Annotated in this window: 199 protein-coding genes and 3 tRNA genes (2 of these 202 only partly in view); 106 read left to right on the top strand and 96 right to left on the bottom strand. The window is 56.9% G+C overall.

Features of this window, described 5'->3' with window-relative positions:
- Window positions 1–398 carry the final stretch of a DUF1513 domain-containing protein gene (locus tag RHM56_RS03665; protein WP_322238696.1) on the top strand. Its footprint begins 700 nt before the window's first position, so 398 of the gene's 1,098 nt are visible here — the last part of the coding sequence; the start codon falls outside the window, past its left edge; the stop codon is at window positions 396–398.
- Between the two features lie 101 nt (window positions 399–499).
- Here RHM56_RS03665 and RHM56_RS03660 read toward each other — a convergent pair whose 3' ends face one another.
- The 5 genes from RHM56_RS03660 to colR all read right to left on the bottom strand — a co-directional run bounded on the left by RHM56_RS03660 (window position 500) and on the right by colR (window position 4,282).
- On the bottom strand, window positions 500–727 hold the full coding sequence (locus tag RHM56_RS03660) for a hypothetical protein (protein ID WP_322238693.1): 228 nt from the start codon (window positions 725–727) through the stop codon (window positions 500–502).
- The gene (locus tag RHM56_RS03655) at window positions 727–1,443 is read right to left on the bottom strand and encodes a lipopolysaccharide kinase InaA family protein (protein ID WP_322238691.1); all 717 of its coding nucleotides are present in this window, start codon (window positions 1,441–1,443) and stop codon (window positions 727–729) included. Before RHM56_RS03655 ends, RHM56_RS03660 begins: the two co-directional genes overlap by 1 nt.
- Before the next feature lie 3 nt (window positions 1,444–1,446).
- The gene (locus RHM56_RS03650; protein ID WP_322238689.1) at window positions 1,447–2,127 is read right to left on the bottom strand and encodes a class I SAM-dependent methyltransferase; all 681 of its coding nucleotides are present in this window, start codon (window positions 2,125–2,127) and stop codon (window positions 1,447–1,449) included.
- 201 nt (window positions 2,128–2,328) lie between these two features.
- On the bottom strand, window positions 2,329–3,609 hold the full coding sequence (locus tag RHM56_RS03645) for a HAMP domain-containing sensor histidine kinase (protein ID WP_322238688.1): 1,281 nt from the start codon (window positions 3,607–3,609) through the stop codon (window positions 2,329–2,331).
- Window positions 3,599–4,282, bottom strand: coding sequence for a two-component system response regulator ColR (gene colR, locus RHM56_RS03640; protein ID WP_019409768.1), 684 nt, complete (start codon window positions 4,280–4,282; stop codon window positions 3,599–3,601). The genes RHM56_RS03645 and colR overlap by 11 nt, the downstream gene beginning before the upstream one ends.
- 204 nt (window positions 4,283–4,486) lie before the next feature.
- Here colR and RHM56_RS03635 point away from each other — a divergent pair, with 204 nt between their 5' ends.
- Window positions 4,487–6,430, top strand: a complete 1,944-nt coding sequence (locus tag RHM56_RS03635) for an LTA synthase family protein (protein WP_322238686.1) — start codon at window positions 4,487–4,489, stop codon at window positions 6,428–6,430.
- A 137-nt stretch (window positions 6,431–6,567) separates the two neighbouring features.
- Here RHM56_RS03635 and groL read toward each other — a convergent pair whose 3' ends face one another.
- The 4 genes from groL to RHM56_RS03615 all read right to left on the bottom strand — a co-directional run bounded on the left by groL (window position 6,568) and on the right by RHM56_RS03615 (window position 10,070).
- On the bottom strand, window positions 6,568–8,211 hold the full coding sequence (groL, locus tag RHM56_RS03630; RefSeq protein WP_322238684.1) for a chaperonin GroEL: 1,644 nt from the start codon (window positions 8,209–8,211) through the stop codon (window positions 6,568–6,570).
- Between the two features lie 49 nt (window positions 8,212–8,260).
- Window positions 8,261–8,554 (bottom strand): co-chaperone GroES, encoded by a 294-nt coding sequence (locus tag RHM56_RS03625; protein WP_016779794.1) that lies wholly within the window; start codon window positions 8,552–8,554, stop codon window positions 8,261–8,263.
- Window positions 8,555–8,799: 245 nt separating this feature from the next.
- Window positions 8,800–9,273 carry an FxsA family protein gene (locus RHM56_RS03620; RefSeq protein WP_322238681.1) on the bottom strand — a complete coding sequence of 158 codons (474 nt, stop codon included), beginning with the start codon at window positions 9,271–9,273 and terminating at the stop codon, window positions 8,800–8,802.
- Between the two features lie 65 nt (window positions 9,274–9,338).
- Window positions 9,339–10,070, bottom strand: coding sequence for a HugZ family protein (locus RHM56_RS03615; RefSeq protein WP_322238679.1), 732 nt, complete (start codon window positions 10,068–10,070; stop codon window positions 9,339–9,341).
- 52 nt (window positions 10,071–10,122) lie between these two features.
- Here RHM56_RS03615 and RHM56_RS03610 point away from each other — a divergent pair, with 52 nt between their 5' ends.
- Window positions 10,123–10,881: an SDR family oxidoreductase gene (locus RHM56_RS03610; protein WP_322238677.1), complete on the top strand. Its 759-nt coding sequence runs from the start codon at window positions 10,123–10,125 to the stop codon at window positions 10,879–10,881.
- A gap of 71 nt (window positions 10,882–10,952) precedes the next feature.
- Here RHM56_RS03610 and RHM56_RS03605 read toward each other — a convergent pair whose 3' ends face one another.
- Window positions 10,953–11,966, bottom strand: a complete 1,014-nt coding sequence (locus tag RHM56_RS03605) for a DUF481 domain-containing protein (protein ID WP_322238675.1) — start codon at window positions 11,964–11,966, stop codon at window positions 10,953–10,955.
- A 159-nt stretch (window positions 11,967–12,125) separates the two neighbouring features.
- Here RHM56_RS03605 and RHM56_RS03600 point away from each other — a divergent pair, with 159 nt between their 5' ends.
- The 4 genes from RHM56_RS03600 to RHM56_RS03585 all read left to right on the top strand — a co-directional run bounded on the left by RHM56_RS03600 (window position 12,126) and on the right by RHM56_RS03585 (window position 16,857).
- On the top strand, window positions 12,126–12,479 hold the full coding sequence (locus RHM56_RS03600; protein WP_322238673.1) for an MGMT family protein: 354 nt from the start codon (window positions 12,126–12,128) through the stop codon (window positions 12,477–12,479).
- Window positions 12,480–12,521: 42 nt separating this feature from the next.
- The gene (locus tag RHM56_RS03595; protein WP_322238671.1) at window positions 12,522–14,069 is read left to right on the top strand and encodes an AmpG family muropeptide MFS transporter; all 1,548 of its coding nucleotides are present in this window, start codon (window positions 12,522–12,524) and stop codon (window positions 14,067–14,069) included.
- Between the two features lie 100 nt (window positions 14,070–14,169).
- Window positions 14,170–15,885, top strand: coding sequence for a proline--tRNA ligase (locus tag RHM56_RS03590; protein ID WP_322238668.1), 1,716 nt, complete (start codon window positions 14,170–14,172; stop codon window positions 15,883–15,885).
- An 18-nt stretch (window positions 15,886–15,903) separates the two neighbouring features.
- Window positions 15,904–16,857: a hypothetical protein gene (locus tag RHM56_RS03585; protein WP_322238666.1), complete on the top strand. Its 954-nt coding sequence runs from the start codon at window positions 15,904–15,906 to the stop codon at window positions 16,855–16,857.
- A 132-nt stretch (window positions 16,858–16,989) separates the two neighbouring features.
- On the opposite strand, the gene dinB is transcribed toward RHM56_RS03585, so the two are convergent.
- On the bottom strand, window positions 16,990–18,057 hold the full coding sequence (gene dinB, locus RHM56_RS03580; RefSeq protein ID WP_322238664.1) for a DNA polymerase IV: 1,068 nt from the start codon (window positions 18,055–18,057) through the stop codon (window positions 16,990–16,992).
- Window positions 18,058–18,343: 286 nt separating this feature from the next.
- Here dinB and RHM56_RS03575 point away from each other — a divergent pair.
- From RHM56_RS03575 to RHM56_RS03555, 5 genes are all read left to right on the top strand, one after another.
- Window positions 18,344–18,420: transfer RNA gene (locus RHM56_RS03575), tRNA-Met, on the top strand.
- A 210-nt stretch (window positions 18,421–18,630) separates the two neighbouring features.
- Window positions 18,631–18,707 (top strand) — tRNA-Met (locus tag RHM56_RS03570).
- 162 nt (window positions 18,708–18,869) lie between these two features.
- Window positions 18,870–18,946 (top strand) — tRNA-Met (locus tag RHM56_RS03565).
- Window positions 18,947–19,203: 257 nt separating this feature from the next.
- Window positions 19,204–21,846 (top strand): bifunctional lysylphosphatidylglycerol flippase/synthetase MprF, encoded by a 2,643-nt coding sequence (mprF, locus tag RHM56_RS03560; protein WP_322238662.1) that lies wholly within the window; start codon window positions 19,204–19,206, stop codon window positions 21,844–21,846.
- Window positions 21,846–23,144: a virulence factor family protein gene (locus tag RHM56_RS03555; protein ID WP_322238660.1), complete on the top strand. Its 1,299-nt coding sequence runs from the start codon at window positions 21,846–21,848 to the stop codon at window positions 23,142–23,144. Before mprF ends, RHM56_RS03555 begins: the two co-directional genes overlap by 1 nt.
- 84 nt (window positions 23,145–23,228) lie before the next feature.
- On the opposite strand, the gene RHM56_RS03550 is transcribed toward RHM56_RS03555, so the two are convergent.
- Entirely contained in the window at window positions 23,229–25,130 is a 1,902-nt protein-coding gene (locus RHM56_RS03550; RefSeq protein ID WP_322238658.1) for a potassium transporter Kup, read from the bottom strand.
- Window positions 25,131–25,493: 363 nt separating this feature from the next.
- On the opposite strand from RHM56_RS03550, the gene rimO reads away from it, so the two are divergent.
- From rimO to tsaA, 5 genes are all read left to right on the top strand, one after another.
- Window positions 25,494–26,831 carry a 30S ribosomal protein S12 methylthiotransferase RimO gene (gene rimO / locus RHM56_RS03545; RefSeq protein ID WP_322238656.1) on the top strand — a complete coding sequence of 446 codons (1,338 nt, stop codon included), beginning with the start codon at window positions 25,494–25,496 and terminating at the stop codon, window positions 26,829–26,831.
- A 103-nt stretch (window positions 26,832–26,934) separates the two neighbouring features.
- Complete coding sequence (locus RHM56_RS03540; protein ID WP_322238654.1) at window positions 26,935–27,399, top strand: GNAT family N-acetyltransferase; 465 nt, start codon at window positions 26,935–26,937, stop codon at window positions 27,397–27,399.
- Window positions 27,400–27,470: 71 nt separating this feature from the next.
- The gene (locus tag RHM56_RS03535; RefSeq protein WP_322238652.1) at window positions 27,471–28,181 is read left to right on the top strand and encodes an rRNA pseudouridine synthase; all 711 of its coding nucleotides are present in this window, start codon (window positions 27,471–27,473) and stop codon (window positions 28,179–28,181) included.
- 76 nt (window positions 28,182–28,257) lie between these two features.
- Window positions 28,258–28,719: a DUF1456 family protein gene (locus tag RHM56_RS03530; protein ID WP_322238650.1), complete on the top strand. Its 462-nt coding sequence runs from the start codon at window positions 28,258–28,260 to the stop codon at window positions 28,717–28,719.
- Window positions 28,720–28,764: 45 nt separating this feature from the next.
- A complete protein-coding gene (gene tsaA / locus RHM56_RS03525; RefSeq protein ID WP_322238648.1) occupies window positions 28,765–29,460 on the top strand; it encodes a tRNA (N6-threonylcarbamoyladenosine(37)-N6)-methyltransferase TrmO in 696 nt (231 codons plus the stop codon).
- 116 nt (window positions 29,461–29,576) lie between these two features.
- Here the strand turns inward: tsaA and fpr are convergent, their stop codons facing one another.
- Window positions 29,577–30,356, bottom strand: coding sequence for a ferredoxin-NADP reductase (gene fpr / locus RHM56_RS03520; RefSeq protein ID WP_002554680.1), 780 nt, complete (start codon window positions 30,354–30,356; stop codon window positions 29,577–29,579).
- 117 nt (window positions 30,357–30,473) lie between these two features.
- Here fpr and RHM56_RS03515 point away from each other — a divergent pair, with 117 nt between their 5' ends.
- Window positions 30,474–31,400 carry a LysR family transcriptional regulator gene (locus tag RHM56_RS03515; protein ID WP_026013949.1) on the top strand — a complete coding sequence of 309 codons (927 nt, stop codon included), beginning with the start codon at window positions 30,474–30,476 and terminating at the stop codon, window positions 31,398–31,400.
- Here RHM56_RS03515 and RHM56_RS03510 read toward each other — a convergent pair.
- The 3 genes from RHM56_RS03510 to RHM56_RS03500 all read right to left on the bottom strand — a co-directional run bounded on the left by RHM56_RS03510 (window position 31,397) and on the right by RHM56_RS03500 (window position 33,670).
- Window positions 31,397–31,759, bottom strand: a complete 363-nt coding sequence (locus tag RHM56_RS03510) for a diacylglycerol kinase (RefSeq protein WP_003443016.1) — start codon at window positions 31,757–31,759, stop codon at window positions 31,397–31,399. The genes RHM56_RS03515 and RHM56_RS03510 overlap by 4 nt on opposite strands.
- Before the next feature lie 75 nt (window positions 31,760–31,834).
- A complete protein-coding gene (gene erdR / locus RHM56_RS03505; RefSeq protein ID WP_322238578.1) occupies window positions 31,835–32,485 on the bottom strand; it encodes a response regulator transcription factor ErdR in 651 nt (216 codons plus the stop codon).
- A gap of 438 nt (window positions 32,486–32,923) precedes the next feature.
- Entirely contained in the window at window positions 32,924–33,670 is a 747-nt protein-coding gene (locus tag RHM56_RS03500; protein WP_322241693.1) for a tRNA-uridine aminocarboxypropyltransferase, read from the bottom strand.
- A 230-nt stretch (window positions 33,671–33,900) separates the two neighbouring features.
- Between RHM56_RS03500 and RHM56_RS03495 the strand changes: the two genes are divergently transcribed.
- Window positions 33,901–34,311 (top strand): PA3611 family quorum-sensing-regulated virulence factor, encoded by a 411-nt coding sequence (locus tag RHM56_RS03495; RefSeq protein ID WP_322238576.1) that lies wholly within the window; start codon window positions 33,901–33,903, stop codon window positions 34,309–34,311.
- A 200-nt stretch (window positions 34,312–34,511) separates the two neighbouring features.
- Window positions 34,512–35,633, top strand: a complete 1,122-nt coding sequence (locus RHM56_RS03490; RefSeq protein ID WP_322238574.1) for an LOG family protein — start codon at window positions 34,512–34,514, stop codon at window positions 35,631–35,633.
- Between the two features lie 159 nt (window positions 35,634–35,792).
- On the opposite strand, the gene recX is transcribed toward RHM56_RS03490, so the two are convergent.
- The 5 genes from recX to RHM56_RS03465 form a co-directional block, all read right to left on the bottom strand.
- Complete coding sequence (gene recX, locus RHM56_RS03485) at window positions 35,793–36,260, bottom strand: recombination regulator RecX (RefSeq protein WP_322238572.1); 468 nt, start codon at window positions 36,258–36,260, stop codon at window positions 35,793–35,795.
- A gap of 8 nt (window positions 36,261–36,268) precedes the next feature.
- Window positions 36,269–37,381, bottom strand: coding sequence for a recombinase RecA (gene recA, locus RHM56_RS03480; RefSeq protein ID WP_322238570.1), 1,113 nt, complete (start codon window positions 37,379–37,381; stop codon window positions 36,269–36,271).
- Window positions 37,382–37,486: 105 nt separating this feature from the next.
- The gene (locus tag RHM56_RS03475; protein WP_322238568.1) at window positions 37,487–37,966 is read right to left on the bottom strand and encodes a CinA family protein; all 480 of its coding nucleotides are present in this window, start codon (window positions 37,964–37,966) and stop codon (window positions 37,487–37,489) included.
- A 108-nt stretch (window positions 37,967–38,074) separates the two neighbouring features.
- Window positions 38,075–38,419, bottom strand: a complete 345-nt coding sequence (locus RHM56_RS03470) for a phage holin family protein (protein WP_322238566.1) — start codon at window positions 38,417–38,419, stop codon at window positions 38,075–38,077.
- Between the two features lie 275 nt (window positions 38,420–38,694).
- A complete protein-coding gene (locus RHM56_RS03465) occupies window positions 38,695–39,429 on the bottom strand; it encodes an XRE family transcriptional regulator (protein WP_322238564.1) in 735 nt (244 codons plus the stop codon).
- A gap of 192 nt (window positions 39,430–39,621) precedes the next feature.
- Here RHM56_RS03465 and mutS point away from each other — a divergent pair, with 192 nt between their 5' ends.
- Both mutS and fdxA read left to right on the top strand, forming a co-directional pair.
- Complete coding sequence (gene mutS / locus RHM56_RS03460) at window positions 39,622–42,201, top strand: DNA mismatch repair protein MutS (RefSeq protein ID WP_322238562.1); 2,580 nt, start codon at window positions 39,622–39,624, stop codon at window positions 42,199–42,201.
- 129 nt (window positions 42,202–42,330) lie between these two features.
- A complete protein-coding gene (fdxA, locus tag RHM56_RS03455) occupies window positions 42,331–42,654 on the top strand; it encodes a ferredoxin FdxA (RefSeq protein WP_322238559.1) in 324 nt (107 codons plus the stop codon).
- 273 nt (window positions 42,655–42,927) lie between these two features.
- On the opposite strand, the gene RHM56_RS03450 is transcribed toward fdxA, so the two are convergent.
- Window positions 42,928–43,560 (bottom strand): TetR family transcriptional regulator, encoded by a 633-nt coding sequence (locus RHM56_RS03450; protein WP_322238558.1) that lies wholly within the window; start codon window positions 43,558–43,560, stop codon window positions 42,928–42,930.
- A gap of 265 nt (window positions 43,561–43,825) precedes the next feature.
- On the opposite strand from RHM56_RS03450, the gene RHM56_RS03445 reads away from it, so the two are divergent.
- Genes RHM56_RS03445 through RHM56_RS03435 form a run of 3 tightly spaced genes read left to right on the top strand, consistent with a single transcriptional unit; the run spans window position 43,826 to window position 49,587 of the window.
- Window positions 43,826–44,980 (top strand): efflux RND transporter periplasmic adaptor subunit, encoded by a 1,155-nt coding sequence (locus tag RHM56_RS03445; RefSeq protein WP_322238556.1) that lies wholly within the window; start codon window positions 43,826–43,828, stop codon window positions 44,978–44,980.
- A 3-nt stretch (window positions 44,981–44,983) separates the two neighbouring features.
- Entirely contained in the window at window positions 44,984–48,139 is a 3,156-nt protein-coding gene (locus tag RHM56_RS03440; RefSeq protein ID WP_322238554.1) for an efflux RND transporter permease subunit, read from the top strand.
- Window positions 48,136–49,587 carry an AdeC/AdeK/OprM family multidrug efflux complex outer membrane factor gene (locus tag RHM56_RS03435; RefSeq protein WP_322238553.1) on the top strand — a complete coding sequence of 484 codons (1,452 nt, stop codon included), beginning with the start codon at window positions 48,136–48,138 and terminating at the stop codon, window positions 49,585–49,587. The genes RHM56_RS03440 and RHM56_RS03435 overlap by 4 nt, the downstream gene beginning before the upstream one ends.
- Window positions 49,588–49,658: 71 nt before the next feature.
- Here the strand turns inward: RHM56_RS03435 and RHM56_RS03430 are convergent, their stop codons facing one another.
- The 9 genes from RHM56_RS03430 to pcaR all read right to left on the bottom strand — a co-directional run bounded on the left by RHM56_RS03430 (window position 49,659) and on the right by pcaR (window position 58,446).
- A complete protein-coding gene (locus RHM56_RS03430; RefSeq protein WP_322238551.1) occupies window positions 49,659–50,297 on the bottom strand; it encodes a hypothetical protein in 639 nt (212 codons plus the stop codon).
- 173 nt (window positions 50,298–50,470) lie between these two features.
- On the bottom strand, window positions 50,471–50,863 hold the full coding sequence (pcaC, locus tag RHM56_RS03425) for a 4-carboxymuconolactone decarboxylase (RefSeq protein WP_322238550.1): 393 nt from the start codon (window positions 50,861–50,863) through the stop codon (window positions 50,471–50,473).
- Window positions 50,864–50,873: 10 nt separating this feature from the next.
- Window positions 50,874–51,674 (bottom strand): 3-oxoadipate enol-lactonase, encoded by an 801-nt coding sequence (gene pcaD / locus RHM56_RS03420; RefSeq protein WP_322238549.1) that lies wholly within the window; start codon window positions 51,672–51,674, stop codon window positions 50,874–50,876.
- Window positions 51,675–51,687: 13 nt separating this feature from the next.
- Window positions 51,688–53,040, bottom strand: a complete 1,353-nt coding sequence (locus RHM56_RS03415) for a 3-carboxy-cis,cis-muconate cycloisomerase (protein WP_322238547.1) — start codon at window positions 53,038–53,040, stop codon at window positions 51,688–51,690.
- A gap of 48 nt (window positions 53,041–53,088) precedes the next feature.
- A complete protein-coding gene (locus tag RHM56_RS03410; RefSeq protein ID WP_322238545.1) occupies window positions 53,089–54,381 on the bottom strand; it encodes an MFS family transporter in 1,293 nt (430 codons plus the stop codon).
- 123 nt (window positions 54,382–54,504) lie between these two features.
- The gene (pcaF, locus tag RHM56_RS03405; protein ID WP_322238543.1) at window positions 54,505–55,710 is read right to left on the bottom strand and encodes a 3-oxoadipyl-CoA thiolase; all 1,206 of its coding nucleotides are present in this window, start codon (window positions 55,708–55,710) and stop codon (window positions 54,505–54,507) included.
- Window positions 55,707–56,489 carry a CoA-transferase subunit beta gene (locus RHM56_RS03400; protein WP_322241692.1) on the bottom strand — a complete coding sequence of 261 codons (783 nt, stop codon included), beginning with the start codon at window positions 56,487–56,489 and terminating at the stop codon, window positions 55,707–55,709. Before RHM56_RS03400 ends, pcaF begins: the two co-directional genes overlap by 4 nt.
- Window positions 56,486–57,343, bottom strand: a complete 858-nt coding sequence (locus tag RHM56_RS03395; RefSeq protein WP_322238542.1) for a CoA transferase subunit A — start codon at window positions 57,341–57,343, stop codon at window positions 56,486–56,488. Before RHM56_RS03395 ends, RHM56_RS03400 begins: the two co-directional genes overlap by 4 nt.
- A gap of 260 nt (window positions 57,344–57,603) precedes the next feature.
- A complete protein-coding gene (gene pcaR / locus RHM56_RS03390) occupies window positions 57,604–58,446 on the bottom strand; it encodes a pca regulon transcriptional regulator PcaR (protein WP_322238540.1) in 843 nt (280 codons plus the stop codon).
- Between the two features lie 823 nt (window positions 58,447–59,269).
- Between pcaR and RHM56_RS03385 the strand changes: the two genes are divergently transcribed.
- A complete protein-coding gene (locus RHM56_RS03385) occupies window positions 59,270–59,470 on the top strand; it encodes a hypothetical protein (protein WP_322238538.1) in 201 nt (66 codons plus the stop codon).
- Between the two features lie 344 nt (window positions 59,471–59,814).
- Window positions 59,815–61,287: an inorganic phosphate transporter gene (locus tag RHM56_RS03380; protein ID WP_322238536.1), complete on the top strand. Its 1,473-nt coding sequence runs from the start codon at window positions 59,815–59,817 to the stop codon at window positions 61,285–61,287.
- 256 nt (window positions 61,288–61,543) lie between these two features.
- On the opposite strand, the gene ccoM is transcribed toward RHM56_RS03380, so the two are convergent.
- The 3 genes from ccoM to RHM56_RS03365 all read right to left on the bottom strand — a co-directional run bounded on the left by ccoM (window position 61,544) and on the right by RHM56_RS03365 (window position 62,349).
- Complete coding sequence (ccoM, locus tag RHM56_RS03375) at window positions 61,544–61,657, bottom strand: cytochrome c oxidase subunit CcoM (RefSeq protein WP_322238534.1); 114 nt, start codon at window positions 61,655–61,657, stop codon at window positions 61,544–61,546.
- Between the two features lie 144 nt (window positions 61,658–61,801).
- Entirely contained in the window at window positions 61,802–61,963 is a 162-nt protein-coding gene (locus RHM56_RS03370; RefSeq protein ID WP_019411059.1) for a hypothetical protein, read from the bottom strand.
- A gap of 74 nt (window positions 61,964–62,037) precedes the next feature.
- On the bottom strand, window positions 62,038–62,349 hold the full coding sequence (locus RHM56_RS03365; RefSeq protein WP_322238532.1) for an aspartate-semialdehyde dehydrogenase: 312 nt from the start codon (window positions 62,347–62,349) through the stop codon (window positions 62,038–62,040).
- Between the two features lie 169 nt (window positions 62,350–62,518).
- On the opposite strand from RHM56_RS03365, the gene rapA reads away from it, so the two are divergent.
- Window positions 62,519–65,365: an RNA polymerase-associated protein RapA gene (gene rapA, locus RHM56_RS03360; RefSeq protein ID WP_322238530.1), complete on the top strand. Its 2,847-nt coding sequence runs from the start codon at window positions 62,519–62,521 to the stop codon at window positions 65,363–65,365.
- A 234-nt stretch (window positions 65,366–65,599) separates the two neighbouring features.
- Window positions 65,600–67,804: a putative bifunctional diguanylate cyclase/phosphodiesterase gene (locus RHM56_RS03355; RefSeq protein ID WP_322238529.1), complete on the top strand. Its 2,205-nt coding sequence runs from the start codon at window positions 65,600–65,602 to the stop codon at window positions 67,802–67,804.
- A 164-nt stretch (window positions 67,805–67,968) separates the two neighbouring features.
- On the opposite strand, the gene RHM56_RS03350 is transcribed toward RHM56_RS03355, so the two are convergent.
- Entirely contained in the window at window positions 67,969–68,274 is a 306-nt protein-coding gene (locus tag RHM56_RS03350) for a DUF2288 domain-containing protein (RefSeq protein ID WP_322238527.1), read from the bottom strand.
- A gap of 360 nt (window positions 68,275–68,634) precedes the next feature.
- On the opposite strand from RHM56_RS03350, the gene RHM56_RS03345 reads away from it, so the two are divergent.
- From RHM56_RS03345 to RHM56_RS03325, 5 genes are all read left to right on the top strand, one after another.
- A complete protein-coding gene (locus RHM56_RS03345) occupies window positions 68,635–69,762 on the top strand; it encodes a branched-chain amino acid ABC transporter substrate-binding protein (RefSeq protein WP_322241690.1) in 1,128 nt (375 codons plus the stop codon).
- 248 nt (window positions 69,763–70,010) lie between these two features.
- Window positions 70,011–70,934, top strand: coding sequence for a high-affinity branched-chain amino acid ABC transporter permease LivH (gene livH / locus RHM56_RS03340; protein WP_322238525.1), 924 nt, complete (start codon window positions 70,011–70,013; stop codon window positions 70,932–70,934).
- Window positions 70,931–72,187, top strand: a complete 1,257-nt coding sequence (locus RHM56_RS03335; protein ID WP_322238523.1) for a high-affinity branched-chain amino acid ABC transporter permease LivM — start codon at window positions 70,931–70,933, stop codon at window positions 72,185–72,187. Before livH ends, RHM56_RS03335 begins: the two co-directional genes overlap by 4 nt.
- A complete protein-coding gene (gene livG, locus RHM56_RS03330) occupies window positions 72,184–72,951 on the top strand; it encodes a high-affinity branched-chain amino acid ABC transporter ATP-binding protein LivG (RefSeq protein ID WP_322238521.1) in 768 nt (255 codons plus the stop codon). Before RHM56_RS03335 ends, livG begins: the two co-directional genes overlap by 4 nt.
- Window positions 72,952–73,653, top strand: coding sequence for an ABC transporter ATP-binding protein (locus RHM56_RS03325; RefSeq protein WP_322238519.1), 702 nt, complete (start codon window positions 72,952–72,954; stop codon window positions 73,651–73,653).
- Between the two features lie 56 nt (window positions 73,654–73,709).
- Here RHM56_RS03325 and RHM56_RS03320 read toward each other — a convergent pair whose 3' ends face one another.
- Window positions 73,710–74,606, bottom strand: coding sequence for a LysR family transcriptional regulator (locus tag RHM56_RS03320; RefSeq protein ID WP_322238517.1), 897 nt, complete (start codon window positions 74,604–74,606; stop codon window positions 73,710–73,712).
- A 104-nt stretch (window positions 74,607–74,710) separates the two neighbouring features.
- On the opposite strand from RHM56_RS03320, the gene RHM56_RS03315 reads away from it, so the two are divergent.
- The 5 genes from RHM56_RS03315 (at window position 74,711) to RHM56_RS03295 (ending at window position 80,089) form a co-directional block, all read left to right on the top strand.
- A complete protein-coding gene (locus RHM56_RS03315; protein ID WP_322238515.1) occupies window positions 74,711–75,310 on the top strand; it encodes a short chain dehydrogenase in 600 nt (199 codons plus the stop codon).
- Between the two features lie 271 nt (window positions 75,311–75,581).
- Entirely contained in the window at window positions 75,582–76,253 is a 672-nt protein-coding gene (locus tag RHM56_RS03310) for a hypothetical protein (RefSeq protein WP_322241689.1), read from the top strand.
- Between the two features lie 118 nt (window positions 76,254–76,371).
- Window positions 76,372–77,982, top strand: coding sequence for an NAD(P)/FAD-dependent oxidoreductase (locus RHM56_RS03305; protein ID WP_322238513.1), 1,611 nt, complete (start codon window positions 76,372–76,374; stop codon window positions 77,980–77,982).
- Between the two features lie 277 nt (window positions 77,983–78,259).
- Window positions 78,260–79,441, top strand: coding sequence for a Na+/H+ antiporter NhaA (gene nhaA / locus RHM56_RS03300; RefSeq protein WP_322238511.1), 1,182 nt, complete (start codon window positions 78,260–78,262; stop codon window positions 79,439–79,441).
- A 48-nt stretch (window positions 79,442–79,489) separates the two neighbouring features.
- Window positions 79,490–80,089, top strand: a complete 600-nt coding sequence (locus tag RHM56_RS03295; RefSeq protein ID WP_322238509.1) for a phosphatase PAP2 family protein — start codon at window positions 79,490–79,492, stop codon at window positions 80,087–80,089.
- A 99-nt stretch (window positions 80,090–80,188) separates the two neighbouring features.
- Here the strand turns inward: RHM56_RS03295 and RHM56_RS03290 are convergent, their stop codons facing one another.
- The 7 genes from RHM56_RS03290 to dinG all read right to left on the bottom strand — a co-directional run bounded on the left by RHM56_RS03290 (window position 80,189) and on the right by dinG (window position 90,067).
- The gene (locus tag RHM56_RS03290; RefSeq protein ID WP_322238507.1) at window positions 80,189–80,653 is read right to left on the bottom strand and encodes a glycine zipper 2TM domain-containing protein; all 465 of its coding nucleotides are present in this window, start codon (window positions 80,651–80,653) and stop codon (window positions 80,189–80,191) included.
- Between the two features lie 195 nt (window positions 80,654–80,848).
- A complete protein-coding gene (gene pdxH / locus RHM56_RS03285; RefSeq protein WP_322238505.1) occupies window positions 80,849–81,496 on the bottom strand; it encodes a pyridoxamine 5'-phosphate oxidase in 648 nt (215 codons plus the stop codon).
- Window positions 81,497–81,519: 23 nt separating this feature from the next.
- A complete protein-coding gene (locus tag RHM56_RS03280) occupies window positions 81,520–82,674 on the bottom strand; it encodes an OmpA family protein (protein ID WP_322238502.1) in 1,155 nt (384 codons plus the stop codon).
- A 109-nt stretch (window positions 82,675–82,783) separates the two neighbouring features.
- Entirely contained in the window at window positions 82,784–83,929 is a 1,146-nt protein-coding gene (locus RHM56_RS03275; RefSeq protein WP_322238500.1) for a serine hydrolase domain-containing protein, read from the bottom strand.
- Window positions 83,930–84,215: 286 nt separating this feature from the next.
- Window positions 84,216–85,361 (bottom strand): serine hydrolase domain-containing protein, encoded by a 1,146-nt coding sequence (locus tag RHM56_RS03270; protein WP_322238498.1) that lies wholly within the window; start codon window positions 85,359–85,361, stop codon window positions 84,216–84,218.
- A 113-nt stretch (window positions 85,362–85,474) separates the two neighbouring features.
- The gene (locus RHM56_RS03265) at window positions 85,475–87,826 is read right to left on the bottom strand and encodes a beta-galactosidase (RefSeq protein WP_322238496.1); all 2,352 of its coding nucleotides are present in this window, start codon (window positions 87,824–87,826) and stop codon (window positions 85,475–85,477) included.
- A 96-nt stretch (window positions 87,827–87,922) separates the two neighbouring features.
- A complete protein-coding gene (gene dinG, locus RHM56_RS03260; protein ID WP_322238494.1) occupies window positions 87,923–90,067 on the bottom strand; it encodes an ATP-dependent DNA helicase DinG in 2,145 nt (714 codons plus the stop codon).
- A 98-nt stretch (window positions 90,068–90,165) separates the two neighbouring features.
- Between dinG and RHM56_RS03255 the strand changes: the two genes are divergently transcribed.
- Window positions 90,166–90,630: a CopD family protein gene (locus RHM56_RS03255; RefSeq protein WP_322238492.1), complete on the top strand. Its 465-nt coding sequence runs from the start codon at window positions 90,166–90,168 to the stop codon at window positions 90,628–90,630.
- 141 nt (window positions 90,631–90,771) lie between these two features.
- Here the strand turns inward: RHM56_RS03255 and RHM56_RS03250 are convergent, their stop codons facing one another.
- From RHM56_RS03250 to RHM56_RS03240, 3 genes are all read right to left on the bottom strand, one after another.
- Entirely contained in the window at window positions 90,772–91,530 is a 759-nt protein-coding gene (locus tag RHM56_RS03250; RefSeq protein WP_322238490.1) for a collagen-like protein, read from the bottom strand.
- A complete protein-coding gene (locus RHM56_RS03245) occupies window positions 91,523–91,801 on the bottom strand; it encodes a DUF1145 domain-containing protein (RefSeq protein ID WP_322238488.1) in 279 nt (92 codons plus the stop codon). Before RHM56_RS03245 ends, RHM56_RS03250 begins: the two co-directional genes overlap by 8 nt.
- A 204-nt stretch (window positions 91,802–92,005) precedes the next feature.
- Window positions 92,006–92,698, bottom strand: coding sequence for an OmpA family protein (locus RHM56_RS03240; protein WP_322238486.1), 693 nt, complete (start codon window positions 92,696–92,698; stop codon window positions 92,006–92,008).
- 144 nt (window positions 92,699–92,842) lie between these two features.
- Between RHM56_RS03240 and RHM56_RS03235 the strand changes: the two genes are divergently transcribed.
- The 11 genes from RHM56_RS03235 to RHM56_RS03185 all read left to right on the top strand — a co-directional run bounded on the left by RHM56_RS03235 (window position 92,843) and on the right by RHM56_RS03185 (window position 102,581).
- Window positions 92,843–93,340, top strand: coding sequence for a DUF6231 family protein (locus RHM56_RS03235; RefSeq protein ID WP_322238484.1), 498 nt, complete (start codon window positions 92,843–92,845; stop codon window positions 93,338–93,340).
- Window positions 93,341–93,344: 4 nt separating this feature from the next.
- Window positions 93,345–93,821, top strand: coding sequence for a YchJ family protein (locus RHM56_RS03230; RefSeq protein ID WP_322238482.1), 477 nt, complete (start codon window positions 93,345–93,347; stop codon window positions 93,819–93,821).
- Between the two features lie 20 nt (window positions 93,822–93,841).
- Window positions 93,842–94,327: an LEA type 2 family protein gene (locus RHM56_RS03225; protein WP_322238480.1), complete on the top strand. Its 486-nt coding sequence runs from the start codon at window positions 93,842–93,844 to the stop codon at window positions 94,325–94,327.
- Between the two features lie 7 nt (window positions 94,328–94,334).
- Window positions 94,335–94,541 (top strand): SEC-C metal-binding domain-containing protein, encoded by a 207-nt coding sequence (locus RHM56_RS03220; RefSeq protein WP_322238478.1) that lies wholly within the window; start codon window positions 94,335–94,337, stop codon window positions 94,539–94,541.
- 166 nt (window positions 94,542–94,707) lie between these two features.
- On the top strand, window positions 94,708–95,346 hold the full coding sequence (locus RHM56_RS03215) for a glutathione binding-like protein (protein ID WP_322238476.1): 639 nt from the start codon (window positions 94,708–94,710) through the stop codon (window positions 95,344–95,346).
- Between the two features lie 197 nt (window positions 95,347–95,543).
- Complete coding sequence (locus RHM56_RS03210) at window positions 95,544–98,006, top strand: penicillin acylase family protein (protein WP_322238474.1); 2,463 nt, start codon at window positions 95,544–95,546, stop codon at window positions 98,004–98,006.
- A gap of 396 nt (window positions 98,007–98,402) precedes the next feature.
- Entirely contained in the window at window positions 98,403–99,185 is a 783-nt protein-coding gene (locus RHM56_RS03205; RefSeq protein ID WP_322238472.1) for a transporter substrate-binding domain-containing protein, read from the top strand.
- 57 nt (window positions 99,186–99,242) lie between these two features.
- Entirely contained in the window at window positions 99,243–99,971 is a 729-nt protein-coding gene (locus RHM56_RS03200; protein ID WP_322238470.1) for an ABC transporter permease, read from the top strand.
- Window positions 99,968–100,678 carry an ABC transporter permease gene (locus RHM56_RS03195; RefSeq protein WP_322238468.1) on the top strand — a complete coding sequence of 237 codons (711 nt, stop codon included), beginning with the start codon at window positions 99,968–99,970 and terminating at the stop codon, window positions 100,676–100,678. Before RHM56_RS03200 ends, RHM56_RS03195 begins: the two co-directional genes overlap by 4 nt.
- Window positions 100,679–100,687: 9 nt before the next feature.
- Window positions 100,688–101,809: a succinylglutamate desuccinylase/aspartoacylase family protein gene (locus RHM56_RS03190; RefSeq protein ID WP_322238466.1), complete on the top strand. Its 1,122-nt coding sequence runs from the start codon at window positions 100,688–100,690 to the stop codon at window positions 101,807–101,809.
- Window positions 101,810–101,816: 7 nt separating this feature from the next.
- A complete protein-coding gene (locus tag RHM56_RS03185; RefSeq protein ID WP_322238464.1) occupies window positions 101,817–102,581 on the top strand; it encodes an ABC transporter ATP-binding protein in 765 nt (254 codons plus the stop codon).
- A 110-nt stretch (window positions 102,582–102,691) separates the two neighbouring features.
- Here the strand turns inward: RHM56_RS03185 and RHM56_RS03180 are convergent, their stop codons facing one another.
- The gene (locus RHM56_RS03180; RefSeq protein ID WP_322238462.1) at window positions 102,692–102,901 is read right to left on the bottom strand and encodes a hypothetical protein; all 210 of its coding nucleotides are present in this window, start codon (window positions 102,899–102,901) and stop codon (window positions 102,692–102,694) included.
- Between the two features lie 95 nt (window positions 102,902–102,996).
- On the bottom strand, window positions 102,997–103,563 hold the full coding sequence (gene dcd / locus RHM56_RS03175) for a dCTP deaminase (protein WP_019411020.1): 567 nt from the start codon (window positions 103,561–103,563) through the stop codon (window positions 102,997–102,999).
- Window positions 103,564–103,917: 354 nt separating this feature from the next.
- Here dcd and RHM56_RS03170 point away from each other — a divergent pair, with 354 nt between their 5' ends.
- Entirely contained in the window at window positions 103,918–104,127 is a 210-nt protein-coding gene (locus RHM56_RS03170) for a cold-shock protein (RefSeq protein WP_002554837.1), read from the top strand.
- A gap of 153 nt (window positions 104,128–104,280) precedes the next feature.
- Here RHM56_RS03170 and apbC read toward each other — a convergent pair whose 3' ends face one another.
- Window positions 104,281–105,375, bottom strand: a complete 1,095-nt coding sequence (gene apbC / locus RHM56_RS03165; protein ID WP_322238460.1) for an iron-sulfur cluster carrier protein ApbC — start codon at window positions 105,373–105,375, stop codon at window positions 104,281–104,283.
- Window positions 105,376–105,557: 182 nt separating this feature from the next.
- Between apbC and metG the strand changes: the two genes are divergently transcribed.
- From metG to RHM56_RS03145, 4 genes are all read left to right on the top strand, one after another.
- A complete protein-coding gene (metG, locus tag RHM56_RS03160) occupies window positions 105,558–107,609 on the top strand; it encodes a methionine--tRNA ligase (protein ID WP_322238458.1) in 2,052 nt (683 codons plus the stop codon).
- 64 nt (window positions 107,610–107,673) lie between these two features.
- Entirely contained in the window at window positions 107,674–108,768 is a 1,095-nt protein-coding gene (gene rsxB / locus RHM56_RS03155) for an electron transport complex subunit RsxB (protein WP_322241688.1), read from the top strand.
- Window positions 108,769–108,835: 67 nt separating this feature from the next.
- Window positions 108,836–109,474 carry an endonuclease III gene (gene nth / locus RHM56_RS03150; RefSeq protein ID WP_322238456.1) on the top strand — a complete coding sequence of 213 codons (639 nt, stop codon included), beginning with the start codon at window positions 108,836–108,838 and terminating at the stop codon, window positions 109,472–109,474.
- A 106-nt stretch (window positions 109,475–109,580) separates the two neighbouring features.
- Window positions 109,581–109,772: a PA3496 family putative envelope integrity protein gene (locus tag RHM56_RS03145; protein ID WP_322238454.1), complete on the top strand. Its 192-nt coding sequence runs from the start codon at window positions 109,581–109,583 to the stop codon at window positions 109,770–109,772.
- Between the two features lie 81 nt (window positions 109,773–109,853).
- On the opposite strand, the gene RHM56_RS03140 is transcribed toward RHM56_RS03145, so the two are convergent.
- Entirely contained in the window at window positions 109,854–110,480 is a 627-nt protein-coding gene (locus tag RHM56_RS03140) for a response regulator transcription factor (RefSeq protein ID WP_322238452.1), read from the bottom strand.
- Window positions 110,481–111,512: 1,032 nt separating this feature from the next.
- Here RHM56_RS03140 and RHM56_RS03135 point away from each other — a divergent pair.
- Window positions 111,513–112,298, top strand: coding sequence for a hypothetical protein (locus RHM56_RS03135; RefSeq protein ID WP_322238450.1), 786 nt, complete (start codon window positions 111,513–111,515; stop codon window positions 112,296–112,298).
- 74 nt (window positions 112,299–112,372) lie between these two features.
- Here the strand turns inward: RHM56_RS03135 and RHM56_RS03130 are convergent, their stop codons facing one another.
- Together RHM56_RS03130 and RHM56_RS03125 are read right to left on the bottom strand one after the other, a co-directional pair.
- Window positions 112,373–113,590 carry an argininosuccinate synthase gene (locus RHM56_RS03130; protein WP_017738284.1) on the bottom strand — a complete coding sequence of 406 codons (1,218 nt, stop codon included), beginning with the start codon at window positions 113,588–113,590 and terminating at the stop codon, window positions 112,373–112,375.
- 128 nt (window positions 113,591–113,718) lie between these two features.
- Entirely contained in the window at window positions 113,719–114,624 is a 906-nt protein-coding gene (locus RHM56_RS03125; RefSeq protein ID WP_322238448.1) for a flagellar protein MotY, read from the bottom strand.
- 155 nt (window positions 114,625–114,779) lie between these two features.
- On the opposite strand from RHM56_RS03125, the gene pyrC reads away from it, so the two are divergent.
- Both pyrC and rnt read left to right on the top strand, forming a co-directional pair.
- Window positions 114,780–115,826: a dihydroorotase gene (gene pyrC / locus RHM56_RS03120; RefSeq protein WP_322238446.1), complete on the top strand. Its 1,047-nt coding sequence runs from the start codon at window positions 114,780–114,782 to the stop codon at window positions 115,824–115,826.
- The gene (gene rnt, locus RHM56_RS03115; protein ID WP_322238444.1) at window positions 115,823–116,497 is read left to right on the top strand and encodes a ribonuclease T; all 675 of its coding nucleotides are present in this window, start codon (window positions 115,823–115,825) and stop codon (window positions 116,495–116,497) included. The genes pyrC and rnt overlap by 4 nt, the downstream gene beginning before the upstream one ends.
- 73 nt (window positions 116,498–116,570) lie before the next feature.
- Here the strand turns inward: rnt and RHM56_RS03110 are convergent, their stop codons facing one another.
- On the bottom strand, window positions 116,571–117,173 hold the full coding sequence (locus RHM56_RS03110) for a peroxiredoxin (protein WP_019411008.1): 603 nt from the start codon (window positions 117,171–117,173) through the stop codon (window positions 116,571–116,573).
- Between the two features lie 281 nt (window positions 117,174–117,454).
- Between RHM56_RS03110 and RHM56_RS03105 the strand changes: the two genes are divergently transcribed.
- Window positions 117,455–117,673: a bacterioferritin-associated ferredoxin gene (locus RHM56_RS03105; RefSeq protein ID WP_026014263.1), complete on the top strand. Its 219-nt coding sequence runs from the start codon at window positions 117,455–117,457 to the stop codon at window positions 117,671–117,673.
- 198 nt (window positions 117,674–117,871) lie between these two features.
- Window positions 117,872–118,342 (top strand): bacterioferritin, encoded by a 471-nt coding sequence (bfr, locus tag RHM56_RS03100; RefSeq protein WP_322238441.1) that lies wholly within the window; start codon window positions 117,872–117,874, stop codon window positions 118,340–118,342.
- A gap of 95 nt (window positions 118,343–118,437) precedes the next feature.
- Here the strand turns inward: bfr and grxD are convergent, their stop codons facing one another.
- Complete coding sequence (gene grxD, locus RHM56_RS03095; protein WP_322238439.1) at window positions 118,438–118,779, bottom strand: Grx4 family monothiol glutaredoxin; 342 nt, start codon at window positions 118,777–118,779, stop codon at window positions 118,438–118,440.
- Window positions 118,780–119,210: 431 nt separating this feature from the next.
- Between grxD and argF the strand changes: the two genes are divergently transcribed.
- On the top strand, window positions 119,211–120,131 hold the full coding sequence (argF, locus tag RHM56_RS03090; RefSeq protein WP_322241687.1) for an ornithine carbamoyltransferase: 921 nt from the start codon (window positions 119,211–119,213) through the stop codon (window positions 120,129–120,131).
- Window positions 120,128–121,237 carry an ABC transporter ATP-binding protein gene (locus RHM56_RS03085; protein ID WP_322238437.1) on the top strand — a complete coding sequence of 370 codons (1,110 nt, stop codon included), beginning with the start codon at window positions 120,128–120,130 and terminating at the stop codon, window positions 121,235–121,237. The genes argF and RHM56_RS03085 overlap by 4 nt, the downstream gene beginning before the upstream one ends.
- A 76-nt stretch (window positions 121,238–121,313) precedes the next feature.
- Here RHM56_RS03085 and ybaK read toward each other — a convergent pair whose 3' ends face one another.
- Window positions 121,314–121,781 carry a Cys-tRNA(Pro) deacylase gene (gene ybaK, locus RHM56_RS03080; protein WP_322238435.1) on the bottom strand — a complete coding sequence of 156 codons (468 nt, stop codon included), beginning with the start codon at window positions 121,779–121,781 and terminating at the stop codon, window positions 121,314–121,316.
- A gap of 379 nt (window positions 121,782–122,160) precedes the next feature.
- Here ybaK and RHM56_RS03075 point away from each other — a divergent pair, with 379 nt between their 5' ends.
- From RHM56_RS03075 to RHM56_RS03010, 14 genes are all read left to right on the top strand, one after another.
- A complete protein-coding gene (locus RHM56_RS03075) occupies window positions 122,161–123,012 on the top strand; it encodes an MIP/aquaporin family protein (protein WP_322238434.1) in 852 nt (283 codons plus the stop codon).
- An 88-nt stretch (window positions 123,013–123,100) separates the two neighbouring features.
- Window positions 123,101–124,606, top strand: a complete 1,506-nt coding sequence (gene glpK, locus RHM56_RS03070) for a glycerol kinase GlpK (RefSeq protein ID WP_322238432.1) — start codon at window positions 123,101–123,103, stop codon at window positions 124,604–124,606.
- Window positions 124,607–124,755: 149 nt separating this feature from the next.
- Window positions 124,756–125,511 (top strand): DeoR family transcriptional regulator, encoded by a 756-nt coding sequence (locus RHM56_RS03065; protein WP_322238430.1) that lies wholly within the window; start codon window positions 124,756–124,758, stop codon window positions 125,509–125,511.
- A 267-nt stretch (window positions 125,512–125,778) separates the two neighbouring features.
- Window positions 125,779–127,317 carry a glycerol-3-phosphate dehydrogenase gene (glpD, locus tag RHM56_RS03060; RefSeq protein WP_322238428.1) on the top strand — a complete coding sequence of 513 codons (1,539 nt, stop codon included), beginning with the start codon at window positions 125,779–125,781 and terminating at the stop codon, window positions 127,315–127,317.
- 350 nt (window positions 127,318–127,667) lie between these two features.
- The gene (locus tag RHM56_RS03055) at window positions 127,668–128,582 is read left to right on the top strand and encodes a glutamate/aspartate ABC transporter substrate-binding protein (RefSeq protein WP_322238426.1); all 915 of its coding nucleotides are present in this window, start codon (window positions 127,668–127,670) and stop codon (window positions 128,580–128,582) included.
- 201 nt (window positions 128,583–128,783) lie between these two features.
- On the top strand, window positions 128,784–129,530 hold the full coding sequence (locus RHM56_RS03050) for an amino acid ABC transporter permease (protein WP_322238424.1): 747 nt from the start codon (window positions 128,784–128,786) through the stop codon (window positions 129,528–129,530).
- The gene (locus RHM56_RS03045) at window positions 129,530–130,204 is read left to right on the top strand and encodes an ABC transporter permease subunit (protein WP_322238422.1); all 675 of its coding nucleotides are present in this window, start codon (window positions 129,530–129,532) and stop codon (window positions 130,202–130,204) included. The genes RHM56_RS03050 and RHM56_RS03045 overlap by 1 nt, the downstream gene beginning before the upstream one ends.
- Window positions 130,201–130,935: an amino acid ABC transporter ATP-binding protein gene (locus tag RHM56_RS03040; protein WP_322238420.1), complete on the top strand. Its 735-nt coding sequence runs from the start codon at window positions 130,201–130,203 to the stop codon at window positions 130,933–130,935. Before RHM56_RS03045 ends, RHM56_RS03040 begins: the two co-directional genes overlap by 4 nt.
- 137 nt (window positions 130,936–131,072) lie before the next feature.
- Window positions 131,073–132,977 carry a sensor histidine kinase gene (locus tag RHM56_RS03035; RefSeq protein WP_322238418.1) on the top strand — a complete coding sequence of 635 codons (1,905 nt, stop codon included), beginning with the start codon at window positions 131,073–131,075 and terminating at the stop codon, window positions 132,975–132,977.
- The gene (locus RHM56_RS03030; RefSeq protein ID WP_322238416.1) at window positions 132,974–134,299 is read left to right on the top strand and encodes a sigma-54 dependent transcriptional regulator; all 1,326 of its coding nucleotides are present in this window, start codon (window positions 132,974–132,976) and stop codon (window positions 134,297–134,299) included. The genes RHM56_RS03035 and RHM56_RS03030 overlap by 4 nt, the downstream gene beginning before the upstream one ends.
- 8 nt (window positions 134,300–134,307) lie before the next feature.
- The gene (locus tag RHM56_RS03025; protein ID WP_192812389.1) at window positions 134,308–134,634 is read left to right on the top strand and encodes a GlpM family protein; all 327 of its coding nucleotides are present in this window, start codon (window positions 134,308–134,310) and stop codon (window positions 134,632–134,634) included.
- Window positions 134,635–134,735: 101 nt separating this feature from the next.
- Window positions 134,736–135,656 carry an arginase gene (locus RHM56_RS03020; protein WP_322238414.1) on the top strand — a complete coding sequence of 307 codons (921 nt, stop codon included), beginning with the start codon at window positions 134,736–134,738 and terminating at the stop codon, window positions 135,654–135,656.
- Entirely contained in the window at window positions 135,653–136,027 is a 375-nt protein-coding gene (locus tag RHM56_RS03015) for an EamA family transporter (RefSeq protein ID WP_322238412.1), read from the top strand. Before RHM56_RS03020 ends, RHM56_RS03015 begins: the two co-directional genes overlap by 4 nt.
- 11 nt (window positions 136,028–136,038) lie before the next feature.
- Window positions 136,039–136,458, top strand: a complete 420-nt coding sequence (locus RHM56_RS03010; RefSeq protein WP_322238410.1) for an EamA family transporter — start codon at window positions 136,039–136,041, stop codon at window positions 136,456–136,458.
- 133 nt (window positions 136,459–136,591) lie between these two features.
- On the opposite strand, the gene RHM56_RS03005 is transcribed toward RHM56_RS03010, so the two are convergent.
- Entirely contained in the window at window positions 136,592–137,350 is a 759-nt protein-coding gene (locus tag RHM56_RS03005; RefSeq protein ID WP_322238408.1) for a MipA/OmpV family protein, read from the bottom strand.
- 226 nt (window positions 137,351–137,576) lie between these two features.
- Between RHM56_RS03005 and RHM56_RS03000 the strand changes: the two genes are divergently transcribed.
- Genes RHM56_RS03000 through RHM56_RS02975 form a run of 6 tightly spaced genes read left to right on the top strand, consistent with a single transcriptional unit; the run spans window position 137,577 to window position 144,827 of the window.
- Window positions 137,577–138,272: an MtnX-like HAD-IB family phosphatase gene (locus tag RHM56_RS03000; RefSeq protein WP_322238406.1), complete on the top strand. Its 696-nt coding sequence runs from the start codon at window positions 137,577–137,579 to the stop codon at window positions 138,270–138,272.
- Window positions 138,265–139,659 (top strand): aspartate aminotransferase family protein, encoded by a 1,395-nt coding sequence (locus tag RHM56_RS02995; protein WP_322238404.1) that lies wholly within the window; start codon window positions 138,265–138,267, stop codon window positions 139,657–139,659. Before RHM56_RS03000 ends, RHM56_RS02995 begins: the two co-directional genes overlap by 8 nt.
- Window positions 139,656–140,537, top strand: coding sequence for an alpha/beta hydrolase (locus RHM56_RS02990; protein WP_322238402.1), 882 nt, complete (start codon window positions 139,656–139,658; stop codon window positions 140,535–140,537). The genes RHM56_RS02995 and RHM56_RS02990 overlap by 4 nt, the downstream gene beginning before the upstream one ends.
- Window positions 140,538–140,551: 14 nt before the next feature.
- Window positions 140,552–141,676 (top strand): GNAT family N-acetyltransferase, encoded by a 1,125-nt coding sequence (locus RHM56_RS02985; protein WP_322238400.1) that lies wholly within the window; start codon window positions 140,552–140,554, stop codon window positions 141,674–141,676.
- Window positions 141,676–143,439, top strand: coding sequence for a sensor histidine kinase (locus RHM56_RS02980; RefSeq protein WP_322238398.1), 1,764 nt, complete (start codon window positions 141,676–141,678; stop codon window positions 143,437–143,439). Before RHM56_RS02985 ends, RHM56_RS02980 begins: the two co-directional genes overlap by 1 nt.
- Window positions 143,436–144,827 carry a sigma-54 dependent transcriptional regulator gene (locus RHM56_RS02975; RefSeq protein ID WP_322238396.1) on the top strand — a complete coding sequence of 464 codons (1,392 nt, stop codon included), beginning with the start codon at window positions 143,436–143,438 and terminating at the stop codon, window positions 144,825–144,827. Before RHM56_RS02980 ends, RHM56_RS02975 begins: the two co-directional genes overlap by 4 nt.
- A gap of 26 nt (window positions 144,828–144,853) precedes the next feature.
- Here RHM56_RS02975 and RHM56_RS02970 read toward each other — a convergent pair whose 3' ends face one another.
- Together RHM56_RS02970 and RHM56_RS02965 are read right to left on the bottom strand one after the other, a co-directional pair.
- On the bottom strand, window positions 144,854–148,900 hold the full coding sequence (locus RHM56_RS02970) for a neuraminidase-like domain-containing protein (RefSeq protein WP_322238394.1): 4,047 nt from the start codon (window positions 148,898–148,900) through the stop codon (window positions 144,854–144,856).
- Window positions 148,901–148,916: 16 nt separating this feature from the next.
- On the bottom strand, window positions 148,917–152,090 hold the full coding sequence (locus RHM56_RS02965; protein WP_322238393.1) for a Tc toxin subunit A: 3,174 nt from the start codon (window positions 152,088–152,090) through the stop codon (window positions 148,917–148,919).
- A gap of 311 nt (window positions 152,091–152,401) precedes the next feature.
- Here RHM56_RS02965 and metR point away from each other — a divergent pair, with 311 nt between their 5' ends.
- The gene (gene metR / locus RHM56_RS02960) at window positions 152,402–153,319 is read left to right on the top strand and encodes a transcriptional regulator MetR (RefSeq protein ID WP_322238392.1); all 918 of its coding nucleotides are present in this window, start codon (window positions 152,402–152,404) and stop codon (window positions 153,317–153,319) included.
- 99 nt (window positions 153,320–153,418) lie between these two features.
- On the opposite strand, the gene RHM56_RS02955 is transcribed toward metR, so the two are convergent.
- The 4 genes from RHM56_RS02955 to RHM56_RS02940 all read right to left on the bottom strand — a co-directional run bounded on the left by RHM56_RS02955 (window position 153,419) and on the right by RHM56_RS02940 (window position 156,869).
- Entirely contained in the window at window positions 153,419–153,928 is a 510-nt protein-coding gene (locus RHM56_RS02955; RefSeq protein ID WP_322238390.1) for a GNAT family protein, read from the bottom strand.
- Window positions 153,929–153,980: 52 nt separating this feature from the next.
- Window positions 153,981–154,385 carry an NUDIX domain-containing protein gene (locus tag RHM56_RS02950; RefSeq protein WP_322238388.1) on the bottom strand — a complete coding sequence of 135 codons (405 nt, stop codon included), beginning with the start codon at window positions 154,383–154,385 and terminating at the stop codon, window positions 153,981–153,983.
- Window positions 154,386–154,597: 212 nt separating this feature from the next.
- Window positions 154,598–155,923: an APC family permease gene (locus tag RHM56_RS02945; RefSeq protein ID WP_322238385.1), complete on the bottom strand. Its 1,326-nt coding sequence runs from the start codon at window positions 155,921–155,923 to the stop codon at window positions 154,598–154,600.
- A 127-nt stretch (window positions 155,924–156,050) separates the two neighbouring features.
- Complete coding sequence (locus RHM56_RS02940) at window positions 156,051–156,869, bottom strand: carbon-nitrogen hydrolase family protein (RefSeq protein ID WP_322238383.1); 819 nt, start codon at window positions 156,867–156,869, stop codon at window positions 156,051–156,053.
- A gap of 102 nt (window positions 156,870–156,971) precedes the next feature.
- On the opposite strand from RHM56_RS02940, the gene RHM56_RS02935 reads away from it, so the two are divergent.
- From RHM56_RS02935 to RHM56_RS02920, 4 genes are all read left to right on the top strand, one after another.
- On the top strand, window positions 156,972–157,736 hold the full coding sequence (locus RHM56_RS02935) for a helix-turn-helix transcriptional regulator (RefSeq protein WP_322238381.1): 765 nt from the start codon (window positions 156,972–156,974) through the stop codon (window positions 157,734–157,736).
- A 182-nt stretch (window positions 157,737–157,918) separates the two neighbouring features.
- On the top strand, window positions 157,919–159,538 hold the full coding sequence (locus tag RHM56_RS02930) for an FMN-binding glutamate synthase family protein (protein ID WP_322238378.1): 1,620 nt from the start codon (window positions 157,919–157,921) through the stop codon (window positions 159,536–159,538).
- A 21-nt stretch (window positions 159,539–159,559) separates the two neighbouring features.
- Window positions 159,560–159,844, top strand: a complete 285-nt coding sequence (locus tag RHM56_RS02925) for a putative quinol monooxygenase (RefSeq protein ID WP_322238376.1) — start codon at window positions 159,560–159,562, stop codon at window positions 159,842–159,844.
- 164 nt (window positions 159,845–160,008) lie between these two features.
- Window positions 160,009–161,124: an OpgC domain-containing protein gene (locus tag RHM56_RS02920; RefSeq protein WP_322238373.1), complete on the top strand. Its 1,116-nt coding sequence runs from the start codon at window positions 160,009–160,011 to the stop codon at window positions 161,122–161,124.
- A gap of 37 nt (window positions 161,125–161,161) precedes the next feature.
- Here RHM56_RS02920 and RHM56_RS02915 read toward each other — a convergent pair whose 3' ends face one another.
- Window positions 161,162–162,580, bottom strand: coding sequence for an amino acid permease (locus tag RHM56_RS02915; RefSeq protein ID WP_322238371.1), 1,419 nt, complete (start codon window positions 162,578–162,580; stop codon window positions 161,162–161,164).
- Between the two features lie 413 nt (window positions 162,581–162,993).
- Between RHM56_RS02915 and RHM56_RS02910 the strand changes: the two genes are divergently transcribed.
- The 3 genes from RHM56_RS02910 to RHM56_RS02900 all read left to right on the top strand — a co-directional run bounded on the left by RHM56_RS02910 (window position 162,994) and on the right by RHM56_RS02900 (window position 167,621).
- A complete protein-coding gene (locus tag RHM56_RS02910) occupies window positions 162,994–166,056 on the top strand; it encodes a transglycosylase domain-containing protein (RefSeq protein WP_416194882.1) in 3,063 nt (1,020 codons plus the stop codon).
- A gap of 201 nt (window positions 166,057–166,257) precedes the next feature.
- Window positions 166,258–166,839: a PadR family transcriptional regulator gene (locus tag RHM56_RS02905; protein WP_322238369.1), complete on the top strand. Its 582-nt coding sequence runs from the start codon at window positions 166,258–166,260 to the stop codon at window positions 166,837–166,839.
- A complete protein-coding gene (locus RHM56_RS02900) occupies window positions 166,836–167,621 on the top strand; it encodes a siderophore-interacting protein (RefSeq protein ID WP_322238367.1) in 786 nt (261 codons plus the stop codon). The genes RHM56_RS02905 and RHM56_RS02900 overlap by 4 nt, the downstream gene beginning before the upstream one ends.
- A 79-nt stretch (window positions 167,622–167,700) precedes the next feature.
- On the opposite strand, the gene RHM56_RS02895 is transcribed toward RHM56_RS02900, so the two are convergent.
- Window positions 167,701–168,342: a Pr6Pr family membrane protein gene (locus RHM56_RS02895; RefSeq protein WP_322238365.1), complete on the bottom strand. Its 642-nt coding sequence runs from the start codon at window positions 168,340–168,342 to the stop codon at window positions 167,701–167,703.
- A gap of 7 nt (window positions 168,343–168,349) precedes the next feature.
- A complete protein-coding gene (locus RHM56_RS02890; protein ID WP_055101051.1) occupies window positions 168,350–168,580 on the bottom strand; it encodes a VF530 family DNA-binding protein in 231 nt (76 codons plus the stop codon).
- A 220-nt stretch (window positions 168,581–168,800) separates the two neighbouring features.
- On the opposite strand from RHM56_RS02890, the gene RHM56_RS02885 reads away from it, so the two are divergent.
- The 3 genes from RHM56_RS02885 to RHM56_RS02875 all read left to right on the top strand — a co-directional run bounded on the left by RHM56_RS02885 (window position 168,801) and on the right by RHM56_RS02875 (window position 175,082).
- On the top strand, window positions 168,801–170,840 hold the full coding sequence (locus RHM56_RS02885; RefSeq protein WP_322238363.1) for a TonB-dependent receptor: 2,040 nt from the start codon (window positions 168,801–168,803) through the stop codon (window positions 170,838–170,840).
- A gap of 367 nt (window positions 170,841–171,207) precedes the next feature.
- Entirely contained in the window at window positions 171,208–172,590 is a 1,383-nt protein-coding gene (locus RHM56_RS02880; protein WP_322238361.1) for a carbohydrate porin, read from the top strand.
- Between the two features lie 74 nt (window positions 172,591–172,664).
- Entirely contained in the window at window positions 172,665–175,082 is a 2,418-nt protein-coding gene (locus RHM56_RS02875) for a glucose/quinate/shikimate family membrane-bound PQQ-dependent dehydrogenase (RefSeq protein ID WP_322238360.1), read from the top strand.
- 71 nt (window positions 175,083–175,153) lie between these two features.
- On the opposite strand, the gene RHM56_RS02870 is transcribed toward RHM56_RS02875, so the two are convergent.
- From RHM56_RS02870 to RHM56_RS02850, 5 genes are all read right to left on the bottom strand, one after another.
- Entirely contained in the window at window positions 175,154–176,071 is a 918-nt protein-coding gene (locus RHM56_RS02870; RefSeq protein WP_322238358.1) for a DUF6708 domain-containing protein, read from the bottom strand.
- Entirely contained in the window at window positions 176,068–179,376 is a 3,309-nt protein-coding gene (locus tag RHM56_RS02865; protein WP_322238356.1) for a toxin VasX, read from the bottom strand. Before RHM56_RS02865 ends, RHM56_RS02870 begins: the two co-directional genes overlap by 4 nt.
- Window positions 179,373–180,209, bottom strand: coding sequence for a DUF4123 domain-containing protein (locus RHM56_RS02860; protein WP_322238354.1), 837 nt, complete (start codon window positions 180,207–180,209; stop codon window positions 179,373–179,375). Before RHM56_RS02860 ends, RHM56_RS02865 begins: the two co-directional genes overlap by 4 nt.
- Window positions 180,206–182,236 (bottom strand): type VI secretion system tip protein VgrG, encoded by a 2,031-nt coding sequence (locus tag RHM56_RS02855; protein ID WP_322238352.1) that lies wholly within the window; start codon window positions 182,234–182,236, stop codon window positions 180,206–180,208. The genes RHM56_RS02860 and RHM56_RS02855 overlap by 4 nt, the downstream gene beginning before the upstream one ends.
- Before the next feature lie 210 nt (window positions 182,237–182,446).
- Window positions 182,447–184,789: a GGDEF domain-containing protein gene (locus RHM56_RS02850; RefSeq protein WP_322238350.1), complete on the bottom strand. Its 2,343-nt coding sequence runs from the start codon at window positions 184,787–184,789 to the stop codon at window positions 182,447–182,449.
- Window positions 184,790–185,150: 361 nt separating this feature from the next.
- Between RHM56_RS02850 and lon the strand changes: the two genes are divergently transcribed.
- The 5 genes from lon (at window position 185,151) to cmoB (ending at window position 190,621) form a co-directional block, all read left to right on the top strand.
- Window positions 185,151–187,580, top strand: coding sequence for an endopeptidase La (lon, locus tag RHM56_RS02845; protein ID WP_322238348.1), 2,430 nt, complete (start codon window positions 185,151–185,153; stop codon window positions 187,578–187,580).
- 361 nt (window positions 187,581–187,941) lie between these two features.
- Complete coding sequence (locus tag RHM56_RS02840; protein WP_322238346.1) at window positions 187,942–188,298, top strand: hypothetical protein; 357 nt, start codon at window positions 187,942–187,944, stop codon at window positions 188,296–188,298.
- Between the two features lie 125 nt (window positions 188,299–188,423).
- Window positions 188,424–188,819 carry a protease inhibitor I42 family protein gene (locus RHM56_RS02835; protein WP_322238344.1) on the top strand — a complete coding sequence of 132 codons (396 nt, stop codon included), beginning with the start codon at window positions 188,424–188,426 and terminating at the stop codon, window positions 188,817–188,819.
- A 105-nt stretch (window positions 188,820–188,924) separates the two neighbouring features.
- On the top strand, window positions 188,925–189,668 hold the full coding sequence (gene cmoA, locus RHM56_RS02830; RefSeq protein WP_322241684.1) for a carboxy-S-adenosyl-L-methionine synthase CmoA: 744 nt from the start codon (window positions 188,925–188,927) through the stop codon (window positions 189,666–189,668).
- On the top strand, window positions 189,665–190,621 hold the full coding sequence (cmoB, locus tag RHM56_RS02825) for a tRNA 5-methoxyuridine(34)/uridine 5-oxyacetic acid(34) synthase CmoB (protein WP_322238342.1): 957 nt from the start codon (window positions 189,665–189,667) through the stop codon (window positions 190,619–190,621). Before cmoA ends, cmoB begins: the two co-directional genes overlap by 4 nt.
- Window positions 190,622–190,779: 158 nt before the next feature.
- On the opposite strand, the gene tadA is transcribed toward cmoB, so the two are convergent.
- From tadA to treP, 7 genes are all read right to left on the bottom strand, one after another.
- Window positions 190,780–191,286, bottom strand: a complete 507-nt coding sequence (gene tadA, locus RHM56_RS02820; RefSeq protein WP_322238340.1) for a tRNA adenosine(34) deaminase TadA — start codon at window positions 191,284–191,286, stop codon at window positions 190,780–190,782.
- Entirely contained in the window at window positions 191,286–192,662 is a 1,377-nt protein-coding gene (locus RHM56_RS02815; protein ID WP_322238338.1) for a multicopper oxidase family protein, read from the bottom strand. Before RHM56_RS02815 ends, tadA begins: the two co-directional genes overlap by 1 nt.
- A 227-nt stretch (window positions 192,663–192,889) precedes the next feature.
- Window positions 192,890–193,162 carry a PTS transporter subunit EIIB gene (locus tag RHM56_RS02810; RefSeq protein WP_322238335.1) on the bottom strand — a complete coding sequence of 91 codons (273 nt, stop codon included), beginning with the start codon at window positions 193,160–193,162 and terminating at the stop codon, window positions 192,890–192,892.
- Between the two features lie 2 nt (window positions 193,163–193,164).
- Entirely contained in the window at window positions 193,165–195,723 is a 2,559-nt protein-coding gene (ptsP, locus tag RHM56_RS02805; protein WP_322238332.1) for a phosphoenolpyruvate--protein phosphotransferase, read from the bottom strand.
- A 62-nt stretch (window positions 195,724–195,785) separates the two neighbouring features.
- Window positions 195,786–197,009 carry a carbohydrate porin gene (locus RHM56_RS02800; protein ID WP_322238330.1) on the bottom strand — a complete coding sequence of 408 codons (1,224 nt, stop codon included), beginning with the start codon at window positions 197,007–197,009 and terminating at the stop codon, window positions 195,786–195,788.
- A 107-nt stretch (window positions 197,010–197,116) separates the two neighbouring features.
- Window positions 197,117–198,766: an alpha,alpha-phosphotrehalase gene (gene treC / locus RHM56_RS02795; RefSeq protein ID WP_322238327.1), complete on the bottom strand. Its 1,650-nt coding sequence runs from the start codon at window positions 198,764–198,766 to the stop codon at window positions 197,117–197,119.
- Window positions 198,767–198,846: 80 nt separating this feature from the next.
- Window positions 198,847–200,289: a PTS system trehalose-specific EIIBC component gene (treP, locus tag RHM56_RS02790; RefSeq protein ID WP_322238324.1), complete on the bottom strand. Its 1,443-nt coding sequence runs from the start codon at window positions 200,287–200,289 to the stop codon at window positions 198,847–198,849.
- A gap of 289 nt (window positions 200,290–200,578) precedes the next feature.
- Here treP and treR point away from each other — a divergent pair, with 289 nt between their 5' ends.
- Window positions 200,579–201,283, top strand: a complete 705-nt coding sequence (treR, locus tag RHM56_RS02785; protein ID WP_322238322.1) for a trehalose operon repressor — start codon at window positions 200,579–200,581, stop codon at window positions 201,281–201,283.
- Window positions 201,284–201,375: 92 nt separating this feature from the next.
- Here treR and RHM56_RS02780 read toward each other — a convergent pair whose 3' ends face one another.
- From RHM56_RS02780 to RHM56_RS02760, 5 genes are all read right to left on the bottom strand, one after another.
- Complete coding sequence (locus RHM56_RS02780) at window positions 201,376–202,800, bottom strand: gamma-aminobutyraldehyde dehydrogenase (RefSeq protein ID WP_322238320.1); 1,425 nt, start codon at window positions 202,798–202,800, stop codon at window positions 201,376–201,378.
- A 110-nt stretch (window positions 202,801–202,910) separates the two neighbouring features.
- The gene (locus RHM56_RS02775) at window positions 202,911–204,242 is read right to left on the bottom strand and encodes an APC family permease (protein WP_322238318.1); all 1,332 of its coding nucleotides are present in this window, start codon (window positions 204,240–204,242) and stop codon (window positions 202,911–202,913) included.
- A gap of 10 nt (window positions 204,243–204,252) precedes the next feature.
- Window positions 204,253–205,410, bottom strand: a complete 1,158-nt coding sequence (locus RHM56_RS02770) for an iron-containing alcohol dehydrogenase (protein WP_322238316.1) — start codon at window positions 205,408–205,410, stop codon at window positions 204,253–204,255.
- Between the two features lie 404 nt (window positions 205,411–205,814).
- Complete coding sequence (locus tag RHM56_RS02765) at window positions 205,815–207,272, bottom strand: gamma-aminobutyraldehyde dehydrogenase (RefSeq protein ID WP_322238313.1); 1,458 nt, start codon at window positions 207,270–207,272, stop codon at window positions 205,815–205,817.
- A 99-nt stretch (window positions 207,273–207,371) separates the two neighbouring features.
- A complete protein-coding gene (locus RHM56_RS02760; protein WP_322238311.1) occupies window positions 207,372–208,286 on the bottom strand; it encodes a LysR family transcriptional regulator in 915 nt (304 codons plus the stop codon).
- Between the two features lie 181 nt (window positions 208,287–208,467).
- Here RHM56_RS02760 and RHM56_RS02755 point away from each other — a divergent pair, with 181 nt between their 5' ends.
- A complete protein-coding gene (locus RHM56_RS02755; protein ID WP_322238309.1) occupies window positions 208,468–209,964 on the top strand; it encodes an MFS transporter in 1,497 nt (498 codons plus the stop codon).
- An 83-nt stretch (window positions 209,965–210,047) separates the two neighbouring features.
- Here RHM56_RS02755 and RHM56_RS02750 read toward each other — a convergent pair whose 3' ends face one another.
- Window positions 210,048–210,605 (bottom strand): hypothetical protein, encoded by a 558-nt coding sequence (locus RHM56_RS02750; protein ID WP_322238307.1) that lies wholly within the window; start codon window positions 210,603–210,605, stop codon window positions 210,048–210,050.
- Window positions 210,606–210,721: 116 nt separating this feature from the next.
- Here RHM56_RS02750 and RHM56_RS02745 point away from each other — a divergent pair, with 116 nt between their 5' ends.
- Together RHM56_RS02745 and RHM56_RS02740 are read left to right on the top strand one after the other, a co-directional pair.
- A complete protein-coding gene (locus tag RHM56_RS02745) occupies window positions 210,722–211,033 on the top strand; it encodes a hypothetical protein (RefSeq protein WP_322238304.1) in 312 nt (103 codons plus the stop codon).
- A 39-nt stretch (window positions 211,034–211,072) separates the two neighbouring features.
- Window positions 211,073–211,378, top strand: a complete 306-nt coding sequence (locus RHM56_RS02740) for a hypothetical protein (protein WP_322238302.1) — start codon at window positions 211,073–211,075, stop codon at window positions 211,376–211,378.
- A 512-nt stretch (window positions 211,379–211,890) separates the two neighbouring features.
- Here RHM56_RS02740 and RHM56_RS02735 read toward each other — a convergent pair.
- From RHM56_RS02735 to RHM56_RS02715, 5 genes are all read right to left on the bottom strand, one after another.
- Window positions 211,891–212,262, bottom strand: coding sequence for a hypothetical protein (locus RHM56_RS02735; protein ID WP_322238300.1), 372 nt, complete (start codon window positions 212,260–212,262; stop codon window positions 211,891–211,893).
- A 488-nt stretch (window positions 212,263–212,750) separates the two neighbouring features.
- Entirely contained in the window at window positions 212,751–214,328 is a 1,578-nt protein-coding gene (gene guaA, locus RHM56_RS02730; protein ID WP_322238298.1) for a glutamine-hydrolyzing GMP synthase, read from the bottom strand.
- 102 nt (window positions 214,329–214,430) lie between these two features.
- Window positions 214,431–215,900: an IMP dehydrogenase gene (guaB, locus tag RHM56_RS02725; protein WP_322238296.1), complete on the bottom strand. Its 1,470-nt coding sequence runs from the start codon at window positions 215,898–215,900 to the stop codon at window positions 214,431–214,433.
- Window positions 215,901–216,031: 131 nt separating this feature from the next.
- The gene (locus tag RHM56_RS02720) at window positions 216,032–216,580 is read right to left on the bottom strand and encodes a sugar ABC transporter ATPase (RefSeq protein WP_322238293.1); all 549 of its coding nucleotides are present in this window, start codon (window positions 216,578–216,580) and stop codon (window positions 216,032–216,034) included.
- A 107-nt stretch (window positions 216,581–216,687) separates the two neighbouring features.
- Window positions 216,688–217,434, bottom strand: coding sequence for a sulfite exporter TauE/SafE family protein (locus tag RHM56_RS02715; protein ID WP_322238291.1), 747 nt, complete (start codon window positions 217,432–217,434; stop codon window positions 216,688–216,690).
- A 79-nt stretch (window positions 217,435–217,513) separates the two neighbouring features.
- Here RHM56_RS02715 and xseA point away from each other — a divergent pair, with 79 nt between their 5' ends.
- On the top strand, window positions 217,514–218,893 hold the full coding sequence (gene xseA, locus RHM56_RS02710) for an exodeoxyribonuclease VII large subunit (RefSeq protein WP_322238290.1): 1,380 nt from the start codon (window positions 217,514–217,516) through the stop codon (window positions 218,891–218,893).
- 4 nt (window positions 218,894–218,897) lie between these two features.
- Complete coding sequence (locus tag RHM56_RS02705; protein WP_322238288.1) at window positions 218,898–219,722, top strand: peptidoglycan DD-metalloendopeptidase family protein; 825 nt, start codon at window positions 218,898–218,900, stop codon at window positions 219,720–219,722.
- Between the two features lie 65 nt (window positions 219,723–219,787).
- Here the strand turns inward: RHM56_RS02705 and RHM56_RS02700 are convergent, their stop codons facing one another.
- The 6 genes from RHM56_RS02700 to RHM56_RS02675 form a co-directional block, all read right to left on the bottom strand.
- Window positions 219,788–220,309: a hypothetical protein gene (locus RHM56_RS02700; RefSeq protein ID WP_322238286.1), complete on the bottom strand. Its 522-nt coding sequence runs from the start codon at window positions 220,307–220,309 to the stop codon at window positions 219,788–219,790.
- A complete protein-coding gene (locus tag RHM56_RS02695) occupies window positions 220,309–221,112 on the bottom strand; it encodes a winged helix-turn-helix domain-containing protein (protein ID WP_322238284.1) in 804 nt (267 codons plus the stop codon). The genes RHM56_RS02700 and RHM56_RS02695 overlap by 1 nt, the downstream gene beginning before the upstream one ends.
- Window positions 221,113–221,432: 320 nt before the next feature.
- On the bottom strand, window positions 221,433–222,737 hold the full coding sequence (locus RHM56_RS02690) for a hypothetical protein (protein ID WP_322238282.1): 1,305 nt from the start codon (window positions 222,735–222,737) through the stop codon (window positions 221,433–221,435).
- A 3-nt stretch (window positions 222,738–222,740) separates the two neighbouring features.
- The gene (locus tag RHM56_RS02685; protein ID WP_416194902.1) at window positions 222,741–225,248 is read right to left on the bottom strand and encodes a TcfC E-set like domain-containing protein; all 2,508 of its coding nucleotides are present in this window, start codon (window positions 225,246–225,248) and stop codon (window positions 222,741–222,743) included.
- 145 nt (window positions 225,249–225,393) lie between these two features.
- Complete coding sequence (locus RHM56_RS02680) at window positions 225,394–225,921, bottom strand: CS1 type fimbrial major subunit (protein ID WP_322238278.1); 528 nt, start codon at window positions 225,919–225,921, stop codon at window positions 225,394–225,396.
- Between the two features lie 61 nt (window positions 225,922–225,982).
- Entirely contained in the window at window positions 225,983–226,738 is a 756-nt protein-coding gene (locus tag RHM56_RS02675; RefSeq protein WP_322238276.1) for a hypothetical protein, read from the bottom strand.
- Between the two features lie 580 nt (window positions 226,739–227,318).
- Here RHM56_RS02675 and leuA point away from each other — a divergent pair.
- Window positions 227,319–228,998, top strand: coding sequence for a 2-isopropylmalate synthase (leuA, locus tag RHM56_RS02670; RefSeq protein ID WP_322238274.1), 1,680 nt, complete (start codon window positions 227,319–227,321; stop codon window positions 228,996–228,998).
- 154 nt (window positions 228,999–229,152) lie between these two features.
- Here leuA and RHM56_RS02665 read toward each other — a convergent pair whose 3' ends face one another.
- Together RHM56_RS02665 and RHM56_RS02660 are read right to left on the bottom strand one after the other, a co-directional pair.
- Window positions 229,153–229,944, bottom strand: a complete 792-nt coding sequence (locus RHM56_RS02665) for an amidohydrolase (RefSeq protein ID WP_322238272.1) — start codon at window positions 229,942–229,944, stop codon at window positions 229,153–229,155.
- On the bottom strand, window positions 229,932–230,686 hold the 3' portion of the coding sequence (locus RHM56_RS02660; RefSeq protein WP_322238270.1) for a pyridoxal phosphate-dependent aminotransferase. It continues 394 nt past the right edge of the window; only the last 755 of its 1,149 coding nucleotides appear in the window; its start codon lies beyond the right edge, outside the window; the stop codon is at window positions 229,932–229,934. Before RHM56_RS02660 ends, RHM56_RS02665 begins: the two co-directional genes overlap by 13 nt.

The raw sequence follows: 230,686 nt of genomic DNA, 5'->3' as shown, positions 1-230,686 counted from the left end.
TTGCTTGTCAGCAATTTATGGGCGACGCCCATGAGTTGTCCGAGTTACTGGCGATCAAGCGTCCAGGCCAGCCATTTGAACCGTTTCCGGTGGCCGAACAGCAACTGCGTGCCATGGGCCATTACACGGCCAGTGTGGCGGTACACAGCGAGCTGCGGCTGGTTGCCTTGACGGCGCCACGGGGTAACCGGTTTTTTGTGTGGGATCTGGACAGCGGTGCGGTGCGCCTGGACGCACCCTTGCCGGACTGCGCGGGCGTGGGCGCAGTGAAAGACGGGTTTGTGGTGACGTCCGGCCAAGGCCGTTGCCGGTTCTACGATTGCCGTCAGCGTGAGTTGACGGCCAAACCCCTGGATTTACCCTCGGGGCTTTGGGACAACCACTTGCATGTGATGTAAAGCCTGCCTGTTACCTGCTGCAACAACGAGCTAGCCTCGCGATCTTTTAAAAAACAAAAGTTCGCGAGGCTAGCTCGCTTCTTTGTCGAACAGCCAAGTAGTCAACCCTGAGGCTTCATGCCTTGCGCCATTCCGAACATGAACAGCAGCAGTTCGTGGTCGGGTTTTGCGTCTGCGACAACTTTAGCCACACGTGGAATCGGGCAATGCGCACCCGTGTTCGCTGCACTCAGCACTTGTGTCACTGGCGGTTGCCAGGCAGCCATTGCCACGGAGGCAACGACCAGAGACCCCAGCAAAAACAAACTTCGTGCTACTTCTCGCTTCATCACCGTAACCCTTTGATGGCGCTGCCAAACACCTTTTCATAAAAGTAGTTCAGTTTGGTCCAGTCGTCGGTGTTCCACGACGAGTGGCGGCGTAGCTGTTTCAGGTCATGCGAGGCGGCCTTGTGGGCCGTCAGCCGTTGCCGGCTTTTTTCAAAGTCCAGCAGGGCCACATCGACCTGCGCACTGTCACCCTCGCCTGTTACTCGAACGAACACATGCTTGGCGTACAGACAACCATGCTGCCAACGCCCCAGGTGCATGCGTGCCAATGTGGTGGCAATGGTTTCAAGCACGCGGTCGTGAATCGCCTCACCCTGCACTTCACGCTCACCGGCAGCGTACCAAGTGTCTATTTCAATAAAACGTTCCAGCGCGGCGGTCACTAACAGTGCACGCCATTGTTTATCCGCCCCTTGCTGAGCCCCGCAATACACCAGTTCAGGTACGCCCACCGACAAACGGTTCATCGCGAGCAGTGCATCCCGCTCGCGCAATACCGTTGGGCGACCCAGCGGGTAGCGCCAACTGCGATAGGTGTGTTCGACCTGACGTTTGGCATACAGCGAGCGGCCTTTGGCATCGTAGATGCGTTGTACGCCACTCTCACCACCGCGACGCTGATTTGGCTCCTCAACCCACTCGCCTTGTTGCTGCCAGTAGAAATCGAAACGGTCTTCAGTTGCAGCGTGGTGTGGCGACACAGAATCAACGGCCATGCATTACCTCTTACGTAATATGTAAACCCGCCACATCGAATAGAGCGGGAGAAAATCCAGATGCTCCTGAACTGTAAAACCAGCCTTTTTAAACTCGGCTTCAACGGTAGCCGCCGGTAACACAAAGCGATTTTGGTAACCATCAAACCCGGCATCCGCAGCCCGCTGGCTCTCAAGTCGCTTGCGTTTCCAGGCTTTAACGTTGCCATCCACCCACAATGAAACAATCACGCTGTCTCGACTGACCCGATGAAACTCCTTTAATAGAGCCATTCGGTGGCTTGCATCGCCAATGTGATGCAGCAGGCGCATGCAAAAAATGCTGTCTACGGCGTTGTCCGCAAGGTCTATATCAAATGCAGATGTTTGCAAACACCGTACCCGTTTAACCACATCAGCCGGCTGCGCGATCGACGCCACTTCAAGCATGGACGCCGAATTGTCTGCACCGATGATTTCCCGGTTTGGATTTTCAGCCAACAGCGGCCAAAAACGCCCCGCCCCGCAGGGTAGATCTAAAACCAGGCCAGGTTCGCCGACCCGTGCCAAGGCTTTACGCGCCAATTGCACATCTCGTTTATGCGAAAGGCGTCGCGCAAGCCCGTCCTGGTGTTTAAGCAAGTATTCGGTCGCGTGCTGCTGGTCATACTTTTCAGAAAATTTAAGTTTGATGGTGGTGCTCATGATGCGTCTCCTGAAGCAATTAAGCGCCACCTTAAACAGGAGGACGTCCGCATCAGGTCATCATCAGGTGAAAATTTTGTACCATTGAGTCCATAAACATTGCAGGGTTTTACAGGCACAAGATACTGGCTTAGGGCCATCCAGCCTACTAAACAATTGCAGGTAGAGCGACCCACAGGACGTGGGTCACGAAAGGATTATTCAGAGTTCGGCGGGGTTCAACTCGACATGGAAGCGGCAACCGTTGGGCTCCATGGTGGTCAGCGTCACACGCCAGCCCTGGCTGTCACAGATCCGCTGCACCAGTGACAACCCAAGGCCGAGCCCCTCGCCGCGTTTTTCACTGCCGCGAACAAAGGGCTGAAACATGGCCTGGCGCTTTTCTTCGGGGATCCCGACGCCGCTGTCTTCGACCACAAACCCGGTTGGCTCCAGGCTCAGGCGAATAAAGCCGGTGTCGGTGTAGTGCAGGGCATTGCGCAGCAGGTTGCCCATGACCGCATGCAGAAAAGTCGCGTTGTAACGGGTGTCGAGCGGGTTACCCGGATCGTAAATCAGTGTCAGGCCTTTCGCTTCAATAGGGCCGCGCCACAAGCTGATCAATCCCTCAGCCACAGTGGTGAGGGTGACAGTGGGCGACATGTTGGCATCTTCATGCTGCGCGCGAGCCAGCATGAGAAAGGTCTGCACCAGTTCACGCATTTCTTCACAGGCCCGGGAAATACGTTCCACTTGTGAGCGGCTGCGCTGATCCAGCGATGGGCTTTCCAGCAGCAACTCGCAAGAGCTGGCCAATACCATCAAGGGGGTACGCAACTCGTGACTCACATCACTGGTGAACAACCGCTCGCGGGTCAACGTGTCACGCAGGCGGCCTAGCGTGGCGTCGAAGGCAACCGCCAATTCACCGACCTCGTCAGCTGCATAGTCCGGCGCCAAGGGCGGCGCCAATCCCAACAACTGATCGCGATGCCGCACCTGACGTGCCAGTCGCACCACGGGTGCCATCACTCGGCGCGCAAGCACCCAGCCCAGGAACACGGCCAGCGCCAGCGCCAGCACGAAGCCAACCAGCACCACGGCAAACAACACGCGTTCGCGCTCTTCAAAATCGCTTTGGTCTTGCAGCAATACGTAGCGGCGCCCATCGACCACTTCGACCATCGCGTGGTACGACAACTGGTCGCGGAACACTTCATGGAAACCCGGTTCCAGATGGCGCAGGTCCTTGGGCAAGGCAAAGTCGCCACGGCCGCCGCTGTAGTAAAACAGTTGATCCGGCTCGGGACGATGGTTCCAGTCGCTGACGTTATCCATCAGCAGCAGGCGTTGCAGATCGCCCCCCAGGCCCGCTGAAATGAGTTTTTCTTCGACCAGGTGCACGGTGGCAACAATGCCCATCGCAAACGTTCCCGCCACCAGCGCACTCATCAGTGCAAAGGCGATGATGATCCGCTGGGCAAGGCTTTGCTTAAACTCCATCACGACTCTCGGCGAGGCGATAGCCCACACCATGCACGGTTTGCAATAAAGGTTTGTCGAACGGTTTGTCGATCACCTGACGCAACTGGTGAACGTGGCTGCGCAGGCTGTCGCTGTCCGGACAGTCGTCGCCCCACAGGGCTTCTTCCAGCACTTCACGGCGTAACACATGCGGGCTTTTTTGCATCAGCACGGCCAGCAACTTGAGCCCGACCGGGTTGAGTTTGAGCAGGCGCCCTTCGCGGGTCACTTCGAGGGTGTCGAGGTCGTAGCGCAAGTCGCCGACCTGCAACTCACGACGACCACCGCCTTGAGCGCGGCGCAGCACCGCTTCAATGCGCGCCGCCAGCTCCGACAGGGCAAACGGTTTGAGCAGGTAATCATCGGCACCGGACTTGAAGCCTTGCAGACGATCATCCAGTTGGTCGCGGGCGGTCAGCATGATGACCGGGGTATCGCGACGCGCGTCTTCACGCAGGCGTTTGCACAAGGTGTAGCCGTCGATACCGGGCAGCATGATGTCGAGCACGATCAAGTCGTAATGTTCGGTGGCCGCCAGGTGCAACCCTGACAAGCCGTCCTGCGCGCAGTCAACGGTATAGCCTTTAAGCCCCAGGTAGTCCGCCAGATTGGCGAGGATATCGCGATTGTCTTCAACCAATAAAATTCGCATGGGCACTTTTCTCCGTACGCAATAACGGCCGTCTTGGCCCGCGCAGCTTAAGGCCAAGAACCGCTGAGAGCTAGCTCCGCAGGGCCTTTACACAATTTAGTTAACAGCCAAACAAAATTAACAATTCTTTCACTAACGGTTCACAAACTGCATACAGTGACGTGCGCACACTCGCGCCCCCTCCGGGTTTAAGGAAAGACACTCATGCGTTTGCTACACACCGCGCCAATGCGCTACCTGCTTCTGTTGACTGGCTGTTGGCTGGCGACCTTTCTGATCACTCGAGGCGTGCTGCTAATCACCCACCTAGGAGAAGCTGGCAACCATTGGCTGCCCGTGTTTGGCATCGGCTTGCTCTACGACCTCGGTTTTTTGACCTACGCGGCCGTGCCCTTGGGTCTGTATCTGTTGCTGTGCCCGCCTGCTCTGTGGCGTCGCCGTGGACATCGCTGGTTCCTGCAAGGCCTGCTGACCGTCAGCGTGTTCGCCATGCTATTCACCGCCGTGGCCGAATGGTTGTTCTGGGATGAGTTCGGCGTTCGCTTCAACTTTATAGCAGTGGACTACCTGGTTTACTCCGACGAAGTACTGAACAACGTCATGGAGTCCTACCCGATCGGTTTGCTGCTGAGTGCTATCGCTGTGGTGGCGATTGCTTTGAGTGTTGCCTTGCGCAAACCGTTCAATGCAGCCATCAACTCCCCGCTCCCAAACATTACCGGGCGCCTTGCTACGGTGGCTGGCCTGTTGCTGGTCGCGGGGCTGAGCCTGCAATTACTCAATCAGGATAGCCCACGAGGCCAAGGCGGCAACGCCTATCAACATGAACTGGCAAGCAATGGCCCGTATCAGTTTTTCGCCGCGTTCCGCAATAACGAACTGGACTACCAGCAGTTTTATACCAGCCTGCCCACTCCGGTGGTGGCCAACCAATTGCGCGCTGAGCTGACTGAACCCAACGCAACCTTTGTCGGCAAAGACCCGCTGGATATTCGTCGCAATATCGACAACCCCGGCACCCCGCGCCAGCCCAACATTGTGCTGGTGACCATCGAGAGCCTCAGCGCCAAGTACTTGGGCAGCAACGGTGACGGCCGTAACCTGACGCCCAACCTGGATCAGTTGCGTAAAGAGAGCCTGTACTTCAATAACTTCTACGCCACCGGTACCCGTACCGACCGCGGGCTGGAAGCGATCACCCTGGCCATTCCGCCAACGCCGGGGCGCTCTATCGTCAAGCGCATCGGCCGTGAAAGCGGCTTCGCCAGCTTGGGCCAACAGCTAAATGCTGTGGGGTATGACAGCGTGTTTGTGTACGGCGGGCGCGGCTACTTTGACAACATGAACGCCTTCTTCAGTGGCAACGGCTACCGCGTGGTCGACCAAAGCAGCGTCAATGAAGCCGACATCCATTTCAAAAACGCGTGGGGCATGGCTGACGAAGACCTGTACCGTGAAACACTGAAACTGGCCGATGCTGACTACGCCCAGCAAAAGCCGTTTTTGCTGCAACTGATGACCACCTCAAACCATCGTCCTTATACCTACCCGGCAGACCGAATCGACATAAAGTCAGGCAACGGCCGTGACGGTGCGGTGAAGTACACCGACTACGCCATCGGCCAGTTCCTCAACGATGCGCGTAAAAAGCCGTGGTTCGATAACACGATCTTTATCTTCGTCGCTGACCACACGGCCGGCAGTGCGGGCAAAGAAGACTTGCCGATAACCAACTACCAGATCCCGCTGTTTATCTACGCACCCAAGTTGATTGAAGCACGTGAGAATGGGCAACTGGCCAGCCAGATTGACCTTGCACCGACCTTGCTGGGCTTGCTGAATCTGGATTATCAATCGACCTTCTTTGGCCGCAACCTGCTGCAAGAAAACGCGCTGCCAGCCCGAGTGGTGGTCGGTAACTATCAGCATTTGGGCCTGTTTGACGGTAAAGATCTGGCGATTTTGAGCCCGCGCCAAGGCTTGCGTCGCCATGATGAAGCGCTGACAGCCAGTATTGAGTCCCGTGTACCGGCGACCGATCCGCTGATTGTGCGGGCGATTACCTACTATCAGGCCGCCAGCTATGGCTACAAACAGCAGCTCTTGAGTTGGAAGCCAACAGGGGTTGTGCCCGTGGCGTCGCACTAAAAGGCTCGCGATCTTTTAAGGATCAAAAGATCGCGAGGCAAGCTCGCTCCTACAGTGACTTGCACACAATTCACAGCTACAAAAAAGCCCCGCCTGATTACTCAGGCGGGGCTTTTGCGTATCGGGGTAAGGCTGGCTTACATCATGCCGCCCATACCACCCATGCCGCCCATGTCTGGCATACCGCCGCCAGCTGGTTTGTCTTCCTGGATCTCAGCGATCATCGCTTCAGTGGTGATCATCAGGCTGGCAATCGACGAAGCCGCTTGCAGAGCCGAACGAGTCACTTTAGCTGGGTCAAGGATACCCATTTCGATCATGTCGCCGTATTCGCCAGTGGCTGCGTTGTAACCGTAGTTACCCGAACCCTGCTTCACTTTGTCGACAACTACGCTTGGCTCGTCACCGGAGTTGGCAACGATCTGGCGCAGAGGTGCTTCAACAGCACGACGCAGCAGAGCGATACCGACGTTCTGATCAGCGTTGTCGCCTTTCAGTTCAGCGATGGCTTGCAGAGCGCGAACCAGTGCCACGCCACCGCCAGGTACCACGCCTTCTTCAACGGCTGCACGGGTTGCGTGCAGAGCGTCTTCAACGCGGGCTTTCTTCTCTTTCATTTCAACTTCGGAACCAGCGCCGACCTTGATCACTGCAACGCCGCCAGACAGCTTGGCCAGACGCTCTTGCAGTTTTTCACGGTCGTAGTCCGAAGTGGTATCAGCGACTTGGGCACGGATCTGAGTAACACGTGCCTGAATGTCAGCTTCAACGCCAGCACCGTCAATAACGGTGGTGTTTTCTTTGGTGACGGTGACGCGTTTGGCATTACCCAGGTGTTCCAGGGTAGCGCTTTCCAAGCTCAGACCGATCTCTTCGGAGATAACGGTACCGCCAGTCAGAACAGCGATGTCCTGCAGCATTGCCTTGCGACGGTCACCAAAGCCTGGGGCTTTGACAGCCACGACTTTAACGATACCGCGCATGTTGTTCACAACCAGAGTCGCCAAGGCTTCGCCTTCAACGTCTTCGCTCACGATCAACAGTGGACGGCCAGCCTTGGCAACCGCTTCCAGAACTGGCAGCAGTTCACGGATGTTGGAGATTTTTTTGTCGACCAGCAGGATCAGCGGACCGTCCAGCTCTGCGGTCATGGTCTCTGGCTTATTGACGAAGTACGGGGACAGGTAACCACGGTCAAACTGCATGCCTTCAACAACAGACAGTTCGTTTTCCAGGCCCGAGCCTTCTTCAACGGTGATCACGCCTTCTTTACCGACTTTTTCCATGGCTTCGGCAATGATGTCGCCGATGGAGCTGTCGGAGTTGGCAGAAATAGTGCCGACCTGAGCAATTGCTTTGCTGTCAGCGCATGGCTTGGCCAGCGATTTCAGTTCTTTGACAATCGCGATGGTCGCTTTGTCGATGCCGCGCTTCAGGTCCATCGGGTTCATGCCGGCAGCGACGGCTTTCAGGCCTTCGTTGACGATCGACTGAGCCAGAACGGTTGCAGTCGTAGTACCGTCACCAGCGTCATCGTTGGCACGGGAGGCAACGTCTTTAACCAGCTGCGCGCCCATGTTTTCAAAGCGGTCTTTCAGCTCGATTTCTTTGGCTACCGAAACGCCGTCTTTGGTGATGGTCGGAGCGCCGAAGCTCTTCTCGATGATCACGTTGCGGCCTTTAGGGCCCAGGGTCGCTTTTACTGCGTCAGCCAGGACGTTTACACCAGCGAGCATCTTTTTACGGGCGGAATCGCCGAATTTAACTTCTTTAGCAGCCATGATCGTTCTTCCTTAAATACTTTGTAGTAGCGGGAAAAGGAGCGGGAAATCAGCCTTCGATAACAGCGAGAATCTCGTTCTCAGCCATTACCAACAGGTCTTCGCCGTCGACTTTCACAGTGTTGCTGCCGGAGTAAGGGCCGAACACAACCTTGTCACCCACTTTCACGGCCAGCGCACGCACTTCACCGTTATCCAGAACGCGACCAGTACCCACAGCGATGACTTCACCGCTGTTGGCTTTCTCGGCAGCCGAACCCGGCAGAACGATACCGCCAGCGGTTTTCTTTTCTTCTTCGCTGCGACGGATTACGACGCGGTCATGCAGAGGACGAAGCTTCATTGTCGATCTCTCCTAATTGTGGTGTTCATCGGCCGGTGTCAATACCGGCTGGGTTTGCAAGTCCGGAAATGCCGGGGGTGATTCGCTAAAGGAGCCTGCTGTTGCCAGCAAAACCCTGCGGTGTCAGTTACATAAGGGCGCATCCAGTGATTACAAGGGCGCCCCAATGAAATTTTTTACCTTTTGTACGGCTCAAAAACAAACACGGCACCGTAGGTGCCGTGCCAAAGCCTTTGAAGGAAGGCTTACTTGTCGCGGTGTTCGAACTCGCCTTCAATCACATCGGGCTCACGACCCAACGGTTGCTGCGTGCCCGGTCGACGTGCTGCTTCAAACTCATCGGCAAACGCACGCTGACGTATGGCCTGTTCTTCTGCGCGCTTGCGCAGGCGATTGACCAGAAAACGGCGAACCGGCGGGAACAGCAACAACAGACCCGCGATGTCGCTGATAAAACCGGGGAGCACCAGCAAGCCACCCCCCAATGCCATCATCAGGCCATGCAGCATTTGCTGAGCGGGCAGCTCGCCGCGATTAAGGCTCTCGCGTGCACTCAAGGCGGTAGCCAACCCTGCAACGCGAACCACCAGGACACCCAGCATGGAGCCTGCAATGATCAGCAACAACGCAGGGAAAAACCCGATAGCGGTGCTGACCTTGAAAAAGACGTACAGCTCTAGCACTGGAAACAACAGAAAGAGCAATAGAAAAGCGCGCATCAAATGATTCCTCTCCGGAAGAATATCTTCCAACCCAGCTTAGATGACGGCGCGCCTTTCTGAATTCAAGACTGCGTGGTTTCTTTTTTCGGCCATTCACAGGCACGAGCCAGAAGTACCAAGGCCTCGCGCACTTGTGTCGAAGTGTTACAAGCCTCCGGAAAACCCAACCAATAGAGACTCTGGCCAATGCGCAAATGCATGCCTTCGCTGTCGAGCCCGACCATTTTTGCCGGTTCGGTACGGGGCAGCCCGCTCAATTCAATGTAATGAGCGATGGCGTTAGCGTGGTCCTCATTCATGTGATCGACCATGCGCACTTCGACCGCCCCGGCAAAAGGGTTAGCCAAGGTGACTTGATCCAGCCAGTGGATAGCGCCAAAGCCCCCGATATAGCGATGCCGAACCGGGTTTAGCACCCAGAAGTCGAAATCATGCGCCGTGTGATAGCTCTGCGATTCAGGGAAATAGCGGTAGTAACGTTCAGCCGCCGCTTCAATGGCAGCAGGGTCTGTCAGTTGCTCGGCTTCGGCCAGATAGGTCAGGCGCCCGACGGCCTGCACATCGTCTGCACCACGCTCGCCGACCATCAGGGAACACTTGGGATCTTTGCGCAGATTGTGGGTGTGCTGAGCGATCCGGCTGATCAGTATCAGTGGCCGCCCCAGCTCATCCAGGCAATAGGGCACGACGGAGCCGAAGGGAAACCCCGGCATCGCTTTGGAGAGCGTGGACAGCGCCCCTCGGTATTCCTTGAGCAATAATTCTCGGGCATGCTTGGCAGCTTCAACGCTCAACTTATGACTCCTCAATAAAAAACCCGCCGAAACGGTCGAGATCAGGGCACTCATGCAACTAAAAGACAAAGTAATCATTATCACTGGCGGCTGCCAAGGGCTAGGTCGCGCAATGGCCGAGTATCTCGCAGCCAAGGGCGCAAAACTGGCACTGGTCGACCTTAACCCGCAAAAGCTCGAGCTGGCTGTAGCCGCCTGTGAGGCCCACGGTGTCGAAGCTCGCGCTTACGTGTGCAACGTGGCGGACGAAGAGCAGGTTACACAAACCGTGGGGCAAATTGCTGAAGACTTTGGCGCGATCAATGGTCTGGTCAACAATGCCGGAATCCTGCGTGACGGCCTGCTTTTAAAGGTCAAGGACGGTGTGATGACCAAGATGAGTCTGGCGCAATGGCAGGCCGTCATCGACGTCAACCTGACCGGGGTGTTCCTGTGCACCCGCGAGGTGGCAGCGAAAATGATCGAACTGAACAACCAGGGCGCAATTATCAATATTTCGTCGATCTCGCGGGCGGGCAACGTTGGCCAAACCAACTACTCAGCCGCCAAGGCAGGCGTGGCAGCGGCAACCGTGACCTGGGCCAAAGAGCTGGCGCGCTACGGCATTCGTGTGGCGGGAATTGCTCCCGGCTTTATCGAAACCGAGATGACGCTGGGCATGAGGCCCGAAGCGCTAGAGAAAATGACCTCAGGCATCCCGCTCAAACGAATGGGAAAAGTTGAGGAGATCGCCCATTCGGCAGCGTACATTTTCGAAAACGATTATTACAGCGGGCGGATTCTGGAGTTGGACGGCGGGTTGCGGATTTAAAAACCCGCGCGTGGAAACTGCCGAAGGCTGCGATCTTTTGACGTTGGCAAGGATCGCAGCCGCGACAATGGCTACCACATCACGCCAAACCCTGCGGTGTAACGGGTTTTATTGAGTGCGTTGTCCGAACCACTTCCGCTGCCAATCAGGTCTTTTTCGGCCTTGAGGTTGAGCGATGCCCATTCGGTCACTTTATAACGCAAGCCGATTTCAGCATCGAGGCTGTAATCTGACGCCCCTTCCAGCGGCTTACCCAGCTCGCCATTGGTAAAGATGGATACTGTTTTGCCTACCAGATACCGGTTGTAATCCCACTTCATGGCCAACGAGTAGAAGTTGTTTTTCTGGCCGTCCGAGTATTCGTAATCGGTACGGTTCAGCAGTGACCCCAGCGAGAAGGCTCCCAGCTCGTCATCCCAAAACTGATAGCCCGGACCTGTACCCACAGTGCGCTGACGAGAAATGTCTTCGACCCTGTCTCGGGTGTAACTCAAACGCCCCTGCCAATACCACTTGTCATCAATAAAGTGGTCGAGCGCATACTCGGCGTTCCAGTTGTCAGTGGTGACGACATCATTCTGAAACTCGCGGTTATATGAACCCTCTGCATGATGACGCCAGGCACCATGACGAGCGGTGGTCTTGAAGTCGATGTCGTAGTCATCGGTATCTTTGTCCGCACGCTTGTAGTCCAGCGCAACATCAACATTACCTTTCCAGGAAAAGTCTTCGATAAGCGGCTTGGGCTTCATGATTTGCTGGATACTGGCCAACTCAACGGTTTTAGGGGCATCACCATTGGCCAGCGTGACGTGCCCATCGTCGGCGGGTTTGAGCGACTTGGCCTTTTCACCGACGTAAGCATCCTGTTTGACCAACAATTCCTGATCACTTTCCAGGGTTTTGACTTGCTTCCAGTCAATAGGAATGGCGCCCGCATAATCGGTCTGAATGAGCAACTTGCCACCATCAAACACTTTGATTTTTCCGCTCAGCCGATCGCCGTTCTTCAGCCAGACCGTGTCGGCAAGTAAAGGCGTGGACACATTCAGGATGGCAAGGCATAACAGGGTTCTGGACAACATAAGCAGATGCGAAACTCAGATTTTCGAAAGAATGTTGGCATTATCCAGATGGACACACCCCAGATAAAGAAAGACCGGCTGATAATCATGTAGTTCATTTATCGGAAGAGTTGCCAGAAACGTCTAACCTCTCAACGCCATGAATTCATAACACTGCCCATGAATACACCGCCCCATGCTGAGCCAACACCTGCCGAGATTCGCCGCACGGCTCTTTATTCAACCTTGATACTGGTGCCCTCAGGCAAGGTTGTGACCTACGGCCAACTCGCTGATTTGGCGGGTTTGGGGCGCGCAGCACGTTGGGTCGGACGCACATTGAGCCAGCTTCCCGAAGACACCCGATTGCCGTGGCATCGGGTGTTGGCAGCTGGCGGCCGGATCAGTTTGCCCGCAGGCAGTGTATCCGGCGACGAACAGCGAGCGCGTCTGCGCAGTGAAGGGTTAAGCATTGTTAATAATCGCGTGGATATGCGTCGCCATGGCTGGCGCCCGATAGAGCACTGCGGTTAGAGTGCGCCCTTTGTTTCCGCAATCAGAGGCAGACTCGAGTCCATGCCCCGTAAAACCTGGCGCGAAGCGCTAGCTGCCTATTCCAGCCCCTCAACCCTTGTGCTGTTGTTGCTCGGTTTCGCCGCCGGTTTGCCGTACATGCTGGTGTTTTCAACGCTGTCTGTGTGGTTGCGCGAAGCCGGTGTGGCCCGTGAAACCATCGGTTATGCAAGCCTGATCGGACTCGCCTACGCCTTTAAATGGGTGTGGTCGCCGCTGCTCGATCAGTGGCGCTTGCCATTGCTCGGAAAACTGGGTCGACGCCGCTCTTGGCTGGTGTTGTCACAGACGCTGGTAATCCTCGGCCTGATCGGCATGGGTTTTTGTGACCCGCAAAAACACCTTTCATGGTTGATTGCCATCGCCGTTGTCGTGTCTTTCGCATCCGCAACCCAAGACATTGCGATTGACGCCTATCGACTGGAAATTGCCAGCGACAACCGCCAGGCCGCACTCGCCGCCAGTTACATGTCCGGCTATCGGGTGGCTGCGTTGCTGGCCACAGCGGGCGCACTATTTTTTGCCGAAGGGTTCGGCTCGACAGGCTTCAACTACAAACACTCCGCCTGGACCGGCACCTATGTGCTCTTCGGGCTGCTGATGGTTCCGGCGCTGCTCACCACCTTTTTCATGCGCGAACCGCCAGTAACCTTGAAGACTCAGTTATCTGCAGGGCGCTATAGCTTTGTCCATCAACTGGCCTCGGTTTTCGTACTGATCGTGCTGCTGGTTTCCGTCCCGGCCATGTTCACTCAGCTGTACAACACCAACTTTGCAGGCGTGCTATTTGAAGGCGTAAGCCCCATGAAACTGGTGATGGAGGATCGGGCTTTCCTGCGTGCCATCCTCTACACCGTGCTGACTGTACTGTGCTTGTCATCAATGGGACGACGCGGATTGGCGCCGGTTCTGACACCGGTAAACGACTTTATCGTGCGCTATCGCTGGCAAGCGTTACTGCTGCTCGGCTTGATTGCGACCTATCGCATGTCGGACACGGTCATGGGCGTGATGGCCAACGTGTTCTATATCGACCAAGGTTTCACCAAAGATCAAATAGCAGGCGTGAGCAAGATTTTCGGCCTGATCATGACCCTTCTCGGGGCCGGTATGGGCGGTTTGCTGATTGTGCGTTTCGGCATTTTGCCGATTCTGCTGATTGGCGGAGCCGCGTCCGCCGCCACAAACCTTCTATTTATGCTGCTGGCCGACATGGGCCCGAACCTGCAGATGCTGATTGTCACGATTTCGCTCGACAACTTCAGCTCTGGCCTCGCCACCTCAGCCTTCGTGGCCTACCTGTCGAGCCTCACCAACCTCAAGTTTTCCGCCACCCAATACGCCCTGCTCAGTTCGATCATGCTGTTGCTTCCGCGTTTGATGGGCGGCTATTCAGGGGTCATGGTCGAGAAGTTTGGCTATCACAACTTCTTTATCATCACCGCACTGATGGGCATTCCGACACTGCTGCTGATCAGCCTGCACTGGTATCAGGAAACCCGCAGGGCGCGCCTGAAACCCGTCGAAGACGTCGAAAAACACCCCGAATAAGCGGAGGGAGCAGCGCTCCCTCCCCTGGCCTGTACGCAAACACATCTCGCCCGTACAATGCCCAATCACTTTTAGTCACCAGCAACGGCAACGACTACTCATGCGCACCAGTCAATATTTGCTCGCCACACAGAAAGAAACGCCTTCGGACGCGGTCGTTATCAGCCATCAGCTGATGCTGCGCGCCGGCATGATTCGCAAACTGGCTTCTGGCCTTTACACCTGGCTGCCCATGGGCTTGCGGATCATGCGCAAGGCCGAAGCCATTGTTCGCGAAGAAATGGACGCTGCAGGCGCTCTGGAAGTGCTGATGCCGAGCATTCAGCCGGCTGAATTGTGGCAAGAGTCTGGTCGCTGGCAAGAATACGGCCCAGAGTTACTGCGCCTTAAAGATCGCCACGGTCGCGAGTTCTGCGTGGGCCCAACCCACGAAGAAGTCATCACCGATCTGTGCCGCAACGAGCTGAACAGCTACAAGCAGTTGCCGATCAATCTGTATCAAATCCAGACCAAGTTCCGTGACGAGATCCGCCCACGCTTCGGTTTGATGCGCGGTCGCGAATTCATCATGAAAGATGCCTATTCGTTCCACGCAGACCAGGCATCGCTGCAGATCACTTATGACCGCATGCACCAAGCCTACTGCAACGTGTTCACTCGCCTGGGCGTCAACTTCCGCCCGGTTGAAGCCGACAACGGCTCCATCGGTGGCGCTGGCTCCCACGAGTTTCACGTACTGGCCGAGTCCGGTGAAGACGACATCGTGTTCAGCAATGGCTCCGACTACGCCGCCAACATCGAGAAGGCCGAAGCGGTTCCAGCCGAAACCTCGCGCGGTGCGGCCACCGAAGAGCTTCGCCTGGTCGACACCCCAGACGCCAAAACCATTGCCCAATTGGTAGAAGGCTACAACCTGCCAATCGAAAAGACCGTCAAGACCCTGATCGTTCACGCTGCCGAAGAAGGCAAACTGATCGCGCTGGTGATCCGTGGCGATCACGAACTCAACGAAATCAAGGCTGGCAACCATCCTCTGGTAGCAAGCCCGTTGACCATGGCCTCAGACGCTGAACTGCGTGACGCGATCGGCGCCGGTGCTGGCTCCCTGGGCCCGCTGAACCTGCCACTGCCGTGCATCATTGACCGGTCGGTCGAGCTAATGAGCGACTTTGGTGTGGGTGCCAACATCGACGACAAACACTACTTCGGCGTGAACTGGGAGCGCGATCTGCCAGTACCTACCGTTGCCGACCTGCGCAACGTGGTCGCGGGCGATCCAAGCCCGGACGGCAAAGGCACGCTGGAAATCAAGCGCGGCATCGAAGTCGGCCACATCTTCCAGCTGGGCACCAAGTACAGCGAAGCGATGAAGTGCCAGGTACTGGGCGAAAACGGCAAGCCTGTGACCCTGACCATGGGTTGCTACGGCATCGGCGTTTCTCGCGTGGTGGCTGCGGCCATCGAGCAGAACAACGACGAACGCGGCATCATCTGGAGCGACGCGCTGGCACCTTTCCAGGTTGCCCTGGTACCCCTGCGCTACGAAACTGAAGCCGTGCGCGAAGCCACCGACGCACTGTATGCACAACTGACCGCTGCCGGTTTTGAAGTGCTGCTGGACGACCGTGACAAGAAAACCAGCCCAGGCATCAAGTTCGCAGACATGGAACTGATCGGCATCCCGCACCGGATCGTTGTCAGTGACCGTGGTCTGGCCGAAGGCAATCTGGAATACAAGAGCCGCACCGAAGCAGAGCCGCAAGCCCTGCCCGTTGCTGACGTCCTGGCCTTCCTTCAGGCGCGCATCCGTCGCTGAACCCAGATTAGAGACGCCATGTTCAATCGAAGTACCTTAACCCTCGGGGGCGCCGCCATGTGCGGCGCCCTGCTGTTGAGCGGCTGTGCCAATCACATGTCGCAACGCAGCGAACACGAGGAGCGCATTGAGCGCAAACTGCTCGCACATGAACTGCAGATTGATGTCGGTTCACCGTCTGTGCTGGAACTGCCGCAACGCCGTGTGCGCATCAATGAACAAAAGACGTTTGAAGTCACTGAGTTCGATGTCACCCGTCATTACGACCGTTACACGCCCTACCAGCCGTGGCGTGAAATCTACGAAGTCCCGCTGGGCGCGGTCGCGATTGTGGCCGGTGTCGGCGCCAATGTACTGAACGTGTTCATGTTTGGGCAATTACCGGACAGCGTCACCAAAGACTGGATCAGTTACGGATTTGCGGGCATTAACCCGGCCATGAACGTGCAATCCCATGGCCGCGCCGAGCAGAATCTGGCTGGCATTGACGAGGTTCAACGCGACAAGCGGCTGGAGTATTCAAGCCTGCCGTGGGCTGAACGCCCGGTCATCGTCAGTGCAGGCAAGCAAAGCCACGAGCTGACCACTGACCGCAATGGTGTGTTGCGCCTCAACTTGCTCGACAGCCCGTTTGCCGAGCAAGACCTGAATCACGTTAACAAACTGACCATTACCGTCGAAGATGCCCAGGACGAAACTCACTCAAACTCGACCTTGTCGATCAGCAGCAACCTGCGTGGCAAATTGCTCGAAGCGCACAACCTGATCTACGATGACCTTGAGGGTGACGATGTCAACCAATGGGTTCACCGGGTCAAACGCTTGTCAGAACTGGGGCTGGAAGAAGAAGCCAGCGAACTGGAACAAAGCCTGATCGAACTCACACGCAACGATCCTGAGTTGCAGCGTGAATTCCTTCAGTCTCTGACCAAGAACGCAGGCCGACTGGTAGCGGACCCTGGGGTTAGCTAAACCAGCACCGCTTTTGGCTGTAGACCTGCGGGTGCTGGCTTGCCAGCGATTGAGTCGACAAGGTGTATCAGACACGCCGCGTCGCCTGCATCGCTGGCAAGCCAGACTCCCACACCAGGGGCGTCGCGGCAGCTACGGGAGTCTCGCGAACAACTCCAGCTGTTCATGAGCACTGCTCACATCATGTAAACGCACGCCCAGCCCCAATAATCGAACGGGCTTGGCGCCGCGTGCAAATGCCTGGCTTAACAACCCCTGATAACTTTCAAGGTCCCGCCCCGCTCCGGATTGCTCCAGCGTGGTTTGGGTAAAGTCGTGAAATTTAACTTTGACGAATGGTTTTCCGGGGCGATAGCTGCTGTCGATTCGGCTGATGCGCCTGTTCAACGTCTCCAGAAGCTCGGGAAGCTTTTCCAGGCAGGTGGCCAGATCCGGCAAGTCTGTGTCGTAGGTATTTTCGACGCTGACTGACTGGCGTCGACTGTCACTTTGCACCAGCCGATCATCAATCCCACGTGCCAACCCCCACAATCGCTCACCAAAACTGCCGAATTCACGCACCAGCGCCAGCTTCTTCCATTCGCGCAGGTCTTGGCAGGTTTCAATCCCCAGTCGCCCCAGCTTGTCCGCCGTGACTTTGCCCACCCCATGCAGCTTGTTGACCGGCAGCGCAGAGACAAAGTCTTCAACCTGATCTGGGGTGATCACAAACAGTCCGTTGGGCTTTTTCCAGTCACTGGCGATCTTGGCCAGAAATTTGTTCGGCGCCACACCCGCCGATACCGTGATGTGCAACTGATTCGAGACCCGGCGCCGAATGTCTTGAGCAATGCGCGTGGCACTGCCACCAAAATGCGGGCTATCGGACACATCCAGATAGGCCTCATCCAATGACAGCGGCTCAATCAACTCGGTGTAATCGCGCAAGATGCTATGGATTTCTTTTGAGGCTTCTTTATAAGCATCCATCCGGCCATTAACGATGATCAGGTCCGGACACAGCTTGAGGGCATGTCGAGACGCCATCGCCGAACGCACGCCATACGCCCTTGCTTCGTAGTTACAGGTTGAAATCACCCCGCGCCGGTCGGCAGAGCCCCCGACGGCCATGGGCTTGTTCGCCAGGCTCGGGTCATCACGCATCTCAATAGCGGCATAGAAACAGTCACAGTCGACGTGGATGATTTTGCGCTGCGTCATGTAAGGCAATGTTCTTCAAAGGGGTAGGCAATGCAGGTCGCCAGTATGTCACCGAGAACTGTATATAGCACCAGTAGTGTTGATGACTCCGACAAGCGCGGCCGAAGTGGTATGGATTTATTTTCCTAATCAATTGTGCCCCCCTAATAGCGCTGTATCCCATGCGCTATACGGCTTGCAGCCATTTTTATAACCAGCAGTTTTATCTAAGCGATTGAACCAGAAGACTTTTTTCTAAATTAAGGTTTGACAGCATCGCGTATCACTGTAGAATCCGCCCCACAGACGCGGGATGGAGCAGTCTGGTAGCTCGTCGGGCTCATAACCCGAAGGTCGTCGGTTCAAATCCGGCTCCCGCAACCAAACATCGAAAAAGGCTACTCGAAAGAGTGGCCTTTTTTGTGCGCGCTGGTTTTTAGCACCAAAACCCGTAGGAGCGAACTTGCCTCGCGATCTTTTGATCTTTAAAAAGATCGCGAGGCAAGCTCGCTCCTACAGACAGGTACTTATTTAGCCCATTTGTGCATTAAAGGTTGACTCACTCGCTCATCACTGTAGAGTGCGCACCTCAGACGCGGGATGGAGCAGTCTGGTAGCTCGTCGGGCTCATAACCCGAAGGTCGTCGGTTCAAATCCGGCTCCCGCAACCAAACATCGAAAAAGGCTACTCGAAAGAGTGGCCTTTTTTGTGCGCGTGTATTTTTACCCTCCTCCACCTATCGGAGCAGCTAGATTAAAACCGGGTATTTCAATCAGTTACGCGATTTAAGGTTGACACTCCAGCGTTCATCTGTAGAATGCGCCCACACAGACGCGGGATGGAGCAGTCTGGTAGCTCGTCGGGCTCATAACCCGAAGGTCGTCGGTTCAAATCCGGCTCCCGCAACCAAACATCGAAAAAGGCTACTCGAAAGAGTGGCCTTTTTTGTGCGCGATAGAAAAGTGCTTTCCCAGCCTGCTTAAGGCTTCTGTCATATATCTGAACACTGGCTCGTCTATGCTCAGCGACAGCAATTACCTTTTTTTCACAGTCCAAACCTGAACATAAGGCAAACAGTTGAAAGTATTTTGAAATATTTTGACCAAAAGGATTGGTAACTTGAGTCTATGCCTCCATCCTATCGCGCACGATTCACGAGGTGATTGATGCCCGATAATTCGCCAGAAGTTAAAGAAACCGTTACAGCAGCCCACCCGATTGCCGCAACACGCCTGCATTGGCTGGATCTGCTGAGCAAGTATCGCCAGCCCATTGGGCTCGCTCTCACCTTACTGCTGTTTGCCATAGCCCTGATTGCCTGCCGCCATCTGCTCAGCGAACTCGACCTGTACGCCCTGCACGACTCAATCCTGGACGTGCCCAGACCCGCCCTGCTCGGCGCCGTTGCTGCCACGGCGGTAGGTTTTTTGATTCTGCTCGGCTACGAGTGGTCGGCCAGTCGCTATGCCGGGGTCAAGTTACCCCCGAAAACCTTGGCACTGGGCGGTTTTACTGCGTTTGCCATTGGTAACGCCATTGGCCTGTCGCTGTTGTCCGGCGGCTCTGTACGTTATCGCTTATATGCACGCCACGGCGTCGGCGCGTCTGAAGTCGCGCACATGACGCTGTTTGCCAGCCTGTCGCTGGGTTGCGCCCTGCCGCCTCTCGCGGCGCTGGCAACCCTGAGCAACCTGCCTGCTGCTGCGGCGGCCCTGCATATCCCGGCCTACCTCCTCGGCACGATTGCGGTGGCGGTACTGGCACTGTTTGGCTTATTGGCGCTGGGGATTTACCGTCGACGCCTGCCCGAACAAACCATCCCGGACAACCTGCTGGTCAAGGCCGGACGCCGGACGCTGCGCCTGCCAAGCCCGCGCCTGACCTTTCTGCAATTGGTCATTACCGCCCTGGACGTCGCCGCTGCGGCCACTGTGCTGTATTTGCTGCTGCCAGAAGCGCCGCCTTTCGGTCCCTTCCTGCTGGTTTACCTGCTGGCTCTGGCCGCAGGCGTACTCAGCCATGTGCCCGGCGGTGTCGGAGTTTTTGAAGCGATTCTGCTGGCGGCCTTTGCCGATAAACTCGGCGCAGCACCTTTGGCTGCGGCCCTGCTGCTGTATCGCATGATCTATGTGATTCTGCCGCTCCTGCTCGCTTGCCTGATGCTGCTGATCAACGAAGCCCAGCGCTTGATACAAACCCGGCAAAGTTTGCGCGTAGCCTCAGGCCTGGCCGCACCGGTTCTGGCAGTGCTGGTATTTATGTCGGGCGTGGTCTTGCTGTTTTCAGGCGCTACGCCAGAAATCGACAGTCGCCTTGAACACATCGGCTTTCTTATCCCGCCCGGCCTGATTGACGCTTCGCACTTCGGTGCCAGTTTGATCGGCGTTCTGTGTCTGTTGCTGGCTCAAGGCCTGCGTCGGCGCCTGTCAGCCGCCTGGATGCTGACCACTGTGCTGCTGTTGGTCGGCGCCGTACTGTCCCTGCTCAAAGGTTTCGACTGGGAAGAGGCGACCATTCTGGTGCTCACCGCGAGTTTGCTGGGCCTGTTCCGTCGCTCGTTCTACCGCCCCAGCCGTCTGACCGAGCTACCGTTCTCGCCGCTGTATCTGGTGGCCAGCGCCTGCGTGCTGGGCGCCTCGATGTGGCTGCTGCTGTTCGCCTATCAAGACGTGCCTTACAGCCATCAACTGTGGTGGCAGTTCACCCTCGACTCGGATGCCCCGCGCGGCTTGCGCTCCCTGATGGGCGCTGCCGTGCTGCTGGTGATCGTTTCTCTGACCTGGCTGCTGCGCACCGCCCGCCCGACCGTGCACCTGCCTGACGCCGCCGAACTGGAAAGAGCCGAGAAGATTCTGCTGGCTTCGGACCAGCCCGATGGCGGACTTGCGCTGACCGGCGACAAAGCCTTGCTGTTCCATCCGGATGACAGCGCTTTTCTGATGTATGCGCGTCGTGGCCGTAGCCTGGTGGCGCTGTACGACCCCATCGGGCCGCCCCAGCAACGTGCCGAGTTGATCTGGCAGTTCCGCGACCTGTGCGACACGCTGCACGCCCGCCCCGTGTTCTATCAGGTGCGTGCCCAGAGCCTGCCGTTTTATATGGACATCGGCCTGACCGCCATCAAGCTCGGCGAAGAGGCCCGGGTCGATCTGCACCGCTTTGATCTCGAAGCCAAGGGCAAAGAGATGAAAGACCTGCGCTACACCTGGAACCGTGGTACCCGTGACGGCCTGTCGCTGGAGATCCACGAGCCTGGCGAAGCACCGATGGATGAGCTAAAAGTTATTTCCGATGCTTGGCTGACCGGCAAGAACGTCCGGGAAAAAGGCTTCTCTCTGGGGCGATTCAGCGAGGACTACATCAAGCATTTCCGGGTCGCGATCATTCGGTTTGAAGGTAGGCCGGTGGCGTTTGCCAACCTGCTGGAAACTCACAGCCATGAACTGTCGAGCCTCGACTTGATGCGCGCCCACCCGGAGGCTCCAAAACTGACCATGGAGTTCATGATGGTCGGCCTGATCCAGCATTATAAAAAGCATGGATACGCACGTTTCAGCCTTGGAATGGTCCCATTATCAGGACTGCAACCACGCCGTGGCGCACCGCTGACCCAGCGTTTGGGGTCGATGTTGTTCCAGCGCGGTGAGCACCTGTACAACTTCCAGGGTTTGCGTCGCTTTAAAGATAAATTCCAGCCCGACTGGGAACCCCGCTATATGGCCGTGCCCGCCGGACTTGACCCGCTGGTTGCGCTGGCTGATACCGCTGCCCTGATTGCAGGCGGCTTGACTGGATTGGTGAAACGTTAATGAAACATCGTCCCTGGCGTTTTTTACTGCTGACCCTTGTTGTACTGGCTGCACTTGCAGCTGGCGGCTACTGGTTCTGGAATCGCCCTGTACCGCAACCGACCATTGAACACTTGAGCCAGGCCGATGGCTCAACACTGACCAAAGTCACGCCCGGCCAGTCCGCTCGCGCCCATGTGGTGATTGCATCCCCAATCGAGGATGCGCTCAACGACCAGCAACTGTTGACCCTGAGCCGCAGCGGCGCAGCGCAATTGGTGCAAGTGATCCTGCCAAAGGATGATTGCACCTTGCAGCAGCAAGCCCTGCAAACAGGCCTGCAACAACTGAACGGCCCCGCCACGCTTGTGAGCGGCATTGGCCCGGGCGCAACACTGGCCTGGCGCTGGCTGGCGGAGCAAACCAATGACAAGGCGCAAGCTGTGTCGGTCGGTTTTGCGATGACGCCAAAAGACTGCGGACCGCCGGTACCCAAGTCGGCCGCTCACGGGCACTGGCTCGTGGCCTGGAACGAAGAACCCGAAGACTCTGACGCCGCCTTTGTTCGCGATCAGACTAACGCTCAAACCAGCATCAGTGATTACGATATTCCGCAGCCGCAAGTGCTGAGCAACGAGCTGCGCAAGCTGTTAGTCAGCGATGAGAACGGCGGTCTGAATTTCCCCCTGATGGAAATACCGGCCAGCAAACCCAATGACACGCTGGTGCTGTTCCTCTCGGGTGACGGCGGCTGGCGCGCCGACCTGGACCACGTTATCGGCGACGAAATGGCCAAAGCGGGCTACCCCGTCATCGGTATCGATACCTTGCGCTATTACTGGCAGCACAAAGCCCCGGAGCAAACCGCTGCCGACCTGACAGAACTGATGCAGCACTACCGTCAAAAGTGGGGCACCAAGCGTTTTGTACTCGTGGGTTACTCGTTTGGCGCGGATGTATTGCCCGCCATCTACAATCGCCTGCCGGAAGCGGAGCAAAATCGGGTCGAGAGCATTATCCTGCTGGCCTTTGCACGCACTGGCAGCTTTGAAATCCATGTCGATGGCTGGTTGGGCAAAGCCGGGGCCGAGGCCGACACCGGTGTTGAAATGGCCAAACTGCCAGCAGCTAAAGTGTTGTGCGTCTATGGTGCAGAAGAAATTGACGAGAGCGGCTGTACCGCCAAGACTGCGGTCGGTGAAACCATGAAGCTGCCAGGCGGGCATCACTTTGATGAAAACTACCCGGCACTGGCCAAGCGCCTGGTGGACTCCATCAAAAAACACGAAGCCACGGCCCCAGTAACCCAGTCCGAGTAAATACCTGAGAGGCACGCCCTTCAGTGCCACAAAAAAAAAACCCGACTCTAACGAGCCGGGTTTTTTTATGTCGCTCGTCCCGACTTACATCTCGACCTGAGTACCCAGTTCGATGACTCGGTTAACCGGCAGATTGAAGAACCGCAGGTTACCGTTGGCGTTCTTCAACATGAAGGCAAACAACCCTTCGCGCCAACGCGCCATCCCTACCAACTTGGACGCGATAACTGTTTCACGACTCAGGAAGTACGTGGTCCGCATCGGGCTGAAGTCCAGCTCATCGAGGTGGCACAGTTTCAGCGCTTGCGGCACATCCGGCTCGTCCATAAAACCGAAGTGCAAGATCACCCGGAAGAACCCTTCACCATAAGCATCAACCTCGAAACGCCGCTGGGCTGGCACCCGTGGCGAGTCTTCGTTGACCACAGTGAGCAAAACCACTTGCTCGTGCAGCACCTGGTTATGCAATAAATTGTGCAACAACGCGTGCGGCACAGCGTCTGGCCTTGCCGTCAGGAAAATAGCTGTCCCCTGGACACGATGCGGAGGCTGCACCCGAATGCTGCTGATAAACAGCGGCAGCGGCAACGCGCTTTCATCCAGACGGTCGACCAGCAACTGCTTACCGCGCCGCCAGGTGGTCATCAGAACAAACAACACAATCCCCGCCAAAACCGGGAAGGCACCGCCCTGGACAATTTTCGGCACGTTGGCAGCGAAGAACACGCCATCCACCAGCAGAAAACCGATCAACACCGGCACCGCCAACACAGGCGGCCATTTCCATAGCAGCAACATGACCGCCGACACCAGAATACTGGTGATCAACATGGTCCCGGTCACGGCCACACCGTAAGCCGAAGCCAGCGCGCCTGAAGACTCAAAGCCCAGCACCAGCAAAATAACGCCGACCATCAATGACCAGTTCACGGCACCGATGTAGATCTGGCCCTGCTCAGCACTGGAGGTGTGCTGAATATGCATGCGCGGGATGTAACCCAACTGAATCGCCTGACGGGTCAAGGAGAAGGCCCCCGAGATCACTGCCTGAGAAGCGATGACGGTGGCCAGCGTGGCCAGCACCACCAAAGGGATCAACGCCCAGCTTGGTGCCAGCAGGTAGAACGGGTTGCGCGCTGCCTCCGGGTTTTCCAGCAACAAGGCACCTTGACCGAAGTAGTTGAGCACCAGCGCTGGCAACACCAGGATGAACCAGGCGCGAGCAATCGGCTTGCGCCCAAAGTGCCCCATGTCAGCGTACAGCGCTTCGGCACCGGTCAGCGCCAGCACCACAGCGCCCAAAATGGCCACGCCCATGCCTGGATGAGAAACGAAAAAACGCACGCCCCAGATCGGGTTCAACGCGTTAAGCACTTCGGGGTGTTGCGAAATGCCATGAACACCGAGCACGCCCAGCACCACAAACCACAGCACCATAATCGGGCCAAACAGCTTGCCCAGCGTGGCCGTGCCGCGTCGCTGGATCAAAAACAGCGCGATCAATACGATCAGTGCGAGTGGCACGACCCAGCGATCCAGGCCACTGAACGCCAACTCCAGCCCCTCAACCGCGGACAATACCGAAATGGCCGGTGTGATCATGCTGTCACCATAAAACAGCGAGGCGCCGATCAACCCCAGAATCACCAGCACCGAACGCAGCCTGGGATAGGGCGAAGCCGCCCGACGCGCCAGCGCTGTCAGGGCCATGATCCCGCCCTCGCCTTCGTTGTCGGCACGCAGAATGAACAACACGTACTTGATCGAAACGACCCAGATCAATGACCACAGGATTAACGCCAAAATACCGAAGACGCCATCATGGTTGACCTGAACGCCATACCCCCCGGTAAACACCTCTTTGAGGGTATACAGCGGGCTGGTGCCAATATCGCCATACACCACACCGACAGCAGCAACCAGCATCCCGATGGGTTTGGCCTTTGAGTGACCGTCTTCTGTTGCCTGACTACTGAGCTGCCCCATTAACCACTCCTACGACCTTGGACCGTGCTTCTTAATGGCGAGCGCCGCACTTGATGTGCAGCATGCTCTGATTTTCTGACTGTTAACCACGACTTTTACCTACGAAGTCAGGTCCATTTAAAACCTGATTTCGCAACGGCGCGCAGCATAGCGCAGCACTCGTCGTAAATCCCCGTATAACGCTGGTCAAGTGCGTTGACCATAGCTAAAATTGCGCACTTTTTTTGATTAGAGGCGCAGAGGGTCTGTGGCCGCTTTATTGAGAGCCGCATCGTGGCGCCAATAAAAGGCAACAGACCCTGAGCGCCCGTTCGTCGTGCAGCCTTTACGGGCATGTAACGTCACTACATACCGAGGTTCGCCATGTCCACCGTTACCACGCCAGCCAACCCGAAGGTCGGGTTTGTTTCCTTGGGTTGCCCGAAAGCGCTGGTCGACTCCGAGCGCATCCTTACGCAACTGCGTATGGAAGGCTATGACGTCGTCTCCACCTACCAGGACGCCGACGTCGTGGTGGTCAACACGTGCGGCTTCATCGACAGCGCCAAGGCTGAATCGCTGGAAGTGATTGGTGAAGCCATCAAGGAAAACGGCAAGGTCATCGTGACCGGCTGCATGGGTGTCGAAGAAGGCAACATCCGCGACGTGCACCCAAGTGTATTGGCCGTGACCGGTCCGCAGCAGTACGAACAAGTCGTGAACGCTGTGCACCAGGTCGTACCCCCGCGCCAGGATCACAACCCACTGATCGACCTGGTGCCACCTCAAGGCATCAAGCTGACCCCGCGCCACTATGCCTACCTGAAGATCTCCGAAGGCTGTAACCATAGCTGCAGCTTCTGCATCATTCCTTCGATGCGCGGCAAACTGGTTAGCCGTCCGGTGGGCGATGTGCTCGACGAAGCCCAGCGTCTGGTTAAAGCAGGCGTTAAAGAGCTGCTGGTTATTTCCCAGGACACCAGCGCCTACGGCGTTGATGTGAAATACCGCACCGGTTTCTGGAACGGCGCGCCGGTTAAAACCCGCATGACCGAACTCTGCGAAGCGCTGAGCAGCCTGGGCGTTTGGGTCCGCCTGCACTACGTTTACCCGTACCCGCACGTTGACGAACTGATCCCGTTGATGGCCGCTGGCAAGATCCTGCCGTACCTGGATATCCCCTTCCAGCACGCCAGCCCGAAAGTGCTCAAGGCCATGAAGCGCCCGGCATTTGAAGACAAGACCCTGGCCCGGATCAAAAACTGGCGCGTCATCTGCCCGGACCTGATCATCCGCTCGACCTTTATCGTCGGCTTCCCGGGTGAAACCGAAGAAGACTTCCAGTACCTGCTGGACTGGCTGACCGAAGCACAACTGGACCGCGTGGGTTGCTTCCAGTACTCGCCAGTCGAAGGCGCACCCGCCAACCTGCTGGACGCAGCTATCGTACCGGACGACATCAAGCAAGATCGTTGGGAGCGCTTCATGGCTCACCAGCAGGCCATCAGCGCCGCACGCCTGCAGTTGAAGATCGGCAAGGAAATTGAAGTCCTGATCGACGAAGTTGACGAGCAAGGCGCAGTGGGCCGTTGCTTCTTCGACGCCCCTGAAATCGACGGCAACGTGTTTATCGCCACCGAGAAAGACATAAAGCCGGGCGACAAGATCATGTGCCGCGTGACGGACGCCGATGAGTATGACCTGTGGGCTGAAGCGCTCTAAACAGCGATCAGTTCTCAAAAAGCCCTGCCGCACTCGCGTCAGGGCTTTTTTTACGGCTATTGTTAGGAGGCTCTTCAATCATCAGTGTCAGGAGACACGCACGATGCAACACAAATGGGCCGTTACTACACCACATTCCACAGATTTCGATGCACTAGCCAAGGTATGGGAAGCCTCGGTTCGCGCCACCCATGATTTTCTGCCTGACAGCTATATTGTGTTACTGCGCCAATTGGTCAGAGACCAATACTTGGACGCCGTGATGCTGATCTGTTGCAAAGATCCGATCAGCAAACGCATTGCTGGCTTTGCCGGCGTGGCAGCAGGCAAGGTGGAAATGCTCTTCATCCACCCTGATTACCGCGGGCAAGGGGTTGGCAAATTCCTGCTCATGTTCGCCATCAGCGAACTGAACGCTGAATTGCTGGACGTTAACGAGCAAAATCCGCAAGCCACTGGTTTTTACCTCAAACAAGGTTTTGAGGTCATTGGGCGCAGTGAAAAGGACGGTATGGGCCACCCTTACCCGCTGCTCCACCTGCGGTATAAACGCCCGGCACGCGCATAAGGCAAATGTTGCCGGGCTTAACCGGCGCCAGGCGGGTACAATACCCGCCCAATTCCATTACGGCCCCTGTCATGTCTGAACCGATACGTCTCTCCAAACGCCTCATCGAACTCGTCGGCTGCTCGCGCCGTGAGGCCGAACTGTTCATTGAAGGTGGCTGGGTCACGGTAGATGGCGAAGTCATCGACGAACCGCAATTCAAGGTCGACAACCAAAAGGTCGAGCTGGACCCGCAAGCCAAGGCCACTGCGCCAGAGCCTGTGACCATTTTGCTCAACGCCCCTGCTGGCCTGGACACCGACAGCGCTCTGCAACTGATTACCCCGGACACCCTGAGTGAAGAGCACCGCTACGGCAAGCGCCCGCTCAAAGGGCACTTTCTGCGCCTGACCGTTGGCAACGAGTTACAAGCCAACGCCAGCGGCTTGCTGGTGTTCACTCAGGACTGGAAAATCGTTCGCAAGCTGACCGCCGATGCCAACAAGATTGAGCAGGAGTACGTGGTTGAAGTCTCTGGCGAGATGGCTCCCCACGGTTTGAACCGACTCAATCACGGCATGACCTACAAGGGTCGAGAACTGCCTGCCGTCAAAGCCAGCTGGCAGAGTGAAAACCGCCTACGCTTTGCGATGAAGAATCCGCAGCCGGGTGTGATCGCACTGTTCTGCCAAGCCGTAGGCCTTACCGTCATCTCAATCCGCCGAATTCGTATTGGCGGCGTGTCGATGGGCAAGCTGCCCGTAGGCCAATGGCGCTACATGACCGCCAAAGAAAAGTTCTAAAGACGGCCCCACCCCGCACATTTCGACACCGCAGCCTTGCCTGCGGTGCTCACTGCTGAATATCAGGATTGCTCACATGATTCATAACGACGTACTGCGCAGCGTGCGCTACATGCTGGACATCAGCGACAACAAAGTTGTCGAAATCATCAAGCTCGGTGGCTTGGACGTGACCAAAGAAGACGTCCTGACCTACCTGAAAAAAGACGAAGAAGAAGGCTTTGTGCGCTGCCCGGACAATGTCATGGCGCACTTTCTTGATGGCCTGGTGGTGTTCAAGCGCGGCAAGGACGAAAGCCGTCCACCGCAGCCTGTTGAATTGCCCGTGACCAACAACATCATCCTGAAAAAGCTGCGCGTAGCCTTCGAACTCAAAGAAGACGACATGCACGCGATCCTCAAGGCTGCCGAGTTCCCGGTCTCCAAGCCTGAGCTGAGCGCCTTGTTCCGCAAGTTCGGCCACACCAACTACCGCACGTGTGGCGACCAGTTGCTGCGCAACTTCCTCAAGGGTCTAACCCTGCGGGTTCGCGGCTGACACACACCTGTCGCCTTTGTAGCCGCTGCCGCAGGGTTTCTCTCGATGACTTACACCGTTTCCCCTATCGGTTTTGTGCGCTCCTGTTTCAAGGAGAAGTTCGCCATTCCGCGCCAACCCCAGTTGGCCCCGGCCGCCCGTGGCGTGCTGGAACTGGTTGCGCCGTTCGATCAGGGCGATGCAGTGCAGGGCCTGGAACAGGTCAGTCATGTCTGGTTGCTGTTTGTGTTTCACCAGGCGCTGGAAGACAAGCCTCGGCTCAAGGTGCGCCCGCCACGACTGGGCGGTAATAAATCCATGGGGGTGTTTGCCACTCGCGCCACGCATCGCCCCAATGGCATCGGCCAATCGGTGGTCAAGCTGGACAAGGTAGAAGCCAACCGACTGCATATCTCGGGAATAGACCTGCTCGACGGTACGCCGATTCTCGACATCAAACCCTATGTGCCCTACGCCGATATTATCGACAGCGCCAGCAATAGCATGGCTAGCGCGGCGCCAGTGCTGATCCCTGTGTACTGGGCTGAGGCAGCCCTGCATCAAGCACACGCCCAGGCTCTGCGTCTTCAGGAGCCTCTGGTGGCGCTGATTGAGCAATGTTTGGCCCAAGACCCACGTCCCGCCTACCAAACCCCTACCGCTAAACGTGAATACGGCGCACAGTTTTGGGACCTGGACGTTCGCTGGCATTACCCTGAGCCCGGCGTTATCCGCGTGCTTGAGGTTATTCCAAAGCAGTAATCACAAACCAAATGTGGGAGCTGACTTACCAGCGATTGCGTCAACACGGTTTAACAGAAACACCGTGTCACCTCATCGCCGGCAAGCCAGCTCCCACATTTTTTATGCTGCGTCGTTTACTTCTCGACGAAGGCGCGCTCGATCAGGTAGTCACCCGGCTCACGCATACGTGGCGAAACAGTCAGACCGAAGCTGTTCAGCACTTCGCTGGTTTCGTCGAGCATGCTTGGGCTGCCGCACAACATAGCGCGGTCGTCCTGCGGGTTGATCGGTGGCAGACCGATGTCGCTGAACAGTTTGCCGCTGCGCATCAGATCGGTCAGACGACCCTCGTTTTCGAAAGGCTCGCGGGTCACAGTTGGGTAGTAGATCAACTTGTCACGCAGCGCTTCACCGAAGAACTCGTTCTGCGGCAGGTGCTCGGTGATGAACTCGCGATATGCAACTTCGTTGACGTAACGCACGCCGTGGCACAGGATCACTTTTTCGAAACGCTCGTAGGTTTCTGGGTCCTGGATGACGCTCATGAAAGGCGCCAGGCCAGTGCCCGTGCTCAGTAGGTACAAATGCTTGCCCGGCTTCAAATCGTCCAGCACCAGCGTACCCGTAGGTTTTTTGCTGATGATGATCTCGTCGCCTTCTTTCAAATGCTGCAACTGGGAGGTCAGCGGGCCATCCGGCACCTTGATGCTGAAGAACTCCAGATGCTCTTCCCAGTTTGGGCTGGCAATTGAGTAGGCGCGCATAAGCGGACGGCCATTTGGCTGTTGCAGGCCGATCATCACGAACTGACCGTTTTCAAAGCGCAGACCCGGATCGCGGGTGCACTTGAAGCTGAACAGGGTGTCGTTCCAGTGATGAACACTGAGGACACGTTCGTGGTTCATGTTGCTCATGTACGGGGCTCCTAAATTCGCCAGCGCTAACGATGAGCGCGATTGCACAGCATTCTAATGGCGACGACAATATCTGTTAACTGAATTATTAAGATAAGGGTTATCGGTTATATCGATATGCGATTTACTCTCAGACAACTCCAGGTATTCGTTACCGTCGCCCAACAAGAGAGCGTGTCCCGTGCGGCAGGCTTGTTGGCCCTTTCACAATCGGCAGCCAGTACTTCAATCACCGAGCTGGAGCGCCAGACCAGTTGCCAACTGTTCGACCGTGCGGGCAAGCGTTTAAGCCTCAACGCCCTTGGTCGTCAGCTATTACCGCAAGCGGTAGCCCTGCTGGATCAGGCCAAGGAAATTGAAGACCTGCTCAACGGCAAGTCGGGCTTTGGCTCGCTGACCGTTGGCGCGACCCTGACCATTGGCAATTACCTGGCGACCCTGCTGATCGGGAGCTTCATGCAGGCTCACCCGGAAAGTCAGGTCAAATTGATTGTTCAGAACACCGCTCATATCGTGCAACAAGTTGCCCATTATGAAATTGATCTGGGTCTAATCGAAGGCGACTGCAGCCACCCGGACATCGAAGTTCAGAGCTGGGTCGAAGATGAACTGGTGGTCTTTTGCGCCCCTCAACATCCCTTGGCCGCTCGCGGCCACGCCACTCTGGAAGAGCTGACCCGCGAAGCCTGGATTTTACGTGAACAAGGCTCGGGCACCCGCCTCACTTTCGACCAAGCCATGCGCCATCACCAAAGTGCGCTGAACATCCGCCTGGAGCTGGAACATACCGAAGCGATCAAGCGGGCTGTGGAGTCCGGACTGGGCATCGGTTGTATTTCGCGCCTGGCATTGCGCGATGCTTTTCGTCGCGGCAGCCTGGTGGCTGTAGAAACCCCGGACCTGGACCTGGCTCGACAGTTTTTCTTTATCTGGCACAAGAAGAAATATCAGACCTCGGCCATGCGCGAGTTTTTAGAACTGTGCCGCGCATTTACCGCTGGGGTTCAGCGCAGCGATGAAATCGTTCTACCCGCCATCGCTTAAAGGAGAATCACGGCCCACACCACGGCAATCATGGTCAGCACGACAAATTGAGCGGCGCTGCCCATGTCCTTGGCGTTTTTCGACAAAGGGTGCAAGTCGAGGGATATACGATCAATCGCCGCCTCAATGGCCGAGTTCAGCAGCTCTACAATCAATGCCAACAGGCAGACTGCAATCAGCAATGCACGTTCTACCCGGCTGACATTCAGAAAGAACGACAGCGGGATCAGCACCACGTTAAGCAGTACCAATTGTCGAAATGCCGCCTCGCCGGTAAAGGCTGCGCGCAAACCGTCCAGCGAATAACCGCCAGCATTCAAAATCCGTTTAAATCCGGTTTTACCCTTGAAAGGCGACATAAATAGGCAACTGCACAAAAAATGAGTGGGGGAACCTAATTCACGCAACGTCAAAAATGCGTGAAGGCTCGCGTTTTAATGGCTTGAAATTGATTCGAGCTGTTGCAACAGTAGCGCGGCTTGAGTCCGGGTACGAACCCCCAGCTTGCGGAAAATCGCAGTGACGTGGGCCTTGATCGTTGCTTCCGAAACACTCAGTTCATAGGCAATTTGCTTGTTCAGCAGGCCTTCACAGACCATGGTCAACACCCTGAACTGCTGCGGTGTCAGGCTGGCCAGTCCTTCGCTGGCGGCTTTGGCTTCTGCCGAAACCTGAACTTCTTCGAACGCCTGAGGTGGCCAGGAAACATCGCCATCCAATACGGCACGCACCGCTTTTTGAATTTCTTCCAGTGAGCTGGACTTAGGAATAAAGCCACTGGCGCCGAATTCTCGCGAGCGCACCATGACTGAAGCTTCTTCTTGCGCCGACACCATAACCACCGGAATCTGCGGGTATTGACCACGCAGCAACACCAGCCCGGAAAAACCGTAAGCACCCGGCATGTTCAAGTCGAGCAGAACCAGATCCCAATCGGCCTTTATTTCCAGCTGTTTTTCCAGCTCGGCAATACTGGCGACTTCAACCAAGCGAACATCAGAGCCCAAGCCCAAGGTGACGGCCTGATGCAAGGCACTGCGAAACAACGGATGGTCATCAGCAATCAGGATTTCGTATGTGGCCATTTTTTAAATGATCCTGTTTTTCAGGCAAGACTGGATCAATACCAGCTCTCGCTAAGGCAACTCGAGCAACAGTGCCAGGCTTTTTACGAAATGTTTTCGAGCGAAGGTTAGGCAAGGCGAAAACAGTCGAGGACGCGGAATCTACGGGTTGTAAATGAGCATTCCGAGCCTGTTTTCAACGCCGCATAACCGAGCGCAGATATATTTCGTACAGAGCCTAAGACCGTGCATCAGCTAGATGTCAGAAGATATAAGCGTTTGAGCAGCATCTGCCGCCGAATCGGCGCCAAGCATGCCCAGCGAAAACAGTAGGGTCAAGTGTAAAACTTGACACCAAGGTCCAGTAACAGCCATTACTGCGCCAGCATCAAAATTGAATTCGACCCATCGCTTCTATCGTTTATTACGCGCTGAAAATTGTAGCGCTAGTTCTTTAGTCTATTGAGCCCGGTTCTGAGGAATGTCTTTTACAAAAACACCCAGTTCCTGATGCGCGACGCTGGACTCATTCACCGGCAGCTGGTTTTTGGCGTCCAGATAATGCTGACTGAACACGTCGAAATACGCATCCAGCGCACTGGATGCCTCGGTATCGCCCGCCAGGTCGAGGCACAAGCTGGCCACTTCAGCGGTACACAGGTGCTCACTGCGCGTAGAGCGGCGCAAGCGGTAGCGCGAAAGCTTTTCTGGCAGAAGACTCAAAATCGGTAATGCATCCAGATAAGGGCTTTTGCGAAATATTTTGCGCGCTTCGGTCCAGGTGGCATCAAGGAGGATAAACAGCGGTCGCTTGCTGCTGTCGACCGTCACGGTATGCGTGACTCGCTCAGCCGCAACGTATTCGCCGGGAAACACCAGATAGGGCTGCCACTGTGGATCAGCCAACAGCGCGAGCAACGTTTCATCGATTTCAGTGCGCGACCAGATAAAGGCAAAGTTGTCACTGACCACGTCGGCGATCAGCCAGCCCGTATTGCTCGGTTTGAACACTTCCTTTTTAGTCATGAGCAGGCACACGCCTGAACGCGAGCTGACGTTGGGCCGCCAATTGCACAGGCAGTGACTTTCGATCACGCGGCAAGTATGGCAACGCGGCGCACGTGAGCCACGCGCCAGGTAGGGTTTAGTGCTTTCCTCTTCACGCTCGTCTCGTAAACGGGCGACAGCATTAGGGGAATGAGTCATCAGGGTCATGGATTTTTACTTAAGGGCACCGACCGCCCATTCGCCACGGGCTGGCGCAAGAACGGATTCACTGGAGAAAGGCGCGAAGTCTACCAGAGGCCAGACGCAGGCAGGCTAAACCATGACCGCGGGCATTTCCTGTCACACAATGCTGACCTATAATCCCGCGCCACTGAACGCACAGATCGATGGTGGGTCAAAGCCTGCGTCACGTACATCAGGAGAGTTTCATGTTGCGCACTATTATTCCAACCGTAGCCCTAATGCTGGCACTGCCTTTGGGCGCGCAAGCAGCCTCTCTTGCAGAATTCAATCTGAACAAGTCTCTGCAAGAGACCGCAGAAGCAAGCAACGTTGGCAAGCCACGGGCCATCAGCCCCGACTTGCTGGACAAAGGCTTCACGGTTGAGGGCACCGCATTAATCAACAGCCTGGAAGCCAGCCCGAACATGGCCGCAAAAATGCGCTCGGCTCCCGAATTGGCCGTCCCACAATTGGGACGCAGTGTTTGCAGCGATCCTAACTTTCGCAAACTGCTGGCCCGTGGCGCCACAATGCGCTTTGACATCAGGGAATACGGCACTAACAAATCGGTTCTGACCCAGGACATCCGCGCCGAGAACTGCCAGCGCAAAGGCTGATTTGCAACGGTGCCTGCACGTCGCAACGTGATACGGCGTGCACTCCTCCCTCTGCAATTCTTCATCTACATCAGGTAATTAGCGGTTGCCAGCTCTAACATCCCAGGACCATTATCAAATCATCGTGTTTGACACTCTGTGTCTCGGCGCCTGATTGATATGCGGCGCCCCTCAAGGATGTTGTGTAGAAGGAGAAGTACATGCCCGATCAACCCAATGACACCCTGCCACTTTATTTCGAGAGCCAAGGCCTCGACATAGCGAAAGACGTAGACGCGCAGTTGCAACGTGTCGCGCCCGACAGCCCGAACCGCCCGCTTTATCGCGAGATGCTGCTCACTGTATTGCGCATGGCCCACGATGACTTTGATCGCTGGAACGCCAAAATTACGTTGCAAGCTATCCGCGAACTCGAAAAAACCTTCCGGGTTCTGCTGCCATTCAAAGGCCGTCGCAAAGTCACCGTTTTCGGCTCGGCACGCACACCGGTAGAACATCCTCTGTATGCATTAGCCCGAGAGATGGGGGCCTCATTGGCACGCGCCGACATGATGGTCATCACAGGTGGCGGCGCAGGCATCATGGCGGCAGCCCATGAAGGTGCCGGCCTGGAGCACAGCCTGGGATTTAATATCACGCTGCCTTTTGAGCAGCATGCAAACCCTACGATCAGTGGATCAGCCAATCTGCTGGCGTTTCATTTCTTCTTTACTCGCAAGTTGTTTTTCATCAAGGAAGCCGATGCCCTGGTGATGTGCCCAGGCGGATTTGGCACGCTGGATGAAGCTCTGGAAGTGCTGACGCTGATTCAAACCGGCAAAACGCCGTTGGTTCCCGTGGTGTTATTGGACATGCCGGGCGGAACATTTTGGCAGGGCGCGCTGGATTTCATTCACAACGAACTGGAAGCCAACCAGTACATCTTGCCCAACGATTTGAAACTCATGCGTTTTGCCCACAGCGCAGAAGAGGCACTGGTTGAGATCAATCAGTTCTACAACAATTTCCATTCAAGCCGCTGGCTGAATAAGACCTTTGTTATTCGCATGAAATACCCGCTTAACGTGCATGCGTTGGCACACATACAAACATCATTTGCTGATATTTGTCTGAGCAATGGTTTCTGCCAATCAATTGATGACGACCAGGATCATGATGTCTCCCTTAATCTATACCGCCTGAGCTTTGCATTCAGCGGGCGTAATCAAGGGCGCTTGCGAGAGCTGGTCGATTTCATCAATCTGCCGCAGCACTGGGAGATAACCGACAGCGAGGGCACATCAGCCCGACGGGAGTCGTCAGTAGACCAGGTTGGACATTAAGGTTGGGGCGAGGGTCTTGCGTGCACGCAAAACCCGTAACCGCTGTCGAGGTCCGAAAGCTGTGTGTCCGATTGCGCAGCGATCGTAATACCTGCGCGCCGGGTTTGGCTGAGTGATCGCAGCCTTCGCAGCGACTACAGGTTTTGTGCAGATAGGGGCTTAGTCGTCAAACTCTCGGCCGCTTAACAACCGGCCGATCATTTCAAGCGAATAACCTCGGTAGCTCAGGAAACGCCCTTGGCGAGCACGCTCCTTCGCATCCTCAGGTAGCGCACCTGCAAACTTGCGACGCCATGTATCTTCCAACTGCTCTTGCCAGTTGAAACCACACTCGCGTATCGCCTCTTCAATATCGCCACGTGACAAACCGCGCTGACTGAGTTCTTCGCGAATGCGCAAAGGGCCATAGCCTGAACCTGCACGGTAATTGATATAGCTTTCGAGGTAACGCGACTCCGACAACAGCCCTTCTTCCGTTAAACGGTCGAGGGCAATGTCGATCATGTCTGGGCAAGCTCCGCGCTGACGCAGTTTGCGCGTCAGCTCGACTCGACCATGCTCGCGTCGCGCGAGCAGGTCCATTGCAGTTCGTCGTACCGCGACGAGGTTATCCAAAACGGCAATCATGGGCTCTATCAGTTATCGTTTTCAGCAGAGTTTTCCAGTTCCATTTCTGCTGCTTCAGCTTCATCAGCAGCCGCTTTGGCAGCTTTGCTCAACTTCGGCATGGTCTTCAGCTCTGCCAGCTCACTGTCAGTCTTTGGGCCCAACAGTTTGGCGCGCAGTTGCTTCTCGAGGGCGTCCTTGATGTCCGGGTTTTCGTCGAGGAACTTGGCGGAGTTCGCCTTGCCCTGACCGATTTTGCTGCCGTTGTAGCTGTACCAGGCACCGGCTTTCTCGACGAAGCCGTGCAATACGCCCAGGTCGATCATTTCACCGTTGAGGTAGATACCTTTGCCGTAAAGAATCTGGAACTCAGCCTGACGGAATGGCGGTGCCACTTTGTTCTTGACCACTTTGACGCGAGTTTCGCTGCCGACGACTACATCGCCTTCTTTCACAGCACCGGTGCGGCGAATGTCCAGACGTACCGACGAGTAGAATTTCAGTGCGTTACCACCCGTGGTGGTTTCCGGGCTACCGAACATCACGCCGATTTTCATGCGGATCTGGTTGATGAAGATCACCAGACAGTTGGCGTTTTTGATGTTGCCGGTGATTTTACGCAGCGCTTGCGACATCAGACGGGCTTGCAGGCCCACGTGCATGTCACCCATGTCGCCTTCAATTTCAGCCTTGGGAGTCAGGGCTGCCACGGAGTCGATGATGATTACGTCAACAGCGTTGGAGCGCACCAGCATGTCGGTGATTTCCAGTGCCTGCTCACCCGTATCTGGCTGCGAAACCAGCAGGTCATCAACGTTTACACCCAGCTTGGCCGCATATTCTGGATCAAGGGCATGCTCGGCATCGACGAAGGCACAGGTTGCGCCCGCTTTTTGCGCCTGTGCAATTACAGACAGCGTCAGGGTGGTTTTACCCGAAGATTCTGGACCGTAGATTTCAACAATACGGCCTTTTGGCAGACCGCCAATGCCCAGTGCGATGTCCAGACCCAGCGAACCGGTCGAGATAGCCGGCACTGCCTGGCGCTCTTGATCGCCCATCAGCATGACGGCGCCCTTGCCGAATTGACGTTCGATCTGACCCAGGGCCGCAGCCAAGGCTTTCTTCTTGTTGTCGTCCATTAAAGTCCTCTCAAAATCAATAAGGCCATGACGGCCGATAACTGTATAAGTAGCCAGTATTATTCCACAGGGATAAACGATCGCCTACCCCTGATTTTCTATTTCTCATACCGTTCGGCGTATTAGGCCTTTCAGCGCCGCGATCACTGTTTGTCGTCGGACTTCATCACGGTCGCCAGCAAAGTGCCTGCAATCGGCTGTCACTTCGTCACCAACGCCCCAGGCCAGCCAGACGGTGCCCACCGGCTTTTCTGCCGAACCGCCTCCCGGGCCGGCAACGCCACTGACAGCGACGGCAAAGCGTGCGCCACTTTGTGCCTGCGCACCACGCACCATGGCCTCAACCACTTCACGGCTTACCGCCCCAACCTCGGCGAACAAAGGCTGCGGGACATTCAATTGTCTGGTTTTTTGCTGATTGGAGTACGTCACAAACCCCGCTTCAAACCAGGCGGAGCTTCCCGCAATCCGGGTAATGGCTTCAGCGATTCCACCACCGGTGCAGGACTCGGCAGTCGTAACTTGAGCGTTAAGAGTCTGTAACTGGCGCCCAAGTTCAGCCGCCAATTGAGATAGTGGGTCCATGAGGCCCTCCTGTTGGTGCGTCCAAGCGCCATAACCTACACGAGCAGGTGGACGTTGCAAGGCGACAGAGCGCTCACGACAGAATCTCACGCAATAAATTCGTTATTCCTACAGCTCGCTCCGGGAGTCTGTCGCAGAATTTTCCACCCCCAGCCGTTTGGCGGCCCAGCGCTGATAAAGGCTGATGGCGGCATCTGCACCCGCCAGCGCGGTCAGGCAACCAAACGCACCGGCAGCCAAAACCGACATCCCGGCTGCATACAGCAACATAAAGGTGGAAACACCGCACACCATGCAGGCGCCAGAACGCAGCGCCAGTCGCCGGACCAGCAGCCAGCCGCTGGCTCCATCCTTGTCCGCTCGCCACATCTCGCCAAAAATGCCGCCCACCAAGGCGAGAAGGATGACCAGCAACACCGGCATATCCAGCAATATTTGCGGCTCATTAATCATGTCTTCACTCCTGAATCCTTACTGATAGAGACCAATGGCTGGCCTGGACTGAACAGCGGACGCTGTCTGTAGCGCCACATCCCTGCTTGAGTCAGATTGGGTAACCGCGATGCAACAAAGACTATGCATGTATGGATATACAGTCAATGCACCAATGCATATATTTATTTGCCCCCTGCCCACAAGTGAGCCGAAGCGACACAAGCAGTGCGAATCGTCTTTTTTAAGGCAAAAAAAAACCACTACTCAGGTGGGTAAATTCTTAAACATGAAGACTAACGCGCGTACATGCCCCACCAAAATACGTGCCCCAGAATCACCAACTGCTCATCCTCAAGATCGGCGAAGGCATAGTCTTCATCTGGAAACTCATCACGATTGAAGCTACGCAAACGAATACCGCTGGCAAGACGGTAAAGCTGCTTCACACGCAACTGACCGTTGTGATTGAGCGCATAAAGGTCACCATCGATGACCTCTTCAATCATCCGTTTACCCGCATTGACGCCAACGGTTGCACCGTCCCGCAACACCGGCAGCATGCTGTCGCCGCGTACCGTTACACATTTGGCCTGATCGAACTCCACACCATTGTGACGCAGGCTGCGCTTGCCGAAGCGCAGCTTGGCACGCTCACTTTCTTCAATGGCAAAGCGCCCCGAACCCGCCGCCAGCTCAACCTGACGCAAGAACGCAATGGACACCTCATCATCGGCCACAGGCGTGTCGTCGTCCCACAAGCAAATGTCACGCAGCTCCGGGTGATGAGGTTCAGCATCAGAAATTCCAGGCACAGGCGGGTCATCCCGGCCACGCAAACGATCGGTACTGATATGGAAATACTCGGCAATTTTGGAGATATGCCTGTCGGAAGGATCGACAATTTTCCCGCTCAATATCCGCGAGAGCGTGGACTGCGGCACACCCGTACTCCGATGCAACGCCATCGCGCTGATCTGGTGACGAATTAGCAGTTCTTTAAGGACCGTTGAAACAGTTCGTTTGGACATGCCGAGAATAGTGCTGGGCGTGTTTATAGATGGCAAATGCTATTTCTTCTATTTATAGCAACGCGTCAGCGCACCCGCTGCGTACCTGTAGATGCAGGCGGCTGACATGTTAACCTTGCGCCCATTGCGAAAAAGCCGTGCCCGACGCCCGCTTTTCACCCACCTTTTAATCGAATCCGCCTAAGCCCCCTCATGAGCAAGAATACTTCCGACCTGTCCTCCCACACCCCGATGATGCAGCAGTACTGGCGCCTCAAAAACCAGCACCCTGATCAGTTGATGTTCTATCGCATGGGCGATTTCTACGAGATCTTTTATGAGGATGCAAAGAAAGCCGCCAAATTGCTGGACATCACCCTCACGGCGCGTGGGCAGTCTGCCGGACAAGCCATTCCAATGTGCGGGATTCCTTATCACGCGGCCGAAGGCTACTTGGCCAAGCTGGTAAAACTCGGCGAATCGGTGGTGATTTGCGAACAGGTGGGCGATCCGGCAACCAGTAAAGGCCCGGTTGATCGCCAGGTGGTGCGCATCATCACCCCCGGTACCGTCAGCGATGAGGCGCTACTCGATGAGCGCCGCGACAACCTGATTGCAGCCGTACTGGGCGACGAGCGACTGTTCGGTCTCGCCGTGCTGGACATCACCAGCGGCAACTTTTCGGTGCTGGAGATTAAAGGCTGGGAAAACCTGCTGGCCGAGCTGGAGCGTATCAACCCAGTTGAGCTGATGATCCCGGACGACTGGCCTCAAGGCTTGCCTGCCGAAAAGCGCCGTGGTGTTCGTCGTCGTGCGCCGTGGGACTTTGAGCGTGATACCGCACTCAAGAGCCTGTGCCAGCAGTTCTCGACCCAAGACCTCAAGGGCTTCGGTTGCGAGAACCTGACCCTGGCCATTGGCGCGGCCGGATGTTTGCTCAGCTACGCCAAGGAAACCCAGCGCACCGCCCTGCCCCACTTGCGCAGCCTGCGCCATGAACGTCTCGACGACACCGTGGTGCTTGACGGCGCCAGCCGCCGCAACCTGGAACTGGACACCAACCTGGCCGGCGGACGCGACAACACCTTGCAGTCAGTGGTCGATCGTTGCCAAACCTCAATGGGCAGCCGTCTGCTGACTCGCTGGCTGAACCGCCCATTGCGCGACTTGAGTGTGCTGCTGGCGCGCCAGTCGTCGATCACCTGCCTGCTGGATGGCTATCGTTTCGAAAAACTGCAGCCGCAGCTTAAAGAAATCGGCGACCTGGAGCGTATCCTGGCGCGTATCGGTTTGCGTAATGCGCGGCCTCGCGATTTGGCGCGCTTGCGCGATGCCTTGGGCGCTCTGCCTGAGTTGCAAGACGCAATGATCGGCCTCGAAGCCCCGCACCTGCAACAACTGGCGACCATCACCAGCACCTACCCTGAACTGGCGGCGCTGCTGGAAAAAGCGATTAACGACAACCCGCCTGCGGTGATCCGTGACGGCGGCGTGCTGAAGACCGGTTATGACGCTGAGCTGGATGAACTGCAATCGCTGAGCGAAAACGCCGGACAGTTCCTGATTGATCTTGAAGCCCGCGAAAAGGCCCGTACCGGCCTGGCCAACCTCAAGGTGGGTTACAACCGTGTCCACGGTTACTTCATTGAGCTGCCGAGCAAACAAGCTGAACAAGCGCCGGCTGATTACATCCGCCGTCAAACCCTCAAAGGGGCTGAACGCTTTATCACGCCAGAGCTTAAGGCCTTCGAGGATAAGGCCCTGTCGGCCAAAAGCCGCGCCTTGGCCCGCGAGAAGATGCTGTATGAAGCACTGCTTGAAACCCTGATCGCAGAGTTGCCGCCCCTGCAGGACACCGCTGCCGCACTGGCCGAGCTGGATGTGCTGAGCAACCTGGCCGAGCGGGCACTGAACCTTGACCTGAACTGCCCGCGCTTTGTCGATGAGCCGTGCATGCGTATCAGCCAAGGTCGCCATCCCGTGGTTGAGCAGGTGTTAACGACACCGTTTGTCGCCAACGATCTCGGACTGGACGACAACACCCGCATGCTGGTGATTACTGGTCCTAACATGGGCGGTAAATCTACTTACATGCGTCAGACCGCTTTGATTGTGTTGCTCGCACACATCGGCAGCTTTGTTCCCGCAGCCAGTTGCGAGCTGTCGCTGGTGGATCGGATCTTCACGCGGATCGGTTCCAGCGACGATCTGGCTGGCGGGCGTTCTACCTTTATGGTGGAAATGAGCGAAACGGCCAATATCCTGCACAACGCCACCGAGCGCAGCTTGGTGCTGATGGATGAAGTGGGACGCGGCACCAGCACCTTCGACGGTTTGTCACTGGCGTGGGCTGCGGCCGAACGTCTCGCCCAATTGCGCGCCTACACGTTGTTTGCCACGCACTATTTTGAGCTGACGGTGTTGCCAGAAAGCGAGCCACTGGTCGCCAACGTGCACTTGAGTGCAACTGAACACAATGAACGCATTGTGTTCCTGCACCACGTATTGCCAGGCCCGGCCAGTCAGAGCTATGGTTTGGCAGTGGCACAGTTGGCGGGGGTTCCAGCCAATGTCATCACCCGTGCACGTGAGCATTTGAGCCGACTTGAAACCACCAGCCTGCCTCATGAAGTGCCACATCAGGCGCCAGGCAAGAAAGCGGCACCGCACCAAAGCGACCTGTTTGCCAGCCTGCCGCATCCGGTACTGGATGACCTTTCCAAGCTTGATCTGGACAACATGACGCCGCGTAAAGCACTTGATTTGCTCTACACATTAAAGACACGCCTTTAAAAGCTGCTAGAATCGCGCGCGGTTCGGGATGCTACTGGCCTTTTAGCCTGGTCAGTAGATATCACTCCCGAGCCCTGCGAACCCGAACTGGAAGGGCTTCGCTGCCGCCGCCTGAGGAGAAAATTAGAAATGACCTTCGTCGTCACCGACAACTGCATCAAGTGCAAGTACACCGACTGCGTAGAAGTCTGTCCGGTGGACTGCTTTTACGAAGGCCCGAACTTCCTGGTGATTCACCCGGATGAGTGCATTGACTGCGCGCTTTGTGAGCCTGAATGCCCGGCAGTGGCCATCTTCTCGGAAGATGAAGTGCCTGCAGGCATGGAAAACTTTATTCAGTTGAATGTTGAGCTGGCTGAAATCTGGCCAAACATCACTGAACGCAAAGACCCTATGCCGGACGCGGCCGAGTGGGATGGCAAGCCAGGGAAGATCGAGCACCTGGAACGCTGATTCATGCAGTAGCAAAAAGCCCCGTCTCTTGTGAGCCGGGGCTTTTTGCGTTTAGGGCTAACGAAAAATCTGACGCAAACTCAACCCGCTTCGTCATCGCCTGATCCTAGGTCCTGGTCAGGACGTCACAATTAACCTACAAAAAACTGAGCTTGCTAACTTTAAACTCGCAAGACAGGCGTATATAAAGGTTATTCACGACCGACGACGCATCCAGCGAGAAACTTCATTCGCCTTATCGTTCAATCGGACTAGACTCTCCCAAATTCCGCTTCAGTTGCGCAAACTCGGGCTCAGACGCAGCATTTCAATGCCGATGTCGACCCAAGACTCAGCTTCCTTATGAAGCTCGAAACTATCGGGGACCAGCAGCCATTGCCCGAGAATACCGTCGATATAGGCGTGCAAGGTAATGGCGGCGCGGCGGGTATCCAGATTTGAAGGGAGTTGTTCGCGATGGACTGCATTATTCAGCGTGAGCTCAATTCGGCTATTACAGTCGACACTCGCCACCTGACGTTGAAGGCGCAAATCGCACATTTCGTCAGTAAATTCGCACTTATGAAACAGAATTTCATTGATACGCCGAGTCTTCGGGTCGATAGCAACCTGGCGAAACAAATGAATCAACAGCTTGCGCATGCAGCCCAACGGGTCAAGCTCTGCCTCGCTTTCACTGGCTTTGGCCAGTTCATCCAGCGGCTCATGCAAGCTGTCCAACATGGCCTGAACCAAGTCGGCCTTGTTGCTGAAATGCCAGTAAATTGCACCTCGGGTGACACCTGCCAGCGCGGCAATATCAGCCAGAGTGGTACGGGCAACCCCCCGTTCATAAAAGGCCTGCTCGGCTGCTTCGAGGATTTTGCTCCGGGTTTCCTGAGCTTCTTCTTTGGTACGACGCGCCATGGCAATAAAAACCTCAATCAGGAGGGTTTGGACAAATGCAACCGAGCATCCAAACCGACATCGGGTGGCGTTTTTTTTGCCTTATCCCGAGCTACTTCATACGTTAAAAAGGGCTCTGTGACGGCCATCGTGACAGACTCCCGCTATTTACAAACAGACATGAATGTAAGTATATTCCTTAGCAAGCTACTTATCCACCCGGAACAGCTTTCTTTACCCTTCCACTATTCTTGTGCGCTTTCGCGTGCCTGACCCGAGGATTTTCATGCAATTTAAGCCAGCTGTTACCGCTCTGGTTGCTGCCATCACCCTAGCTTCGCTGCTCAGCGGATGTAAGAAGGAAGAGGCGGCACCTGCCCCGCAAACCCCTCAGGTCGGCGTCGTGACGCTGAAAACACAACCCTACACCCTAACGTCTGACCTTCCAGGTCGAACGACGTCCTACCGCTCGGCCGAAGTTCGCCCTCAAGTGAACGGGATTATTCTGAAGCGCTACTTCAAAGAAGGCAGCGACGTCAAAGAAGGCCAGCAGCTGTATCAAATCGATCCAGCACTCTACGAAAGCAGTGTGTTGAGCGCCAAGGCCACTCTGCAATCGGCCAAATCTCTGGCTGATCGCTACAAGCAACTGGTCGCAGAGCAAGCCGTAAGCCGTCAGGAATACGACAACGCCGAAGCTGCCCGTCTTGAAGCCGAAGCCGCACTGAACACCGCTCAGGTCAACTTGCGCTACACCAAGGTCCTGGCACCGCTGACGGGCCGCATTGGTCGTTCGCTGTACACCGAAGGTGCATTGGTGACCAGTGGTCAAACGAACGCACTGGCGGTGATCACTCAGTTAGACCCTATCTATGTTGACGTGACTCAGTCTTCGGTCGAAATGCTCGAACTGCGTCGTGACCTGGCCAGCGGTCGCTTGAAGAAAGCGGGCGATAACGCCGCCAAGGTCAAGCTGACCCTGCCGGATGGCAGCGAGTACCCACAAGAAGGCCGCCTGGAATTCTCAGAAGTCTCGGTTGACGAAACCACCGGTTCCGTCACGCTGCGCGCGGTATTCCCAAACCCTGATGACACGCTGCTGCCAGGCATGTTTGTTCACGCGCAACTGGAAGCCGGTGTCGACACCGATGCAATCCTGGCCCCGCAAATCGGCGTGACGCACAACCTCAAAGGCCAACCCACCGCCATGATCGTTGGGCCAGACAACAAGGTTGAACTGCGCGTGCTGCAAGCTTCCCGCACCGTGGGCAGCGACTGGCTGGTAGAAAAAGGCCTGAATGCAGGTGACCGCGTGATTGTTGACGGTCTGCAGTTCATCAAGCCCGGCATGGAAGTCAAAGTGACTGAGTCCAGCAAAACCGCAGGCGCAACCCCGGCAGCCCCGGCAACAGATAAAGCTACGGGCAGCAAAGGGGAGTAAACCATGTCGAAATTTTTTATCGACCGTCCGATTTTCGCCTGGGTAATTGCCCTGGTGATCATGCTGGTCGGGGCACTATCGATCCTCAAACTGCCGATCAACCAATACCCGAGCATCGCGCCTCCGGCTATTTCGATCTCCGTGACCTACCCGGGCGCTTCGGCGCAAACCGTGCAGGACACCGTGGTTCAGGTGATCGAGCAACAGCTCAATGGTATTGACCACCTGCGTTATGTGTCATCGGAAAGTAACTCCGACGGCAGCATGACCATTACCGCTACGTTCGACCAGGGCACCGACCCTGACACCGCTCAGGTTCAGGTACAGAACAAGCTCAACCTGGCCACCCCGCTGCTGCCCCAAGAGGTTCAGCAGCAAGGTATCCGTGTGACCAAGGCAGTGAAAAACTTCCTGATGGTGATCGGCGTGGTGTCGGTAGACGGCAGCATGAACAAGGACGACTTGTCGAACTACATCGTCTCGAACATGCAAGACCCGATCTCCCGTACCGAAGGTGTGGGTGACTTCCAGGTGTTCGGCGCCCAGTACGCAATGCGTATCTGGCTCGACCCTGCCAAGTTGAACAAGTACAACCTGACCCCGGTAGACGTTAAGTCGGCCATTTCTGCACAGAACGTCCAAGTGTCCTCCGGGCAATTGGGCGGCCTGCCAGCCGTTAAAGGTCAGGAGCTGAACGCAACCATCATCGGCAAAACCCGTTTGCAAACCGCCGAGCAGTTCAAAAAGATCCTGCTCAAGGTCAACACTGACGGTTCGCAAGTGCGCCTGCACGATGTCGCAGAAGTCGCCCTGGGCGGTGAAAACTACAGCATCAGCGCACAGTTCAACGGCAAGCCGTCTTCGGGCCTTGCAATCAAGCTGGCGCCGGGCTCCAACGCCCTGGACACGGCCAAGGCGCTGCGCAAGACCATCAGCGACCTGGAGCCGTTCTTCCCGCCAGGCATGGAAGTTGTTTACCCGTATGACACCACCCCTGTGGTTTCAGCATCGATCAAAGGCGTAGTTGAAACCTTGGTTGAAGCCGTTGTACTGGTGTTCCTGGTGATGTTCCTGTTCCTGCAAAACTTCCGCGCAACCATCATCACCACGATGACCGTGCCGGTCGTACTGTTGGGTACATTCGGGATTCTGGCCGCTGCGGGCTTCAGCATTAACACCCTGACCATGTTCGGTATGGTGCTGGCCATCGGCTTGCTGGTGGACGACGCCATCGTTGTGGTGGAAAACGTTGAACGGGTAATGGCCGAAGAAGGATTGCCGCCCAAGGAAGCCACCAAGAAATCCATGGAGCAGATCCAGGGTGCGCTGGTCGGTATTGCCTTGGTACTGTCGGCGGTTCTGCTGCCAATGGCCTTCTTCAGCGGCTCCACCGGCGTGATCTACAAACAGTTCTCGATCACCATTGTTTCGGCGATGGCCCTGTCGGTTCTGGTTGCCCTGATCTTCACCCCGGCCTTGTGCGCCACCATGCTCAAGCCGATCAAAAAGGGTGATCACGGCGAAAACAAACGCGGATTCTTTGGCTGGTTCAACCGTACCTTTGACAGTGGCGTGAAGCGCTACGAGAAAGGTGTCGGCAGCATTCTGCGTCACAAAGCCCCCTACTTTCTGGCCTACGTGCTGATCGTCGTCGGCATGGTGTTCCTGTTCACCCGTATTCCTACCTCCTTCCTGCCGGAAGAAGACCAAGGCGTACTGTTTGCACAGGTACAAACGCCTGCCGGTACAACCGCTGAACGCACGCAACTGGTCATCGACCGCATGCGTGAATACCTGCTCAAAGATGAGTCGGCGGCCGTATCGTCGGTGTTCACCGTTAACGGCTTTAACTTCGCCGGCCGCGGTCAAAGCTCGGGTTTGGCGTTCATCATGCTCAAGCCGTGGGGCGAGCGTGATGCCGACAACAGCGTCTTTGCGTTGGCAGCACGGGCACAGGCGCACTTCTCGACGTTCCGCGATGCAATGGTGTTCGCTTTCGCGCCACCTGCCGTTATGGAGTTGGGTAACGCAACAGGCTTCGACGTTTATCTGCAAGACCGTTCCGGTATCGGCCACGAAAAATTGATGGAAGCGCGCAACCAGTTCCTGGGGATGGCCGCTCAAAGCAAGATTCTGGCGGGTGTACGTCCTAACGGCTTGAACGATGAGCCGCAGTACCAGCTGGAAATTGACGACGAGGCCGTACGTACCTTGGGCGTTGACCTGTCAGACGTTAACAACACCCTGTCTATCGGCCTGGGTGCCAGCTACGTCAACGACTTCATCGACCACGGTCGGGTTAAAAAGGTTTACCTGCAAGGCGCAGCTGACTCGCGGATGAACCCCGAAGACCTGAAAAAATGGTACGTGCGTAACGCTGACGGAACCATGGTGCCGTTCTCCGCCTTCGCCAAAGGCAAGTGGATCTACGGTCCACCCAAGCTGGCGCGTTACAACGGCGTAGAAGCGATGGAAATCCTCGGCGCCCCGGCACCGGGCTACAGCAGTGGTGAAGCCATGGCCGAAGTTGAAGCCATCGCCAAGAAGCTGCCAGCCGGCGTAGGCATGTCCTGGACCGGTCTGTCCTATGAGGAACGTCTGTCGGGTTCGCAAGCACCTGCGCTGTACGCCATCTCGTTGCTGATGGTGTTCTTGTGCCTCGCCGCCTTGTACGAAAGCTGGTCGATTCCGATTGCGGTGATGCTGGTGGTCCCCCTGGGGATTATTGGTGCATTGCTGGCTACCAGCTTGCGCGGCCTGTCCAACGACGTGTACTTCCAGGTGGGCTTGCTCACGACCATCGGTCTGGCATCGAAAAACGCCATTCTGATTGTCGAGTTTGCCAAAGAGCTGCATGAGCAAGGACGAACGCTGACCGAGGCCGCGATTGAAGCGTGCCGCATGCGTCTGCGTCCGATCATCATGACCTCGCTGGCGTTCGTACTGGGTGTGATCCCGCTGGCCATCTCCTCGGGTGCAGGCTCGGGCAGCCAGCACGCTATCGGTACAGGCGTAATCGGCGGCATGATCACCGCGACCGTATTGGCTGTATTCTGGGTCCCGCTGTTCTTTGTAGCTGTCTCGTCGTTCGGCAGTAAAAAAGATAAAGAACAGAAGGTCGACCTGACTAAAACTCCAAACCAAGAGGCTGGCCAATGAGCAAGTCGCTTCTCGCAGTCGCCGTTGCAGCGTTTACGCTGAGCGGCTGCTCGCTGATCCCGGACTACCAGCGCCCTGAAGCGCCGGTCGCCGCGCAATACCCGCAAGGCCCGGCCTACTCGGCACACGAAGCGCCGAATCAGGCGGCAGCAGAACAAGGCTGGCGTCAGTTTTTCCATGACCCTGCCCTGCAACAGCTGATCCAGACGGCCTTGGTCAACAACCGCGACCTTCGAGTCGCGGCCCTGAACATCGACGCCTACGCGGCTCAGTACCGCATCCAGCGTGCCGATCTGTTCCCGGCAGTCAGCGCCACTGCCAGCGGCAGCCGCCAACGCACTCCGGCGCGTGTATCGCAAACCGGCGAGTCATCCATTTCCAGCTCATACACCGCGACGCTTGGCGTGAGCGCGTATGAACTGGACTTGTTCGGCCGTGTGCGCAGCCTGAGCGATCAAGCGTTGCAAAACTACTTTGCAACTGAAGAAGCGCGCCGCACCACTCAGATCAGTCTGGTGGCCAGCGTCGCGAATGCTTACCTGACCTGGCAAGCAGACAAAGAGCTGCTCAAGCTCACTCAAGACACCCTGAAAACATACGACGAGAGCTACAAGCTGACCTTGCGCAGCAATGAAGTCGGTGTGGCCTCGGCGCTTGACCTGAGTCAGTCGCGCACTTCGGTGGAAAACGCCAAGGTTCAATTGGCCAAGTACACTCGCCAAGTGGCCCAGGACCAAAACAGCTTGGCCCTGCTGCTCGGCACCACCATTCCTGACAATCTGCCAGCCAGCCAACCGCTGTCGGCCGACCTGTTGAACAAAGTGCCTGCGGGCTTGCCGTCTGACTTGCTGCAACGTCGTCCGGACATCCTTCAGGCCGAGCATCAGTTGCTGGCAGCCAACGCCAACATTGGTGCTGCGCGCGCAGCGTTCTTCCCAAGCATCAGCCTGACCGCCAATGCCGGGACCTTGAGCCCAGACCTCTCAGGTCTGTTCAAGGGCGGTTCGGGCACCTGGCTGTTCTCGCCGCAGATCAACCTGCCGATCTTCAACGCAGGGTCTTTGCGCGCAAGTCTGGACTACTCGAAAATCCAGAAAGAGATCACCGTTTCTCAATACGAGAAGGCGATCCAGACGGCATTCCAGGAAGTCTCTGACGGGCTGGCCGCACGTGAAACCTACAACGAGCAGTTGCAGGCACAAACCGATTTCGTCAACGCTAACCAGGACTACTACCGTCTGGCCGAGCGGCGCTATCGGATTGGCATCGACAGCAACCTGACCTTCCTCGACGCTCAGCGCTCGCTGTTCAGTGCACAGCAATCGCTGATCACCGACCGCCTGTCGCAGTTGACCAGCGAAGTTACGCTGTACAAGGCGCTGGGGGGGGGCTGGCACGAACAGACCGGTGAAAATCGGCCTATTTCGGACAAGCCGCCAAAGGCTTGATGAAAACCCGCTAAAACAAAAAACCCGCATTAGCGGGTTTTTTGTTGCGGGTCTGGCACACCAGACCCGATTTAATTGGACTGCACAGGCGGCAACCAATCAACAGGGACAAGCCCTAGTGTGTCCCATATACCCGGGAATTCACTTTTCTGAAGTACCTGCAAGTCACCCGCCTGAGCAACCTGTTGGATATAGCCCACCATCAACCTGGTCCCACTAATCAGTGCGTTCAAAAGTTCGGGCGCTTGTGAAGCCAGTTCTTTTGCCTCCTCCTCAGCGTGGGAGCGGAACTTGAGTACGGCTTTGTTCGGTGCTAACCAATACCCCGCGCTCGCCCTCACCACCAGGTCCTGATCGATCATCCGGGCCAGATAAGCGGGAGCAAAAAAATTGCTGTACAAAGCCCGCTCGCCGGTCTCATAGGCCATCCGGCTGGCTCCAGCCATGTCTGATGTACAGTAAGACCCGCGAAACCTGAGTGTTGGATCCGCGTTCAAATGCCCCTTTTTATTAAATTCAATACCCTGAGCCTGCGCAATGCTCACCGGACGCGAAATGCGGTAATGATTCAATCGAGAGTCAAAAACGATAAAGCCACCTAACTGAGTGGCAGACTCCAAATCTATCGAACCTGACAGCGCAATTGCGGCTTCGTCAGCACTACGAAAGTACTCAGGCAACAAGTTCAAAACAGCGTCATTCAAAATCATGGCTCATCCTTGAAGTCACTCTCACCTGATCAACCCCACCGTGTGGGGCTCAGGTGTCGAGAGATAATCCAAGAATAAGAAGGATGAGGTGCGTTACATACCTATGACAATTGCTGGCCGGTATCTGCTAAGGGCCTAAATGCCGACCCTTGAAAGCCGTTCTGCCATGGCTTTCAAGCCCGCGACTCTACCCCCAGCTCATCCCAGACCGACTCTGCCAAATGGAAGGTCGCATTGGCCGCGGGAATGCCGCAGTAAATCGCACTCTGCATAATCACTTCTTTGATCTCGGCACGGGTGACGCCATTGTTGGCCGCTGCGCGCAGGTGCAGCTTGAGCTCTTCGCTGCGGTTCATGCCGATCAACATCGCAATGGTAATCAGACTGCGGGTATGACGCGCCAAGCCAGGGCGCGTCCAGATATCACCCCAGGCATGACGGGTGATCATTTCCTGAAATTCGCTGTTGAACTCGGTCAGGGCATTGAGACTGCGATCAACGTGTGCATCACCCAATACCGCGCGGCGCACGCCCATGCCTTCTTCGTAACGCTGTTTCTCGTCCACAAAACGCTCCTTAAACCGACTTTTTGGCTAACAGAAATTCCAGCACTCGCTGACTGAACGCATCACCGGCCTGCACGTTGGACAGGTGCGCAGCGTAAAACTCAACGTACTCTGCGCCCGCCACGTGCTCTTGAATGAAATGGCTGCCCGCAGGCGGTGTCACCGCGTCTTGCGTGCCAGCAATGACCAGTGTCGGCACGTGAATGGCGCCAAGCTGATCACGGAAATCAGCATCGCGCACCGCCGCGCAGTTGGCTGCATAGCCTTGAGGCGACGTCGCCGCCAGCATGTCGGTGATGCGTTTGGCCTGCTCTGGGTTGGCCTCGGCGAAATCCGGGGTAAACCAGCGGGCTATCGAAGCATCGCGCAAGCCCGCCATGGCCGCCGCGCCATCACGCAGTACCATTTCAATGCGCGGGTTCCAGATCGAAGGCTCTCCGATTTTGGCTGCGGTGTTGCACACCACCAGCTTATGCAGGCGTGAACCGGCATTAATACCCAGCCACTGGCCAATCAGGCCACCCATCGACAGGCCGCAAAAATGCGCGCGCTCGATGTTCAGTGCATCCAACAGCGACAGCACGTCACCGCCTAACTGCTCAATGCTGTACTGCCCTTCGGTGACCAGAGACTGGCCATGGCCACGGGTGTCGTAACGCAGCACCTGAAAATGTTCAGTGAATGCAGGAATCTGCGACGCCCACATACCCAGGTCAGTGCCCAGCGAGTTGGACAACACCAGCACAGGCGCGCCTTGCGGGCCGTCGAGTTGGTAATTGAGTTCACCTTCAGCGAGTTGTACACGTCCCACGAACGTCTCCTTTTTATAATGCCAACGCTAAATGTTCAGCCCGTGCACGCTCGACCCATGTCGTCGCCTGCCCCAGGTAATGAGCAGGATCAAGCAAGCGATCCAGCTCGTCCGCCGACAGTTGGGCGGTTATCTTGGGCTCATCGCCCAACACTGTACGTAAGTGCCGGTGTTCGGCCACGGCCCGTTTGCAACAGTGCTCCAGCAGATGGTGCGCGGTTTCCCGGCCGACACGTTGGGCCAGCACAATACTCACGGCTTCAGCCAGCACCAGGCCATGGGTCAAGTCGAGGTTTTGCGCCATGCGCTGCTCATCCACTTCCAACCCTTGAGCGATGTTCAGTGCCTGAACCAGAGCCCCAGAGACCAGGCAGCAGATCTCAGGCAGGGTTTCCCACTCGGCGTGCCACAAGCCCAGACTGCGCTCGTGCTCTTGAGGCATGGCACTGAACAATGTGCTCAATAACCCCGGAACCCGCGTCGCCGCACTGATTAACACAGCGCACCCCACAGGGTTGCGCTTGTGCGGCATGGTCGAAGATCCGCCCTTGCCCGGTGCCGAAGGTTCGAAAACCTCCGCCGCCTCGGTCTGCATCAACAAGCTGATGTCGCGGCCCATTTTGCCGAGACTGCCCGCAATCAACCCGAGAACCGAGCCGAACTCCACTAAACGATCACGCTGGGTGTGCCAGGGTTGATCAGGCAGGCTCAAACGCAATTCATCCGCCAAGGCGTGCGCGACAGGCAACGCTTGATCACCCAATGCGGCCAAGGTGCCCGAGGCACCTCCAAATTGCAGACTCAACAACCGCGGCGTTAACTCGCGAAGTCGCTGCCGGCTCCGGCTGACAGCACCCAGCCACCCGGCAATTTTCATCCCCAAGGTGACTGGCGTGGCTTGCTGCAACCAGGTACGACCTGCCAAAGGGGTGGCGGCATAACGCTGTGCCTGCTGTGCCAGTACCTCGCCCAATTGCTGCAAATCACGCTCGATCAGCTCCAGCGCAGCGCGCAGTTGCAGCACCAGCCCGCTGTCCATCACGTCTTGGCTGGTGGCGCCCAAGTGCACATAGCGTTCCGCTTCGGGGGTCACGCTGGCGATCTGTTTGCCGAGCGCTTTAACCAGCGGGATGGCTGAGTTGCCAGCGCTGACAATCGCCAGCCCCAGGGCTTCAAAGTCGTAGTGTTCGGCGCGACAGGCCGCTTCAATCGGTGCAACTGCTGACGACGGGATCAGCCCCACCCGAGCTTGAGCCCGGGCCAGAGCCGCTTCAAAGTCGAGCATGGCCTGAACGCGGCCATGATCACAAAACACTTCGCCCATGGCCTTGCCCGTGAAGTAGGCATCAAACAGCTGGTTACTCATAAAGCATCCTTTGCTGGCGCGCGCCACAGACGGGCGCGCGCGAATACATCACAGATCGTGATGCAGGTATTTGGGTTGTTTGGGTAATCGGAAGCTGAACAGGAAAGCAATGGCCATCATGGCCGTCACGTACCAGTAGAAGGTGTTTTCCATGCCCATCGACTTGAGGCCCAAGGCCACATATTCCGCCGAGCCGCCGAAAATCGCGTTGGCCACCGCGTAGGCCAGGCCAACACCCAGCGCCCGTACCTGCGGCGGGAACATTTCAGCCTTCACCAAACCGCTGATCGAGGTGTAGAAGCTGACAATCGCCAGCGCCAACGTGATCAGGACAAACGCCAGAAACGGGCTGGTAATGGTTTTCAGGCTCAGCAGAATCGGCACCGTGCACAAGGTGCCCAAGCCACCGAACCAGAGCATGGAGTTACGACGCCCGATCTTGTCGGCGAGCATGCCAAACACCGGCTGCATGCACATATAAAGGAAAAGCGCGCCGGTCATGATGTAACTGGCGGTCTTGGCATGCATACCCGCAGTGTTCACCAGGTACTTCTGCATGTAGGTGGTAAACGTGTAGAAAATCAGCGAACCGCCAGCGGTATACCCCAGCACGGTAATGAACGCCGCCTTGTGGTCACGGAACAACGCCGCGATGCTGCCCGCGTCTTTGTCTTTACGGGTTTCAGCGCTGGTGGTTTCTTTCAGGGTGCGACGCAGCAACAGCGAAATAACCGCAGCAATGGCCCCAATCACAAACGGTATGCGCCAGCCCCAGGCACGCAGCTCGTCTTCTGACAAAAACTGCTGAAGAATCACCACCACCAAAACGGCCAGCAGTTGCCCGCCGATCAGGGTCACGTATTGGAAAGACGCGAAGAAACCACGCTGGCCCTTGAGGGCAACCTCGCTCATGTAAGTGGCTGTGGTGCCATATTCACCGCCCACTGAAAGCCCCTGAAACAACCGCGCCAGCAAGAGCAACGCCGGAGCCCAGGCGCCAATCGAGGCGTAGGTCGGGAGAAAGGCGATCACCAATGACCCGGCGCACATCATCATCACCGAGATCATCATTGAGTTCTTGCGGCCATGCTTGTCGGCCACCCGGCCAAACAGCCAGCCACCGATAGGACGCATCAGAAAGCCCGCCGCAAACACCCCGGCCGTGTTCAGCAACTGCACCGTGGGGTCATCGGAAGGGAAGAAAGCAGGCGCAAAGTAGATCGCGCAAAAGGCGTAAACGTAGAAATCGAACCATTCGACCAGGTTGCCGGAGGACGCACCGACAATCGCAAAAATCCTTTTTCTACGCTCCTCTCCTGTGTAGTGAGTGTCTGTTGTCATGATTTTTTTAGACTCATCTGGGTTAGTTACTTTTAGACATAGCTTGTAACAAGTAACACTGCAACCACTAAGAGCCGGACGATTGAATCATCAATCGCCCGATGTTGCGGCCATCGTCAGCGATCAGACCCGTTCAATCGCTAACGCCAGCCCCTGACCGACACCCACGCACATGGTTGCCAAGCCTTTTTTGCCGCCGGTTTTTTCCAACTGATGCAACGCAGTCATCACCAAGCGTGCCCCGCTCATGCCCAGCGGATGCCCCAGTGCTATCGCGCCGCCATTGGGGTTGACCTGTGGCGCGTCGTCCGCCAGCCCCAGTTCGCGCAATACCGCCAAACCTTGGCTGGCAAATGCCTCATTGAGTTCGATCACGTCAAAGTCGCTGACCGCCAGCCCCAGACGTTCGACCAGCTTGCGCACTGCTGGCACCGGGCCAATGCCCATCACGCGTGGGGCAACACCGGCGCTGGCCATGCCCAACACCCGAGCACGGGCAGTCAAACCGTGGCGTTTGACCGCCTCGGCAGAGGCCAGAATCAGCGCCGCTGCACCGTCATTCACCCCCGACGCATTGCCAGCGGTGACCGTTTTGTCCGGGCCATTGACCGGCTTGAGCTTGCTCAGGGTGTCGAGACTGGTGTCCGCACGCGGATGTTCATCATGCTCAACCACGGTTTCGCCTTTTTTATGGGCGATACGCACCGCAACGATCTCTTCAGCAAAGTAGCCCGCCGCCTGAGCGGCCGCTGTGCGCTGCTGGCTACGCAGGGCAAAGGCGTCTTGGTCGGCGCGAGAAATCTTGTAGTCATCGGCCACGTTGTCGGCGGTTTGCGGCATCGCATCGACGCCGTATTGGGCCTTCATCAACGGGTTAATAAAACGCCAGCCAATGGTGGTGTCTTCCAGCTTCATGTTGCGTGAGAACGCCGCGTCGGCTTTGCCCATCACGAACGGGGCACGCGACATCGACTCAACACCACCGGCAATCGCCAGTTCCATTTCGCCACTGGCGATCGCACGGAACGCCGTACCAATGGCGTCCATGCCCGAAGCACAAAGACGATTGAGGGTCACCCCGGGAATGGTATCCGGCAGCCCGGCCAGCAATGCGGCCATGCGCGCGACGTTACGGTTGTCTTCGCCCGCCTGGTTGGCGCAGCCGAAAAACACTTCGTCGACTTCGTCCCACTTCACATCAGGGTTACGCGCCATCAGCGCCTTGATCGGAATGGCGGCCAGGTCATCGGCACGCACCGCCGCCAAACCACCGCCAAAGCGGCCAATCGGAGTGCGAATGGCGTCACAGATAAACACTTCACGCATCACGCTTCTCCTGGTGCCTGACCATGGGCCAGCGCGGTGCGGGCCTCCAGATCACGCAAGGCAGTCAGTTCGACGTCGGTCGGCTCAGCGGTCTGTTCGACGTTATCGGCAAAACGAATGGCCCAGCCAGTCGCTGCAACGACTTGCTCGCGGGTAACGCCAGGGTGCAAGGCGGTGACCACAAATTCGTTGGTTTGCGCTTCAGGTTCCATGGTGCACAGGTCAGTGATGATGCCCACTGGCCCAGCGCCCGGCAGCCCCAGACGCTTGCGCGAGTCGCCGCCTTCGCCATGGCCAACCGAGGTAATAAAGTCGAGTTTGTCGACGAACGAACGCGCCGATTGCTTGAGGATAATCAGCACGCTTTTAGCTGACCCGGCGATCTCTGGCGCGCCACCTGCACCCGGCAGGCGGACTTTTGGATGATGGTAATCACCGACCACAGTGGTGTTGATATTGCCGAAACGGTCCACCTGAGCAGCACCCAGGAAGCCAACATCGACCCGACCACCTTGCAACCAGTAGCGAAAGATTTCGCTGGTGGAGACCACGGTGTCCGCGGTTTCAGCCAGTTCGCCATCACCAATCGACAGCGGCAACACATTGGGCTTGGCACCAATCGGGCCCGATTCGTAGATCAACACCACATCCGGGGACGAGGTCAGGCGCGCCAGGTTGGCGGCTTTGGACGGCAGGCCGATGCCGACAAAACACACCGAACCGTTTTTCAAACGACGGGCGGCAGCAACGGTCATCATTTCGTTGGTGGAGTAAGCCATTATTTTGCCTCCGAAGCGCGGGCCAGCTTGGCCTGGAACTCGCTGAAATTTGCAGTGCCGTGGATGTATTCATTGATCCAGGCAGTAAAGGTCTCGCGGTCGCGGGCAATCGGATCCCACGCCTGATAGAAACGGTTATCACGCTCGGTGTAACCATGAGCGTAGGACGGATGCGCACCGCCCGGTACGTGGCACACGGCGCTCAAAGCCCAGGTCGGCAGCACGCAGGCATTCATCGGTGCTTGCAGGTCATCCACGATTTCTTCAACGGTCACGATGCAGCGCTTGGCCGCCAAGGCGGCTTCTTTTTGCACGCCCAGAATGCCCCACAGCAGCACGTTGCCTTTACGATCAGCCTTTTGCGCATGAATCACAGTCACATCCGGGCGTACCGCAGGCACAGCCGCCAGCACTTCGCCAGTAAAAGGACAGGTAACGGTTTTGATCAACGGGTTAACCTTCGGCAGGTCAGAACCAGCGTAGGCACGCAGTACCGCGAATGGCAGGCCCGAGGCGCCCGCCACGTAGGCATTGGCCAGGTCAGCGTGACTGTGTTCTTCGATTTCCAGCGGCTGCGGCCACTGCTTTTCGACGGCATCGCGCAAGCGGTGCAGCGAACCCACGCCAGGGTTGCCGCCCCAGGAGAAAATCAACTTTCGTGCACAACCGGCGCCGATCAACTGGTCGTAGATCAAGTCAGGTGTCATGCGAACCAGGGTCAGGTCTTTCTTGCCCTGACGAATGATTTCATGACCTGCTGCGGTCGGAATCAAGTGAGTGAAACCTTCGAGAGCGACGGTGTCGCCATCGTTCACAAACTGTTTCACGGCGTCGTGCAGCGAAATGATTTCTGCCATGAGGGGTAGCTCCCGTTTCTTGTTGGCCACTGAAGAGAAAACGGTGCATCAGAGCGGCACCGAACTGTCAGCAGGTTAAGCCGCTACCCCCAGCGCAAACAATCCGATAATCGACTATGTGTTCGGTAATCGAACGAATAGTTAGCAGGCTATGCAGAAACCCTGTAGCCGCTGCCGAAGGCTGCGATAAGGGCCGCAGGACCTTCGTTGCTAATCTCAAAGCGAGGCCGCTGCGTAGCCTGTGGCAGCGGCTACAAGGCTCAAGTAAACAGTTGCGCACTCAGTTCACGGCTGGAGTTGAGCATGATCGGCAAAAAGCGCTGCTCCAGCTCAGTCCGCGTGACTCGACCGGCGTGGGTGCTGACGTTCAAGGCCGCCAAGACCTGACCCGAAGCGTCATACACCGGCACCGCAATAGAACGCAGGCCTTGTTCCAACTCTTGATCGACCACGCACCAGCCTTGCTCGCGCACTTGCTGCAAGCATTCAAGCAATGCTTCGGGGGTGTGCAGCGTGCGACTGGTTTTGGCCTGGAACTCGGCATGGGCCAAGTACTCGTTCAAGGTCACGTCGTCCAGCGCGGCCAACAAAATGCGCCCCATCGACGTGCAGTACGCCGGCAAGCGCCCACCCACAGACAGGTCAACCGAAATCAGACGCTGAGTGGTCGCCGAACGGGCGATGTACAGAATGTCGTCACCTTCCAGGGTCGCCATGTTGCACGCTTCGTGCAATTGCTCGCTCATGCGGTCCAGATAGGGCTGAGCCGAAACCGCCAGCGGCGTCGATGACAAGTAGGCATGGCCCAGCGTCAGTACTTTGGGCAATAACGAATACGTGCGGCCATCGGTGGTGGCATAACCGAGCTTAATCAACGTGTACAAACAGCGACGCACGGCTGCCCGAGGAATTTCAGTGCGATGGCTGATCTGCGCAATGGTCAAATGCCGCTTGCGCTCCTGGAACGCTTGCACCACCGCCAGGCCGCGGGCCAGCGACGCCATGAAATCAGGATCACCGGTAAACGCCTGAATGCGTTTGGCAGGCGACGCAACAATCGGTGGCGCGATGCCAGTCACCGTATTGCGCAATTGATCACTCATACCCAGTCCCCCTGCCTTCTCTATTTATTGTTATTACGCACCCGCCCCGGCAGCCATACACGCCGGGCTCTGTACGAAATGTATCTATGCAGCTGCAACACCGGCCGATTATCGAACCGATGGCCGATAATCGCAATCTCGGTGCACATCACATCGGCATCAACGCGATGTAACAATACCGCCCTGCTCCCACATAGCGGGTAATGTTCAATTGGCGTATTTTTGCAACTGCGTTCAACACTGGCATCCGAAGTGTTATTAAACACTCTCTGTAAGCCTGCTCGACACCATACAGACAGTCATTGATAGGAGCGATCTGCGTTATATGCGTCATGAATTAAGCCGACTCAGTTCAGCGCATAACTTGGCAATTCAATTACCTCCACCATTGTATTAATACATCTGACGCGAGCCCCATTCTGTTAGCTAACCTGAACAGACTTAACAAAACGTGCACTTGGAAGTTGACGCGCCCAAAGCGCTTCGGCGATAGTAGGCGCCTTACTCAAGCCCTTGTGGCCCGCAAGTAATTTAATGCACACAGGCAGCACTCTGCTATTTTGGATCCAGTCTGTCGATTGAGTTCAATAGCCAGCGCAGATTAACTTCCAAGTGCAGCCTGCTTTGCCCCCCATTGGGGTGAACACTTAACTGCCGCGACACTCATGTGTTAATTAATGACGTGATGGCGCTCACAGAGTGGTTTATTCAACCTTGACGTTGCTTATTGGCATCCCCATAAAGCAAATTCGAACGTCAAATAAATCAACCTCTCGTGCAGAGTGGTTCACCAGGTTTAATTTCTACTCAATTAGGTAGCACTGTGACGAAAGACGAACTGCGCGCAGAACTTGAGCGTCAGGAACAACGTTACAAGGATGTTTACGGCGGTGAGGTAACCACCTACGCCGCTCAGCCGGAGCCCGAGCGTAAACCTTGGCGCAAGCGTGCCAGCCTGCTTGATCAGGCTTTTTCTCAAGAAATTCAAAAGATTGAAAAAGAACTCAAGGCCGAAGAGCCGTGAGCCTCTGAATCAAGAACACTGAAAAGACTGTCGGCTACGCAGGCATACCCCGCGTCATTGGCATGAGCGGCTATTGCTGTTCGCTTCGCCAAAGGTCCCGGCAACCTCGGCAGACCACCTGATTACAGAAATTTCATACGCTTAAATCAGGCTACGACTACACCCCCTTGGAACGCCTATAGCCTTTGTTATCAGTGGGTTAGAGAGGAATCAAGGCATCCAGAAATGGACATGTCTTACCGCTTTTTTCATTTATAGATGTTACCAACGAGCAGCTAGTGCATCGATTACCAGGGTTTTCTGGCATAATCCGGCCCCCTTTATGACCGTGTCAGAAAACCTTCATGATCGATCTATTAAGCGGATTGGATGCCTGGGTTCTTATCAGCCTCTTCTTCGCCCTAGCCTTTGTTCTCGCCTTCGAGTTCATCAACGGCTTTCATGACACCGCGAACGCGGTAGCGACTGTCATCTACACCAAAGCCATGCCGCCTCACCTGGCGGTGTTCTTTTCTGGTGTGTTCAACTTTCTCGGCGTTCTGCTGGGCGGGGTCGGGGTGGCATACGCCATCGTCCACCTGCTGCCGGTAGAGCTTCTGGTCAATGTGAACACCGGACATGGCCTGGCCATGGTGTTCTCGTTGCTCGCAGCTGCCATCACCTGGAACCTGGGCACCTGGTACTTCGGGATTCCAGCCTCCAGCTCGCACACCCTGATCGGCTCGATCCTCGGTGTCGGCCTGGCCAATGCCTTGATCAACGGGATTCCGGTGAGCGAAGGCGTTAACTGGCAAAAGGCTATTGATATCGGCGCTTCGCTGGTGTTCTCACCGATCGCCGGTTTCGTGATCGCAGGCCTTATGCTGGTCGCCCTGAAGTGGTGGCGTCCTGATTCCAAAATGCACAAGACGCCCGAACAGCGCCGCAAGCTGGACGACAAAAAGCATCCGCCGTTCTGGAACCGTCTGGTATTGGTGATTTCCGCCATGACCGTGAGCTTCGTTCACGGCTCCAATGACGGCCAGAAAGGCATTGGCCTGATCATGCTGGTGCTGATCGGCATCGTGCCGAGCGCCTTCGTTCTGGACCTCAACAGCACCACCTACCAGATCGAACGGACTCGCGATGCAACCCTGCATTTGAGCCAGTTCTACCAGCGCAACAACGCCAGCCTGAGCGAATTCCTGGCACTGGGCAAAAGCGTGAAAGACGACCTGCCCGGCAAGTTCAGCTGCAACCCGCAACAAACCGAGCCAACCATTGATGCGCTGCTCAGCTCGCTCAAAGGTGTTGCGAATTACCAATCGCTGTCGGCTGAAAAGCGTATCGAGATTCGTCGCTACCTGCTTTGCCTGGACGACACCGCGAAGAAAGTCAGCAAATTGCCAGTACTCGACGCCCGTGAAAAAGCGGACCTTGAAAAACTGCGCAAAGACCTGACCGCCACCACTGAATATGCACCGTTCTGGGTGATTCTGGCGGTCGCTCTGGCCCTGGGCCTGGGCACCATGGTTGGCTGGAAGCGCGTGGTTAAAACCATTGGCGAGAAGATCGGCAAACAGGGCATGACCTATGCCCAAGGCATGGCGGCTCAAATCACCACCACCATTGCCATTGGCCTGGCGAACGTCTTTGCGCTGCCGGTCTCGACGACCCACATCCTGTCCTCGGGCGTGGCGGGTACCATGGTCGCCAACAAAAGCGGCCTGCAAGGCAACACCATCAAGACCATCCTGATGGCTTGGGTGCTGACGTTGCCTGCGACCATCGCCCTGTCTGCGGGTCTGTTCTGGCTGGCCTCTATCGCCCTCGCCTGATAACAGCTGAATAAAAAAGGTACGGCCCTCACGGGTCGTACCTTTTTTTATGCACCAAATCTGTAGTCGCTGCCGCAGACTGCAATAAGGGCTGAAGGCTCTTCAAGCGCCCCGCCCCCATCGCAGCCTGCGGCAGCGACTACAGAAAGCAAACATCGTCAATCATTCTGCGACCACAAAAAACACGCGCAAAAAAAATAGGCGACCGAAGTCGCCCAAAATGCCTTGCGTGCTCGTGTTCCAGTAAGACCCGGCGCTACTTGTTGCGCTTTTGGGAGTCTTTCCAGATAAAAATGCCCAGGCCTGCGAAAAACAACACCATGAGACCGACTGTCACTACCCCGGCGATAACCACATTATCGAGAAACATGACGGCCTCCTGCGCGTGTCTGTTTGTGTGTTGAAGCTAGATTAACCAGACGCGCAGGCGCATAACTTGACCGGGATCAATAGTGATCACGGCCAGGCCGGGCTTGAAGGGGAAAGTTGATTCAAGTCAGGTAAACGCTACAACTCAGCGCTTTTTAGGCTTCTTTTTCGGCTTTTTCTTGGCACTTGCCAACGGCATGGCTTGCTCAAAAGCCTGTCGCACTTCGTTCAGGCGCTTTTCATTGAGGTCATGCACGCGCTTGGCGCGCTCTGCACCCAGATCAACCAGCTTGCTGTCTTGGCTCATATAAACATCAGGTCACTGTCAGGGGATGGGCCAATAATGCGTCGGGTCAGCTCAACAGGCCAGAAAAAATCGAGTCATACCTTTATATCAACCCACAAACCCTGGCGCGGCGCGTCATCAATCAACCCATCACTCGCGGGTTCAACCGCTTGCGCATCATCTGGCTCTACATCCTGCGCCTCCCGCTGGCGCTGCTTTTGCTGACGCTGCTGCTCTTCGCGCAATAACAGCGTGGCCTGGTCGGCGTCATGCTGCTTCAAATTGACGGTGCTGTCGCCCGAACTGGGCTGCATGGGCACCACCGCCGGAATTTCCGGACGCGGGCGCACCGGGTCTTGCTGCGAGGTCACGGGCACAACACTCAGCGGTAGAATCGGCGGCAGCATCGTCATGCACTCCTGTTCAGCGTGTCTACAACAAGCCCCTGAGTTGAACCACTCATCGAAAAGCGCAACCGGCAGCTTCTGCGCTGATTAGCTTTTTGTGAGAGTCCTTTGGACTGAGGCCCCTGCTGCGTTAATATACTCGGCTTTTTCAAAGCGGGAGTCAGGCAGCATGGCGCAGCAGTATCAACCGGGGCAACGCTGGATTAGTGACAGCGAAGCTGAGCTAGGCTTAGGCACCGTTCTGGCACAGGACGGTCGCTTGCTGACTGTGCTCTATCCGGCCACTGGCGAAACCCGCCAATATTCGCTGCGCAACGCACCACTGACGCGCGTACGCTTTTCGCCAGGCGACACCATCATCCACTTCGAAGGCTGGAAGATGACCGTTCGCGAAGTCGATGACGCTGACGGCCTGATGGTTTACCACGGTTTTAACGAGCAAAACGAACTCGTTACTCTGCCAGAAACCCAGCTGTCGAACTTCATCCAGTTCCGTCTGGCCAGTGACCGCCTGTTCGCTGGGCAAATCGACCCGCTGTCGTGGTTCTCGCTGCGTTATCACACCCTTGAACATACTAGCCGTCAGCTGCAATCGCCGCTGTGGGGCTTGGGTGGCGTGCGTGCACAACCGATCGCCCACCAATTGCACATTGCCCGTGAAGTGGCCGACCGCATCGCCCCGCGCGTTTTGCTGGCGGACGAAGTGGGCCTGGGTAAAACCATTGAAGCGGGCCTGGTGATTCACCGCCAATTGCTCAGTGGCCGCGCCAGCCGCGTGCTGATCGTGGTGCCAGAAAACCTGCAACACCAATGGCTGGTCGAAATGCGTCGTCGCTTCAACCTTGAAGTCGCGCTGTTTGACGAAGAGCGCTTTATCGAAAGCGACGCCAGCAACCCGTTTGAAGACTGCCAGTTGGCACTGGTTGCCCTGGAATGGCTGGTCGACGACCCGAAAGCGCAAGAAGCCCTGTTCGGCGCTGACTGGGATCTGTTGGTGGTCGACGAAGCGCACCACCTGGTGTGGCACGAAGACCAGGTCAGCCCTGAATACGGTCTGGTTGAACAACTGGCCGGCGTGATTCCCGGTGTACTGCTGCTCACAGCTACCCCGGAGCAATTGGGTCAGGACAGCCACTTCGCGCGTTTGCGCCTGCTCGATCCAAACCGTTTCCACGATCTGGCCGCCTTCCGTGCCGAGAGCGAGAACTACCGCCCGGTGGCTCAGGCCGTACAGGAACTGCTGGATAAAGGCCGCCTGTCCCCTGAAGCGCATAACACCATTCACAACTTCCTTGGCGCTGAGGGCGATACGTTGCTCGCCGCCGTCAACGAAGGCGACACCGAAGCCAGCGCTCGCCTGGTCCGTGAATTGCTCGACCGTCACGGCACCGGCCGCGTACTGTTTCGCAACACGCGCGCCGCGATTCAGGGCTTCCCGGAGCGCAAGCTGCACGCCTACCCGCTGCCGTGCCCGGACGAATACCTCGAACTGCCACTGGGCGAACACGCTGAGCTGTACCCGGAAGTCAGCTTCCAGGCACTGCCGGACGCCAGCGACGAAGAGCGCTGGTGGCGCTTTGACCCACGTGTGGAGTGGCTCACAGACACCCTGAAAATGCTCAAGCGCACCAAGGTCCTGGTGATCTGCGCCCACGCCGAAACGGCCATGGATCTGGAAGACGCCCTGCGAGTGCGTTCCGGTATTCCTGCAACGGTCTTCCACGAAGGCATGAACATTCTTGAGCGCGACCGTGCAGCCGCCTACTTCGCGGATGAAGAGTTCGGCGCACAAGTACTGATCTGCTCGGAAATCGGCAGTGAGGGTCGCAACTTCCAGTTCGCTCACCACTTGGTGCTGTTCGATCTGCCGTCCCACCCGGACCTGCTGGAACAGCGCATCGGTCGCCTGGACCGTATCGGCCAGAAGCACATCATTGAACTGCATGTGCCGTACCTGGAAACCAGCCCGCAAGAGCGCCTGTTCCACTGGTATCACGAAGCGCTGAACGCGTTCCTCAATACCTGCCCGACCGGCAACGCCCTGCAACACCAGTTCGGCCCGCGCCTGCTGCCGTTGCTCGAAGGCACCGACGATGACGAGTGGCAAGCACTGATCAATGAAGCCCGCGCTGAGCGTGAGCGTCTTGAACAAGAACTGCACACGGGTCGCGACCGCCTGCTGGAGCTCAACTCCGGCGGCGCTGGCGAAGGTGAAGCCCTGGTCGAAGCGATTCTGGAGCAAGACGATCAGTTCACCCTGCCGATCTACATGGAAACCCTGTTCAACGCCTTTGGCATCGACAGTGAAGACCACTCGGAAAACGCACTGATCCTCAAGCCGAGCGAGAAAATGCTCGACGCCAGCTTCCCGCTGGGCGACGACGAAGGTGTGACCATCACCTACGACCGCAATCAGGCGCTGTCACGCGAAGACATGCAGTTCATCACCTGGGAACACCCCATGGTGCAGGGCGGCATGGATCTGGTGCTCTCGGGGTCGATGGGCAACACCGCCGTGGCACTGATTAAAAACAAGGCGCTGAAGCCTGGGACCGTGCTGCTCGAACTGATTTACGTCAGCGAAGTGGTCGCTCCGCGCTCCTTGCAACTGGGCCGCTACCTGCCACCTGCTGCGCTGCGCTGCTTGCTCGATGCCAACGGCAACGATCTGTCCTCGCGCGTAGCGTTCGACACCCTGAATGAACAATTGGAAAGCGTGCCTCGCGCCAGCGCCAACAAGTTCGTGCAGGCCCAGCGCGACAACCTGACGCCGAAAATCAATGCCGGTGAAGCCAAGATCGCTCCGCGTCACGCTGAACGTGTGGCCGAAGCTCAACGCCGTCTGGCTGCCGATACCGAAGAAGAGCTGGCACGCCTGACGGCACTGCAAGCGGTTAACCCGACAGTGCGTGACAGTGAACTGGTTGCCCTGCGCAAACAGCGTGAGCAAGGCCTGGCCATGCTGGAAAAAGCCGCTCTGCGTCTTGAAGCCATTCGCGTACTGGTCGCCGGTTAACGATCTGTGAGGGCCGGTTTGCCTGCGATGCGGGCAAACCCAGGCCCACTGTGGGAGCTTGTCTCCCACAGACATTTCGCGCCAACTAATAAAAATTTATATAAGCCATGTCGTTTTAAGAACAAAATGATTGGCATCATATAGCCACCCCCTCCCTGCTCAATCCCAGCCTCTACACTGAAAGCAACCAGCTCTTTGGCGCTGGCAAACAAGGACTCGGTGCCGAGGCGTGCAATGGATTGGTTGGACTGGCAGTTTCTCAACGCACACGCTGAACACACACAACAACTGATCAGCAGCAGCCATAACCTGTACCTGGTATTTATTGCCTGGCTGGTGGCCTGCGCCGCAAGCCTGGCTGCGTTACACATGGTTGAACGCGCCGCTAATGCGGAAAAAACAGCCGCTAAAACGGTCTGGCGCTGGCTAGGTGCAAGCTGTCTGGCTATCGGGATCTGGGCCATGCACTTCATCAGCATGCTGGCGTTTGAGTCCTCGCTCGAAATCCATTACGACCTGGGCATTACCATTGGCTCACTGGCCATCATCTGGATCGGCGCCCTTCTGGCCATGCAGGTGCTCAATCGCCTGACGCTCTCGCGGGCTCATTTACTGCTGGCAGCGCTGATTTTTGGCATAGGCATTGGGGGCATGCACTACACCGGCATGTCAGCCATGCATTCCAACAGCCTTCGGCATTACCACGCCACCCCGGTTGCGCTCTCACTCTTACTGGCCGTGGGCGCCAGCTATTGGGCCTTGCAAATGGCCGTATCGCTGCGCTCAACCCAGGGCCTGTTTCATCATTTTTTTAAGTACGCCATCAGCATCACGGCAGGCTCGGCCATCCTCAGCGTGCACTTTATCGGCATGTGGGCGCTGCACACCTTCTCGCTCACCGGCGACGCCAGCCAGGCGCATATTGAAACCAATCATTGGCAACTGGCACTGATGGTTGCCGTAATGAGCTTGCTGCTGATTGGCAGCAGCATCAGCGCAGCCTTGGTCGACAAGAAACTGCAGCAAAAGGAACACGACCTGATACGGGTCAATGCACTGCTCAGCCAACTGGATGCAGCCCGCATGTCGTTGCAACAAGTGGCGCACTACGACCCGTTGACCAACCTGATCAACCGGCGCGGGTTCAACCAGATTTTTGCCGAAAAACTCACTGAATGCGCAACAAGTGGCAGCAAGCTGGCCGTGATGTTTCTCGATATTGATCATTTCAAACGCATCAATGACAGCCTGGGCCACGACGCCGGGGACGAGTTGCTCAAGACCATCGCCAACCAGATAAAAAGCGCCGCTCGCAGCTATGAGGACGTGGTCGCACGCTTTGGAGGCGATGAGTTTTGCATTTTGATCAACATCCATGAACGCGATGAAGCCCAAAGCATGGCCAAACGCATCATGCAGACGCTCAAAGAGCCCATCGAACTGGCTGGACGGCGCATGGTGATGACCACCAGCATTGGTATCAGCGTGTTCCCGGACGATGGCACCACCAGCACTGAACTGCTCAAACATGCCGACCTGGCGCTTTACCAATCCAAAGGCAATGGCCGTAACAGCCTGAACTTCTTCAGCTCAAACCTGACAACCCGCGCCTCTCTGGAACTGCAAATAGAAGAAGAATTGCGTCATGCGCTGAATGAAGACAGCGGATTGTTGCTGCACTACCAACCTATTTTTGACCTTAAACATGGACGCGTCGCCAAGTTAGAAGCCTTGGTCCGCTGGGATCACCCCACGCATGGCCTGCTCGCCCCCGATCGTTTTATCAACATCGCTGAAGCCAACGGACTTATTGCCGAACTGGACAGCTGGGTACTGCGCAAGGCCTGCCAGGATTTAGCGGCGCTTACCCGACTGGGCTGGCAGCAGCTCGGGATCTCAGTCAATTGCTCGGCACTGAATCTCGTGCGAGTAGAACTGGCTGACGAAATTGAAAGTGCGCTGTTCGCGTCCGGGATCGCCCCGCATCGCCTGGAACTGGAGGTCACTGAGAACGCGCTGATGGGTAACATCAGCAGCACCTCGGCGTTATTGCGCCAAATTCGAGCACTGGGCGTGTCTTTGTCGATTGACGATTTCGGCACCGGATACTCATCCCTGGCCTATTTAAAACGCTTGCCGCTCAATACCTTGAAGATTGATCGCTCATTTATCCAAGACATTCCAACCTCCAGTCAGGACATGGAGATCGTACAAGCCATCATCGTGATGGCCCACACGCTGCACCTGCAAGTGGTGAGCGAAGGGGTCGAGACCACCCAACAATTTGAGCTTTTAAGCCATTACGGATGCGACTTTATCCAAGGGTACTTGCTGAGTCGCCCCGTACCTTTTGAGGCGCTGCATACGCTGCTGGAACACCTGAATAAAAACCCCCGCCCGGCCTCTGGCTACGCCACCTTCCAGCTTTCCAGTCAATAAGGCCGCAGTCACTGCCAAGATCAATTGGCAGGTAAAAAAAAGCCACAGCCTCGGCTGTGGCGTTTCTTCACGGCAGGTGGCCACTATTCTGACACTAGTTACTGGCCTACACACTTTTCGAGCGAAATCTCAGCGTTAAAAACGCTCCAATTTGGTGCCAAGGATTATTTCAGCGCCCTTTCCTGGACCATTACCCAAGGCGATACCACCACAGCCCACAGCTCTGGGTCACGTTCAAGAACGTCTAGCGCTTGCTCTCCAGTCATCTTTCCAAACACCCCAGAGGCTATCCAGGCACTCACTTTCTCTGCCTCATCCTGAGTCACAGCCACTGCGGCATCGATCAAGTCCAGCCCAGGCCCAACCCACAACAAATCGCCTTTCGCGAAGAACGGCTGCAACGCTTTCCACTCAATTGTTGAGGTCTCGCCAAGCAGCTTGGCATAGAGGGTGCTAGGTTCTTGATTCATGGGATTCACCAGGTAAAAAAATCGGCGCAATGATAACGCCGTCTACCCGGTAGAAAAACCCGAATAAAGGTGAAGGAACGAGGGAAAGAGCAAAAAGGCCAAGGACGGAAAAGCTGAACCGGCAACATTCTGATAAAGATCAGCCACATAATCCGCCGCCATTCTGTCTTTTTCTTTCGTTTAAGCGACATTCCCTGTTTTTTCCCCTGGCAGCCCGCTATTCAAGCGCTAAACCGGCGCTCTACACTGTACCGGTACAGTTGCAAGGGGGATTGATCGGGAATTTCGCTCAGAAAAAACCCGGTCCGGCTGCCTTGGCTTCCAGGACTATAAAAAATACAACAGAAGAGTGGAGCACCAATAAAGATGGCTAAGAAGCAGATTACTAAACTGTTTGCCGCTATGGTTTTGGCCGGGGTTGCCAGCCATTCGTTTGCCGCAGACACCATCAAGATCGGTATTGCAGGCCCGAAAACCGGGCCAGTGACTCAGTATGGCGACATGCAGTTCATGGGCGCCAAACAAGCTATCGCAGACATCAACGCCAAAGGCGGTGTCGATGGAAAACAGCTTGAAGCCAAAGAGTACGACGACGCCTGCGACCCAAAACAAGCCGTAGCGGTCGCCAACAAAGTGGTCAATGATGGCGTCAAGTTTGTTGTCGGTCACCTGTGCTCCAGCTCCACTCAGCCTGCTTCGGATATCTACGAAGACGAAGGCGTCATCATGATCACCCCGGCGGCCACCAGCCCGGAGATCACTGCCCGTGGTTACAAGATGATCTTCCGCACCATTGGCCTGGACAGCGCCCAAGGCCCGGCAGCGGGTAATTACATCGCCAAATTCGTTAAGCCTAAAGTCGTCGCGGTACTGCACGACAAACAGCAATACGGCGAAGGCATTGCCACCGCGGTTAAACAGACCCTTGAAAAAGACGGCGTTAAAGTCGCCGTCTTTGAAGGTATCAATGCTGGCGAGAAAGACTTCTCTTCCATTATTGGCAAGCTCAAACAAAACAACGTCGACTTTGTTTACTACGGCGGCTACCACCCAGAGCTGGGCCTGATCCTGCGTCAAGCCAAAGAAAAAGGCGTGAACGCCAAGTTCATGGGCCCTGAAGGCGTGGGCAACGACTCCATCTCGCAAATTGCCCAAGGCGCTTCCGAAGGCTTGCTGGTAACCCTGCCTAAATCCTTCGACACCGACCCGGCCAACAAAGCCATTGCTGACGCAATCAAAGCTGATGGCAAAGACCCAAGCGGCCCGTTCGTGTTCCCGGCTTACTCGGCTGTTGAGTTGATTGCTCAAGGCATCACGGCAGCCAAAAGCGAAGACACTGCCAAAGTCGCCGCCGCTATCCATGCCGGTACGTTCAAAACTCCGACGGGTGATCTGAGCTACGACGCCAAAGGCGACCTGAAAGACTTCAAATTCGTGGTCTACGAATGGCACTTCGGCAAACCTAAAACAGAAGTAAGCCCTCAATAAGGGTCGGTTCTTGATCTGACAACAAAGCCCACTGCGCAAGCGGTGGGCTTTGTTTTACGGGCCTTTGGCCCACAGAAAATGGGCCGCGCTTTCGTGATCCGAGAGTCTCCCCACCTGAAAATCTTTAAAACCGTCACCAGCGGTTCGCTGGCTAAAGACTTGTGCTCAAGCGGGTGTAAATCCGCAGCGCCCAAGCCGGAAAATGACTCCACCAGTGAAATGCGTCTCAGGTTTTTAGGAGCTTAGTAATGCCTGATATCTATCACTTCTTCCAAATGCTGGTTAACGGCCTCAACGTTGGCAGCACATATGCCCTGATCGCCATCGGCTATACGATGGTTTACGGCATTATTGGAATGATCAACTTCGCCCACGGCGAGGTGTACATGATTGGTTCCTACATTGCGTTTATCGCCATCGCCGGCCTGACCATGATGGGTCTGGACAGCGTGCCGCTTTTGATGACCGCAGCGTTTATCGCCAGCATCGTCGTGACCAGCGCCTACGGCTACAGCATTGAACGGGTTGCCTACCGTCCACTGCGTGGCAGCAATCGCCTGATCCCGCTGATTTCGGCGATTGGTATGTCGCTCTTCCTGCAAAACCTTGTCTTGATGTCCCAAGACTCAAAAGACAAATCGATCCCTAACCTGATCCCCGGTAGCTTCTCGTTCGGTCCAGGAGGCGCTCAGGAAGTCATCGTTTCCTACATGCAAATTGTGGTCTTCGTCGTCACAGTGCTGGCCATGTGGGGCCTCACCCTGTTCATCTCTCGCTCTCGTATGGGCCGCGCCTGCCGCGCCTGTGCTGAAGACATGAAGATGGCCAACCTGCTGGGCATTAACACCAACAACGTGATTGCGCTGACATTCGTGATCGGCGCCGCCCTGGCGGCCGTTGCGGCCGTGTTGATCAGCATGCAATACGGCGTGATCAACCCTAACGCCGGATTTATGGTCGGCCTCAAAGCGTTCACTGCAGCCGTCCTGGGCGGTATCGGCAGCATCCCGGGCGCGATGCTCGGCGGCTTGGTGCTCGGTGTCGCAGAAGCCTTTGGCGGTGACATTTTTGGTGACCAGTACAAAGACGTTGTGGCGTTTGGCTTGCTGGTGTTGGTGCTGTTGTTCCGCCCATCCGGCATCCTGGGCCGTCCGGAGGTTGAAAAAGTATGACTCGGCATCTTAAATCAGCGCTGTTCAGCGCTCTCTTGGTCTGGGCGGTTGCCTACCCGGTCCTCGGCTTAAAACTGTCGATCGTCGGCATCGGCCTCGAAGTTCATAACTCCAGCCCGCTCACACTGGCGATCATTGCGATCTGCTCAGTGCTGATGTTCCTGCGCGTATTGTTCAGTGATCAATTGAGCGCGGCCTGGAAAGCCTCCCCCAACATGCCCAAGGTGCCTGCAAAGGCGAGCAACTTCCTGACCCTGCCCAGCACTCAGCGCTGGATCATTCTGGGCCTGGTGGTCATTGCTCTGGTATGGCCATTCTATGGCTCACGCGGGGCGGTCGACATCGCCACTTTGATCCTGATCTACGTGATGCTGGGCCTTGGCCTGAACATTGTGGTGGGTCTGGCCGGGTTGCTGGACTTGGGTTACGTCGGGTTCTACGCGGTGGGTGCTTACACCTACGCCATGCTCTCGCACTACCTGGGCTTCAGCTTCTGGGTTTGCTTGCCGATTGCCGGTCTCATGGCCGCCACATTTGGCTTCTTGCTGGGGTTCCCGGTGCTGCGTTTGCGCGGCGACTACCTGGCGATCGTGACCTTGGGCTTTGGTGAAATCATCCGCTTGTTCCTGCGTAACCTCACGGACATCACCGGCGGCCCCAACGGCATCAGCAACATTCCCAAGCCGACACTCTTCGGCCTCAGCTTCGACAGAACCGCCGCAGAAGGCATGCAAACCTTCCACGAATACTTCGGCCTCGAATACAACTCGATCAACAAGGTGATTTTCTTGTACCTGATCGCGCTGGTACTGGTGCTGATCGTGCTGTTCGTGATCAACCGCCTGCTGCGCATGCCGATTGGCCGCGCCTGGGAAGCCTTGCGTGAAGACGAAATCGCCTGCCGCGCACTGGGCTTGAATCCGACCATCATCAAACTGTCGGCCTTCACCCTGGGTGCTACGTTCGCCGGTTTTGCGGGCAGCTTCTTCGCCGCACGCCAAGGCTTGGTGACGCCTGAGTCCTTCACGTTTATTGAGTCGGCAATCATTCTGGCCATCGTGGTACTGGGCGGAATGGGCTCGCAACTGGGCGTGATCCTCGCCGCTATCGTCATGATCCTGCTGCCAGAAATGATGCGTGAATTCAGTGAGTACCGGATGCTGCTGTTCGGCGCCATGATGGTGCTGATGATGATCTGGCGTCCGCAAGGTCTGCTGCCAATGCAACGTCCTCACCTGGAGCTGCGAAAATGAGCCGCGAGATATTGAAAGTCAGCGGCCTGAGCATGCGCTTTGGCGGCTTGTTGGCGGTGAACGGCGTGGGCCTCACCGTCAAGGAAAAACAAGTTGTGTCGATGATCGGCCCTAACGGCGCCGGTAAAACCACCGTGTTCAACTGCCTGACCGGCTTCTACAAGCCAACCGCAGGCACCATCCTGCTGGATGGCGAGGCCATTCAAGGGTTGGCCGGGCATGAAATCGCCCGCAAAGGCGTGGTCCGTACCTTCCAGAACGTGCGTTTGTTCAAGGACATGACGGCCGTTGAGAACCTGCTGATTGCTCAGCATCGCCACCTCAACACCAACTTCCTGGCGGGTTTGTTCAAGACCAAGGCGTTCCGCAAAAGCGAACGTGATGCCATGGAATACGCTGCGTACTGGCTGGACAAGGTCAACCTGACCGAGTTCGCCAACCGCCCGGCGGGCACACTGGCCTACGGGCAGCAACGCCGCCTGGAAATCGCCCGTTGCATGATGACGCGCCCGCGCATCCTCATGCTCGACGAACCGGCAGCCGGTCTGAACCCCAAGGAAACCGAAGACCTCAAGGCGCTGATCAGCGTTTTGCGCAACGAGCACAACGCCACCGTGTTGTTGATTGAGCACGACATGAAACTGGTCATGAGCATTTCCGACCATATCGTGGTGATCAATCAGGGCACACCTTTGGCCGACGGGACCCCGGAGCAAATCCGCGACAACCCTGAAGTGATCAAAGCCTATTTGGGGGAAGCGTAAATGCTGCAATTTGAAAACGTCTCGACCTTCTACGGCAAGATCCAGGCACTGCACAGCGTCAACGTCGAAGTGCACCAAGGTGAAATCGTGACCTTGATCGGCGCGAACGGTGCTGGCAAATCGACCTTGATGATGACTTTGTGCGGCTCACCTCAAGCCCAAAGCGGCAGTATTCGCTTCATGGGCGAAGAACTGGTGGGTTTGACCTCGGCGCAGATCATGCGCAAGAGCATCGCCGTGGTGCCTGAGGGCCGTCGGATATTTGCCCGTCTGACCGTGGAAGAGAACCTCTCCATGGGTGGATTCTTCACCGAGAAGCACGACTATCAAGCGCAATTGGACAAGGTGCTGCACCTTTTCCCGCGCCTGAAAGAACGCTTCAGTCAACGTGGCGGCACCATGTCCGGGGGTGAGCAACAAATGCTCGCCATTGGCCGGGCGCTGATGAGCAAACCCAAGTTGTTGTTGCTCGACGAGCCGTCATTGGGCTTGGCACCGATCATCATTCAGCAGATCTTCAGCATCATCGAACAACTGCGCGATGAAGGGGTGACGGTGTTTTTGGTGGAACAAAACGCCAACCAAGCGCTGAAAATTGCTGACCGCGCCTACGTGCTGGAAAACGGCCGGGTCGTGATGCAAGGCACGGGTGAGCAATTGCTCAACGATCCAAAAGTGCGTGACGCGTACCTGGGCGGTTGATTCAGCCAAGCTCTACAGAACGGCCCTTCGGGGCCGTTTTTGTTACTGGATTGCTATCAAGCCGATCCATCGCGCTGAAACCACTGCACCAGATAATCCGCGAGTATTTGTGTGCGCTTGGGCAATCCGCCTTGGTAGGGGTGCACCAGGTACATCGGGTTGCTGCGCGTCTGGTAGTTGAGGAGCAATCCGCGTAAACGCCCGTCCGCCAATTCAGCCCGGAGCATGTAGGACGGCAAGCGCGCGATACCCGCGCCAATCAACGCAGCTTTTTTCAGCAGGCTGTAGTGATTGCTGGCAAACGGTCCCGACACCCGCACCCGGTACAGTTCATGCTGCTGGTGGTATTGCCATTCTTCGCGACCGCTGTAGTGACTGTTTAGCAGGCAGCTGTGCTCGACCAGTTGCGCAGGTGCTGTCGGCTCGCCGTGTTGCTCAAGGTAAGCAGGGCTGGCGCAGGTGACTTCATGCCAGTTGAGCACTGACTTCGCCACCAACCGCTCATTGCTGCCGACCTGTGATCGAATCGCCAGGTCAAAACCCTCACGCGACAAGTCTCGGTAACTGTTGTTCAGCTCCAGCTCAATCTGTACCAACGGATAGTCGCGCGAGAACTCCAGCAGTAATGCGTCAAAAAAAGTTTCTCCCAGCGACACAGGCACGGTCAGCCGCACCGGTCCCGCCACGTCGTCCTTGAGACGGGCCAATGCTTGCCGCGCCCTCTCCACTTGCACGACCAGCGCCTGCGCTTGCGGCAGTAACGCAGCGCCCGCAGCCGTCAGACTCAGGCGCCTGGTCGTGCGATGCAGCAACACCACTGAAAACTGCACCTCTAACTGGCTGATGCGCTTGGACAATTGCCCTTTGCTGCACCCCAACTGCTGGGCTGCCAAGGTAAAGCTTCCCGCATCGATCAACACCGCAAACGCCGCCAGGTCATCCATCTCGCTCATGGATTGTTTCCATATGAAAACCAAAGGTTGCCTATTAGTGCGCTTATCGCCTCCAAAAACCAACACTAGACTGAGCCCACACCTCCTCACTCAAGGAATACCCCATGAAAATCCTGTTGATCGGCGCTAACGGCACTATCGGTTCAGCCATTGATCGCGAGCTGTCGACGCGCCATGAGATCGTGCGTATTGGCCGCAAAAGCGGCGATTTCCAGGTTGATATCAGCGACAGCGCTTCGATTCGCTCGTTGTTCGAACAGACCGGGCGCTTTGACGCACTGGTCTGCGCCGCTGGCAACGTCAACTTCGTGCCACTGGCCGAGATGAGCGAAAGCGATTTTGCCTTGGGCTTGCAGGACAAACTGATGGGCCAGGTCAACTTACTGCTGATCGGGCGCGAATACGCCAACGACAATGCATCGTTCACCTTCACCAGCGGTGTGATCAACCGCGAGCCGATTCGTACCGGCAGCTCGGCAGCACTGGTCAATGCCGCGCTCGACGGCTTTGTCCGCGCGGCGGCCATCGAGTTGCCACGCGGCCTGCGGGTGAACTCGGTCAGCCCTACCGTACTGGAAGAAGCCATGGATAAGTACGCGCCGTATTTCCGAGGTTTCAAACCCGTCTCGGGTGCCGATGTGGCGTTGGCCTACGCCAAAAGCGTAGAAGGCCTGCACACTGGGCAAACGTATCAGGTGGGATAAACCCATATCGTTCTGTAGGTACTCCCACAGATCAATAGCGCATGAACTCGTAGCAGCTGCCGAGCCTGCGAGGCTGCGTCCGGCTGCGCAGCAGTCGTAAAATCAAGCACTGCGGTGTGTCAGTTAAACCCTGCATTTAGGGTTTACGATCGCTTCGCAATCGGACGTAGCCTCGCAAGCTCGGCAACTGCTACGAAATAGGTTTGCTACACACTCTTGTGATGCATGGCAAGCCTAAGTAACGTGGCGGGATTCGTCAGGAGTTCCAATGATGCGCGCTGCCCGTTCCTTAGTTCTAGTCGCTCTATTGCCCGTATTCGCGGGCTGCCAAATGTTCAACAGCCAACCCGCTGACACCAACGCCGGTCTGACCCGCTTGCAAGGCGAGCTGGTTTCAACCAATGGCCAACTGATTTTCCAACCGTGCGTCGGACAACAGCGCTATGAGGTGCGTGACAGCGCCACTACCACGCTCGTACAAGACGCAACAGATATGCCTGACAAGCCAGGTAAGCTGTTCGCCGATATTCGTGGCCGTTTTGTCTCCGCCAAAGCCTCCGGCGCTAACGGCGAAGTTCAAGTGCAACAGCTGTACCGCCTGGAGCGCAGCAGTTCTGCCTGCCAAGACCCCAACTTCAAACAACAGACCGTAAACGCCAGCGGCAACGGGCCTGCGTGGGAAGTTCAAGCGGGCGGCAAAGGCATGGTGCTCAAACGTGAAGGCCAGCCAGACCTGGCACTGCCTTATGTAGAAGAGCAAGTCGGTGATGGCCGCTTCTCGCTGTCTACCGAAGCCAACGATCAGCGGATTGAGTTGTGGGTCGCCCCGCAGCGCTGCACCGACAGCGTTAATGGCAGCGTGCAGCACCTGGCTGCCGAACTGCGAGTCAATGGTCAGGTTCAGCGCGGTTGCGGCTATTTCGGCGGCGCACGTAACGACTAAGCGACGGCTGTAACCACAGATTGCCGTTTTAGCCTGACCCTCGGGGTCGAAGCTGCTTATAATCCCCGGTTCGCATAAGGCTGCCGGGGTTTACCTGGCCCCGATACTGGACTCAGTCATGTTACGAATCACCGAACTCAAGTTGCCAATCGACCATCCCGAAGAAGACCTGCGCCCTGCCATCGTGCAGCGCCTGGGCATCGCCAGCGATGACCTGCTCGATTTCACCTTGTTCAAGCGCAGCTACGATGCGCGTAAAAAATCCTCCGAATTGTGCTTCATCTACACCATCGACCTGGCGGTACGCGATGAAGCCGCGCTGCTGAACAGATTCGCCGATGACCGTAACGTCAATCCGGCACCGGACGTCAGCTACAAAGTCGTCGGCCAGGCCCCACAAGATTTGAACCAACGCCCGATTGTGGTGGGCTTTGGACCTTGCGGGATTTTCGCCGGGCTGCTGCTGGCGCAAATGGGCTTCAAGCCGATCATCCTTGAGCGCGGCACCGAAGTGCGCCAGCGCACCAAAGACACGTGGGGTCTGTGGCGTAAAAACGTGCTGAACCCTGAATCCAACGTGCAGTTTGGTGAAGGCGGCGCGGGCACATTCTCTGACGGCAAGCTCTACAGCCAGATCAAAGACCCGAAACACCATGGCCGTAAAGTGCTGCACGAGTTTGTCAAAGCGGGCGCCCCCGAAGAAATCCTCTACGTCAGCAAACCGCACATCGGTACGTTCCGCCTGACCGGCGTGGTCGAAAACATGCGCCAGCAGATCATCGCACTGGGCGGCGAAGTGCGTTTTCAACAGCGCGTGACTGATGTGCTGATTGAAGACGGGCAACTGACAGGCGTGGTGCTGGCCGACGGCGAACAACTGAACTCGCGCCACGTGATCCTGGCGCTGGGCCACAGTGCCCGCGACACGTTCCGCATGCTCCACAGCCGTGGCGTGTACATGGAAGCCAAGCCGTTCTCGGTCGGCTTCCGGATTGAACACCCACAATCGCTGATCGACAGCGCGCGCCTGGGCAAATACGCCGGCCACCCTAAACTGGGCGCTGCCGATTACAAACTCGTGCACCACGCCAAAAACGGTCGTTCGGTGTACAGCTTCTGCATGTGCCCAGGCGGCACCGTCGTGGCCGCTACCAGCGAGCCGGGCCGCGTGGTCACCAACGGCATGAGCCAATACTCGCGTAACGAACGCAATGCCAACTCCGGCATCGTGGTCGGCATCACACCAGAGGACTATCCGGGCGGTCCGCTGGCGGGCATCGAGTTGCAAGAGCGCCTGGAAGCCCACGCGTACATGCTGGGTGGCAGCAACTACGAAGCGCCTGCGCAGTTGGTGGGCGACTTTATCGCTGGCAAACCGTCGACAGAACTGGGCAGCGTTGAGCCGTCCTATAAGCCGGGGGTTTCCCTGGGTGATTTGGCACTGGCCTTGCCGGCCTACGCCATTGAAGCCATCCGCGAAGCATTGCCTGCGTTCGAGAAGCAGATTCGCGGTTTCTCGATGCACGACGCCGTACTGACCGGCATCGAAACCCGCACTTCGTCGCCATTGCGCATGACCCGTGATGCGTCCATGCAGAGCCTTAACGTCAAAGGCTTGTTCCCGGCGGGTGAAGGCGCAGGTTATGCCGGTGGCATCATGTCGGCCGGTGTAGACGGCATCCGCATCGCTGAAGCCGTGGCGCGCGACATTCTCGGTATCGAGGCGTAACACACGAGCGTCTTTATAGGAGCGGGCTTGCTCGCGATGGTCATTAACGATGAAGCGTATTGACTGAGTCAATGCGGTGCTCTGAAGACCATCGCGAGCAAGCCCGCTCCCACACTTACTCACCATTTACTGCTTAATGTGATGAACAGCTGCTAGTCTCTTGAGCGGCGTGGAATCAAACCATTGCTTATAACGAGAAAGAATAGAGTTTTTGTTTTAACAACTATCCGCACAGGTTAGGGTGTTGCACCTTTCAACGATTCGATGGAGAGCCACCTTGCCTCTGCGTAGCACTTTCACTCGTTTTTTTCAGATGGAAGCTGCCAGCGGTCTGCTGCTGATTGCAGCGGCGGCTCTGGCGTTGATCATCAACAACTCACCGCTTTCGCACTACTACACAGCCTTTCTGGATGTGCCTGTGGCCGTGCAGATTGGCGCCCTTCAAATTGCCAAACCTTCGCTCCTGTGGATCAACGATGGCCTGATGGCCTTGTTCTTTCTACTGATTGGCCTTGAGGTCAAACGCGAAGTGCTCGAAGGCCACTTGTCCAAGCCCTCGCAGGTTGTACTGCCAGGCGCGGCAGCGGTTGGCGGGATGGTGGTTCCGGCACTTATCTACTGGTTTATCAACAAGGACTTCCCGGACGCACTCGACGGCTGGGCGATCCCCATGGCCACCGACATCGCTTTCGCCCTCGGCGTATTGGCTTTGCTTGGCAAGCGGGTTCCGGTCTCGCTCAAACTGTTTCTGATGACACTGGCAATCATCGACGACCTGGGCGCCATCATTGTGATTGCGCTGTTCTACTCCAGCGAATTGTCCGGGGTGTCCTTGCTGCTGGCAGCGGCATGTGTGGTCGCACTCATCCTGATGAACCGCATGGGCGTGATCAAGGTCGCGCCTTATATGATCATCGGCCTGATTCTCTGGGTCTGCGTGCTCAAAAGCGGTGTCCACGCCACACTGGCGGGTGTGACGCTGGCGTTCTGCATCCCCCTGCGGACCAAAAACTCCGAGCCTTCGCCGTTGCTGACCATTGAGCACGCTCTGCACCCGTGGGTGGCTTACGCCATTCTGCCGCTGTTTGCCTTTGCCAATGCGGGCGTATCGCTCACGGGCGTCAATTTACACAGCTTCGTGCACCACGTGCCGCTGGGGATTGCCGCAGGCTTGCTGATCGGTAAAACCGTGGGTGTGTTTGGTCTGACCTGGTTCGCCATCAAAACCGGTCTCGCGGCATTACCGACCGGCGCAAACTGGGGCCAGTTGTTTGGCGTGGCGATTCTGTGCGGAATCGGTTTCACCATGAGCCTGTTCGTGGGCTCGCTGGCCTTTGTGCCGGGCAGCAGCGACTACGTGGGCATGGATCGTATGGGGATTCTGACGGGCTCAATTCTGGCTGCTTTTATTGGCTATACCGTCACCGCCTTCTTCAGCCGCAAACAGGCTGTAGCCTAACCTGCGCTTTAACTCCCTATTACGATGTAGCCGCTAAAAGAGTGAAACGTGGACGCCAAGTATCAAATCGTGCAATACGCGAGCATATCCGTCATGTTCCCGGCGGCATTGGTTGTTGCCGTCTGGTTGTGGGCTGGCGCTTCGAAAAAGATCGCTCTGTTATGGCTCGGCGTGCTGTTCTCTGCCTATTTCATCGTGGCCGCGAGCAAAGTGCTGTTCAAGGGCTGGGGGATTGGCCTCGATCACCTGGGTATCGATGTGTTCAGCGGCCATGCGATGAATTCCTGCCTGGTGTTCACCGTCATGCTAAGCCTGCTGTGCCAACAGCTGGACACCCGCTTGCGCTGGCCAGTATTCGGCCTCGGACTGCTGGCCACCTGGTGGTTCAGCATCGCGTATGTCGCGAACACCATCCATCCACTGCCTGAAGCCATCGCGGGCGCACTGATAGGCACGGGTGCCGCGTGCGTGTTCCTGCTGACGCTGAAGAAGGACGACATCGGCAAAATCCCCCGCCCGATACTGGCGATGGGGTTAGTGGTGGTTTTGGTGAGCAGTTACGTTCCCAAACTCACCGCAGAAAGACTGCTGGATCAGATCGCGACAACGCTCTCGGGAGCTGAACAAGCCTTCAAGCGGTCGTCGTAAGGCTGTTCAACCCATCGCTACCGCGCCTGTCTGAGTGCATAAAAAAACCCCGACCAGCTCACACTGATCGGGGTTTTGTTTTAACGCACAAGCGTTGAATCAGCCACTGACGCGGCTGGTGCCATCAACGGTCATGATGCGTACACGCTGGCCAACGCGGAAGATTTCGTTCTCTTGAACCTGCTGCACATAGGCACGCGTGCTGCCGTCATCTTCACGCACAGTGATTTCTACGCCTTGGGTCTTGGTCAAGCCCGACTCAGCGGCCGAACCCAGCAGGCCACCCGCTACGGCGCCGATCACAGCGGTCACGATGCTGCCACGGCCGCCACCGATGGCGCTGCCACCCACGCCACCAACCACAGCGCCTGCTGCGGCGCCGATTGGGGTCTTGGTGCCTTCAATTTGCACCGGACGCAAGGCTTCGATGGTGCCCATGCGAACAGTTTGTACGCGTCGAGCTTCATCACGCGAGTAGGTGTCGCCGCTCAAGTTCGAAGCGCAGCCGCCCAGCAAAACTGTCATGGTGGAAAAAGCTGCAACTAACAGTACGGTCTTACGCATAGGATCAACTCCAAAAGATCAGGGATTCATTAAACTCTGCAACCGAGTGCCTGTCACCGCACAGCGCAGATAAAAGTAGCCTTTATTCAGCGCGGGTACAGACACGGTGTGCCCGACAGGCGCTTGAGAACTGTGCACAAGGGTAGCGCGTGAAAAGCCGTTTTGCCTCACCCGCTACCGTTGTTTATTGCAACTTTATGGTGCCAGTCGCTCACGGATCCAGTCAGCGCCTTCACGTCGATAGTTGAGGCGGTCATGCAAGCGGCTTGGGCGCCCCTGCCAAAACTCGATGCGTTGCGGCAACAACCGATAACCCCCCCAGTGCTCAGGGCAATGTGGCTGGCTGTCACTGAAACGCGCTTCAGTGGCCGCAAGCAACGCTGCCAGCTGTTCGCGATCGGCAATCACCTGGCTTTGCGGTGAAGCCCAGGCCCCGATCCGGCTGCCCAACGGGCGAACCTGATAGTAGGCGTCGGACTCTTGCGCCGTCACCTTGACCACCTCACCTTCAATGCGCACCTGACGCTCCAGGGTTGGCCAGAAGAAAGTCATGGCGGCAAAGGGACGCGCTGCCAACTGCTGGCCTTTAGCGCTGGTGTAATTGGTAAAGAAGGTAAAACCCTGTTCATCCAGCCCTTTGAGCAAGAGCACCCGGCAATGCGGGCGCCCTTCGGCATCCACCGTGGCCAAGGTCATGGCATTGGCCTCAACCGGGGGCTGTTCGGTCTTGACCGCGTCATTGAACCACTGATGAAACAGCGCGAAAGGCTCGGCCGGGGCTTGAGCCTCGGCCAACCCGTCACGGGTGTAATCGCGGCGCATGTTAGCCAGCGCTTGAGTCATGGGGCAGTCCTTCCCGGAACCCATCAGTTCTTGGTTTGATCGTTGGCAGCAACCTTTTTGTCAGTAGCGGCTTTAGCCACTGCCGACTTTTTGGCTGGAGCAGGCTTCACGGCCTTTTTAGCCGGTGCGGCTTTTTTGGCAACTGCAGCCTTTTTGGTCACTGGCGCAGCGTTCTTCTTGGCAATAGCCGATGGCGCCACAGCCGGTTGTACCGCGACCAGTTCTTCTGGCGTCAGCACCGGCTGGCTGTACTTGCTGACCAGCGCCAGCATGGTCGCTTGCGGGGTCATCATGATTTCCACGCGGCGGTTCAATGCACGGCCTTCGTTACTGTCGTTAGCCGCACGCGGCATCACCGAACCCATACCGCGAAGTGTCAGACGGTTACCTTGCAAACCGCTCATGCGGAAGATCGCAGCAACCGACTTGGCGCGGTCCAGGCTCAAGCGCGTGTTGGTCGCCATGGCACCAGAGGAGTCAGCATGACCCAGTACCAGCACGGCTGTTTTAGGGTCACCTTCGACCACTTTAGCAACGCGAGAGAACGGGCCAAGCATGGAAGGCATCAACAAATCCGGGCGGGTGGATTTGAATGAGCTATCAGCCAGGGCCACGATCACCAGCAAATTCTCACGGCGTTCCAGTTGCAAGTTACTGTCTTTGATCGCAACGCGCAGACGCGGCTCGTATTCGTCCAGCCAAGCCTGAGTGATTTTCGGATCCGGCATCGGGATCACGCCAACAGGGGCCGCCTTGCTGTCTTTGTCATCAGCGCCAAATGGCCACCACCAGTTTTTTGAAGTGCTCGCACCAGCAGCAGGTGCAGGTGCAGTAGCTACCTTGGCAACAACCGGTTGTTTTTCAGCCGGAGCGTCCTTCTTGGATGAGTCAGAACCAAAAGGCCACCAGCTCGAACCACTGTCTTTGGTTTGGGCAGCGGCAGCAGCAACTGGAGCAGCAGGCGTCGGAGTCGGGGCAGCTTTGGCGACAGGAGGGGTTACTTTAGTGTCCGTTGGCTTGGCCGAAGCACTGGCGTTCTTGTCTGCCGACGTCGGCGCTGCATCAGACGACCCAAACTGCCACCATTTGTGGCCACTGTCGGCGTCATTCTGTGGAGTTTGTGCGCAACCGGTAATAGCCAGGCAAAGAGCCAGAGCGAGGGTCTTATTAGATGACATTGAATATCCACACAATGAATTAAGAATAAAGAGGCACTAAGCCCATATAAAAAAACGTATTGAACACATAAAAGCCAGAGTGTTCCGACCTACGGCCTGCCATTGCCCGTTATAAACACTGCGCCAATACTTTCACCAACTTTTGCGCACGCGGGTCCATCAATACATAAGGCCCCAGTGTATTGGTCACAAATCCGAACGCCACCTCTCGCTCCGGGTCGGCAAAACCAATTGAACCCCCTGCCCCGGGATGGCCAAAAGCCTTTGCCCCGAGGCCAAAGGTAGCATTCGGGACATCCGGCTGATCCAGCATGCAGCCCAGACCCAGACGGGTCTGCGTGCGCAAGGTTTTATCCTCGCCCACACTATGTTCTCGGGTCAGTTGCTCCAGCATCTCGGCCTCCAGCAAACGGCCATCCAGCAAACCGCTATAGAAACCGGCAAGGCTGCGGGCATTACCATGACCATTGGCCGCCGGCTGCTCCATTCGGCGCCACTCCGGCTTATTGGTGCTGGTCATAATAGACGGAGGATTGGTAAATGCCCGCGTGCTCATAGACGTAGGTTCACTCATCAGCGCTTTCAAGAGCCGTTGAGCTGCTGCATCACCCGAATTGCCCTTGCTGCGGGCGACATGCGCCACTCGATAAAACTCTTCATCTGCCAACCCAACATGAAAGTCCAACCCCAGCGGCTTGGCCGTGCGCGCCATGATGGATTGACCCGGACTGCGCCCATCGGCGCGACGAATCAACTCACCCACCAGCCAGCCATAGGTAATCGCGGCATATCCATGACCTTCACCTGGGGTCCACCACGGTGCTTCTGCAGCCAGCGCATCGACCATGGTTTGCCATTCATAGAGAGCGGTAGGCGGCATCAATTCACGCAATGCCGGCAAACCTGCCCGATGACTCAACAACTGGCGCAGGGTGATGGCTTCTTTTCCAGCGGCGGCGAACTCGGGCCAATAGCGCGCGACAGGCACATCCAGCGCAAGTTTGCCCTCTTCCACCAACTGCAACGCCGTCACCGCCGTAAAGGTCTTGGTGCAGGAAAACAGGTTGACAATCGTGTCCGTGCCCCAAACTTGCTCGCCGTCTTTGTCAGCCGTACCGGCCCACACGTCGATCACCGTTTCGCCACCTATCTGGATGCACAGTGCCGCACCGCGTTCTTGCGGATCATTGAATAGATCAGCGAACGCTTCACGTACGGCTTCGAACCTAAGGTCATGAAAACCCTGAATCTGCACCCCTACCTCCTGGATCAAGCATGGCTTTACAAGGCGTGCATTGTTCCAGTCCCGGCAATTTTTTGAAACAGACCAACGCGTTCAAAACGCACAATTTTTGTGCATTTACGAGCCGCGGAGGAAGGTATCAGCGTCGAGATGATTTTTTTGTGAAAAAGTCTTTTAGAAGGGGCATAGGCCAGCAGGGTTCAAGGGGCGCTTTAAATCAAAACCCGGTGCTTAACACACGGCACAGGCTGCGATCTTTTAAGGACTAAAAGATCGCAGCCTGCACCCACAGCGATGATTAAAGTGCCGCGTAGGTCAATGTCGCGAGTTTTCGCGCCCGCGGGTCCATCAACACGTGGCTGCCCATTGTGGTAGTCACAAAACCAAAGCTCACATTCCGCTCGGGGTCCGCGAAACTGACCGGACCGCCCAGCCCGACGTGCCCAAAGGTATTAGGCCCCATACAGTTGGAGGCGGCCTGATCGGCCGATTGCTCCATCATGCAGCCCAGTCCGTAGCGCATCGGGCGCAACAACGTGCGGTCCATGCTGTTGCTGTGCTCTCGCGTGAATTCGCTCACCAGTTCAGGCCCGATCAATCGTCCGCCCAGCAGCGCGCTGTAGAAACCCGCCAGGCCATGGGCCGTGCCATGGCCGTTGACTCCCGGCTGCTGGTAGGCCCACCAGCGCGGATCTGCCGTTTGCCTGGGGCCAACGGACGGGTTGGTAAACGCCAGCGTTGCTACGTGCTCGGGCTTGTTGACGATCACATGCCGCAAACCGACGGCAAAAGCGTCGCCCTCTCGCCCCTCGGCCCGATCGAAATGCGCAATCCGGTGGAAGTCCTGCTCGTCCACCCCCAAGTACACCTCCAACCCATTGGGCTGCGTGACTCGCTCTCGGATAAAGGTGCGTGGGTCGCGGCCATCCGTTCGACGAATCAGCTCGCCAATAATCCAGCCATAGGTGGTAGCGCCGTATCCCAGATCGGTCCCTGGCTGCCACCACAACGGTTCGGCCGCCATGATTTCAACCATTTCATCCCAGTTGTACATGCTGGGGGTGCGGCTGGGCAGGCGCAGCGCCGGAATCCCCGAGGTGTGGGACATCACTTGGCGCAAGGTCACCTGGCCTTTGCCACCCTGTTCAAACTCGGGCCAATACCGGGCAATTGGCACATCCAGCTCCAGCTTGCCCTCTTCCACCAGCATCAGGGCGGCCACGGCGGTAAACGGTTTTATCGCGCAGTACGTATTGACCAGCGTGTCTCGATTCCAGGGCTTTTGCCCTTCTAAATCAGCCACGCCCGCCCAAAGGTCGACCACGGTTTCGCCGTCGACTTGCACGCACAATCCGGCTCCACGTTCTTGCGGATCATCAAAGATCGCCTCAAACGCGTGTTGAACGGCTTCGAACCCACTTGCACACTTCCCATTCGCTTCCATGTCGAAGGCTCCATTCAGTCGGAATGAAGACCTTAGTTTCAACAGGGATAAATGAAAGCCCGATAAACACTCAGAGCGACGAAATGTATTGCCGCTGATCAGGTGGCACGAAATCAGTGACCTTTACCAGAATGTCCGCCTGCATGCCCCGAGCCAGAGCCCCCATCGCCGCCATCTTGCGGCGTATGCCGAGGTGCTTTCAGCGCTTGGTCGGCCTCAACTTGGGCTTTGGACGCCGCTTGGCTGAGCTGCTCAAGCGCCTGCAGATTGGTTTTGCGCACGCTGTCGACAAAGCCGGTAAACGGCAGGTCGGTGATGCCGATCATGCCGAAGTGGCCGTTTTCACCGTCGAGCAAACGACCGGTCACGGGTTGGTCCAGATACTGGAACCAATGAACCCCGACAATCGACGGCTCGGCCACGGCCTGTTTAACAAACGTGGCATAGGCCGGGCCGCGCGCGTCTTCGTTGACCACTTCGGTCACGCCGCCCCAGAACGGGCCTCGATCGCGGGAGCCAAAGTTGAATTCGGTGATCATCACCGGCTTATCCAGCTCGCGCAGCTTGGCGAAGTCATAGCCGTCTTGGGGTTGCAGGGTGTAGAAGTTAAAACTCAACACGTCGCAGTACTGCGCGCAAGCGGCCACGGCTTCCGGGGTGCTGACAGCAAAGCGCCCGCCCAACAGCAAGTGGTTCGGCGCATGCCATTTCAGCGAATCGGACAGGGTTTTGAAGTAGGTGTCCGCAAAGACTTTTTGGAAATATCTGTAGTCCGCTTCGATTTCCGGGTGCTCCGCGTTAGGCAACGGCCCCTCGAAACCTGGATCTTCCATTAATTCCCATGCCGGAATATCGACGCCCCACGCTTTGGACAAGCCTTGCTGGTTGCGGTACTTGTCGCGCAGCAGTTTGAGAAACGCCCGTTTGGCCGGTGCATCCGTGGTCATGCGCAACGTGCCTAAAGCCAGCGCATAACGCGCCTTGGGATCATCTCCCGCGCCTGCCCACGCCAGTTCGTTATCGGCGAAATAACCGATCAACCATGGGTCATCTCGATGGTCGCGAGCTGCAATCGCCACCGCGCGCTCGGCGGCCATGGCAAAGCGTGGGTCAAACGGGTCAGGCATGCCGCCCCACCAGTCGGAGCCCGTGCTTATGCTGTTGTAGTCCCCCACGATCGACAGCGGCAAGGTGTAAGGCACGCGATCATTGAGGCCCAGCTGCGGGTCGCTCCAGTTGCCAACGGTATTGAAACCCCAGGCTTGCAAGCGATCCAGGGCATGGGTCTGCCAGCGTTTGGCATCAAATGTCTGTGGACCACACGGCGTGACCGGGTCAGCTACGGGCTCGACCTTTTCGGCGACGCACGGTTCTGCGTTTATCCGCTGCACGTTGGCCGTATAAAAGTTGTACCAGCGCCCGCCGTTAAAGGCCCGTCCCTGCGATGAGCCATTGTTGTTGCGATGGTTCGATGCACCATAAAAAGCGGCCAAAGGCGTGCCGTCTTTAGGCAGATCAGCAAACATCCACTCACGCCCGGCCACGTAGGTCTGGCTGTCGTTGGCCGTCACGGCGTTCAGGCCCAGCGAATAAAACGGATGCCCTTCGGGGGTCACCAGGTTCCAGCGACCATTGCGTTTTTCGGTGCGAAAAAAACCTGTGGCCTCAAAGGCCGGTCCCTTGAGCAGACCTCCGTAGGGGTCAAGCCCTGTGCGCGCGGCCAGCCAGGCCTTGAGTTGCTGCTGTTCTTTGGCCGCAGCCGCTTTGAGCTGTTCGTCATTGGCAACCCGTTCAGGCCATTTAGCCCGGGTCGACTGGCCGAAGCCGTCAACAATCGAGCTGTAGACGGTCGTGATCACGCCGTCACCGTCCTGCACCCCAAAACGCTCCAGCAGAATGCTTTGCGCGGCTTTGGGCTGCGGGATGGACAAGGTCACCGACACCACTTGACTGCGATCAATCTGCCCCTCGCTGCTGGCCAGTAAAATGCGCTGCCCGTCGACCATCATGGGCATCGGCGGGCCCGCACGCATGCCCTGGCTGCGCGGCGAATTGGCTTGCAGTGGCAACAACAAGGTTTGCGCGGGCCCTGCAGGCAGGTCGATACGACTGGTGAGGGTATTGCCGTTGCTGCTTTCAACCGTCACGTCGAGGGTGAGCGCCCAGTTCATCGCGTTTTGAATACGCAGGGTCATCATCCCGGACTGCGACCAGTCCCACACCCCGGTTTGCGGCGTTAAACGCAAGCTTGGCGCCGTTGCCGGGTTGAAGGTCACGCGGCGCAAAACCTCTCCCTGCGCCGTCTGCTCCGCATTGTATTGCGGCAAGCTCGCATCGACGGTCGCCACGCGCACCACATCGGCCGGGCGAACGAAGTTGAACAGGGTTTGCTGGCCGGCAGGTGCCGCCAGCAACGGGGTCGTGACCAGCAACGCAAAAACGGCAGACAACGAACGGCGAATCATATGGATATAACGCTCCCTGACGGCCAGAAAACGGGCCTGTGAGGTGATGAATGTCTCAACAAGGACAGCAAGGTCGGCGATAACGCCGACTTGCGCTTAAGAAATTTCGCGACGGAACGGCGGCAAGGCATTCAAGATAGCTTTGCCATAGCGCTGCGTGACCAGCCTGCGATCGAGCAAGGTGATGGTGCCGCGGTCTTGTTCAGTGCGCAGCAAGCGCCCGCAAGCCTGCACCAGCTTGAGCGAAGCGTCAGGCACCGAGATTTCCATAAAGGGATTGCCGCCACGGGCTTCGATCCATTCGGCCAACGCGGCTTCAACCGGATCATCGGGCACCGAAAACGGGATTTTGGCAATCACCACGTGTTCGCAGTAAGCGCCGGGCAAGTCCACGCCTTCGGCAAAACTGGCCAGACCAAACAGCACGCTCGAATCCCCCCCATCGACCCGCGCCTTGTGCTTGTTGAGGGTTTCCTGCTTGGACAGGTTGCCCTGGATAAACACTTGCTTGCGCCAGTCACGCTCCAGGCCGTCGAACACGTCTTGCATTTGTTTGCGCGATGAAAACAGCACCAGCGTGCCCCGCGAGCCTTCGACCAGCCCCGGCAGCTCACGAATGATCGCGGCCGTGTGTGCCGTTGCATCACGCGGGTCAGCCTTGAGGTCTGGAACCCGCAGCACACCCGCGTCGGCGTGGTGAAACGGGCTCGGCACGACAGCTGTGACAGCGGTTTTGGGTAAACCGGCCCGCATGCGAAAACGGTCAAAGGTGCCCAATGCCGTCAGCGTGGCCGATGTCACCAGCGCGCCATACGCCACGTTCCACAGGTTACGGCGGAGCATTTCAGCCGCCAGAATCGGGCTGGCGTTCACTTCGATATCAAACAGCGAGCCACTTTCAGCCAAGGTCAGCCAGCGCGCCATGGGCGGGTTGTCTTCCGGGTCTTCGGTGGTGAATGCCGTCCACAGCTCCCAGTTGCCTTGGGCGCGGGACAGCAAGCTGCCGAACAGCGGGTACCACTCTTCGGCCTGCTGGCTGGTAATGCCGATGTTGACCTCACCCTCCATGCCGTCCTTGAGCAGCTCGGTCAAGCGGGTGAACACGTCAGTCAGGCGCGAAAAGCCTTTCTTCAACTCGATGCCCATTTCACGCAGGTGATCAGGAATCAGGCCGCCGACAAAGCGATGCCGCGGACGCTCACGCCCTTCCGGTTCTTCACCGACTTTGAAATCAGCAATTTGCTCGCAGGCACTGAACATGAACTGTTGCTGAGCCTTGATCTCTTTTGTCAGTTCAGGCACTTGCTCCAGCAAGCGCCCCAAATCGCCCGGCAGCGGGTGCTGAGCGAGCAATTTGGTGAGGTTCTTGCCCGTTTGCTCCAGCCAGTCAGCGGTCGAACGCAACCGTGTGTAATGGGCAAAGTGGCCGATGGCCTTGTCGGGCAGGTGGTGGCCTTCGTCGAACACGTACAAGGTGTCACGCGGGTCCGGCAGGACGGCGCCGCCACCAAGTGCCAGGTCGGCCAATACCATGTCGTGGTTGGTGACGATGACGTCGACCTTGCCCATCCCTTCACGGGCCTTGTAAAAGGCGCATTGCCCGAAATTGGGGCAATGGCGGCTGGTGCACTGGCTGTGGTCGGTGGTCAGGCGCGCCCAGTCCTGGTCTTCCAGGGCCTGGGGCCAGCTGTCGCGGTCACCGTCCCACTTATTGCCCGCCAGTTTTTCGATCATGCTGGTGAACAGCTTTTGGCTGGCTTCATCGACTTCAATCTTGAAGCCTTCCTCTTCAAACAGCTGCGCCGTCGCGGTTTGCGCATGGCCCTCTTGCAGCAGCATGTCGAGTTTGGAGAGGCACATGTAACGCCCACGGCCCTTGGCCAATGCAAAGCTGAAGTTCAGCCCGCTGTTGCGCATCAAGTCCGGGAGGTCTTTGTAGACAATTTGCTCTTGCAGCGCGACAGTCGCCGTGGCGATAACCAGACGCTTGCCAGCGGCCTTGGCAGTCGGAATGGCCGCCAGGCTGTAGGCCACGGTTTTACCGGTGCCGGTGCCCGCCTCAACGGCAACCACCGCCGGGTCGCCACTGCGGTGGTTTTCTTCGTCGGTGTCGATATCGCCCAGCACTTTGGCCACTTCAGCGATCATCAAACGCTGGCCATAGCGCGGCTTGAGGCTCTTGGCTTCGAGAAAACGCGAATATGCGCCCTGGATCTGGGATTTGAGTTCGGTACTAATCATGGTTCTTCGGGCGCAAGAAACGCTGGATAAATTTTCAGTGGTTCGAATGGCCGCTATCATACCCCGCTAATTGATTCTGCGCCGAACGGAGTACCTCGATGACCGCCTTTGCCGTTGCTTACAGCCTGCATTTACTGGCCGCCCTGATCTGGGTGGGCGGGATGTTTTTCGCCTGGATGATCCTGCGCCCCGCAGCAATGAAGGCCCTTGAAGGCCCTGCGCGGTTAACGTTGTGGGTCGAAGTGTTTCAACGTTTTTTTGTCTGGGTGTGGGTGGCCGTGGTGATTTTGCCGATAAGCGGCGTAGGCCTGCTGCAAATGCGTTTTAGCGGCTTCGAAACGGCCCCGCGCTATGTGCAGATCATGATGGGGCTGTACATCGTGATGGTGGCGCTGTTCATCCGGATTCAGTCGCTGCAACTGCCTGAGTTGCGCAAGGCCGTTGAGGCGCAGGAATGGGCCGCCGGTGCTGTGGTGATGGGGCGGATTCGACGCCTGGTCGGGTGCAATCTGGTGATAGGTCTGGTGGTCGTGGCGATTGCTGGCGCGCGGCCGATGTTTTAAGCAATCGCCAATTTAATAAACACCTGAAAACTGTGGGAGCCTGGCTTGCCAGCGATTGCATCTGCACGGTCTGACAGTAAAACCGCTTGGTCTGCATCGCTGGCAAGCCAGCTCCCACGCTTCGATGGATTAGGTACCAGGTTACAAACGCTGAATGGTCACTGCACCTGTGCTGCCTGCTTCGCCCGGTTGCCCGGTTTGACCTGGACGGCCCGACTTGCCAGCGTCTGTGCGATAAACAATACAGCCTTTGGATTTGCCCCCGGCACCCGGGCGTCCAGCCTGGCCAGGCTTACCGCCGGGGCCGCCGTCAACCAGCACCTTGATCTGCTCGTCCGGGAAATCACGAGGCAATTCGACACGCACCCGAGCACCCGCTGCGCCCTGATGACCATTGCCGCCGTCATCACCATTGGCTCCCGAACCCGCTGAACCCCAGGTGCAACCCGGTTCATCACCGTTACCGCCATCCAGTCCGGCAAAACCCGGCGCACCGGTGCCACCACGGGCATCGATATAGAGCTGCCGTGCGTTCAATGATTCGATCCTGAGGTTCAGGTCACGCGCTGGCCGGGCCGGTTTCTCGAACGTCCCCGGTGCGCCGCGTGCGCTGATCTGGCTACCGTCACTGAGTTCGGCATGTGCCACGTGCAATTCGATCCCGCGCTCGGCGGGCACCAGAACGATGCGCGAATCACTCCCCAAATGCAGCTGGTCTATGTTGATCTGGGTGACACCCGCCGGAATCAACAGCGTGCCGTTGTCTGCTACGTCGAGCTTTTCCAGCGTCAATACAGCCACATTAGCGGGCAGGCGAATCATCGAGTTGGCTTCGACCTGCACCACCTCGGCATGTGCGAATGGGCTGCATAAGGCAGCCAGTAAACATAACTTACGCATGGCTGTTGCCTTGTCCGGGAGACTTAGGGAAGGTTTGTACGTGCAGAATTCCAATTAAAAGGATGTACAGGCGGTCGCGCCAAGGATGGGGGCGCCCTTTCAGGCTGCTGTTGAACAACAACAGCTCAAGCAAATGGGTCAAAAACAACAGACTCCCTGCCAGATTAATCAGTAAATCGAATGGGTTGCTCATCGGCTTAACTACATTGATCACAACAACAACCCAAAACGACAACGTCAGAACTTTCCCCAGCCCCCAAAGCACCTTCATACAACCGCCCTTTCTATGTTTTTCTTTGAGCGCACATTAACGGCTAGCAGGAGCACCACGCCAGTGGCCGCTTAAAAAAAGATTCGCCGCGAGCCGGGTCCCTTTGACCAGCCCGACAGCGAACCGTGGTACCCATGGCACCGCTCTAACGTGGGTCTTTCGCCAATCCGCAACAGGTAGAGCGAGCCACGCAGTGCACCTGACTTAACGAATGATGTGTATCTCTGTCCGGCGGTTTAGCGCACGCCCCTCAGGTGTTTGGTTGGTGGCAACCGGATTCGACTCACCCGCACCTGCAACGGAGACAAACTGATTGCGCGGCACTCCGCTGTCGACCAAGTAATCGACCACCGATTGCGCCCGTTCTTTCGACAGTTTGAGGTTATAGGCGTCTTTACCCACGCTGTCGGTGTAACCGGTGACTTTAAGTTGAGCATTGGCTGCGTCTTTTTTCAGACGTGCGGCAATCACGTTGAGCTTGTCTTTGTCAGCGGCGGTCAGTTTTGCCGAGTTGAATTCAAAGTGCACATCACGCACCACAATGGTTTCTTCTTTGACCACGACCACCTGTTCCACCACGACCACTGCCACGATAGGGCAGCCTACCGCGTCAACTTTCACGCCTTTGGGGGTGTCTGGGCACTTGTCGCGACTGTCAGGCACGCCATCGCCGTCTGCATCGCCATCGCCATGAACCCAGCAGTACGCAGCGGCCATACCCGCGCCGAAGAGCGCGCCGCCACCTGCCCAGGCAGAGCTGTTGATCGCGCCCAATGCAGCCCCTCCTACACCACCCACCGCCGCACACGTGGGCCAATCGGTTTTTTGTAACCCGGCGCAGCCTGTTAACACGCTGGTTAGAACAATCAAAGGTACAGCTGTCCTGATGATGCTCATAAAGGGTTTCTCCTGAGGGGGTCGGCAATGGGCCGATGCGATGAAAGTAAAGACTGCTGTTTAGCTATTAGCCAGCATGCACATCCCCTCTAGGGTCTGTTCCCGTTTCAGGCTAGTCTTGGACGCTCTGATTGAGGACTAACAATGACGTCTGGCATTTCAACACGCACACCTCAGCAAGCCCTGGCGGCGCTGCTTGATCTTCACAAACCACAGCGTTTGCTGGTGGTCGGCGCCAGCCAGTTCCCCGCATTGGGTGCGTTTCAAAGCGCTCATCCGCAGGTGATTGTGGATCACGCAGCGCCAGGCGCGTTGCCGCCAGAGTTGGCCGCACAGCGTTTCGACCTCGCGCTGGTGGTCGATTGTCTGGAGCATTTACCCAAGCGCATGGGCCAGCAACTGCTCGGCGGGATTCGCAACCTGAACGCCAGCCGCATGGCGGTGTTGGCCGATCTGGCTGCCTGCGACTGGAAAGACACCGACTTCTTCGCACTTGCGCTACAAAGTAATGAACGCTTTCAGCGCGATGAGCAGGTACTGACCCTGTTCACGTATGACGTGCGCGAATACAAACAAGTGCCTGACTGGCTGAATGCCAGGTTTTGGGCAAACCCGGAAAACTTTGGCAAGTATTGGTGGTAAGCCGATGAGTACATCCATTTGCCCCTGTGGCAGCGGTAATTTACTGGACGCCTGCTGCGGGCATTATCACGCTGGGCACCCGGCACCGAGCGCCGAAACATTGATGCGCTCGCGCTACAGCGCCTACGTGCTGGGCCTGATTGACTATCTGGTCGATACCACACTGCCTGTGCAACAGGCCGGACTCGACCGCCAGTCCATTGCCCACTGGAGCGCACAAAGCACCTGGTTGGGGCTGGCAGTAGAAAGCAGCGAAGTGTTCGGCGGCCAACCAGAACATGCTTTTGTGACCTTTACTGCACGTTGGCATGACACAGAAGGTGAACACAGCCACCGCGAGCGCTCCTCCTTTGTGCAAAGCGCAGGGCGTTGGTACTTCATTGATCCCACAGTGCCGCTCAAGGTCGGGCGCAACGATGCCTGCCCCTGTAACAGTGGGCTGAAGTTCAAGAAATGCTGTGCGAGCTATCTGGGCAGTTAGAACGGAAAAAGGGGCAAGCAATGAATTCTCGGGCTCGAATAACAAAAACAATCGCCCTTGTGATGATTCTGGCGTTGTCCGGATGCACGTCATGGTTTGAATCCGCAGAGAAAAACCCGGACCTGCATCTGATCAAGGTCGAACTGGTCAAGGCCAAACTCCTGGAGCAACACTTCAAGCTGCGCTTTCGGGTGGATAACCCGAATGACTCGACCCTCACAGTGCGCGGCCTCAGTTACTCGCTTTACCTGGGCACGTTAAAACTGACTGAAGGTGAGTACGACCAGTGGTTCAGCGTAGGGCCAAACAGCTTTAAGGTGTTCGTTGTGCCCGTGCGCACCAACTTGTGGCCGCAGGTACGCCCGTTGATCAAATTGCTGGAGTCCCCTGACCAGCCTGTCCCTTATCTGCTGGATGGCACGCTCGATACAGGCCTGTTCTTCGGTTCCGACGTGCACGTCGTGCGTAAAGGCGAGATACTGCCCGGCGATTTTATTCCAGAGTGATTAAGTAATGACCCAGCAACCCCACGTTCATGGCCCTGACTGTAACCACGATCATGACCATCACGCGCATGACCACGATCACGGCCACGTGCACGGCCCAAACTGCGGCCACGCCCCTCAAGAGCCGGTGCGCAATGAACTGAAAGACATTGGCCGCAACGACCCTTGCCCGTGCGGCAGCAGCAAAAAATTCAAGAAGTGCCACGGCGCCTGATTCTTCAGACAGCCCTGCACACGCCGCACCTGCCTCAGCACGTGCGGCGTTTTTATTTTTGGCGTCTGGCTGAGCAAGCCCTTTCAACGGTGGAGGCATTGGGAGTAAAACTGGCAGCCCGTGGTTAGCGCGATGACTGCGTGATTCTTCCCCTCTGGAGCCCTTCATGATTGATCTTTATTACTGGACCACTCCCAACGGCCACAAAATCTCGTTGTTCCTTGAAGAGGCGGGCCTGCCTTACACCGTGCATCCGGTGAATATCGGCAAAAACGAACAATTCGAACCCTCCTTCCTGAAGATCGCCCCGAACAACCGGATTCCGGCGATTGTCGACCACGCGCCAGCCGATGGTGGTGAACCTCTGTCGCTGTTTGAGTCCGGCGCGATCTTGTTGTACCTCGCAGAAAAAATCGGTCAGTTTCTGCCTAAAGACCTGCGCGGGCGCCAAGTCGCCCTGCAATGGCTGTTCTGGCAAATGGGCGGCCTGGGGCCAATGGCCGGGCAAAACCATCATTTCAAGCGTTTGCCCGAGAAAATCCCTTACGCGATCAAGCGCTACACCGACGAAACAGCGCGCCTCTATGGTGTGTTGAATAAGCAACTGGAAGGCCGTCAGTTTGTCGCGGGCGATGAATACAGCATTGCTGACATAGCGATTTACCCATGGATCGTGTCACACGAACTCCAGGGCCAGAATCTGGATGACTTTGCGGCGCTGAAGGGCTGGTTCGAGCGAATCAAGGCGCGCCCGGCGACGACGCGTGCGTACGCGCTGGTTGATAAGGTCAATCCGCCGCAGTAAGCGCCTCAGCCAAATATGTAGTCGCTGCCGCAGGCTGCGATGAAGGTTGCGGGGGCGTTGAGAAAACGGGTTGCTCCGCAACCCTTCGCAGCCTTCGGCAGCGACAACAAAGCTTGTTGTTGATAGCGCTTGCGCAGTGTCATCGGCCTCACTAACGTAGCGCCTTTCGATGACATTACCCCCGCAGGAGCTTTGCCATGGCCTCGCCAGCCCTTACTCATTGTTTACCCCGGTTCGGCGTTGCCGCGGCAATGGTCAGCCTGTTGGGCCTGTCCGGTTGTCAGCTAAACACTCTCTCCAGCGAAAGCCTGGTCCCGACCTCGGGTGTGCAGCCCTTGAAGGGGTTGGCGCAGAACGTCTCGGTTCGCCGCAACAGCCAGGGCATCCCGCTGATCGAAAGCAGCAGCTTTCACGATGCGCTGTTCACACTGGGCTATGTGCACGCCAGTGACCGCATCAGTCAAATGGTGCGCCTGCGCTTGCTCGCCCAAGGCCGTTTGGCCGAACTGGACGGCAGTGACGCGCTGGACAGCGACCGCCTGATGCGCAGCATCAACCTTAAAAAGAACGCAGACGAGCTGTATAAAAGCTCATCGCCACGCCTTAAAAAGTTCTTTGAAGTGTATGCCCGAGGCGTCAACGCTTATCTGTTCCGCTATCGCGACAAACTCCCGGCCGACCTCGCACAGGCGGGTTACCGGGCTGAGTACTGGAAACCTGAGGATTCAGCGCTGATGTTCAGCCTGTTGAACTTCTCGACCTCGGTCAATCTTCAAGAAGAACTCAACTCGCTGGTGCTCGCGCAAAAAGTCGGCGCCAGCAAACTCCCGTGGCTGACGCCGACGTATCCCAATGAGCAATTGCCCACGAGTGAAGCCGACAAACTCAACGGCCTGAACCTGGCCAGCCAGTTGCCTGGCTTGAGTGGCGTGACTCAAGCACTGGAGCGCATAAGCCAACTCAACCTGCCTGGCGTCACGGCGTCAAGCGACTGGGCAATAGGCCCACAACGCAGTCGCAGCGGCAAAAGCCTGCTGGCCAACGACATTCACCAGCCGATCGGCATTCCATCAGCCTGGAATTACGTGCAAATCCGCGCGCCGAAATACCAGGCCGCTGGCGCGTCTATCGCTGGCTTGCCGACCCTGTTTGCCGGGTTCAACGGCAAGGTCGCGTGGGGCATGAGCATGGCCATGGGTGATAACCAGGATGTGTTTCTGGAGAAGCTCAAGCGTCAGGGCAACACGCTGTACTACCTGGCCGATGGCAAATGGCTGCCCGCCACCGTGCGCAACGAAACCTTCTTCGTCAAAGGTCAGCGCCCGATTCGCGAAGCCATTTACGAAACACGCCACGGCCCGCTGCTGAACAGTGCTGTCGGCACACCCAATGCGCTGGACAGCAGCCTGGGGCTGGCCCTGCAAACCCCGGACTTCAAGGGCGACAAAACCCTTGATGCGTTTTTCAACTTGTCCCGTGCGCAGAACAGCGAAAGCGCGTCTGACGCCAGCCGCGAAATTCGTGCGATTGCTCTGAACCTTCTGTACGCCGACGCCAGCCATATCGGCTGGCAAGTCACCGGGCTGTACCCCAACCGCCGTGAAGGCCTGGGCCTGTTCCCGTCACCGGGATGGGACAGCCGCTACGACTGGGACGGTTACGCCGACGCCATGCTGCACCCGTACGACCAAGACCCGGCGCAAGGCTGGCTGGGCACGGCCAACCAGCGTACCGCGGCGTATGGCTACGGCATGCAGTTGTCCAATTCATGGTTGTCGCCAGAGCGCAGCGAGCGTCTCGCCCAACTGGCGGGCAGCGGCAAGCAAGACGCACGCAGCATGATCGCGATGCAGTACGACCAGACCACACTGTTTGCGGCCAAGCTGAAAACCATGCTGGCTGCACCTGGCATGGCGCAACCGCTGAAACTGGCAATCGCCGCATTGCCTGCGGCGGATCAGGTCAAAGCCCGCGAAGCCTTGACCCGCCTGATGGCCTTTGACGGCAAACTCAGCCCGACCTCGGCCGACGCAGCGCTGTATGAGCTGTTTTTGCAGGAAAGCACCAAGCAGATCTTCCTTGACGAACTGGGCCCTGAGTCAGGCGCCAGCTGGAAAGCCTTTATCGCCAACAGCAACCTGTCGTATTCGGCCGTCAGCGATCACTTGCTGGGCCGTGAAGACAGCCCGTTCTGGGACGACATTCGCACCCCGCAAAAAGAAGATAAACCGACCATCCTGGCCCGTAGCCTGGCCGCCGCCGTGAGCGCGGGCGACAGCCAATTGGGCCTCGATCACCGGGCGTGGCAATGGGGCAAGCTGCATTACTACCTGTGGCGCAATGCCAATGGCCAAACCGTTCGCGGACCGATAGCGGCAGGCGGCGATCACACCACGCTCAACATCGCGGCCTACAACACTGGCAGCAACAGCTTTGAAACGACGTTGATTCCAGCCATGCGCATGATCATCGACTTTGGGCAAAACGAACCGATGATGGGCCAAAACAGCAGCGGGCAATCCAGCAACCCGGCGAGCCCGCATTACGCTGACGGTATCGACCCATGGCTCAAGGGCCAATACATCAGCTTCCCGATGCAGCCGCAGAACTTCGATAGCGTGTACGGCAAGACACGCCTCACGCTGGTGCCGGGCAAGTAAGCAACGGGCTGCGATCTTTCAATATTAAAAAGATCGCAGCCTTCCAAACTTGATAGCAGTTGCCGAGCTCCGCGAGGCTACGTCCGGCTGCAAAGCAGTCGTGAACAGGTAACCGAGGTCCTTCGGAATCGAGCTCTCAGGCTTTACGATCACTGCGTAATCGGACGTAGCCTCGCGGAGCTCGGCAACTGCTACGGTTTCAAGTTCGCACTGTTTTGGATCGCACCTTTTTCAACGCTCTTTTGTAGCGCACATCCTCCGCTTTTTACGCGTTTCTCTGCTCTAAATTCCTCCTCAACCCTTTGTGGTTCGGTTATTGCTTCGTCTCTGTCGTCGTAGCACTCCAGTCACCGTACTCACGCGCCACAAGCGCTCATTGGTTTTAGGGATTGAATAATGAAAAAAGCATTTCTGGCCCTTTCTGCACTGACTTTATGCATGGCTGCGGGTTCTGTTTTAGCCAAAGAGTACAAAGAACTGCGTTTTGGCGTAGACCCGTCCTACGCCCCGTTTGAGTCCAAAGCGGCTGACGGCAGCCTGGTGGGTTTTGATATCGACTTGGGCAATGCCATCTGCGCCGAACTGAAAGTGAAGTGCAAATGGGTCGAATCCGACTTTGACGGCATGATTCCCGGCCTTAAAGCCAACAAATTCGACGGCGTCATCTCGTCCATGACCGTCACGCCAGCCCGCGAAAAAGTCATCGACTTCTCTAATGAGCTGTTCTCCGGCCCAACGTCGCTGGTGTACAAAAAAGGCTCGGGCTTGAGCGCCGACACCGCCTCGCTCAAAGGCAAAACCGTTGGCTATGAACAAGGCACCATCCAGGAAGCCTACGCCAAGGCGGTGCTGGATAAAGCCGGTGTGACCACTAAGGCTTACGCCAACCAGGACCAAGTGTATGCCGACCTGACTTCAGGCCGTCTCGACGCTTCGGTCCAGGACATGCTGCAAGCCGAACTGGGCTTTTTGAAATCGCCACAGGGCGCTGATTACGAAGTCAGCAACGCCATTGACGACCCTCTGCTTCCGTCCAAAACCGCCGTCGGTATCAAAAAGGGTAACAGCGAGCTGCAAGCCCTACTCAACAAAGGTATCAAAGCGTTACACGATGATGGCACCTACGCCAAAATCCAGAAAAAGAACTTCGGCGACTTAAATCTGTACAGCGGCAAATAACGCCCCGGCACCCACGCCTGCGTGGGTGCCTTTTTGAATGCCATGGGCTCGATTGTCATGCTTGAAAATCTCGTACAGAACCTTGGGCTTTCTTCCTTCAGCTTGCAGGGGTTCGGCCCCTTGCTGCTGCAAGGCACCTGGATGACCCTCAAATTATCCGTGCTGTCGCTGGCCGTGAGCGTGTTGCTCGGGCTGCTGGGCGCCAGCGCCAAACTCTCCAGCCTGAAGCTGCTGCGCCTCCCGGCCCAGCTCTACACCACACTGATTCGGGGCGTACCTGATCTGGTGCTGATGCTGCTGATTTTTTATAGCCTGCAAACCTGGTTGACCAGCTTCACCGATGCCATGGAGTGGGATTACATCGAGATAAACCCGTTCAGCGCCGGGGTGATCACACTGGGGTTTATCTACGGCGCCTACTTCACCGAGACGTTCCGCGGCGCGATCCTCTCGGTCCCTCGTGGTCAGGTCGAAGCGGCGACCGCTTATGGACTGAAACGCTGGCAACGATTCCGCTTTGTGGTGTTCCCGCAAATGATGCGCTTCGCCCTTCCGGGCATCGGCAATAACTGGATGGTCATGCTCAAAGCTACGGCGCTGGTGTCGATCATTGGCCTGGCCGACTTGGTCAAGGCCGCTCAAGATGCGGGCAAAAGCACGTATCAGCTGTTTTACTTTCTAGTGATTGCGGCGCTTATCTATTTGGCGATCACCAGCGCATCGAACTTCGTCTTGCGGCGGCTGGAACGCCGTTATGCCGCAGGTTCACGGGAGGCCGTACGATGATTGAACTGTTGCAGGAATATTGGCGACCGTTTCTGTACAGCGATGGCCAGCATATAACCGGCCTGGCCATGACGCTGTGGCTGTTGAGCGCTTCGCTGGTTATCGGCTTTTTAGTGTCCATTCCGCTGTCTATCGCCAGGGTTTCATCCCGACGCTGGGTCCGCTGGCCGGTGCAGTTCTACACCTACCTGTTTCGTGGCACACCGCTCTATATACAGCTGCTGATTTGCTACACCGGGATCTACAGCATCGCCGCCGTCCGCGCCCAACCCGAACTGAATGCGTTTTTTCGGGATGCGATGAATTGCACGGTTCTGGCCTTCGCCCTCAACACCTGTGCCTACACCACGGAAATTTTTGCCGGCGCCATTCGCAGCATGGCCCACGGCGAAATTGAAGCCGCCAAAGCGTATGGTCTGAGTGGCTGGAAGCTCTATGCCTACGTGATCATGCCTTCGGCCTTACGTCGCTCATTGCCGTTTTACAGCAATGAGGTGATTCTGATGCTGCATTCGACCACCGTAGCCTTTACCGCCACCATTCCTGATGTGCTGAAAGTCGCCCGGGATGCAAACTCAGCGACGTTCTTGACCTTCCAGTCGTTTGGCATCGCGGCCATCATCTATTTGTGCGTCACCTTTATTTTGGTCGGTTTATTTCGACTGGCGGAGCGCCGCTGGTTGGCCTTTCTCGGCCCTGCCCACTAGGACCTTCACATGCAGCGACATCAAACCCATCCCTTGCTGGCACCTGTTCCCGGCACCGAACGGCATATTCACAGCTTTCATTACGGCCCTGCCAAGCCACAGGGCAAGGTTTACATTCAAGCTTCGCTGCACGCCGATGAACTGCCCGGCATGCTGGTGGCCTGGCACCTGAAAAAGCGCTTGGCCGAGCTGGAAAGCGCAGGCCGCCTGCACAGCGAAATCGTGCTGGTGCCCGTGGCCAACCCGATTGGCCTGGAGCAAGTGGTGATGGACATCCCGCTGGGCCGTTACGAGCTGGAAAGCGGGCAAAATTTCAACCGCCACTTTCTGGACCTGAGCACACAGATCGGCGATGAGGTTGAAGGGCTGCTCAACAACGACCCGGCGCATAACCTGCACATCATCCGCCAGCACCTGCGCAAGGCGCTGGCCGCGCAAGTGCCGACAACACAGTTGCAATCCCAGCGCTTGACCCTGCAAACACTGGCGTGCGATGCCGATGTGGTGCTGGACTTGCACTGCGACTTTGAAGCAGTGGCCCACCTGTACACCACGCCCCAGGCCTGGTCACAGGTTGAACCGCTGGCGCGCTACCTCGGCGCTCAGGCCAGCCTGCTGGCAACCGACTCCGGCGGCCAGTCGTTCGATGAGTGCTTCACCCTGCTGTGGTGGACATTGCAACAACGCTTTGAACATTGCTTTGCTATCCCGCAGGGCAGCTTCTCGGTCACCGTGGAGTTACGCGGCCAAGGCGATGTCAGCCATGCGCTCGCCGAGCAGGACTGCCAGGCGCTGATCGATTACCTGATCAGTTTTGGTGCGATTGAAGGCGAAGCCAAACCTTTGCCTGAGCTGCCTTACCCGGCCACGCCGTTGGCGGGCGTCGAGCCAGTCAAATCGCCAGTTGGCGGGGTGCTGGTGTTTCACGCCAAGCCCGGCGATTACCTTGAGGCGGGGCAATTGGTGGCCGACGTCATTGACCCCATCAACGACCGCCTCACCCCGGTTTACTGCTCCCATGCAGGCCTGGTCTATGCCCGATCGCTGCGACGAATGGCGACGGCCGGCATGGTGATTGCGCATGTGGCAGGCCGCGAAGCCTACCGCAGCGGCTACCTTCTTTCTGCTTGAGGTCTGCATGTACAAACTCAGTGTCGACGGTCTGCACAAAAGCTATGGCGACAATGAAGTGCTCAAGGGTGTGTCACTCAAGGCGAAGACCGGGGACGTGATTTGCCTGATTGGCGCCAGCGGCTCGGGCAAAAGCACCTTTTTGCGCTGCATCAATTTTCTGGAAACACCGAATGATGGCGCAATGAGCCTTGATGGCCAATTGATTCGCATGGTCAGCGATAAAAACGGCATGCGGGTGGCTGACGATGCTGAGTTACAGCGCCTGCGCACGCGGCTGGCGATGGTGTTTCAACACTTCAATCTGTGGAGCCACATGACGGTGCTGGAGAACATCACCTTGGCTCCCCGCCGGGTGTTGGGGATCAGCAAACAAGACGCTGAGGAGCGTGCCAGGCGCTATCTGGACAAAGTCGGCTTACCTGCGCGGGTAGCCGATCAGTACCCGGCGTTTTTGTCGGGCGGCCAACAGCAGCGCGTCGCTATTGCCAGGGCGCTGGCGATGGAGCCCGAAGTGATGCTCTTCGATGAGCCGACCTCGGCACTGGACCCGGAGCTTGTGGGCGAAGTGTTGAAGGTGATCCAGGGTTTGGCTGAAGAAGGTCGCACGATGATCATGGTCACCCATGAGATGAACTTCGCACGCAAGGTCGCGAGTCAGGTGGTGTTTCTGCACCAAGGCCTTATAGAAGAGCAAGGCGCGCCGAGCGATGTGCTGGACAACCCTAAAAGCGAGCGCTTGCGCCAGTTTTTGAGCGGCAACTTGAAGTAGACATCTATTCCGCAAACGTAACCTCAACCCCGTAGGAGCGAGCTTGTCTCACGATCATTTGAGCGTTTAAACGATCGCGAACCAGCTCGTTCCTACAAAATCGGCGCCTATCAAGCCACAGGGGCAGGCGGCGCTTCGTCCGGCAGTGTCGGCACGCCAGGTTCGGTGGGTTCAGTGGGTTGCGGGGTGTCCGGGTCAGGCTGGCCGGGGATGCCGCCTGCGTGCAACGTGGGAAACGCGAGTAGCGACCAGGCCAGCAATCCAACCTGATTAGGCTCAAGGTTTGCCAGTTGGGCGCGGATACTCGGATCGATCTTCATAAAGGGCACTCCTGAGCGATGATCCGGCTCGCTGGGTGCGTAACCGGAAATACACTCAGTAGAGTGCTTTTTCGCTCAAGAATTCCCGCTGTTCGTCAGGTACGTGGCAAGGTCACGCCGCGCTGACCCTGGTATTTGCCACCACGGTCCTTGTAAGACACTTCACACTCTTCATCTGACTCGAAGAACAGCATCTGCGCCACGCCCTCGTTGGCGTAAATCTTGGCTGGCAGCGTGGTGGTGTTGGAGAACTCCAGCGTCACGTGACCTTCCCACTCAGGCTCAAGCGGCGTCACGTTAACGATGATGCCGCAGCGTGCGTAGGTGCTTTTACCCAAGCAGATGGTCAGCACATTGCGTGGAATACGGAAGTATTCAACGGTACGCGCCAGCGCGAAAGAGTTTGGCGGAATGATGCAGACGTCGCTGGTGACATCGACAAAGCTGCCCTCATCGAAATTCTTCGGATCAACGGTGGCCGAGTTGATATTGGTGAACACCTTGAATTCATTGGCACAGCGAACGTCATAGCCGTAACTCGACACGCCGTAGGAAATCAGACGATCAGCGCCTTCGCCGCGTACCTGACGCTCGACGAAAGGTTCGATCATGCCGTGCTCTTGCGCCATGCGGCGAATCCACTTGTCTGATTTGATGCTCATGGCGGGGGTGTCCTGAATAGCGAGGTGGAAAAATTCTGTTCGGCATCTTACCGGGGCCGGGGGTTCGGTTCAAAGGCTGGGGAAAAAATCTTGAAAATAGCTGTAGTCACCGTGAATACAGGGTGTGAGGACAACCATCAGTCACGTTTTTAGAGAAACCTTCGCAAAGACCCTTTGCACGTCCCGGAAAAAGGGTTAAGGTGGCGCCACTGTGCTGCTTGTGTCACTGAGAATCTCTACACGATATGTTGAATTTCGATCCAACCATCTCCAAGAATTTTTCCTGCTCTTTGCACTCAGTCTCGGCCAGGGCTCTTCCTGCGTCGCAGTTATCTTTGTTCAAGGAGTTACACCATGTCTAATCGCCAAACTGGTACCGTTAAGTGGTTCAACGATGAAAAAGGCTTCGGCTTCATCACTCCACAATCCGGTGACGACCTGTTTGTTCACTTCAAAGCAATCCAATCCGACGGCTTCAAAAGCCTGAAAGAAGGCCAACAGGTTTCTTTCATCGCTACTCGCGGTCAGAAAGGCATGCAAGCTGAGGAAGTTCAAGTTATCTAACTTGTACTGATCCAGTAAAAAACCCCGCCCTCAAAAGCGGGGTTTTTTTATGCCTGTCGTTTAAAGACCTGTAGGAGCGAGCTTGCCTCGCGATCTTTTGATCTTTTAAAAGATCGCGAGGCAAGCTCGCTCCTACAGGGGGTTTACGGTGTATCAGTCGTCGCTGGTGGTAATGGTCGGCATGGCCTGGGTGGCAGCTTCGCTCAGAACAATCCGCGCGCCCACATGCCGAGCCAACTCTTGATACATCAAGGCAACCGGGCTTTCAGGGTCGGCAATAGCCGTAGGCTTACCGTTATCGGCTTGCTCGCGGATTTCCATCGACAGCGGCAAGGATGCCAGGACTTCCACCCCGTACTCAGCCGCCAACTTCACACCACCGCCCTCGCCAAACAGATGCTCGGCATGACCGCAATTTGAGCAAATGTGTACGGCCATGTTCTCGACTACGCCCAACACCGGAATGTTGACCTTACGGAACATTTCGACACCTTTACGCGCATCCAGCAAAGCCAGGTCCTGCGGGGTCGTCACGATAACCGAGCCAGCCACCGGCACCTTCTGCGCCAGGGTGAGCTGAATATCACCCGTGCCCGGCGGCATATCAATGACCAGATAATCCAGATCATTCCAGGCTGTTTGGGTCACCAGTTGCAAAAGCGCACCCGACACCATGGGTCCACGCCAGACCATCGGTGTGTTGTCATCCGTCAGGAATGCCATCGACATCACTTCAACGCCATGCGCCTCAATCGGCACAAACCACTTCTGATCACGAATCTTCGGCCGGGTACCTTCAGCGATACCAAACATCACGCCCTGGCTCGGCCCATAGATGTCCGCGTCCAAAATACCCACCCGCGCACCTTCACGCGCCAACGCCAGCGCCAGATTGGCTGCCGTGGTGGATTTTCCGACCCCGCCTTTACCTGAGGCAACCGCCACAATGTTTTTCACATTGGCCAGGCCCGGGATTTGCGCCTGCGCCTTGTGCGCAGCAATCACACAATTGATCTCAACCTTGGCCGAGGACACGCCATCCAGATTGCTGATAGCCATTTGCAACATTTGCGCCCAGCCGTTCTTGAACAGACCGGCGGCATAACCCAGTTCAAGCTGAACGCTGACATGCTCGCCCAGGACTTCAATGTGACGTACGCACCCGGCACTGACCGGATCCTGATTCAAATAAGGGTCGGTGTATTGGCGAAGGACGGCCTCCACCGCTGCGCGATTAACTGCGCTCATGGGCAACTCCCGAAAAAGGCTGAGTGAAACAGGCCGCTATCGTACCTGTAATAAATCACTCGGCGCAGGCTTTTGAAGCAATCAAAAACACCAGAAAGCATCAGATAGGCGGCCACGGGGTGAAATATATTGCCCGGCGCTTTATAGTGGCCGACCACCGTCCCATCAAGTAGCCGAGCCCCATGTCCGAGCCACGCAAGATCCTCGTCACCAGCGCCCTGCCCTATGCCAATGGTTCCATCCACCTTGGCCATATGCTTGAGTACATCCAGACCGATATGTGGGTGCGCTTCCAGAAGCAACGCGGCAATCAATGCACTTACGTCTGCGCAGACGACGCCCACGGCTCGGCCATCATGTTGCGTGCCGAGAAAGAAGGCATCACACCTGAGCAACTGATCGCCAACGTACAGGCTGAACACAGCGCCGACTTTTCCGATTTCCTTGTCGACTTCGATAATTTCCACTCGACCCACGCCGAAGAAAACCGTGAGCTGTCGAATGCGATTTACATCAAGTTGCGCGACGCCGGCCATATCGCCACCCGCTCGATCACTCAGTACTACGACCCGGAAAAGAAAATGTTCCTGGCCGACCGCTTCATCAAGGGCACCTGCCCTAAATGCGGCACTGAAGATCAGTACGGCGATAACTGCGAAAAGTGCGGCGCAACCTACGCCCCAACGGACCTGAAAGATCCGAAGTCGGCGATTTCCGGCGCCACGCCGGTACTCAAGGATTCGCAACACTTCTTCTTCAAGCTCCCAGACTTCGAAGCCATGCTCAAAAGCTGGACACGGAGCGGCGCGCTGCAAGATGCCGTAGCAAACAAAATCGCCGAATGGCTGGATGCTGGCCTGCAACAGTGGGACATCTCCCGCGATGCGCCGTATTTCGGTTTCGAAATTCCGGGCGAGCCAGGCAAGTATTTCTACGTGTGGCTCGATGCGCCTATCGGCTACATGGCCAGCTTCAAGAACCTCTGCGCACGTCGTCCGGAACTGGACTTCGACGCGTACTGGAACAAAGACTCTACCGCCGAGCTGTATCACTTCATCGGCAAGGACATCGTCAACTTCCATGCCCTGTTCTGGCCCGCAATGCTCGAAGGTTCTGGCTATCGCAAGCCTACCGCGATCAACGTACACGGCTACCTGACCGTCAATGGTCAGAAAATGTCCAAGTCCCGTGGCACGTTCATCAAGGCGCGCACCTACCTTGATCACCTGTCGCCGGAATACCTGCGTTACTACTACGCCTCCAAACTGGGCCGTGGCGTCGATGACCTCGACTTGAACCTCGAAGACTTCGTGCAAAAGGTCAACTCGGACCTGGTCGGCAAAGTGGTCAACATTGCCAGCCGCTGTGCAGGCTTCATCCACAAAGGCAACGCTGGCGTGCTGGTCGAAGGCAACGCAGCGCCTGAGCTGACCGAGGCTTTCCTCGCCGCAGCCCCCAGCATTGCCGAGGCTTATGAAGCCCGTGACTTCGCGCGCGCCATGCGTGAAATCATGGCACTGGCCGACCGCGCCAACGCCTGGATCGCCGAAAAAGCGCCTTGGGCCATGGCCAAGCAGGAAGGCAAGCAAGACGAAGTCCAGGCTGTTTGCGCCCTGGGCATCAACCTGTTCCGCCAACTGATCATTTTCCTCAAGCCGGTATTGCCGTTGCTCGCAGCCGATGCCGAAGCGTTCCTGAATGTTGAACCTTTGTCCTGGAACGACCACAGCACCCTGCTCGCCAACCATCAGTTGAATGCTTTCAAACCGCTGATGACGCGTATCGACCCGGTAAAAGTACAAGCCATGACCGACGCCTCCAAAGAAGACCTGGTCGCCAGCCAAACCGATACTGGTACTGCTGCGCCAAAAGGTAACGGCGAACTGACCAAAGAACCTTTGGCTGCCGAAATCGAGTTCGATGCCTTTGCTGCCGTCGACCTGCGTGTTGCCCTGATCCTTAAAGCCGAAGCTGTTGAAGGCGCTGACAAGCTGCTGCGTTTGACACTGGATATCGGTGATGAACAACGCAACGTGTTCTCGGGCATCAAAAGCGCCTATCCGAACCCGGCCGAGCTTGAAGGTCGTTTGACCATGATGATTGCCAACCTGAAACCACGCAAAATGCGCTTCGGGATCTCCGAAGGCATGGTGATGGCGGCGGGCCCCGGCGGTGAAGAAATTTACCTGCTGAGCCCGGACAGCGGCGCCAAGCCGGGTCAACGCATCAAGTAACACGTCCTCTTCATCCGCTGACGGCCTACAGGCCGTTGGCGGATGTTCGTTGTAGCCTCCCCTCCTGCCTTGTCGGATAATCAGCGCCGTTCGTTTAACCGCCTCGCACTCATTACTCGCTGCGCAGGATGACTGTCGCCCGGGTGCGGCCCGCTGTCGCTGGACTGATCACACCATGAGCCTGATTCAACGTATTGACGCTTTATTGCCGCAGACCCAATGCGGAAAATGCGGTCATCCCGGCTGTAAACCCTATGCACAAGGCATAAGCCAGGGAGAGGCCATTAACAAATGCCCTCCCGGAGGCGCCGAAACAATCGCCGCACTGGCCAATCTGCTGAACATTCCGGTTGTGGCGCTGGACACCGAGCGCGGCCGCGCACCGGCACAAGTGGCTTACATTCGCGAAGCCGAGTGCATTGGCTGCACCAAATGCATTCAAGCCTGCCCTGTTGACGCAATTCTCGGCGCTGCCAAGCTCATGCACACGGTGATTATCGATGAATGCACCGGTTGCGACCTGTGCGTCGCCCCCTGCCCTGTGGACTGCATAGAAATGCACCCGCTCCCCGTCAATGTGGTGCCGATTGTCGGCGGGCTTGCGCAGGCAGCAGAACAGTTCAATGCACGCGCTCACAAGCGTGACCATGCGCGAAGCCGCTACGAGCGACGTGACGAGCGCCTTAGTCGTGAAGAGCATCTGCGACAGGCAGAGCGCTTGGCGCGGGCTCAGCGAGTGCCTGACAACGTCTTACCGCTTGCAAGTCCGCTGGCGCAACCGTCGAGCCTAGGCGATGCGGCGCTAAAAAAAGCCAAAGTCACTCTCGCAATGGCTCGCGCACAACTGCACAAATCCCTCAAAGCCTTTGGCCATCCGCCAACGGCACAGCAACAAGCGCAATTGGTAGCCCTTCAAAGGCAATTTGAGTCAGCTGAACAAGCCTTGGTACAACTGGAGGCTGTTCCAGAGATTCCAGTGCCTGAGCCAAGCACCAACAATGCAGAACTCAAGCGCGCAAAAATCCAGTTGGCCATGCGCCGCGCAGAACTTAAAAAGGCGCAGACACAAACACACACCAGCACCGAACTCGCGCTCTTGAATGACGCTGTAACCCAGGCAGAATTGACGCTCAACGCCCTAGCCCTCCTCAAAAGCTGATAGCTGTCTGCCACGAGATACGCTTTTCTTCGTGTAACGGATCGCTCTTTAGGAAATGTTTTTACCCATGAACACCGCAAAGCGCCTTGAGATATTTCGTCGGTTTCACGAAGAAAACCCAGAGCCAAAGACTGAACTGGCCTATTCATCACCTTTCGAATTACTGATAGCGGTGATTTTGTCTGCTCAAGCCACTGACGTGAGCGTGAACAAGGCCATGGCCAAGCTGTTTCCGGTCGCCAATACGCCAGAAGCCATCTACGCTTTGGGAGTCGACGGACTCTCGGACTACATCAAAACCATCGGTCTGTATAACAGCAAGGCCAAGAATGTGATTGAGACATGCCGCCTATTGATCGAACGGCACGGCAGCGAAGTTCCGCAAACACGCGAAGCTCTCGAGGCGCTACCGGGCGTGGGGCGCAAAACAGCAAACGTGGTACTCAATACTGCCTTTAGACAGCTGACCATGGCCGTAGACACCCATATTTTCAGGGTCAGCAACCGAACAGGGATCGCGCCAGGCAAAAATGTAGTGGAGGTCGAAAAGCAATTAATGAAGTTCGTACCTAAGCCTTACCTGCTGGATGCCCATCACTGGCTCATCTTGCATGGCCGCTACGTGTGTCAGGCGCGCAAGCCCCGCTGCGGTAGCTGCCGCATCGAAGACCTGTGTGATTTCAAGCAAAAAACCTCCGACGATTGAGCAATAGAGGTTTTAGGGGAGGATCGATTGAGAAAAACTTTTTTACCCGTACAGCGTTTATCGCTATAAGGGGCGCCATGGAATGTCTTAGCCTGGAGTGAACAGAATGAGCACTGGCAAAGAACAATTGGTAGTTGATACCGACGATGAAGAGGGTGTTCAAGTGACCGAGCAGGAGGACACGAAAGTCGAGGTCGCTAAAACCAATTTGGCAAAAAGGCGTGAAGTAGATGATTACCTGGAAAAAAGAAGGCTCCAAAGGGAACTGGATGGCGGCCTAAAGGACTATAAAATTTAGCGCAGCCCTAAAAGCCTCCTCAACCGGAGGCTTTTTTGTTTTTTTGGGCCCCAAGAGAAAACTTCTCCTCGGCCTTGCAGCTCACACCAAACCGTTACGCTGTGCCAACTCGATGAGATCAACCAGCGAGCGCGCATTAAGCTTGAGCAGAAGCCGCGTTTTATAGGTACTGACTGTTTTATTGCTCAGAAACATGCCATCCGCTATTTCTTTATTGCTCTTACCTCGTGCCAGTTGCTGCAACACCATCATTTCTCGCCCCGAAAGACGATTGACCATATCGGCCTCACTGGCATTCCCCAAGCTTGCACGCACAGAGTGCAACGCTTGATTAGGAAAATAACTGTAGCCTGAAAGTACAGCCTTAATGGCGCTCAATAGCTCGGTCAAATCCTGCTGTTTACACACATATCCGGCAGCACCTGCTTGCATACAGCGCATTGAAAAATGGCCAGGCGCTTGCGAAGTCAGCACCAGCACCTTGATGGGAACCGCCGGTGTTGACAGCCGCGCAATGACTTCAAGCCCATCAAGCTTGGGAATTCCAATATCCAAAATTACAATATCCGGCGCATGTTCACGCGCCAGTTGCAAAGCATCCACTCCATTATCCGTCTCAGCTATAACTTCGTAGCCATGTCGTTCCATGAGCATACGCACAGCAAGACGAATTACAGGATGATCATCCACGATCAGCACTTTATTCATGGGTAATTCCAATTTATCGCTGTTCGAATTTTAGAGTCAGCACAATAGCCTAGTCACAACACCCTGGGCATAGCGTCCCCCCCAAGCACCAACAACCAAAGACATTTCCTACAAACAATAAAGATCAACCCTACAAAAAAATCACTCACAAAGATAAACTTTTCGCCATACCTCTCTCTGAAATCGAACAATGAGAAAACACACACAGGGAAATTTTTATACTTCGCACAACAATTCTATTGATTACCGGAAATATCTTTATACGCCCGACAGAAAACGCATCGACTTACATCTTAAAAGCCCTCCTAGCTCGAGCACTATCATCAGCTTCTAACATAAACCCTAAACAACAGCTCACCAGTACAACCCTCATGCGTTCCACTACCTATTAAAAATAACCACATACAAAAACCAAAAGCATCTACCCAAACATTAAAAAATCTTGCACACCCCCTCACAATGAAACTTATATAGAAAAACCATACCACCCAGATACCAAGCCCGCTTATAAGACCCGTTGGAATCTACTCTTTTTTTAGAAAAAAATATTACCATCTCGTAGTTAAAGAAAAAGGCTACAAGGCATTCAGAAACCCCCTAGGAACCAATAACGGAGCGCCCGTGCCCACCCGCCTTTCCTGCGCCATTTTTTATAAAAAGTTATCTCTTGATACAATCTCAACAGCCAAAACATCGACAACGACACTTACCAGCACAAAACCTACACAGCACTACATAAAAACACTAACAACTCTTAATTTAGATCCAACCCACACAAGGACTTCTCCTACAAAAAAAACAAACACAACTGAAGTCAATTGAAACATCTATAGAAATAATGAATACAACACATTTTAGGTTTGCGATTTCAAAAATACCGGACTAAATTTACTAAAAGATAATCTTACAAAAAGCACAATTACACTAAAAACCAGAAAGAACAGATAACCGCCAATACAAATAGCCGCCTCCATTCTCTACGACCCACTAGAGCGGCATACTTACAACATGACATTTCACATAGGCCCCACCATGATTAAAAATAAAATCCACGTTAATAACCCCCTTACCGTCATCGCTATTTTCTCAATGCTAACTGAAGCATCTGCAGCGGTTTCCCTGCCTTATATCGACACGGAAAATCAGAAAATCTATGTCTGGTTCTTGATTGTATTCCCTTCTGTTTTAATAACGCTTTTTTTCCTAACCCTGAATTTTAATAATGAAACACTTTACAGACCTTCAGACTATTCCAAAGAGAAAAGCCGCGAAGCATCCCCGACACGTGCACACTCAACTCATGCCAAATCGGCATCATCCACAAAAAAACCAGACATTCCGACTGAGCAACCTTCGATACAGACACCAAAATCAAGCATGAAATTTATTTCGTCCCCCCCCCAGAACTTCATCTTTCTGCCACAAGGACATCGAGACTACGACTCGAATTTTAAAATGCCGACCGCAGTGCCACCAACTGCGCCCCTTGAACAACCTCACCTGTTGCTGAATGAAAGTGAACTAAGCAGCCTGCACTTGATCGATTTAAGCCATCCGGCTTTGCAACTGAAACACGACCACTCATTGAGTGATATTTTGCAGGCCTATTACGAAATAGCGCATCCGCAAAAAGACAAACTCCACAAGAGTGATGTACTGCTGCTACTGACAAATAGCCCGTCAGATACCAGCACACTGTTTGGACAACAACAGCGTTATCTCGACCCTGCCCTGACGCCACATCTAAGCGAGGCAACAGTCATTACCTACAACACCGAAACTCGCCAACTGAATACCTTGAGCTCGCACTGCGTTTAATGGACATTTATTCAAATAACTTCACGCATAAAAAAACCCGACCAAAGGTCGGGTTTTTTTATGCGTGATACGAATCAGAACAACTTGCGGCCTTTGTTCGCAGCAATGCGCATGCGCAAGGCATTTAACTTGATGAAGCCTGCAGCGTCAGCCTGATTGTAAGCACCGCCATCTTCTTCGAAGGTTGCAATGTTTGCATCAAACAGCGATTCGTCAGACTTGCGACCGGTAACAATCACATTGCCTTTGTACAATTTCAGACGTACCACACCATTAACGTGGGCCTGAGAAGCATCAATCATTTGTTGCAACATCAAACGCTCAGGGCTCCACCAGTAACCGGTGTAGATCAGGCTGGCGTACTTAGGCATCAACTCGTCTTTGAGGTGTGCCACTTCACGGTCCAGAGTAATCGATTCGATTGCACGATGAGCACGCAGCATGATGGTGCCGCCCGGGGTTTCGTAGCAACCACGGGACTTCATGCCGACATAACGGTTCTCAACGATGTCGAGACGGCCGATACCGTGTTCGCCACCGATACGGTTCAGCGTTGCCAGAACAGTGGCCGGGGTCATTTCAACACCGTCCAGCGCAACGATGTCGCCGTTGCGGTAGGTCAGCTCCAGGTACTGCGGCTTGTCAGGAGCGTTTTCCGGAGAAACGGTCCATTTCCACATGTCTTCTTCGTGCTCGGTCCAGGTGTCTTCCAGCACGCCGCCTTCATAGGAGATGTGCAGCAGATTGGCATCCATCGAATACGGGGATTTTTTCTTGCCGTGACGCTCGATCGGGATTGCATGCTTTTCAGCGTAATCCATCAGTTTTTCACGGGAGAGCAGGTCCCATTCACGCCACGGTGCGATCACTTTCACGCCTGGCTTGAGGGCGTAGGCACCCAGTTCAAAACGAACCTGATCATTGCCCTTGCCTGTTGCGCCGTGAGAAATGGCATCAGCGCCGGTTTCGTTGGCGATTTCGATCAGACGCTTGGCAATCAGCGGACGAGCAATGGAGGTACCCAGCAGGTACTCGCCTTCATAAACGGTGTTGGCACGGAACATCGGGAACACGAAGTCACGAACAAATTCTTCGCGCAGGTCGTCAATGTAGATTTCCTTGACGCCCATGGCTTGCGCCTTGGCGCGTGCAGGCTCAACCTCTTCGCCCTGACCCAGGTCAGCGGTAAAGGTTACGACTTCACAGTTATAAGTATCCTGCAGCCACTTGAGGATCACCGAAGTGTCCAGGCCGCCCGAATAAGCCAGAACGACCTTGTTTACGTCCGCCATGCCATCACTCCACGGGTTGTTCGAAAAGCCGAACAGTCTACCGCTCGCGTGGGTGAATTTACAGAGGGGCGACAGCTTAAGACGACAAAGCGACAGTAAGTTTCAACAACACGACCCGGACTTGGACATCAGGACAGAGTCGCAGGGTTGACTACTCCCACGCTCGGGGCAGTCTTTTCAGGCTCCGGCACACGCTCCAGACGCACGCTGACCCGGCGGTTCTTCGCACGATTGGCCGCATTGTTATTAGGCGCCAATGGGTACTGCTCACCGTGAAAACGCATCGTTATCTGCGACTCCTGGATGCCGTTTTCCTTGAAGTAGTTCATCACCGCCAACGCCCTGCGCCGTGACAGCTCACGATTGGTCAGACGATTACCCACGTTATCTGAATATCCTTCAAGCAGGATGTGGTTAACCGTCGGGTCGGCCTTCATGTACTCCAGCATGACGTGCAGGTTGACCTTGGCGTTGACGTCAAGCTCAATCCCGCCCCCAGGAAAACCGACCTGGCTTTGGCGCACTTGCTCAAAATTCTTTGGCAACAACTTGGCAGTACACGCTTCGTAATCGCCATACGCCTGACGAAACTTGACAGGCAACAGTCGGACCTCCGACAAGCCACTGGTAGGCGAATAGTGCCTGACCAGCGGGCTACGCCCCTCCAGCAAACCTCGAAACAAACGCCCGGCCTGCGCCTGGGAGCTGTTAAAAAGCACATTGCCGCGCCCGATCCATACCGCCCCCAAATCAATATCACCCCGCCCCGGCTGCCATGGCGCCGCCGCTGCCAGCAATGTCGCAGAGCCCTCGCCCAACACGGAGTTGTACGCATTGAGACGGAAAACAGCCTGTTCTCCGGCGCGGCGCACAAAAACTCCTGAACCGAAATCGGTAATGGGCTGAATGAGCCGACACTCGAATTTGTCGCCCTCTACTTTCCACTCAACATTCTCCAGACGGGTCTGGAAAGTCAGGGCCAGGCAAGGAAAGCTGGCAAACAGGCTGAGCAGAATGAAATAACGTTGACGCACAGGGGGCTCCACAGGCGTGCACTGCAAAAAACCAGTCCACAGTTTTACGGCATACCCTGGTTATATCGGATAGTGCGTACAAAACTTGATAGCGAGTGCCTGACAGAGTCTTTTCCGGTAGCATTCGCATCAGTTCGACCCGCCTGGAATCCCCAATGTCTGACCGCCTGACCCTGCTGCGTCCCGACGACTGGCACATTCATCTTCGCGATGGTGCTGTGTTGCCTCACACTGTGGCGGATGTTGCGCGCACCTTTGGCCGCGCCATCATCATGCCCAACCTGGTACCTCCGGTGCGTAATGCTGCCGAAGCCGATGCCTATCGACAGCGCATTCTGGCTGCTCGCCCGGCTGGTAGCCGCTTCGAGCCCCTGATGGTGCTCTACCTCACAGACCGAACACGGCCTGAAGACATTCGCACGGCCAAAGCCAGCGGCTTCGTCCACGCTGCCAAGCTGTATCCGGCTGGCGCAACGACCAACTCCGACTCTGGCGTAACCAGCATCGATGCGATCTTCCCGGTCCTCGAAACCATGGCTGAAGTCGGCATGCCCTTGCTGATCCACGGCGAAGTGACTCGCGCCAATGTCGATGTGTTCGATCGCGAAAAGATCTTCATCGACGAGCACATGCGTCGCGTTGTAGAACGCTTCCCTGCATTGAAAGTGGTGTTCGAGCACATCACGACCGCTGACGCTGTGCAGTTCGTCAACGAATCCTCGGCCAATGTAGGCGCCACCATCACCGCGCACCACCTGCTTTACAACCGGAACCACATGCTAGTCGGCGGTATCCGCCCACACTTCTATTGCCTGCCGATTCTCAAGCGCAACACCCATCAGGAAGCTCTGCTGGATGCGGCCACCGGCGGCAGCGAGAAGTTCTTCCTGGGTACCGATTCGGCGCCTCATGCCCAGCATGCCAAAGAAGCGGCCTGTGGCTGCGCTGGTTGCTATACCGCTTATGCGGCCATCGAGATGTACGCCGAAGCCTTTGAACAGCGCAATGCGCTGGACAAACTAGAAGCCTTCGCCAGCCTCAACGGCCCGCGCTTCTATGGCCTGGCACCGAGTACCGAACAGATTACTCTGGTTCGCGAAGAGTGGACCGCCCCAACCAGCCTGCCTTTCGGCGAGTTGAACGTAATTCCGCTGCGCGCCGGTGAAAAACTGCGCTGGCGCCTGCTGGAGGAACACCTGTGAGTGACGACCATTTTGATGACGAACATGAAGGCGGTCATGGTGGCGGCTCGCGCCACCCGATGGCCGAGCGCTTTCGCGGTTATCTGCCGGTCGTAATCGACGTTGAGACAGGTGGCTTCAACTGTGCCACTGATGCCCTGCTGGAAATCGCGGCAACCACCATTGGCATGGATGAAAGAGGTTTTGTGTTCCCTGAACACACCTATTTCCATCGTGTTGAGCCATTTGAAGGCGCCAACATCGAAGCCGCGGCGCTGGAGTTCACCGGCATCAAACTGGATCACCCGCTGCGCATGGCCGTCAGCGAAGAGACAGCGTTGACCGACATATTCCGTGGCGTGCGCAAGGCGTTGAAAGCCAATGGCTGCAAACGCGCCATTCTGGTAGGCCATAACAGCAGCTTCGATTTGGGCTTCCTCAATGCGGCCGTTGCTCGCCTGGACATGAAACGCAACCCGTTTCACCCGTTCTCTAGCTTCGACACCGCAACCCTGGCAGGCCTGGCGTATGGTCAAACCGTCCTGGCCAAAGCCTGCCAGGCCGCTGATATCGATTTTGACGGGCGTGAAGCGCACTCAGCGCGTTATGACACCGAAAAGACTGCTGAGCTGTTCTGCGGCATCGTCAACAGCTGGAAGCAAATGGGTGGTTGGAAAGACTTCAACGATTGATCGAATCGTTCAGGCTTACACCGCGCATAAAAAAACCGGACACTGAGTCCGGTTTTTTTTGCCGCCAGAAAGCTTACAGCTTGCCAGCATTCTCAGTCAGGTAAGCCGCAACGCCTTCAGTCGAAGCGGTCATGCCTTTGTCGCCTTTCTTCCAGTTGGCAGGGCACACTTCGCCGTGCTCTTCGTGGAATTGCAGCGCGTCAACCAGACGCAGCAGCTCGTCCATGTTACGACCCAGTGGCAGGTCGTTAACGATCTGGGAGCGAACAACACCTTTGTCATCGATCAAGAAAGCACCGCGCAATGCTACGCCGCCTTCAGTTTCAACGTCGTAAGCCTTGCAGATGGCGTGATTGATGTCAGCAGCCATGGTGTATTTCACCTGGCCGATGCCGCCATTGTTTACTGGGGTGTTGCGCCATGCGTTGTGAGTGAAATGGGAGTCGATGGAGACTGCAACCACTTCAACGTTACGCGCCTGGAACTCAGGAATGCGGTGATCCAGAGCGATCAGCTCAGACGGGCAAACGAAAGTGAAGTCCAGTGGGTAGAAGAACACCAGGCCGTATTTGCCTTTGATAGCGGTAGACAGCGAAAAGCTGTCAACGATTTCGCCATTGCCGAGTACGGCGGCGACGGTGAAGTCAGGGGCTTGTTTGCCTACGAGTACGCTCATTGGATATCTCCTGGGTGCAATGTGAAGAACGGGGCCAGGCCAGGCTTGCCATCGTGAAACAGCAGGCTTGCGTCCAGCTCCGCATAAAAATGACCGGCCATCATACACCGCTCGTCGGAACCGGCCTTAGCCCTTTTTCATCCTCTGAACATTGAGTTCCCGATACCGTTCGTCAGCGCAACCTGAACAAAGCACAACAGAGCTCCAACGTACTTTGACAATCATTCTCGTTAACATTAAGATCCGTTTCATTGAATCCCAACCAGCGATGGTTCTTATTTATGTACGTTTGCCTTTGCACTGGCGTTACTGACGGAAAAATCCGCGATGCAATCTACGAAGGTTGCTGCAGTTACCGCGAAGTGCGTGAAGCGACTGGCGTTGCCAGCCAATGCGGTAAATGCGCTTGCCTGGCCAAGCAAGTGGTTCGCGAAACCCTGTCATCCCTCCAAGCCAGCCAAGCGGCAATGGGTTTTCCAGCAGAATTTTCTGCTGCGTAATTACCGAATTTTAAAGAACCGGACTTAATGTCCGGTTTTTTTATGCCAAAAATTCAAGCACTTAGAGCCAAGACGCGGAACACAAACATTCTTATTCCGATTAATTTTCATTTATTATTCAAACACTTAGGTTTGACAGTCTTTAATACGCAGCTCAAACTCAGCCTTATATACGGTTAATTAAGGCAGGCCCTCGCGATGAAAGGCGACATTTCAGTCATCCAGCACCTCAACAAAATCCTCGGTAACGAGCTGGTTGCGATCAATCAATACTTTCTGCATGCGCGCATGTATCAGGATTGGGGCCTGGAAAAGTTAGGCAAGCACGAATACAACGAATCCATCGACGAGATGAAGCACGCTGACAAACTGATCAAGCGCATCCTGTTCCTGGAAGGCCTGCCGAACGTACAAGACCTTGGCAAGCTGCACATTGGCGAGCACACCAAGGAAATGCTGGAGTGCGACCTGCGCATTGAGCGCACGGGTCACGCCGATCTCAAAGCAGCTATTGCTCACTGCGAAGTTGTCGGCGACTTTGGCAGCCGTGAACTTCTGGAAGATATTCTGGAAGCAGAAGAAGAGCATATCGACTGGCTGGAAACTCAATTGGGCCTGATTGACAAAGTAGGCATTGAGAATTACCTGCAATCGCAAATGGGTGAATAACTAACCCCCACAAAAAAGCCCCGCCCTGTTTATACAGAGGCGGGGCTTTTTTATGGGCTGCTACTTGATCACTCAAGTAGCAGCAGCGTCAGCCATTAAGCATCAACTTTGGCCGCGGCAGCTTTTGCAGTTGCTTCTTTGATCAAGGCCTGCAAAGAACCGTCTGCAGCCATCTCAGTCATGATGTCGCTACCGCCAACCAGCTCACCGCCTACCCACAACTGCGGGAAGGTCGGCCAGTTTGCGTATTTCGGCAGGTTGGCGCGGATTTCAGGGTTCTGCAGGATGTCCACGTAAGCGAACTTCTCACCACAGCCCATGACGGCCTGGGCCGCTTTAGCCGAAAAGCCACACTGCGGGGCATTCGGAGCGCCTTTCATGTAAAGCAGAACGGTATTGTTGGCAATCTGATCTTTGATAGTTTCGATGATATCCATGGAGCACCTCGGCTGAACTTTCCGACTCAGTTGTCGGCACGGTGGCGCATTGTAACGGAAAGCCGAGCATGACGCTCGGTCTCCCAGACAGACAATCGTCGCAACTTCATCTCACAATTCTGTTTTGCATACGCGAGCATTAACGCCGCACACGCACTGAGAATTGCCAAGCAACCTGAGGGCAGTGTACAACTGGGCAGCTGAGGTGAGGCAAACCACTGAAAAGGGGGTTCTGCCGCGTGCTCATGCAGCGCAAGACTCGCTCAAACCTCTAAACACGTGACCCTTATTGGCAAGGCGCGACATTTCCTTATAAGATCGCGCCTTCCCCTATTTCGTCGCCCCGTGCGGCTTTCGCCGCAGGTCTCGCCCGTTTTTCCGAAAAACCCGGCTTTGAGTATCTGCGGTCGTTGCAAAAAAGGTAGTTAATGATGAGCGCAAGGCACTTTCTCTCCCTGATGGATTGCACGCCCGAAGAGCTACTCAGTGTGATCCGTCGCGGCATCGAGCTAAAAGACCTGCGTGATCGCGGCGTTCTCTTCGAACCCCTGAAAAACCGCGTTCTGGGCATGATTTTCGAAAAGTCATCGACTCGCACCCGACTGTCATTTGAAGCCGGCATGATCCAGCTTGGCGGCCAGGCTATTTTCCTGTCCCCGCGCGACACTCAACTGGGCCGCGGCGAACCCATTGGCGACTGCGCAATTGTCATGTCACGCATGCTCGATGCGGTCATGATCCGTACCTTTGCCCACAACACCCTGACCGAGTTCGCGGCCAATTCCCGCGTACCCGTCATTAACGGTCTGTCAGACGACCTACACCCCTGCCAACTACTGGCAGACATGCAAACCTTCCTTGAGCACCGCGGATCGATCAAAGGCAAAACAGTGGCCTGGATCGGCGACGGTAACAATATGTGCAACAGTTATATAGAAGCGGCCATTCAGTTCGACTTCCAGCTACGCATTGCCTGCCCTGAAGGCTATGAACCCAATCCTGAATTCGTGGCCCTGGCCGGTGATCGCGTGACCATCGTTCGCGACCCGCGTGACGCCGTGATCGGCGCACACTTGGTCAGCACAGACGTCTGGACCTCAATGGGCCAGGAAGAAGAAACCGCCAAACGCCTTGAGCTGTTTGCGCCGTACCAGGTCAACCGCGCCTTGCTCGACCTTGCCGCCGAAGATGTGCTGTTCATGCACTGTCTGCCCGCTCACCGCGGAGAAGAAATCAGCCTCGACCTGCTGGACGACTCGCGTTCCGTGGCCTGGGATCAAGCTGAAAACCGTCTGCACGCACAAAAAGCGCTGCTCGAGTTTCTTGTCCAGCCTGCGTACCAGCCCGCATGAGTCAGCCGCTATTGCTCAACCTTCGCGATCTGGCCTGTGGATACCAAGGCCAGAGCGTGGTGCAAAACCTCAACCTGCACCTTAATGCAGGCGACATTGGTTGCCTGCTCGGCTCTTCAGGCTGCGGCAAAACCACAACCTTACGTGCGATTGCCGGTTTTGAACCCGTGCACCAAGGCGAAATCCAGCTCGCGGGCGAAGTCATCTCCAGTGCCGGCTTCACCTTGGCCCCAGAGAAACGTCGCATCGGCATGGTGTTTCAGGACTACGCTCTGTTTCCACACCTCAGCGTGGCCGACAACATTGCGTTCGGCATCCATAAACACCCGAACAAAGAGCGCGTCACTGAAGAACTGCTTGAACTGGTCAACCTCAAAAACTTGGGCAAGCGCTTTCCCCATGAGCTTTCAGGGGGACAGCAACAGCGTGTCGCCCTCGCCCGCGCCCTCGCTCCCGAGCCGCAGCTGTTGCTTCTGGACGAGCCGTTCTCCAACCTGGATGGCGAATTGCGCCGCAAGCTCAGCCATGAAGTACGGGACATTCTGAAAGCGCGTGGCACCAGTGCGATTTTGGTGACCCACGACCAGGAAGAAGCCTTCGCAGTGAGTGACCATGTCGGCGTGTTTAAAGAAGGTCGCCTTGAACAATGGGATACGCCCTTCAACCTCTATCACGAACCGCTGACGCCCTATGTGGCGAGTTTCATCGGCCAAGGCTATTTCATTCGTGGGCAATTGCTCAGTCCTGAGTCGGTGCAAACCGAGCTGGGCGTATTACGCGGCAATCGGGCTTACACCTGGCCAACCGGTGGCGCGGTGGATGTGCTGCTGCGCCCTGACGACATCGTCTACGCACCCGACAGCACGTTAAAAGCCAAAATCATTGGCAAAACATTCTTGGGCGCATCGACGCTGTACCGGTTGCAACTACCGACAGGCAGCCAGCTGGAGTCTATCTTCCCAAGCCATGCAGACCATCTGCCGGGCACTGACGTGGGAATCCGCGTTGCAGCTGAGCACCTGGTCATGTTTCAAACCAGCGGTAGCACCGCAGCACAAATCCCGCATACCGAATCAGGCGTAAGACGTTTCAGCACTGCTAACTAAAAGCAGATGGCGTGTTTACTCGCGGTCTTATGATCTTCAAAAGATCGCGAGCAAACTCACTCCCACACCGCCATGCTTATCGACCAATACTCGCAAAAATCGCCTGCGTATGCTCAGCCAGCACGGCCGGTGCCAGTTCAACTTCCAGTCCACGCCTACCGGCGCTCACATAAATCGTTCCGAACTCTTTTGCGCTTTTATCAATAAACGTGCGCAAACGCTTCTTTTGTCCCAACGGGCTGATCCCGCCCAACAAATATCCCGTCGCCCGCTGAGCGGCCGCAGGGTCGGCCATTTCGGCTTTTTTGACCCCTGCCGCCTGTGCCAACGCTTTTAAATCAAGACTTCCGACGACCGGTACGACAGCGACCAATAATTCACCCTTTTCGCTGCTGGCCAAGAGCGTCTTGAACACCTGCACAGGTTCGAGACTGAGCTTTTCTGCTGCTTCCAACCCATAAGACGCGGCTTTTGGGTCGTGCTCGTAGCTATGGACGTGATGTTCGGCGCGAACTTTTTTCAGCAGATCCAGTGCAGGTGTCATGGCAGCCCCTGTTGCGTATTGGCTAAAGAAAACGATGCCGAATGTTAAGCCATTACCCCATAAAAAGGCGCTAGAACGGGCATCTCGGCGTGTTTTCTGGCTGAAACGTTACATCCATCCCTACCAATTTGTAGTTTTTTCTTACAGAAAATCGTTACCAAAAACGCATATGAAAGTCAGAATGTGAATGGTCGTTCACTTTCGACCTTTGACAGCAGTGTTTCTTGTCTATATTTTTTCGATTGCGAATATGTCTGTTCGTTACACGCATTACGTTACTAACCTATGAAAAGCCGAGATCAAGACGTCCTGCTTTTTGTGTTGCTGCATTGCCACCCCCGACTGACGACGTCAAAAAACAACAAAAACGAGGTTTGAAATGACGACTGCAACGCAGCACCCTACGCTTTTAGGCCAATGCACGGCCGAGTTTCTTGGCACAGCACTTTTGATTTTCTTCGGGACAGGCTGCGTTGCGGCTCTCAAGGTCGCAGGTGCCAGCTTTGGTCTGTGGGAAATCAGCATCATCTGGGGCATTGGCGTCAGCATGGCGATTTACCTGACTGCCGGCGTTTCCGGCGCTCACCTGAACCCCGCTGTCAGCATTGCACTGTCCCTGTTCACCGATTTTGATAAACGCAAACTGCCGTTCTACATTCTCGCCCAAGTGGCGGGTGCCTTCTGCGCTGCCGCGTTGGTTTATACGCTTTACAGCAACTTGTTCTTCGATTACGAACAAACGCACCATATGGCTCGCGGCAGCCAGGCCAGCCTCGAATTGGCCTCAGTGTTCTCGACGTATCCACATCCATCCCTCTCAACACTGCAAGCCTTCCTCGTTGAAGTGGTGATTACCGCCATCCTCATGGGCGTGATCATGGCCCTGACCGACGACAAGAACGGTTTGCCGCGCGGCCCATTGGCGCCGCTGCTGATTGGCCTGCTGATTGCCGTGATTGGCAGCTCAATGGGCCCGCTGACGGGTTTTGCGATGAACCCTGCGCGCGACTTCGGACCTAAACTGATGACGTTCCTTGCTGGATGGGGTGAAGTTTCATTCACCGGCGGGCGCGATATTCCTTATTTCCTGATTCCAATTTTTGCTCCGATCGTGGGTGCAACCCTCGGCGCAGCCATTTATCGCGGGCTGATTGCCCGCCACCTGCCAGAGGCCGAGGCCGTTACGGCGAACGCCCCAACAGCTGGCGAAGTGAAAACCCAGGCTTCCTGATATCGACTTATGAAACGGGGCGCACGAGACGATTGCCCGTTATCTTCTCGCGCCCTGAAACCATTACTTCATTCTGCAAGGCAATCACATGACCGACATTCAGAATAAGAACTACATCATTGCACTGGACCAAGGCACCACCAGTTCGCGAGCAATCATTTTCGATCGTGACGCCAACGTGGTCTGCACGGCCCAACGCGAGTTCCAACAGCACTACCCGCAGGCAGGCTGGGTTGAACACGACCCGATGGAAATCTTCGCGACCCAAAGCGCGGTCATGGTTGAGGCCCTGGCTCAAGCCGGTCTGCATCACGACCAGGTCGCAGCTATCGGTATCACCAACCAGCGTGAAACCACTGTCGTCTGGGACAAAGTCAGCGGCCGCCCGATCTACAACGCCATCGTCTGGCAGTGCCGCCGCAGCACCGAGATTTGCGAGCAGCTCAAGCGCGATGGCCATGAGCAATACATCAGTGACACTACGGGCCTGGTCACTGACCCGTACTTTTCCGGCACCAAACTGAAGTGGATCCTCGACAACGTCGAAGGCAGCCGCGAACGCGCGCGCAATGGCGAGTTGCTGTTCGGCACCATCGACAGCTGGCTGATCTGGAAATTTACCGGCGGCAAGACCCACGTCACCGACTACACCAACGCCTCGCGCACCATGCTCTTCAACATCCACACGCTGGAGTGGGATGCCAAGATGCTTGAGGTGCTGGATATCCCGCGTGAAATGCTGCCAGAAGTGAAGTCGTCTTCCGAAATCTATGGCCGCACCAAAAGCGGTATCGCCATCGGCGGTATTGCCGGTGACCAGCAAGCAGCACTGTTCGGCCAAATGTGCGTAGAGCCAGGCCAGGCCAAGAACACCTACGGCACTGGCTGCTTCCTGCTGATGAACACCGGCACCAAGGCAGTCAAATCGAGCCACGGCATGTTGACCACCATCGCCTGCGGCCCGCGCGGCGAAGTGGCTTACGCTCTGGAAGGCGCTGTCTTCAACGGCGGCTCCACCGTTCAATGGTTGCGTGACGAGTTGAAAATCATCAACGACGCGCACGACACCGAGTACTTTGCCAACAAGGTCAAAGACAGCAACGGTGTGTACCTGGTGCCTGCCTTCACCGGCCTCGGCGCACCTTACTGGGACCCGTATGCCCGTGGCGCACTGTTCGGCCTGACCCGTGGCGTACGTGTCGATCACATCATTCGTGCAGCCCTTGAGTCGATTGCCTACCAAACCCGCGACGTTCTGGACGCCATGCAGCAAGACTCCGGCGAACGTCTGAGAGCTCTGCGCGTTGACGGCGGCGCCGTAGCCAACAACTTCCTGATGCAGTTCCAGGCCGACATCCTCGGCACCATGGTTGAGCGCCCGCAAATGCGCGAAACCACCGCGCTGGGCGCCGCCTACCTGGCCGGTCTGGCCTGCGGGTTCTGGAGCAGCCTGGAAGAGTTGCGCGGCAAGTCTGTCATTGAGCGCGAGTTCGAACCTCAGCTCGAAGAAGCCAGCAAAGAGAAGCTCTACGCGGGCTGGAAAAAAGCCGTTAGCCGCACCCGTGACTGGGAACCGCACGAAGAAAGCAACTAAGCCTTGAGGCCAGAACTTCAGGTTTAGGCAGGCAACGGGCGCTCTTGGCGCCCGTTGTCACATCTGCGCTCAAGTCACCTGCGTATAGCAGACCGAGCATTCCTGCGGCATCATGGGCGAATTTTGCTTCGCCGCCCAAAGGAAACTCCATGAATCTGCCTCCACGCCAACAGCAGATCCTCGAACTCGTTCGCGAGCGCGGCTATGTCAGCATCGAGGAAATGGCTCAGTTGTTTGTCGTTACACCGCAGACCATCCGTCGCGATATCAACCAGTTAGCTGAAGCCGATCTGTTGCGTCGCTATCACGGTGGCGCCGCCTACGACTCCAGCGTCGAAAACACTGCTTACGCCATGCGCGCCGACCAGATGCGCGATGAAAAACGCCGTATTGGCGAAGCCATCGCCGCCCAAATCCCAGATCACGCTTCGATTTTCATCAATATCGGTACAACGACCGAATCGATCGCCCGCGCGCTGCTGAACCACCACCACCTGAAAATCATCACCAACAACCTGCATGTCGCCTCAATTCTGAGTGCCAAAGACGACTTTGAAGTGCTTATCGCGGGCGGTAACGTGCGCCGCGATGGTGGCATCGTGGGTCAGGCCAGCGTCGACTTTATCAACCAGTTCAAGTTCGATTTCGCCCTGGTTGGCATTAGCGGTATTGATTCTGACGGCAGCTTGCTGGACTTCGACTATCAGGAAGTACGCGTTTCTCAAGCCATTATCGCCAACGCCCGACAGGTGATTCTGGCAGCGGACTCCAGCAAATTCGGACGTAACGCAATGGTTCGTTTGGGCCCAATCACCCTGATTGATTGCCTGGTCACCGATCAGCCACCAGTGCCCGAACTGGTTCAATTGCTTACGCAAAACAAAATCCGCCTGGAAGTGGTGTAACCACTCCAACACCCCTGCGTAGGAGCGAGCTTGCCTCGCGATCTTTTGTTTTAAAGATCAAAAGATCGCGAGGCAAGCTCGCTCCTACCCGGTGCTTCTCGCCCCCCCCCGCCAGCCCGAAATGTTCGAAAATCTTCCTTTAGACACACTTCGATGAGTTTTTTCAATCGAAGGATGCTGGCTGTGCGCGCGTTTATCCGCTACCATTTTCGAAAATGAACATTAATGTTCGAATTCAAATATGCGTAAAGAACGCGAGGCCTGCACATGCCCCTGACCACCTTGCCTGCCACCCCTCTCGCTGAGGTATACGACGTTGCCGTGATTGGCGGCGGGATTAACGGGGTCGGGATCGCGGCAGACGCGGCCGGTCGCGGCCTTTCTGTGTTCCTTTGCGAAAAAGACGACCTGGCCAGCCATACCTCGTCAGCCAGCAGCAAACTGATCCACGGCGGCCTGCGCTACCTTGAACATTACGAGTTCCGCTTGGTGCGCGAAGCACTGGCCGAACGTGAAGTGCTGCTGGCCAAAGCCCCGCATATCGTTAAACCGATGCGCTTTGTATTGCCGCATCGCCCGCACCTGCGCCCGGCATGGATGATCCGTGCAGGCTTGTTCCTGTACGACAACCTGGGCAAACGCGAAAAGCTCGCGGGCTCAGTCAGCCTCAAGTTCGGCGCCAACAGCCCGTTAAAGCCTGAGATCACAAAAGGCTTTGAATACTCCGACTGCTGGGTCGATGACGCCCGCCTTGTAGTACTCAATGCTATGGCTGCGCGGGAAAACGGCGCTCACGTCCACACACAAACCCGCTGCACAGGTGCTCGCCGCAATGCAGGTCTGTGGGAACTGAACTTTGAACGCGCCGACGGCAGCCTGTTCTCGATTCGCGCCAAAGCCCTGGTCAACGCTGCTGGACCTTGGGTTGCCAAGTTCATCAAAAATGACCTGAAGCTGGATTCGCCCTACGGCATTCGCCTGATTCAGGGCAGCCACTTGATCGTGCCGAAACTGTACGACGCACCGAACGCCTACATCCTGCAGAACGAAGACCAGCGGATCGTGTTCACCATTCCGTACATGGACCAGTTCACCATCATCGGTACCACCGACCGCGAATACACCGGCGATCCGGCCAAGGTCAGCATTACCGAAGAAGAAACCGACTACTTGCTCAACGTGGTCAATGCCCACTTCAAACAGCAGGTCGCCCGTTCTGACATTCTGCGCACCTACTCGGGCGTACGTCCGCTGTGCAACGACGAGTCGGACAACCCGTCAGCCGTGACCCGTGATTACACCCTTGCCTTGTCAGGCACATCGGGTGAAGCGCCACTGTTGTCCGTGTTCGGCGGCAAGCTGACCACGTACCGCAAACTGGCCGAATCGGCCATGGCGCAACTGACCCCGTACTTCACCCAGATCAAACCGAGCTGGACTGCCAAGGCCACCTTGCCGGGCGGCGAAGACATGACCACGCCTCAAGCCCTGAGCGCTGCACTGGTCAGCAAACACAGCTGGCTCGATGCTGCCATCGCCAAACGCTGGGCAATTACCTATGGCAACCGCTCATGGCGCCTGCTGGATGGTGCACAAGGTCTGAGCGACATGGGCGAGCACATTGGCAGCGGCCTCTACAGCCGTGAAGTGGATTACCTGTGCAGCCAGGAGTGGGCACTGGACGCACAAGACATCCTGTGGCGCCGGACCAAACTGGGCCTGTTCACCACCGCAGAAGAACAGGAACACTTGGCTCATTACATGGCAGGTCTAAACCTTAAGCACCGCAAGGTGGAAGCGGCTTAAACGACCCAACATACGTGTAGGAGCGAGCTTGCCTCGCGATCTTTTGATCTTCCAACAGATCGCGAGGCAAGCTCGCTCCTACAGATGCATGATTTTTTCATTCGGTTTTCCGAACGCCCAAGTCCGCCTCAGTTCGGCTTTCCGGGCGAGCCTCTCTTCTCCTTCCTCGTTAAAAACATTTAATTCCTTATAAATCAACAAGTTGATCTAAATCATCGGCTCTGGCACGACTCATGCTCTACACTCAGGGCCGAATGCTAAAACAACGCATAAGCCTGTTGAGCTATTCGAAGTACACCAAGGGCTCGTGAACGGGCTCAAATAAAAAAAACAATGTCGAGGAAACATCGATGCGCATCGTTCCGCAACTTTTGAGCGCAGCAATAGCAGCAGCTCTGATTAGCACTCCAGTTTTTGCAGCCGAATTGACCGGCACGCTGAAGAAAATCAAAGAATCCGGCACCATCACCCTTGGGCATCGTGACTCCTCCATTCCGTTTTCCTACATCGCGGACGCTTCCGGCAAACCGGTTGGCTACTCCCACGATGTACAACTGGCAATTGTTGAAGCACTGAAAAAAGACCTCAACCTGCCTGACCTCAAGGTCAAGTACAACCTGGTCACCTCCCAGACCCGTATCCCGCTGGTACAAAACGGTACCGTTGACGTTGAATGTGGTTCCACCACCAACAACGCCGAACGCGCTCAGCAAGTGGATTTCTCGGTCGGCATCTTCGAAATTGGTACCCGTCTGCTGTCCAAAGCAGGCTCGGAATACAAAGATTTCGCCGACCTTAAAGGCAAAAACGTCGTGACCACGGCGGGCACCACCTCCGAGCGCATCCTCAAGGCGATGAACGCTGACAAGCAAATGGGCATGAACGTGATCTCCGCGAAAGACCACGGCGAAGCTTTCCAGATGCTGGAATCAGGCCGCGCTGTAGCCTTCATGATGGACGACGCCCTGCTCGCTGGTGAAATGGCCAAGGCTAAGAAGCCTACTGACTGGGCTGTTACCGGTACTCCACAGTCGTACGAAATCTACGGCTGCATGGTGCGTAAAGGCGACGCGGACTTCAAAAAGGCCGTGGACGACGCCATCGTTGCAACCTACAAGTCTGGCGACATCACCAAGATCTACGACAAATGGTTCCAGTCCCCGATTCCACCAAAAGGCCTGAACCTGGGCTTCCCGATGAGCAAAGAACTTAAAGAGCTGATCGCCAACCCAACCGACAAGCCAGCACCTGACGTCAAAATCTGATTTCTGATGTGCCTGGCACCCGAGCGTGAATGACCACGCTCGGGTGCTTTGATCACCTGCTGTACTCGCTTCTTATTGCATTAGTGAACACTCGAACCGCTGGTTATCGAGCGGGAGGGTGTGCCCGACCGCACTGTCGGGTGAGAACGGATTCCCTGAAGCAAGTGCTTGTTTATAGACCCATCTGAGGGGAGACCCTGCATGAATTACAACTGGGACTGGAGCGTGTTCTTCAAGTCCACCGGCATAGGCAGCGAGACGTATCTCGACTGGTTTATTACCGGACTGGGCTGGACCATCGCGATCGCTGTTGTTGCCTGGATTGTCGCGCTGATACTGGGTTCGCTGCTGGGCGTGATGCGCACCCTGCCGAACCGCTTTCTCTCGGGTATCGCAACGGTCTACGTGGAAGTTTTCCGTAACGTGCCGCTGCTGGTACAGCTGTTTATGTGGTACTTCCTGGTACCCGATCTGCTGCCACAAGACCTGCAGGACTGGTACAAGCAAGACCTCAACCCGACCACCTCGGCTTACCTGAGCGTTGTCGTGTGCCTGGGCCTGTTTACCGCTGCACGGGTGTGCGAACAAGTACGCACCGGTATCGAAGCGTTGCCACGAGGCCAAGAAGCCGCGGCCCGTGCCATGGGTTTCAAGCTGCCGCAAATTTACTGGAACGTGCTGCTGCCCCAGGCTTATCGCATCATCATTCCACCGCTCACCTCCGAATTCCTCAACGTGTTCAAGAACTCCTCCGTGGCGTCCTTGATCGGTTTGATGGAGCTGCTGGCACAGACTAAACAGACGGCCGAATTCTCCGCCAACCTGTTTGAAGCCTTCACCTTGGCCACCTTGATCTACTTCACCTTGAACATGAGCCTCATGCTGCTGATGCGCCTGATCGAGAAGAAAGTCGCAGTGCCTGGCCTGATGTCTCTGGGGGGCAAGTAATGGACTTCTTCGATTTCAGCGGTATTGTTCCTGCCCTGCCGGGTCTGTGGAACGGCATGATCATGACCTTGAAGCTCATGGTTCTCGGGGTTGTAGGAGGCGTTGCCCTCGGTACAGTGCTGGCGTTGATGCGCTTGTCGTCCAGCAAGTGGCTGGCCAATCTGGCCGGCGCTTACGTGAACTACTTCCGCTCGATCCCGCTGCTGCTGGTGATTACCTGGTTCTACCTGGCAGTGCCGTTTGTACTGCGCTGGATCACCGGCAAAGACACCCCGATCGGTGCGTTCGAGTCGTGCATGGTGGCCTTCGTGATGTTCGAAGCCGCTTACTTCTGTGAGATCGTGCGGGCTGGCGTACAAGCCATTCCAAAAGGCCAGATGGGCGCCGCCAAAGCGCTGGGCATGAGCTACGGCCAGGCAATGCGCCTGATCATCCTGCCTCAGGCATTTCGCAAAATGACCCCGTTGCTGCTGCAACAAAGCATTATTTTGTTCCAGGACACCTCGCTGGTTTATACCGTAGGCCTGGTTGACTTCCTCAATGCTTCGCGCTCCAGTGGCGACATCATCGGCCGCTCCAATGAGTTCCTGATTTTCGCCGGTCTGGTGTATTTCATCATCAGCTTTTCCGCCTCGCTGCTGGTCAAGCGTCTGCAAAAAAGGTTTGCCGTATGATCTCGATCAAGAACATCAACAAGTGGTACGGGGACTTCCAGGTACTGACCGATTGCAGTACCGAAGTTAAAAAGGGCGAAGTGGTTGTCGTCTGCGGCCCATCGGGCTCGGGTAAATCAACCCTGATCAAGTGCGTCAACGCCCTTGAGCCGTTCCAGAAAGGCGACATCGTGGTCGACGGCACATCAATTGCCGACCCCAAGACCAACCTGCCAAAACTGCGTTCGCGCGTGGGCATGGTGTTCCAGCATTTCGAACTGTTCCCGCACATGACCATCACCGAAAATCTGACCATTGCGCAGATCAAGGTGTTGGGCCGCAGCAAAGAAGAAGCCACCAAAAAAGGCCTCGAACTGCTGGAGCGTGTAGGTTTGTCGGCGCATGCCCATAAACACCCTGGCCAGCTTTCGGGTGGTCAGCAGCAGCGTGTAGCCATTGCACGCGCATTGGCCATGGACCCGATCATCATGCTGTTCGACGAACCGACCTCGGCACTCGACCCGGAAATGGTTAACGAAGTACTCGACGTGATGGTGCAACTGGCCCACGAAGGCATGACCATGATGTGCGTGACCCACGAAATGGGTTTTGCGCGCAAGGTGGCCAACCGGGTGATCTTCATGGACCAGGGCAAAATCGTCGAAGACTGTGAGAAAGAAGAGTTCTTCGGTGACGTAACCGCCCGTTCCGAGCGCGCACAGCACTTCCTCGCCAAAATCCTGCAGCACTAAATAGCACCACGCCTCGTAGGAGCGAGCTTGTCTCGCGATCTTTTGATCTTTTAAAAGATCGCGAGACAAGCTCGCTCCTACAGGTGATCTCAGTTAATCAGCTGCCATTGCGCAGTGGTTGACCCAAGGCATCTGTGATGAAATGCGACCCCAACCTTTATCGCGGTTCCCCGCCCTCACTTGCCGTGAAACCTCGCCTGCTACGCCATCTATTGCTGCCTCCACTGATCATCTTGCTGACGATCGGGCTAGGCTATGCCGGCTATCGCATCAGTGAACACTTTGGCATTCGCGCGCTCAACGAAAGCGGTGAACGTCAGCTTGAGTTGCATGCTCGCACCGTCGAAAGCGAACTCAGCAAATACACCTACCTGCCCAGCTTGCTAGAGCTGGAGTCCAGTGTTTCGCAATTACTGGCTGATCCGACCGTGCAAAACCGGGTCACCGTCAATCAATACCTCGAAGGCCTTAACCGACGCAGCCGCAGTCGGGCAATCTACGTGCTCGATACCACTGGCAGGGTCGTGGCCACCAGCAACTGGCGCGATACCGACAGCTACCTGGGGGAAGACCTGTCTTTCCGGGCCTATTTTCAGGACGCCGTGCGTGGCCAACCCGGACGTTTCTACGGCATCGGCAGCACCACCGGCGAGCCGGGCTACTACCTGGCTCACGGCCTCGAAGAGCAAGGCAAGATCATTGGCGTAGCAGTGATCAAAGTCCGCCTTGAAGCCCTTGAAGAACGCTGGCAACGTGCCCGCCTCGAAGCGTATGTGAGCGATGAGAACGGCATCATTATCCTGTCCAGCGACCCGAGCCGACGGCTCAAGTCCGTACGTCCGTTGACCGCTGAGATCAAAGAGCAACTGGCGCGCAGCCTGCAGTACTACTGGTGGCCGCTGATTGAGCTGCAACCCCTTGCAAGCGAGCAACTGGGCGAAGGAACCGAAAAAGTCACGTTCGCAGCCAATCCAGGGGGCGAGGCCGATGAAAAGGAAGTCAGTTATCTGGCCCAGACCCGTCGGCTGAACGACACCCCATGGGACATCACCTTGCTCACGCCCCTACAGGACTTACGCCGCGAAGCGGCCAACCAAGGCATGCTGGTGGCCGTAGCCTTTGCTTTGCTGGCGTTTCTGCTGATTGCCTGGAACGAACGACGCAAAGTGATCGCCACCCGACTGGCTGCCCGTGAAGCGCTGCAAGCGGCCAATAGTCAGCTAGAACGCAAAATCACAGAACGCACCGCGCACTTGCGCGCCAGCAACGAGCGCCTCAAAGACCAGATTCGCGAGCGCCGCCAGGCGGAAGACACCTTGCGCCTTGCCCAAGACGAACTGGTGCAGGCGGGCAAACTGGCGGCCATCGGCCAAATGTCTACCAGCATCGCCCACGAGTTGAATCAACCCCTGGCCGCCTTGCGCACACTGTCTGGCAATACCGTGCGCTTCCTTGAGCGTGGCGACCTGAAAGTGGCCGCAGACAACCTCAGCACCATTAACAACCTGGTCGACCGCATGGGCCGCATCACCGCTAACCTGCGCTCGTTTGCGCGACGGGGTGACGATCACGGCCAGGCCAGCCTGAGCAAAGCGATCGAAGCGGTATTGCAGTTGCTCGCCACCCCACTCGAAACATCGGGCGCGCACGTGCAGCGCGACCTCAGCGACGTTGAACTGAAGATCGACCAGACCCGGCTTGAGCAAATTCTGGTCAACCTGATCAGCAACGCGCTGGACGCCATGCAAGGTCAGCCAACAACCCCGCAGTTGTGGCTTGAAGGCGAACACAGCGAAGGCAAATTCCGCTTGCGCGTGCGCGACAATGGCCCCGGCATCGCGCCCGAAAACCGTATCCATCTGTTTGAACCGTTCTTCACCACCAAACCCGGCGAACAAGGCCTGGGCCTCGGCTTGACCCTGTCTGCCAGCCTGGCTGCGGCCGCTGGCGGCAGCCTCAGTGTCGAGTTTCCGCAGGCCGGTGGTGTTGCGTTTGTCCTCCTTTTACCGCTGGTGCAACCCGCTAAGGCCGAGCCGATATGAACCACGAGCTGACCGTCCTGATTGTCGAAGACGACCCCCATGTCCTGCTCGGATGCCAACAGGCGCTCGCGCTGGAAGACATCCACAGCGAAGGCGTGAGCAGCGCCGAGCAAGCACTGGCCTTGGTCGGGGACAACTTTCCCGGCATCGTCATCAGTGACATTCGTTTACCGGGCATTGACGGACTGGAGTTGCTCAAACGCCTCAAGGCCCGCGACCGCAGCCTGCCGGTGGTTCTGATTACCGGGCATGGCGATATTTCCATGGCCGTGGGCGCGATGCGTGACGGCGCTTATGACTTCATGGAAAAACCCTTTTCGCCTGAACGGCTGGTCGAGGTGGCACGCCGGGCGCTGGAACAACGCAGCCTGGCCCGTGAAGTCTGGTCGCTGCGTCGGCAACTGGCCGAACGCGACTCCCTTGAGGGCCGCATCATTGGCCGCTCGCCCGCCATGCAACAATTGCGCGAATTGATCGCTAACGTCGCCGATACCTCGGCCAACGTACTGATCGAAGGTGAAACCGGTACCGGCAAAGAATTGGTTGCCCGCTGTCTGCACGATTTCAGCCGCCGCCAGCCCCAGCAGTTCGTCGCGCTCAACTGCGGCGGGTTACCGGAAAACCTGTTTGAAAGTGAAATTTTCGGCCACGAAGCCAACGCCTTCACCGGCGCGGGCAAACGCCGGATCGGCAAAATCGAGCACGCCAACGGCGGCACGTTGTTTCTCGACGAAGTCGAAAGCATGCCGCTCAACCTGCAAATCAAACTGCTGCGCGTGTTGCAAGAACGCACGCTGGAACGTCTGGGCTCCAACCAAAGTATCGATGTGGATTGTCGGGTGATAGCGGCCACCAAATCCGACCTCGACCAACTGAGCAAGGCCAGCCAGTTCCGCAGCGACCTGTATTACCGCCTGAACGTAGTCACCCTCGAGCTACCGCCTTTGCGCGAGCGTCGCGAAGACATCCTGCAATTGTTCGAATACTTCCTGCAGCAATCGTCCCTGCGCTTCGACCGCACGGCGCCCGAGCTGGACAACCAGACCCTGTCCAACCTCATGAGCCATGACTGGCCGGGCAACGTCCGTGAACTGCGCAATGTGGCCGAGCGCTTTGCCTTGGGTTTGCCCGCGTTCAAAAAGCCGGGCAGCAGCGCGTCGCAAGGGCTGGGCTTTTCAGAAGCAGTGGAAGCCTTTGAGCGCAACCTGCTCAACGACGCCTTGCAACGCAGCGGCGGCAATCTGACCCAGGCCAGTCAAGAACTGGGCATGGCCAAGACCACGCTCTTCGATAAAGTTAAAAAATACGGGCTCGCTCACTGATGGATCTGATTCTTAAAGCTGCTCTGGGCGCCGGTGTAGTGATCATTCTGGCGATGCTGGCAAAAACCAAAAACTATTACATCGCGGGGTTAGTCCCGCTGTTCCCGACTTTTGCCCTGATTGCGCATTACATCGTCGGCAAAGGGCGATCAGTCGACGACCTGAAAACCACGATTGTGTTCGGTATGTGGTCGATCATTCCCTACTTCGTCTACCTCGCGACGCTGTATGTGCTGGTTGATCGGTTGCGGCTTGAAGCCTCGTTGGCACTGGCGGCGGTGGCATGGTTGATGGCCGCCACTGTGCTGGTCAGCGTATGGGTACGCTTGCACTGACACCCACGCGGAAATATACACACGCTGGCCCGCCCTTTGCATTTATCCCCTGAAGCCCGCCAGGCATGGCCCGGCGGCGATTGAATGGGGTAAAAAACACGTTGAATATTCTCGATCTCGATCACAGCCTGACCGCTCAGGCGCCTATTGCTCAGCGGCTCGCCGATGGCCGCGCTACCCGTCTCGATTTGCTGGAGCTAGGCCCAAAACTGCGCCTATGGTCCACCGAACGCAACTACCAGCGCTTCGCTAAATGTCTGCTGCAACGGGCCAAAAAGCCTGCGAACAGACCCGAATTGTTCTTCATCGGTTCCGGCGACTACCACCATTTAACCCCGGCGCTATTGGCTGATCTGCCCGAGCCGGTGACGTTGATTCACTTCGACAACCATCCCGACTGGGTCCGCTTTGCCCCCCGCCGTCACTGCGGTTCGTGGGTCAATCGTGCGCTGAAACTGCCGAACATCAAACGCATCATCACCCTCGGGCCGTGCAGTGATGACCTCCAGAGCCCGCAGTTCAAGGGGGGTAACTTGGGCGCTCTGCGCAGGGGCGATTTGCAGCTATTTCCGTGGCAACACGCCCCCACCAAAGTCTGGGGCCGGATCGGCGATGGCCCTGGCCATGAGCAACACGAAAACCTTCTGCATTGGCGCAACCTGTCCGAACAGGACTGGCCGACCTTTGTCGACAACTTGATCCAGGGCCTGCCGACAGACGCGGTGTGGATCACCCTCGACAAAGACGTGCTGGCCAGTGAAGACGCCGCCACCAACTGGGATCAAGGCGGCATGCGCCTCACCCACCTGCTGCACGCCATCCGCGCTCTGGCCGCCCGTAAACGCGTGCTGGGCATTGATGTGTGCGGCGAGTTTGCCAAGGCGCCGCACAGCAACCTGCTCAAGCGCTGGGAAGCCAAATCCGACCAACCGCCACCACAGCGTTGGAGCGATGCCGACCTGCTGCGCAACTCGGCCACCAACGAGGCGCTGATTTCGCTGTTTGAGGAGCTGTTCCCGTGACCCTGATGGTGATGTTGCTGGTGGCGTTCTCTATCGTGCTCGATGTGATTGGCCAGCTGTTTTTCAAGATTGGCCTCGACCGCTTGCCCGAGCTTGAAGGCGGCTTTCGCCTCAATGCTTTCTGGGGGCAGGTGTTTAACGCGCCGATGCTGTGGGCCGGGATCGGCGCGTATGTGATCGAGTTTTTCGTCTGGCTCGAAGCCCTGTCACGGGCCCCCCTGAGCCTGCTTTTTCCGGCCGCCGCGCTGGCGTATTGCGGCGTGGTCTTCGCTGGCAACGTGTTCCTCGGTGAGCACGTCAGCCGCCGGCGCTGGATGGGCACACTGGTGATTACCCTCGGCGTGATGCTGGTCTGCATCGCCGGGGCTTGAGGAGATAAACCATGGACAACACTGAAACGCTGAACACCGCACCCAGCGGCTGGCTGCAGGGTCGCTTGGGCACCGTTGTGCTGTGGGCGCTGCTGATCGCCCTTGAAAGCGGCGGACAAATCGCCACCAAAGTCGGCGGCGATCAATTGGGCCAGATGGACTTCACCCTGCAATGGTTACACGCCGTGATGCTCAATTCGGGGGTTTGGGTCGCGATTGCCTGCTACATCGGCGCATTTTTCGTGTGGATGCTGATTTTGCGCCGCAGCAGCCTGTCACTGGCGTTTCCGCTGAGTTCGCTGGTATTTGTCGGGGTGTTGCTAGGGTCGTGGCTGGGGCTGGGCGAACACATCAGCGCGCTGCACTGGGTGGGCGTGGCGGTGATTATTGCCGGAATTGCATTGCTGGCCGAGGGTGAGCCGGAGCATTGATCGTTAAACCCCCATGTAGACGCTGACGAGGCACGAGGCTGCGATAGGTTGCGAAGCGACCTCCAGACGGCGGTCCTGCGGCCCGCATCGCAGCCTTCGTGCCTCGTCAGCGGCTACAGGTTTCATGCAGTGTTTAAAACTTGTAGCTCACCGCTGTCTGTACCGTGCCCTGGTTCACATCGCCTATTTCTTTAACGATGCTGCTGTCCGCCGCAGAACCGACCAGGTGTATCCAGCTCGCGCTGGCCACCAACGACCAATGCTCCGCCAGCGGAAACTCAAAATTCTGGGTCAGGGACACGTTCTGAAAGCCGCCACTGGCGTTATAGCGTGAGATCCCCGAGGCTTGGGCTTCGGCCTCGCTCACGCCAAAGAATGTCGACATTTGCCGACCATCAGCGAAGTGCGCCGCCAACTGGCTGCTGCCGATAATCCCCATCCCCAGCGGATAACCCAGTTCACCCCCAACCTGCCCCAGCACGCCGCCCTGCCCGCCCGCTGCGCCGATGGCCTGGCCGACTTGCGCATACACACGCCAAAACTCGGCCGGGCTGTATTGCACAAAGCCGCCGAGTTGCGCCATGTCTGACACATCACGCAAACCGCGCAATGAGCCATTGGCGTTACGACCCGACAAATAGTTGATAAACGGCCCGGCCGTCCAGCCATCGGCCTTGAATGCGTTCCAGGTCAAACCATCGTCGGTATCAAGGCTGACATCACCCCAGTCCACATCGAAGTACGGCAAGGGCACTGTCTGATAACGACTGCCACTCGGATCGTACGGCTGGTAACCCACCCCGACACCCACTTCTCCACCAGGTCCATCAGCCGCGTGCGCACCGACGCTCAGCAAGGTGAGCAGCAAAAAAGCAGGCAAAGGGGTTTTCATGACGCGGGTTCCATAGAAGTTCATGCGCGCATCAATCACTTTTTTGGCTATTCGACGCAAGCACTGATGTTGTTTGTAGCGAGCTACAAAAATTGTAGCTCGCACCGCCTTATTTGCCTCAACCAGCGCCCAAAGCCCCAGCCCGCCGGGCTTTGGCAAGTTGGCACAGCCCATGCAACACCCTGTTTATGCGCAGAGTGCGCCTCTCCTCAACAGGACAATGCAGATGATGCAATGGCATATCGTGTGTGATTTCGACGGGACCATTACCCGCACCGACGTCATCGACAACATTCTTCAACGCTTCGCCGACCCACACTGGGAGACGATCGAAGAACAATGGGTGCAAGGTGAAATAGGTTCGCGTGAATGCCTGAGCCGCCAGCTGTCGCTGGTCAAAGCCTCGCCAGCCGAGTTGCTGGCCTATTTCGACACCGTTGAGATTGACCCTGACTTTCCGGATTTCGTTGATCACGTCATCGGCCTTGGCGCGTCCATTGAAGTGGTCAGCGATGGCATCGAACAAGGCATCGCCCGCATTCTGGCCCGCCACTACGTGAGCCTGCTGCCGATCCTCGCCAACCGCTTGCGTCAGGTCGACCAGAACAGTTGGCGCATCGACTTCCCGTACGCAAGCGACGCCTGCCGTGCGGCCTCCGGCAACTGCAAATGCAAGTCCACCCCCAGCGGCAAACGCGTGCTGGTGATTGGTGATGGCCGCTCCGACATGTGCGTGGCGTCCAGCGCCGACTTTGTGTTCGCCAAAGACAGCCTGGCCGAACACTGCGAACGCAACGGCATCCCGTACGCACGCTTTGACTCTTTCGCCGAACTCCCGGCCTTGCTCGCCAAATTGCCAAGCAACGCCGCTAACGCCCCTCATTACTCTCGTGACCAGCAGGAACTCTTCAATCATGTCTGATATCCGAATCGCTACCGCTGAAGACCAGATTCTTCTGGAGAAAGAAGCCAAGTACTGCTCGTACGGCGACACCGTCCACTACATCGAACCTCCGCGTATTTTCAGCCGCTGCGAAGGTTCCTACGTCTGGGACACCGAAGACCAGGCCTACCTCGACCTGCAAATGTGGTACTCGGCCGTTAACTTCGGTTACTCCAACCCGCGCCTGAACAACGCCCTGAAACAACAGATCGACACCCTGCCGCAGATTGCCAGCCAATACCTGCACAAAGGCAAGATCGAGCTGTCAGAGCGCATCGCCGTCGACGCCAAAAACAAGTTCGGCCTCGACGGTCGCGTGCACTTCAACGTCGGCGGTTCGCAGTCCATCGAAGACTCCTTGAAAGTGGTCCGTAACGCCACCAACGGCAAAAGCCTGATGTTCGCCTTCGAAGGCGGCTATCACGGCCGCACCCTGGGCGCGTCCTCGATCACCTCGAGCTACCGCTACCGTCGCCGCTACGGCCACTTCGGCGAGCGCGCCAACTTTATCCCGTTCCCGTACCACTTCCGCGGCCCTAAAGGCATGACCAAAGAAGAATACGGCAGCCACTGCGTGCAGCAATTCGCCCGCCTGTTCGAAACGGAATACAACGGCGTGTGGGACCCGAAAGTCGGTCAGAGCGAATACGCCGCGTTTTACGTCGAGCCGATCCAGGGCACCGGCGGCTACGTGATTCCTCCGATGAATTTCTACAGCGAACTCAAGCAAGTGCTGGATCAACACGGCATTTTGATGGTGGTCGACGAAATCCAGATGGGCTTCTGGCGTACCGGCAAGCTGTGGTCGATTGAACACTTCGACGTCAAACCCGACGTGATCGTATTCGGCAAGGCGCTGACCAACGGCCTCAACCCGCTGGGCGGCATCTGGGCTCGCGAAGAACTGATCAACCCGAAAGTGTTCCCGCCGGGTTCGACGCACTCCACCTTCGCCTCCAACCCGCTGGGCACTGCGGTAGGTCTGGAAATGTTCAAAATGACCAGCGAAGTCGACTACGGCGCGATGGTCATGGCCAAGGGCAAGTACTTCCTGGAAGGCCTCAAAGACCTGCAAAAACGCTACCCGATCATTGGCGACGTCGACGGCCTGGGCCTGGCGCTGCGCTGCGAAATCTGCGGTCCGGACGGTTTCACGCCAGACAAGGCAACCCTGGACTATATGGTTGAAGAAGGCATGAAGGGCGACATCGACATCGACGGCAAGCGTCTGGGTCTGATTCTGGACGTGGGCGGCTACTACAAAAACGTCATCACCTTGGCACCGTCGCTGGAAATCAGCTACGCCGAAATCGACCTGGGCATCGCCCTGCTCGACCGCCTGCTGCATCGGGCGATGAAACGGTGAACGCGGCCGCTTTCACCACAGGTGATATCGATCTGGGAGAAGGCGACGCCGGTTTCGTTCTTGGCACGGGTGAGGTCGGGATCCTGTTGATCCACGGCCTCACAGGCACCCCGACCGAATTGCGGCGGGTGGCCCAGGGCTTGGCCAAGGACGGTACGTGCACGGTGTACGTACCCACCCTGGCCGGGCACTGCGGTGACAACAGCGACCTGCAAGCCACCGGCTGGCAAGACTGGTACGAAGGCGTGCGCAACACCTTCGCCGCCATTCGCCAGCGCCATCAACAGGTGTTCGTCGGCGGTTTGTCGATGGGCGCGGTGATGTCCATGTACGTGGCCTCCGAGCACCCGGGCCAAGTGACGGGCTTGCTGATGTACTCCACCACCCTGCGGTATGACGGCTGGAGCATCAACAAACTGGCGTTCATGACCCCGCTGCTGATGAAGATTCCGGGCGGCGTGCACCTGTGCAGCTTTGAAGAAAAGCCGCCCTACGGCATCAAAAACGAGCGCTTGCGGGCAATTGTCGAGCGCCAGATGAAAGCCGGCGAAAGCAGCAACGCCGGGCTGTTGACGATGGAAGGCGTGACCGTGCGCGAGCTGCACCGGATGAACGCGGTGGTGAAAAAACGCATGCCGTCGATCACCACCCCGGCACTCGTGCTGCACTCCATCGAAGACGACATCACCAGCCGCTGGAACGCCGATTACGTTGAACGACATCTGGGCGGCCCAGTGACCAAAGTGTTGCTCGACAACTGCTACCACATGATCACGGTCGACCTGCAATACCGCCGCGTGATCGAGCTCAGTGACGCGTTCGTGAAAAACAACAGCAGTACGTCGCAGCAAACCTTTGAGTATGTGCAACACGCCTGATCCAAGGACGCCCCATGATGACAGCCCAGGTCTTTTCATCCATTCAGGCCATCGACCGCGAGGCCTGGAATGACTGTTTTCCAGATGCTCTGGAGGATTGGGACTACATCATGGCGGTCGAAAACGCTGGCATAGAGGGCTTCGAATGGCGTTACCTGACGCTGTTCGATGGCCCTGCCCTGATTGCCGTCGCCACCGCATTTACCACCCGCTATCGCCTCGACACTACTGTTCAGGGCATCGGCAAGCGCTTTACCGGACACCTTAATCGTGTGCTGCCAGGGTTGATGCAGTTGCAGCTGTACGCCATCGGTTCGCCAGTGACGGAACAGTGCCGCGCGGGGACTGCCCGCCATGTTGCGGCGTCACAACGCCCGGCCCTGCTGGCCCAATTACTGACCTTGGCACACAGCGACGCAGCCCAGCTGGGCATCGGCTTGATCGCCGTCAAAGACGTGCCCAGCCACGATGATGACTGGATTCAAAGCTGCAAGGCCGCGGGTTTTCAGTCGATGCCGAGCCTGCCCAGCGCGATGCTGCCAGTACCCTTTGGCTCAGTTGACGGCTACCTCGGGTCACTGGGCAAATCCACTCGCAAGGACATACGCCGCAAGCTTCGCGCGCCAGAGCCGCGCGTGGAGTGGCGCAACACTATTGACGATGTCTTGCCCGAGGTCATGCACCTGTACGAAGCCACGCTGGCGCGCAGTGATTTGCAATTCGAACGCTTACCACCTGCCTACTTCACCGGTATCCTCCAGCAACTGGGTGACCGGGCGGTGTGCGTGTTGTATTGGGTCGGCGAGCAACTCGTGGCGTTCAACCTGGTGCTGATCGACGAGCACCGACTGATCGACAAATTTTTTGGTCACGACCTTGAACTCAGCCGCGAGTACAACTTGTATTTCAGAAGCTGGGTGGTGAATGTCGACTACTGTATTCGTCACAATATTGCGCTGTACGAATGCGGTCAGGCCGGATACGCCAGCAAAATTCGTTTGGGTTGCACCTTTCAGAGCAACACGTTGTTTTTTCGCCACCGCAACCGATGGATCAACAGCGTGCTCAAACTGGTCAAACTGTTCATCCGCCCTGATCGCCATGACCCCGCTCTGGCCGCAGCGATAAGCGAGTATTAATGCCGATCACGCCTGACTCATCGCGCAAGTCCCAGTTGTTCAAGGTTTCGCGCTGGACGGTACAGCGCAAGCTGGTACTGGCTTTTTGGCTGGTCAGCGTCATCCCGACCATGATCGCTGCCGAACTGGCGGCCACCACCCTGTCACAGATTTTCGACAGCAACGTGCGGGTCTGGCTGCAAGAGTCGACCAAGATCGTCAAAGACGAAATCAGCGAGATCCTTCAGGACAACGCCCGGGTCGCCAAGCTGTTCCTGCAATACACCCATCCGCCGTCGTCACATAAAGCCATTCGCCATGACCAGCTCACCGCCGACATCGCGGATGCGATGGGCATCGACGTGGTGGCGCTGATTCGCGACAGCGATCACAAAGTGGTGTTCAGCACCGCCAGCGATAACATCGTCGACCAGATCAGCCTCGCACCCAACGCCGTCCTGCAAACCATCAACGTCGGCGGCGTTCCTACTGGCACCGTGGTTTCGACCTTTCCTACGACTCAAGATGGCGTGGACTACCAACTGCTGGTCGCGACCTACATGGACAGCAGCTTCTTGACCAGCGTCGCCGATGTGCACTCCCTCGACTTGCGACTGTACCTGTCCAACACCAATGGTTTCGCCGAGATTTTCTCCAGCCAGCACTTCGATGACCGCCTGCCCATCTTGCCGCATGGCATTGAACAAACCCTGCGCACGACACGGCTGCCCAGCGAACAATTCACCAGCCGCTACAGCGGTTTGTACTGGCCCATCATGAACGACGCCGGCGAGCTGCAAGGCGTGATTTACAGCGGCCTGCTGCGCCACACCAGCCTCGTGGGGCTGGTTAACCAGACCAACTTGTTTGTGTTGATTTTTCTGCTGAGCTCGGTGCTGTCACTGACCGTTGGCTGGCTGGTGTCCGAGCGTCTGACACGGCCGTTGCGCGCGCTCTCTGAAGGCGTGCGCGCCGTGACCGCAGGCGATTACAGCCAGCGGGTGGGGGTTTCTGGGCACGACGAGCTGGCCGAGCTGAGCAGCACCTTCAACCACATGACCGTGCGGCTCGGCGAGCTGCATCACCTCGAAGCCCAGTTGCGTCGACGCGACCGCCTGCATGCACTGGGCGAAGTGGCCATGGGACTGGCCCACGAGATCCGCAACCCGCTGGGCATCATCAAAACTGCGACCCAGTTATTGCATCGCCGGGCCGACCTTGGCGAGACCGACAAACGCCATCTCGAATACGTGGTCAGTGAAGTCACGCGCATCAACGAGCTGATCACCGACTTTCTCGACTTCGCCAAACCCAGCGCCCCGGTTCGCTCACAGCAGCCCGCCCTGCCGTTGGTCGAAGACATTCTGGGTTTCTGCGAGCCGGAGCTTAAAACCCACAACATCAAGGCGCAGATCGACGATCAGGCGCCGGGAGCAACGCTTTACGCCGATACCCGGCAGTTGAAACAGGCCTGCCTGAATCTGATCATCAATGCCATCGACGCCATGCCAGAGGGTGGGCACCTGACATTGCGTATTGCCCGCGATGAGCGCGGTGATACTGTGCTGAGCATTATCGATACAGGCCAAGGCATCGAACCTGACATGATCGAACGCATTTTCACCCCTTTTGTGACCACCAAAGCCTCGGGCACGGGCCTGGGCTTGCCCAAGGTTTACTCGATTATGGAAAACCACGATGGGCGCGTTGAGTGCGTCAGCGAGAAAGACGCCGGGACCACGTTCAATTTGTATATCCCGGCCCACGGAGGGGATGAGTCATGAGTCATAACGTACTGGTTGTCGACGATGAGCCAAAACTGTGTGACTTGCTCAGCTCAGCGCTGACCCAGAACGATGTCCACGTTTTCACCGCAGGCAACGGCCTGCAAGCCCTGGCCATTCTGGAGCAGGAAGACATTGATCTGGTGATCAGCGACTGGCGCATGCCCGGCATGGACGGCCCGCAGTTACTGGCCGAAGTTAAACTGCGCTACCCGCAATTACCGGTGATCGTGATGACGGCCTACAGCACCGTCAAAAACGCCGTACAGTCGATGCGCAACGGTGCCTACGACTACATCGCCAAACCGTTCGACATCGACGAACTGGACATCACCGTCAGCAAAGCCCTGCAATTTCGCGACATCGTGCGTGACAACGCGCGCCTGCGCGCCGAACTCGACGAACACCAACACATCGACAGCCTGGTGGGCGAAAGCCCGAGTTTTCGCCGCGTACTGAGCGCCATCGATTCGGTGCGTGACAGCAACGCGACCATCCTGCTGACCGGCGAAAGCGGCACCGGCAAAGAGATGGTCGCCCGCGCCATCCACAAACATGGCAGCCGCGCCGACAAGCCATTTGTCGCGGTCAACTGTGCGGCGATTCCTGAAGGGCTGCTGGAAAGCGAGATGTTTGGCCATCGCAAAGGCGCATTTACCGGCGCCGTGGCGGACCGCGTCGGGCGTTTTATGCAGGCCGACAAGGGCACTTTGTTTCTCGATGAAGTGGGCGATATGCCGTTGGCATTGCAGGCCAAGATCTTGCGTGCGTTGCAAGAGCGGGTGATTGAGCCGGTGGGCGACCCGCGTGAACGTAAAGTCGATGTGCGCGTGATTGCCGCGACCAACAAGAACTTGCTTGAAGCGGTGGCCAACAAAGAGTTTCGCGAGGACCTTTACTACCGCTTGAATGTGTTCCCGATTCCGCTGCCCGCCCTGCGCGAACGCGTAGAAGACATCGCCCCGTTGGCGCGACACTTTGCCCACAACCTGGGGGCAACAGCGGGTAAACGGATCAGCGGTTTCAGCCCTAGCGCCCTCCAGGCGATGGTTGAATACCACTGGCCGGGGAACATTCGCGAACTGCAAAACTGCGTAGAACGCGCCACCATTGTTGCCAACAGCAGCACGATCGAAGACAGCGATTTGCCGCCGTATCTGTTCAGTGCCCAACCGTTGCAAAGCAGCAGCGTGCTGACACCCGACGTGAGCGTACCGCCCGACCTCGAAGCCGCGCTGGCTGAAGTTGAAAAGGCCTATATCCTGGCGGCCTTGCAACAGGCTCAAGGGGTACAGGCTGCGGCCGCACAATTGATCGGAATTTCAGAGCGCAGCTTTTGGTATCGCCTGAAAAAGCTGGATATTCATGTCGACAAGATTGCCAGGTGATACTCACCTGGCCTCTCGGGGCACGTTTAACGAATGGTGTAATTGATATGCAAAATAATGTCATTCAGGCTCAGTAACATTGCCTGCTGGTTAGGGGTACTTGCCTTGGCCTGCTCAATGGCGTTCGGAAACACCAGAGAAAACTCCGCGTCATTCACAGGTAAGCCTTCAAACGGCAAATATTTCCCATCGTTGAAGTCCAACTGAAACAAGCCACTGTCATCCATACCATTAGAAATCGCCACAGCCTTGCAACCGTCCGCTATCGGTTGATTGCCCGAGTAACTCAATAAAGCCAGTACGTTTTGATACGGGCCCAGAAGCACGGGTAGCGAGACACTCAACGTCTTGAGCAAACGCCTCGCCCCCAGTCTGGCCGGGTAGTCGTTCGTAATATTCATGTCCTTGAGATTAAAGGTCAGGGTCAGGTCCCTGTCTGTCAACGTCACCGTCACCTTGGACGGTTCCTCTTGACGACGTACGGGCGCAGGAGGGGTCTGTGACAGTTTTTCTTGAATGTCTGTGATCAGACTTGGGGACAGGGACAGCAGCGAGACCGTTTTGCGCACCTCCAAAGCCCGATGATCCCACTGCAGGTACGCGTTTTCCATCTGCTGCAGACTCAACAGCAGACTCTCACCGGCCAGCAAGCCTTGATACAGATCGTTCCAGTTGCCAGGGCGCAGGTAATTACGCGCATCCAAGGTTTCCCAACGCAGGCTGGTCTGCGTCTGAGTACACAGGGCGGACACCGTGTCGTAGAGCTGGTAATACAGAGTGGCCAAACGTGCAGCCTGCCAGTTGAACAGGGCCTGGCCAGTAAAACGGGTGTTCAGTACTTCCAGTACCGCTGCGCTGTACGCCTGTTCCAGCTCGGTCTGTTGTCGCTGCTTGCGGGTCATGGCGATCTGTTCAGTGAGGGCGCCAATCTGGCTCGTCATCTGCTCAACTTCACGGCGCGCCTGGTCACGCTGTAAATCCCAGTCCTGACGCCGGCGCCGGTATTGTTCAGACGTATCAACCTTGATGGCTTCCCCTTGCTTCTGGCTGGATTTAATCATCATCACATCGCTGACCGCACTGACGAGACCACCGACCTCCCCCCAGCCCACGGCTAAACCGGCCACATTGGGGAGCAGGTTCAAGCCTCCTGCAACCACGCGCAAGACACCTGCAGTGACCTCAAGCGCATTCGCGTCACCGCGCAAATCCATCGCATGCTGTTCACGATTGGAAATGTTCTCACTGGACAGTAGGTCGTAATGCTGCTGACGGGCCAGCACCGTGGCCTGGGTTATTTTCATGCCTTCAAGGGTGTGCTCAAGCGAAGCAAGGTTGGCCGCATGCACCTCGTTCATAATGGCCAGCAGGCCGCCTTGATGGGTTTGTTGCAACACGCCCAGCGCATCGGCGTCCCGTCGCTCCAGCACACCTTGCAAACTAGCCCCGAACTGGATCACCTGTTGCACCGCATTGCGCGCCCGTTCCAGCAGCAGCGGGAAGCGTTGCGGCCATAGCACCGGGGTGACACTCGCCTCCACAGAGCCCGTGCCATCGCCCGCCAAACGCGCCAATTGCAATTTCGCGGGGTCGATCGCAGGCTCGAACAACGCCAACGACAACGGCTGGCCATCGATGGACAGGTAACGCCGCAAGTTGTAGAGCCGCGCTTCAAAACGGTCCCAATAGGCCAGAACGGCGGCATCGACCGGCGCCCGGAACGGCCCGTTAACCACCGTAATTTGTTGCGCTGATGCAGGGGCCAGCAGCGGTAACTGCTGCTCAACCAACTGTTCCAGCGCTAACAAGCGCAGATTGTCGGCAGCGCTGGCTTCTGCCAGCGTCGGAGCATCCCACGCCAGGGCTAACGGCAGGGTCGGGCGCGGGCCGAGCATTTGCAGGGCTTGCACATACCACATGCGGGCCTCACCGAGGCTGTCGCGGGTTTGCTGGCGATACAACTGGTCGCCGCGTGCCGACAACAGTTCAAGCGTGCGCAGGTACACGGCCAACTTGTAGTGCATAGGGTCAGCGGCAGCGATGACATCGGGGTCATCGGTGTCAGTTGGGGACGAAGGGTTCCAGGCGACATCTTCCTGCAACGGGCGCACATTCCAGTAGCGCGGCTGAGTACCGATCATCTGCAACTCGCCATTATCATTGCGATAGCCTGCCGGATCGAAGATACGCTTAAACCAACGCTCGGCCTCGTCAAAACGCTGCTCCGCCAGCAAGCGGTTGGCAATCAACAGTGGGGCATGAAAGAACAGTTCCCATGTATAAAGCCCAACACCGCCTTCGTAACTCAAAGGACGCGTAATATTGGCGCCATTGTATTCAGTCGGGTCCACCGGGAGTTGCTGTACATCCCACGACAGCAACGCATCTACGCCTTCCAGCATTTTTTGTTCAAGTAATGAACCGGCCAGGGTGGTGAGTACCATTTCTTTATACTTTCCGGATTTCGTGTACAGCAATTGAGTCTGGCCCGCGCTGTCATAAGCAGTCGTAACCCATAATTGCGCTTCTGGAAAATAATTAGATACTCTTGCTGGAGTGCTCAAATTTGTGCGTATTAAAGAAACATACTCATCATAAAACCTAGAACTTTCTATTCTCAGCACATATAAGTCGCTATTAGCAAAATCACTATATTTAATAGGCACGCTTACATTTACAGAACCTTCAAACTTCAGATCAGAGGATAAAACATCTGAGATTTCCAGATCCCAGCCCCCCCCCACGCCCCTAGAAATAAAAAAACGCAAATCAGGAACAAAAGGTAGATCCCAACGCGCATTTAATTCAATCTTCAGAGCACCAGAAGAGTCTTTAGAAAAAGCCCAATCAAATAGAACAATTAGTACGGCCTCTCCACTATGCCAATAACTATATGAATAAAAACTCGTTACTTTATTATCACCCGTCACAACCGCCGCCTCAAACTTCAAAGGCTGCAACACTGGAATATCGAAATGATCATTATAATAAATGATGCTCATTATAAAATCCGCATCAAACGAACTTCCCGGGGAGTCAACAACTTGCAAGAGCTTACTAAAACACAACAATTTCAATCTTGAAGCACTCACAAGAAATACGCCCAACACCGGGTCAATACCAGGGGTGGTACTACGCAATTCAGCGGCAAAGACTCTCCTCGCATCGTGTTCGAGTAGAAGACTTCGAATACTCCATTGCCCACTGGGCCGTAACGTTGCAATCTGCAATTCATAAGAGTTGGTAACCCTTGCTGCACTTCCGGAGCTCCCTACTGAGGCAGAACTGGAAAATTCATGCACACACACCACATGCAACCGATTGGCAAAGTACACAATCGAAGGCTTTGAGCCCTTCATAGGCTGCAACGGTGCATCAATCTTTAGCCACTCGGTCCAGGCGGCCGGATTGCGGACTGTAGCCCCACTACCCACATCCGTCTTGTCAACTCGACGCCAGTAATACTCCCCGGTCGTACCGGTAATACTGCCGCAGAAATACGCGGCGCCCTGCTCGTTGGCCGGCTCGACCTGATAACCACTGTCATATCGAATATCCATCACGTTACGCAGGCTGCTCACATACTGCGTAAACGCCAGCTCAACACGCTCTTCGGTAATACGCCCCTGATTAATGGCTGACTCCAGTTCCACAAACAACTGCGTCTTGTTGTAGCGCAACTCGGGGTCGATGTAGCTGGCCGGGTAATGCAATAAGCGCTGCAACCCTGCCCAGTTGGCATAGCGCTTGTTATAGGCATTCCAGCGACTGAAATAGCCGTTGTGGCGCGAAGCCTCTTGCATGGCCTCCTGGTCAGTCTCAGGCTCCAACTGTTCTTGGCAGCGGTGCAAATACAGTTGGGTGCTGGCCACCGCTTCGGCAATCCGGCTGCTTTTGATCTGCCCGGACACCTGGGGGTCGATCAGCAGGTATTCGTAAAGGTCTTCGGCGGTGGTGATCTTGGCGGCGATTGAGCTGCTCAGACCGCGATGGGGAATGACATGTTTGAGGTAATACGGCACTAGGGCATCACGACGTGCCTGGTTCAAACCCGCCTGCAATTTCTCGTTCATGAAGTGTTCTCCCGGGTTAACCGTGTGCAGCAGCGATCACCATAGCGGCGATCTGCTCAAGTTTTGGCTGTTCAATAGCTGACCCGGCCAGCAGGCTGATAAGGAGTAAATTGGCTGGCGCTACGTTAAGCCTTTGGCTTAATTGCATCTTTTGCAGCAAAGGCCATAACGCCACAAAACTGCGGGGTATCGCGAGGTTAATGAGTACCTTGACTTGCGCCGAATCCCAGCCATGCAAATCACTGATGACGTGTATGGCGACCTCTGACGTCAATGCAGAGTCCTGCTCGGCGGCTCGCCTGAGGAACTCACGCGCTTGGGCAAACGGGACAAGCAACTGGCGCTGCCAGCGGCGATAACGTGACAGCAGCAGTAAAAAATCCAGCGTTAACAAGGGCGCTGTGCTCAAACCGGTCAACGCCGAGGGTCTCTGCGGGGCGATGCCTGGCATCAGCAGCGCCAAATCCTGCTCACCCAGTTCAGCCCAATGGCATACCTGCGCAAACTGGCGCAGAAGAAAAGCGTACTGAACGATGTGGGCGGTGTCCGTTTTATCGCCCTCGCAAAAGGCCTGAATGTCCTGCCAAAAAGGCAGCAGCCCATAATCGTTCAGGTCCGGATTCATCGTTGCCACCACCGTATCGACCCACACCAGCATGGCAGCGGCAATATTGGGTTTAAGGCCGAACTCGGCGCCAATATGACGCGCCAGTTGTGCGCTCATTACAGAGTCTTCTACAGCCTGCCGCTCGGGGCTGACCGTTTCACGCCCGGTCAGGGTGCTGTAAATATTTTCGATAAAGGCTTGCAGCTCAGAGGTGAGCTGAGTGGGATAGCCGCGGCCCGTGAGCGCGATCAGCTGTGCAGGCTCCAGTTGCTCTGCCTTCAACCAATCGACCAGATAACCCGTGCGCACCAACACGCCGAGCGCAATCTGGCCAGGCTTGGGCTGCGCCAGCGCCGTGGCAATGGCACCGGACTCACCCAGCAGTTCCCACACATTCAAGGCCTCAACCACGCTCAGGCCAAATAGCCTGGGGATGGCGACCAATCGGTAAAGCGCCGTGATATGGGTCAACTCCAACTTCGGCAAACTATTACTGCTGAAATCTGGCAGGTAATGCGCCAGCAGCACAAGGGTGGCGTCATCGATCTGCAAGCCTTGGCACAAGCGAGCACGCACGCTCAATGAAAACTCACTGAGCGTGACCGGATTGAAATCAATAGCGCTCTGCCCGAGCAAGTCAGTTGCGCCGAACAGGGTGGTATAAAACGACTGTTTGCCCGTGGTGTAAAAGGTATTGAGCACGCCGAGGCAGGCGGCAAAGCTATTGACCGTCATGCCATACCGCTCGCGCAGCGGCAGATAGATTGCCAACGCTTGCAGCGGTTTCGCCAATGAGTGATCGCTTATATCGTCGCAGGATTGACTGATCAGCCAGTCCAGCTCTTCAAAGGACAAGACTTTGACATGCTGGTGCAGACGAATCAGGCGGTTGAGGCGCTCGTAGGTCCGGCCATTACGGTTATACAATCTACTGTCAGCGGGAGCATTCGTATCAGGCGGCACCGGATGACCCAGCGCTGCTCCTACATACCAGTAAAAGGGTTTGGCTGGATTCACAGTTCCATCGTCCCATCCATTGATATAGCGGGCACCATAATCTTGGGCGTCTTGAATGCGTGGGACACTGTAAAAAATCAACGGGGCCGTGTCCGCTGTAACCTCCCCGCCACCCACCCCGCCCAAACCCTTACGCGCCCTAAGATACATAGGTTCATTAAGCAACGGCAAAAACTCTTCCAGCTGCATATTGGTATTAATAACGACAGACGTAGACTTCCCGGTGCGCCTGGAGGACTTACCAGAGAGAACATTCGAACCAATTCTCATCAGCCAATTTGTAACACTCCCGGAGGACACCTCGTAAGTACACCGGATTACTACTGTCCCGTATTGGTTAAGTTCAAATCTTAGTGGTGTGATAACAGCTTCAAATTGCCCAGGACAACTGACCGGAAATTCCAGTCCGCTCGCAAACTGTAATTCTTCAAGGGTGACTGTTAACGCATTATAAAAAGGCCCACCCCCTAACGCCTCGATAATAGTCTCCTCTGGCAGCTGAAGTGCATGTTTCAACTGACTGGCTTGTATAAATTGACTAGCTGCGCTTTGCCCATAGTATCTATAAACACTCCAATCAGTAGTGTTTCGACGCTCCGTCAATATCCTCAATAATTCCGGAGACATCTTCAGAGCATCGCGCGCATAATTCACAGGCATCTTCGTTGCCCAGCTCTGTAAATCGGTGTCTCGCCGGAGCGCCTGCCCTTGAAAATCGCCCAATATCGACCAAATATCGGCGGGGCTGCTTTTACGTGCTGCCAGCCCCTGAATGATCTTTTCGCTGGCATGGTTATAGGGCAGGTTCATCGGGTAAATCGCCGTGCGCAGCAATTCGTCAGCATCACCTTCGACACCGGCATCGAGTACTTCCAGGCTCAGAGCCAGCGTAGAGATTTCTTCATGCAGATTGGCGTCGCTCAGGATCAGTTGGCCCAGATCGGGACGCCTATTGTCCAATTTAAGGCCGCTCTCAACAGGGTGCAGCGGCTTGGCGGCACGGTACAAATCGGTCAGGTAACTGGCTGGGGAAAACAACGAACCTACCGAGTCCGGGTGAGCAAACTCAGTGCCACTGGCAGGACTGAACCAATCGTCATAGTTGCCACCATCACCCAGCGAGCGCAGCAGCATATCGCTGTCGTACCCCACACCCAGCTTGATCAAGCCCCGCACGGCAGGCTCGCTACGCGCGCACAATTGGCCGTAGAGCCGCGCCAGAGAGGCGGCACGGCTTTGCGCTTGCTCATAGAAATCGACAGCCTGATGGTGTTGCAACCCCAGTGCGGGCAGTTCCAGCAACTGTTTGACAACCTGAGTTCGACCACGACGAACCACCTCAAACACGGAGGTAAAACCTAGCCGGGTGAGCTGTTGGTTGAACGCTTGCAACGCGTCACGAGCCACAGCACTGCGCTCCGGAATGGGCGCCGTTTTGGCAGTGCCGGTTGCCTTGATTTTTTTAGATTTTGGCGGCGTGCTTGTGGCCTTCCTTCCCTTGTTGGCTGACTTCTTGTCTGTGTCTTTTTTCGCAGTGGGATTTTCGGACAACTTTTTCCCGACCATCACTAGGATTCCCAATTGGCGGCTTAATTAGCACCCGTAGGCATTACCTCTGCTATTCGCGGAAGTGGCAGCACGTAAATTCTGCTGAGATTGATTAAGCAATGCACAAAGGGGGTTGCCTACTGTAAGAAATGACAGTCCGGCATACCGTTTATCCGAAAACCATGGGGAGGATGCAGGGACGCTAGCGGGGGGACCCGATCGTCATACCGCTCCACCATGTCAGTGATGGCGTCGTATCGACACACACGGCAACATGAGCCAAACTCAACGCCTTCGTTCTGATCATCAAATTTATTCATGGAGCCATCGTGCTGGAAATTCGTCACCTCAAAACCCTGCACGCTTTACGCGAGTCCGACAGCCTGGTCGAAGCGGCCGAGCGTCTGCACCTGACTCAATCGGCGTTGTCGCACCAGTTCAAAGAGCTGGAAGAGCGCATGGGCATGCCGCTTTTTGTGCGCAAAACCAAACCGGTACGTTTCACCAGCGGCGGGTTGCGCCTGCTGCAATTGGCCGACGCCATGCTGCCGCTGATGCGCGCTGCCGAGCGTGATATCACCCGTTTGGTCGGCGGCACCGCCGGGCGCTTGCACATGGCGATTGAATGCCACAGTTGCTTTCAGTGGCTGATGCCGACCATCGACCAGTTCCGTGATGCCTGGCCTGAAGTTGAACTCGACCTGGCCTCGGGTTTTGCATTTGCGCCGCTACCAGCGCTGGCACGGGGTGATCTGGACTTGGTCGTGACCTCCGACCCGCAAGAAATTGCCGGCCTGACCTATGTGCCGCTGTTTACCTACGAAGCCATGTTAGCCGTGGCCAATCAGCATCCTTTGGCCAGCAAGCCGTTCATCGTGCCTGAAGACCTGAGCACAGAAATTTTGATCACCTACCCGGTCGAACGTGATCGGCTCGACATCTTCACCCGCTTTCTGGAGCCTGCGGATGTAGAGCCTGCGCAAGTGCGCACCTCGGAACTGACGGTGATGATGATGCAACTGGTGGCCAGCGGCCGTGGGGTATGCGGGATGCCGCATTGGGCGCTGCATGAGTACAGCTCACGCGGCTACGTACAGGCCAAGCGTTTGGGCGAGAAAGGGTTGTTCGCCACCCTGTATGCCGCCGTGCGCACGGACATGCTGGATGCGCCTTATATGCGTGATTTCTTGCTGACCGCTAAAGACATATCGTTCTCGACGCTGGACGGGGTGAGCGCGGTCAGGTAGTTGCGCACAGTGTGGGAGTCTGGCTTGCCAGCGATACAGACGACGCGGTTTGCCTGATAGACCTTGTCGATGCCATCGCTGGCAAGCCAGCTCCCACATTTATTCGTCAGTCTCAACCCGCCGCCGCATATGCACCCGGTCGTAATACGCGTCTCCCACCCGAATCGCACTGTCCTCCAGCCCCGATTGCTCAAAGCCACAACGCCGGTAAAGCGCCAGCGCGGCTGAGCTGTTGGCGCTCACCGTCAGTTCGACCACTTTGATCTCAGGCTCTTGCTCGGCCAACGACAACACGGCCTGCACCAACTGTTCGCCAAGCCCTTGCCCGCGGAAGGCTTGGGGCACGTACAGGCCAAACAGAGTGGCCTTGTGTTGTGCGTCTTCCCAGGGTTCGAACGCCAGGCCAACAATGCCCACCAGTTGTGCGTCGACAAAAGCGCCCAACAAGGCGCTCAAGTCATCCTCCAATTGCCCTTCCCACCAGCTCAACGGCAATGTCTCACGATGAGCAATGCTGGAAACAAACGCTTCCGGGTGCAGGGAATACGCTTGCAGCATCAACTGGCGGTAGGCCTTGGCGCGGGAGGGGTCAAGCAGTTCTATAGCCATTACAACGGGTCCCAATCATAAGGTTTTACGCTGTTCCAGCGTCAGCCTGACATCAGGCCAGCGATTGGCGATAAAACGGCAGGATCAGGTCGCGTGTCAAGGGCGCCAAAATCAGGTCGCCGTCCGTTGCCGGATCAATCCAGCGGACCTCTTCAATCTCGGCAGCCGGGGTTACGGGCTCGTCGATGGTGACCTGGAACAACTCGGCCTCCACGATAAACCCCGGCTCGTTGACGGCAGGCGCCGAGAAGTGGCCAAGGTACACGGCGTCCGTTGGCTCAATGTGCAGGCCAAGCTCTTCGTGCAGCTCACGGACCAACGCCTCGGCAGGTTGTTCGCCTGCATCAATCTTGCCGCCAGGCTGCATAAAAGCCTGAGTGCCGCGCTTGCGTACAAGCAGGGTCTGGCCGTTGGGCTCGATCAATAAAGCCGCCGCGATACGGATGGTTTTGGACATGAATAAGGACACCTTGAACACAAAGGCGGCAAGGATCACACGACGCTCGCCTCATCACAAATGACACGTAAAAAAAGGGCCGCCTCATTCTCGGAAGCGGCCCTGAGGTCAATCAGTCGGCCTGATTACACGTCGGCTTTTTTGCTCGTGCCACATGTTGCGAAGCGTTTGTTGAACCCGGCGATCCGGCCTTAGGACTCATCCAAGACGTGTCAGGACGCTTCCTGAAAATCCATTTCCGGGGGTTGCCTGGAGAAGCCGCGCGTCAAGAACCCCAGGTACACGCAGCCAATCACCAGCCAGGTCAGGCCCAGGTAAATCGCCAGGTGGTCGAGGCTAATCATCAACCACAGGTCTGCCACCAGGCCGATGGCCGGGAATATCAGAAACAGCACGATCTCGCGCAGGCCACGGTTTTTGGCACCGATCCAGTAATGGAAGATCACCGAGAGGTTCACCAGCGAAAACGCCAGGAACGCACCGAAGTTGATGAACGACGTTGAGGTGGTCACGTCCAGTTTCAGCGCCAGCAGGGCAACCACAGCGCACAGCAAGATGCTGTTGGCCGGCGTGCCGAACTTGGCATGCAGGGTGCCGAAGAATGACTTGGGCAAGACGCCGTCACGGCCCATTGCGAACAGCAGGCGCGAACCACTGGCCTGGGCTGACAGGCCCGACGCAAACTGGCCGACGATCAGGCCGATCATGAAGATCGACACAAACAGGTCACCACCGATGTTGCGAGCGATCTCGTAGGCCGCCGAATCGACGTCCGCGAACTGGAACGACGGGTGGGCGATTTGCACAAAGTACGACACACCGACAAAGATCAGCCCGCCGATCAAGGTGATCAGCATGATTGCGCGAGGAATGGTCCGACGCGGGTCGCGGGTTTCTTCGGTGAGGGTGCTGACGGCGTCAAAGCCCAGGAACGAGTAACAGGCAATGGCCGCACCACTCATGATGAGCGGCATGTGCATCTGGCCATTGAAGAACGGTTCGAGGGTCCACAGCGGCGTGCTCGCGTCACCGCCAATGTAGTGCACGCACAGCGCCACAAACGCCACCAGCACCAGCCCTTGTATCAGCATCAGCAAGGTGTTGATGCCGTTGGCCAGTTTCAGGCCGATGATGTTGATCACGCTGGTGATGCCAATAAAGGCCAGTACCCAGATCCATTGCGGCACCACGGGAAACGCCGAGTGCAGGTACGCCGCGCCGATCAGCCAGATGGCCATGGGCAAGAACAGGTAGTCGAGCAACACCGCCCAACCGGCGATAAAGCCAAGCTTGGGACTGATGGCCTTGCGCACATAGGTGTATGCGGAGCCCGCCACCGGGAAGGCCGAGGCCATGCGCCCGTAACTCATGGCGGTGAAAAACATCGCCACCAGGGCAGCCAGGTAAGCGGCCGGGACCATGCCGCCCGTGGATTGCGCCAGGATGCCGAAGGTACCCAGCACGATGATCGGTGTCATATAGGCGATGCCAAACAGCACCACCGACCCTAACGACAGGGTACGTTGCAAACGAGCCATGGGTGAATCTCCGCGCGATTATTGGTTTTATGGCAGAACTGGAAGTCGGTGAAGCCGATATTTTTTTTATGGTCGATCACGCCCACGCTCAGCGTGGGAATGTCGCCTTGGACGCTCCGCGCCCGTGTTACGCAGGAATCAACAACTCCCGTGTCCCGTCAGCGCGCTCGATCACCTCGCCCGGCAATTTCAAGCGCTGGTCGTCCAGGTAGCGGTAGTCCTTGCGAGCCGCCTTGAGTTGTTCGAGGTCCAGTTCCACGCGGAACTGGCCTTCTTCACGCCCTGCCTCAAACAGCAGCGTGCCAAAGGGATCCACCAGGGCGCTGCCGCCCGCGAACGTCAGGCCGCCATCACCCTCCTCCACCCGATTGACCATCAGCGCAAACGCCTGGTTTTCCTGGGCGCGGGCCATGATCGAGGTGCGGTGCGTGGGGCCGTACGGGTCCATGTTGCCGTTGGTGACGATGAGCAATTCAGTGCCCAGTTGCGCCAGGGCACGGGCGCTTTCCGGGAACTCGATGTCGTAGCAAATCAGCAGGCCCACGCGCACGCCGTTCCACACGCACGTGCTGTAGCGGTCGCCAGCGTTGAACACGCCACGGTCGGACGCCCACAGGTGGGTCTTGCGATAACGCAAGGCCACGCCTTGCGGGGTGATCATCAGCGTGGTGTTGTAGAATTTGCCGTCGTCGTTTTCGGCCATGCCGATCACCACGGCGATGTTGCGAGCGTAAGCGGCCCGGATAATGGCCTTGACGGTCGGGCCGTCGATAGGCTCGGCAGTCGCTGCGACTGTTTCGGCAGAGGGGAAACCCATCAAGTGTGTTTCCGGGAACACGATCAACTGAGTGTCGGCTGCGCAAGCCGCAATGGACGCAAGGGCCCGTTCAAGGTTGTAGGCAGTGCCGTTGTCACGGCCTGCCAATTGAGCAAATTCGACCTTCATGGGTATTCCCGTTCTTTTATAAGTGTTCTCGTTGCCGCAGTATGCTTAGCCACAACCTGCCAGGGAATCACGCGGCGGGGGTAACCCGATAGGGGTAGAGAGATGACCATGTCGCTGGAAGACATCGCCTGGCACCGTTCAGTAGGGCAAATGATAGATGCCCTGGACCAGCCCAACTTCTGGACTCAGCTCGTGCGCCTGCTGAACCAATATGTCCCGTTTGACAGTTGGGTCGTGCTGCTCTTCAGCAGCGAGCACAAACCGCTGGTATTCGCCGAGTGCCCTGGGCAGGACGGCAGCCCCGACCAGTTGTTCCAGGACTACCTCAACGGCCTGTACCTGCTCGATCCGTTCTACATCGCCAGTCGCGAATACGCGCGCACTGGCCTGCTGCGCCTGGCCGAAGTGGCGCCGGAGCATTTCGAACTCACGGAGTACTACCAGCGCTACTTTCGCCTCAACGTGGTGGCCGATGAAATCCAGTTCAACAGCCATCAGCCAGATGGGCGCACCTTGTGCCTGTCACTGGGCTCGCGCCAGCGGTTTGACCGCGAACAGATCGCCCTGTTGTCGCTGATCCAGCCCTGGATATTGAGCCTGCTGCGCCAGCGTCTACCCTATGAACTCAGTCTGGTGAGTGCACCCGAGCCACCTGAACTGAACGACGAATGGGGCACGCACCTGACCGCACGCGAGTTGGACGTAGGTCGCTTGATGCTCAGCGGCTGCTCCAGCAAGGAAATCGCACGCAAGCTGGAGATCTCAGTCGAAACCGTGAAGGTTCACAAGAAACACATCTACCGCAAGCTGGGAATCAAGTCGCAGTCAGAGCTGTTCTCGATCTTTTTGCAGGCGCAAAAGGAATAGCAAGTACGCGCCTATGTCTGATGGGCTAATGGTAATTGAGCAGCAGTTCGTCAACACTCCCGTGCAAGCCTCCGATTCCAAAGAGCGGCTGCATGCTCCAAACCGTTGTATCGCCGGGGTAAACCGCCTCATTCTTGCTGTTCAAACCCGACTGAACAGTTAAGCCTGAAACAGGAAACCGTATGAGCCTGTCACTGTTAAGCCGTTATGCGTTTTTTGCCTTCTGCGTGATATTCACGCTCGCCAGCCTGCCGTTTATGCACCATGAATGGTTATGGCCCTTCAGCGCGGTGACGCTGGCCCTGAGCCTGCTGGGTATTTTCGACTTGCTGCAAGGCCCGCATGCGGTGCGCCGCAACTACCCGATCCTGGGCAATATTCGCTATTTGGTAGAAGCCATTCGCCCGGAAATTCGTCAGTACCTGCTGGAGTCCGACAGCGATGCGCTGCCCTTCTCACGTGCGCAACGCTCGCTGGTGTACTCACGGGCCAAGAATGAAAGCGCCGACAAGCCATTCGGCACACTGATTGACGTCTACCAGCCCGGCTTCGAATTTATCGGCCACTCCATGCGCCCGGCCCCACTGACAGACCCCAGCAGTTTTCGGATCACCATCGGCGGCCCGCAATGCACACAGCCGTATTCGGCATCGATTTTTAATATCTCGGCCATGAGTTTTGGCTCATTGAGCGCCAATGCGATTCGAGCGCTGAACCAAGGCGCCAAGCTCGGTAACTTTGCCCACGATACGGGTGAAGGCAGTATCAGTGCTTATCACCGCGAGAACGGTGGCGACCTGACATGGGAACTGGGCAGTGGCTACTTCGGCTGCCGTACGTCCGACGGCCGTTTCGACCCGGAACGCTTTGCCGCCCAGGCCTGCACGCCGCAAGTGCGGATGATCGAAATCAAGATGAGCCAAGGCGCCAAACCGGGCCACGGCGGGATTTTGCCCAAGCACAAAGTCACCCCCGAAATTGCCGAGACCCGTGGCGTGCCGCTGGGCGAGGACTGCGTTTCACCGTCACGTCACAGCGCGTTCTCAACCCCCATCGAACTGATGCACTTCATCGCGCAACTGCGTGAGTTGTCGGGTGGCAAACCTGTCGGCTTCAAGTTCTGCCTGGGGCATCCGTGGGAGTTCATGGGCATCGCCAAAGCCATGCTCGAAACCGGCATTCTGCCGGACTTCATCGTGATCGACGGCAAGGAAGGCGGTACCGGTGCAGCCCCGGTTGAGTTCACCGACCACATTGGCGCACCGATGCGCGAAGGTTTGCTGTTTGTGCACAACACCTTGGTCGGCCTCAACCTGCGCGACAAGATCAAGCTCGGAGCCAGCGGCAAGATTGTCAGCGCCTTCGACATTGCCAGCGTACTGGCCATTGGCGCGGACTGGGCCAACTCGGCGCGCGGCTTTATGTTCGCCATCGGCTGCATCCAGTCGCAGTCGTGCCACACCAACAAGTGCCCGACGGGTGTGGCAACCCAAGACCCGCTGCGTCAACGTGCGCTGGTGGTGCCCGACAAAGCGCAGCGGGTGTTCCAGTTTCATCGCAACACGCTGAAAGCGCTGGCTGAAATGCTCGCCGCCGCGGGCCTTGAACACCCCGCGCAACTCACGGCCAAACATTTGGTGCGACGCATGTCGGCCACCGAAATCAAACTGTTCTCGCAGTTGCACGTGTTCCTCAAGCCCGGCGAATTGCTGACGGGCGAGGTCAATGGCGAGTTTTATTCGCGCATGTGGCAAATGGCCCGAGCCGATAGTTTTGAACCGAACGAAATCAAAGCCGCTTAAGTGCGTACAAGGACTGTAAACGTGTTGAAAGTCATTGCTGAAGACTTCATCAAACCTGAACACCTCGAAAAGGTGCGCCCTTGGTACGCCGAGCTGGTGGAAAAAACCCGTTTGGAGCCCGACTGTATTGCTTACGACTTGTACATTGATCAAAAAGACCCGGGGCATTTCATCTTCGTTGAACAATGGCCCGATCAAGCCGCGCTGAATGCTCACTGCCAAAGTGAGCACTTCAGACGGCTGGTGCCGCAGATCAACGCGTGTCAGGCACGTGAGTGCACGTTTATGTTCATGGACGCGTTTTGATTAAACAGACGGGCGGCCAATACGCGCTGCCCTGAGACATTCTGCAATAGCCAGCCTTTGCAATTGCTGCGCAATACCCGCACCCTGCGCGCCGCCGATAAATAGCGCGCACTCACACTGCGCTCGTCGATTTTCATTAAACCTATGGTTGAGTAAACGCCGTCATGCTTAACGGACGCGATCTGCGCATCGACTTTTTTCGAGGTCTGGCGCTGATCTTTATTTTCTGGGACCACATCCCGCATAACCCGCTGGCTGCATTGACCGTGCGTAATTTCGGTCTCAGTGATGCGGCCGAGATTTTCGTGTTTCTGGCCGGGTATGCCGCCGTGCTGGCCTACGGGAAAATTGCCCGGCGTGATGGTTTGCTGGTTGCCAGCGTGAAAATCCTGCGGCGCGCTTGGGTGCTGTATGTGGTGCATATCTTTTTGCTGGCGGTGCTGATGGGCATCGTTTTCTTTGCCAACAGCCACATTGAAACCCGTGATCTGGTGCAGGACATGGGCTTGCAATACTTCTTGAGCAACCCGCAACAGGCGCTCACCGATGAATTGCTATTGCGCTTCAAACCCAACCTGATGGACCCCTTGCCGTTGTACATCGTGCTGCTGATCGGTTTGCCGCTGGTACTGCCGATGCTGCTGCGCAAGGCACGCTACGTGGTGGGTGTTTCACTGGCCCTGTATTTGATAGCGCCATACTGGAACCTGTCGTCGCAAGAAGGCGGGGTGTGGTTTTTCAACCCCATGGCCTGGCAGTTCCTGTTTATTCTCGGGGGAGCGCTGGCGCTGTACAGCCAAAATAACCCTGCCATTGACCCTCGACCTTTACGCCGTCAGCCACTGTTCTTGAGCGCTGCTGTTTATCTGCTGCTTACCGGGTTGTTGGCGCTGTCGTGGAAGTGGCCGCAGGTGCACGAGGCGTTCATGCCTGTGGCATTGGGTGAACTGATATACCCGATCAGCAAGACCAACTTGTCGCCCATGCGCTTGCTGCACTTTCTGGCCTTGGTCTATGTGGTGGCCAAACTGGTTCCGCACAGCGATTGGCTCAACCAGTGGTTTGCCCGGCAAATCTGCCGCATGGGCCGTTACTCGCTGGAGGTGTTCTGCCTGGGCGTGATCCTGGCCCCGCTGGCGGACATGTTCAACGCGCTGGGCGATGATGCCTGGATCATGCAAGTGTTCAGTGCGCTGTTGGGCGTGGGACTTATGGCCGTACTGGCCATGTGGCTCGACTGGAACAAGCGGCTGGGGCTGCCGCCTAATCGCCCCCTGTAAGAGCGAGCTCACTCCTACAGGGTCGGTTCCAGCCTGTTTAGCGAGCTGGCGAAGCCGCTGGCGTCTGTTCTTTAGGCGACAGTTTGAACACGTAGAACAACACCGTCAGCAGAATCAGGAACGCCGGGCCTACAAACAGGGCCACGCGGGTTTCTTCGAAGTAGGCCATCAACCCGACGACCATCAGCAAGAACGCCAACGCCGCGTACGAGCTGTAAGGGTAGAGCCACATGCGGTACTTGAGGCTGGCCGCTTCTTCTGGGCTGAGGTTTTTGCGAAAGCGCAACTGCGCCAGCAAGATCATCAGCCAGGTCCAGATTGCACCAAAGGTCGCAATCGCCGTCACCCACACAAACACTTTTTCAGGTGCCAGGTAGTTGAGCACCACGCCCAACAGCAACATCGCAATCGACAGCAGCAGCGCGTTACGCGGCACGCCGTTTTTGGAGGTGGTGGCGAAGTTGGCCGGGGCCTGGCCATTTTGCGCCAGGCTGTAAAGCATGCGGCCGGTGCTGAAAATGCCGCCGTTACAGGACGACAAGGCGGCCGTGATCACCACGAAATTGATGATGCCAGCGGCGGTCTTGATGCCCAGACGCTCGAAGGTCATCACAAACGGACTGCCCTGGGTGCCGATTTCGTTCCATGGGTAGATCGACAGAATCACGAACAGTGCGCCCACGTAGAACAGCAGAATGCGCCAGAACACCGAGCCAATCGCGCTCGGGATGGTCTTTTGCGGGTTCTTCGCTTCACCGGCGGTCAGGCCGATCATTTCTACGCCGAGGTAGGCAAACATCACCATTTGCAGGGACATCAAGACGCCCTGGATGCCATTGGGCATAAAGCCGCCGTGGGCCCAGAGGTTGGAGATACCCAACGCCACGCCGTTATTGCCGAAACCAAAGGCAATGATGCCGATACCGCCGAGCACCATCGCAATGATGGTGACGATCTTGATCAAGGCGAACCAGAACTCGAACTCACCGAACGCCTTGACCGCAATCAGGTTGATCGAGCCCATGCTGATCAACGCCGCCAGGGCCCAGATCCAGCGCGGAACGTCAGGGAACCAGATGCCCATGTACACCGCGACCGCCGTAATTTCCGCGACACAGGTCACTAGCCACAGGAACCAGTAGTTCCAGCCGGTCAAAAAGCCCGCCAATGGGCCGAGGTAGTCTTGGGCGTAGCGGCTGAAAGAGCCGGCTACCGGGTTGTGCACGGCCATTTCGCCGAGGGCGCGCATGATCACCAGAATGGCCAGGCCACCCAGGATGTAAGACAGCATGATGGCCGGCCCGGCCATTTCAATCGCTTTGGCCGAGCCCAGAAACAGGCCGACGCCGATACAGGCGCCCAGCGCCATCAAGCGGATGTGGCGTTCGCCCAGCTCGCGTTTGAGCGGGCCGCCCTGCGCGGTTTCACCGTGGGGTTGGTGGTTGCCGACTGGCATAAAAGTACAACCTCATAATTGTTATTGGGTGTGCATCAGTAGAGTGCTCTAGAAAGCCGGGCCGGTTGCCTGGCTCCCCCTTGTGAATGGCTCATACCTTGTGGGTCGACCGGTCATAAAGGAAATGCCCTACTGAGATCGGCGGCGAGTATTGCACAGGGTTGGTGCACAGTCATTCCCCTACCTAGGACGTATTTCCCCGTCTAGAAGGCTCTATTCCTACATTTTAAAAGGTGGCACGCTGCCTTCATCCTGATAAGGAAAGTCTGTGCAAGGCCTTCACAAATCCTTCGCCTGCGCCGAGCACCGTCTACGCTTCTCTTGAGCGCAATCAATAGGCGCACGTGGATCGACTGACTATGGGCGCACTGTGGCATTCCAATTCCAATACAACGTCGGAGCCACCCGCAACAATGGCAGAGCACCCGTCACCGCCACAAAAGCCAAAAGGCCGGGGTAAACGCTATGCATGGCGTCTGTTCTGGCTGTTGTTGCTGCTCGGACTGATTGCTCTGGGCTTTGCCATCGCCAAAGAGGTACGCACCTCGAAACTCCAGGCGCGTGAGTTCAGCCACTTTGCCGCCTCTCTCAGCTATTCAATGCACGCAGGCCCCAGCAACTCGATGCTCTATCCCGGCAACGGGCCTTTCGATCAACGTTTGGGCTACAGCGCACTGGGCGACTTTCTACCGCGCCTGCTAAAACGCGGCTACATGATCGAACAACAGACGCGCTTTTCACCTGAACTACTGAGCTACAGCCAGAAGGGTTTTTTCGTCCCGTACGCAGAAAAGATTCAGGCCGGACTCTCCATCACTGACTGCTCGGGCGCCTCGCTCTATCAATACAATTACCCGCAGCAGCTGTACGCCAACTTCGCGCAAATTCCGCCAGTGGTCGTACACAGCCTGCTGTTTATTGAAAACCGCGACCTGCTAGACCCCAAGCAGCCGCTGGCCAACCCGGCCGTGGACTGGCCGCGTTTTGCCATGGCCGCGTACTCGCAAATCGCCAAAATGCTGCATCTGCCGGGGCAATCTGCGGGTGGCAGCACGCTGGCCACGCAGTTGGAGAAATATCGGCACTCGCCCGATGGCCTGACGGTGTCGGGCAGCGAAAAACTGCGGCAGATGGTTTCAGCCAGCGTGCGGGCTTATCAGGACGGCCCGCAGACTTTGCTGGCCCGGCAAAAAGTGGTGCGTGATTACCTCAACAGCGTGCCGCTCTCGGCCGTACCCGGCCACGGCGAAGTTCACGGCATGGCTGAAGGGTTGCGCGTGTGGTACGACAGCGACTTCAATCAGGTCAACCAGCAACTGGCCAGCACCGCCACGGATGCTCACAGTCTGGCAAGCAAAGGGCTGGCATTGCGCGAAGTGTTGTCGCTGATGATTGCCCAGCGGCGACCTTCGTATTATTTGACCAAGGGCCGCAAAGAACTGGCGCAATTGACTGACAGCCACATCCGCTTGCTGGCGCAGAACAACGTGATAGACCCCGCACTGGCGTCTGCCGCGCTGGCCAGCCACGCGATCTATCGCGACTGGCAACTGGCGCCGACCACACAGGCCATCGAAACCAACAAAGGCATCAGCGTGGCCCGCAGTCGTTTGTCGACGCTGCTCAAACGCCCGCTGTATGACCTGGACCGCCTTGATCTGTCGGCCACCAGCACCTTGCAGGCTGACTTGCAAGGTCAGGTCAGCACGTACCTGCAACAACTGGCCGACCCTGCCGTTGCCAGCACACTCGGCCTGCTGGGCCCGAGCCTGCTGACCCCAGCCAGCACCGCGCAAGTGCGTTACAGCTTCACCCTGTTTGAACTCACCCCGGACGGCGCGCGGGCGCGGGTGCAGACCGACAGCACCGATCAGCCGTTCGACATCAACGAAGGCAGCAAACTGGAACTGGGCTCGACCGCCAAACTGCGGGTGCTGACCACTTACTTGCAGATTATTGCCGAGCTGCATGATCGTTACGGCGAACAGTCCAGCACCACCCTGAAAAAAATCCAGATGAGCGATCAAGATCCCCTGACCCGCTGGGCCCTGGGCTATCTGATTCAAAACCCCGGCGCCAAACTCGCGCCCATGCTCGACGCGGCCCTCAATCGCCAATATTCAGCCAACCCCGGCGAAGGTTTTTTCACCGGTGGCGGCCTGCATCACTTTCACAACTTTCGTAACCAGGACAACAACCGCAGCCCCAGCTTGCGCGACGCGATCCGTGAGTCGATCAACCTGCCGTTTGTACGGTTGATGCGCGACGTGGTGCGCTACACCTCCTATCAGTCGCCGAGCAACAACTCCGACCTGTTGAGCGATGATCAAAATCCGCGTCGCCAGGAATACCTGAGCCGCTTTGCTGACCGCGAAGGCACCACCTACATGCTCAAGTTCTGGAAAAAGTACAAAGGCAAGGACTCAACGGCGCGCCTTGATACCTTCCTCGACAGCATGCACCCCACTGCGATCAGAGTGTCGGCGGTGCATCGCTACCTGTTCCCGAACGCCGACCAGACCGCTTTCAACAGTTTTGTCCGCTCTCATCTGCGCACCGACAAAATCACTGACGAACGCTTGAACAAGCTCTACCAAAGCTATGGGCCGGGGGCCTACAACCTGCCAGATCAGGGCTACATTGCCAAAGTCCATCCGCTGGACCTATGGCTGCTGGGCTATTTACTGAAAAACCCGCAAGCCACCTTCCAGCAAGCCGCCGCTGCCAGCGAGTTTGAGCGTCAGGAGGTTTACAGCTGGCTATTCAAAAGCCGTCACAAGAGCGCCCGCGACAGCCGGATTCGCACCATGCTGGAGATCGAAGCGTTCCTGGACATTCATCAGCGCTGGCAGAAACTGGGCTATCCGTTTGACCATCTGGTGCCCTCTCTCGCCACCGCACTGGGCAGCTCGGGGGATCGCCCAGCAGCGCTCTCCGAACTGATGGGCATCATCCTCAACGATGGCGTACGTTTGCCGGTGTTGCGCATTGATACCCTGCATTTCGCCGCCGATACCCCCTACGAAACCCGATTGGTCAACGACCCGGACAAAGGCGTGCGGGTCATGCCCAGCGAAGTGGCGACCGCGATACGCGAAGCCCTTTCACAGGTGGTCGATGCCGGTACTGCGCGACGGGTATCGGGCAGTTTCAAGCTCAATGATGGCAGCCCCTTGGCCATGGGCGGCAAGACCGGCACCGGTGACAACCGCATCGAAAGCATGGGCGCGGGCGGGCGGGTCATCAGCTCCAAGTCGATCAATCGCACCGCCACGTTTGTGTTTTACATCGGCCCGAAACACTTCGGCACCCTGACCGCCTTCGTTCCGGGCCGCTCGGCGCAAGCCTTCAAATTCACCTCCGCGCTACCGGTGCAAGTGCTCAAAGGCATGGCGCCGATCCTCACGCCGTACCTGCAAACAGGCACCCATACGTTGTGTCAGGTGCCCGCCCCAGTGCAAACAGCAAGCAAATAACCTGTGGGAGCGGGCTTGCCCGCGATTGTATCGACGCGGTTTAACAGAAAAACCGCATTGCCTGCATCGCTGGCAAGCCAGGCTCCCACAGGTTTCTGAAGTGAACCCATTGTTGCGAATCATTACCGTTCGTCAGCTCTATTTGTGCATTCTTAAGATATATCTTAAGTTGCTTCTCACAAACACAGAGGACGAAGAGAAATGAGAGAACATCATCACCACCACAACCATCGCGAACACAACGTGGGCCAAGACGGCTTCGAAAAACGAGCCGGTCAACGCGGTGGACGCGGCCCACGCGTATTCGCCCCCGGCGATCTGAAATTACTGCTGCTGGCCTTGATTGCCGAGCAGCCCTGCCACGGCTACGACCTGATTCGCCAAATCGAAGGCATGTTCGATGGCGCTTACAGCCCGAGCCCCGGCGTGATCTACCCGACCCTGACCTTTCTTGAAGAAAGTGAACTGATTGAAGGCGACGCCGAAGGCGGGAAAAAACGCTACAGCGTGACCGACGCCGGTCGCCAATCGCTGATCGATCAAACCATTGCCCTGGACGGTGTGCGCATGCGCATCGACGTCAGCAAGCGCTCCTTGCGCGGGCATGATCGCCCTGCCGAAATTCACGAAGCGGTGCACAACCTGCGCCACGCTTTGCAAATGCACCACGGGCGCTGGAACCCGGCCGAAATTGCCCGCGTGCGAGACCTGCTCAATAACACCGCCAAAGCCATCGTCGATGGTCCTGTCACTGCCCAGCCTGCGCAGGAGAACGCTGAATGAATACCGCTAATACCCAAACCATTCACCGCGTCATGCATGAAATCAAACGCCGCAAACTGGAAGTATTGCGCGTGGTCGACCTGACCCCGCGCATGCGCCGCATCACCGTGGGCGGGCCCGAGCTGGCAGGCTTTATCAGCTTGGGCAGTGACGACCACGTGAAACTGTTTTTCCCACAGACCGACGAAGAAAAGACCGCGCTTGAAAACCTGGCGTTAAGCGCCGGGGCCAAAAGCAACGCCATGCCCCCTATGCGCGACTACACCCCACGCCGCTATGACTTGGACACACTGGAACTGGATTTGGATTTTGTGTTGCACGGTGACGGCCCTGCCTCCACCTGGGCAGCGAAGGCCCAGCCGGGTCAGTTCCTGCACATCGGCGGCCCACGCGGCTCGATGATCGTGCCGGACATTTTTGACAGCTATCTGTTGATCGGCGATGAAACCGCCCTGCCTGCGATTGCTCGTCGTCTTGAAGAGTTGCCGGCCAATCGCCGTGCACTGGTTGTGGTTGAAGTCGAAAATGCGCAAGAGGAACAGCCGCTGAAAAGCGCCGCTTCCGTTGAGGTGATCTGGGTACATCGCGATGCGCCAGGCGAGGATTTGCTGCGCACCGTTGAAAAGCTGAAGATCCCGAGTGGCGACCTGTACGCATGGGTCGCCACCGAAAGCGCGCTGTCGCGCAAAGTACGCCGCGTATTGCTCGACACCCATGACTTGAACGATGAATTCGTTAAGGCCGTCGGTTACTGGCGTTTGGATGACAGCTCCGAAGAATAAGCCCCACACATCTCCCTGTAGGAGCGAGCTTGCCTCGCGATCTTTTAGAAGATCAAAAGATCGAGAGGCAAGCTCGCTTCTACACGGTCTGGCGACCGCGCCACCGATCAATCACCACCACAACCAGCGCCACGAACACAAACCCCGCCAAAATCCCGAACGCATTCACAAACGTCTGTGCATAGCCCAGTTTTTCGACATCTATAAATGGATACGGGTACACACCCAGCAGGTGCCCTCTCAACAGGATGTAGGCGAAGTACACGATCGGGTACAGCCCCCAGAGCCCGATATAACTCAGGCGTAACGTGCCCTTGGGCACGCAACACCACCAGTACAGCGTGAACAGCACGGGCATGACGTCGTGCAGCAACTCATTGGCCAGCCATTGCAGGCCTTGAGGCTGCCACAGATTACGCAGCAACAGGTTGTACGCCACGCCCACCACGATAATGCTCACGCCAATACCGCTGCTGACCCACGGTTGCAGGAAGAAAGTCCTGCCCTTTGAGCTGCGCGTGTCTGCCGCATAGGTCAATACTGTCGCGACCAGGGTGTTGGTCAAAATGGTGAAAAAACTGAAATAGTTCACCAGTCCGCCCAGCAGGCTCGCACCCGATGTCCAGCGAGCGAGCAACACCATGTCGAGCTGAATCGCCAGCCCGCTCCAGCCCAACAGGGCCATCAAGGTCAACAACCTGTGCTTTTGCACAATCCTCATACGCGGTTCAAATCTCGCGTTTGGTGCGGGCGTATTTCACGTAGAGCTTCTCGACCTTTTCCCGCGCCCATGGCGTTTTGCGCAAGAACGTCAGGCTCGACTTGATGCTCGGGTCGCTCTTGAAGCAGCGAATATCAATGCGCTCAGCCAGCCCTTCCCACTCGTAATGCGCCACCAGCGCAATGAGGATCTGTTCCAGCGTCACGCCGTGCAATGGGTTGTTGTTGGGTTCAGTCATGCCGAGCCTTTGTAAGCAGAAGAGGGAAAGCCGCGCACCTTAGCCGAGCCCCTGCTCAGGGGGAAGTCATTTGGCACAGAGTGAGTTTAGACGGGGCAAAACAGATGTTGAGAAAGTTCCGCTTGGCGCGACCAAATGCGATGTTATATTGTAACTATAAATATCGATATCAAGCGCGCACGGCGCCACCGCTTTCATCCCCCTTGCCAAGGAACCTGCAATGTCTTCCCCTGCTTTCCCACGCCACCTGCGACGTCTACGCCTGACCCCGCTTGCCACTGCGCTGCTCATTACCTCCCCCGCCTACGCCTTGGAATTGCAAACCCAAGTGATCACCGGCAACCCCTTGGGCAGCAGCCAATTGGCAGCTCCTACCACAGTCCTGGAAGGTGATGACCTCACGCTGCAACAACAAGGCAGCCTCGGTGAAACCCTGAACAAACAGCCGGGCGTGTCTTCGTCCTACTTCGGTCCGGGCGCAAGCCGACCCATCATTCGCGGCCTGGATGGCGACCGGATTCGCATTTTGCGCAATGGCGTCGGCGCGCTGGACGCTTCGTCTCTGTCGTACGATCACGCGGTGCCTCTGGACCCGGTCAACGTTGAGCGCGTCGAAATCGTACGCGGCCCGGCCGCCCTGTTGTATGGCGGCAACGCCATCGGCGGCGTGGTCAATACCTTCGACAACCGCATCCCCACCGAAGCCATCGACGGCATTCATGGCGCAGGCGAACTGCGTTATGGCGGCGCCGACACCACGCGCAGCAGCGCGGGCAAACTGGAAGCCGGTGACGGCACGTTCGCCTTGCACCTGGACGCCAACGCCCGCGCGTTCAACGACCTGAAAATCCCCGGCTACGCCCGTGACCGCCATGCCCCGGCAGTCGACGATGACGACGACCAAAAGAAAGGCCGCCTGGGTAACAGCGGTGGCCGTCAAGACGGCGGCGCGGTAGGCGGCTCCTACACCTGGGACGATGGCTACGCAGGCTTGTCCTACAGCAACTACGACGCCAATTACGGTTCACCGGCCGAGCAAGACGTGCGCATCCGCATGAAGCAGGATCACTACGCGTTCGCCTCAGAAATACGCAATCTGCAAGGCCCGTTCAGCTCGCTCAAATTGAATGCCGGTTACACCGATTACCAACACAGCGAAATTGAGGGCGGCGAAGTCGGCACCACCTTCAAGAACAAAGGCTACGAAGCGCGCATCGAAGCACGCCACGTGCCGATCGGCCCGCTCAACGGCGTGATTGGCGCACAGGTCAATCGCAATGAGTTCTCGGCCTTGGGTGAAGAAGCCTTTGTGCCGCAGACAGATACCAACAGCGGCGCCGTCTTTATTCTTGAAGAATTGCAAGCCACTGATCGCCTCAAACTCAGCCTCGGCGGGCGTTTGGAGCACACCGTGGTCGACCCGGATGCCAAGGGCAATGAGCGTTTCGAGGCCGCTGACAGCTCCAAAACCTTCACTGCGGGCAGCCTGTCTTCAGGCGCCGTGTTCACCCTGACCCCGATCTGGTCGTTGGCCGCCACCTTGGGCTACACCGAACGCGCACCAACCTTCTACGAGCTGTATGCCAATGGCGCGCACGTTGCCACTGGCACCTATGAGCTGGGCAACCCTAACCTGTCAAAAGAAAAAGCCGTGTCCAGCGACCTGGCACTGCGCTTTGACAATGGCACCCACAAAGGCAGCGTCGGGGTGTTCTACAGCCACTTCTCCAATTACATCGGCTTGCTGGGCACAGGTCGTACGCTGAATGACGAAGGTGAGCCGGACGCAGACGGTATTCCCGAGTACACCTACTCCGGGGTACGGGCACGTTTCACCGGCTTTGAAGCCTCGGATCACTGGAAGCTGGGCGAAAGTGCATACGGGAAATTTGCACTGGAACTGTCGGGCGACTACACCCGCGCCACCAACCTCGACACCGGCGAAGCCTTGCCACGTATTGCTCCGCTGCGCCTGAGCAGTGGTTTGCTGTGGGAACTGGACCGCTGGCAAGCGCGGGTCGACGTTGAACATGCGAGCAACCAGGGTCGCGTACCCGACAACGAATCGGGCACCAATGGCTACACCACCTTGGGCGCCAGCGCGGGCTATCACTTTGATGTTGGCAGCAGCCAATGGCTGGCCTTCGTCAAAGGCGACAACCTGACCAATCAGACTGTGCGCTATGCCAGTTCGATTCTGCGCGACATTGCCCCAGCACCCGGTCGCGGGATTGAAGTCGGATTGCGTACGACCTTCTAACCCATAAACCCTGTCGTTGTAGGAGCGAGCTTGCCTCGCGATCTTTTGATCTTTAAATGCAAAAGATCACGAGGCAAGCTCGCTCCTACACATTTATTTCAAACCCCTTCCCGTCCCCATTTCCCGCAAACACCCGCGAACGTGAGGCAAAAAGCCTCTGAGACGAACGGTCGCAGCCCACTGTTACAGAATCAGAAATGATCCATGTCACTTAAAGTGCTGTTTCTAAACGTTTCAGCGCTTTATCATTTCCGCACTAAGGGCTGAAACGTTTCATTCATCCCTTCAATCTTAAAGTGTGAGTCCTGCTGCCAAAGACAGCGCTACCCACGCCACAGCCCTACCAAAAAGACTTTCATCTCGACCTATGTCCACATTCCTGACTTTGCGCAAACACAGCGCGCTATTCCCTATGGCCGGGCAAAAAGCCCTGGCCCTGATCGGCGGCATCACCGCCCTGGGCCTCGCCAGCTGCGCACAAGCCGCTCCGGCTTTCGACAGCGACTCAAAATGGATGCTGGGCGATTGGGGCGGCACCCGTACCGAGCTTGCGAAAAAGGGCTACAGCTTCTCGCTCGATTACGTCGGTGAAGTGGGTTCCAACCTGCACGGTGGCTATGACCACGACCGCACAGCGCGTTACAGCGATCAGTTCGGCCTGGGCACTCACCTGGACTTGCAGAAAATTTTGGGCTGGCACGACGCTGAATTTCAACTGACGATTACCCATCGCAGCGGCAACAACATCAGCAACGACCGGATCAATGATCCACGGGTTGGCGGCTTCACCTCGGCGCAAGAAGTCTGGGGCCGTGGCCAAACCACCCGCCTGACGCAGATGTGGTACCAGCAAAAGTTTTTCGATCAGAAACTCGACATCAAGGCTGGCCGTTTTGGTCAGGGCGAAGACTTCAACAGCTTCCCTTGCGACTTCCAGAACCTGGCGTTCTGTGGCTCGCAGGTCGGGAACTGGGCGGGCAGCATTTGGTATAACTGGCCCGTCAGCCAATGGGCGCTGCGGGTCAAATACCACCTGACGCCTGAGCTGTATGCGCAAGTCGGCGCTTATGAGCAGAACCCGTCCAACCTGGACCGCGGCAATGGCTTCAAACTCAGCGGCAGCGGCACTCAAGGTGCAGTGTTGCCGGTTGAGCTGGTATGGACCCCGAAAATCAATGGCCTGCCAGGTGAATACCGCGCCGGTTATTACTACAGCAGCGCCAAGGCAACCGACGTTTACAAGGATGCCAATGGCCAGCCGGCGGTCTTGAGCGGCGAAGCCTATCGCAGCAGTTCGAGCAAACACGGCATGTGGCTGGGCGTGCAACAACAACTGACCACCCGCGCCAGTGATCAATCCCGAGGGTTGAGCGTGTTCGCCAACGCCACCCTGCACGACAAGAAAACCAACGCCATCGACAACTATGTCCAGGCAGGCGTTGTGTACAAAGGCGTGTTCGATGCACGCCCCAAGGACGACATCGGCTTCGCGATGGCTCGGGTGCACGTCAACCCGGCCTTCCGTAAAAATGCCGAAGCCACCAACCAGGCCCATGCCATTTACAACTTTGACAACCCGGACTACTTGCCGCCTCAGGACACTGAATACAGCGCCGAATTGTATTACGGCGTGCACGTAACCAACTGGCTGACTGTTCGACCCAACCTGCAATACATCCGCCATCCCGGTGGCGTCAACCAGGTGGATGACGCACTGATCGGCGGCCTGAAGATTCAAAGTTCGTTCTAACGAACGAGCAGCCGGCGGCAAGTGACTCGCTACACGCTTGCCGCTACATTTCATTTACAACGGAGAACCACACTATGAGCACTGACGGTGCTTTCAGTAAAAGCCGCCTGCTACCGACACTGCTCGGTATCTTGCTGGTGCTAATGGGCCTGGCCATGTTGGCCGGGGGTATCAAGCTGGTCGCGCTCGGCGGGTCGACGTATTACCTGCTGGCCGGTATCGGCTTCGGGTTATCGGGCGTACTGCTGATCGCTGGGCGCCGTGCTGCATTGGCCCTGTACGCGCTGGTACTGTTCGCCAGCACCGTATGGGCGCTGGTGGAAGTCGGTCTGGACTGGTGGCAACTGGTGCCGCGTCTGGCCCTGTGGTTCGCCATCGGTATCGTCCTGCTGTTGCCATGGTTGCGTCGTCCGCTGTTGCGCGGTCAGTCGGCACCTGTGGCCACTGGCGCACTGAGCATCGCCGTGGTGTTGGCGGGTGTTGCTGCACTGGCTAGCCAGTTCACCAACCCTGGCGAAATCAAAGGCGAACTGGGTCGCGATGCCGTACCGGGCATGGCCAACACCGCACCGGCCATGCCGGATGGCGACTGGCAGTCCTACGGCCGTAGTGGCTATGGCGACCGTTACTCACCGCTGAAAGAAATCACCCCGCAGAATGCGCACAAGCTGGTGCCAGCCTGGACCATGCGCACCGGTGATATTCCTGGCGAAGGCGATCCCGGCGAAACCACGGCCGAGAACACCCCGCTGAAAGTCAACGGCATGCTGTATGTGTGTACCCCACACAGCCAGGTGATCGCCCTTGACCCAGACAGCGGCAAGGAAATCTGGCGCTACGATCCGAAGATCAGCACGCAAAATGCTGCCAACTTCAAAGGCTGGGCACACATGACCTGCCGCGGCGTGAGCTATCACGACGAAAACGCCTACGCCAAAGCCAGCACTGAACAAAGCGCTGCCGAGCCTGCTGCTGCCACTTCGAGCAACGCTTGCCCACGCCGTCTGTTCTTGCCAACTGCCGACACCCGTCTGATTGCACTCAATGCCGACACCGGTAAGGTCTGCGAAGAGTTCGGTGACCACGGCTCGGTAGACCTGCGCCACAACATCGGCAGCTTTGCACCGGGCGGCTACTACTCCACCTCGCCACCTGCCGTGACCAAAGACCTGGTGGTGATTGGCGGCCACGTGACCGACAACATCTCCACTGACGAGCCATCCGGCGTAATCCGTGCGTACGACGTGCGTACCGGCAAGCTGGTCTGGAACTGGGACAGCGGCAACCCGGACGACACCACGCCGATTGCCGAAGGCAAAACCTACACCCGTAACTCGCCTAACATGTGGTCGATGTTCTCGGTCGACGAAAACCTCGGCATGCTGTACCTGCCGATGGGCAACCAAATGCCTGACCAATATGGCGGCGACCGTACCGAAGACTCCGAGCGTTACAGCGCAGGCGTGACCGCTCTGGACATCAACACCGGTAAAGTCCGTTGGTACCGTCAGTTCACTCACCATGACCTGTGGGACATGGACGTGGGCGGTCAGCCTACCTTGATGGACCTCAAAACGGCTGATGGCGTGAAACCGGCGCTGCTGGCTTCGACCAAACAAGGCAGCATCTACGTTGTTGACCGTCGCACTGGCGAAGACATCGTACCGATCCGCGAAATCCCGGCACCGGGCGACGCCGTTGCTGGCGACCACACCTCGCCAACCCAGCCGCGTTCGGACCTGAACATGATCCCGCCAGTGCTGACTGAGCGTGACATGTGGGGCGTTACCCCGTTCGACCAGATGCTGTGCCGGATAAACTTCAAGTCCCTGCGTTACGACGGCATGTACACCCCGCCATCGCTGCAAGGTTCGATCGTGTATCCAGGCAACTTCGGCGTGTTTGACTGGGGCGGCATTTCGGTCGACCCAGTGCGTCAGATCGCGTTCCTGAACCCTAGCTACATGGCCTTCACCTCCAAACTGGTCCCACAGGCAGACGTTGCCGCCATGGGCCCACGTAAAGGCGAAACCTCGGGTGTACAACCGAACAAAGGCGCCCCTTACGGCGTGATCCTGGAACCCCTGTTGTCGCCCGTTGGCCTGCCTTGCCAGGCGCCTTCGTGGGGTTACGTTGCGGCGGTCGACCTGACCAACAACAACGTCATCTGGAAACACAAAAACGGCACCGTGCGTGACAGCTCGCCGGTACCGATCCCACTGCCAATGGGCGTTCCAAGCCTGGGCGGCACCGTTACCACAGCCGGTGGCGTTGCCTTCCTGAGCGGCACCCTTGACCAATACCTGCGTGCTTACGACGTCAACAACGGTAAAGTCCTGTGGGAAGGTCGCCTGCCAGCAGGCGGCCAAGCCACCCCAATGACCTACGCCGGCAAAGACGGCACCCAATACGTGGTGGTCATGGCGGGCGGCCACGGTGGTCTAGGCACCAAAAAAGGTGACTACATCATGGCGTTTAAACTGGCTGAGTAAGTTTTAGAGCTGGTTTCAGGAAAGGCGGCTATCGAGAGATAGCCGCCTTTTTTTGTGGCTGGGGTTTGAGGTTAAAGCGAACGGGCTGCCAGTTCTGCTTCGCGGGCGGCGATGGCGAGTTCTAACTCTGGAGAACGTTTAGCCCATTGCTCGGGCGGGAGGGGTTTGGACCATTCGATGATGTCGGGGCAAGGAAAGTCAGGGAGTGGATACAGCTTTAATCGTTCAAGCGCATCGATAAGAAAGGTATTGAAGATAAATATTCCGCAGAACCCCTCCCACACCAACGTCATAAACCAGCCTTTACGTTTAGCGGCTATGAAAAGATTGTCCACATAAGTAGCGAGTATGCCTTTGGGGTAGTGGAATCTAGCACTATTATCTTTTACGACGTGCGGCCCAATCTCCATATAACTGCGCATACATTCCCACTGCGCCATCGCCCCCTCACTCGATCCGCAGTTAAACCCCCAGAATACGTGTTTATTACTCTCTTCAGCGTGCGGATCCGGGTTATCGAAACTTATAAACAGCATGCCCATTGAGTGTGTGCCCACTTGACTGACCGTCGAGTGTTCCGAAGTGGCGGCGGTTACCGTCTCCCAAGGTACAATCCAGTAGTTGCCGTTTTCACGAGGAACACAGACTTCTCGGCGTTGACGATTGAAACGAATGGGTAGTGGGGTTGGTTGGAATAAGCTATGAATCAACATCAGTATGGGGATAGCTAATATGCAAGTTCCATACAAAACGATATCCGTATCATTCATCACAAAAGCAAGAAATATAAAAAGCATAATCATCGGCCACAAAATCAACATCCCAGAACTAATACTGTAGCTCCCAATATCTAAATACACATCACACTTACGCCAAATAACATTTACCATATCAACTGCCGACTCACCCGTCGGTATGGCGAGAGGGGCCAGGTGATCTTGTTGAGAAAACAGACTTTTCTTACTTGTTCCTGCCGCTGGCACGCTCATCGTTTTATACCTGGCTGCAAGAAAACTGAAACTTGTTGACCGCCAAGTGTGTAACGCCTTGTAGTGTCCAATTCAGGTGTTGGGTCATTACGCAAGGCGATCACTCCCGTGGCTGCACTCAATGTAAACGCAACACCTCGCTCTCCCCCCACAAAGTTGAGGGCGCCTAGCATTGAGGTCAATGGAGTGTGGTATCGCAAGCGCAAAGAGACTGTAGTGGGTTGCGAAGCGAATAAGTTAGGCACCGTGTTGAATGGGCCACTCAATCGTAAACCTTGGCCTTGGGTATGCGGAATCCACTCACACCGACTGTGGTGTATCCAACAGTCGCCAATATCTTGCATAGGCTCTTCACGAGCGTATTTCCCCTCACCACTTTTTATCCGTTCGCGCATCGCCAGAGTATCCAGCGGGTTACCAATCATGGTGATGTCTAGATAAACATTACTGGGCTCCGCCCCTGGCAGGTCTATGGTGAGTGTTTTGATCGCACTTTTAATTACGCCTGATTGCAATGCATTCATTACACTTTTTGGTTCGGCGGATTCGAAGCTGACTCTAGGGGTGTAAAGAATGCCGTATAAACGATTAAGTTCGTCTTGCTGGGCATCGAATGCTATGGGGGTCAGGTCGCGGGCACGAGACTTTGACCAGCAGCAATCATTTAGAAAAATCTGCATAGGTTTTTGCTGAAAATACCAAGCAATCAGATAGAGCACACCCAGTACCGCAATCAGGAAATTCAGTGGCCCCATCCAAAATAGAAACCGTGAAAGCGCCATTGCAGCACTGAGATTTCCGCTGAGAGCTCTCAAAGTGAAAATCACTCCATTGAGTGTTACAGCCCCAAAAGTAGCAATTTGACCACCGACTACATTTCTACGCATCTGCAGCCAAGGATCGATAGAGCCTTGTGCGTTTTCAAGTTGTAGTTGGAGAGACTTAATCTCATAGATTGCAGCCACACCAGAAAGCCCTCCAATAACCCCTCCTAACAGTGTGCGCAAAGGTGCTACAGCTAATCCCATCGAAAACCGAGCAGTCCTACTCACCTGACTATCAATCACCGCCACCAATGCCGCCCCGGCATAAAGCGTCGCTGACCAAGTATCGTTGATACGCTGCTGATCCATCCCTTCCAACGCACCCGCCTGCCCCAAATAATTACTGGCATTCCAACTATTGAGCAGCAACGCTGTCAAAGCGATCAAACCACCACTGTTTTTAACTGCCACAGAGTCGACAATTTTTGAAACATGACCAAGGCCGATGGCTTTACCCGTGGTGTTAACCCATTGGCTAAGGTCTTCCGCGGCTTTGCCGAATTGCTGCAACACCTGATATTTTCCTTGGCTCATTAACCGCAGACCAATTTGGTGAGCCGCTCGGGTGGCGGACATCATGGCAAGCCACGGCCCTTTCAGCGGTTCTCCCGTTTTGCTGCTGAGCAACAACAATGATGCGCTCAGGCGTTTTACGAGGGTGTTCCAAAGGCTATAGGTGTTGCCCGCCATAGCACTGAGCCCAGACAGAATGTTGAGACCCTGCGGCCCCAGCACCTTACTCATTGCGGCTATCGCATTGGCCTGATTTTCAATTTCCAACGCTGCCATCAATTCAGTCGCACGGCTGCTGGTATTGACCGCCCCCTCAAGTGTGGGGCTCCAGCCGTAAAACAATTGCCGCAACGCGCCGTCATCCGCACTGCGCACGTACTCTGCATATTGCTCGGCCCCAACATTGCGTAAACATTGGGCGCTAAGACAAGCCAAGACCAGTTCATCCAGCCATTGGCGGTGTTCGCTGTCGTGGTAATCCACAAACCACGTGCCGCTGTGATGTCGCAGCAAGTACACGCCACGATCAGCGTAGAGGGCTTCGTGTCGTTGTTGCAGGTGAGAAAAATGCTTCGGGGCGGTTTGGTCGAGCCAATGATTCATGGCAGGCAAGTCGATGTATTGCTCAACTTTATCGCTGGTATGAGTATTGTCTTTGTTACTGAGTTTACTAACCTGGTACTCGAGCACCATTTCCATAATCTGGTCATGAAACTTCAGCGGGATAAATCCACGGATCGGCGCCACAGCGGCTTGTTCGCGCAGATGAATCTCGTGTAGCCGTGTGTCTGCTTGCTGTTTGGTAAACGGAGAGCCATGAGCAACATTGGCGGCGTAACGATCGCGGGCCAATGCTTCAAGCCGTTTACGAGTATCCAGCAGCATTTGCGCCTGCTCACGCGTCAGTTCAATGTCCTGCTCGCGGTAGCGGTAAATCAACATCCCGATGACTTCGTCGGGATCTTCTGTAATCAAACTACGAACAAACCCGCCAATACTCAGCCGTAAGTTGTTATCGGCTTGCCATTTTTCATGCCGAGATTCGATCAGTTCTTGTTCGTGGTTGATGTCGCGCAATACGCCGAGATCGTCATCCAAACACACCAGTACGGTGTACAAACCGCGTGATTGGCTGTGGACGGTTTCCATCAGGCTTTGGGTCGTGGTCGGCGCCCATGACACGGCGCTCCACTCGCCCGGCGCAGGGACGTCATCGGGAACCGGCGGGTACTGCGCAGCCACTTTCGCTCGCTCACTGAGCCAGTGCTGGGTGTCGGTATAGGCTTTGATCGTGTTGGGCGTTGGGTCTTTAATCGCCTCATTGCCCAATTCATCCGCACGCTTTTGCAGTGTGGGCTGATTGCGCTGGTAATCGATCGCCAACGCCAAGTCATAGGTGCTCGGGATCAACTCACCCATCACCTGCTTGGCTTCGCCCAACGGCACGCAATGCGGGGCTTGCAGGGTGTTCGCGACTTGCCGCAGGTCCAGGCGGCGCATGCGCTGGGTGCGATTTTCGGGTTCGCTGAGTTGTTCGCAAGAGGTCGAGTTCAGCGGGATTTCGCTGTAGAGCATCCAGGCTTCCTGATGCTTATCCAGCGCTATACCACTCTGGGTGCCGACGTTGATGACGGTGTCATCGCCATCCAGTTCTTGACTGCGCAGCAGGTTGTTTTCAGCCATCGCATAGCGCTGAAGCGGGCCGTCGCCTTGCCACACATAGAGAAAGCCCGTGCGCAGAAGACGTGCTGCCATCGGGTGGCTTTGGGTTTCTACGCCGGGCTGGAAGGCCGGGTGGCTGGCGGGCGCTTCGCTGAGGGCGTAACGCACCGGAACCACGAAGATGTGGGGTGGGCTGGCCTGACATTGGCGAACGGTGCTGTTGATGTCGGTATGCGGGCGGGCCTTGGCCGCTCGCGTGGCTTCAGCCAAATTGACCACTGCGGCCAGACGTTTATCGACACTCATGCAGTCACCTCCCCAGTCATAAGTTGGCGTGTTAACTCATCCTGTAAATGATCAAGCCGCTGTTGCGGTGTCACGTTGCGTGCGGCCAGTACTTGGCGATAGACCTCATGGCCCGGGACATCTGGAAACGTCTCACCGAAATACGCATACACGCCGATCCAACACATCACTTCATCCTCTGCGCTGTAGCCTTGGCGCGCGGCATTACGCTGACAGTCTTGTGCCCATTGCTGCTGGGCTTGTGGGTCGAGCCCTTGCAGGCACTGAGGGAAATAGCGCTGGCAGTGATCAATCATTCGTTGGGTAAATTGGCTCCGTTTGCCTTGGCACAGATGCTCAAGTTGCTGCGTGCTTAAGCTCAGCCAAGGCGTTGCCGCGTATTGGCCGCTCGGCTGATCAGGATTTTCCTGACGGATAAAAAGTCCATTGGCCAACCGAATTAAGCGCACCGGCCCCATCAGCCGGTCTCGCTCAGCGTCAGGCAAATCGCCCAGCCATAAGCGGGTAATTCGAGGGTCGTAGAACCGGAAAAATGCGCTGACGCCGCCTTCAAGTTGCACATGCACCAGGCTGCGCAAATGGGCGATCAGGTCGCTTTCATTGGCCTCTGACTCCAACCAGATGCCTGCGCGGGTTTGCCACTCTTCGGCAAAGGTATTAGCCAGTGCAGTGTTGGGTTCTACCGCGACCAGCAGCGGGCCAATGTTCGCCAAGTCGGCGTAACGGGTGGTCAAGTACAGGGCCTGGGGGGCGGCTTTTGGCGCCATCTGAAACAGGCGTACATGGAGATCTGGAATCTGGTTGCTATCGAGCAACAGGTAGGCGCGCGTCATGCTTGACCTTCTTTGAGGGCCTGACAGGTCAAGCACACGGGCTCCACCTCATCGGCGGATAATTCGAATACACGTGCCTGGTCAACCAGTGCCACCGCCGTCATCACCTCGACCCCGTCCGGCACCGCCAACAACGCAGGCAAGCCCGGTATCGGCACGCCGCCGGGCAGGATCGGTGAGCTGCTGTAAATGCCGAGCGGGGTCAGCATCAGGTGTTGCCCACCCGCCATCAGGGTCATGCTCGCGCCGCCGTTCACCACCAGCGTGGCCCCGGCTTTGATGTGCGCGTGCACCCCGGCTTCAATCGCCATCACCAGACCGACGCGGGTGTGGCTGGTCATGGCGACGGTAGTGAAGTCATTGCTCTGGATTTCAACCTTGCGGTCGCCACTGATGGTCTGCTGGTCTTCTGCCCCAAGCGCCACTACGTTGTTGCCAACGATGGTCTCTTCACGCTTGCCGTCGACCTGCACGTGGCTGTCGTTTTCGATGTGTTGCGCCATGTCGCGCTGGGCGTGCAGGTAGATTTTTTCCTGACCTGTGCGGTCTTCGATGCGCAACTCGTTGTAGCCGCCACCGCCCGGTGTGCTGCGACTGCGAAAGACGCTTTGGGTTTTCTCGGCCGGCAACTTGAGTGCGCTCGGGGTCATGCTCGACACCAGGCAGCCCGACACCAGCGGCTGGTCGACGTCTCCTTCGAGGTAGCTGACCAATACTTCCATCCCCACTCGGGGGATGGTCACCGCGCCGTAGCTGTCACCTGCCCAACTGGAGGCGACACGCAGCCAGCAACTGCTGCTGTCGTCGTCCGCCCCGCTGCGATCCCAATGAAAGCTGACTTTGATTCTGCCGAACTGATCGCAGTGGATTTCCTGATCAACTGGCCCGGTAACCCGAGCCGTCTGGTTGCCATGGAGGCGCGGCTTGTCGAAAACGACAGCCGAGCGGTAGGTCACGTTCTCGGGAGTGGCAAGAAAGCGGTTGCGGTAGCCCTGGGCAAAGTCCAGTGAATGCTCGATCTGCGATTGACCGCCCTGTTCTTCCAGCACCTGCGGCTGCTTGCCTTCGTGATGGACGTGAGTCAACAACCACGGCGCATTCCAGTCGCTGTAGGGGTGCTCACTCAGGGTTAAAAAATGGCCGCTGCTCAAGCTCGGCTGATCACTGTGGCCGCTGGCCTGACTGTCATCGCTCTGATGCTGCTCCAGGCTTCTCTGGCTTTGGCGTTCGCCGTGTGCGTCGTTGTTGAAGCGGCCGGGGTAGGTGTAATGCTCAAGCGGGCGCCGATTGGAGTCGGCGCGGCTATCGGCTTGCAGCGTGCGACTGGCCGTCTTGAAATCGTAATCGCGACGCAGGGTACTGTTGGTCCAGGTCTTCAGGCGCAGATCAAAGCGGTCGACTGCCGCTTCTTCGGCCACCATGCCACCGCTTTGCACGAAGGGCGTCGCCCGCGCCAGCGGAGTGAAAGCCGCCTGTCCATCACCGAACTGCAAGTAATGGGCGTCGGACGAATGCTTGAAGTGATAGTGAATACCCTCCTCAAAGCACAGCCGTTGGATGAAGTGCAGGTCTGATTCGCCGTACTGCACGCAGTATTCACGCGGCGTATAGGTCGATTGCAGGGTAAAGCCGTAAATCGTGCCGAGAATGCCGTGCTCTTCGAGCAGGGTTTCGATGATCTGCTGCACGGTCTTGTTCTGAAAAATACGATGATTAGTGCGGTGCTCAAGGTAAGCCAAACGCGGGACCAGCGTCAGACGATAGACACTCAAGCGCTTGCCGGGGCTGTTTTGAGCGATGCGATAGATCTGCCCGTGGACGCCATGGCCCTGTCGATCAAACCCCAGAAAGGCCGAGGTGTGCAGCAACGCTTCGAGGTCCAGATCAGCGCGATCACACACCAGTTCAACGTCAAACGAGAAGGGGCTGCTGATCGCTTCGTCACCGCTGAATGCCAGCACCTGGACCGGGTGAACGTCTGCATTGAGGGTCAGACTGAACGTAGTGTCGCGAGCAATTGCGGGCATCCATGACTCCTCTGACGTACGGGCTTACTTCAAAGGAAGCAGCCTCGACACAAAGGGGTGAACGCTAAAGGATGGGCTCGGGAGTGGATGTAGGACACGTCCGTAACTTGCGGAAGAAACGGGTCTTACTTCCAACTGTGGGAGCGAGCTTTTGTTTTAAAGATCAAAAGATCGCGAGCAAGCTCGCTCCTACGGGGGATTCGTTCTAGCTCACGCCGTCGCCCGCAACTGGTTAACCCAGGCTTCGAATGCCACTGCGTCCAGCGGCCTGCTGATCAAGTAACCCTGCGCCGTGTCGCAGTGCCAGCGTTTGAGCAGGTCGAGACTGTGTTGGTATTCCACGCCTTCGGCCACCACTTTAAGGCCCAGGTTGTGGCTCATTTCGATGGTCGAACGCACGATGACTGCATCTTCACTGGCTTCGTCCAGGTTACGAATAAAGGATTGGTCGATTTTCAGCTCTTGCACCGGCAGCCGTTTAAGGTGCGCCAGCGAGGAGTAGCCGGTGCCAAAATCGTCCACCGACAGGCTGATGCCGCCGTCACGCAGCCCTTCAAGCACGTTGAGCGAGTGTTCGGGGTCGTGCATTACAGCACTTTCAGTGATTTCAAAAATCAGTTGCTGAGCCGATACCTGATAGCGGGCCAGCAACGCCGCAACCTTTGTCGCCAAGTCATCGCCGCGCAAATCAGCAGCCGAAATGTTGATCGACAGTTGCAGGTGCAAGCCACGCTGGTTCCACTCGGCTATCTGCCGAATACCCTCCTCGATCACCCAATCTGTCAGCAAATTCATGCTGCCAGAGCGTTCTGCCAACGGGATAAATTCTGCCGGTGATACCAGTCCAAACTCCGGATGCTGCCAACGCAGTAACGCTTCGGCCTGGCGCACGTGGCCATTACGCAGGTCTAGCTTGGGTTGATAGTGGATAAACAATTCGCCTTCGCTCGCCGCGCGGCGCAAGCCGCGAATCAACTGGATCTGACGCTGGTGCGCCAAGTCGCGGTCTTGCTGATAGACCTGCAAGTAACCCGGCGACGACGCTGCATCACTGCGCGCAATGGCTGCTCGGGCGATCAAGTCGTCGGCGGTTTGGCCGTGGGTCGGGTACACCGAGATCCCCATGCAAATTTCCAACTGCACGTCGTGCCCGTCAATGCTGAACGGCAGACTCAATAATCCATACAAGCGATCCGCCATCGCGACTCCCGCATCAACCTGAGTTTTTTCCAGCAGGAGCAAAAATTCATTGCCACTGAGGCGCGCGGCGGTAGCGCTTTGCGGCAGCGTTTCCAGCAACAGACGGCTGGTCTCGCGCATGATCAGTTCCAGACCTTGCGGACCAGAGCTTTCGTTGATCAGGCGATAGTTCTCGATGCCCAAATAGATCAACACCACGCTGCGACGGGCGCTGATGGCACTGCCCAGACGTTCCATGACCAGCGCGCGGTTGGGCAACCCCGTGAGCGAGTCGTGCAGCGCGTTGTGCGCCAATTGCTGCTCACGCTCGGCAATCCCGTTTTGCATCACGTTGAAGGCGCGGGCCAGAAAACCCAGTTCATCGCGGCGCTTAAGCAGCACCGGGGTTGAATAGTCGCCCCGGCCAATGCGTTGCGCCGCTTCGGCCAGCAGACTGACGGGGCGGGATACTTCGCGGGCCAACCACAGCGCACCCAATAGAGACGCCAGCAAGGCTACGAGGGAGATCCACAGGAACTTGCGATCCAGCGAGGCAAAAGCCTGAAGGGTTTTATCCAGAGGGCTTTGCAACAAGGCCAAGACCTGGCCGTTGGCGGGATCGCCGGAGTTGGCCAGTTGTAACAACAGGCCCAAGAAACGCCGATCGCCGAACTCACTGAAGTGGGTCATGGGCCCCGGCGGATGGTCACGCAGAAACGCAACAATACCGGCGTCCATCGCCTCTGGCTGAGTGCTGACCAAGGCACCGGACTGGCCGTCTTTTATTGCCAGAAATGAGACTTCGAGGTTGCTCAAGGTTCGCAGTTCGTGGGCAAACACGTCATTCATCGGCATGCCCGAGACGACCCGCATCACAGGCAAGGGCGCCAGTACGACGCCCTGGACCATCATGTAAGGGCGCCCGTCGAGCACACCGATCATCATGGTCTGTGCGGCACGCCGCGCCTGCCCCATGGCGTTGGCGTAGGGGAACTGCATGCCGGGCGGCAAGCTCTTCAAGGTACTGATGATGATCTTGTCTTGCATGTCGAGGACAAACACATCACTGCCGCGAAGGCTCGGCTCAAAGGCCTCCAGTGCTTGTTCCATTTTCTGCGGGCGGCCGTCTACGGCAGCTTCGCGAAAATCCGCGTCGTTGGTTAACCAATTAAGGCCGTACTGAATACGACGCCCGCGAAAGTCAATAAAGCGCTCAAACACCCGGGCACCGTTGTTCAGTTGCTCTTCGGCCTGATCGCTGGCGGCTGTCACTGTTGCCGCTTTCACAGCCAAATACACCGTACCGATCACCACCAGCAGAAGCAGCGCCACCACCACGCTGATATGGGCCTGAAAACTATTGCGCAGCTTCATGGGGGGCCCTCAATCCTTTGACGATACCCAGCCTTTTTGAAAATCCCTGAGGCATTCATGCACCCTCTGCATCCTGATGAAAGTCAAATAACTGACTTTCCGTTCAATCCTTATTGTTTTTCAGCGCGGTTGCCACGCGGTAGAAGATCGCCTAATAAATACGGGCCGTCTACCGTCAAGTTGTTGGCGACAAAGCGCTAACTGTTGACAGACATCCCGCGCGTCATCGCCTGCCGGGAAAGAGTCGGGGCATTGACCTACTGTAGGCATTGGCTGATTTACACGGTGAACAAAACTTCACCATTGAAACCTCTATCGCAGTGCCCCATCTAAGACACATACCCCATTGCGCAGGTGCCCCATGAGCGACCAGCAAGATTTTACCGACAACACGACTGAGTACACCGATGTAGAGCCCACCGAGAACGAATCAACCGTACACGCTGGAGGGACTGAATTGGCTCTGCCAGGGCAGAATCTGCCGGACAAGGTTTACATCATCCCGATTCATAATCGGCCGTTCTTCCCGGCACAAGTGTTGCCGGTCATCGTCAATGAAGAACCTTGGGCCGAAACCCTCGACTTGGTCAGCAAGTCGCCTCATCACTCGCTGGCGCTGTTTTTTGTCGACACGCCTACTGACGATCCACGCCATTTCGACACCAACAGCCTGCCGGAATACGGCACGCTGGTGAAAGTGCATCACGCCAGCCGAGAAAACGGCAAATTGCAATTCGTGGCACAGGGCCTGAGCCGTGTGCGCATCAGCATGTGGCTCAAACATCACCGCCCACCGTATCTGGTGGAGGTCGAATACCCGCAAGAAGTTAAACAGCCCACCGACGAGGTGAAGGCTTACGGCATGGCGCTGATCAATGCGATCAAAGAGCTGTTGCCGCTCAATCCGCTGTACAGCGAAGAGTTGAAAAACTACCTCAATCGCTTTAGCCCCAACGATCCATCGCCGCTGACCGACTTTGCGGCCGCGTTGACATCGGCCACCGGCAACGAGCTGCAAGAAGTGCTCGATTGCGTGCCGATGCTCAAGCGCATGGAAAAAGTGCTGCCGATGCTGCGTAAAGAAGTCGAAGTCGCGCGGCTGCAAAAGGAAATCTCGGCCGAGGTGAACCTCAAGATCGGCGAGCATCAGCGCGAGTTCTTCCTTAAAGAACAACTCAAGGTCATCCAGCAAGAGCTGGGGCTGACCAAAGATGATCGCAGCGCCGATATTGAACAATTTCAGCAGCGCCTGGAAGGCAAGACCCTGCCTGCCCAGGCCCGCAAGCGCATCGACGAAGAGATCAACAAACTCTCAATCCTGGAAACCGGCTCACCCGAATACGCGGTCACCCGTAACTACCTGGACTGGGCCAGTTCGGTGCCGTGGGGCGTGTTTGGTCAGGACAAGCTAGACCTCAAGCACGCGCGCAAAGTGCTCGACGCCCACCATGCGGGGCTTGAGGACATCAAAGACCGCATCCTCGAGTTCCTCGCCGTAGGGGCTTACAAAGGCTCGGTCAGCGGGTCGATTGTCTTGTTGGTCGGCCCGCCGGGCGTGGGTAAAACCAGTGTCGGCAAATCCATTGCTGAATCGCTGGGTCGCCCGTTCTATCGCTTCAGCGTCGGCGGCATGCGTGATGAAGCCGAGATCAAGGGCCATCGTCGTACCTACATTGGCGCCCAGCCGGGCAAGCTGGTGCAGGCGCTCAAAGACGTTGAAGTGATGAACCCGGTGATCATGCTCGACGAAATCGACAAGATGGGCCAAAGCTTCCAGGGCGACCCGGCCTCGGCACTCCTTGAAACCCTGGACCCGGAACAAAACGTCGACTTCCTCGACCATTACCTGGACCTGCGCCTGGACCTGTCGAAAGTGTTGTTTGTGTGCACCGCCAACACCCTGGATTCGATCCCCGGACCTTTGCTCGACCGCATGGAAGTGATTCGCCTCTCGGGTTACATCACCGAAGAAAAAGTCGCGATTGCCAAGCGTCACCTGTGGCCGAAACAGCTTGAAAAAGCGGGCGTTGATAAAACCAGCCTGAGCATCAGCGACAGCGCCTTGCGCACGGTGATTGACGGTTACGCCCGGGAAGCCGGTGTGCGTCAGCTGGAAAAACAGCTGGGCAAGCTGGTGCGTAAATCCGTGGTCAAGTTGCTGGATAAGCCCGACGCAGTGATCAAGATCGGCCCCAAAGACCTCGAAGCCTCGCTGGGTACGCCCGTGTTCCGCAACGAGCAGGTCATCAGTGGTACCGGGGTGATTACCGGTCTGGCCTGGACCAGCATGGGCGGTGCGACGCTACCGATTGAAGCCACGCGTATTCACACCCTCAACCGCGGCTTCAAGCTGACCGGGCAACTGGGCGATGTGATGAAAGAGTCTGCCGAAATCGCCTACAGCTATGTCAGCGCCAACCTCAAACAGTTTGGCGGCGATCCGCGTTTCTTCGACGAAGCCTTTGTGCACCTGCACGTGCCTGAAGGGGCGACGCCTAAAGACGGCCCAAGTGCGGGCGTGACCATGGCCAGCGCCTTGCTGTCACTGGCCCGTAATCAGCCGCCGAAAAAAGGGATTGCCATGACCGGCGAGCTGACACTCACCGGGTATGTTCTGCCGATTGGTGGCGTACGTGAAAAAGTGATTGCGGCGCGTCGACAGAAGATTCACGAACTGATCTTGCCCGAGGCAAACCGTGGCAACTTCGATGAACTGCCGGACTATTTGAAAGAGGGCATCACCGTGCACTTTGCCAAGCGCTTTAACGACGTGGCCAAAGTGTTGTTTTAAAAAGCCCTGACCGCTGTCACAACTGTAGGAGCGAGCTTGCCTCGCGATCTTTTGATCGTTTAAAAGATCGCGAGGCAAGCTCGCTCCTACAGTTATGACAGCACTGCAACCGGCTACACATCCAGTTTTACCAAACACCCTGTAATTTCTGACAGTAGACACACTTTTACTTCCCGCCGTTAATAGAGCCTTGGACGACAGACATTAACGTTGGGGAACTGCAATGCCACTTCATCATCCTGCGTATGAAAACCCTGATGCTCTCTGGTCCTGCGCTAAGGGGCCTGCTGTCTTCAACCCCAGAACACGCGGCGAACTCAAGGCAGATCTGCTCGATAGACCTTCTTTTGCCGCACAGGAAATGACCTTCGCCAGCAGCCAAAAGAAAATTGTCATTACCGCAGAGTTCGATGAGTTTGGCTCTACAGGTTATCGCGCTCTTTCCCTGACCCTGGACATCAATATCCAATCGGGTATTTACCTGTTCCGAAAAGGCGAACACGGCCCGGTGCGCGCGATGTCTTACATCGAATGCGTTGAAGTCGATGGTCGCGATATCTATCACTTGAACGACGCCACTGTCGGCACCTTGCACCTGAGCGTCATCGAAAGTTGCTTCAGCGCCCGGCTGTTCACCTTTGAATGCGTGGACCACAAGGGCGAATCGCTGGAGCTGTGTGGCGATTTTAAAATCAGCCCACCACACGCCAGCTTCTAGGCTTTGTACGAGATGTTTTCGAGCGAAGGTCAAGCAAGGCTCGGCCACACGTGGCCGACGACACACTGCGCAACCGCCGTCATGGGTTATGCTGCGCGCTTGTGTTTGTCCGACCGGAGCCTTCAATGTCCCTCGCACGTCTTATTCCCCTGCTCAGCCTCAGCTTGCTGACAGCCTGTGCACATCAGTCTGCCAACAACACCGTGACCGTTGAAGAACAAAGCGACTGCCCGCTAGAACTTCACACGGGGCAAAACCTGATTGTGTCGTTGCCCAGCAACCCCACCACCGGCTATCGCTGGGCCATTCAAGACTCGGCAGGCGGCGTGCTGCGCAGCCTCGGCCCTGAGGTCTACCAAAGCAGCGATAACGGCCAACTGCTCGGCAGTGGCGGGCAATCGACATGGCGCTTTCAGGCATTTGCAGCGGGCGCAGGGCGCCTGCGCCTGACCTCTCAGCAACCTTGGGAACCAGAAGCCGAACCCGCTGAAAGTTTTGACTGCCCAATCACCGTGAAATGACAGGGCGCGGTTTATCAGACAGACCGCGCATCCCGGCGCCAACTTGGCTAAAATGCGGCCCCTTTTCAACTCTCCAGCGCCGGAACTGTCGTGAGCAATGAAGTCGTGAGCAAAGAACCTGACCGTATTTTCGCCCAGCCCCTGGCCCAGGTGCCGGACTTCGCCTTTAACGAAGACGTGGTGCGGGTGTTCCCGGACATGATCAAGCGCTCGGTGCCCGGCTACCCGACGATTGTCGAGAACCTCGGCGTACTCGCGGCCCAATTCGCTCAGCCCAACAGCGTGCTGTATGACTTGGGCAGCTCGTTGGGCGCCGTGACCCAAGCGTTGCGCCGCCATGTGCGCAGCGAGGGGTGCAAGGTGATTGCCGTGGACAACTCGGCGGCCATGGTCGAGCGCTGCCGCGAGTACCTCAATGCACAAAACTCGATGTTTCAGGAGTTGCTGCCGGTTGAGGTGATTGAAGGCGACATTCTGGCGCTGGCGTTCGAACCCGCCTCGGTTGTGGCGCTGAACTTCACCCTGCAATTTATCGCGCCTGAGCAGCGTCTGGCCTTGCTCGGCCGGATTCGCCAAGCGCTGCTGCCGGGAGGTGCGCTGATTCTCTCGGAAAAGCTGCGCTTCAATGATTGCGAAGAACACACGTTGCTGACCGATTTACACATCGCGTTTAAGCGCGCCAACGGTTACAGCGACCTCGAAATCGCACAAAAACGCAGCGCCATCGAAAACGTCATGAAGCCCGACAGCCTCGAAGAACACCGCGAACGCCTGCTGGCGGCCGGGTTCTCGAAAGTCGTGCCGTGGTTCCAGTGTCTTAACTTTGCCTCGTTGATTGCCTTGCCATGATTGATCTTTCCCCCCTCGCCCGCCGTCTGGCGGGCACGCCCTTGGCTGAATGGGCGAACACCCTGCAAGCGCAGCTCGACACCAAAATGGAGAAAGGTCACGGCGACCTGGAGCGCTGGCAAAGCGCGCTGGATGCGTTGCCCAACGTGCTGCCGACCGAGACCGACCTGCTCAACGGCCTGACCCTGGACACCGACTGCGACGACGAAACCCGCGCGCAAATGCGCACAGCGCTGCTCGGCTTGTCGCCGTGGCGCAAAGGGCCGTTCGATCTGTTTGGCGTGCACGTCGACACCGAATGGCATTCGGACTGGAAGTGGTCGCGGGTTGCCCCGCACATCGACCTCAAAGGCAAACGCATCCTCGATGTCGGCTGCGGCAATGGCTATTACATGTGGCGCATGCTCGGCGCAGGCGCCCACAGCGTGATCGGTGTCGACCCAAACTGGCTGTTTTTCTGCCAGTTCCAGGCCGTGCAACGCTTCTTGCAGCAAGAAGCGGCCTGGCACCTGCCGTTCCCGTTTGAAGACCTGCCGCCCAACCTCGAAGGTTTCGACACTGTATTTTCCATGGGCGTGTTTTACCACCGCCGCTCGCCTATCGAGCATTTGCTGGCGTTGAAAGACTGCCTGGTCAAAGGCGGCGAATTGGTACTGGAAACCCTGGTGATCGAAGGCGACGTGAATCAGGTGCTGGTGCCTGAAGACCGTTACGCGCAGATGCGCAACGTGTGGTTCCTGCCTTCAATCCCGGCCCTTGAGCGCTGGCTGCGCCGCGCCGGTTTCAGCGACGTGCGCTGCGTGGACGTGAGCATCACCACCGTCGAAGAACAACGTGCGACCGAGTGGATGAAGTTCCAGTCACTGAGCGACTACCTGGACCCGAATGACCACAGCAAAACCATCGAAGGCCTGCCCGCGCCCATGCGCGCCGTGATCGTCGCCAGGAAATAAACAACCCGCGACTTCGTAGCAGCTGACGAGCGGAGCGAGGCTGCGTTCGATTGCGCAGCGATCGTAAAACCTGAGTTCGTGGTTTGCCTGTAACACCACGCAATTTGACTTTACGACGGCTACGCCGCCGGACGCAGCCTCGCTCCGCGAGTCAGCTGCTACGGGGTTTTGCGCTCCTGGCGAGCTCTTCTGGCCTTGAAGAATTCGCTCAGGAGAGTGCCACATTCGTCGGCCAATACCCCGCCTTCAAACAGCACCCGGTGATTCAAAAAGCCTTGGGTGAAGAATTGCCCCTGGCTGTGCACAATCCCGGCCTTGGGCTCCAGCGCGCCGAAGACCACTCGCGCCACTCGCGAATGCACAATCAAGCCCGCACACATGCTGCACGGCTCCAACGTCACGTACAGCGTGCTACCGGGCAGGCGGTAATTGCTGGCCGCTGCCGCCGCCGCACGAATGGCGACCATCTCAGCATGCGCGCTGGGGTCGCTGCCGCTGATCGGGCAATTGAAGCCGCGACCGATGATTTCACAGTTTTGCACCAGCACCGCGCCCACCGGCACCTCGCCCAGCGCTGCGCCCTGAGCGGCCAGCGCCAGTGCTTCTCGCATGAAGTCTTGATCGCGGCTGCGGTCGATGATCTGGGGTTGACGCCCTTGTCGCATCAGGAAACCTCAATAGCGGCCATGAGGCCGGTTTCCATGTGGTCAATCACATGGCAGTGGAACATCCACACGCCGGGATTATCCGCCACCAAGGCCACGCGAGCACGCTCGTTTTTACCCAGCAGGTAGGTGTCGGTGAAATACGGGGTAATCTTTTTGCGGTTGGAAGCCAGCACCTTGAAGCTCATGCCGTGCAAGTGAATCGGGTGCTGGTACTGGGTCATGTTCTTCAACTCGAAGATGTAGCTTTGGCCCAGTTTGAGCTTTGCGATGGGTCGGTCGGCGCAGGTTTTGTCTTTGATGTCCCACGCCACGCCGTTGATCTGCCACAGGCTCGGTGGCTGGTCCGTGCCCAAATTCTCGGACAAGGAACCAACCCATTCAAAGTTGAAATTGAGCTTTTCGGCATTCGCGACATCCGGCTCGGCAATCGGGTTGGCAGGCAATGCAGGCGGCCACTCGCCAGGCGCGTCATTATTGGCCACCGACAGCAGCGTGCCCAAACGCACCGGGCCATCACGCAGCGACAGTTCTTCGCCTGCGGCCGGCGCCTTGATTGCCAGGCAAATGCGCATGCCGGGGCCTAGCCAATATTCCTTGCCCAAAGGCCGGGGCTTGATGGGGTTGCCATCCAGCGCATAAATGTGCGCTTCAACGCCGGGAATGTTCAGGCGGTAGGTCAAGGTGTTGTCGAGGTTAAGGATGCGCACGCGGGTAATCTGCCCGGCGGGCAACTCAATGGTCGGCACATGCGTGCCATTGATCGTCGACAAGCGCCCCGGCGTACCGCCGCGCGCGGCTTCGCGGGTGATGCTGAACGGCAGAAAGCCGCCCTCTTCATCCACGTGCCAGTTTTTGATGCTCAGGGTACGTTCGTGCTTGAAGCCGGTGGGCTCACGCTCTTCGATAATCAACGGACCGACCAGGCCACGGCCCAGTTCTTCGCTGCTGTTGACGTGCGGGTGATACCAATAGCTGCCGGCATCGGGCACGCGGAATGTGTAATCGAAGTATTCGCCCGGCAACACCGGCAATTGCGAGACGTACGGCACGCCGTCCATTTCCAGCGGCAGGCGGATGCCGTGCCAGTGAATCGTGGTGGCAACCGGCAGATGGTTGATAAACCGCACCCGTAGCCATTCGCCTTGACGCACCCGCAGCTCAGTGCCCGGCGCCGAAGGACCAAAAGCCCAGGCTTCGGTCTGATGCCCCGGCACCAGCTCAACGTCCAGCGGGGCAGCAATCAGTTCGTAATCGTGACCGGCCTGCTCATCGGCCATCTTGCCCAACCAGTAACGCGAAGCGCCTCCTGCGCCAACACCCACCACTACCAGCCCGGCTAAACCACCGAGTATTTGTCGACGGGTAAAGGACATGGAATTAACTACCTCTCGTATCCGGCGCGAGCACAGAGCCCGCAAAAGGCGAATACGATACACCTGCAATTGCGAAACAGTAAGGGCGCGGTGTCGGCGAGCGCAGGTTTTGAAACGTGCAACGTCCTCTGTAATCGCTGCCGAAGAATGAGGCTGCGATGGGTTGCGAAGTGACCCTAGACGGCGGTCCTGCGGCCCGCATCGCAGCCTTCGTACCTCGTCAGCGACTACACCCCCACCAAATGCACCACGCCACCTTCCAGCGCCATAACCCCCGGTACACCCGCCAGGCGCAGGGCTTGCGGGTCGATGCGCGTGGCATCGTTGAGTTCAACGCGGATTCGGGTCAGCGCCACTCGCTGTTCAGACTTGAGGTTGCTGGCACCGCCAAGCGCCGCCAAGACTGCCGCCTCCAGGGTCGAGGTCGACGGCTTCGGCTCATCCGCTACCAGATCCGGGGTCAGGGCTTTCCAAAACGCCTGCTGAAATTTTGCAAACATGTTCAGTTCTCCAACACCAGTGAGGGGGCGGCCTGGGCCGGTTGTGGCTGTTGCAATGCGGCACGCACCTGATCGGCACTTTCCAGCGCCAGCACTTGTTGCGCCAGGCTCTGACAGGCTGTGTAGTCCAGCTCGCGCACACGCGCTTTAATCGCCGGAATCAACGGCACGCTCACCGATAACTCATCAACACCCAGCCCCACCAACACCGGCACCGCCAGTGATTCGGACGCCAGCGCGCCGCACACACCCACCCATTTGCCGTGGGCATGCGCAGCCTTGACGGTGTTGGCGATCAGGCGCAATACAGCCGGGTGGAAGCTGTCGGCCTGACTGGCCAGACGCGGGTGGTCGCGGTCCATCGCCAAGGTGTATTGGGTCAGGTCGTTGGTGCCAATCGAGAAGAAGTCGACCTCGGGCGCAAACAGGTCGGCCATCAATGCGGCCGCTGGCACTTCAATCATGATCCCCAGTTTGGGCAATTGCTGGATGCCCAGGCGCTGCGCCTGTTCTTCCAGTAACTGGCGCGCCAAGCGCAATTCAGACACCTGCGTGACCATCGGCAACATGATGTGCAGACGTGTCAGGTCGGCGCTGGCCAGAATCGCGCTGAACTGTTCACGCAGCATCTGCGGGCGCTCCAGGCACAAGCGAATCCCGCGCATGCCCAAAAACGGGTTGGCTTCAGGCTCCATCGGCACGTAAGCCAGCGGTTTATCGCCCCCCACATCCAGGGTGCGCACAACCAGGTTGTACTCAGGCCCCACGGCCCGGGCAATGGCGCTGTAAGTGGCGACTTGTTCGTCGTGGCTGGGGGCGCTGCTGCGCTCCAGGTACAAGAACTCCGAACGCAACAAACCGACACCTTCCGCGCCGAGTGTCATGCCCTGCTCTGCCTCGGCCAGTGACGCAATGTTGGCCGACACTTCAATGTGACGTCCATCACGGGTATCGGCCCGCAACGACGCCTGCGCCAGCTCGCGCTGTTGGCGCAGACGCTGTTGCTCGCGCTTGGCCGTGAGCTGTTCAATCGCCGAGTCACTCGGCCGCACGTGCAACGCACCCTGCTCAGCATCCAGTAACACCGGGGTGCCGCTGGCCAGCGACAGAACCCGCTCTGGCAAGCCGCACATCGCGGGCAAGCCCAAGGCGCGCGCCAAAATCGCGACGTGACTGGTCGCGCCGCCACCGACGGTGGCAAAGCCCACCACCTTGCCCGTGTCGAGCCCTGCTGTTTGCGACGGGCTGAGCTGGTCGGCAATCAGGATGGCATTGTCCGGCAGCGCTTGAATCGTGTCCTCAACCCGCAGAATCAGCTTGAGCACGCGCTGGCCGACATCGGCCAGGTCTTGAGCCCTTTCAGCGAGGAACGTGTTGCCCATGTTTCGGAACAGTTTTTCGTTCACCTCAACCGCATCGGCCCACGAGAAGGCTGCACTTTTGCCCGATGCCAGCAACGCCTTCGCGTGCTCCAGCAGACTTGGGTCTTGCAGCAGTTCCCGGTGCGCACTGAAGATCTGCGCTTGCGGGCCCTGACTGAATTCGCGGCCCAGCGTGTCGAGCGCCTGGTCTGCCTCAAGCAAGGCACGTTGCAGTTGCGCCTGTTCAAACGACTCACCAGCCCCCTCTTGCGGGTAGTGCAGGGTTTGCTCGGCGATTTGCACCACCTGCCCAAACACAGCGCCGGATGACGCACAAATGCCGCGCAGCAACCTGTCATCCTCTGCGGGCGATTCAAGGGCCGCCACCGGCTCGGGCTCCACTCTGGCCAGCGCAACAGGCGTCACCGCCTCGCCGCAGCCCGCCAGCAACAAGTCTGACAACACGCTAATGGCCTGCTCGGCATCGGCACCTGTCGCACTGACGCGCACCACATCCCCGTGAGTGGTTTGCAGGGTCATGATGGCGACCAGCGACTTGGCGTTGATGCTTTGTTCGTGTTTGTGCAACCCGATGGTGGCGGTAAACGCCTTGGCTGCCTGCGCGAAAACCGCTGCCGGACGCGCATGCAAACCGTTGGGATTGGGCAGCGCAATGGCCGCCGAGAACAATGCCTCTCCCTGACTGACAACCTCCAGTGGCGCGGCCTGCGGCTCGGTGGCGCCCAGGCGCAATACTGGCTGGCCGCATTCGACCACACCGCTGCTGCCCGTTTCTGGGCTAAAGCTTTCGCCGCTCACCACCAACATCAACGTCAGCAAGCTACGAGCATGCTGGGCGATGTAATCGGCATCAAACTCGATCAACGCTTGCCCGGCCGCAACCTGCTGCCCCTCTTTAACCAGAGCGGTGAAACCCTGGCCGCCGAGGTTCACGGTGTCCAGGCCAATGTGCAGCAACACTTGCACACCAGTGGCGTGGGTGATGCTGACAGCATGGCCGGTGTGTTGCAGGTTGCTGATCACCCCGGCCAGCGGCGCGCACAGCACCTGCGACGTAGGGTCGATACACAGGCCATCGCCCATCAAGCGGCTGGAGAACACCGGATCAGGAACGTGATCCAGTGGCATCAGAACACCCGACAGCGGCGCCAGCAGTTCCAGTTGTGGGGATGTGACCATGTGACTTCACCTGCGGTTGATTCGGTTAAATGCCGATGGAGCGCGAGCCCCGACAGCGTCGCTTATTTCCACCAGTACTCGATTTGCACGCCAGCGTTCGAACCATGCCGCGCCGAGCCAAAGGCGCCGCTGTCAGACAGTGCCGAACCTGCGTCGAACTCATTGGCTGCACGTTGCGCCGCCGCGTTCCAGCTGGCGTAGGTGTAGTACAAACGAACCTCGGGGCGCGCCCAAAAGCTTGGGCCGTTGGGGGACCACGTCGGTGCGAAGGTAAATTTGCTCAACTTGCGCGTGCCATCGGCGGCCTTGACCTGATCATGACCCAACTCGGTCACCAGCTTGAACTGCTCGGTAATCGCATAGGTCGGTCGCACGCCCAGCGACAGCCACTCTTGGTTGCCACCGTCCGGGCGGAAGTCCTTTTGATACACGGCTTCGATCTGCCCACCAAAACGTGGCGTCACTTGCCAGTCAAAGAACTCGACCACCCGATAACGCTTGCTGCTGTTATCCAGTTGGGTATTGCCGGTGTAGCCCAGCCCCGTGCCGGAACCTTCGCCGTACTGCAGGGCGAGCTTGTTTTTACCGCCCAAAAAATCGCTTTGCACGTGCTGCGCCGTGATCGCCCAGCCGCTGTGGGCATCGGTGCGCTGCGGTTTTTCGAGGTAACTGAGGCCGAACTCTAGCTGACCGCCAGGGTTGGTGTTGAACCCCGCGACGTTGAAATCGTGACGCGTGACGTAGTCTTCTTGATACAGGCTGTCCTTGCGCGACAAGGCGTAGCTGTATTTCAAACCACCGATCAACACGTCTTCGATACCGGCACCCGTAGCGCTCTGGTTCCAGTAGTAGAAGTCGGAAATGTGAATATCGTTACGTTTGTAGTAACGCCGCCCGGCCCACACCGAACCGCCATTGAGGCTCGGCAGGTTGGACCATTGCGCGTACAACTGCGGCAAACGTGCCGAGCCGTTGTCGCCCTGAAAGGTCAGCTGGCGGTTGTATTGGTTGTACAGCGAGGCCATGCCGTCGACGCTGAGCACCGAGCCATCATCAAAGTTGTAGACGTCCTGGCGCAGTTCCAGCTCTGCATACTGTTCGCATTCGTTGCCCAAGCGATATTTGGACTCGGCACCAGGCAGTTTGAAGCACGATTGCTTGCCGCCTTCGAGCGAGTTGCCGATGCCGCTGCGCAGGTAACCCGCAAACTCCAGAGCGTTGGCTGAAAGCGGTGCCAACAGGCACACGCATGCGGTGAAAAGACTGCGGTTGAGTGTTGTGTTCATGAGCGACCTTTTTATTTTTATTGTGATGAAACCGATAAAGCCTCTGTAGGAGCGAGCTTGCCTCGCGATCTTTTAAAAGATCGCGAGGCAAGCTCGCTCCTACAGGGTTATTGCGTTGTCAGGTGCAGCGCGAACGACTCGTAAGGACGCAAGGTGATGCGCCGAGTGCGCTGCGGGCAGTCGTTGTAGTTGCTGATCAATAGCCGCTGCGTCATGCCTTCGGTGATCACGTCTTGCGGCAGTTCGATCTCGCACGGCGCGCCATAGAAGTTGTTGATCACCAGCAAACGCTCACCCGCGCCTTCACGCACATACGCCCACACCTGCGAATGTTCGGTCAACAACTGGCGGTACTCGCCGTCACTCAACAACGGCTCATTACGGCGCAAGGCAATCAGTTGGCGGTAGTGATGCAGCACGGAGTTTGGGTCGTTGCGCTGGTCTTCGACGTTGATGACTTCAGCATTTTGCGGGATGCCAATCCACGGTTCAGCGGTGCTGAAGCCCGCGTTCGGCTGGTGATCCCATTGCATCGGTGTGCGGCTGTTGTCCCGCGATTTCTGCATGATCGCGGCCATGCAATCGTCATGCGATACACCGGCTTCGCGCTTGAGGCGATAGATGTTCAAGGTTTCGACGTCGCGGTACTGCTCGATGCGATCGAAACCGGGGTTGGTCATGCCGATTTCTTCGCCCTGGTACACATACGGCGTGCCTTGCAGGCAATGCAATGCCGTGGCGAGCATCTTGGCCGAGACCACGTGAAACTCACCGTCATCGCCAAACCGCGACACGGCGCGTGGCTGGTCATGGTTGCACCAGAACAAGGCGTTCCAGCCGCCGCCAGCCTGCATGCCCACTTGCCAGTCCGAGAGGATGCGCTTGAGTTCCAGGAAGTCGAAGTCGGCGCGCACCCACTTCTGCATGTTCGGGTAATCAACTTTCAGGTGATGGAAGTTGAAAGTCATGGACAGTTCTTGGCTCTCGGGACGCGAGTAGCGAATGCAGTGCTCAAGGCGGGTGGATGACATTTCACCCACGCTGACTAGATCGTGCCCAGCGAAGACTTCGCGGTGCATCTCTTGCAGGTACTCGTGCACGTTAGGGCCGTCGGTGTAGAAACGCCGACCATCGGTGTTGTCTTCCGGGAAGTGTGCGGGTTTGGAGATCAGGTTGATCACGTCCAGACGGAAACCGCCCACACCCTTGTCACGCCAAAAGCCCATCAGTTTGTAGACTTCGGCGCGGACCTTGGGGTTGTCCCAATTCAAGTCGGCTTGGGTGTGGTCAAACAGGTGCAAGTAGTACTGGCCGGTTTGCGCCTCGTATTCCCAAGCCGAACCGCCAAACTTGGACTCCCAGTTGTTCGGCTGATCGCGCCAGATATAAAAGTCGCGATACGGGTTGTCGAGGCTGCTGCGCGCTTGCTGGAACCATTCGTGTTCAATGGAGGTGTGATTGACCACGATGTCGAGCATCAGCTTGATCCCGCGCGCGTTGGCTTCGCTGATCAACAATTCGCAGTCGGCCATGCGGCCGTAGCTCGGATCGATGGCGTAGTAATCGCTGATGTCATAGCCATTGTCGCGCTGCGGCGAGCGCAGAAACGGCGTCAGCCACAGGTAATCAACGCCCAGCCATTGCAGGTAATCGAGCTTGTCGACCACGCCCAGCAAATCACCCGTGGCGTTGCCTGCGTGGCTGTAAAAACTTTTTGGGTAGATCTGATAGATCACCGAACGCTGCCAGTCTTGCATGGGGGCTCCTTGCATAATCTTTGTTAAAGGGGCCGCTTCGCAGCCCATCGCAGCCTTCGGCAGCGACTACAGAACGAGGGTCAGGCGACGCGATAGCCGGGGCGGATGATTTTCAGGCTCAGCGCGCACGTCAGGACAAAGGGCACGACCAGCGCAACCAGCATGCCGATCACGAACATCGGGATGTACTGCGGAATAATCGAGATAAAACCCGGCAAGCCGCCGACCCCGATGGCCGAGGCCTGGACCTTGTTCAGCGACAGAAAAATGCTGCCCAGCGCCGAGCCGATCAAAGCGGCGTAGAACGGGAATTTGTAGCGCAGGTTGATCCCGAACATCGCGGGTTCAGTGATGCCGAAATACGCGGACACCGCCGAGGTCGACGCCATGCTGCGTTCGCGCACGTTGCGGCTCATGTAGAACACGCCAAGCGCCGCGCTGCCCTGGGCAATATTGGACATGACAATCATGGGCCAGATAAACGTACCGCCGTGCGTCGAGATCAGTTGCAAGTCAACGGCAAGGAACATGTGGTGCATCCCGGTGATCACCAGCGGTGCGTACAGCAGGCCAAAAATCATCCCGCCGAGTACCGGCGCCAGGTCAAACAGCATGACCACGCCTTCGGTGATCAAAATGCCCAGGTGGCGAGTCACCGGGCCAATGATGGCCAGCGCCAGCACCCCGGTAATGACGATGGTGGTGATGGGCACCACCAGCAATTGAATGGCATTCGGTACGCGTGCGCGCAGCCACTTCTCGATCACGCTCATGACGTAGGCCGCCATCAGAATCGGCAAGATTTGCCCTTGGTAGCCAACCTTCTCAATCTGGAACAGCCCCAGGATATTGAAGTACGGCAGGCTTTGACCATCGAGCCCGGCCACCGCCTTGCCGTAGTTCCAGGCATTGAGCAGATCCGGGTGAACCAGCATCAGGCCCAGCACGATGCCGAGAATCTCGCTGCCGCCAAAACGCTTGGCCGCCGACCAGCCCACCAGCGCGGGCAAGAACACAAACGAGGTGTTGGCCATCAGGTTGATCAGGCTCCACACGCCGTCCAGTGACGGGTAAGCATCGAGCAGGGTTTTGTCGGCGATGAACATGCCCTTGGCGCCGAGCAGGTTGTTAACCCCCATCAGCAGGCCGGCAATGATCAGCGCGGGCAGAATGGGCATGAACACATCGGAGAACACCCGCACCAGACGCTGCAGGGCGTTGGCCTTGTCGGCGCCCTTTTGCTTGACGTCAGCAATGGTGGCGGCGGCGAGACCGGTTTGTTCACGCAAGGCGGCGTAAACCTTCTCGACTTCGCCTGGTCCGATCACCACTTGGTACAGGCCACCGGTAAAGAAGGAACCTTTGACCAGGTCAATCTGATTGAGGGTCGCGCTGTCTACCAGGCTGGGGTCTTTGAGCGACAGACGCAGACGCGTGACGCAATGCGCGGCCTGTTCCAGGTTGTCGGCGCCACCGAGGCTGTGCAGTAACTCGCTGGCAATCTTCGAATAATCGTGGCTCATGCGTTGTCTTCCGCGCGAAATTTTTATTATGGAGCGTCGTTTTGGCAGCACGCCGAAGCGAAAAATACTCGTCTGTACGAGTTAAAGCAACAACTGGTATAGACGAGTCATCAATTATTTTTAGAGCCTCTGCTTTACTGTGCAGTGACAGGTGATTAAAGCAATCAGCTGCCTCCAGAAAGCACGCGTGAAAAATCCTGATGCACCGGCTTTACGCCGGGGCTTGCGCTGCCTACCCCCTGCCCTTAAGGTTCGGGCCCTGAACACCCAACGGCAAAGACCCATCGTCATGACTAAATACAGCCAGATCTACACCGATCTGCTTGCGAGCATCACCACTGAGCGTCTGGCGCGCGGGGCGCGCTTGCCGTCTGAAACCGAGTTAATGACCCGCTACGAGGCCAGCCGCGGCACGGTGCGCAAGGCGATTGAGCAGCTTCAGGAACGCGGCTTTGCGCAGAAAATCCATGGCAAAGGCACTTTTGTATTGTCATCCAGCCCGATTGAGTTTCAGTTGGGCGGCATCGTCAGTTTTCAGGAAACCTACCCAAGCCTGGGCAGTGACGTGAGCACCGACGTAGTCGAGTTCACTCACTTTGCGCTGGAAGGCGCGCTGTGCGAAAAGATCGACGCCCAAGCGGGTAGCCTGATTACCCGCATCAAACGGGTACGGCGGATTGACGGAAAGCGGGTGATTTTAGACATCAACTGCTTCGTCAGCGAGCTGATTCCGGGCCTGGATCAAGAGATTGCCCAGCACTCGATTTATGCGCATATCGAGCAAACCCTGAACCTGCAGATCAGCTACGCGCAACGCACCATCGAAGCGGTGCCGCGCAGCAAGGACGATCAATTGCATCTGGATCTGGATGGGCAAAGCCATGTGATTGTGGTGAGCAACCAGACGTTTTTGCAGGACGGTCGGCAGTTTGAGTACACCGAATCTCGGCACACGCTGGACAAGTTCTACTTTTCGGACATTGCCAGACGCTAAACGCAGTGTAGGAGCGAGCTTGCCTCGCGATCTTTTAAACAGTCAAAAGATCGCGAGGCAAGCTCGCTCCTACCGGTTTTATTTAAGCGCTATCAGTGCTTGAACATCACATGCCGAACCGTGGTGTAGTCCTCAAGCCCGTACATCGACATGTCTTTGCCATACCCCGACAGCTTGGCGCCGCCATGGGGCATTTCGCTGACCAGCATGAAGTGCGTGTTAACCCAGGTGCAGCCGTATTGCAGGCGCGCAGCCAGGCGATGGGCGCGCCCGACATCATGGGTCCAGACCGAAGACGCCAGACCGTAGTCGGAGTCGTTGGCCCACGACAGCGCCTGAGCTTCGTCGTCGAACTCGGTGACGGTGACCACCGGGCCAAATATTTCGCGGCGCACCACTTCGTCGTCTTGACGCGCACCCGCAAGCACGGTCGGTTCAAAGAAGAAACCCGGCCCCGCAACCCGCTGGCCACCGGTCACGACTTCGATGTGTGACTGTTCGCGGGCGCGCTGCACAAAGCCTTCAACCCGCTCCAGATGCTGCAAGGTAATCAACGGACCTAGTTCGGTTTCTGGGTCGTCCTGCAGGCCGTAACGAATGCTCGACACTGCTTGCGCGAGCTTTCTCACAAACTCGGGGTAGATGCCTTTCTGCACATAGAGACGGCAAGCGGCAGTGCAATCCTGACCCGCGTTGTAGAAGCCAAAGGTGCGCACGCCTTCGACAGCAGCGTCGATATCGGCATCATCGAACACGATCACCGGCGCTTTGCCGCCCAGCTCCATGTGCATGCGTTTCACGCTGTCGGCGGTGCCCGCGATAATCTGGCTGCCGGTGGCGATAGAGCCAGTCAGCGACACCATGCGGACTTTGGGGTGGCTGGTCAGGGGCTTGCCGACATTCGGGCCGCGCCCGAAGACCACGTTAACGACACCCGCCGGGAAGATTTCCGCCATCAATTGCGCCAGTTTCAACGTACTCAACGGCGTTTGTTCAGACGGCTTGATGACCACGGTATTGCCGGCTGCCAGCGCCGGAGCGAGTTTCCAGGCGGCCATCATCAGCGGGTAGTTCCAAGGGGCAATGGACGCGACGACACCGACCGGGTCGCGGCGGATCATCGAGGTATGGCCCGCCAGGTATTCACCCGCAGCACTGCCTTGCAGGCAACGGCTGGCCCCAGCGAAAAAGCGGAAAACGTCGGCAACCCCCGGCAGCTCGTCGTTCAGTGCAGCGGTGTAGGGTTTGCCGCAGTTGTCGGATTCAATACGCGCCAGCTCCGGGGCATGGGCGTCGATGGCGTCGGCCAGTTTCAGCAATAGCTGCGAGCGGTCCTTGGGCGTGGTCTGCGACCAGGCTTCGAACGCTGCATCTGCCGCGCAAACAGCAGCATCGACTTGAGCCAGGCTGGCCTCGGGAATGTCTACCAACGTGGCGCCCAGAGACGGATTGAGCACCGACAGCGTTTCGCCTTCACCGGCGATGAGTTGACCATTGATCAGCAGGCACGTTTGCATGGGTTCTCCTGTGGGCGGGGTTGGCCGCCGCCCTGAAAAAAGTCGCAACGGCCCCGCATGCGCATCAATCAATGCGCACGGGGGGTGTTACAGGGGATTGGACGTTGAGGTCAGAGTGCGGCTTCAGGCACTGCGGTGCTGAACAGCCGGGTACGGAAGGCCAGGTACACCAGCCCCAGCAACACCCAGCAGCAACCGAGAATCAGCGCGTCCGAGTCGAGGCTGATCAGCATCCAGCCGGAGGTGAAGGCACCCGCCAGCGGGAATAGCACGCCGCGCAGCACACCGGCTTTATCGCCGAGCGTGCGATCGAAGGTCAGTTTCAGCGCGCACAGGTTGACGGCCGTAAAGGCCAGGAAGGCGCCGAAATTAACCAGCGAGGTCGCAGTGGCGATGGTCAAGCCAAACCCGACGAAGCCAAAAGCACCGGACAGCACGATGTTGAACACCGGGGTTTTGTAGCGTGGGTTGAGCACGCCAAACAGCTTCTGCGGCAGTTGGTTATCACGGCCCAAGGCATACAGCAGGCGACCGACACTGGCCTGGAACGACAGACCGGCAGCGAAGTGAGCAATGATGATGCCGGTCAGCACCACGCCGAAGAACAGGTCGCCACCGATGGTCTTGGCGATTTCGAACGCGGCGCCGTCGATGTTCTCGAACACGCCAATCGGGTGCGCCAGGTACATGAAGTAGGACGAGCCGATGTACAGGCTGCCGCCGATCAATGCCACCAGCAAAATGGCCCGTGGAATGGTGCGCTCAGGCTCGACGGTTTCTTCACTCAAGGTCGACAGGGCATCGAAGCCAAGGAACGAATAAGCAGCGATGGCAGCACCGGCCATGGTGGCCGAGAACGGCACGTCAGCATTGAAGAACGGTTTAACAGACAGCAAACCGCCTGGGCCGTTGATCGCAGTAACGTAGTGCCAGCACAAGGCGATGAACACCGTAATGATCGTCAACTGGATCAGCATCAGAATGATGTTGAAACGGTTGGCAACCTGAATCCCGAGAATGTTGAGCAAGGACGTGGACACGATAAAGCCGGTGATCCAGCACCACTGCGGCACATCAGGAAACGCCAGGCTCAGGTAGCTCGCCCCCAGCAGCCAGATCAGCATCGGGATAAAGAAGTAATCGAGCAGCGCCGCCCAACCGACCATGAAGCCAATGTTGGGGTTAAGCATTTTGCGGGTGTAGGTGTAGGCCGAACCGGCAGCGGGGAAAACCCGAACCAGTCGCCCGTAGCTCAAAGCCGTGAAGATCACGCCGATGGACGCCACGACATACGACAATGCCACGGTGTTCTGGCTGGCCTGGGCAATCACACCATAGGTGCCGAACACGATCAGCGGGGCAATAAACGCCAGACCGAACAGCAGCACGGAAACCGGCCCGAGGGTACGACGCAGGTGCGGAGTAGAGATCGATGCGCTCATGACGATGCCCTCAAGCTGAGTAGTGGTAGGCGGCACGGATCACATCGAGGTAGCTCTCGACGGTCATGTCTTTGGTGTTGCTCGCATCGGAAATATTGCTCTTGGACTTCTGCGCGATGGTCAGGAAGTCTTCTTCGCGAACCCCGGCCACGTCAGCGAAACGCGGGATCCCCAACTCGCGGTTCATGCGGAACAACTGTTCCACGGCGGCTTGGGCTGCGTCGGCGGCGCTCAGGTGTGGGTCGATGCCCAGGGCGTAAGCGACATCGGCGTGGCGGCGCAGGTCTGCGTCGCGGTTATGGCTGAAGACGAACGGCAGGAAGATCGCGTTGCCGACCCCATGCGGGGTGTCGTACATGCCGCCAATGGCTTCGGAAATACAGTGCACGCTGGCGATGTCGGCATTGCCGAAGGCCATGCCGGCAATCAGGCTGGCAATCAGCATCTGCTCGCGGGCGTCACTGTTTTGCGGGTCTTGTACGGCGGGCTTGAGGTTGTGCGCGATCAAGCGGATGGCATGCAGGGCCAAACCGTCGCTGATCGGGTTGGCGGGCTTGCCGGTGTAGGCTTCGATGGCGTGCGTCAGGGCGTCCATCCCGGTCGCGGCGGCGATGTGCGGCGGCAACGTCGCGGTGATGTCCGAGTCGAGCAACGCCAGGACCGGGCCGATGCGGTAGTCGAGCAGGCTCATCTTGAATTGACGGCGGGTGTCGGTGATCACCGAAAAGAACGTCACCTCGCTGCCGGTGCCTGCTGTGGTCGGGATCGCCACAATCGGCAGCACCGGGCCTTTAAGGGTAAAAGCGCCTTCGTAGTCTTCAACCTTGCCGTCATGGGTCAGCAGCACGCTGATCGCCTTGGCCGCATCCATCGCGCTGCCACCCCCCACCGCCAGCACGCCGTCGATACCTTTGCCGCGATACTGTTCGGCGGCGCGGTTGACGTCTTCGCTGCGCGGGTTGGGCTTAACGTCGGCGATCTCGTCAAAGCGAACACCGGCCTGTTCCAGGCTGGTATAGATGCTGTCGAGCAAACCGGCGTTCTTGACACCCGGATCGGTGACCAGCAGCACATGGCGCAAGCCGAGACCGACTATATGCTCGCCGGTACGCTGGCGCAGGCCAGGCTCCATGACGATTTTGGTGGGTAGTAGAAACTGGAATTGCATGGGGAAGTTCCTCTCGCTCTGTGGCGCTCTTGCAATGTTGTCGTTATGGCAGACGAGTCAGAGAACCGCGGGAGCGGTTGTTTTTCGTTTTTATTGTTGAGGATGCCGCGTGGCGGTATGGGTCGAAACACTAAGTTACGGGTAGCGGATCAACAAATACTTAAAACTCAAGGGAGCATTCGATTAAATCGAATGCTGCAAAAAAAGCGTGGGGGATTTGTTGACGCGGGGCTCGACAGCACCCGTAGCAGTTGCCGAGCTCCGCGAGGCTACGTCCGGCGGCGTAGCCTTCGTAAATAGGCTCTCGAGATTTTTCAGTTAGATAGGGTTCTCAGGATTTACGATCGCTTCGCAATCGGACGTAGCCTCGCGGAGCTCGGCAACTGCTACGGCTATGGTACCGATTACAAATGCTGGCCATGCCGGGCCATGATGTGGCGCACCACGCTGTAGTCCTGCAACGAATCGCTGGATAGGTCTTTGCCGTAGCCCGAGCGTTTAAGGCCGCCGTGGGGCATTTCGCTGACCAGCATGAAGTGGCTGTTGATCCAGGTGCAGCCGTACTGCAAGCGCGCTGCCACTTGCATGGCTTTGTCCAGGTTCTGGGTCCAGACCGAAGAGGCCAGGCCGTATTCGGAGTCGTTGGCCCAGTCCACCGCCTGTGCGAGCTCGTCGAAACGGGTCACGGTGACGACGGGCCCAAAGACTTCACGCTGAACGATTTCATCATTGGGTTTGCAGCCCGCCAGCAGCGTCGGCTGGTAGTAGAAGCCTGCTCCCGGATGCGCGGCGGCCCCAGTGACGCATTCGATGTGGGGTTGGCCGAGCGCACGCTCGACGAAACTGGACACACGGTCACGCTGGCGCGTGCTGATCAGGGGGCCAATTTCGTTGTCGGCATCGCGTTTGCCCGCAAACCGAATACTGCCGACGGCAGCCCCCAGCTCGGCCACCAATCGTTCATAAATACCGGACTGCGCATAAACCCGGCAGGCCGAGGTGCAATCCTGGCCCGCGTTGTAATAGCCATAGGCGCGCACGCCTTCAACCACTGCCTCAATGTCGGCGTCGTTGCAGACGATCACCGGCGCCTTGCCGCCGAGTTCGAGGTGGGTACGCTTGAGGGTTTTGGCCGCAGTCGAGAGGATTTTCTGCCCGGTGACGATGTCGCCGGTCAGTGAAACCATGCGCACTTTGGGGTGGCTGACCAAATTGCTGCCAACGTTTTCACCGCCGCCACAAATGATGTTAATCACCCCGCGCGGCAGGATTTCAGCCAGTGCGGGCGCCAGCGCCAGGATTGACAGCGGCGTGTGCTCGGAAGGCTTGAACACCAAGGTGTTGCCAGCCGCCAGCGCGGGAGCGATTTTCCAGGCGGCCATCATGATCGGGTAGTTCCACGGAGCAATCGAAGCCACCACGCCAATCGGATCGCGACGCACCATGCTGGTGTATCCGGGCATGTATTCCCCGCTGAGCTGGCCGGTCTGGCAGCGCACGGCGCCCGCAAAAAAGCGGAACACATCCACGGTTGCGCTCAAATCGTCCTTGCGGGCCAAGTGCAAAGGCTTGCCGCAGTTCAGCGATTCGAGACGGGCCAGATAATCGGCGTTTTTTTCAATCGTGCTGGCGATTTCCAGCAACAGGTTCGAGCGTTGTTGCGGCGTAGTACGCGCCCAACTGGAAAACGCCCGATGCGCGGCGAGGATCGCAGCCTCGGTCTGCTCGGCGCTGGCTTCGGCGATATGAGCCAGCACTTCACCGGTCGCGGGGTTGACGATGGGTTCGACAACGCCTTGGCCGGCGACTAATTCACCATCGATCAATAGGGCGGTGAACAACGGGGTCTGCGCGGCTGGCATTGAGCGGATTCTCTTTTCTGGTGGCCCGGGTGCTGCCCGACCGTCTTATCGAGGTCACAAGATTAGTCTTTGCGGGTCGCGACCGACAAACACTAAATACTAAATAGCCGGTTTGCGCCCGCCGTGCGGCTGCTCGCGTGCGACCGTCAAAAACGGGTCTACCAACGCCGGACGCGCCGTACCACGGCGCCAGGCCAATCCCACGTCGAGCGTCTGATTAAGGTCGGCAATGGGCCGGGCTTCGATAATGTCGCCTTCCAACGACCACGGGCGGTACGTCATGTCGGGCTGAATCGACACACCCAGCCCCGCCGCAACCAGGCTGCGCACCGCTTCGGTCGACGCCGTGCGCAAGGTGATACTCGGTTGTAGACCGGCCTGAGCCCACAAACGCTGGGCATTGCTGTCCATTTCATCGACATTCAGCTGAATCAGCGACTCCTTGGCCACATCGGCCAGGTTGATGCTGTCGAGCTCCAGCAGCGGATGCTGAGCCGGCAGCCACAGCCGATGGGGCGAATGCGTCAACACTTCGGACTGCAAAGCGTGGCGGTCTTCGAGGTTGGAGAGAATCAACACCCCGACATCAATCTCGCCGCTGACCAGCAAGTGCTCGATGTACGGCCGCTCGTCTTCCATCACCCGGAGTTCAACATTAGGGTAAGCGCGCTGAAAACGGGTGAGCAAATCCGCGAGGTAATAGCCGGCCACCAGACTGGTTACGCCGACGATCAACTGCCCGGCCACTTGGTCGGTGCTTTGCTGCAAGCTGCGTTTAGCGTTATCGACGGTTGCCAGAATCAAGTGCGCCTGGCGCAAGAATTGGTGGCCTTGGTGAGTCAGGGTCATGCCCTTGGCGTGGCGATTGAACAGACTGACGGCGATTTCCTGTTCCAGTTGCTGGATGGCCAAGGTCAACGTTGATTGCGAAATGTACACCGCTTGGGCCGCGGCCGAGATCGAGCCGGTTTCGGCCACAGCAATGAAATGGCGGATCTGACGCAACGTCATCATGAGAACACCACCCAGCGGACTGATTTTTAGAAGCTGGCGAGTGTATATCTTTTTTATCGATAGCCCGGAAGAAACCTCGACCCGGCTTTACTGACAGTTACCCTTCTTCACATTTGGTTACGACAGGCGCAGGTATAGATCGCAGTATCATCCCGACACCTGATCACCGAGAGCGTTAGTCATGCCCACTGCTGCCTCCAAACGCTGGCTGATACTGATCGCCGTGATGCTGGCCTTTGTGCCCATCGTGATCGACATGACCATCCTGCATATTGCCGTGCCTTCATTGACACTCGCGCTGGGTGCGTCAGGGACCGAGGTCCTGTGGATTATTGATATTTACCCGTTGCTGATGGCTGGCTTGCTGGTGCCGATGGGCACACTGGCGGACCGCGTGGGCCATCGACGCATCCTGCTGTATGGCCTGAGCGTGTTTTGGGTGGCCTCGTTACTCGCGGCTTTCGCGCCGACCCCGGGCATGCTGATCGGTGCACGGGTGCTGCTGGCGCTGGGCGGGTCGATGATCATGCCCTGTGTGCTGGGCATTATTCGCCGCACCTTCGAGGACGAAAAGGAGCGCGCATTGGCCCTCGGTCTATGGGGCACGGTCGGCGCTGCGGGCGCTGCAGTGGGCCCGCTGATCGGTGGCGCGCTGCTTGAGCACTTCTGGTGGGGCTCGGTGTTTCTGATCAACGTGCCGATCATGGCAGTGGTTATCCCGGTGGCGTTCGTGCTGTTGCCGCGCGTAGAAATCACCACACCCGGCAAGTGGGCAATCGGCCAGGCGCTGACCCTCATCGCTGGCATTATCAGCGTGGTGTACGCCCTGAAAGCGGGTATCGGTGCCACGCAACCTTTGCTGCTCACCACACTGGTGCTGATGGCAGGGCTAGGGCTGCTGGCGCTGTTCGCCCGTCAGCAACTGCGCTCTGCCACACCGATGCTGGATCTGTCGCTGTTCGCCCACCCGGCGCTGCTGGCCGGGATGATCATGGCCCTGGTGACCATCGGCGCGCTGGCTGGCGTGGAGTTAACCCTGGCGATGGAACTGCAATACGTGCTCGACAAAACGCCGCTACAGGCCGGGATATTCCTGATTCCCATCATGGCCGCCGCAGCGCTCGGCGGCCCGGTAGCAGGCTATCTGTCCAACCGCTTCGGCCTGCGCTGGGTCTCCAGCCTGTCACTGGCCATTTCTGCCGGTTCGCTGGGTTTTCTGGCCTTTGCCGATTTACGTGCAGCCGTCATTGCTGTGCCGGCCATGCTGGCGGTGCTGGGGCTGGCATTGAGTATTGGGCTCACGGCGTCGTCCATTGCCATCATGGGCTCGGTAGAGGCAAGCAAGGGCGGAGCGGCAGGTTCGTTGGAAGCGACGGCTTACGAGCTGGGAACAGGCTTGGGAATCACCTTCTTCGGGGTGTTCATGTCCAGCGTATTTGGACACACCCTCTCGCTACCCAGCGGGCTGGCGCAGCCCCTTGCCGAGCGGGCAGCAAGATCGATAGGAGACAGTTACGTGGTTGCCAGTGAGCTACCCGCCGAGCAGGCCAGTGCATTGATTGCAGCTGCCAAGGCAGCGTTTTCGAGCACCCACTCGGTGTTGCTCACGACCTCGGCCGTGGTGATCGCTCTATTGGCATGGGGGGTATTTGTTCTTTTCAGCCGCCAACAGCAGTAAGCACATGAATGCCGGGCACCACCGTCACTGCAAGGTTTCGGTGGTTAAAGTGGTGCACGGCAACCCATGAGCGTGCTGCGGGGTCAGTTTTTGGCGGCAGCTGGTTTTGGAGCGCCAACGGTTTTGCGCTCGCCGGTTGCGGACACTTCGTACACGTTCATGACCCACGTGTCAGCAATGACGGTTTCAACCACGTAACTCTTCTTGGCTTGCGGCGTGAATTGCTGCGCGACAGGCTGCTCCTTGTCGAACGGCGTAGGCATTGGGATGCCGTTGAAGGTGAACTGTTTGGCCTTGACCGTCCCTTCCACGTTCACCACTTTGTCTGCATCGACCAGCTTGCTGATGCTGTCAGTGCCACCGGCGATTCTCTTCAGATAGGCCGGTATGCGTTTGAAGTAAGCCGTGTCATAAACACGATCACCCGCGTCATCTAATCGCCCATCGGAATACCCGTACATGTAACTGACAGGGTGATCACCTTCTCCGCCGATGGTACGGAAAGTCACGCTGGCTTGATGGTCATTCATGACCAGTGGAACGACCGGTGCTGAAGTGAGATCACCCGCCTTGCGGCTACTGCAACCGGTTACCACTAGGGCGAGCGTGATTGCTAACGGAAATGCCAAATAAGTTTTCATTCGATCCTTGAACAGTCTAAGAGAAGGACCGTATGGAACCATTTGTTGAACGAAAGTTCCCTATACGATGTCGGCGCATCACACTCTACCCGCGTCAAACCCCAAGGAAGAACGCCATGTGCACGAAGGGCCTGTTGCTGAGTTTTTGCGCTGTGTTACTGGTTGGCTGCACGGGAAGGGGCTTTCAACCGCCGGCTCCGGATTACACAAAATGGTACAAGGAGGGCGTATCGCAGACCGGGATAATTGCTGCGATGCGTGCGTGCGGATATACCAATGTTGATGGCGCAGGAGACAGGTCGCCAATCGATGTGAGGTTAATGAATTTCTATTGCATGAAAGACGCAGGGTTCAAGCGCCGGGATAATATCGACCTGTGCAAGCTAGGCCGCATTGGCGAATCACCGGTGTGCGAAGGCCGCCGGTAATGATCATGCTGTCCGAGTCATACCATCAGGGAAGACACCATGTTTACCAGAAACCTGCTGTTGAGTTTTTGCGCTGTGCTGCTGATCAGCTGCACGGGTAGAGGCTTTCAACCGCCGCCGCCGGACTTCACCCTTTGGCAAAAGAGCGGGGTCTCGGTCGAGGGTGTCAAGAGTGCCATGCTCGCGTGCGGATACCCCAATGTCGCGGGCATAGGCAACGGCTCAATCGACGCGGAATTGGAGCATTTCTATTGCATGAGAGATGCAGGCTTTAAGCGCAAGGACAATATGGACCTGTGCAAGCAAGGTCGCGTCGGCGAATCCCCAGTGTGCGAAGGACGCTAACACGCCCCAAGTCCCTCTAGGCTCTGTACGAAATGTATCTGCGCTCGATTATGCAGCGTTGAAAACAGGCTCGAAATGCTCATTTACAACCCGTAGACTCCGCTTTCTCGCCTGTTTTCGCCTTGCCTAACCTTCGCTCGAAAACATTTCGTACAGAGCCTAAGGCTCAGCCGTTTGCCAGCGAGGAAAAATCACATGTGAAGCGGTGATGGCTAAAAGTGCACCACCGGTGCTGTAGAGCATCCGTAACACTACCAAATCTAGCTCCGATTCTCCTGACTGGCCAACCTGCGCGACCAAGCCGCATGACTGCCGAAGCCATTCAGGACGCTTCGATGGCGTCCAAAAAGGCGCTCATCGAGCGAGCCCTGGGTACCGAGTCGAGCAATCAGCGCAACGGTAAAAGCAGTAAGAGCGTGTTGAAACTCCCTTTGGCTGACTCGATTCAGCGACACGCTCAAAGGAGCGATGGCCTCACAGGCTGGCGGGTAAATTATTTCTAAAACAGAACACTAGGACCGCGGATTTCGATAAACAAGAATATCGTCCCTGGTGATTACCATATGCTTTTCAAGAAGTTCAATAATACAAGCGTGGTCACTTTCTGTTGCATTAAATATCCTGATGTGATTGTAAACAAATAGGGACGTACTCCAGTAACCCACAACTACGTTCCCAGCATCTCTCAAGTACCATTCATAAAAAGATCCATCGACGGTCAAACCTCTTGTTTCGGCATACAATTCCAATATCTTTTTGTAACTATAGGAGTTATCTCTGACGACTTCTCCGAAGGTATCTTTGTCGGGATCCTTGGTGGGATTCTTGAATTTTTTATCTTTATCAATTCTGTAATCTATGTATTTTCGAGGATCTTCAGCCATGGTATTTATTCCTTATAGGTATGTAGTGACTCATCAATAAGGTAGTTGCTATCAACATGAAAAACCAGCGACAGGAAAAGCTCTTGGTTTTTGATTTTATATATATTTAACAATATATTGCGTATTTTCAGTTATGAATTTTCAGTTTTTGATACTGTGCTTTAAGAATTTTCCTATGCCATTGAAAGTATATCTGGACGAAATAAATCAGTATTAGCTTGGCGTGCCGGTGCGCATTTGCCTCCGGCTGCAATGGCTTGGTTAGATCTGGCCAAAGAGCTGAGATAGTGCAACGTCTTTTGCTTGAATGACGATGCAGGGTATCGATCTCAGAGGGTGCCTGCCGAGTCCGTTCTCAATCTGTGTTACGTCGTTACTACGCCACATAAACACGGTGCTTGGCGATGCACAAAGCGGCCAGAATTTGCCAGATTCAAAAAGCCAAAAGCCCGCAATTACGCGGGCTTTTGGTTATAGCGAAGAGGGGATTATTCCCACTCAATCGTCGCTGGCGGCTTGCTCGACACGTCGTATGTCACGCGTGAGATGCCTTCGATTTCGTTGATGATGCGACCGCTCACGGTTTCGAGCAGTTCGTAAGGCAGGTGCGCCCAACGTGCAGTCATGAAGTCGATGGTTTCTACAGCACGCAAGGCCACAACCCACGCGTAACGACGACCGTCGCCTACCACGCCAACCGATTTAACCGGCTGGAACACCACGAATGCCTGGCTGACTTTGTGATACCAGTCGGCCTTGCGCAGTTCTTCGATGAAGATGTGGTCAGCACGACGCAGCAGGTCGGCGTATTCCTTTTTCACTTCACCCAGGATGCGCACGCCCAGACCCGGGCCCGGGAACGGGTGACGGTAGACCATGTCGTACGGCAGGCCGAGTTCCAGGCCCAGACGGCGGACTTCGTCCTTGAACAGCTCGCGCAGGGGTTCAACCAGCTTGAGGTTCATTTCTTCCGGCAAGCCACCCACGTTGTGGTGCGACTTGATAACGTGAGCCTTGCCGCTTTTGGCGCCAGCCGACTCGATCACGTCCGGGTAGATGGTGCCCTGCGCCAGGTACTTGATGTTTTCCAGCTTGCAGGATTCGGCATCGAATACGTCGATGAAGGTGCGGCCGATGATCTTGCGCTTTTTCTCTGGGTCGCTTTCGCCAGCCAGGTTGTTCAGGAACTGATCGGCAGCGTTGGCGCGGATCACTTTGACGCCCATGTTCTCAGCGAACATGGCCATCACTTGCTCGCCTTCGTGCAGGCGCAGCAGGCCGTTGTCTACGAATACGCAGGTCAACTGGTCGCCGATGGCCTTGTGCAACAAAGCCGCCACTACCGAGGAGTCAACGCCGCCGGACAAGCCCAGCAGTACGTTGTCGGTGCCGACTTGGGCGCGGATGTTGGCGATTGCGTCTTCAGCGATTTTCGACGGAGTCCACAGAGCTTCGCAGCCGCAGATGTCGAGGATGAAGCGCGACAGGATGCGGCCGCCCTGCTTGGTGTGGGTCACTTCAGGGTGGAACTGCACGCCGTAGTAGCCGCGCTCGTCGTTGAACATGCCGGCAATCGGGCAGCTCGGGGTGCTGGCCAGGATGTGGAAATCGGATGGCATTTTGGTGACTTTGTCACCGTGGCTCATCCACACGTCCAGACCGAACAGACCGTCTGCGTCGATGTGATCTTCGATGCCGTCGAGCAGGCGGCTTTTGCCGACTACGTCTACGCGGGCATAACCGAATTCACGCAGCTCGGAACCTTCAACCTTGCCACCCAGTTGCTCAGCCATGGTCTGCATGCCGTAGCAGATACCGAAAACCGGTACGCCGAGGTCAAATACAGCTTGTGGCGCACGCGGGCTGTTGGCTTCGTGTACGGACTCAGGGCCACCGGCAAGGATGATGCCTTTAGGGGCAAATTCGCGGATCGCTGCGTCGTCCATGTCGAACGGGTGCAGTTCGCAGTAAACGCCGATTTCGCGAACGCGACGGGCGATCAGCTGGGTGTACTGAGAACCGAAGTCCAGGATCAGAATGCGGTGGGCGTGAATGTCGAGGGCCATGACAAAATCTCGATAAATTTCAGAAACGACACGGGGCTGAATCAAACAGCCCCGGTGACTTAATGCGTATCGCACCCGGGTTTAGCCCGGATGCGATCACTATCAACCTACGCGATAGTTGGGTGCTTCTTTGGTGATCTGCACGTCGTGGACGTGGGATTCAGCCATGCCCGCGCCGGTGATGCGCACAAACTCAGGCTTGGTGCGCATTTGCTCGATGTCGGCGCTGCCGGTGTAACCCATCGAGGAACGCAGACCGCCCATCAGTTGGTGAATGATTGCCGTCAGCGAGCCTTTGTACGGCACGCGACCTTCGATGCCTTCCGGCACCAGCTTCTCGGCACCCGCAGAGGAGTCCTGGAAGTAACGGTCGGAGGAACCCTGGGATTGCGACATCGCACCCAACGAACCCATGCCGCGATAAGCCTTGTACGAACGGCCCTGGAACAGTTCGATTTCGCCCGGCGCTTCTTCAGTACCGGCAAACATCGAACCCATCATGACGCTGGAAGCACCGGCAACGATGGCTTTGGACAGGTCACCCGAGAAACGGATGCCGCCGTCAGCGATCAACGGTACGCCAGTGCCTTCAAGGGCTGCCGCCACATTGGCAATGGCGCTGATTTGCGGAACGCCAACACCGGCCACGATACGGGTGGTACAGATCGAACCTGGGCCAATACCGACTTTGACGGCGTCAGCGCCCGCTTCAGCCAGGGCCAGAGCCGCGGCGCCAGTGGCGATGTTGCCGCCAATGACCTGAACTTCAGGGAAGTTCTGCTTGACCCAACGTACGCGGTCGATCACGCCTTTGGAGTGACCGTGTGCGGTGTCGACGACAACAACGTCAACGCCCGCCGCGACCAGCGCCGAAACGCGATCTTCGGTGTCTTTACCGGTACCGACCGCAGCGCCGACGCGCAGACGACCTTGGTCATCCTTGCTGGCCAGCGGGTAAGCCTTGGCTTTTTCGATGTCGTTGACGGTCATCATGCCTTTAAGGGCAAATTTGTCGTCGACGATCAGCACGCGCTCGATGCGGTGCTTGTGCAACAGTTCGCGGGCTTCGTTCTTGTCGGCGCCTTCCTTGACCGTGACCAGACGCTCTTTAGGCGTCATCACTTCACGAACAGTGGCTTCCAGACGGTTTTCGAAACGCACGTCACGGGACGTCACGATGCCGACCAAGTCGCCATTGTGCAGTACAGGTACGCCGGAGATGTTGTGCAGGCGGGTCAGTTCGAACAGTTCACGAACCGTCGCGTCAGCTTCGATTGTGATGGGCTCTTTAACCACACCGGCTTCGTAGCGTTTGACCTTGCGCACTTCGTGAGCTTGCTGCTCGATGGTCATGTTCTTGTGGATGATGCCAATGCCGCCTTCCTGAGCCATGGCGATTGCCAGACGGGCTTCAGTCACGGTGTCCATTGCGGCGGAAACCAGCGGAATATTCAGTTCAATGCCACGGGTCAAACGAGTCTTTAGACTGACTTCGTTCGGAAGAACCTCGGAATAACCGGGAACGAGAAGGATGTCATCGAAGGTGAGTGCTTCTTGGCTGATACGCAGCATCGCTGGGGCTCCCGAGCGGGAAAATGGAAGCGCGCCATTGTACTCAAAACACCTGTAGCTCTCAACGGAAACCTTTAGAGAGTTTTGCGCTAAAGGCCATGATTTATTGACTCCAGAGGCAGAAAACACCCTTACAACTCAACTTTGACCCACGCCACCGGCTGATCCAGCCAATCGGCAAACTCATCCAGAAAGCTCTGTGTGAAACCCGCTTCGGCCCAATTGTTGAAGATAAACCCCAAGTTGGAAAACGCGCACGGCTGCAAAAACAGGAAACCGTTGATGTCGTCTTCATGGCCACACAGCGGGCAAATGAAGTTGTCGGTGCGCCCTGGCATCCAGTCTTCGAGGCTGTCGAACAGCGCTTCGCCGATTTCCTTGCGGCATTCGGCGCAGCCTGCTTCTTCAAGAAAACCCTTGGCCGGGGTGTAAATGCAGCGCTTGGTGACGATCTCCAGGCCATTGACCGGATGACCGAATGGCAGCGCTTCAGGGTGCAGCACAACGTTCGCGGCACCCGGGGCGATGGCATAGGCCATGCCATTACCCATGCGACCGCAGGTGCTGAGTGCTTCTTCAATGATGTTCTTGCGTACCAGCCAGCGCACGATCGCCCGCGCCCGAGGCTCGTGAACCGGCAAGGTGGAGATTTTAGGAACGATGATGCTTTGCGAATTCATGGGGACGGCACATATAAGAAAAAAGAAAAACGCCCTGTAGGAGCGAGCTTGCCTCGCGATCTTTTAACGATCAAAAGATCGCGAGGCAAGCTCGCTCCTACAAGTGGTCAAGCGCTCAAGTAGCGCACAATCAGCGCAATGCCGCTTGCCAGCACCAGCCAGGTCACCAGCCGGACAAAGGCCTCGCGCGACAGTTTGATCGCCAGTCTACGCCCTATCCACAGCCCCAGCGCCATCGCTGGCAACAGACAGACGGCCAACCACAATAACGCACCATCCGCATACACCCCGGCCAGCACGAACAGGCTCAAACGGACCACCGTGCTGCAACTGATCAAGGCACTTTGCGTGGCCCGCGCTGCTTCTTTGGGCAACCGCGCATTCAAGTACAGCGCGTACAGAAATCCGCCGCTGCCAAACAAGGCGCCAAACAAACCGCCGATCACCCCGGTCGGGATCGCCCACCCCGCCGCTACCTGCGCAGGCTTAACCTTCACCGCCAGGCTGTACAGCGCGTAGGCACTGACAAACACGCCCATCAACAGCAGCAACAGGTCGGATTTAAGGTTCAGCAGAAACACCACACCGACGGTGCAGCCGACCGCCATGCACGGCAGCAAGCGCAACAACTCTGGGCGCGCCACATCACGCCGAGAGGGCAACCAGTTGCCAAAGGCAGCGACAAAATCCAGCAGCACCAATAACGGGATGATTTTTGACAACGGCAGGCACAGGATCAAAATCGGCCCGGCGACCAGCGCCGTCCCGAACCCCGCCACGCCAAACACGATGTAAGCCAGCGCAACCGCCAACTCAATCAGTACCCACTCACTGCCTGTAAATGGCAAATCCATTGCTGCGCATCCTTATTTTTGGAGCGCGACTTTAACCAGACAGGTGCAGTCAAAACAATCCGCCCTTATGATGGCCCGCATGATTAAAGATCCTTTTGCACGACTCAATCTCGACCGAGAAGTCCTGACCGTCAGCCAACTCAATGGCCGGGCGCGGGTCTTGCTCGAAGACGTGTTCAGCAACATCTGGGTCGAGGGCGAAATATCCAACCTCGCCCGCCCGGCGTCCGGGCACATTTACTTCACCCTCAAAGACAGCGGTGCCCAAGTGCGCTGCGCGTTGTTTCGCAACAATGCTGCGCGGGTGCGTCAGGCCCTGAAAGACGGCCTGGCGGTCAAAGTACGCGGCAAGGTGTCTCTGTTTGAAGGGCGCGGCGATTACCAACTGATCCTCGACACGGTCGAACCGGCCGGTGATGGCGCGCTGCGCCTGGCCTTTGATGCGCTGAAAGAAAAGCTCAGTGCAGAAGGCTTGTTCAGTGCCGATCGCAAAGTGCCGCTGCCTGCACACCCGCAGCGCATCGGCATTATCAGCTCGCCCACCGGCGCGGTGATTCGCGACATCATCAGCGTGTTCCGCCGCCGGGCGCCGCAGGTTGAACTGACGTTGATCCCCACCGCCGTGCAAGGCCGCGAAGCCACCGCGCAAATTGTGCGGGCCTTGAAGCTGGCCGATGCGCGCGGCTTTGATGCATTGATTCTGGCCCGTGGCGGCGGTTCGCTGGAAGACTTGTGGTGTTTTAACGAAGAAGCCGTGGCCCGAGCAGTGGACGCTTGCGTCACGCCCATCGTGAGCGCGGTGGGGCACGAAACCGACGTCTCGATCAGTGACTTTGTGGCCGATGTGCGCGCCCCCACGCCGTCTGCTGCCGCCGAGTTGCTGGCACCTGACTCCAGCGACCTGCAACGGCGCATCGACGGCCTGCACCGCCGACTGGTGATGCGTATTCGCGACCGGCTGATGCGCGACCGACTGCGCCTCGACGGCCTGGCCCGACGCCTGCGTCACCCCGGCGAGCGACTGCGCCAGCAGGCACAGCGTCTCGATGATTTGGACATGCGCATGCGCCGCGCTTTTGAGCGCAGCCTCAATACACGTCGCGAGCGTTTGATCCGCCTCGAAACACGCTTGGCCGGGCAACATCCGGGCCGCCAACTGGCGTTACTGCGCCAGCGTCTTGACAGCCTTGCCGAGCGCTTGCCGCGTGCCATGCGTGAAGGCCTCAAGGCCCGTCGCCTCAATTTGCAAAGCCACATGCAAACCCTGCATGTGGTCAGCCCGCTGGCGACGCTGGGCCGGGGCTACAGCATTTTGCTCGACGAACGCGGCAACGCCATTCGCAGCGCCGAACAGACCCACAACGGCCAGCGTTTGAAGGCCAAGCTGGGCGAAGGCGAATTGCAGGTGCGGGTCGAAGACAATCACCTGACGCCCGTGACCCTTTCTTTACTGGATTAAGCTCATGCCCCGCTTTCTTTGTGCTGCACTCTTGCTGTGCCTGACCTTCAACGCCTCTGCGGCCGATAGCTACATCACCCGTTTACTGAATAAACCGGTTCCGGGCGGTGTGGCAGTGATTGACCTGGGCACTGGCGCACAACGCCCGGATGCCCGCTATGACGGCAAACCGGTGCTGGTGGTCAAGGAGCAAGATACCTGGCGCGCGATTGTCGGCATCCCGCTGACAGTCAAGCCGGGCACTCAAGCGCTCAGCGCCAATGGCCAAAACCTGAATTTCGCCGTGGGCAACAAAAAGTACCCGGAACAGCGCATCACGCTGAAGAATCAGCGGCAGGTCAATCCTGATCCGGCTGACCTCAAACGCATCGAAAATGAGCTGGCGGTCCAGATCAAGGCCTACCGCACGTTCAGCCCGAACACGCCGAGCAACTTGCTACTCGACAAGCCGGTCAATGGCCCGCTGTCGAGCAAGTTCGGGGTGCGCCGCTTCTTCAATGGCGAAGAGCGCAACCCCCATGCAGGCCTGGACTTCGCAGTGCCCGCAGGCACACCGATCAAAACCCCGGCAGCAGGCAAAGTCATCCTCATCGGCAACTACTTCTTTAATGGCAACACAGTCTTCGTCGACCACGGCCAAGGCTTTATCAGCATGTTCTGCCACATGTCGAAAATCGACACCAAGGTCGGCCAACAGTTGGCCCGTGGTGATGTGGTCGGCAAAGTCGGCTCGACGGGCCGGGCCACCGGGCCACATATGCACTGGAATGTCAGCCTTAACGATGCCCGGGTAGATCCGGCCATTTTTATCGGAGCCTTTCAGCCCTGAGCCCAGGTTAGGCGAGCCGGTTTTCAACGCGTCATGACTGAGCGCAGATACGGTGGTTACAGGGCCTAGCGTAAACGCGGCATCAGCCAGCCCTGTCGGCCCTGACAGATCTGGCGCGGCATGCCCAGGTGGCCAAACGAATAGGTGTTGGGGCCCAGCTTCAACACCTGGATGTACACGTCTTCCCCCGGCTCACTCATGAAGGCCAGGTTCTGTTCATCACTCAACGTATCTCCTCGTTTGCGCGTGATTTTAGTGACGGTGCTTTTCAGATAAGGCCCCGCCTGCATGTACTTGAAATCGACAAAACGATGGAAGTTGTACACCTGTGTTTTAGCCTCCTTCAACAGGAGTACCTTGCGGCCACTGATTCTTGAAAAACCAACGTTATCGCCGTTAAAAAACTGGCTGTAAGAACCCAAGGTACGTTCGGCAGTAAAGTCTGATGACACCACGAGCACTTCAAAATCCAGATGACACTCCCAGACAACCCGGCCAGCAGAGTAAAACCACAAGGCGACGAACCAAGGCAAACCCACCAGTACAACTATCACGATCCCCCGCGCGCTCCATTTGACAGCCGCCATTACTCGGTTTCATCCACAACAAAATAAGATATGCACCCCGACACACTGACTTCTATCGGGTCCCGGCATAAAAAATACCCATACGCGTTATCTCTTAGCCCACCGTTAAAATAAACATAGGCGTAACTCGCCATACCGGTAAACGCGGGCGGCCTGCTCTTCAACTTAAACAGATGAGCGTTGATTCGTTCAGGACTGGTGTTTAAGCCCGGGGCCGAAAAAAGATGCAGGTTGCCTCCCCCAGGCACTGGCATGTAACTAAATTCAATGGCAGAAGCCAGCGGCGAACTTGACTGCCCGCCTTGCCAACCAAAAGCCAGAAGGGTGTTGAAGAGCAACAACCCGACCAGGCAAAGTAGCGCACGCCTGCTCTTGCGCTCTGCCGATGCAATCACTGCAACCTCTGCACCCGCCACAGCCAGTATCGGCGCACTGTAAGCTTCACAATCCGGTGGTGGCGCACTGTCACTGAGCCTCTCAATGGACAGGGTGTCGCTGATTTTGTAACCAATGCGGGGCACCGTCACGACAAAATCGGAATGCCCTACAGTGGACAAGCAGCGGCGTATCTGGGCAATCGACTGATTGACGCTGTTAGCGGAAACTTGCTGGCCATAACGCTCCCACCCCGCATACAGCAGCGCCTTTTTAGTCACAATGGCGCCCTGGGCTTCAAGCAACGTCGAAAAACAGCGACTGGCAGCTGCCCCGATAACGACGGGGGCAACGCCGCTGCCCAAGTCTGAGACTTCATATAACTCATCATCAAACAACATTACGTCGGCTATTAAATACCGGGCCATATTACAGCCTTAACTTTCGATCTTCTGAAGTGTACCCCCCTCGTTTACAGACTTACATAACAAAGGCCAAAAAGCTTTAACAGCACTTCGGTCAATCAGTGACAATACACACGTTAGTAACACACCCTCTCTTTATTCGTGTCAGATAAAACCGACATTTAAACTTTTTATTTACTCCCCTATTGTTGCGCTGTGCACGTGCTGTTAGTGCCTATTCAAAAAAACGAGCAGCTTGTCAATCGCCCTGTAGGTTACATCCCACAAACACCCCATCGTTTATTAAAACGCAACGCCAAGTCTCTCGCCTACTTGCGCCCTGTTCACAGGTTCACATCAAAAATGAGCGTCGCTAAACCGCTGTAGGTACTCCCGGGATGACGCACCATTTCCATGACATGCTGCGCTTTTACGTCGTAATGCATGGTTGCTGATTGCGCCCCATGCAAACCGCCCATTTTAAACACTGCTGCCTGCTCAGCCCCATACTTCAAAGGCACCTTGAACGCAGGTAAATTGCCCGGCCATTGAACAATACTGGCCGGCAAACTGACTGAAATATCGACCGGAACTTGCGAAGGCCCTGTGTCTGTATCGGTGCTGATTGCGCAATCAGAACCGATCACATATTCGCAGTTCAGGTACGCCTTGAAATAACCGGTGCCCGCTATTTTAAAGAGGTGACGCGCACTCAACGACGGTGCCGCTGCCCCGCGGTTCATCCCGTTCTGCCAGCCCTGTTCGGGTTGTAAAACAGCTCGATAAGAGCCTGCCGGAAATTCAACTTTAAGCGAGGTATTAACCCGCAATTCAAAATTAATGGTCAGGGCATGGTCATTGACAACGGTTCGGTCGCCGAAATCGATATCACCGCCTGGGCCAACGCTATACATCATGCTTCCTTTGTAAGTACCGGCATCCATGTCCACCGGGTTGGGAGTCAACAGCGAATAGGCCACGTTTACGTTGGTGTATTGGAACGGCCCTGGAATATCAAAGACCGGAAGTTTGACGCATGAGCGTTTCTGATGCGGTGCACGCCAGAAAAAGTCAAACGTCAGGTTGGTATAACCTGGCGTTGCCCCGCCAAAACAAGGAATAGGCGCTTGCCACCACGCGCCTCCCGGATCAGTTTTGCCCCACCACAAATTGTGATGCCCGGCAGTACCGTCCACGGGCTTGCTGAGTACGTAACGAGCGCCGTAGCCCGCCAGGGCAAATCTGAGGGTGCGGGTACTGCCCGTCGCGTCATTGGTCAATGTCACAAACCTGAAGGCGCCATCCATACTGAAAAAAGCACCTGAACGCTCATTGTCATACGCCTCCCTGGCAATAAGCCCAACGTCCGAGACTGCGCCAAACTGAGTCAGAAAGCTTCTCAGCCTGTCCGGCGTGCAAAGACTCGGAACCTCGACACACACACCACTGTCGGTGCTGGTATTGATGAACATCGTATTCCCGGGATTGCCAGGGTCCGGGGTGTATTCGGCGGTGATCGTATACTCACTTGCCACGCCCTGCCCTGCCCACATCAGGCAACTGAGGCTGACTGCTCGAAGTGCTTGCCCTCCCCATAAAAACACGCACTTTGGCGCGCATTGCACAGGTTTGATGATTAAAAAACTCACAGCTCACACTCCCTTCGCTGCAACGGTTGAAGCCGACGCACACACAATATCGGGCACCACCAGCACATTGTTTTCCCGTTTGTGCTGACTCGGCTCCAGCACCACGCTGCACGCGGGCTGACCTCGATGACTCACGTTCAACGTGGGTGAAGACTCACTTATTTCCAGGACAAAGAACCCGTCCATCTCAGAGACGCCGCTGCCGACAGGGTTCTGAATATGGGCGCCGCCCATTGGCCGCCCTTGCGGGTCGATCAAACGCCCGAGCACAGACAGTGTTTTATGCACCCGCAGTTGCTGGTAAGCCACGCCACCTTTATTGACGTGGAAACGGCTCACGTTAGGGTGAATGGTCGCGGCATGGGCGTCGTTCCCTGCAAAATCGAAATGCACAGTGCCCGCCTTATAGGCACTTAACGGGACGACATTGCGCCCAGGCTTGAGCAGCGCGCCGTAGCTGCCACCCATCTCGTCGGCGCGCAGCACCACACTGTCGACGTCCGATTCAAGGTCAACAATCATTGCCCCGTCGCCCCCATAAAAACTGCCGCTGGCCGCCAGCGTGCCTGCGCCCATCGCCACGGTACTCGCGAGATTTAAACCGCCGCTGATTTCACCGTCATAAGAAGAACGCAGTGCGTAGGCATCGCCGTTCAGCACACGGGTTTCAAATTGGGTCGAGCCATTGAGGCCAGCGCCATAACTGTCCGCGCTTAGGCCGACGGAGTAACTTTTGAAGAAGTCGCCCTCAAGGGTCTTGTTGTAGCCTAACGATCCATTGAGCTCGCGTGCGCCCTCACGGGATGTGCGGCTACCGATACTGGCCGAAAGGCTACCACCAGGTTTACCCAACGCCAGATTGATACTGACGTCGATTCCGCGATTACGCTGGCTGCCGGTGCTGATGCTCGCGGGCCGGTCGAACACTGACACCTGCCAGTTCACATCGCTGCCGAATAACCTGCCACGACGCAACCAGCTCAGATCAACCCCTGTTCCATTGGCATTGCCGCTGTTGTGGCTCACTCGGGCGGTCAGGCTGCTGGTCACATTCAAATGATGGTTCAGTGACAGCGCCGTGCTCTGAGTACGGCCGTTGTAGCGATATTTAGGACGAATTGCGACGGTGTCTAAATAGTCGATGTCGTTTCGAGTATCCAGCCAGGCGCGCGAGTGAGAAAACAGCACACTGCCGCCCTGGTACTGATAGCGGGCCTGAATATCCATGCCGGTGCCGTAGCCAGGTGTTTGATAGACATTGCTGTAGAGGCTGATCTTGTCCGTAAGGCTCCAGTCGATGGAACTGCCGTATTGCATCTTTTGCGCCACGCGCTGAGCGTCCACGCCAAGAATCACACGTGGGTGCAGCAGGTAATTGACCAGCGCCCCATAGGTCAACCCCTGATCGTACTGAATGTCATCGGCCCAGTTATTCAATAGTTGGCGCCGTTTACCGGCAAAGAGGTTATAGCGCCAGGACTGATCGGCATTACGCCAATTATTGGGCTTGTAGATCATTTCCTCCGTCCTGGAGGTGACCTGTCCATCCTCGATCAAGCGCACCTGAACGGGGTAAATGCCACCGGGCAAGCGCCGGGTGTCGAGGGTCTGCAAGCCTGCGGTCACGGCCTGGCTATAAATCAGCACCCCCTCGCGGTACACCTCAACAAGGCCCTCCCGGCTGGCCGTCACATAAACAGGATAGGTACTGGGGCTCGAACTGTTAACCGCCAGGCTATCGCTGGTGCCGTACATCACGCCAAGCGTGGTATCAGGACTACCCCCGAAATTGCGCGGTCGCCGATAGACGCCCAGTGCATCGGGGGTGAAATACCCCAAACGGAAAAAGTTACCGGCAAACTCGCGCTGCGCGTAAAGCTGATTGAGTGAGTGATAGGTCGGCGACTCGGGTTCCCCGGTACGGGCCAGCTCGGCCGACGCCAGCTGTGTCCAATTACCAATGCTGCTGGTGGCCTGGACGTTATAACGCGCGGCGGTGCTGGTTTGAGAGCCACCACCGCGCGCAATGTTTAATTGATTGTGCAGAATCAGACCTGCACTCCCGCCTTCAGGCAGGGCATGGTATTGAGCCGGAGCGAGCGCGCGCTCAGCAGCATCGGTCAATATTGAAAACTGTGAGTCTTGCAAGTTGTAATGCAAAGCCAGTAAACCGTTTGCACAGTTTTGAGTGCAACTGCCCAACTCCGTAGGGCTGGATAATATCGCTAACCATTCGGCACGTTCAGACTCGGGCAACAGGCTTTCTTGAGTATCGGTGAAACTGAGTAAACGCACTTTTTCATCACGGCTGAGGATAACCAAAGCGTCCCCCAGCACCTGAGCGTTCACATCGACCCGTACCGCGAGCGGCACATCAAAGAAGTGTTCCTGAAAGCCAGCAGGTAAAGACTCAGCCTGACGCAATACACCCAACAGAGAAGGTTGATGGACCTCAGCATTAATGCTGGCCGATAAAATAATCGAACAACATACCGTCAGGGCACGACCCATTAAAGCGTTCAATAGTAGTTATCCAGGCACGCGGACATCGTTTATGTAAAACCTGCACCCCCACTTTTCAGGCAGCCGAGCACCTTATTGGCTGTTCGACTACCTGAAAAGAGAGTGTTAGAACTTAGGGCTTACTAAACACGACTTACAGTGATCGCGGAGGCACGGCATCAAAGGTCATATTCACAATACCCGTGTACTCTCCCGGCGGAATACCGGAGCCCGTTTCGCTCGCAGCAATGGTCAAGTCAACACGCTTACCGGCCGCGGCTTCAGTGGCACTGATCACTTCCTGAGCGGTGGGATTAAGTTCTGTGTTATTGAAGTGAACATCGAGAGGCACCATGCCCGTTCCGTCTGAAAGATAGGCACCCGTGCTGTCGGTCAAACGCGCGGCAATTGCGCCGGAACTGTTTTTGACATCGAACGCTTTACGCAGTGTGCTCAGCTTGCCGCCGCTCGCAGAGACCGGATCCGGGGTCCACTCCAGACGCTGTGGAACCCCAATCCAGCCGGTATCGGCCGGTACGACATAAAACGAGGTCGAAGGAACACTGGCAATCAATTGAACCTGCACTTCAATGGGGTCAGCCGCCGAAACCTGTGCAGCGCCCAGCGACGCCAACAAAGCAATGGCCACAGGGCTCACAGCGGACATAACAGTACGTTTCATTATTACTTCCTTTTTTCAGTTTTAGAGTGAGGGGTGAAACAACATCAAAAAACAGAACAACTTAATTAGGTGGAATTGATATAGCCCGTTTATCCGTACCTTCTTGAAGCACGAAACTATGAATTTTGTTTTCTTCTTTGGTAAACGTGTACGTGTGACCAGGCAGCACGTAATGCTGCGCGATTGGAGAACATTCGCCGGTCTTTTCAACATGGCAACTTTTAACGAAGTCCAGCGCCACAACACTGTTGCCGGCGTTGTATACGCTGTACGTGCCTTTTTCGTCTTTAAGACGGGTATCAAAGGTAACTTTATCGGGCCTGACAAACATAAACGTGCCAAAGCCTGTTAACAGCGTCACTTGTGCCGTTAACGCTTCTTTATAATCTTTCTGGTCATCGTCACTTTGATCGAAACTGTCGGCACTGGACGGCAACACCGGAATAAAACGAACCCGAAAATAGCGCTCCTGTTCACGGCTGCCCATAAACAGCAAACGCGTCGATTGCATGCCATTGGCGGGAATAATCATCCGCGCCGGACTCGCCAACAAAGTGTTCTGTTGAGCCATTGGTACTGTAGAGAGTGCCTTGGGAGGTTGTTCGACAGGCTGGCCCCGGTCGTCGTAGATGATTTCCTGAACCACCACCTTAACGAACGCCGTGCTGGACCCCGCGTTATAAATACGTTTCAGGACCGCACTTTTGCCGTTATCCAGAAAGCCAAACATCGGCCCCGGATTAATAGACGGTGAAGCGATTGCCCCTGCCCCCCACAGGCAACCCATCATCAGAAACAGATAGCTATAAGTTCGCATCGTAATACCTGGCTGCTGATTATTGTTCTCTCCAGAGCGTGTGGCGCTGCTGTGGAAGCGCCAACAAGTATTGCGACAATTTGAGTGATGAAGTGAAAACGCTCATCAGTGCTCACGCCTAAGCAGCGCAACACAAGGCTTTTCACGGTATTTCAGGGCTTTTCACAAGGATTTGCAGACCCCCTCACCCCTTGAGAGTTCTGAAAGTCCGGCAGTCATCCACTCACTTTCAAACTGCACGCATTGGTATTTCCGGCCCCCTCAGCAGCCTATCGCTGGAAGACAGGCAGACAGCGCAATAAAAACGACCATTTCATCTTGATACAGCTATAAGAAATCGATTAATCGCCATAATCGAGCAGTCCTCTCATTTTTTTTTGGCGACTTGCCATCCTTCTCACCAATGGTTAGGGTTGAGCCCATGAACACACCTCACGTCCTCATTCTGCTTCGTCAACACCGCAGCCTTTGCCTCGTCAGTGCACGACTGCAAAGCTAGTTGCGGTGCCTCGCCTTCTGCTTTGTATTTGTTCAGCTAGCCGCCTCTTGAATGGCCGGCTCGCCTAAAAAGGATTGCCTGATGACCATGCTCAAAGACCCATCGTCCAAATACCGCGCCTTCCCGGTCATTGATTTGCCCGACCGAACCTGGCCATCGAAAACCATCACCCAAGCGCCTATCTGGTGCAGCTCTGACCTGCGCGACGGCAACCAGTCGCTGATTGAGCCGATGGATGCGGTGAAGAAACTGCGCTTTTGGAAGACTCTGGTCAGCGTTGGCGTAAAAGAAATTGAGGCGTCGTTCCCGGCCGCTTCGCAGACCGACTTTGACTTCGTGCGCACGTTGATCGAAGACGGCCATATCCCGGACGACACCACCATCCAGGTGTTGACCCAAGGCCGTGAAGACCTGATCGCCCGGACGTTTGAATCGCTGCGCGGCGCGAAAAAAGCCATCGTGCACTTGTACAACGCGACCTCGCCGTCGTTCCGCCGCATCGTGTTCAACCAGGACAAAGACGGCATCAAGGAAATCGCCGTCAGCGCGGCCAAGCTGTTCGTCAAATACGCCGCTCAACAGCCAGAAACCCAGTGGACCTTCGAATACTCGCCAGAGACCTTCAGCGCCACTGAACTGGAGTTCGCCAAAGAAGTGTGTGACGCGGTGATCGAGGTGTGGAACCCGACCCCTGAGCACAAAGTGATCCTCAACTTGCCTGCAACCGTTGAGTGCGCCACCCCGAACATCTATGCCGACCAGATTGAATGGTTCGGTCGCCATATCAACCGCCGTGACAGCGTGATCATCAGCCTGCACACCCACAACGACCGTGGCACCGGTGTTGCAGCAACGGAACTGGGCTTGATGGCCGGTGCTGATCGCGTCGAAGGCTGCCTGTTCGGTAACGGTGAGCGCACCGGTAACGTTGACCTGGTGACTGTGGCCCTGAACATGTACACCCAAGGCCTGGACCCACAGCTGGACTTCTCCGACATCGACGGCGTGCGCAAAGTGGTCGAAGAGTGCAACCAGATTCCGGTTCACCCGCGCCACCCGTATGTGGGCGACTTGGTCCACACCGCGTTCTCGGGCTCGCACCAGGACGCCATCCGCAAAGGTTTCGCCCAGCAGAAGCCGGATGCACTGTGGGAAGTGCCGTACTTGCCGATTGACCCGGCAGACATTGGCCGTAGCTATGAGGCCGTGATTCGGGTGAACAGCCAGTCAGGCAAAGGTGGGATTGCTTACCTGCTGGAGCAGGAATACGGCATCAGCTTGCCGCGCCGCATGCAGATCGAGTTCAGCCAAGTGGTTCAGCGCGAGACCGATCGTCTTGGCCTTGAGATGACCGCACAGCAAATCCACAGCTTGCTGCACAGCGAATACCTGCAAGCCAACACGCCTTACGCGTTGGTGAGCCATCGCCTGCAGGAAGAAAACGGCCACAGCGCCGTCGAAGTTGAAGTGTCGGCCAAAGGGGCTGGCGAGACTAACCTGCGCTGGAACGGCAAAGGTAACGGCGCGCTGGAAGCACTGGTGGCGGGCCTGCCTGTTACTGCCGAAATAATGGATTACAACGAGCATGCAATTGGTGCTGGCACCAACGCCAAGGCAGCGGCCTACATCGAGCTGCGGGTGAATGGCGAGCGCGCTGTACACGGCGTGGGCATTGATGAAAACATCACCACCGCCAGCTTCAAGGCGCTGTTCAGCGCCCTGAACCGCTCGCTGAGTGAGGCCGACGCTAAAGCCGCGTAAGCCACTCGCCAGAAACGCAAAAGGCCCTGAGGTGTGAAAACCTCAGGGCCTTTTTGTTGACTATGTCTCTGTAGGAGCGAGCTTGCTCGCGATCTTTTGATCTTTTAAAAGATCGCGAGCAAGCTCGCTCCTACACGGGCTGTGCGTGTGTCAGTTAAATCAGATTAAAGTTGTCGGCATCCATGTACGCCGGGAAGCGCTCGCGGTATGCCGCCAGCTCGCTTGCGCTCAAGCTCACCTGAAACACGCCATCTGCCTCGCCGGCACTGAGCAATGACTCGCCCTGAAAGTCCAAGATGTGGCTGTCACCGGTGTAGACCAGCCCTTTTCCGTCCGTGCCCACGCGGTTTACCGCGCCGACATAACACAGGTTTTCAATCGCCCGGGCTGGCAACAGACGGTTCCAGTGCAGTCGGCGTGCGCCCGGCCAGTTGGCGGTGTACAGCAACAGGTCGGTGTCATGCGGGTCGCTGCTCCACACCGGGAAGCGCAGGTCGTAGCAAATCAACGGGCGAATACGCCAGCCTTTGACTTCAAACTGAACCTGACGCTCACCCGGCGTGAAGTGCTCGTGCTCCCCCGCCATGCGGAACAAGTGGCGCTTGTCGTAATGCAGCACTTCGCCATCAGGGCGCGCCCAGAGCAAGCGATTGCGATGACTGCCATCAGCGGCCTGCACAATCACGCTGCCGGTCACGACCGCATTGAGCTTTTTCGCCTGGCGCCGCAACCACTCGGTTGTCGGGCCGTTTTCGGGCTCGGCAAGGGTCTCGGACTCCATGCTGAAACCTGTGGTGAACATTTCTGGCAAGACCACCAGGTCAGCGCCACGGGCTTGTTCAAGCAATTCTTCAAAGCGCTCAAAATTGGCCTGGCGGTCGTGCCAGACCAAAGTGGTCTGCACCAGCGCCAGGGTTAGATCGTTTAAATCACTTAGATCACGCATAGTTTTTCTGCTGCTTCACGCAGCGTCTCCTCGCGTTTGGCAAAACACAGACGAACCAGCCGCTGCCCTTGAGGCGGGGTCTGGTAGAACACCGAAACCGGAATCGTCGCCACACCGTGCTCACGGGTCATCCACACGGCCATGTCGACGTCATTGAGGTCCGGACGAATAAGGGAGTAGTCCACTAACTGGAAGTACGTCCCCGCCACCGGTTTAAAGCTGAAACGCGATGGCTTTAACAAATCACAAAACAGGTCACGCTTGGCCTGATAGAACGCAGGCAGCGCTTCAACATGCTCGGGGCTTGCCGCCATAAAGTCGGCCAACGCGTATTGCAGCGGTGTCACACCACAAAAGCTCACGTATTGATGCACCTTGCGCAACTCGGCCGTCAGTGCAGGCGGCGCCACGACATAACCGGTTTTCCAGCCAGTGACGTGGTACGTCTTGCCGAATGAGCTGACAACAAAGGCACGATGGTACAACTCGGGGTGCGACAAAACACTGACGTGGGGCACGCCGTCGTACACCAAGTGTTCGTAAACCTCATCGCTGACGAGGTAGATATCGCGGTCTGCGATCAATGCAGCCAACTGGTCCAGCTCGTCACGGCTGATCAACGCACCGCTTGGGTTGTGCGGGCTGTTGAGGATGATCATTCGCGTGCGCGGCGTCAGCGCGTCTTTAAGCTTTTGCCAGTCAATGGAGAAGTCGTCCAGCCCCAACTGCACATGCACGCAAC

Origin of the sequence: Pseudomonas sp. CCC3.1, from assembly GCF_034347405.1 — a bacterium.
Lineage (GTDB): Bacteria > Pseudomonadota > Gammaproteobacteria > Pseudomonadales > Pseudomonadaceae > Aquipseudomonas.
Note: the sequence above shows the minus strand (reverse complement) of the source record. Positions and strands in the feature narration are given on the sequence as shown.

What these genes read in the sequence shown, in the direction of transcription:
- RHM56_RS03660 (WP_322238693.1), bottom strand. Translation starts at nt 727, where the DNA reads ATGAAGCGAGAAGTAGCACGAAGTTTGTTTTTGCTGGGGTCTCTGGTC.
- RHM56_RS03655 (WP_322238691.1), bottom strand. Translation starts at nt 1,443, where the DNA reads ATGGCCGTTGATTCTGTGTCGCCACACCACGCTGCAACTGAAGACCGT.
- RHM56_RS03650 (WP_322238689.1), bottom strand. Translation starts at nt 2,127, where the DNA reads ATGAGCACCACCATCAAACTTAAATTTTCTGAAAAGTATGACCAGCAG.
- RHM56_RS03645 (WP_322238688.1), bottom strand. Translation starts at nt 3,609, where the DNA reads ATGGAGTTTAAGCAAAGCCTTGCCCAGCGGATCATCATCGCCTTTGCA.
- colR (WP_019409768.1), bottom strand. Translation starts at nt 4,282, where the DNA reads ATGCGAATTTTATTGGTTGAAGACAATCGCGATATCCTCGCCAATCTG.
- RHM56_RS03635 (WP_322238686.1), top strand. Translation starts at nt 4,487, where the DNA reads ATGCGTTTGCTACACACCGCGCCAATGCGCTACCTGCTTCTGTTGACT.
- groL (WP_322238684.1), bottom strand. Translation starts at nt 8,211, where the DNA reads ATGGCTGCTAAAGAAGTTAAATTCGGCGATTCCGCCCGTAAAAAGATG.
- RHM56_RS03625 (WP_016779794.1), bottom strand. Translation starts at nt 8,554, where the DNA reads ATGAAGCTTCGTCCTCTGCATGACCGCGTCGTAATCCGTCGCAGCGAA.
- RHM56_RS03620 (WP_322238681.1), bottom strand. Translation starts at nt 9,273, where the DNA reads ATGCGCGCTTTTCTATTGCTCTTTCTGTTGTTTCCAGTGCTAGAGCTG.
- RHM56_RS03610 (WP_322238677.1), top strand. Translation starts at nt 10,123, where the DNA reads ATGCAACTAAAAGACAAAGTAATCATTATCACTGGCGGCTGCCAAGGG.
- RHM56_RS03605 (WP_322238675.1), bottom strand. Translation starts at nt 11,966, where the DNA reads ATGTTGTCCAGAACCCTGTTATGCCTTGCCATCCTGAATGTGTCCACG.
- RHM56_RS03600 (WP_322238673.1), top strand. Translation starts at nt 12,126, where the DNA reads ATGAATACACCGCCCCATGCTGAGCCAACACCTGCCGAGATTCGCCGC.
- RHM56_RS03595 (WP_322238671.1), top strand. Translation starts at nt 12,522, where the DNA reads ATGCCCCGTAAAACCTGGCGCGAAGCGCTAGCTGCCTATTCCAGCCCC.
- RHM56_RS03590 (WP_322238668.1), top strand. Translation starts at nt 14,170, where the DNA reads ATGCGCACCAGTCAATATTTGCTCGCCACACAGAAAGAAACGCCTTCG.
- RHM56_RS03585 (WP_322238666.1), top strand. Translation starts at nt 15,904, where the DNA reads ATGTTCAATCGAAGTACCTTAACCCTCGGGGGCGCCGCCATGTGCGGC.
- dinB (WP_322238664.1), bottom strand. Translation starts at nt 18,057, where the DNA reads ATGACGCAGCGCAAAATCATCCACGTCGACTGTGACTGTTTCTATGCC.
- mprF (WP_322238662.1), top strand. Translation starts at nt 19,204, where the DNA reads ATGCCCGATAATTCGCCAGAAGTTAAAGAAACCGTTACAGCAGCCCAC.
- RHM56_RS03555 (WP_322238660.1), top strand. Translation starts at nt 21,846, where the DNA reads ATGAAACATCGTCCCTGGCGTTTTTTACTGCTGACCCTTGTTGTACTG.
- RHM56_RS03550 (WP_322238658.1), bottom strand. Translation starts at nt 25,130, where the DNA reads ATGGGGCAGCTCAGTAGTCAGGCAACAGAAGACGGTCACTCAAAGGCC.
- rimO (WP_322238656.1), top strand. Translation starts at nt 25,494, where the DNA reads ATGTCCACCGTTACCACGCCAGCCAACCCGAAGGTCGGGTTTGTTTCC.
- RHM56_RS03540 (WP_322238654.1), top strand. Translation starts at nt 26,935, where the DNA reads ATGCAACACAAATGGGCCGTTACTACACCACATTCCACAGATTTCGAT.
- RHM56_RS03535 (WP_322238652.1), top strand. Translation starts at nt 27,471, where the DNA reads ATGTCTGAACCGATACGTCTCTCCAAACGCCTCATCGAACTCGTCGGC.
- RHM56_RS03530 (WP_322238650.1), top strand. Translation starts at nt 28,258, where the DNA reads ATGATTCATAACGACGTACTGCGCAGCGTGCGCTACATGCTGGACATC.
- tsaA (WP_322238648.1), top strand. Translation starts at nt 28,765, where the DNA reads ATGACTTACACCGTTTCCCCTATCGGTTTTGTGCGCTCCTGTTTCAAG.
- fpr (WP_002554680.1), bottom strand. Translation starts at nt 30,356, where the DNA reads ATGAGCAACATGAACCACGAACGTGTCCTCAGTGTTCATCACTGGAAC.
- RHM56_RS03515 (WP_026013949.1), top strand. Translation starts at nt 30,474, where the DNA reads ATGCGATTTACTCTCAGACAACTCCAGGTATTCGTTACCGTCGCCCAA.
- RHM56_RS03510 (WP_003443016.1), bottom strand. Translation starts at nt 31,759, where the DNA reads ATGTCGCCTTTCAAGGGTAAAACCGGATTTAAACGGATTTTGAATGCT.
- erdR (WP_322238578.1), bottom strand. Translation starts at nt 32,485, where the DNA reads ATGGCCACATACGAAATCCTGATTGCTGATGACCATCCGTTGTTTCGC.
- RHM56_RS03500 (WP_322241693.1), bottom strand. Translation starts at nt 33,670, where the DNA reads ATGACTCATTCCCCTAATGCTGTCGCCCGTTTACGAGACGAGCGTGAA.
- RHM56_RS03495 (WP_322238576.1), top strand. Translation starts at nt 33,901, where the DNA reads ATGTTGCGCACTATTATTCCAACCGTAGCCCTAATGCTGGCACTGCCT.
- RHM56_RS03490 (WP_322238574.1), top strand. Translation starts at nt 34,512, where the DNA reads ATGCCCGATCAACCCAATGACACCCTGCCACTTTATTTCGAGAGCCAA.
- recX (WP_322238572.1), bottom strand. Translation starts at nt 36,260, where the DNA reads ATGATTGCCGTTTTGGATAACCTCGTCGCGGTACGACGAACTGCAATG.
- recA (WP_322238570.1), bottom strand. Translation starts at nt 37,381, where the DNA reads ATGGACGACAACAAGAAGAAAGCCTTGGCTGCGGCCCTGGGTCAGATC.
- RHM56_RS03475 (WP_322238568.1), bottom strand. Translation starts at nt 37,966, where the DNA reads ATGGACCCACTATCTCAATTGGCGGCTGAACTTGGGCGCCAGTTACAG.
- RHM56_RS03470 (WP_322238566.1), bottom strand. Translation starts at nt 38,419, where the DNA reads ATGATTAATGAGCCGCAAATATTGCTGGATATGCCGGTGTTGCTGGTC.
- RHM56_RS03465 (WP_322238564.1), bottom strand. Translation starts at nt 39,429, where the DNA reads ATGTCCAAACGAACTGTTTCAACGGTCCTTAAAGAACTGCTAATTCGT.
- mutS (WP_322238562.1), top strand. Translation starts at nt 39,622, where the DNA reads ATGAGCAAGAATACTTCCGACCTGTCCTCCCACACCCCGATGATGCAG.
- fdxA (WP_322238559.1), top strand. Translation starts at nt 42,331, where the DNA reads ATGACCTTCGTCGTCACCGACAACTGCATCAAGTGCAAGTACACCGAC.
- RHM56_RS03450 (WP_322238558.1), bottom strand. Translation starts at nt 43,560, where the DNA reads ATGGCGCGTCGTACCAAAGAAGAAGCTCAGGAAACCCGGAGCAAAATC.
- RHM56_RS03445 (WP_322238556.1), top strand. Translation starts at nt 43,826, where the DNA reads ATGCAATTTAAGCCAGCTGTTACCGCTCTGGTTGCTGCCATCACCCTA.
- RHM56_RS03440 (WP_322238554.1), top strand. Translation starts at nt 44,984, where the DNA reads ATGTCGAAATTTTTTATCGACCGTCCGATTTTCGCCTGGGTAATTGCC.
- RHM56_RS03435 (WP_322238553.1), top strand. Translation starts at nt 48,136, where the DNA reads ATGAGCAAGTCGCTTCTCGCAGTCGCCGTTGCAGCGTTTACGCTGAGC.
- RHM56_RS03430 (WP_322238551.1), bottom strand. Translation starts at nt 50,297, where the DNA reads ATGATTTTGAATGACGCTGTTTTGAACTTGTTGCCTGAGTACTTTCGT.
- RHM56_RS03415 (WP_322238547.1), bottom strand. Translation starts at nt 53,040, where the DNA reads ATGAGTAACCAGCTGTTTGATGCCTACTTCACGGGCAAGGCCATGGGC.
- RHM56_RS03410 (WP_322238545.1), bottom strand. Translation starts at nt 54,381, where the DNA reads ATGACAACAGACACTCACTACACAGGAGAGGAGCGTAGAAAAAGGATT.
- RHM56_RS03395 (WP_322238542.1), bottom strand. Translation starts at nt 57,343, where the DNA reads ATGGCAGAAATCATTTCGCTGCACGACGCCGTGAAACAGTTTGTGAAC.
- pcaR (WP_322238540.1), bottom strand. Translation starts at nt 58,446, where the DNA reads ATGAGTGATCAATTGCGCAATACGGTGACTGGCATCGCGCCACCGATT.
- RHM56_RS03380 (WP_322238536.1), top strand. Translation starts at nt 59,815, where the DNA reads ATGATCGATCTATTAAGCGGATTGGATGCCTGGGTTCTTATCAGCCTC.
- ccoM (WP_322238534.1), bottom strand. Translation starts at nt 61,657, where the DNA reads ATGTTTCTCGATAATGTGGTTATCGCCGGGGTAGTGACAGTCGGTCTC.
- RHM56_RS03370 (WP_019411059.1), bottom strand. Translation starts at nt 61,963, where the DNA reads ATGAGCCAAGACAGCAAGCTGGTTGATCTGGGTGCAGAGCGCGCCAAG.
- RHM56_RS03365 (WP_322238532.1), bottom strand. Translation starts at nt 62,349, where the DNA reads ATGCTGCCGCCGATTCTACCGCTGAGTGTTGTGCCCGTGACCTCGCAG.
- rapA (WP_322238530.1), top strand. Translation starts at nt 62,519, where the DNA reads ATGGCGCAGCAGTATCAACCGGGGCAACGCTGGATTAGTGACAGCGAA.
- RHM56_RS03355 (WP_322238529.1), top strand. Translation starts at nt 65,600, where the DNA reads ATGGATTGGTTGGACTGGCAGTTTCTCAACGCACACGCTGAACACACA.
- RHM56_RS03350 (WP_322238527.1), bottom strand. Translation starts at nt 68,274, where the DNA reads ATGAATCAAGAACCTAGCACCCTCTATGCCAAGCTGCTTGGCGAGACC.
- livH (WP_322238525.1), top strand. Translation starts at nt 70,011, where the DNA reads ATGCCTGATATCTATCACTTCTTCCAAATGCTGGTTAACGGCCTCAAC.
- RHM56_RS03335 (WP_322238523.1), top strand. Translation starts at nt 70,931, where the DNA reads ATGACTCGGCATCTTAAATCAGCGCTGTTCAGCGCTCTCTTGGTCTGG.
- livG (WP_322238521.1), top strand. Translation starts at nt 72,184, where the DNA reads ATGAGCCGCGAGATATTGAAAGTCAGCGGCCTGAGCATGCGCTTTGGC.
- RHM56_RS03325 (WP_322238519.1), top strand. Translation starts at nt 72,952, where the DNA reads ATGCTGCAATTTGAAAACGTCTCGACCTTCTACGGCAAGATCCAGGCA.
- RHM56_RS03320 (WP_322238517.1), bottom strand. Translation starts at nt 74,606, where the DNA reads ATGAGCGAGATGGATGACCTGGCGGCGTTTGCGGTGTTGATCGATGCG.
- RHM56_RS03315 (WP_322238515.1), top strand. Translation starts at nt 74,711, where the DNA reads ATGAAAATCCTGTTGATCGGCGCTAACGGCACTATCGGTTCAGCCATT.
- RHM56_RS03310 (WP_322241689.1), top strand. Translation starts at nt 75,582, where the DNA reads ATGCGCGCTGCCCGTTCCTTAGTTCTAGTCGCTCTATTGCCCGTATTC.
- RHM56_RS03305 (WP_322238513.1), top strand. Translation starts at nt 76,372, where the DNA reads ATGTTACGAATCACCGAACTCAAGTTGCCAATCGACCATCCCGAAGAA.
- RHM56_RS03290 (WP_322238507.1), bottom strand. Translation starts at nt 80,653, where the DNA reads ATGCGTAAGACCGTACTGTTAGTTGCAGCTTTTTCCACCATGACAGTT.
- pdxH (WP_322238505.1), bottom strand. Translation starts at nt 81,496, where the DNA reads ATGACTCAAGCGCTGGCTAACATGCGCCGCGATTACACCCGTGACGGG.
- RHM56_RS03280 (WP_322238502.1), bottom strand. Translation starts at nt 82,674, where the DNA reads ATGTCATCTAATAAGACCCTCGCTCTGGCTCTTTGCCTGGCTATTACC.
- RHM56_RS03270 (WP_322238498.1), bottom strand. Translation starts at nt 85,361, where the DNA reads ATGGAAGCGAATGGGAAGTGTGCAAGTGGGTTCGAAGCCGTTCAACAC.
- RHM56_RS03265 (WP_322238496.1), bottom strand. Translation starts at nt 87,826, where the DNA reads ATGATTCGCCGTTCGTTGTCTGCCGTTTTTGCGTTGCTGGTCACGACC.
- dinG (WP_322238494.1), bottom strand. Translation starts at nt 90,067, where the DNA reads ATGATTAGTACCGAACTCAAATCCCAGATCCAGGGCGCATATTCGCGT.
- RHM56_RS03255 (WP_322238492.1), top strand. Translation starts at nt 90,166, where the DNA reads ATGACCGCCTTTGCCGTTGCTTACAGCCTGCATTTACTGGCCGCCCTG.
- RHM56_RS03250 (WP_322238490.1), bottom strand. Translation starts at nt 91,530, where the DNA reads ATGCGTAAGTTATGTTTACTGGCTGCCTTATGCAGCCCATTCGCACAT.
- RHM56_RS03245 (WP_322238488.1), bottom strand. Translation starts at nt 91,801, where the DNA reads ATGAAGGTGCTTTGGGGGCTGGGGAAAGTTCTGACGTTGTCGTTTTGG.
- RHM56_RS03240 (WP_322238486.1), bottom strand. Translation starts at nt 92,698, where the DNA reads ATGAGCATCATCAGGACAGCTGTACCTTTGATTGTTCTAACCAGCGTG.
- RHM56_RS03235 (WP_322238484.1), top strand. Translation starts at nt 92,843, where the DNA reads ATGACGTCTGGCATTTCAACACGCACACCTCAGCAAGCCCTGGCGGCG.
- RHM56_RS03230 (WP_322238482.1), top strand. Translation starts at nt 93,345, where the DNA reads ATGAGTACATCCATTTGCCCCTGTGGCAGCGGTAATTTACTGGACGCC.
- RHM56_RS03225 (WP_322238480.1), top strand. Translation starts at nt 93,842, where the DNA reads ATGAATTCTCGGGCTCGAATAACAAAAACAATCGCCCTTGTGATGATT.
- RHM56_RS03220 (WP_322238478.1), top strand. Translation starts at nt 94,335, where the DNA reads ATGACCCAGCAACCCCACGTTCATGGCCCTGACTGTAACCACGATCAT.
- RHM56_RS03215 (WP_322238476.1), top strand. Translation starts at nt 94,708, where the DNA reads ATGATTGATCTTTATTACTGGACCACTCCCAACGGCCACAAAATCTCG.
- RHM56_RS03210 (WP_322238474.1), top strand. Translation starts at nt 95,544, where the DNA reads ATGGCCTCGCCAGCCCTTACTCATTGTTTACCCCGGTTCGGCGTTGCC.
- RHM56_RS03205 (WP_322238472.1), top strand. Translation starts at nt 98,403, where the DNA reads ATGAAAAAAGCATTTCTGGCCCTTTCTGCACTGACTTTATGCATGGCT.
- RHM56_RS03200 (WP_322238470.1), top strand. Translation starts at nt 99,243, where the DNA reads ATGCTTGAAAATCTCGTACAGAACCTTGGGCTTTCTTCCTTCAGCTTG.
- RHM56_RS03195 (WP_322238468.1), top strand. Translation starts at nt 99,968, where the DNA reads ATGATTGAACTGTTGCAGGAATATTGGCGACCGTTTCTGTACAGCGAT.
- RHM56_RS03190 (WP_322238466.1), top strand. Translation starts at nt 100,688, where the DNA reads ATGCAGCGACATCAAACCCATCCCTTGCTGGCACCTGTTCCCGGCACC.
- RHM56_RS03185 (WP_322238464.1), top strand. Translation starts at nt 101,817, where the DNA reads ATGTACAAACTCAGTGTCGACGGTCTGCACAAAAGCTATGGCGACAAT.
- RHM56_RS03180 (WP_322238462.1), bottom strand. Translation starts at nt 102,901, where the DNA reads ATGAAGATCGATCCGAGTATCCGCGCCCAACTGGCAAACCTTGAGCCT.
- dcd (WP_019411020.1), bottom strand. Translation starts at nt 103,563, where the DNA reads ATGAGCATCAAATCAGACAAGTGGATTCGCCGCATGGCGCAAGAGCAC.
- RHM56_RS03170 (WP_002554837.1), top strand. Translation starts at nt 103,918, where the DNA reads ATGTCTAATCGCCAAACTGGTACCGTTAAGTGGTTCAACGATGAAAAA.
- apbC (WP_322238460.1), bottom strand. Translation starts at nt 105,375, where the DNA reads ATGAGCGCAGTTAATCGCGCAGCGGTGGAGGCCGTCCTTCGCCAATAC.
- metG (WP_322238458.1), top strand. Translation starts at nt 105,558, where the DNA reads ATGTCCGAGCCACGCAAGATCCTCGTCACCAGCGCCCTGCCCTATGCC.
- nth (WP_322238456.1), top strand. Translation starts at nt 108,836, where the DNA reads ATGAACACCGCAAAGCGCCTTGAGATATTTCGTCGGTTTCACGAAGAA.
- RHM56_RS03145 (WP_322238454.1), top strand. Translation starts at nt 109,581, where the DNA reads ATGAGCACTGGCAAAGAACAATTGGTAGTTGATACCGACGATGAAGAG.
- RHM56_RS03140 (WP_322238452.1), bottom strand. Translation starts at nt 110,480, where the DNA reads ATGAATAAAGTGCTGATCGTGGATGATCATCCTGTAATTCGTCTTGCT.
- RHM56_RS03135 (WP_322238450.1), top strand. Translation starts at nt 111,513, where the DNA reads ATGATTAAAAATAAAATCCACGTTAATAACCCCCTTACCGTCATCGCT.
- RHM56_RS03130 (WP_017738284.1), bottom strand. Translation starts at nt 113,590, where the DNA reads ATGGCGGACGTAAACAAGGTCGTTCTGGCTTATTCGGGCGGCCTGGAC.
- pyrC (WP_322238446.1), top strand. Translation starts at nt 114,780, where the DNA reads ATGTCTGACCGCCTGACCCTGCTGCGTCCCGACGACTGGCACATTCAT.
- RHM56_RS03110 (WP_019411008.1), bottom strand. Translation starts at nt 117,173, where the DNA reads ATGAGCGTACTCGTAGGCAAACAAGCCCCTGACTTCACCGTCGCCGCC.
- RHM56_RS03105 (WP_026014263.1), top strand. Translation starts at nt 117,455, where the DNA reads ATGTACGTTTGCCTTTGCACTGGCGTTACTGACGGAAAAATCCGCGAT.
- bfr (WP_322238441.1), top strand. Translation starts at nt 117,872, where the DNA reads ATGAAAGGCGACATTTCAGTCATCCAGCACCTCAACAAAATCCTCGGT.
- grxD (WP_322238439.1), bottom strand. Translation starts at nt 118,779, where the DNA reads ATGGATATCATCGAAACTATCAAAGATCAGATTGCCAACAATACCGTT.
- argF (WP_322241687.1), top strand. Translation starts at nt 119,211, where the DNA reads ATGAGCGCAAGGCACTTTCTCTCCCTGATGGATTGCACGCCCGAAGAG.
- RHM56_RS03085 (WP_322238437.1), top strand. Translation starts at nt 120,128, where the DNA reads ATGAGTCAGCCGCTATTGCTCAACCTTCGCGATCTGGCCTGTGGATAC.
- ybaK (WP_322238435.1), bottom strand. Translation starts at nt 121,781, where the DNA reads ATGACACCTGCACTGGATCTGCTGAAAAAAGTTCGCGCCGAACATCAC.
- RHM56_RS03075 (WP_322238434.1), top strand. Translation starts at nt 122,161, where the DNA reads ATGACGACTGCAACGCAGCACCCTACGCTTTTAGGCCAATGCACGGCC.
- glpK (WP_322238432.1), top strand. Translation starts at nt 123,101, where the DNA reads ATGACCGACATTCAGAATAAGAACTACATCATTGCACTGGACCAAGGC.
- RHM56_RS03065 (WP_322238430.1), top strand. Translation starts at nt 124,756, where the DNA reads ATGAATCTGCCTCCACGCCAACAGCAGATCCTCGAACTCGTTCGCGAG.
- glpD (WP_322238428.1), top strand. Translation starts at nt 125,779, where the DNA reads ATGCCCCTGACCACCTTGCCTGCCACCCCTCTCGCTGAGGTATACGAC.
- RHM56_RS03055 (WP_322238426.1), top strand. Translation starts at nt 127,668, where the DNA reads ATGCGCATCGTTCCGCAACTTTTGAGCGCAGCAATAGCAGCAGCTCTG.
- RHM56_RS03050 (WP_322238424.1), top strand. Translation starts at nt 128,784, where the DNA reads ATGAATTACAACTGGGACTGGAGCGTGTTCTTCAAGTCCACCGGCATA.
- RHM56_RS03045 (WP_322238422.1), top strand. Translation starts at nt 129,530, where the DNA reads ATGGACTTCTTCGATTTCAGCGGTATTGTTCCTGCCCTGCCGGGTCTG.
- RHM56_RS03040 (WP_322238420.1), top strand. Translation starts at nt 130,201, where the DNA reads ATGATCTCGATCAAGAACATCAACAAGTGGTACGGGGACTTCCAGGTA.
- RHM56_RS03035 (WP_322238418.1), top strand. Translation starts at nt 131,073, where the DNA reads ATGAAATGCGACCCCAACCTTTATCGCGGTTCCCCGCCCTCACTTGCC.
- RHM56_RS03030 (WP_322238416.1), top strand. Translation starts at nt 132,974, where the DNA reads ATGAACCACGAGCTGACCGTCCTGATTGTCGAAGACGACCCCCATGTC.
- RHM56_RS03010 (WP_322238410.1), top strand. Translation starts at nt 136,039, where the DNA reads ATGGACAACACTGAAACGCTGAACACCGCACCCAGCGGCTGGCTGCAG.
- RHM56_RS03005 (WP_322238408.1), bottom strand. Translation starts at nt 137,350, where the DNA reads ATGAAAACCCCTTTGCCTGCTTTTTTGCTGCTCACCTTGCTGAGCGTC.
- RHM56_RS03000 (WP_322238406.1), top strand. Translation starts at nt 137,577, where the DNA reads ATGATGCAATGGCATATCGTGTGTGATTTCGACGGGACCATTACCCGC.
- RHM56_RS02995 (WP_322238404.1), top strand. Translation starts at nt 138,265, where the DNA reads ATGTCTGATATCCGAATCGCTACCGCTGAAGACCAGATTCTTCTGGAG.
- RHM56_RS02985 (WP_322238400.1), top strand. Translation starts at nt 140,552, where the DNA reads ATGATGACAGCCCAGGTCTTTTCATCCATTCAGGCCATCGACCGCGAG.
- RHM56_RS02980 (WP_322238398.1), top strand. Translation starts at nt 141,676, where the DNA reads ATGCCGATCACGCCTGACTCATCGCGCAAGTCCCAGTTGTTCAAGGTT.
- RHM56_RS02975 (WP_322238396.1), top strand. Translation starts at nt 143,436, where the DNA reads ATGAGTCATAACGTACTGGTTGTCGACGATGAGCCAAAACTGTGTGAC.
- RHM56_RS02970 (WP_322238394.1), bottom strand. Translation starts at nt 148,900, where the DNA reads ATGAACGAGAAATTGCAGGCGGGTTTGAACCAGGCACGTCGTGATGCC.
- RHM56_RS02965 (WP_322238393.1), bottom strand. Translation starts at nt 152,090, where the DNA reads ATGGTCGGGAAAAAGTTGTCCGAAAATCCCACTGCGAAAAAAGACACA.
- RHM56_RS02955 (WP_322238390.1), bottom strand. Translation starts at nt 153,928, where the DNA reads ATGGCTATAGAACTGCTTGACCCCTCCCGCGCCAAGGCCTACCGCCAG.
- RHM56_RS02950 (WP_322238388.1), bottom strand. Translation starts at nt 154,385, where the DNA reads ATGTCCAAAACCATCCGTATCGCGGCGGCTTTATTGATCGAGCCCAAC.
- RHM56_RS02945 (WP_322238385.1), bottom strand. Translation starts at nt 155,923, where the DNA reads ATGGCTCGTTTGCAACGTACCCTGTCGTTAGGGTCGGTGGTGCTGTTT.
- RHM56_RS02940 (WP_322238383.1), bottom strand. Translation starts at nt 156,869, where the DNA reads ATGAAGGTCGAATTTGCTCAATTGGCAGGCCGTGACAACGGCACTGCC.
- RHM56_RS02935 (WP_322238381.1), top strand. Translation starts at nt 156,972, where the DNA reads ATGACCATGTCGCTGGAAGACATCGCCTGGCACCGTTCAGTAGGGCAA.
- RHM56_RS02930 (WP_322238378.1), top strand. Translation starts at nt 157,919, where the DNA reads ATGAGCCTGTCACTGTTAAGCCGTTATGCGTTTTTTGCCTTCTGCGTG.
- RHM56_RS02920 (WP_322238373.1), top strand. Translation starts at nt 160,009, where the DNA reads ATGCTTAACGGACGCGATCTGCGCATCGACTTTTTTCGAGGTCTGGCG.
- RHM56_RS02915 (WP_322238371.1), bottom strand. Translation starts at nt 162,580, where the DNA reads ATGCCAGTCGGCAACCACCAACCCCACGGTGAAACCGCGCAGGGCGGC.
- RHM56_RS02910 (WP_416194882.1), top strand. Translation starts at nt 162,994, where the DNA reads ATGGCAGAGCACCCGTCACCGCCACAAAAGCCAAAAGGCCGGGGTAAA.
- RHM56_RS02905 (WP_322238369.1), top strand. Translation starts at nt 166,258, where the DNA reads ATGAGAGAACATCATCACCACCACAACCATCGCGAACACAACGTGGGC.
- RHM56_RS02900 (WP_322238367.1), top strand. Translation starts at nt 166,836, where the DNA reads ATGAATACCGCTAATACCCAAACCATTCACCGCGTCATGCATGAAATC.
- RHM56_RS02895 (WP_322238365.1), bottom strand. Translation starts at nt 168,342, where the DNA reads ATGAGGATTGTGCAAAAGCACAGGTTGTTGACCTTGATGGCCCTGTTG.
- RHM56_RS02890 (WP_055101051.1), bottom strand. Translation starts at nt 168,580, where the DNA reads ATGACTGAACCCAACAACAACCCATTGCACGGCGTGACGCTGGAACAG.
- RHM56_RS02885 (WP_322238363.1), top strand. Translation starts at nt 168,801, where the DNA reads ATGTCTTCCCCTGCTTTCCCACGCCACCTGCGACGTCTACGCCTGACC.
- RHM56_RS02880 (WP_322238361.1), top strand. Translation starts at nt 171,208, where the DNA reads ATGTCCACATTCCTGACTTTGCGCAAACACAGCGCGCTATTCCCTATG.
- RHM56_RS02875 (WP_322238360.1), top strand. Translation starts at nt 172,665, where the DNA reads ATGAGCACTGACGGTGCTTTCAGTAAAAGCCGCCTGCTACCGACACTG.
- RHM56_RS02870 (WP_322238358.1), bottom strand. Translation starts at nt 176,071, where the DNA reads ATGAGCGTGCCAGCGGCAGGAACAAGTAAGAAAAGTCTGTTTTCTCAA.
- RHM56_RS02865 (WP_322238356.1), bottom strand. Translation starts at nt 179,376, where the DNA reads ATGAGTGTCGATAAACGTCTGGCCGCAGTGGTCAATTTGGCTGAAGCC.
- RHM56_RS02860 (WP_322238354.1), bottom strand. Translation starts at nt 180,209, where the DNA reads ATGACGCGCGCCTACCTGTTGCTCGATAGCAACCAGATTCCAGATCTC.
- RHM56_RS02855 (WP_322238352.1), bottom strand. Translation starts at nt 182,236, where the DNA reads ATGCCCGCAATTGCTCGCGACACTACGTTCAGTCTGACCCTCAATGCA.
- RHM56_RS02850 (WP_322238350.1), bottom strand. Translation starts at nt 184,789, where the DNA reads ATGAAGCTGCGCAATAGTTTTCAGGCCCATATCAGCGTGGTGGTGGCG.
- lon (WP_322238348.1), top strand. Translation starts at nt 185,151, where the DNA reads ATGAGCGACCAGCAAGATTTTACCGACAACACGACTGAGTACACCGAT.
- RHM56_RS02840 (WP_322238346.1), top strand. Translation starts at nt 187,942, where the DNA reads ATGACCTTCGCCAGCAGCCAAAAGAAAATTGTCATTACCGCAGAGTTC.
- RHM56_RS02835 (WP_322238344.1), top strand. Translation starts at nt 188,424, where the DNA reads ATGTCCCTCGCACGTCTTATTCCCCTGCTCAGCCTCAGCTTGCTGACA.
- cmoB (WP_322238342.1), top strand. Translation starts at nt 189,665, where the DNA reads ATGATTGATCTTTCCCCCCTCGCCCGCCGTCTGGCGGGCACGCCCTTG.
- tadA (WP_322238340.1), bottom strand. Translation starts at nt 191,286, where the DNA reads ATGCGACAAGGGCGTCAACCCCAGATCATCGACCGCAGCCGCGATCAA.
- RHM56_RS02815 (WP_322238338.1), bottom strand. Translation starts at nt 192,662, where the DNA reads ATGTCCTTTACCCGTCGACAAATACTCGGTGGTTTAGCCGGGCTGGTA.
- RHM56_RS02810 (WP_322238335.1), bottom strand. Translation starts at nt 193,162, where the DNA reads ATGTTTGCAAAATTTCAGCAGGCGTTTTGGAAAGCCCTGACCCCGGAT.
- ptsP (WP_322238332.1), bottom strand. Translation starts at nt 195,723, where the DNA reads ATGGTCACATCCCCACAACTGGAACTGCTGGCGCCGCTGTCGGGTGTT.
- RHM56_RS02800 (WP_322238330.1), bottom strand. Translation starts at nt 197,009, where the DNA reads ATGAACACAACACTCAACCGCAGTCTTTTCACCGCATGCGTGTGCCTG.
- treC (WP_322238327.1), bottom strand. Translation starts at nt 198,766, where the DNA reads ATGCAAGACTGGCAGCGTTCGGTGATCTATCAGATCTACCCAAAAAGT.
- treP (WP_322238324.1), bottom strand. Translation starts at nt 200,289, where the DNA reads ATGAGCCACGATTATTCGAAGATTGCCAGCGAGTTACTGCACAGCCTC.
- treR (WP_322238322.1), top strand. Translation starts at nt 200,579, where the DNA reads ATGACTAAATACAGCCAGATCTACACCGATCTGCTTGCGAGCATCACC.
- RHM56_RS02780 (WP_322238320.1), bottom strand. Translation starts at nt 202,800, where the DNA reads ATGCAAACGTGCCTGCTGATCAATGGTCAACTCATCGCCGGTGAAGGC.
- RHM56_RS02775 (WP_322238318.1), bottom strand. Translation starts at nt 204,242, where the DNA reads ATGAGCGCATCGATCTCTACTCCGCACCTGCGTCGTACCCTCGGGCCG.
- RHM56_RS02770 (WP_322238316.1), bottom strand. Translation starts at nt 205,410, where the DNA reads ATGCAATTCCAGTTTCTACTACCCACCAAAATCGTCATGGAGCCTGGC.
- RHM56_RS02765 (WP_322238313.1), bottom strand. Translation starts at nt 207,272, where the DNA reads ATGCCAGCCGCGCAGACCCCGTTGTTCACCGCCCTATTGATCGATGGT.
- RHM56_RS02760 (WP_322238311.1), bottom strand. Translation starts at nt 208,286, where the DNA reads ATGATGACGTTGCGTCAGATCCGCCATTTCATTGCTGTGGCCGAAACC.
- RHM56_RS02755 (WP_322238309.1), top strand. Translation starts at nt 208,468, where the DNA reads ATGCCCACTGCTGCCTCCAAACGCTGGCTGATACTGATCGCCGTGATG.
- RHM56_RS02750 (WP_322238307.1), bottom strand. Translation starts at nt 210,605, where the DNA reads ATGAAAACTTATTTGGCATTTCCGTTAGCAATCACGCTCGCCCTAGTG.
- RHM56_RS02745 (WP_322238304.1), top strand. Translation starts at nt 210,722, where the DNA reads ATGTGCACGAAGGGCCTGTTGCTGAGTTTTTGCGCTGTGTTACTGGTT.
- RHM56_RS02740 (WP_322238302.1), top strand. Translation starts at nt 211,073, where the DNA reads ATGTTTACCAGAAACCTGCTGTTGAGTTTTTGCGCTGTGCTGCTGATC.
- RHM56_RS02735 (WP_322238300.1), bottom strand. Translation starts at nt 212,262, where the DNA reads ATGGCTGAAGATCCTCGAAAATACATAGATTACAGAATTGATAAAGAT.
- guaA (WP_322238298.1), bottom strand. Translation starts at nt 214,328, where the DNA reads ATGGCCCTCGACATTCACGCCCACCGCATTCTGATCCTGGACTTCGGT.
- guaB (WP_322238296.1), bottom strand. Translation starts at nt 215,900, where the DNA reads ATGCTGCGTATCAGCCAAGAAGCACTCACCTTCGATGACATCCTTCTC.
- RHM56_RS02720 (WP_322238293.1), bottom strand. Translation starts at nt 216,580, where the DNA reads ATGAATTCGCAAAGCATCATCGTTCCTAAAATCTCCACCTTGCCGGTT.
- RHM56_RS02715 (WP_322238291.1), bottom strand. Translation starts at nt 217,434, where the DNA reads ATGGATTTGCCATTTACAGGCAGTGAGTGGGTACTGATTGAGTTGGCG.
- xseA (WP_322238290.1), top strand. Translation starts at nt 217,514, where the DNA reads ATGATTAAAGATCCTTTTGCACGACTCAATCTCGACCGAGAAGTCCTG.
- RHM56_RS02705 (WP_322238288.1), top strand. Translation starts at nt 218,898, where the DNA reads ATGCCCCGCTTTCTTTGTGCTGCACTCTTGCTGTGCCTGACCTTCAAC.
- RHM56_RS02700 (WP_322238286.1), bottom strand. Translation starts at nt 220,309, where the DNA reads ATGGCGGCTGTCAAATGGAGCGCGCGGGGGATCGTGATAGTTGTACTG.
- RHM56_RS02695 (WP_322238284.1), bottom strand. Translation starts at nt 221,112, where the DNA reads ATGGCCCGGTATTTAATAGCCGACGTAATGTTGTTTGATGATGAGTTA.
- RHM56_RS02685 (WP_416194902.1), bottom strand. Translation starts at nt 225,248, where the DNA reads ATGGGTCGTGCCCTGACGGTATGTTGTTCGATTATTTTATCGGCCAGC.
- RHM56_RS02680 (WP_322238278.1), bottom strand. Translation starts at nt 225,921, where the DNA reads ATGAAACGTACTGTTATGTCCGCTGTGAGCCCTGTGGCCATTGCTTTG.
- RHM56_RS02675 (WP_322238276.1), bottom strand. Translation starts at nt 226,738, where the DNA reads ATGCGAACTTATAGCTATCTGTTTCTGATGATGGGTTGCCTGTGGGGG.
- leuA (WP_322238274.1), top strand. Translation starts at nt 227,319, where the DNA reads ATGACCATGCTCAAAGACCCATCGTCCAAATACCGCGCCTTCCCGGTC.
- RHM56_RS02665 (WP_322238272.1), bottom strand. Translation starts at nt 229,944, where the DNA reads ATGCGTGATCTAAGTGATTTAAACGATCTAACCCTGGCGCTGGTGCAG.